This is a genomic window from Pedococcus ginsenosidimutans, from assembly GCF_039544395.1.
Lineage (GTDB): Bacteria > Actinomycetota > Actinomycetes > Actinomycetales > Dermatophilaceae > Pedococcus > Pedococcus ginsenosidimutans.
In genome coordinates, this window is record NZ_BAABLO010000004.1 from 115,027 (window position 1) to 343,688 (window position 228,662).

Consider the following 228,662-nt stretch of genomic DNA (forward strand, 5'->3'; position numbering starts at 1 on the left):
GGTGATGCCCTGCTCGTCGTGGATCGTGTCGCGGATGAGCTGGCCGATCCGCGCCGGGTTGCCGAGCCGGCGCACCGAGCCCGCGACGTCGAGGAAGGCCTCGTCGAGCGACAGCGGCTCGACCAGCGGGGTGATGGTGTCGAACGTCGCCATCACCGCCGCCGAGATCTGGCTGTAGAGGTGGTGGTCGGGGGCGATGACGGTCGCCTGCGGGCACAGCCGACGGGCGCGTGACATCGGCATCGCGGAGGCGACCCCGAACCGGCGCGCCTCGTAGGTCGCCGACAGCACGACCCCACGGTTGCCGCCTCCGCCGATGATCACCGGGGTGCCGACGAGCTCGGGTCTGCTGAGCAGGGAGGCGGAGGCGTAGAAGGCGTCCATGTCGACGTGCAGGACGGTGCAGCCGGTGTCGTCCGGCGGCCGGTCCGCACTGCGCGTCGGCAGGGTGAACTGGCGGCGGCTCACGTGCGGGCGAGGACGTGGACCGCTGCGCCGAGCTCGCCGAGGAAGCCGAAGTCGGGGTGCCGGCTCGCGGCCGCCTCGAGGTCGAGCAGCGCGGCACGGTCCGCGTCGGAGTCGATGAGGGCCGAGGGGACCAGGTCGCTGAACAGGCGCACACCGTGCACGTCCTCCACGACCAGGCCGGTCTGCTCGACCATCGCGCGCAAGGTGCTCGCGTCGAAGCGTCGGGGCAGGGGGTCGGCCGGGCCCCAGCGGCCGTCCTCGCTCACCAGCGCCTGGTGGGCCTGGGCGAACTGGCCGGCGAGGGCCCGTGCCAGCACGACGGCCAGGCGCTGCGCGGCGACGATGCTCAGGTGGCCGCCCGGGGCGACGACGCCCGCGAGGGCGGTGAGGGTGGCCTGCGGGTCGTCGACCACCTCGAGCGTGCCGTGGCAGCAGACCAGGTCGACGAGCTGGTCACCGACGATCCCGGCCAGGGAGTCTGCGTCACCCTGGACGGCGGTGACGCGGCCGGCGACCCCCCGCTCGGCGCTGCGCCGGGACAGCGACGCCAGGGCGTCAGGACTGGGGTCGACGACGACGACCTCGTGGCCGAGCTCGGCGAGGGGTACGGCGAGCCCACCGGTGCCGCCCCCGAGGTCGAGGACGCGCAGGGGCCGGTCGCCGTCGGCCTGCCGGCTCGCCCTCTTGGCGTCGAGGAGGTCGCGGACGGCCGACCACACCGCGGAGGTGCGCAGGGCGGTCTCGACCCCGCCACGCCGTGTACGCCACTGCTCGTCGGCCACGGGGTCCACCTCCTGGGTCTGCTGCTCTGCCGCTGGTGTCATGCGCGGCCACTGGTGTCGGGCGCGCTCGTGGCTGCCACCCTAATGGCCCGAGCTGCCGGGACTGGAGTGCCACAGCTTGCGTGGCGGCACGAGCCGGCCCACCCCGTCGTCCGGCACCTGACCGTGCTGCGCCAGCGCCCTGGACCCCCGGACGTCCTCCCCCGGCGGCTTGGTGTCGGCGTAGGGGGACTGGCGGAAGCCCGAGGCGTGCACGAGGACCCGGCGCCCGGCCGGACCGCCTGCCTTCTGGGCCTCCCCCGCCAGCTCGGCGAGCGCGGCGAGCTCGGCGGCAGCCTGCTCGCTGGCCTCCATCGCGGCGTGGACGGCTTCCAGGCCCCCGCTCGTCCATGCCTCCCACAACGGGGTGAGCTCCCACGCGCCGGTGGCGCGCAACGAGATCCCGCGCGGTCCGGTCCGCCGGACGACGCCGCGCACGAGCATCATCCAGGAGTGGAACACCGTGGCGGCGTAGGGGCCCTGGACGTCCTCGAAGAAGGTGGCGTCGACCGGCCCGGTGGCGTCGTCGAGGGTCAGGAACACGACCCGCCGCCCCGACCGGATGGGCGGGGTCTGGGTCGCGACCTTGACCCCCGCCACCCAGACGGTGGACCGGCTGCGCGACCCCAGCAGGTCGCGGCTGCGGGTGACCCCCAGCGCGTCGAGCATCGGGGTGTAGAACTCCACGACGTGGGCGCTCGCGTCGAGGCCCAGGATGTCGAGCTCGGCCCGGATGCGCTCGGGACCGCTCAGCTCGGGCAGGCCGGTGCCGGAGGTGAGCTCGGGCCGGTCACCGAGGTCGAGGGTGAGCTGCGTCGGCTGCTCGGCCGCGTCCTGGACGGGCAGCGCCGCCTGTGACTGGCCCGCGGCCAGGGCTCGCACGCCCGAACCGTCCGTGACCCCGTCGCTGGGGGGCCGGCCCCCTGGGGGGACCCGGCCGCTCCCCCGACCGCGCCGCGGCGCGGCCCGCCTGGCGGACCGGTCCAGCGCCCTGCCGTAGCGGTCGAGCTCGGCGACGTGCAGGAGCAGGTCGCGCCGGGTGGTGCGCCCCCTGCGCCCGAGCCCACCCGCACCCATCCCCCGGGCGCCGGTCGGCCCGGCCGGGGCACCCATGCCGTAGAGGGAGTCGAACCCGCCGGCGAGGACGAGTCGCTCGGCCACGGGTCGCGAGACGTGCGCCCGGTGCCAGAAGTCCGCGAGGCCGGCGTAGGGCTGCCCGGCGACGACCCTGGCGACCTCGGCGTCGCTGATCCCCTTGACGTCGGCCAAGGACAACCGGATGCCGTAGCCGCTGGCGTCGGGCAGGTCCGGGTGCGCCGGGGGCCGGGGCGCCCAGTAGGACTCGAGGGAGTCCGGCGCCGCGGGCGGTGTCGCGAGGGTGGTGGCGCCCTCCAGCCGCTCGATGCGGTAGTCACCGGTGGAGGCGTTGACGTCGAGGCCCAGCACGGCGATACCGAGGGACCGGGCGTCGTCGAGGATGAGCCGCTTGGGGTACATGCCGGGGTCGTGGGTAAGGACGCCGGCGAGGAACGCGGCCGGGTGGTGGGTCTTGAGCCACGCGGAGTGGTAGGTGGGCAGGGCGAAGGCCGCGGCGTGGGCCTTGCAGAACCCGAACGACGCGAACGCCTTGAGCACCTCCCAGATCCGGTCGACGTCGGCGGGGGCGTAGCCGCGGGCCCGGGCGGCAGGTCGCCACCACGCCTCGATCTCGAGCTGGCCCCTGGGCGTGCCGAGGGCCCTCCGGACCTCGTCGGCCTGCGCCAGGGACACCCCGGTCGTCTCGGCGACGATCATGAGCACCTGCTCGTGGAACACCACGACACCCTCGGTCTCGCGCAGCGCCTCGATGAGCGTGGGGTGCAGGTAGCTGACCTCCTTCCAGCCGTGGCGGGCCTCGAGGAACGGCGTGATCATGTCGGACTTCACCGGCCCGGGGCGGAACAGCGAGATGTCGATGACGAGGTCCTCGAACCGCTGCGGGCCGAACTTGCCGATGAGCTCGCGCTGCCCTGGGCTCTCGATCTGGAAGCAGCCGAGGGTGTGGCTGGTGCGGATGAGCCGAAAGGTGGCCTCGTCGTCGAGCGGGACCTGGGCCTGGTCGTCGAGGTCGACCTGCACCCCGTCGACCCTGGCCACCTCCTGCACGGCATGGGCCATGGCGGACTGCATGCGGATGCCGAGCACGTCGAGCTTGAGCAGGCCGAGGGTCTCGACGTCGTCCTTGTCGAACTGGCTCATGGGGAAGCCGAGCCAGCTCGCCTCGACGGGGGTCCGGTCGAGCAGGCCGCCGTCGGACAGGATCACCCCACACGGGTGCAGCGCGATGTGGCGCGGCAACCCGTCGAGGCGCTCGACGAGGTCGAACAGCGCCCGCAGCCGGGGGCTGTCGAGGCCGCGCGAGCGCAGCTCGGGCAGCTCGGCGATGGCGTTGCGGGCGTCCTTGGCACGGATGTGCGGGAACGCCTTGGCGATCTCGTCGATCTCCGTCGGGGGCAGGCCGAGCGCGGCACCCACGTCCCGGATCGCGTGGCGCACCTTGTAGGTGTCCATCATCGAGACGCAGGTGACCCGCTCCCCGCCGAACCGGTCGAGGATCCGCTCGTAGACCTCGGTGCGGCGCGCCGACTCCACGTCGATGTCGATGTCGGGCAGCTCGGCCCGCAGTGGTGAGCAGAACCGCTCCATGAGCAGGCGGTAGCGGATGGGGTCGACCCCACTGATGCCGAGCAGGTAGTTGACCAGCGACCCAGCCCCCGACCCCCGGGCCGCGACCCGGACCCCCATCCCCCGGATGAGGTCGACGACCTCGGCGACGGTGAGGAAGTAGGTCGGGTAGCCCAGCTCGGCGATGACCTTGAGCTCGTCGGTGAGGCGCTGCTCGACGGCCGAGAACTCCTTCTCCCCGATGCCGGGGTAGCGGCTCCCGAGCGCCTCACGGCACCGCTGCTCGAGCCTGGCCTGCGGGCTCTCCCCCGGCACGATGCCCAGCCTCTCGGGCTCGGGGAGGTGGACCGACCCGATACCGAGGTCGTGCCGGGCGCTCTGGGCGCAGGCGAGCCCGAGGCCCACGGTGCGGGCGACCAGGGCCTCCGCACGGCCCCGGTCGCCACCGGTGACCTCGAGGGCCACCGTGTGCATCACCGGGGTCGAGGCGAGGTGGGCCGCGTCGGTGACCCGGTCGAGGTGACGGGTGTCGAGGGCGACGAGCCGTCGCGCGGCGTCGAGCACGTCGACCACTGCCGACTCCCCCGGCTCGACGTGGCGCACCGCGGCGGTGAGGACGGCGGGGACCCCCTGCTCGTCGGCCAGCCCGAGCAGCCGGCGCGCGTGGGCCCGGGAGGCAGGGGTGCCCTCCGGCCCTGCGTGGCAGACCACCTCCACGACCACCGAGTCCGGGGGCAGCCTGCGCCGCCAGGCGGCCAGCAGGGCCCGGGCCTGGTCGGTGCGCCTGGCCAGCAGCGCTCGCCCGACGTCGGAGTCCGGCCCGAGCAGGACCACGAGCGGGCTCGCGTGGTCGCGGCTGGACCGGCGGTCTCCCCCGGTCCAGCACCGGGCGGCGACGACAGCGGCGGAGCTGACGGGTGTCCCCCGCTCACCGCGCAGGTGGGTCTCGGTCACCAGCCGGCACAGCGCCGCCCACCCCGCACCGTGCGGGACCCCCGCGGCGGCGCCCCGGGCCAGCACGGTGACCCGGGGGTGGCGGGGGTCGCGGTCCGTGCCGCCGCGCACCGGCGTGCGCGGCGGGGTCGCCGGGGCCCCCGGGCGGCGCGGGTCGCCGCTGCCGTCCCCGCCGTACCTGCCCTCGTCGCCGGGCGCGTCGGGGCCGATGGCGAGGTCGACCCCCAGGACCGGGGCGATGCCCGCGGCCGTCGCCGCCTGGACGAACCGGATCGCACCGTAGAGGCCGTCGCGGTCGGTGAGCGCGAGGATCGGCTGGCGGTGCTGGGCCGCCCGCTCGACGAGGGCCTCGGGCGTCGAGGTGCCGTAGCGCATGGAGAAGCCGGAGGCGACGTGCAGGTGGACGAAGTCGCTCACCCCCTGGCCAGGGGACGGCGGCCGGACGGAGGTCATGGCGTGGACGGCACGGAGCCCGCGAGCGCCGTGGGGACGAGCACCTCGGTGTGGGCCGCGAGCTGCACCGGCAGTCCGAGGCTGCGGCAGACGAGGTCGAGGAACACCTCGGACTGGCGCAGCAGGTCGTCGGCCTCGCGCACGCTGACGGGGTGCCCGGCGCGACGGGTGGACACGAGCTCGAAGAACCCGGCCCACTCCGCGAGCTCGGGGGCGACGGCGGGCAACAGCTCCCACAGGGACCGCGGTCCGCGGTGGCCGTCCGGGGTGGCGCGGGCCGCGACGAGGGCGGCTGCCGCACGCAGGGCCCCCAGCTGCGCCTGGAGGTAGCGCTGGGTGACCTCCTGGCTCTGGCAGGCCTCGAGCAGCGAGTGCCGAGACCGGTCGAGCAGCTCGAGGCTGGCTGCGGCGCTGCTCGTGGCCGAGTCGGTGGCGATGCCGGTCGTCGTGCCGGTCGTCAGGTCGGTGGTCATGATCACGGTCATCAGTCCGCCACGCGCAGGAGGCGCCAGTGGGGGGTGCCGAGGCCCTGGGGGTCGGCGCCGAGGTCGTAGACCCCCACGCCGGCGCACCGGCCCGCGCTGGCCTCGACGCGCCACACCTGCCGCTCACGGGCATCGGTGAGGACGTCGCCGCTGCCCTGCTCCCGCGCGTCCCGCCACCACGGACGCCGCTCCTGCCAGCGGTCGAGGACCGCCCGCACGACGTAGAGGCGACCCCGCCAGACGAAGGCCTCCGGCCCGGCGAGCGGAGCGGCACCGTCCCCACCGCTCGTGACGTCCCCGGACCTCGCGCCGTCCTCGGCCCCTGCCACGTCCCGGGCGAGCGGATGCCCCGCGAGCACGGACTGGCGGACCTCGATGGGTTCTTCGTACCGGCGCACCACGAGCAGGCTCCTTCGTCACGAGCAGGGCAGGATGAGGTGGTGCGGGCTCCGGCCCGGTGAAGGGACGGGGTCGAGGCGCCCGATCACGGGGGCCGGAGCCGCACACTGGTCCCGCGGACGGCAGGTGCGTGGTGTCCACGCTGCTGGCCATCCGGTTCTTCACTGCGGAACCATTCGAACAGGTGTTCGATAGAAGAACCGTACACCCGGCCTCGGACAGCCCGTCAAGGGCGGCGGGTGAGACGAACTGCGCGACCTCTGGTGGAGACCCGGGGCCCGTCCTAGGGTTTCGTCATGAGCCTGCCCGCACCGCCGGACCCCACCGCCGACGCAGGCGCCCCCGCGCGTGACCTGCGCCAGCACGCCGGCGTCCAGCGCGTCCTGGCCGCCCTCGCGGTGCACGGGGTGGAACCCCGGGTGGTCGTCCTCCCCGACGCCGCACGCACCGCGGCTGCAGCAGCCGCGGCCCTCGGCGTCACCACCGCGGAGATCGCCAACTCACTCGTGTTCCGCGCCCACGACGAGGAGGGCGTCGTCACGCCCCTGCTCGTCCTCACCTCCGGCGCCCACAGGGTCGACCTCGTCAAGGTCGCCGAGCTCGTCGACGGCATCGACCACCTCGACCGCGCCGACGCCGACTTCGTCCGTGCCGCCACCGGCTTCGCCATCGGCGGGGTGGCACCGGTCGGACACCCCGCGCCGATCCAGACGGTGGTCGACGTCTCCCTCAGCCGCTACCTGCACGTGTGGGCGGCGGCGGGCCACAGCCACACCGTCTACGAGACGACCTACGAGGAGCTGCTGCGGGTCTCCGGCGGCCACGCCATCGAGGTCGCCTGAGCGCACCGGTCAGGCGTGGTGCGCCTCGTGGATGCACAGCACGTTGTGGTCGGGGTCGGTGAACCACGCCGCGAGCTCGCCCTCCATCTCGGCGATGTGGTCCTGGGTGCGCAGCCCGGGCAGGTCGTAGTCCTCGAAGACCACTCCCCTGCCCTCGAGCTCGGCGACCTCGGCCCGGACGTCGGGCACCTCCCAGGTGAGGGCGGTGCTCGGGTTCTGCGACCCGGTCTCCCTCGGCAGCAGCCAGAGCATGGTGCCGCCGCCGAGGCGGTACATCAGGCTCCCCTCTGCGTTCGTCCCCTCGTACGGCAGGCCCAGCCGGTCGGAGTAGAACTCCTTGGCGCGACCGGTGTCGGTGACGGGGAGCAGGGTCGTGACTGCGCTCGTGGCCAGTGACATGACGGGCACCTCCTTCGTGCACATCCAGCGTCCTCCTGCCGGTGGCGCGCCTGCTCCACCAAAGTGGTGATCGGTCTGCGACAGAATGGGCGACATGACCAGACCCAGGCCCGTCGAGTGCTGGCTCACCGACATGGACGGCGTCCTCGTCCACGAGGAGAGCGCCATCCCCGGGGCCGCGGAGTTCCTCGCCGCCCTCGCCGAGCACGGCCGCCGCTTCCTCGTGCTGACGAACAACTCGATCTTCACCCCGCGCGACCTGCGGGCCCGGCTGCTGGCCAGCGGGATCGACGTGCCGGAGGCCGCGATCTGGACCTCGGCGCTCGCCACCGCGCAGTTCCTCGACGACCAGCGACCGCACGGCAGCGCGTTCGTCGTGGGCGAGTCCGGCCTCACGACGGCGTTGTACGAGGTGGGCTACACGATGACCGAGCGTGACCCCGACTACGTCGTCCTCGGTGAGACCCGCACCTACTCCTTCGAGGCCATCACCAAGGCGATCCGGCTCATCGAGGGCGGCGCGCGCTTCATCGCCACCAACCCCGACGTCAGCGGTCCCAGCCAGCAGGGCACCCTGCCCGCCACCGGCTCGGTGGCCGCCCTCATCAGCGCCGCCACGGGGCGACAGCCCTACTACATCGGCAAGCCCAACCCGCTCATGATGCGCAGCGCCCTCAACCGCATCGACGCGCACTCGGAGTCGACGGTCATGGTCGGTGACCGCATGGACACCGACGTCATCAGCGGCCTCGAGGCCGGCCTGCGGACGATCCTGGTCATGACCGGCTCGACCCGGCCCCACCAGGTCGACCAGTTCCCCTACCAGCCGACGCGGGTGGTCGACTCGGTCGCCGACATCGTCCCCCTGGTGGCAGAGCTGCGCCCCCTCGAGGGCCCGTCCTAGCGCAGCCCTCGACGACCGTCGCGGCCGACGACCGTCGCGGCCGACGACCGTCCTAGCGGTCGCGCCCGGCGAGCACGCTGTCGAGCAGCCCGGGGAAGGCGGCGTCGACCTCGTCGCGGCGCAGGGACACGATGCGCTGCCGGCCGTGCGGCTCGTTGCGGATCAGGCCGGCCTCGCGCAGCACCTTCATGAGGTGGGACCGGGTCGACTTCGGCAGGGCCGGGTCGGTCGCGCCGCACTGAGCCATCTCCAGGGGGCCGTCGGCGAGGTCGCGCACGATCTGCAGCCGGGCGGGGTCGCTCAGCGCGAACAGCACGTCCGTCAGCGCGACGTCCGCGAGGTCGGGGTGCGCGAGCCCCTGCGTCCCACTCATGGTTCGATGATACTCGAACGGATTTCGCCGGTACGGGAATGCCTCGGCCGCCGCGAAGGTTCGACAAATATCGAACCTTCGCCCCCGAGAGGTCCCACCATGGTCGAGCGCACCCTCCCCAAGACCCTTCCCCCCGTGCGGACGCGCACCGTCGCCGGCGGCCCCGAGCCGCGCCGCCTGCCCCGGGGCCCGGCCTTCGTCGCCGCCGTGGGCGCCGTCACGGCCCTGATGGTCGGCGCCAGCGCACCCTCGCCGTTCTACCCCGTGCTGCAGGCCCAGATCGGCTTCTCGGCTGGCACGTTGACGACGATCTTCGGCGTCTACGCGCTCACCCTCCTCGCGACCCTGCTCGTCACGGGCTCGCTGTCGGACCACGTCGGCCGACGGCCGGTGCTGGCCGGCGGGTTCGTCGTGCTGGCCGTGAGCATGCTCGGCTTCTGGCACGCCGACGACGTCACGACGCTCATGGTGTCGCGGGCCGTCCAGGGCGTCGCCGCGGGCCTGCTGATGTCCACCGTGTCGGCCGCCGCGGTAGACCTCGAGCCCTCGAACCGCCCCGGGCTGGCCGCCACGGTCAACAGCGTCACCCCCATGGCCGGTCTGGCGCTGGGCGCCCTGGCCGCAGGGGCGGCCCTCGACGCGTGGCCGCACGCCCTGCCGGTCGTATTCGGGACCCTCACGGCCGCCTACCTCGTGCTCGCCGTGGTCGCGCTGGCGCTGCCCGAGACCTCGCCTCGCCACGACGGGTGGCTGCGCTCCCTGCGCCCCCACGTGGGGATCCCCACAGCCGCGCGGAAAGCCTTCAACCGCAGCGCTCCTGCCCTGCTCGCCGGCTGGGCGACGGGTGGCCTGTACCTCTCCCTGGGCGCTCCTCTCGTGGCCTCGCTGGGTGGCCGAGACCACGTCGTGCAGGGGGCCGCGGTCACCCTCCTGACCGGGTCCGGGGGCCTGAGCTCCTACCTCGCCCGGCACCGCTCGGCCCGTGCCGTCACGTTGTACGGGACCGGCATGCTGGCCCTCGGCACGGTCCTGACGCTCGTGACCATGCACCTCGGGTCCCTCGTCGGTTTCCTGCTGGCCGTCGTGGTCGCCGGCTCGGGCTTCGGGACCTCGTTCCTCGGCATCATGCGGTCGGTCACCCCGACCGTCGGCCCCGACCAGCGGGGCGAGCTGTTCTCGTCGGTCTTCGTCGTCAGCTACCTCGCCTTCGGGCTCCCCGCGGTGGCGGCCGGGTTCGCGGTCCCCCACCTCGGCCTGGAGACCACCGCGACCGTGTACGGCGTGGCCGTCGCCGTCCTGTCCGGCGCCGCGATGCTGCTGCGCCGGTTCACGACCCGCGACTGACCGCGAGCGCACGTGTCAGGACGGTCGTGGATCTGAGTACGTGCACGGATGCCGGCCCTGTCCGACCGCGGGCAGGCTCGTGCCCGTCGCGTTCGGGGGACCGCGACGACGTGGAGCACGAGCCGCGCCGGCCATGAGGGGAGGTCAGGCGCGGCTCGTGTGTGTTCCGGCCGCGACAGGGGCCGGGGCCCCGCCGGACCCTCAGCCCAGGCCGAGGTTGCGGTGGACCTCCAAGGTCGCCGTCGACCGGTTCATGGTGATGAAGTGCAGGCCCGGCGCCCCCTCGGCGAGCATCCGCTCGGCGAGCTCGGTGGCGATCTGCACGCCGACCTGCCGCGTGGCCGCGGGGTCGTCGGACACCGCCTCGAGCCGGGACACGACCTGCTCGGGCAGCGGGGTGCCCATGAGCTGGGACATCCTGGCGACCTGCTTGAAGTTGGTGACCGGCATCAGGCCCGGGGTGATCGGCAGCCCGGGGCGTCGACGGGCGACGGCGTCGCGCAGCCGCAGGTAGCTCTCGGCGTCGAAGACCATCTGCGTGATTGCGAAGGTCGCCCCCGCGTCGGCCTTGCGGACCATGATCTCGACGTCGTGGTCGAACCCCGGCGAGGCCGGGTGGACGTCCGGGAAGGCCGCCACGCCGATGGTGAAGTCGCCCAGGGACTTCACCAGGGCGACGAGGTCGGTCGCGTGGTTGAGCCCCTCGGGGTGGGGCACCCACTCGCCGCCGGGGTTGCCCGGCGGGTCTCCGCGAAGGGCGAGGATGTTGCGGACGCCGCTCGCGGCGTACAGCCCGACGACCTGGCGCAGGGCTGCCACGGACGCGCCCACGCAGGTGAGGTGGGCCAGCGGCGTGAGCGTGGTCTCGCGGGCGATGCGCTCGGTGACCCGCACCGTACGGTCCTGGTTCGAGCCCCCGGCGCCGTAGGTGACGGAGACGAAGTCAGGGCGCGCCGACTCCAGCCGGCGGATGGCGTCCCAGAGCAGCGCCTCGCTGGCGTCGTCCTTGGGTGGGAAGAACTCGAAGCTGATCGACGGGTCGGGCCCCGCGAGCATGCCGGGGATCGACCGCGTGAGCTGCGCCGGTCGCGCAAGACGGGAGGGCTGCCCCAGTGCCATGGCGGTGAGACTAGTCGAGGCCCCACGCCGTAGGCTCAGGGACGGCTCACGGTGAGACGCCGCCGAGCCGCCGGGAGACCCCTCCCGGCACAGTGGACCGGACCGGCCCAGGAGGAGAGCGTGGTGGCCAGCCCCCTCGACGCCGCGCAGCTGCGCGACCGGGTGCAGCAGTGCGTCGACGACGTGCTCGCCCACCAGGCGACCGTGCTCGCCGAGGTGGGTCCCGACGCGCAGGAGCTCCTCGGCGCGGTCGCCCGGCTCCTCACCGGCGGCAAGCGGCTGCGGGCGGCCTTCCTCTACTGGGGCTACCGCGGCGCGGGCCAGCCCGACTCCGACGCCGCCGTGCGGGTGGCGACGGCCATGGAGTTCTTCCAGGCGGCCGCGCTCATCCACGACGACGTCATGGACGACAGCGACACCCGGCGCGGCATGCCCGCCGCCCACCGCTCCCTCGCGGCGCGGCACGCCAGGGAGGAGTGGACCGGCGACGCCGGCCGCTTCGGGGTCGCCGGGGCCATCCTCGCCGGCAACCTGTGCCTCAACTGGACCGAGGAGCTCTACGCGACGTCAGGGATGCCGCCCGAGCACCTCGCACGAGGGCGCGCCGTCTTCGACCGGATGCGCACCCAGCTCATGGGCGGGCAGTTCCTCGACGTCGTGGAGTCGGTGCGGTCCTGGGACGGCATGCCCCTCACCGAGCGGGTCGAGCGCGCCGAGCGCGTCATCCGCTTCAAGAGCGCCAAGTACACGGTGGAGCACCCGCTGCTCATCGGGGCCAGCGCCGGCGGTGCCGACGAGGACGACCTCGCAGCGCTGTCCCGCTACGGGCTCGACCTCGGCCAGGCCTTCCAGCTGCGCGACGACCTGCTCGGGGTGTTCGGCGACCCCGCCGCCACGGGCAAGCCCGCCGGCGACGACCTTCGCGAGGGCAAGCGCACGGTCCTGGTGGCCCACGCCCTGGCCGGCGCCGACGAGCACGGGCGCGACCTGCTCGAGTCACGGCTCGGCGACCCGGACCTCGACGCCACCACCGTCGACGCACTCCGCGCGGTCATCGTCGCCAGTGGCGCCGTCGACGCGGTCGAGGCCGACATCTCCCGCCTCGCGGGCACGGCACGGATGGCCCTGAAGTCGACGCACGGGCTCGACACCGGCGCCGTCGAGGTGCTCGACCAGCTCATCGACAGCGCGACCAGCCGGGAGCACTGAGCCCCCGTCCCCTCCGGCGCCGGGAGCCAGGAGCCGGGAGCCGGTCCGGAGTCCTGACGGAAACGGTCAGAAGGCCTGTTCCATCGCCCGTCGCCGCACCTCGGTCTTGAACCCGGCCGCGAGGTTGTCGACCGGGGTGCCGGGGACCCGCAGCGAGTCGTCGGGGGTGAAGAGCCACTCGAGGATCTCCTCGTCGCGCATCCCGCCGTCGGCCAGCACCGTGAAGGTCCCCCGCAGGTGGCGGAACACCTCCTCGTCGAGGAACTGCTCGGGCACCGCGACGACCTTGCGCTCACCGATGCGGGCGCCGAGCAGCTCGCGGTCCTCCAGCAGGCGGCGGACGGCGGACAGCGGGATGCCGAGCCGTTCGGCGACGTCGGGCACGGTGAGCCAGGAGCCGACGAGGGCTTCGAGGGAGCGCTCGGGCGGGGTCGGGGGCAGGTCGGTCACGGGGACAGCCTGCCAGCAGGGGCGGGCATTGCAAATTACATCGATGTAAGTCGATATAAGGCACGCGCAGTGGTGTACCTTTCACATTCGTCACACTCGCCACATCCCTCCCTCGCGCACCTCCGTCACCGCCTTCGCGCGTCGGCCACCGAAAGGCAGCCCCCGATGTCCCCAGTGATCGCTCCCGCAGCGCTCCCTTCGGCCTCGACCCTCGCCCCCGTCGCGGTCGTCCAGAAGGCGAAGCCCGCCCCGTACGGCTGGACCCTCTACATCGTGCGCAGCGGTGACACCCTGGGAGCCATCGCCGACCGGCGGGGCACCACCACCGGTGCCCTGGTCGCGCGCAACAAGCTCCGGCACGGCGGCCACCAGCTCGCCATTGGCCAGCGCCTGTGGATCCCCAAGAGCGCCGGCCAGGCCGGGGCCGAGGCGGCACACGCCCGCGCCGTCAGGGCCGCGCGCGCCGCAGCCATCCGCCGGGCGACCTACGTCGTGCGGTCCGGCGACACCCTGGGCGGCATCGCCGCCCGTCGAGGCGTCTCGCTGGCTGCCCTGCTCAAGGCCAACCACCTGTCCACCCGCTCGGTGCTGCAGGTCGGGCAGAAGGTGCGGATCCCCGGGAGCAGCGCGGCGAGCACGCACCGCCCCACGGCGAAGGCCAGCAAGGCCAGGACCACGAGCCGCACCACCACGACGCGGTACCGCGTGCGCTCGGGCGACACCCTCGGCGCGATCGCCACGCGCACCCGGACGCCGCTGGCCTCGCTCTACGCCTGGAACCGCCTCGGTCCGCGCAGCATCATCCACCCCGGCCAGACCATCAAGGTCCGCCGCACGGTGGCGGTGGCCAGGGTCGCCCGCACCAGCATCTACACGGTGCGCTCCGGCGACACCCTGAGCGGGATCGCCGTCCGCCACCGCACGACGATGGCCGCGCTGCTCAAGACCAACCACCTGGCCAACGCCAACCACCTCGTCGTGGGGCAGCACCTGCGCGTCCCGGCGCGCAGGGCCTCGACGGCCAGCAGCGCCAACACGTTCGCCGGCCGCACCTACCCGAGCACCACGGTCAACGCCGCCAGCCGCAACCGCTCGACGCTCGCGCACTCCCGGGTCCCCACCCGCAGCCAGACCCGCGCCATGATCGTGGCCACGGCCCGCCGCCACGGCGTCGACCCCCGCCTCGCGCTGGCCATCGGCTGGCAGGAGTCCGGCTGGAACCAGCGCCAGGTCTCGGTGGCCAACGCCATCGGCGTCATGCAGGTCATCCCCTCCTCCGGCCAGTGGGCCTCGGAGATGGCGGGGCGACGCCTCAACCTGCTCAACACGCAGGACAACATCACCGCCGGTGTCGTGATCCTGCGCTCCCTCACCCGCTCGGCCTCCAGCCTCGACCAGGCGATCGCCGGTTACTACCAGGGCCTGTACTCCGTGCAGCACCACGGCATGTACGCCGACACCAAGGGCTACGTGCGGGCGGTCAAGGCCCACCGGGCGCGCTTCTGAGCGTGCTCGTGGGGGCCGGTCGGGGCAGGACGGGTGCGCCCGGCCACCGGGCCGACGGACCCGCCTGCACCAGTTGGCCACGTTGACCTCCTACACTTTGCGGGTGTCTTCAGGTGTCACCGAGTCCTTGCTCGGTCGGGTGATCGACGGGCGCTACCGCGTCCAGTCGCACATCGCCGACGGCGGGATGGCGTCGGTCTACCTCGCGCTGGACACCCGCCTCGACCGTGACGTGGCCCTCAAGGTGCTGCGCCGCGACCTGGCCCAGGATGAGGGTTTCGCCAGCCGTTTCCGCCGTGAGGCGAGGTCGGCCGCGCGCCTGTCGCACCCCAACGTCGTGTCCGTCTTCGACCAGGGCGAGGACGACGGCCACATGTTCCTGGCCATGGAGTACGTGCCGGGGCAGACCCTGCGGGAGGTGATGCGGGCCGAGGGCCCGCTGACCCCCCGCGCGGCCCTCGACATCATGGCCCCGGTCCTGCAGGCCCTCGGGGCGGCCCACCGCGCCGGCATCATCCACCGCGACGTCAAGCCCGAGAACATCATCCTGCGCGAGGACGACGGCACCGTGAAGGTCGCCGACTTCGGCCTGGCCCGCGCGGTGAGCAACCAGACGTCCACCTCGCAGACCGGTGTCCTGCTCGGCACCGTCGCCTACCTGTCGCCCGAGCAGGTGGAGCGCGGCATCGCCGACGCCCGCAGCGACGTCTACGCAGCGGGCCTCATCCTGTTCGAGATGCTCACCGGCTCCAAGGCGTTCACCGGCGACACCCCGATCCACATCGCCTACCAGCACGTCCACAGCTCGGTGCCCGCCCCCTCGTCGCGGGTGAGCACCGTACCCGGCGAGCTGGACGCGCTCGTGGCGCTGGCGACGTCACGCGACCCCGACCAGCGCCCCTCCGACGCCGACGACTTCCTCGTGCAGGTGCGCCGCTCACGAGCCATGCTCACCCCGGCCGAGCTCGACCGGCGGCCGGAGGGCCCCTCGGCCATGGCGCCCGGGGCCAGCACGGTCGCGGTCGAGCGCACGAGCGCCCTGCCCGTCGACCCCTCCCACGAGGCCCGTCACTCCCGCCCCGTAGGCCCGGTCGCGCTGCCGGTCGATCGCACCCCGACCGCTCCCCCCGGGCCCGACCCGTGGGCGCAGGACGAGGACGACGAGGGCCGTCGCCGTCGCGCGCCGTGGGGCTGGGTCGTCGCGGCCCTGCTCGTGGCCGCGGTCGCCGGCGTCGCAGCCTGGTGGTTCATGGCCGGACCCGGCTCCCCCACCGTCGTGCCCCGGGTCACCAACCTCACCTACGCCCAGGCCCAGGGCGCCCTGGCGAAGGCCCACCTGACTCCTGAGCGGGTCGACGCGTTCGACGAGACCATCCCCAAGGGCGTGGTCATCTCCACCGACCCCGGCGCGGGGACCCAGCTGCGACGCAGCCAGGACGTGACCGTGACCGTGTCCAAGGGCCCGGAGCGGTATGCCGTGCCGCCCGTCGTCGGCGCCAGCGCCAACGAGGCGCAGGCGCGGCTGAGCGCCACGAAGCTGACCCTGGGCAGGACGACCGAGGCCTACAGCGAGAAGATCGCCCAGGGCCTGGTCATCAGCACCGACCCCAAGGTGGGCACGTCCCTCAAGCGCGGGGCCAAGGTCGACATCGTCGTGAGCAAGGGGCGGCAGCCGATCGAGGTCACGGACTTCACCGGCAAGCCCGCTGACCAGGCCGTCAAGGCCCTCACCGACGCCGGGCTCCAGGTCGACGCCACCGCACAGAAGAACGACGACACGGTGCCCAAGGGCAGCGTCATCACCCAGACCCCGTCCAGCGGCACCCTCTACCGCGGCGACAAGGTGACCCTCGTCGTCTCCAAGGGCCCCGAGCTCGTCAAGGTCCCCGACGTCCAGGGCAAGCAGGAGGCGGACGCCGTCAAGATCCTCGAGGGCGCCGGCTTCCAGGTGAAGGTCGACCGCTTCATGGGCGGCATCTTCGGCACGGTCCGCAGCCAGAACCCCGCCGCGGGCACCGAGCAGCCGAAGAAGACCACCATCACGCTCGTCATCGTCTGACGACGGTGCTGCGCTCGGTCCCGGCGAGCCGGCTCGCCACGCTGCTGCTCGTCTCGGTGACGGCGGTGTGGGGCTCGACCTTCTTCCTCATCCGCGACCTGGTCGCCCACGTCCCGTCGGCCGACTTCCTCGCCGTCCGCTTCGCCATCGCCGCCGCGGCGATGGCCGTGGTCTTCCGGCGCCAGACGCTGGCCCTCACCCGTCGCGAGGTGACCCTGGGCGTGGGTCTCGGCGTCCTGTACGGCCTGGCCCAGCTGCTGCAGACCGTGGGGCTGGAGCACACCGACGCGTCGGTGTCGGGCTTCGTCACCGGCACCTACGTCGTGCTGACCCCGGTCCTCGGCGCCGTGCTCCTGCGCGACCGCATCCCCGGGTCGACCTGGTTGGCGGTGGGCCTCGCCACGGTGGGCCTGGGCGTGCTCTCGCTGCGCGGTCTGTCCGTCGGGCTCGGCGAGGGCCTCACGCTGGCCGCCGCGGCGCTGTACGCCCTGCACATCATCGGCCTGGGTCGCTGGTCGACCGCACGGTCGGCGACCGGCCTGGCGACCGTGCAGGCGTGCGTCATCACCCTGGTCACGCTGGTCGGCGCCCTCCCCGGGGGCATCACCGTCCCCTCCACCGGGGGCCAGTGGTCCTCGCTGGTCTACATGGCCCTGGTCGCCGGCGCCGTCGCCCTGTGGGCGCAGACGTGGGCCCAGTCGCACATGCCGGCCGCCCGCGCCGCGATCGTGATGACGATGGAGCCCGTCTTCGCGGCCTTCTTCGCGGTCCTGCTCGGTGGGGAGTCGCTCACCGCGCGCATGCTGCTCGGAGGTGGGTTGGTCCTCACGGCGATGTACGTCGTGGAGCTCCTGGGGCGCCGTACCCCGGGCGCCTCGGCCGAGCAGGAGCGCCCGGCCGAGCTGTTGCACCACGAGGTCTGACCGCGCTGTCCGTGGGACCTGCGAGCATGACCGACATGGTCGAGGAGCAGCGCATACCCATCCGCTCGCCGCAGTGGCGTGCCCTGCACGACCGCATCCAGGTCGCCAGGGAGCTGACCTCACGCCTCAACGCGGTGCCCTTCGGCGATGTGGACACCCGCAACGCCGTCCTCGCCGAGCTGATGGGCAGGCCCCTGCCGCCCGGGGCCGTCGTCTTCCCGCCCTTCCACGCGACCCACGGCCTCGGGGCCGAGCTCGGTGAGCGCACCTCGGTGGGGCACGGCTGCTCGTTCCTCGACCTGGGCGGCATCACGATCGGGGCCCGGACGATGATCTCGCCCCGGGTCACCCTGGTCACCGAGGGCCACCCGGTCGACCCCTCCGAGCGCTACGACTTCATCACGGTCGCCCCGATCACCATCGGGGACCGCGTCTGGGTCGGCGCCGCTGCCACGGTCCTTCCCGGTGTCACCATCGGCCACGACAGCGTCATCGGTGCCGGGGCCGTCGTCACCAGGGACGTGCCGCCCCTCACCGTGGTGACGGGCCCGGGTCAGGTCGAGCGGCGGCGGCTGGGCTGAGGCGTGGCCACCGTCGAGGACGTCCTGGCGCTGGGGGCGGAGCTCGAGCGCTCCTACCCGGTGCGCGTGCGGGGCCGCCTGAAGTTCCGCGTGGGGCAGATCGTCTACGTCGCGTTCTCCCTCGACGAGCAGGTGATGGGCTTCGCCCACCCCAAGGACGAGCGGGCGGCACTCGTGGCCGCAGACCCGGGCACGTTCGAGCTCCCTTCGGAGTCGGACCTGCGCTTCCACTGGGTCCACGCCCGGCTGGCAGGGCTCGACGCGGACGAGGCCCGGGAGCTGGTCGTGGACGCCTGGCGGATGGTCGTGCCCCAGAAGCTCTCGCGCGCCTACGACCTCGACCATCCAGGCGGTCCCAACGGCCCGCCTGCGTGAGCAGCCGTCAGGCGGCGCTGGGTCCCTTCTCGAGCAGGGGGACCAGGGCCTCGACAGCGCGGTCGGTGCCGGCGTCGTCGACGTCGAGGTGCCAGACCAGCCGCACCGCGGTGGGGCTGACCGGGTAGAGGCGGATGCCCCGCGACCCGGCGGCCTCCATGAACCCGGTGGAGGACCACCCGGTGACCGAGACGTCGAGCACCACGATGTTGGTCTGCACGGTGGCTGGGTCGATCGAGCCGGGGACCGCCTCCCCCGCCGCCTTCGCGAACCGGTGGGCCCTGGCGTGGTCGTCGGCGAGCCGCTCCACGTGGTGGTCGAGGGCGTGCAGCCCGGCCGCCGCGAGGATGCCGACCTGGCGCATGCCGCCGCCGAAGCGCTTGCGCCACACCCGCGCCTGCGCCATGTGGTCGCTGGACCCCACGAGGACCGAGCCGACCGGGGCGCCGAGCCCCTTGGAGAGGCAGACGCTCACGGAGTCGAAGTGCTGCCCGTACTCCGCGAGCCCCACGCCCGTGGCGACGTGGGCGTTCCAGAGGCGCGCGCCGTCGAGGTGCATCGCGACCCCGCGCGGCTGCGTACCCGCGCGCAGCGCCTCGATCTGGTCGAGCGGCTGGACCGTGCCGCCGCCGAAGTTGTGCGTGTTCTCGACGACGACGAGCCGGGTGTTGACCTGGTAGGTCCCGCCGTCGGGGATCATCAGGGCCAGGGGCTGGGCGGCGTCGAGCAGCCCGCGCTGGGCCACCCACGAGCGTGAGGAGATGCCGGACAGGACCGCAGCGGCGCCCATCTCCGCGCGCAGGACGTGGGCGAGCGAGTCGGCGACGAGCTCCTCCCCCTGGGCGACGTGCAGGCGGATGCCGAGCTGGTTGGCCATCGAGCCGGTGGGCGTGAACAGCGCGTCCTCGTGCCCGAGCAGACCGGCGACCCGCTCCTCGAGCGTGCGGACCGTGGGGTCCTCGCCGAACACGTCGTCGCCGACCTCGGCGGTGGCCATGGCGTGGCGCATCGCCTCCGTCGGCCTGGTGAGGGTGTCGGACAGCAGGTCGACGTCGTACGCAGCGGGCATGGTCGCAGCCTATGAGGTGCGGCCCGCGGGCCCGGCGGGGGTCAGTCCTTGGAGAGCATCTCGGCGACGAGGAAGGCCAGCTCCAGGCTCTGCTGGTGGTTGAGCCTGGGGTCGCAGACGGTCTCGTAGCGCTTCGTGAGGTCGGCGTCGAGGATCTTCTCGGCGCCGCCGATGCACTCGGTGACGTCGTTGCCGGTCAGCTCGACGTGGATGCCGCCGGGAACCGTGCCGAGGCCCTGGTGGACCTCGAAGAACCCGCGCACCTCCTCGACGACGTCCTCGAAGTCACGGGTCTTGTAGCCGCTGGCCGACTCGAAGGTGTTGCCGTGCATCGGGTCGCAGATCCAGGTCACCTGCGCGCCGGACCCGGTGATCTTCTCGACGAGGGTGGGCAGCGCGTCGCGCACCGTCCTGGCCCCCATGCGGGTGATGAAGGTCAGGCGGCCGGGCTCGCGGTCCGGGTCCACCTTGTCGATGAGCCGCAGCACGTCGTCGACCTCGGCCTTCGCCGACAGCTTCACGCCGATGGGGTTGAGGACCTTGGAGACGAAGTCGACGTGGGCGCCGTCGATGTCGCGGGTGCGCTCGCCGACCCAGATGAAGTGGCCGCTCGTGTCGTACAGCTCGCCGGTGCGGCTGTCCACGCGCGTCAGCGGGCGCTCGTAGTCGAGCAGCAGCGCCTCGTGGGCGGAGAAGAACTCGGTCGTGCGCATGGCGTCGAAGTCGGCGCCACAGGCCGACATGAACTTCATCGCCTTGTCGATGTCCTTGGCGAGGCGCTCGTAGCGGCTGTTGGCGGAGTTGGAGACGAAGCCGCGGTTCCAGTCGTGGACGTGGCGCAGGTCGGCGAAGCCACCCATGGTGAACGCGCGCACGAGGTTCAGCGTCGCCGAGCTCGCGTGGTAGGCCTTCACGAGCCGCTGCGGGTCCGGGGTGCGCGACTCGAGGGTGAACTCGAAGTCGTTGACCATGTCGCCGCGGTAGGCAGGAAGGGTCACGCCCTCGCGGGTCTCGTCACCGCTGCTGCGCGGCTTGGCGTACTGCCCTGCCATCCGGCCGACCTTGACCACCGGCACCGACGCGCCGTAGGTGAGGACCGCCGCCATCTGCAGGATGGTCTTGACCCGGTCGCGGATGTTGTCGGCCGTGGCCGCGGCGAACGTCTCGGCGCAGTCGCCGCCCTGGAGGACGAACGCCTCGCCCCGGGCGGCAGCAGCCATCCGGGACTTCAGGACGTCGCACTCGCCGGCGAACACCAGGGGCGGATACGACGCGAGCTCGGCGACAGCGCTGGAGAGGCGGGCGGCGTCGGGCCAGACCGGCTGCTGGGCGGCCGGGAGGTCGGCGCCGGCCGCGAGGCTGGCGAGGGCGTCGTGGTGCTGCGTGGTGCTCACCCGTCAAGGATAGGTGCGCGCCGCGTGGGCCCGTCCCCCAGCCCGCATCCCGGTCACCGGTCACTGGTCCCCTGTCGCTGTGCGTCGGTCCCGCCATGGCGCAAACCCTTCCGGGGCGCACCCGTACCGCCTGGCGGCCGGGGCGCCCGGCGGCCGCGCGAGACTCCCAGCCCTGGCCGTCAGGCCGTGGGGGTGTCCAGGCCCTTGGCGATGGCGAACCGGACGAGCGCGATGCGGTTGTGCAGCTGCAGCTTGCCGAGGGTGTTCTGGACGTGGTTCTGCACGGTGCGGTGCGAGATGAACAGCTCGGCCGCGATCTCCTTGTAGGACATGCCGGTCGCCACGAGCTTGAGCACCTCGGTCTCACGCTCGGTCAGCTCGGGGATGGGCCGCGACGGGTCGGTCTGCGGTTGGGTCGACATCTTGCGGAACTCCCCCAGCACCAGCCCGGCCAGGCCCGGGGTGAAGACCGCCTCGCCGCGCGCGGTCACCTCCACCGCGGCGACGATCGCCTCCCGTGACGCCGACTTCACGAGGTAGCCGGTGGCCCCTGCCTTGACGGCCTCCAGGACGTCCTGCTGCTCCCCCGACGCCGACAGCACGAGGACCCGGGTGGCCAGCGACCCCAGCGCGGCGCACACCTCGTGGCCGCGCAGCCCCGGCAGGTTGAGGTCGAGGACGAGCACGTCGGGCCGGGTGGCCTTGGTGCGGTTGACCGCCGACGGGCCGTCGTCCGCCGTGGCGAGCACCGTCATGCCCGCCTCCGCGAGGTCGCGCGCCACGGCGTCCCGCCACAGCGGGTGGTCGTCGGCGACCACGACCGTGAGCGGGGGCGTCGGCCCCGGGCCGGCGTCGTGCTGTCCGTGCTGCTGGACCTGCTCGCTCATGCCACCCCTGCCCCCGGGGCGCCCGACTTGGGCGCCCGCATCGTCACCGTCGTCCCCGATCCCTGCCGGCCCGAGTACACCGCTTCTCCCCCGAGGTCGCGAAGCCGACCACGGATGCTCGAGGAGGCACCGAGCCGCCCGGCGGCCGCCGCCTCGTCGAGGCGCCCGGACTGCATACCCACGCCGTTGTCGCGCACCGTCAGTGCCACGGCCTCCCCCTCGTCCTCGACCAGCACCCAGGCCTCGGCGTCGTCGCCGGCGTGCTGGCGCACATTGTCCAGTGCCGCACCCACCGCGGCGACCAGCTCGCCCGCGACACGCGGAGGCACCATGACGGGATCGGCGGGGGCCACGAGGTGCACACGGCCCTCGGCGAACCGCCCCAGCTGCTGGCGCAGGTCGAGGTCGCCGTGCACGGCCGAGGCCGACTCGTCGGGCGTCGTACCGCTCACCAGGGCACGCAGGAGGCGTTCCTGGTCGGCGGCCATGCTGCCGAGCTGGACCGCCTCGCCGCCCAGCTGCGCGCCGCGGCGGTTGATGAAGGCCAAGGTCTGGAGCACGCCGTCGTGGACCGTGCGCGCCAGCCGCTCCCGCTCGCGCACCCTGGCCTCGAGCACCAACGCCTCACGAAGCTTGGCGTGGCCCTCGCGGGCGAGGTCGCAGGCGTAGCCGATGAGGGCCCCGATGAGCAGCAGCAGCACGATGTTGTTGACCGTGTTGGGGGTCGCCTTCCCCACCTCGACGAGGTCCACGACGCCGATCAGCACCGCGGCCGGGATGCCGCCACGGCGCCCGAGCAGCACGGCCGCCGACACGACTCCCGCGGCGGGCCAGAAGGTCGGCAGCGTGCGCGAGCCGGCCTCGATCGCCTCGGCGGAGTCGACGAGCCGGGTGGCCAGGATCGCCACCGACGCAAGGGCCAGCTCCACGACCACCAGCCACAGCCGGCGCTGCCGGTAGACGACGAGGAACACGGTCCACAGGCCGAGCAGCGCGAGGACGGCCCACCCGAGGGCGGGCCGGACGAGGTCGTGGGGCCGGTCCCAGAGCGAGTACGCCGCGTACGCCAGCGCGATCGGCCGGAAGACGTCGATGCCCTTCCAGAACGCGGAGACGACATCCGGCTGGCCGTCCGGCACGGCCACGGCCCGCGCGACCGCGCGGCTTCGCCCCCCGCTCACGGCTCAGCTGGCGCGGCGACGGCGGCGTCCGCCGGCAGCGTCCTCGTCACCCTCGGCCTCGGGGCCGCCACCGCGCTCGGTGTTCTCGTCGATGTCCGCGGCGGCGTCGTCCACGCGGCGGCGGGCCTTGCGGATGGCCTCGTCGTCGTGGGCGTCGAGCGCCTCCTCGAGCTCCTTGGCCGCCGACCCGGGCAGGGCCGCCTCCTGGATCTCCCGAGCCTTGGTCTTGGCGGCGGCGAGGATGCGGTCCTTCATCGAGGTGGCGTACATGTCGACGTACTCCTGCCCCGACAGGAGCATGAGCTCGTACATGATCTCGTCGGTGATCGAGCGCAGGACGAACCGGTCGTCTTCCATGCCCTCGTAGCGGGAGAAGTCCAGCGGTGCGCCGATCTTGATCCCGATGCGCATCAGCCGTGGGATCTTCTTGCCGCTCGGCTGGGCCTTGTCGGTGCCGATCATGGCCACGGGGAGCACCTTGACGCCGCCCTCGAGCGCCATCCGCGCGACACCGGTGCGGCCGCGGTACAGGCGGCCGTCGGGGCTGCGGGTGCCTTCGGGGTAGATGCCCAGCAGCTCGCCGCGGCGCAGCACCCTCAGGCCGGAGCGCAGCGCGGCCTCGCCCGCGCGGCCGCCCGAACGGTCGACGGGCAGCTGCCCGACGCCCCGGAAGAAGGCAGCCGTGAGCCGGCCCTTGATCCCGCGGCCGGTGAAGTAGTCCGACTTCGCCAGGAACGTCATCCGGCGCGGGACGACGAGCGGCAGGAAGATCGAGTCGGAGAAGGACAGGTGGTTGCTCGCGAAGATCGCGGCACCGTCCTCGGGGATGTTCTCCTCGCCCTCCACCCACGGCCGGAAGAGCAGCTTGAGGATCGGGCCAAGCACGACCGTCTTGAGAACCCAGTAGAACAACCGTTCACCTCCATGTGACGCGGTGCACTCTACGGCACTCTCGACGCCGTTCGCCCTGCGTGCGAGGATGCGCGCCAGCCGGGTCCGACGCCACGAGGCGTCGTCCGGTGCCGCCCCTCCATCCTGCCCCCTGCCGCCCTCCAGGAGCCCCCTCGTGTCCGTCCGTCCCGGCGCAGAGCCCTACTCCCACGACGGCTCCCGGGAGGGGTCCGGCAAGGGCGCCACCGGGATCGTCCTCGCGCACGGGTTCACGGGGAGCCCGCGCAGCATGACTCCTTGGGCCCAGCACCTCGCCGGCGCCGGGTACACCGTCCGTGTCCCGCGCCTGCCCGGCCACGGGACCACGTGGCAGGAGATGAACCGCACCCGCTGGCAGGACTGGTACGCCGCCGTGGACGCCGCGTTCCGCGAGCTCGACGAGAGCTGCGACCGGGTCTTCGTCGGGGGCCTGTCCATGGGCGGCGCCCTCGCCACCCGCCTCGCGCAGGAGCACGGCCCCCGCGTGCGCGGGCTCATGCTCGTGAACCCCGCCTACAAGGTCGAGGACGTGCGCCTGCGGGCGCTGCCGGTCCTGCAGGCCGTCGTGCCCTCGCTGCCGGGCATCGGCAACGACATCAAGAAGCCGGGGCAGGACGAGGTCTGCTACGACCGGGTCCCCCTCAAGGCCCTGTGGTCGCAGACCAAGCTGTGGGCCACCGTGGTGCGCGACCTGCCCGAGATCACCCAGCCCGTGCTGCTCTGGCACTCCACCGACGACCACGTCGTGCCCGCGTCGAGCTCGGCGCTGCTGCTCTCCCGGATCTCGAGCACCGATGTCACGGAGAAGGTGCTGCACGACAGCTACCACGTGGCTACCCTCGACCATGACGCGCCACGTATCTTTGGGGAGTCGGTGGAGTTCATCGAGCGGCTGAGCTAGTCCGCTCCCCCGGAAGGAAGGCCCCCATGGGCGACAAGGACGTGGACGCGCAGTTCGCGGACATCGTCGCGCACTGGGACGACGTCCAGTCGCTGCCGGACAAGCCCGAGCACCGCGGCGTCAACCCGCCGCTCGAGCCCGACCCCTCCCCGGACGGCGCTCCCGGCCACGGTGTCAACCCGCCGCCGACCCGTCCGTTCGTGGTGTGGCGCGGCGCCGAGCAGCACCCCGAGCCCCAGGACGACGCCGAGCACCCTGAGCCGGCCGAGCTCGTCGACCCCGAGGACGACGAGCACTTCGAGCCCTTCCCGACTGCCCCGCTGCCGCCGCAGGAGGACCACCAGTTCTGGGGCATCATCGTCGGCCTCGTGGCCGGGCCGGTGCTGCTGCTGTGGCTCGTGATGTTCCGGCCCGACGTCAGCGACTGGTGGACCCTCGGAGCCCTCGGCCTGACCGTGGGTGGCTTCGTCCTGCTCGTGCTGCGCCAGCCGCGCGACCGCGACCACGACGACCCGGACAACGGCGCGAGGGTCTAGGACCCCGCTCGCCCGACCGGTCCCAGGTCGAGGTCGACCCACACCGGCCGGTGGTCACTGGCCGCCACGACGTCGGAATCGTCCAGCGCGACCTCCCGGTGCGGGAGCACCGTGAGCTCGGGCGAGGCGAACACGACGTCGAGCAGCCGGCGCGGCGAGGTGGCCGGGAAGGTCGGCGCGGTGGGCGACACGAGCCGCAGGGGCTCGGCGAACCGCTGCCACGCCCGGCCCGTCTCCCCCTCGTTGAGGTCGCCGGCGAGCAGCACCGGGCCCCCGCCGGACACCGTGCGCAGGATCTGCCCGGCGTGCCGCTCACGCTCGGCCGCGTCGAGGCTCAGGTGCACCGAGGCCACCACGAGCGGCGGATGGCCCGCGGGCGCGACGGCGATGACGGCGTACCCGCGGGTCCGCTTCAGGACGGCGACCCGCAGCCGGTGGTGCCGGGACTCGCGCACGTGCACGCGCAACGAGGTGAACACCGTGGTGCCGCCGCTGCCGCGGTGCCGGCCCGACCAGTACATCCCGCACTCCGCGGCGAAGGCGGCCACGCGCCAGGAGGCGAACAGCCGCCTCGGCACCTCCTGCAGGCAGAGCACGTCCGGGTCGATGGCCCGGACGACCCGGCTCGCAGCGTGCCGGTCGAGGGTGAGGTCCTTGAGGTTGTAGGACGCCACCCGCAGGGTGCTCATGCGTCGCGACGGGCCAGGTCGGCTGCTCCGATGAGACCGGCCTCGTTGCCCAGCTGCGCTGCGACGATCTGCGCCTCCGGGCGGTAGCCGCGCCCCGTGAGGTGGCGGCGGAACGTGATGCGGGCGGGGTCGAGCAGCAGGTCGCCCGCGGCGCTCACGCCGCCCCCGACCACGAACGTCCCGGGGTCGAAGGCCGCGGCCAGGTTGGCGATGCCGACCCCCAGCCACTGCCCGATCTCGCCGAGCAGCTCGGTGGCCGTCGGGTCGCCCTCCTGGGCCGCCTGGGTGATGAGGGGCCCGGTGAGCGCCATCGGGTCGCCCTCGACGCGGTCGAGCAGGTCGGAGGCCACCGGGCTGTTGGCGGTCATGAGGGACCGGGCCTCGCGGACCAGCGCGTTGCCGGAGGCGTACTGCTCCCAGCACCCGCGGTTGCCGCACTCGCAGCGCTGGCCACCCGGCACGACCTGCATGTGGCCGAACTCGCCGGCGATGCCGTACTTGCCCCGCACGACCTGGCCGTCGAACAGCAGCGCGCCGCCGATGCCGGTGCCGAGCGTGATCATCATGAGGTGGGTCTCGCCCTGCGCGGCGCCGAAGCGCCACTCCGCCCAGGCGGCGGCGTTGGCGTCGTTGTCGACCGAGATCGGCACCGGCACCCGGCGCTGCAGGTTGGCCTCGAGCGGCTCACCGCGCCACGACAGGTGCGGCGCGAAGACGACGGTCGCCCGGTCCGCGGCCACGAACCCGGCTGCGCCGATGCCCACCGCGACCACGGGGTCCTCGGCGAGGTCCAGCAGCTCGCTCACGACCTCGACGATGGTGTTCTCCACCACGCCGGGGCTCTTGGACCGGTGCGGCGTGTCACGGCGGGCGCGGGCCACGACCGTGCCGTCCTCGGCGACGAGGCCGCCGGCCACCTTGGTGCCACCGATGTCGATACCGACCGCGAGCCGCTCGCTCATGCGCCGATCCCTTCTGCCGCCAGGGCCGCGGCCCCGATCAGGCCCGCGTCGTTGCCGAGGGCGGCGGGCACGATGTCCGCGACCGGGCGGTGCCCCCGTCCGGTGAGCTGGCGACCGTACGCCGCCCGCGCCGGCCCGAGGAGGAGGTCACCGGCGGCGACCACCCCGCCGCCGATCACGATGAGCTCGGGGTCGAGGATCGCCGCGACCGAGGCGGCGCCCTCCCCCAGCCAGCGACCGAGGTCGGCGAGCAGCTCGACCGCCGCGGCGTCACCGGCCTGCGCGACCGTGGTCACGTCGTGGCCGCGCAGGGCAGCGGGGTCACCGCCGCACGCCTCGGAGAGCGCCGCGCCGTGCGGGGTGCCGGAGGCCACGAGCTCACGGGCCTCGCGGACGAGGGCGTTGCCGGACGCGTAGACCTCCCAGCAGCCGCGGTTGCCGCAGCCGCAGCGGATGCCGTCGGGGACGACGCGCATGTGGCCCAGCTCGCCGCCGACGCCGTAGGCACCGCGCAGCAGCCGGGAGTCGACGACCACCCCGCCACCGATGCCGGTGCCGACGGTGACCAGCACCATGTCGTCGGCCTCGTGGGCGGCGCCGTAGCGGAACTCGCCCCACGCCGCGGCGTTGGCGTCGTTCTCGATGATCACCGGGTGCGGCGTGAGGGCTTCGAGCCGCCGCTTGAGCGGCTCGTCGCGCCAGGCGAGGTTGGGGGCGAAGAGGACGGTCGAGCCGGTGCGGTCGACGAACCCGGCGCAGGCCACGCCGACGGCCACGACGTCGGAGCGCGGCCCTGACAGCTCGGCGACGAGCGCCGCCACGTCGTGGGCGATCTGGTCAGGGTCCTGCGCGGGGGTGTCGCGGCGGCTGCGGGCGAGGATCTCCCCCGTCACCGAGACGACACCGGCAGCGATCTTGGTGCCGCCGATGTCCACGCCGATCGTGACCGTCATACCGTTGCGCTCCCTTGGTCCTCGTCCTCGATGGTGATGTCCTGCACCCGACCCGGGCGAGGTGTGGTGCCTGCACCGGGCGGTGCCCCGGCCGCTCCCGCCGCGGGTCCCGCTCCCCGCCGTCCGTGGGCCGCGACGTCGCGCAGGGCGACCGTCAACGCGCCCGCCAGGTCGGCCAGCCGGTCGACGGTCTCGGGCCGCACCGACCGCAGCAGGCCCAGGCCCTGGCAGAGCGGGCACCACTGGCACGTCAGGGCCGTACCCGTGCCCCGGGCAGCACCGCAGTGCGCGCAGTGGCTGTCGGACGAGGCCGAAGTGCCTGCATCCTCGGTCGCGCCCGCGTCGCCGGCGTCCTGGTGGTCGCCGGCGTCCTGGTGGTCGCCTGCGGCCTGGCGGTCGCCGGCGGCCTGGTGGTCGCCTGCAGCCTGGTGGTCGCCTGCGGCCTGGTGGTCGGCTGCGGCCTCACGCGCGGCCTGTCCGTGCGCGCCTGCCCAGCCGCCGAGGGCGTCGAGCAGCCGTGCCGCCTCCTCCGCCACGGAGCCCACCGGGGGCGGTCCGGGGCGGTCAGTGTCCTCAGCCACGCGGCCACACCTCCTCGTCGGGGACGAAGCGGACCCGCAGCATCCCGTCGCGCACGGACGCACCGTCGACCACGCATCGTTGCAGAGCCGCGGGCAGGGTGAGCACACGGCGGTGCTCACCGACCACGACGAGCAGCTCCTCGTCGCGACGTTGCAGGCCCAGGTCCTTGGCGTGCGCCAGGGGCAGTGGCAGCGTGAGCGTGAAGCCCTCGGCCGTCCGCTCCACCCGCATCCCGCGGTGGGCGACCGGGGCGAGCAGGTCGGTGGCGTCGTCGCCGTACTGCGCCTCCGCGAGGTTCGCGAGCGCGTCGGCGCCGATGGGCTCGGCCGACAGGTACGGCGTGAGGACGACCGGCAGGCCCGCGAAGGACTCCCGCACCTCGACGAGTCCCGTGCGCTGGGCGGCGTTCCAGGAGGCACGCCAGGCATCGGGCTCGGTACCGGTGCTCGCGGCGGGCGCCGCGCCGCCGGAGGCCGCAGGCGCGCCTGCCCCGGCGTCCGGGAAGAGGCGGTTGACCACGACGGCGTCGACGACGAACCCGTACAGCGACAGCGAGGTCCAGGTGCGACGCGACTCGGCGATGACGACCCGCTCCGGCGTCAGCACCAGGCGCACCGAGGTCTGGTCGCCGGTGAGGATGCGCTGGACGCGGCGCATCTGCCGCTGCCAGCCGGTGACCGCCTCGACCACCTCGACGTCGGGCAGGGGCATCCCCGCCGCGGCGGCGGCCGCCGGACGCAGCGTGCGGATGAGGCCGCGCTGGGCGGGCAGCAACCGGTCGAGGTGCCAGGCCAGCGCCTCGGGCAGCGCCAGCAGCCGCAGGGTCTCGGCGGTGGGTGCGCAGTCGACGACGACGAGGTCCCACGGGCCGGACTCCACCTGGGCGCGGAGCTCGAGCAGCGCGGCCACCTCCTCGGCACCGGGCAGCCGGGTCAGCTCCTCCGCGACGACCGGGTCGATGCCCAGGGTGCCGAGCAGGGACAGCAGGTAGTCCTGCACGACCCGCCAGGACTCCCCCAGCAGGAGGGGCGGGCTGACCTGGAGAGCGGACAGGCCGGGCTCGACCTCGACCGGCAGTCCCGCCGAAGGGCCGCCGAGCGCGACCCCGAGGGTGTCGCCCAGGGAGTGCGCGGCGTCGGTGGACATCACGAGGGTCTTGACGCCCTCGCGGGCCGCCCGCACTGCGGTGGCCGCGGCGGTGGTGGTCTTGCCGACCCCGCCCTTGCCGGTGAACAGGATGACGCGCATGGGTGCGGTGACCGGCCGGGGCCGGCTCAGCCCTCGACGCGCTTCTTGAGCTCCTTGAGCGCAGTGTCGATGATGACCTTCTCGGCCTTGCGCTTGAGCATCCCGAGCATGGGGATCTTCACGTCGACGGCGAGGCGGTAGGTGACCGTGGTCCCCTCCGCTCCCTGCGCCGCCAAGGTGTAGGAACCGTTCATCGCCTTGAGGACCGTCGCCTCGACGAGCGACCAGGAGACCACCCCGGTGCCGTCCTCGTGCACGTCCCACTCGTAGTCGAGGACGTAGGTGTCCTTGATCGCGCCGGCGTCGAGGGTGAACTGCACCTGGTCGGCCCAGCCGTCGCCCTCCTCGGTGAGCACGCTGACCTTCTTGACCTCGGTGGCCCACTCCGGGTAGCTGTCGAAGTCCGCGATGACGTCGAGGACCTCGCCGGGCGTGGCGGCGATGTCGATGCTGCTCTCGGTGCGGTCGGCCATGCGCCGAAGGCTACATCGACTTCCCTTCGAGCCGGTCCTTCAGTCCGTGGACCGCACGCTTCCACCTCAGGGTGTGGCGGACGGCCACGTCACGCGGCGCGCGCGGCCCCCTCGTGCCCCGGACGTAGTGGTGCACGACCGCGCCGTTCCACCACGGCTCGATCCACACCTCCATCTCGCCGTCCACCTGCCCGGTGACCTTCCACCGCACCCCCTTGAGCCCACGGTCGCGGGCCACCTGGCGCCGGACGTGCGGCCACACCCGGTCGGCCCAGTCGTCGTCGTCGAGCTGGGCGCGGACGAGGGCGGGGGCGGCGTCGACGAAGGTCTCGTCGACGATGTCGATGCGGCGGGACCTCACGGCTCCAGTGTTCCGCACGTCACGTACGGCCGGGGTGCCGCTCTCCCCCGTGCGTGCTACCGGTGGGTAGGCTGGAGGCCCGAGGCAGTGCCGCCGTCAAAGGAGTCTCCGTGCAGGAACACGTCGCGCCCCCACTCGTCGAGCCCACGACGGAGGGCAGTCTCGCCGACCTGCCGGCGCGCAACGCCGCCACCAACCCCTCGTTCGTCGCCTTCTCCCGCAAGGAGGGCACCCGCTGGGTCGACGTCACGGCCGCGGAGTTCAACGACGACGTCCGCGCCGTGGCCAAGGGCCTCGTCGCCGCGGGCATCTCCCCCGGCGACCGAGTCGCGATCATGTGCAAGACGCGCTACGAGTGGACGCTCACCGACTTCGCCATCTGGACCGCCGGCGCGGTGACCGTGCCGATCTACGAGACCTCGTCGGCCGAGCAGGTGGCGTGGATCCTCACCGACTCCGGGGCGTCCGGCATCATGATCGAGACCCCCGCCCACCAGGCGACGCTCGACGAGGTCCGCGACCAGCTCCCCGGGCTCGAGCACGTCTGGCAGGTCGACGCAGGCGCCATCGCCGAGCTCAAGGCCGCGGGCGCAGGGGTGAGCGACGAGCAGCTCGCCGCCGCCACCGCGGGGGTCGACCGGTCGAGCACCGCGACCATCATCTACACCTCCGGCACCACGGGTCGCCCCAAGGGCGTTCAGCTCACCCACGACAACTTCCTGGCCCTGGCCGACAACGCCATCACCAAGCTGAAGGACGTCGTCAAGGCCGACGACGCGTCCACCCTGCTCTTCCTGCCGCTGGCCCACGTGTTCGCCCGCTTCATCCAGGTCCTCTGCGTCGCCGGCGAGGCCAAGATGGGCCACACCGCCGACATCAAGAACCTCCTGGAGGACTTCGGCGAGTTCAAGCCGACGTTCATCCTCTCGGTGCCCCGCGTGTTCGAGAAGATCTACAACTCGGCCGAGGCCAAGGCCACCGCCGACGGCCGGGGCAAGATCTTCACCACCGCCGCCGACACCGCGATCGCCTGGTCGACCGCGCAGGACACCGGCGGCGCGGGCCTCGGGCTGTCGTTGCGGCACAAGGTGTTCGACAAGCTCGTCTACTCCAAGCTCCGCGCCGCGATGGGCGGCAAGGTGATGTACGCCGTGTCCGGCGGCGCGCCCCTCGGCACCCGCCTCGGCCACTTCTTCCGGGGCATCGGCGTCACCGTCCTGGAGGGCTACGGCCTCACCGAGACCACGGCACCGGCCACGGTCAACGTCCCCGACCGCGTCAAGATCGGCACCGTCGGGGCCCCCCTGCCCGGCGTCGGCATCCGCATCGCCGACGACGGCGAGGTCCTGATCCGCGGCAACAACGTCTTCGCCCGCTACCACAACAACCCCGACGCGACGGCCGGCGCGGTCCAGGACGGCTGGTTCCACACGGGCGACCTCGGTGAGCTCGACGAGGACGGCTACCTGCGCATCACCGGTCGCAAGAAGGAGCTGCTCGTGACCGCCGGGGGCAAGAACGTCGCCCCGGCCGTGCTCGAGGACCGGCTCCGCGCTCACCCCCTGATCTCACAGTGCATCGTCGTGGGCGACCAGAAGCCCTTCATCGCCGCGCTCCTCACCCTCGACGAGGAGATGTACCCCGCGTGGGCGAAGAACAACGGCATCGCCGGGGTGACCTTCGAGCAGGCGCGCACCGACGAGACCGTCCTCAAGGCACTTCAGGCTGCTGTCGACGACGCGAACAAGTCGGTCTCCAAGGCCGAGTCCATCCGCAAGTTCGCCGTCCTCGAGGGTGACTTCACCGAGGAGAACGGCTACCTCACGCCGAGCCTGAAGCTCAAGCGCAACATCGTCATGAAGGACTTCCACGACCAGGTGGAGGCCCTGTACGCCGGCGGCCGGGAGTGACCTCTACGGTCTAGGCATGCCCACCGGCGAGCCGACCTCCCGACCCAGCCACGCCACCGCGTTCGCCGTGGCGTGGCTGGTGTTCTTCACCGTCCTTCAGTGGAGCGTGGTGCGCTACCGCATCCCGATCGTGGCCACGCTCACCGTCGCGACGTTCGCGCTCGCGCTGTGGCAGTGGCGCGGCTGGCGGGTCGAGCTGACGCGGCCGGCGGTCGTGCTCATGCTCGCCGGGTCGGCCCTGGCCACCCTGCTCGTCCCCCTCTTCAGCTACCTCGCCCCCACGGGGCTGGCGGTCGCGACCAGTGCGCTCGTCGTCGGCCCGCTCGTCGTGGGCGCGCTGCTGTGGTCCCACGGGAGCGCCACCCTGCGCAGCGCGCGGACGGCCGGAGCAGTGGCGGTCCTCGCGTACGTCGTGGCCGCCGCGACCGCGGTGGTCTCCTCGCCGCGTCCGCGGATCGACGTCTGGGTGACCCTCCAGCAGGCCAGTGACGCCCTGGCCCGCGGCGAGAACTTCTACGCCATGCGCTGGACCGGCTCCCCCGGCATCCAGGACGCCTTCACCTACCTGCCGTGGACCGCGGTCCTGCTGGCCCCGGGTCGGTGGGTCGCCGGTGACGTCCGCTGGGCGCTGACGGCCTGGACGCTGCTCGCCGTGGTCGGCGTCCTCCTCCTCGCGCTGCACGTACCGGCAGCGGGCGGCACGCGACGCCCCGTACCGGCTGCCCGGTCCGCGGGCGCCCTGCCGTCATCGGCCGACCCCGCCGGCACCGACCCGCTGCCGCCGGTCTGGACCGGCGCCGCGGTCGGCGCCCTGCTGCTGCTCGCGCCCGGCACGCTCACCCAGCTCGACCAGGCGTGGACCGAGCCCCTGCTGTTCGCCGGGCTCGTGGGGTGGGCCGTACTGGTCCAGCGTGGCCACGCGTGGTGGGCCGTGGTCCCCCTCGCCCTGGCCTGCGCCAGCAAGCAGCACCTGGCCCTGCTCCTGCCGGTGCTGCTGGTGTGGCGACCGTTCGGGTGGCGGCGGACCGTCGCGACCGGTGCCCTCACGGGAGCCCTGATCGCACCGTGGTTCCTCGCCAGCCCTCCGGACTTCGTCCACGACACCATCACGCTGCTGCTGTCGTTCCACCCGATCAAGTTCGCCAACACCCTCTACCTGTTGGCGCTCAACACCTTCGGGGTGACGTTGCCCTTCTACGTCACGGGCGTCGCGGTGCTGGGCACGCTCGCGGCGGTGGTGCTGACGGTGCTGCGACGACAGCCGCCCCTGGGTGACCTGCTGCGCTGGCTGGCCCTGGTGCTGCTCGTCGCGAACCTCGTCAACAAGCAGGCGTTCTACAACCAGTTCTGGCTCGTCGGTGCCCTCGTCGTCCTGTCCCTGGCCGCAGCGCCCCGTCCCACCCCCGCCACCCCCGCCACCTCGGGCGCAGGCACCGCCGGCTCTGGCATCGCCACCGGCTCCAGCACCTCCACCGGCACCGCCACCGGCGCCCACGAGGACGCGCCCACCCCGCAGGGTGGGCGCGTCCCCTCGACCGGCTGAGCGGCCCGGGTACGGTCACCCGACCTTGGCGAGGTCTCCGATCGCCGCGAACCCGTTGGCCCACAACGAGTTCACCTCCGACGCCTCGAGCGAGTCGGGGTAGGGGTTGGTGCACGACGGCCCGGGACCACCACCGGACATGAGCTTGGAGCACGGCTGCGTGTACCGGTCCGGCAGGCCCAGCGCGTGGCCGGTCTCGTGGGTCACGATGCGCAGCGGTGCGTAGGTGTTGGCCTGGTCGTAGTCGAGGAAGACGTAGCCGCTGCCGTGGCCGTTGCCGTAGTAGTAGGAGCCGCTGGGATCGCTGCCCTCGTAGTAGGACAGGCTCGCGTTGGACGCCGAGCCCTCGACGAGGCGGACGTTGGAGACCCGCGAGTTCCAGATCGCCGCACCCTGGTCGATGAGCGAGTCGAAGGACGGGGCGCCCGAGTCGTCGTAGTAGACGGTGACGGCGGCCGTCCGGGAGGTGTCCCGACCTGCTGCCCGGTCCGCAGCCGCTGCTGCGAGCGCCTTCTGCAGGGCCTTCTCCAGGCGGGCGTTCTGGGCCTTCTCGCGCTCGTTCGGCAGATAGCTGCTCGACCGGGTGGTCGCGGCCGGGTCGCGCTGGGCACCGGTGGCACCCACGGCACCGGCTGCCGCACTGGTGGCCGGCGCTGCCGCGAAGGCGGTGCCGGAGACGAGCGCAGCGGCTGCGGCGACGGTGGTGAGGCGGTACTTCGACATGGTCCTTGCTCCTGTGGGATCGGTGTCAGGTCGGGTGCCGCAGGGCGGTTCGCCCGGGGCACCACTCCTTCCTAACCACCGCTGCCCCCACGCTCCGCAGGTCCGCGGTCAAGGCTTTCCCAAGGGCCCACAGATCCGCGCCGCAGGCGTGTGGGTCGGGCCAAGACGGTCAGGAACCCGCCAGCCGGCGCAGGTAGGCGAGCCAGTCGCGGGTGAAGGCGGCCTCCGTCGTGCCGAGGACCACGGGGAACGCCGCCCTGGCGTTCGTGTCGGCGTCACCGGGCGTGTGCTCGCCGCGCGGCGTCGTCGCCACGGCGCGGTAGTACCTCACGAGCCCGGCCTCACCCCGGCGGTCCACGATCCGGCACACCGCGAGCCAGGCAGCGTTGTAGCTCGGCGCGATGGTCGAGCGACCCGGGTCGAAGTCGGCCGCGTCCGGCAGCGCGGTCGGGCCCGACCCGGCCCGGACCCGGTCGAGCAGGGCCGCGGCCACCTGGGCCCGCGTCGCCCCGATGTCGCGGTAGCCGACGTAGTCGGCCAGGCCCTCGGAGAGCCACAGGGGCACCGGGCGGTCGGTCGTCGCCCGGACCGCCACGTGGGTGGCCTCGTGGGTCACCACCACCTGCCTGCCCTTCACCTCCAGCGTCGCGAAGGCGCCGGGGTTGACCACGACCCGGTCCGCCCCGGCGCGACCGCTGGTGGCGATCGGCCCGTCCGTCACGGCCGCGACCTGCGCCACCTGGCGCGGGTCCTGGCCGACCTGCTCGGCCATCTGGGCCGCGGTGGCCGGGACGACCACCACGAGCCGGGCGTTCCAGCCCGACGTCCAGACCGACCGGACCCGCGAGACGGCCAGGTCGCCGAGGGCGAGGTAGGGACGCAGCCTGCTCGCCGGACCCGAGCCGACCACCAGCGTCGTCGCGCCGTGCAGGACGGTCATCCGGGGCAGGTCCCACAGCTGCACCTGCGTGCCGCCGTCGGTGTCGTCGGCGAGCTTCCACCGGCTGCCGCGCCGGACCGCGGTGAAGTAGGACTCGAACTCGCGCGAGGTGGTGTCGTAGCCCGCCAGGCTGTACCGGCCGGCCACCCTGGCCACCCAGGCGTCGGGCCCGAGCTGGGCCACCCGGTCGGCGCCGAGCGCCGGTGCGGGTTCGGGGATGCCGTAGGCGAAGGTCCCCAGCGGGAGCCGCGCGAGGGCGTCGTACTGCGCGAGCTGGCGCAGCCCGAAGCCCGAGGCGGGGTCGTCCAGCGTCGCGGCGAAGGCAGCCCGGTCGTGGGCGCGGACCGCCGCGGCCCGGCGCGCGAGCAGGGCGGCGAGGGCGTCCTCCCGGTCGAGCGTGGGCGACGCGGCGTTCTGCCGGGTCGGCGAGGAGGCCGAGGTCGGCGGCGACGCGGGGCTGGGGGGTGATGAACACGCCCCTGCGAGCGCGACGACGGCCAGCGCTGCCAGCGCTGCCCGGTTGCCGTAGCCCGCCCTCCGTCGCACGTCGCCATCGTAGGCAGGCGCAGGACCGGGCGGGCCCGTCTCAGCCGACGGCGCGCGCGTGGGCGGCCCACGGCTCGCGGCGCGCGGTGACCGACCCCGCCTCGCGGGCGGACACCAGGCCGGCCGCGGCGAACCGGGTGACGGCGGCGCGTTCGGCCGCGTCGAGGGGCAGCTCGGACGTCGTGGGGGTGAGCAGCGCGGTGACCATGCAGTCGTCACAGTGCAGGTCACGCACGGGGCAGCTCTGGCAGTCGATGATCATCGCGATCACCCCTTCCTCTTCGGCACCACGGGTGGACGTCTTCCACCTGTCCACGACGTTACGAGAGGCCACCGACAACGCCCCCGACGTCGCCCCCGACCACACCCCCGACCACACCCCCGACCACACCCCCGACCACACCCCCGACCACACCCCCGACGATGCCCCGACGTCGGTCCACGGCCGGGCACCGGGCGTCCGGGCGCGCCTGCGTCGGGCTGTCACACCACCGACATACCGTCACTCCCATGCAGATGGTCCAGGGCACCTTCGACGACCTGGGGACGGCGCTGGCCGACGTCACCTTCGTCGTCGTCGACCTCGAGACCACCGGCGGCAGCCCGGCCGACTCCGCCATCACCGAGATCGGTGCCGTCAAGGTGCGCGGTGGCGTGGTGCTCGGCGAGTTCCAGACCCTCGTCAACCCCCACGTCCCGATCCCCCCGTTCATCCAGGCGCTCACCGGCATCACGACGGCGATGGTCGCCGACGCGCCGCGCATCGAGTCGGCCCTGCCGGCGTTCATGGAGTTCGCGCAGGGCGCCGTGCTGGTCGCCCACAACGCCCGGTTCGACATCGGCTTCCTCAAGATGGCCGCCCAGCTCCAGGGCATCGAGTGGCCCCGCCACACCGTCCTCGACACCGTCCACCTCGCCCGCCAGCTCGTCTCCCGCGACGAGGCGCGCAACCACAAGCTGTCGACCCTCGCCGCTCTCTTCGGCGCCGACACCACGCCCGACCACCGGGCGCTGCACGACGCCCGCGCCACCGTCGACGTCCTGCACGCCCTGATCGGTCGCGTCGGCAGCCTCGGCGTCCACACCCTCGAGGAGCTCACGAGCTACACCTCGCGGGTGAGCCCCGCCCAGCGTCGCAAGCGGTGGCTCGCCGACGGGCTGCCCGACGCCCCGGGTGTCTACATGTTCAAGGACGGCGACGGGCGGGTGCTCTACGTCGGCACGTCGGTCAACATCCGCACCCGCGTCCGCAGCTACTTCACGGCCTCTGAGCACCGCACGCGGATGGCCGAGATGGTGCGGCTCGCCGAGAGCGTGACCCCCGTCGTGTGCGCGACGACCCTCGAGGCCGAGGTGCGCGAGCTCCGGCTCATCGCGGAGCACAAGCCGCGCTACAACCGCCGGTCCAAGACGCCCGAGCGCGCCACCTGGGTCAAGCTCACCGTCGAGGCCTTCCCCCGCCTGTCGATCGTGCGCGAGGTGCGCCCGGACGGTGCGCGCTACATCGGGCCGTTCGGCAGCCGGTCCTCGGCGGAGGCGGCGGTCGCCGCGGTCCACGAGGTCATCCCGCTGAGGCAGTGCGTGCAGCGCCTGTCCCCCACCCGCCGGGTCGGCTCGTGCGCGCTGGCCGACATGGGGCGCTGCGGCGCCCCGTGCACGGGTGCCCAGAGCGTCGCCGACTACGGCCGGGTCGTCCAGGACGCCGAGCACGCCCTGGTCGGCGACTCGCGCAGCGTCGTGCAGGCGCTCCGCGCGCGCATGGGCACCCTCGCCGCCCAGGAGCGCTACGAGGACGCCGGCACCCTGCGCGACCGCCTCCTCGCCCTGGTGCGAGGTATGGCGCGCGCGCAGCGCATCGCCCCCCTGGCGGCGAGCCCCGAGCTCGTCGCCGCCCGCCCCGCCGCCGTGGGCGGCTGGGAGGTGGTCGTCGTGCGCCACGGGCGGCTGGCGGCGAGCACCGTGTCACCCCGGGGCGCCGACCCGATGCCCTACGTCCGGGCCGTCCGTGACACCGCCGAGGTCGTCCTCCCCGCTCCGTGGCCCGCCCCCGCCGCGATCCCCGAGGAGACCGAGAAGGTACTGCGCTGGCTGGAGCAGCCCGGGGTGCGCATCGTCGACGTCGAGGGGGCGTGGACCTGCCCCGTGGGTGGAGCAGCCGGCGCCCGGGCCGAGCTGGAGGGACCGGCCGAGCGCCGCGAGGCACCCGTCTTCGTCGCGGCCTCCTGACCCACCCCTGCAGGGCGGCGGCTGCCCGACCACGCCTCCTCCGGCGGCAGGCGCCGATACAGTGGGCGCGTGATCTCCGCCATCGTCCTCATCAACGCCGAAGTCGACCGGATCCCCGAGGTGGCCGAGGCCATCGCCGAGCTCGAGGGGGTCAGCGAGGTCTACTCGGTGGCCGGTGACGCCGACCTCATCGCGCTCGTGCGCGTCCGGGCCCACGAGGACCTGCACGACGTCATCGCCGGCCGCCTCAACAAGGTCCAGGGCGTCACGGGCACCAACACCCACATCGCCTTCCGCACCTACTCCAAGCACGACCTCGAGGCGGCCTTCAGCCTCGGCCTCGACGGCGACTGAGCACACGGCCGTTCGGCCGATCTGAGTACGACTCCTCATCCGCAGGAGCGAAGCGGCCGCCACACTCGGGGCACCACGCGCACCAGCGCGCCCGTTCCTGGAGGACCGATGCCCCCGATCCCCTGCCCGTCCTGTGGCGCCGCCCTTCCTGCCGCACCGGTGGCCTGCCCCGCCTGCCGCCTGCCGCTGACCGGCCGCGAGGCCGTCCAGCTGTGGCAGCTCGACCAGCAGCTGGCCTCGCTGCAGACCCAGCGCGTCGCCCTGATCCAGGCACTGCGCGCCCGTGACGCCGTCACCGCTGACCCCGGCGGGACGCGACCCGCAGAGGGACCGCTCGCGACGACCCAACCGGCGCCCGCAGCAGGCGCTGCAGCGGGGGTCCCGGCGCCGCTCGGAGCTCCGCGCCGCCGGTGGACGACGCAGCAGACGCTGCTGGCAGTCGGGGTCCTGCTGGTCCTCGTGGCCGCGTCCATCGCGCTCGCCTTCGCCTGGTTCGTGATCGGGCCCTACGGCCAGATGGTGGTCATGGGCGGCCTCACCGCCCTCGCCGTCTACACCTCCCTCTACGTCTCCCGCCGCCGGCTGCCGAGCAGCGCCGAGGCGCTCGCGCTCGTCGCGTCCGGTCTCCTGCTCCTCGATGTCGCAGCAGCCCGCCGCTTCGGCCTGTTCGGGCTCGACCACGTCGGGGCGCGGGGCTACACGGTCGCCACCGGCCTGGTCGTCGCCGTCGCCCTCGCGGCACTGCACCGCACCGACCGGCGGATCGCCGCCTACGCCCTGACCTCGCTCACCGCGGCCTCGGTCGCCTGGGCGGCAGTCGTGTCGTTCGCGCACGGCCCTGCCGTGGCGGCCACCCTCGCCCTCCTCGGGGCGCTGGCCTTCGGTGCGGCCCGCGTCGCGCTGCCCGCCTCGCTGGGCCTGACCCGGCGGGCCGCGGGCGGACCTGCCTCCCTCTGGAGCGCCGTGTCCCTCACCACCGCCTTCGTGGGGGCCGGGCGCGCTGCCGCCCGCGAACCGTTCGGCGACCGCCTCACCGGCCCGAGCCCGAGTGGCCTGGGGTGCGTTGCGGTCCTCGTCGCGCTGTGCGTCGGCGCGACCCTCCTCGTGCGCCGGGTGGTCGCCGTCCGGGCCGGCCGGCTCGGCTCCCGGGCGGCGGTCCGGGCCGACTGGTCCGCCCGGCCGGTGTCCGGCGACTGGCGCGCGCTGTCCCTGGTCGCGCTGGTGGGCACCGCTGCTGGCCCTGCGGCGGTGCTCGGGCTCGGCCTGCAGGTGGGTGCCACCGGGACCGCCCTGCTCTCCGTGCTCGTCGCCGCCGCCGGCACGGCCCTGCTCGCCCTGCGACCGGCGCGGCAGTCGCTCGGCGACCTGTGGGTCCTCGTCCAGGTGGGGGTGGCCGAGCTCGTCCTCGTCGCGCTCGCGGTCGAGCACCACTCCGACGGCGCCACTGTCGTCACCCTCGTCGCCACCGCGGCCCTGGCTGCCGCGGCTGCCGTCCTGCGCCCCCGGTGGCTGGCTCCCGCGGCCGGCATGAGCGCCCTCGCGCTGCTGTTCGCGGTCGCCGTCGCCGGCGGGATGCGCTCGCCCGGGACCCAGGTCCTCGCCGTGACGGGGTACGCAGCCGTGCTCAGCGCCTTCGCCCTCGCCCGCCGCGGACGGCCCGACGAGCAGACCACGGGGGTCGTCGCCCTGCTCTCGTTCGTCCTCGCTCTTGCTGCTGCGGCACCACTGGCCGACGGGTACGCCGCGGCGACGCTCGCAGCAGGTGCCGTGGCCGCAGCCGCGACGGCGGTCCTGCGCCCCCGCCTGCGCCCGGCAGCAGCCGGCGTGTCCGCCGTCAGCGGCACCGGGGCCCTCTGGCTGGTGGGCGGCCTCGCCTCCCCGGACGTCCAGTGGCTCCTGCTCGCCCTCAGCGCGGCCTGCTCGCGACCCTGGCCCTCTGGTTGCGGGGGCGTCAGGAGGAGGTCGTGCTGGGGGCACTGGCCGGGCTCGCCGCGGTCGCCACCGTGGCCGTCGCCCTCGACCGCGGCTGGCCGCATGCGGCGTCCGGCTCCGCCGCGGCGTACGGCCTGCTCGCCGTCGTGTACGCCGCCCTCCCGCGCCGACGCGCGGTAGTCACGGTTGCCGTCGTGGGCCTCACCACGGCGACCTGGGTCGAGCTCCTCGAGGCGCACGTCTCGCGGCTGGAGGCCTACACGCTGCCCCTCGCGCTGCTGCTGCTCGCCGCAGGCCTGTGGTCCCACCGTGAGCTCGGCGACCGCTCGTGGACCGTGGCCGGACCGGCCCTGCTGGTCGCGCTGGTGCCGTCAGCGGCCGCGACGGCCGTCGCCGACGACCTCGCCCGCGCCCTGCTCACCGTGACCGTGGCGACGGCCGCGCTCGTCCTCGGCGCCTGGCGCCGGTGGCAGGCGCTGGTCGTGGTCGGCGCCGCCGCGGCGGCTCTCGTGGCCGTCACCCAGCTCGGGCCCTACACGCTGCACGCCCCGCGCTTCCTCACGCTCGGCACGCTCGGGGTCCTGCTGCTGCTGGTCGGCGCCCGCTACGAGCAGCGCCGCGACAACGCCCGCCAGGCGCTGAGCTGGTTGGCGTCGCTGTCCTGACGGCGCGCCCGGTACGGGCCCGACCGGGTCGGTCAGGCGCGTGTCGCCGCGGCCCAGGCCTCGAGCTGCCGCTCCGCCGCACCGCCGTCCAGGGCCTGCTCCGCCCGGTCCATCCCCGCGCGCACGTCGGCGAGGAAGTCGTCGTGGCCGGGGCCACGGTCCGGCACGGTCAGGGCCAGGGCGATACCCGCGTTGAGCACCACCGCGTCGCGGACGGCACCCCGACCGCCGGCGAAGAGCTCCCGCGCCACGGCCGCGTTGTGGGCGGCGTCGGCGCCGCGCAGGGCCTCGATGGGCTGGCGCTGCAGGCCGAGGTCGAGCGGGTCCAGCACGCGCTCGGTCACCTGGCCGTCCCTGACCCACCAGACCCTCGACGTCGTGCTGAGGGTGAGCTCGTCGAGCCCGTCGTCACCACGGAACACCGCAGCGTCCTTGCCGCGCCCGGCGAAGACCCCGGCCATGAGCGGGGCCATGCGCGGGTCGGCGACGCCGACCGCTGCATACGTCGGCTGGGCCGGGTTGGTCAGCGGGCCGAGGACGTTGAACGTCGTGCCCACGCCGAGGCCGCTGCGCGCCGCCGCGGCGTGCTTCATGGCCGGGTGGAAGGCCTGGGCGAAGCAGAAGGTGATGCCCGCCTCGTGGGCGACCTGCCGGACCCGCTCCGGCGACAGGGTCAGGCTAACGCCGAGCGCCTCCAGGACGTCGGCCGAGCCCGAGGACGAGGACGCCGCGCGGTTGCCGTGCTTGACGACCCTGATCCCGCTGGCGGCGATGACGATGGCGGACATCGTCGAGATGTTGACCGTGTTGGACCGGTCGGCGCCGGTGCCCACGATGTCGAGGCTCGGGCCGGGGACCTCGATGCGGTTGGCGTGGGCCAGCATCACGTCGGCGAGTCCCCGCAGCTCCTCGACCGTCTCTCCCTTGGACCGCAGCGCCACGAGGAAGCCGGCCACCTGCACGGGCGACGCCTCGCCACCCATGACCTGGTCCATGGCCCACGCGGCCTGGTCGGTCGTGAGGTGGTCGCCGGCGATCAGGCGGGTGAGCAGGTCGGGCCAACTGGGCGCAGTGGGCGCGCCTGCGGTGCCCACGGGGTCGGACACCCCGCTCAGGACGCGGCCGGGCGCCCGCGACGACCCAGCTCCGCCACTGCAGCCGACAGGGCGATGGGGTCGAGCGGGTGCGGGACGGCCAGGTCGGCCAGGGACCAGGTCGCGAGCCAGCCGTCCTGCGGCCGGCCGGTGAGGACCAGGACCGGGGGGCACCGGAAGATCTCGCTCTTGAGCTGGCGGCACAACCCCAGGCCACCGACGGGAGCGGCCTCGCCGTCGAGCACCAGGACGTCGAACGAGGACGACTCGACGGCCTCGATGACCGCTGCCGCGGTGGCGCACTCGCGCCACGTCCCGACCTCGACGTCCCGCGCGGGACGCCGTCCGACGTTGACGCGCACGGCGTCACGGGTGGTGCGGTCGTCGCTGTAGAGAAGCACCGAGATCTTGCGGACCGAGGAGCCCGCGGAGTTCGGCGTGTCGGCAGCGGTCGCGTGCGAAGCGGTCATGGCGCCGATGCTACCGGTGCGTGCCCGGCGCACCGTCGAGTGGCCGCCACCCGCCCACCACCCGCCCGTCGTCCGGACCCGTGCGGACGCTTCCGGTAGCCGCCGGAGACCGGGTTCGGCACCCGCCGGGGGGTCGGGGGTGTGCCCGTCGGGGAATGGGCAATAATGGCGCTCGTGGCGACAGCATCCGCAGTGACCTCCGAACCCTCCCGCTCCGCCGGGAGCATTCCCGGACACGGTCCGGTCTCCCGACCCAACATGGTGTCGGTGGGCACGATCGTCTGGCTCTCCAGCGAGCTGATGTTCTTCGCGGGCCTCTTCGCGATGTACTTCACGATCCGCTCGGTCGAGCCCGACCTGTGGAAGGTGAAGACCGACGTCCTCAACGTCCCCTACGCCACGGTCAACACGATCATCCTCGTGATCTCCTCGGTGTGGTGCCAGCTCGGCGTCCACGCCGCCGAGCATGGCAAGCCGCACCGCGGCGCCGCGAGGCTGCTGTCCCTCAAGGAGTGGGGCATGCGCGAGTGGTACGTCCTCACCTACGTCTTCGGCGCGATCTTCGTCTCCGGTCAGGTGCTGGAGTACTCCGAGCTCGTGCACGAGGGCATCACCCTCTCCTCCGACGCCTACGGCTCGGTCTTCTACCTCACCACCGGCTTCCACGCCCTCCACGTGACCGGTGGCCTCCTGGCCTTCCTGCTCATCATCGGCCGCACGTTCACGACCCGTCACTACAGCCACGCGCAGGCAGCGGGCGCGGTCGTGACCTCCTACTACTGGCACTTCGTCGACGTCGTGTGGATCGCCCTGTTCGCCACGATCTACCTGCTGCAGTGACGCCCCCCGACGTGAGCCCCCGCTCGACCGCCCTGACCGCCCCCACCGACAGGACCGCCCCGTGAACGCCCTGGCCGCCCGCAGACGACACTCCGCCGCGATCGCCCTGCTCCTGCTGCTCGGCCTCGTCGTGACCGGCGTCGCCTACTCGTTCCTCTCCCCGAGGCAGGCAGACGCGGCTCCGGCCGCCGCCGGCCAGATCCAGGACGGCAAGAAGCTCTTCCTCGCCAACTGCGCGACGTGCCACGGCCTGCAGGCCCAGGGCACCAAGGCCGGCCCCACCCTGGCCGGCGTGGGTGCCGCTGCCGTCGACTTCCAGGTGGGCACCGGCCGCATGCCGATGGCTGCCCCCGACGTGCAGGCGCCGCAGAAGCCCAAGCAGTTCGACGACAAGGAGATCGCCGCCCTCGCGGCGTACGTCGCCTCGCTCGCCCCCGGCCCCGCCGTCCCGGACGCCGACGTCAGCAGCGGCAAGGGCGGTGACGTCGCCAAGGGCGCCGAGCTGTTCCGCGTCAACTGCGCCATGTGCCACAACTTCGCCGGCTCCGGCGGTGCGCTCACCCGCGGGAAGTACGCGCCGAGCCTGCGCGACGTCGAGGGCAAGCACATCTACGAGGCCATGGTCACCGGGCCCCAGTCGATGCCGGTCTTCAACGACACCAACATCTCCCCCGAGTCCAAGAACGACATCGTCGCCTACCTCCACGCGGTCGACAAGCAGGAGAACGTCGGCGGCATGAACCTCGGCAACCTCGGCCCGGTCTCCGAGGGCCTGTTCGTCTGGGTCTTCGGGCTCGGCATCATGGTCGCCTTCGCCGTCTGGCTGGGGAAGAAGGCCGCGTGATGGACAGGTCACACCCGATGGCCACTTGCGCGCCGATGGCGCACCATGGAAACCACGACTGCGACGCGACAGGACCGATCTCACGATGAGCGATAACGGCACGCCCCACGGCGAGGTCGTCAGCCACGACTCCGACGGCTACGGCGCCTCCGCCGTCCGCCTGGACCAGGGTCACATCGAGGGCACCGGGGGTCTCCCCGAGCGCTTCGAGAACCCCGGCCTCCCGCCCCACGTCGCCCGCATGGCCGACCACGACGAGAAGGCCGCCAAGCGGGCCGAGAAGCAGGTCGCGACCCTCTTCGGTCTCTCCAGCCTGTTCACGGTCGTGTTCGTCGTCGCGTTCTTCGCCATCGACCGCGAGTCCACGGCGTTCATCCCCGGCATCGGCCAGACCAGCCTCTACAACGTCGTCATCGGCGTCTGCATGGCCATCGCCCTGCTCGGCGTGGGTGTCGGCGCGGTCCACTGGGCGAAGACGCTCATGCCCGACGCGGAGTCGGTCGAGTACCGCCACACCCAGCGGGCCAGCGACGAGGACCGCCAGCGCGTGGTCAGCGAGCTCACCCAGGGTGGCGAGAAGGCCCAGCTCGGTCGCCGGCCGCTCATCAAGTACTCGCTGCTCGGTGCGCTCGCGCTGCCGCCCCTGACGCTCGTCGTGCCGCTGGCGGCCGGCCTCGGCCCCGTCCCGAAGGACGCGCTGTCAAAGACCATGTGGAAGAAGGGCGACCGGCTGGTCCGCGACCCCGAGCGCACCCCCATCCGCGCCGACCAGGTCACCATCGGGTCGGTGTTCCACGTGCTGCCCGAGTCGATCAAGGACTCCGAGCACGTGCTGGAGGACAAGGCCAAGGCCGCCGTCCTGCTCATGCGCCTCAACCCCGAGGACATCAAGCCCCAGAAGGAGCGCGACTGGGGCCACGAGGGCATCGTCGCCTACTCCAAGATCTGCACCCACGTGGGCTGCCCCGTGGGTCTGTACGAGCAGCAGACGCACCACCTGCTGTGCCCCTGCCACCAGTCGACGTTCGACGTGACGCAGGACTGCAAGGTCATCTTCGGCCCGGCCAAGCGACCGCTGCCGCAGCTCAAGATCACCGTTGATTCCGAGGGTTACCTGGTGGCCGACTCCCCGTTCCGCGAGGCTGTCGGCCCGAGCTTCTGGGAGCGTGGACACGCATGAGCACCACACAGACCTCCCGCGGCGCCGACCGGCTCCGCGCTGACGACCCCAAGACCGAGGCTCCGCCCGCCGCCGGCCTGAAGGCCGTGGGTGGCGTGGCGGGCTGGCTGGACGACCGCACCGGTGCCGCCAAGCCCATCGGCTACCTCATGAAGAAGGTCTTCCCCGACCACTGGTCCTTCATGCTCGGTGAAGTCGCCATGTACTCGATGATCATCTGCCTGATCTCGGGCACGTTCCTCACCTTCTGGTTCGTGCCGAGCGCCGGGCAGGTCGTCTACGACGGCTCCTACCTGCCGCTGCGTGGCGTGACGATGTCCGAGGCCTACCGCTCGACGGTCGACATCTCCTTCGACATCCGCGGTGGCCTGCTCATCCGCCAGATCCACCACTGGGCCGCCCTGATGTTCATCGTCGCCCTGTCGGTGCACATGCTGCGCGTGTTCTTCACCGGTGCGTTCCGCAAGCCGCGCGAGATCAACTGGGTCATCGGCTGCATCCTGTCGATGCTGGCGCTCGTCGAGGGCTTCGCCGGCTACTCCCTCCCCGACGACCTGCTGTCGGGCACCGGCCTGCGTGCCGCCGAGGGCTTCATGCGCTCGGTGCCGGTCATCGGCTCCTACCTGTCGTACTTCGTGTTCGACGGACCCTTCCCCGGCGAGGCGATCATCCCGCGCCTGTACTCGGTGCACGTGCTGCTGCTCCCGGCGATCCTCGTGGGCCTGTTCGTCGCCCACATCGGCCTGGTCTTCGTGCACAAGCACACCCAGTTCCCCGGGCCGGGCAAGACCAACGACAACGTCGTGGGCTTCCCCGTGATGCCGGTGTACGCCGCGAAGGCCGGTGGGTTCTTCTTCATCGTCTTCGGTGTCCTGGCCCTGATCGCGGCCCTGGTGACCATCAACCCGATCTGGGCGTACGGGCCGTACGACCCGTCCCCGGTCACGGCCGGCTCCCAGCCGGACTGGTACATGGGCTTCGCCGACGGTGCACTGCGACTGCTCCCCGGCTGGCTGGAGTTCAACGCCTTCGGGTTCACGTTCTCCTTCAACGTCATGATCGGCGCCATCCTGCTCATCCCCGTGATGTACGGGCTCATGGCCGCCTACCCGTTCCTCGAGCGCTGGGTGACTGGTGACGAGCGCGAGCACCACCTGCTCGACCGTCCCCGTAACAACCCGACGCGCACCGGGCTCGGCATGGCCGCCCTGACCGCGTACGGCGTGCTCATGTTCGCCGCGGGCAACGACCTCATGGCGATCAAGCTCGGGCTGTCGATCAACGACATCACGCACATCCTGCGTGCGGCGTTCTTCGTCGCCCCGCCGATCGCGTTCTGGGTGACCAAGCGCATCTGCCTGTCGCTGCAGCGTCGTGACCGCGACCTGGTGCTGCACGGTCGCGAGACCGGCCGCATCGTGCGCACGGCCGACGGACGGTTCTTCGAGCAGCACGAGCCGATCGACGAGTACACCCGCTGGCTGCTCGTGCAGCACGACAAGCAGGAGCCCCTGCAGCTCACGGCGGGCGTCGACGAGCACGGGGTGGTCTCCCCCACCGCGCGCAAGGACAAGGTCCGCGCCGCCCTGTCGCGGTTCTACTTCGAGGACCGCATCGACCCGGTGACGCCTGCCGAGCTGGCCGCCGCCCACCACGACGGCCACGCCCTCGAGGCGATCGAGGAGGCCCCGCACGAGGAGTCGGGTTCGCGCCCGGCCCTGGAGAGCGCTCGCAGGGAGCCCCCCAAGCGTCCCTGACGCCCCCGCAGACCCCTCCCTCTCCCGTGTGCCGCCTGCTCCCCCGAGCAGGCGGCACACGGCGTTCCAGGGGTCCACCACCCGTACGGGGGGCGTGGCAGGCTGGGTGCGTGGTCGAGATGGGGACGCAGGAGTTCGAGGAGGCGGTCGGCGACGCCCTGGACGAGGTGCCGGCCGAGCTCATGGCGCTGCTGGACAACGTCGTCTTCCTCGTGGAGGACGAACCACCCGCCGAGGACCCGGACCTCCTGGGCGTCTACGACGGCACGCCGCTGACCGAGCGCGGCGACGGCTGGGCCGGCGCGCTCCCCGACCGCATCACCATCTTCCGGGGCCCACTGACGCGGATGTGCGAGGACCGCGACGAGCTGCTCGACGAGATCGCCGTCACGGTCGTGCACGAGATCGCCCACCACTTCGGCATCGACGACGCCAGGCTGCACGCACTGGGCTGGGGCTAGACGTCCCTCGCGTCCCGGCTCAGCGCAGCCGCAGGCCGAAGGCCTTCGCCATGGACGGCGCCGTCGCTCCGCTACCGAGCGGGGTCGTGCCGGTCACCTCGGCGTACAGACGCGTGAGCGAGTAGTGCGTCAGCGGCGTGGTGACCACGACGTGGTCCAGGGACGGGTGGGCGACGACCGTGAGCACCTGGTTGCCTGCGGAGTGGTCGTCCTCGTCCGCCGTGAGCACCACGGCCAGCCGGCCGGCACGCCAGTCCGGTCCTGCCTCGATGAGCTTCATCCGCTCCGCGAACCAGGCGTCCGCCGTGGCCAGCGGGCAGTTGTGCGCGTCGTTGCACAGGTCGGGCAGCAGCATCCCGGCGTTCGGCAGGTGCCCCGAGCGGACGTCGGCGTCGAACGCCGACAGCGGCAGGTTGTGGCGGGCGCACTGGGCGGCCTCGGCGGTGAAGTAGGGCCACGGGTTGTGTTTCACCGCGTAGTCCCCCGAGCTGGTGTGCTCGCAGGGGCTCGTCATGCCCTCGACGTACACCGCCGCGGTGCGTCCCTTCGCCAGCGCCGCCCCGAACACCGACGGGCCGGGCACGGGGTGCGCGGAGGGCGGGGCGTCGTCGGCGATGCCGTGGGTGCTGCCCGAGGCGATGGCGACGTAGTTGGGCAGCGACGGGTGGCGGATCGCCGTGTAGTGGCTGGCGTAGCCGTAGCGCAGGGCCAGGCCGTACGTGTAGGGCATCGCGGCCCGCATCTGCGCCAGCGAGTGGTTCTCGACCACCACGACCAGCAGCTTGTCGACCCCCGCTGCGGCGCTGGTGGCACCGGTGCTCGTGCTGCTGCCGGTGCCGGTACCCGTACCTGGGCTAGAGGTCGACGACGTGGAGGAGGACGCTCCGCCCGTGGTGGTCCCCGAATACGCCACGGTGCCCGAGGTGCAGGCTCCCACCAGGGCCGTCGACGCCAGCAGGACGCCCAGCGCCACCGACCGCGCCCGCCGCGTCCGCGTGCTCTCCCGCCGTGTGCCCCGGATGGTCACGAGAGCGCGCTCTGCGCCTTCCAGCCGTCGTAGGTGTACTGCCACACGCCGATCCCCTCCGTGGGCAGGAACGGACGGTTGGACCCGGTGAACTTCACGACGTCGCCGACCTTGGACGCGTCGAACATCCACTGCGCGTTGGCCGGGGACATGTTGACGCAGCCGTGGCTGACGTTGGCGTTGCCCTGGGAGGCCACGGACCACGGCGCCGAGTGGAGGTACTCCCCCGTCCACGTCACACGGAGGTTGGACTGGGTGACCTCCTTGTAGTAACCGGGCTTGCCCTTGGGGATGCCGAGGGTCGTCGAGTCCATGGTCACCTCACCCTCCTTGCGGATGATGACCTTGGTGCCCGAGCGGGTCTCGGTGAGCTTCCCAGGGCGTCCGGTGCTCACGGGGATGACCTTGATGACCTTGCCGTCCCGGCGGACGGTCATCATGTGCGCCTTGATGTCGACCGTCGAGATCATCATGGACCCGACGGTGAAGCCTGCCGAGTCGTCGTTCGCTATCCACTTGTCGGGGCCGGTCTGCAGGCCGGCGAGCGGTGCGCGCACGGAGACGGTCGTCCCGGGCTTCCAGTAGGTGACGGGGCGCCACATGAGCTGGCGGTCGTCCAGCCAGCCCCAGGCGCCTGCCTGCTTCGGCGAGGTGGTGACGGTGACCCGCTTCTCGACCTCGGCGCGCATCGCCTTGCTGGTCACCGCGGAGTCGAACTGGATGCTGACCGGCATGCCGACACCGACGGTCTGCCCGGCGTAGAGGATACCGTAGGTGGCGGTCACCTTGGGCTTGAGCGTGGTGAAGCTCGAGGTGGTGGTCGACGGCGTGCCGTCCTCCCCCTCGGCCGAGACCGTGACGGTGTACGCGGTGCTGGGCCGCAGCCGGGCCGTGGACGTCCAGGCCCCCTGGGCGAGCTTGCCCTCGACGGCCTTGCCGTCGGGGTCGGTCACCCGCACGGTCGACAGCTTCCCGGAGACCGCCCTGACCTTGACGGGGGCATCCGGGCGCACGCCCGTGGCCCGGTCGGCAGGGGTCACGTCGAGCTCGGCGGGGACGGACGTCGTGGTCGAGCTCGACGACGAGGACGGGGTGCCCCCGGCCGCCGCACCGGTGCCGGCTGCGCTCGTGCCGGGGCTCGCAGCGCCGCCCTGGCAGCCCGCGACCAGCGCCATGGCGAAGACCCCGGCGAGGACGCCGGCCATCCCGCGCGTCCGAAGTGAACGACTCACCACTCAAAGCTCCCTGTGTCCCCAGCGCCGCCGCGCGGCGCCTCCTGCCCGTACTCGGTCCACCGTGGGCCCGGCACGGCAGACACACCGGCAGCACCCGCACCCGGACAGACGCCGCAGGACGCCGTCAGGTTGGCGGTGACGGTCCACCCGCGGGCAGGCCGTCCGGTCATCGTACGCTGCCGCACCTGAACGCAGACACCGACAGGCGCCCCCACCGCGCTGCGGGAGGACGCCTGTCGGACGACGCGGGGTCAGACCGCGTGCGGGCCCTTGAAGTACTCGAACGTCCAGCCGACCAGCGCGACGGCGCCGAGCACGGCGCCGATGATCAGCAGCCACATCCCGACGGCGAGGCCGAGGAAGCAGACCGCGGCACCGGCGGCCAGCGGGAGGGGCCACCAGGAGTGCGGGCTGAAGAAGCCGTACTCGCCCTCCTGCTCGGCGATCTCACCACCGGGGTTGTCCTCGGGGCGCTCCGGCAGACGACGCGCGGTCGCCCACAGGTAGAACGCCACCATCATCCCGAGGCCCGAGGAGAGGAACAGCCCGGCGGGGCCGACCGGCTCCTTCCAGTGGGTGAAGATGCCGTAGGCGAGGCCGACGGGTGCGAAGAACGCAGCGAGGATGACGAAGAGCTTGTACTCGATCTTCATGGTCAGTCGCGCTCCTCGTGGAACCGGGGGTGCTTGTCCTGGTCGTACTCACCGGTGCGGTGTCCGTGCTCGCCCTCACCCACCTGCGCGGGCCCGATGATCCGGGTCAGCGTGTCGGGGTCGGCCTGCAGGCCACCACCCGGGGCGGCCTCGGGGTGGTGCAGGTCGAACGCGGGACGCTCGGAGCGGATGCGCGGGATGGTGTCGAAGTTGTGCCGCGGCGGCGGGCAGGAGGTCGCCCACTCCAGCGAGGCGCCGTAGCCCCACGGGTCACCGGTCTCCACGAGCGGAGCGGTGCGCCAGGTCTTCCACACGTTGTAGAGGAAGGGCAGCGTCGAGGCGGCCAGCAGGAACGAGCCGTACGTCGACACCTGGTTCTCCCAGGTGAAGCCGTCCTCGGGCAGGTAGTCGGCGTAGCGGCGGGGCATCCCGTCGACGCCCAGCACGTGCTGGATGAGGAACGTGGTGTGGAAGCCGACGAACAGCATCCAGAAGTGGATCTTGCCGAGCGTCTCGTCGAGCATCCGCCCGGTGAACTTCGGCCACCAGAAGTAGAACCCGGCGAACATCGCGAACACGACGGTGCCGAAGACGACGTAGTGGAAGTGGGCGACGACGAAGTAGCTGTCGGAGAGGTGGAAGTCCAGGGCGGGGCTGGACAGGATGATGCCCGTCAGGCCGCCGAACAGGAACGTCACGAGGAACCCGATCGCCCACAGCATCGGCGTCTCGAAGGAGAGCTTGCCGCCCCACATCGTGCCGATCCAGTTGAAGAACTTCACTCCCGTGGGCACCGCGATCAACATCGTCATGACCGAGAAGAACGGCAGGAGCACCTGGCCCGTGGCGTACATGTGGTGCGCCCAGACGGTGACGGACAGGGCCGCGATGCCGATGGTGGCGAAGACGAGCGTCTTGTAGCCGAAGATCGGCTTGCGGGAGAACACCGGCAGGATCTCGGAGATGATCCCGAAGAACGGCAGGGCGATGATGTAGACCTCTGGGTGCCCGAAGAACCAGAACAGGTGTTGCCACAGCATGGGCCCACCGTTGGTGGGGTCGAACACGTGGGCACCGAACTTGCGGTCGGCGCCGAGCGCGAGCAGCGCGGACGCGAGCACCGGGAAGGCCATCAGCACCAGCAGCGAGGTGATGAGGATGGTCCAGGTGAAGATCGGCATCCGGAACATCGTCATGCCGGGTGCACGCATGCAGATGATCGTCGTGATGAAGTTGACGGCGCCGAGGATCGTGCCGAAACCACCGAGGGCGAGGCCGAAGACCCACAGGTCGCCACCGAGGCCGGGGCTGTTCGAGGCGTCGGACAGCGGGGCGTAGGCGAACCACCCGAACGAGGCCGCACCCGAGGGGGTGAGGAAGCCGGCCGAGGCGATGAGGCCACCGAAGAGGTAGAGCCAGTAGGCGAACATGTTGAGCCGCGGGAACGCCACGTCAGGCGCCCCGATCTGGATCGGCATGAGCGCGTTGGCGAAACCGGCGAACAGCGGCGTCGCGAAGAGCAGCAGCATGATCGTGCCGTGCATGGTGAACAGCTGGTTGTACTGCTCGGGGTTGTCGACGATCTGCAGGCCCGGCTGGAAGAGCTCGGCGCGGATCAGCAGCGCGAGCACGCCGCCGAACATGAAGAAGATGAACGAGGTGATGAAGTAGAGGTTGCCGATGACCTTGTGGTCGGTCGTCGTGATCCACTTCACGACCGTCTGGCCCTTGGTGAGGCGACGGGTTGCCGTCGCCTCGGTGGAACGGAAGTAGGTCGAGGTCGACTCGGTTGCGGCTGCCATCACTTCGTCCCTGAGTCCTGGAGGATGCCCTGCTGGTTGGGCATGATCTTCTTCGAGCTGAGGCTGTTGTCGAGCTGACCGGTGTTGCCGGCCGCCTTCAGCTGCGCGATGTGGGCGTCGTACTCGGCCTGCGGCACGACCTTGACGTTGAAGAGCATCTGGGAGTGGTAGGCCCCGCACAGCTCCGCGCACTTGCCCTTGAAGTCACCGACCTCGGTCGGCACGACCTGGAAGCGGTTGACCCGGCCCGGGATCATGTCGAGCTTCTGCAGGAACGCCGGCACCCAGAACGAGTGGATGACGTCACGCGCCGTCAGCACGAACTCGGTGCGCTTGTTGACCGGCAGGTAGAGGGTGGGGAGGTTCTTCTCCGCGCCCGGCTCTCCCGTGAGCTCGGCCTGGGTGCCGGTCTCGTAGGTCTGCTCGTTGACGTAGTTGAAGTCCCAGCTCCACTTCTTGCCGACGACGTTGACCACGACGTCGGGGTGCTTGGAGGTGTCGAGCAGCGTGGCCTCGTCACGGGCGGTGTAGTAGAAGAGCACCGCGATCATGAAGACGGGGACCACCGTGTAGAGGATCTCCATCGGCACGTTGTAGCGCAGCTGCACCGGGAGGGTGGTGTCGTCCTTCTTGCGGCGGTAGGCCACGACGCACCAGAGGATGAGGCCCCACACCAGGACGCCCACGGCGAGCGCGGCGATCCAGGCGCCGTTCCACAGGCGGGTGACCTGCTCGCCGTTCTGGGTGGCGGCACGGGGGAGGAAGCCGTCCTGGACCCTGCCGGCACAGCCGGACAGGGCGAGGGCGGCGACCGCCAGGCCGAGGGCCGTGGTGGATCTCCTGCTAACGGACCGCCGCCGGTGAGGGCGCGGCGCAGAGACGTCGTGCTGACGCAACGGTGCACCTTCTTCGAAACAGTGATGGGCCATCAAGCGCAAACCCTACTCCAGCCCGAACGGCCCGGCCGGGCAGGGTGCGGCTAACGTCGGGGTGTGGCGAACCCCTCCCCCGACGGCCCCGTCGACGGCGTCGTCCCGCCCGACGCGGCCACTCCCGGCGCCCCTTCGAGCACCGTCCCCAAGGGCCCTCGCGCGCTCCTGGACGCCGCCCCGGGGCCCATGCACCCGGTGGCCCGCGACACCCTCGCGGCAGCCGTCGACGCCGGCTGGGCGGACCCCCGCAGGCTGCACCGTGAGGGCCGGGTGGCCCGCCGCCTGCTCGACGACGCGAGGGCGGTGCTGGCCGAGGGCCTGGGGGTGCGCCCCGAGGAGGTCGCCTTCGCCCCGGACGGACCGACCGCCGTCCGCTGGATGGCTGACGGGCTCAGGTATGCGGCCCGCCGCCGGGGAGCCCGCGTCGTCGCCTCCGCCGTGGAGCACTCCGCGGTGCTCGTACCCGCCCGCCACGCGGCAGCCCTCGGCGGCGACGGCGACCTCGTGGACGAGGTGGCTGTCGACCACCTGGGGCGGGTGGACCTGCAGGCCTGGGCCGCCGCCGTCTCCCGACCGGGCACCGTCGCAGCGCTCCTCCAGCACGCCAACGGCGAGGTCGGCACCCTGCAGCCCCTCAGAGCGGCCCACGAGGTGTGCCGGGCGGCAGGCGTCCCCCTCGCCGTCGACGCCCAGGCCTCCCTCGGACGGGTGGCGCCGCCGGAGCACTACGACGTCCTCGCCGGTGACGCGTCGTCCTGGGGCGGCCCGGGTGGCGTGGGCGTGCTCGTCGTGCCGTCGCGCACCCGGTGGCTGCGGCCCGGCCCGGCCGACCCGGACGCCGGGCTCAACGGGCCCTCCGGCCACCACCCCTGGGTGCCGCTCGCCCTGTCCGCGGCGGAGGCGTGGCAGCAGACCGCTGCCACCCGGCAGGCCGACGCCACCGAGGCGCACCTGCTGGTTGACCTCGTGCGCCGGGCGGCTGGGGCGGTGCCCGACGTCGAGGTGGTGGGCGACCCGCTCGACCGGCTCCCCCACGTGGTCACGTTCTCGGCGCTGTACGCCGACGGCGAGGCCCTGGTGCGCGAGCTCGACCGCCGCGGCTACGCCGTCGCCTCGGGGTCCGCGTGCACGTCCAGCACGCTCGAGCCGAGCCACGTCCTGGCCGCGATGGGGGCGCTGACCCACGGCAACCTGCGCGTCACCCTGCCGCTCGCCGCCGTGTCCCCCGGCCGCGCCGAGGACGTCCGGGGGTTCACCGCCCAGATCGAGCCCGTCGTGGCCGCGGTCCGGGCCGAGCTGGGGGCCGACCGCTTGTGAGCGACGTCGACGACGGCGCGGGCCGTTCCGGCGCGCAGGACGACCGTGACGTCGAGGTGGTGGACGCGCGTGGCCTCGCGTGCCCCGTACCGGTCATCCGCCTCGCCCAGCGCGCCCGCGACGCCGCGCCCGGGACCGTGGTGGAGGTCTGGGCGACCGACCCGGCCGCGGCGGCGGACGTGCCCGCGTGGTGCCGGATGCGCGGGCAGGACTACCTCGGGGCGCGCTCGCGCGCCGGCGCGGACGGGACCGGCTGGACCGCGTACCGGGTCAGGGTGGGCGACGCGCCGACCCGTGCGGTCACGGCGTGAAGGTGGGCGGCGGCGCGTCCAGGGCGGCATCGAGCCGCTCGAGGTAGTCCGCGCGCGGGATCGAGACGACCCCCAGGGTGCGCAGGTGGTCGGTGGCCCACTGCACGTCGATCATCCGGCGGGGGTCGCCGTCGGCGAATACGAAGCCGGCCATGGCGAGCACCGCCGCCTTGGACGCGTCCGTCGCCCGGTGGAACATCGACTCCCCCGCGAACAGGCCCCCCACGGCGAGGCCGTAGAGCCCTCCCACGAGCTCGCCGTCGCGCCACGTCTCGATGCTGTGCGCCCAGCCCAGGGCGTGGAGCTCGGTGTAGGCGTCGCCGATCTCGGGGGTGATCCAGCGTCCCTCCCTCGAGGGGTCGGCGCAGGCGGCCAGCACCTCGTCGAAGGCCGTGTCGACCCGCATCTCGAAGTGGCGCAGGGACCGGCGCAGCGACCGGCTCGCGTGGGCCGCCCCCGGGAGGAGGACCCCCCGCGGGTCCGGCGACCACCAGCCCAGGGGCCGCGCGCCGTGCTCGCCGAGCCCCATGGGGAAGACCCCGCTGCGGTAGGCCTCCAGCAGGGTGCCGGCGCGCAGGTCACCACCGACCGCGACCAGGTCCTCCCCGGCCTCGACCTCCGTCAGGTCGAACTCCCAGGACGTCGGGAGCGGTTCGATGGGGTCCTTCACGGGCTTACGGGGCCACGCAGGCGATGTGGGGCTCGATGGTGTCGGCCGAGGCCTGGCCGTAGGCGTCGGCGAGGCGCTGCAGGAAGCTCGCCTTGCCGAGGGTGTACTCCTGCGTGCCCACGGTCTCGATGACGTAGGTCGCGAGCATCGACCCGAGCTCGGCCGCGTGCCGCAGGCCGAGGTCGGCGGCGAGGCCGGTCAGGAAGCCGGCGCGGAAGGCATCGCCCACGCCGGTCGGGTCGGCTCGGCGCACCTCGCGGGCGACGTGCACCTCGACGGGCTCCTCGCCCCTGCGCTCGATGGTCACGCCGTCCTTGCCCTTGGTCGTGACGCGGGTGGTGACGCGGTCGGCGATCTCCTCCGCGCTCCACCCGGTCTTCTGTGACGTCAGGGCGGCCTCGTACTCGTTGGTGAGCAGGTAGTCGGCCCCGTCGATGAGCTGGCGGATGGTCTCCCCGTCGGCGAACGCGAGCTGCTGGCTCGGGTCGGCCGCGAACGGGATCCCCCGCGAACGGCACTCGCGGGTGTGCCGGAGCATCGCCTCGGGGTCGTTGGCCCCGATGACCACGAGGTCCAGGCCGCCCACGCGGTCGGCGATGGGGCCGAGCTCGATGGCCCGGGCCTCGCTCATGGCGCCCGCGTAGAAGGTCGCGATCTGGGCCATGTCCTCGTCGGTGGTGCAGACGAACCGCGCAGTGTGCTTGGAGTCCGAGACGTGGACGGAGGCGCAGTCGACGCCGTTGCGCTCCAGCCAGCTGCGGTAGTCGGCGAAGTCCTCGCCGACGGCGCCGACGAGGATCGGGCGCTGGCCGAGGTTGGCCATGCCGAACGCGATGTTGGCGGCCACGCCTCCCCTGCGGACCTCGAGGTCGTCGGCGAGGAACGACAACGACACCTTGTCGAGCTGCTCGACGACCAGGGAGTCGCGGAACCTGCCCTTGAAGGTCATGAGGTGGTCGGTGGCGATGGACCCGGTGATGGCTATCTGCACGTCGGGAAACCTACCCGGTCACGGCGCCGGGGGCGCCACCCGACGGCTGCCCCGTGGTGTCGGCCGCGTACGTCGGTTGCCCGTTGCCGACCCACGGCAGCCGGAGCAGCATGACTCCATGACCGACCTCGAGCACGACTTCTCCGGGCTGCGCGCCATGTTCGTCAACTGCACCCTCAAGCGCTCCCCGGAGCAGAGCAACACCCAGGGCATCATCGACGCGAGCGCGGCGATCATGACCAGGCACGGCGTGCAGGTGGACGTCGTCCGGGCGATCGACCACGACATCGCCACCGGCGTCTACCTCGACATGACCGAGCACGGCTGGGAGCGCGACGAGTGGCCCCTGCTGTTCGCGCGCATCCTCGATGCCGACATCCTCGTCGTCGCCGGGCCCATCTGGCTCGGCGACAACTCCTCGGTGACCAAGAAGGTGATCGAGCGGCTGTACGCCGGGTCGTCGATGACCAACGCCGCCGGGCAGTACGTCTACTACGGCAAGGTCGGCGGGGCGGTCATCACCGGCAACGAGGACGGCATCAAGCACTGCGCGTCCAACATCCTCTACAGCCTCCAGCACATCGGGTTCAGCATCCCGCCGGGCGCGGACGCCGGGTGGATCGGCGAGGCCGGCCCCGGCCCGTCGTACCTCGACCCCGGCAGCGGCGGCCCGGAGAACGAGTTCACCCAGCGGAACACCACCTTCATGACGTGGAACCTCATGCACCTCGCCGCCATGCTCAAGGCCGCGGGCGGGTTCCCGGTGGGCGGCAACCAGCGCACCGAGTGGGACGCCGGGGCGCGGTTCGACTACCCCGAGCACCCCAACCCCGAGTACCGCTGACCACGGGTACCGCTGACCCCGAGTACCGCTGACCACGCGCCACCCCGGGTACGACGAAGGGGCCCCACCACGCGGTGGGGCCCCTTCGGGGTACGGCGTGTGCCGCGGCGGCTCAGCTGAAGGAGTCGCCGCAGGCGCAGGAGCTGCCGGCGTTGGGGTTGTCGATCGTGAAGCCCTGCTTCTCGATGGTGTCGGCGAAGTCGATGCTGGCGCCCTCGAGGTAGGGGGCGCTCATGCGGTCGACGACGACCTCGACACCGTCGAAGTCGCGGACGAGGTCACCGTCGAGGGTGCGCTCGTCGAAGTAGAGCTGGTAGATCAGGCCGGAGCAGCCACCGGGCTGCACGCCCACACGCAGCCGGAGGTCGTCGCGACCCTCCTGCTCGAGGAGGGACTTGACCTTGGCGGCGGCGACGTCGGAGAGGAGGACGCCGTGGGTGGTCTCGGCGGCCTCGGCCGGAGCCGTGGTGCTGGCCGGAGCGGTCTGGTCCTGAACACTCATCGTGATGCGTCCTTCATGTCGGTGGTCGGGGGTCGGCTGACCATCAGTGCCAACCCGCGGTGTGCGGGAGTTGTTCCCCCGCGCCCCACCACTGTACGTCGTGCCTATCGCTGGGGGGACCAGGTGGCCGCGACGCGGGCGGCGCGTGCCGCCAGCGTGCCGACCGGGTCGGCCATCGCCGCCTCGACCTGCTCGCGTGAGGTGGCCACGGCGTAGGTGCCCGAGAGCCCCAGGGTCATGGCCTCGCGTCGTCCGACGAGCGTCTGGCCTGCGATGACGATGCTCGGGGTGGCCGTCTCCAGAGCGACCGTGGCGACCCCCGCGACGACCTTGCCCTGCAGGCTCTGCCAGTCGAAGCTGCCCTCGCCGGTGACGACCAGGTCGGCGGCGGCCAGCAGGTCGCGGAACCCGACGGCCGACAGCACCTCCCCGACACCGCTCACCCGACGACCGCCCAGGAGGTACAGCGCGTAGCCGAGCCCGCCCGCGGCGCCGGCACCCGGCTGCTTGTCCAGGCGGACCGGCTTGCCGGTCAGCAGGTCGGTCGTCTCGGGGAGCGTGCGCCGCACCACCTCGACGTACCGGCCCAGGGCCCCCTCGAGCGCCTGGGCCAGCTCGGGCGAGGCCCCCTTCTGGGGGGCGAACACGGCCGACGCGCCCTGCAGCCCCAGCAGCGGCGACTCGACGTCGCTGGCCAGCACGAGCTCCACCGGGGCGAATCGCTCGCGGACGGCGTCGAGGCCGGAGAGGGCGTCGTCGCCGAGCTCGCCGAGCGAGAGCCCACCCCGGGCGAGGTCCGCGGGACGGCCGACCCCGAGCGCCGCGAGCAGCCCTGCTCCCCCGTCGTTGGTGGAGCTGCCACCGAGCCCGACGACGATGCGTGTCGCCCCGGTCGTGAGCGCAGCCTCGAGCAGCTGCCCCACCCCCCACGTGCTGGTCAGGGCAGGGTCGCGCTCACCGGCGTCGAGCAGGTGCAGCCCCGCCGACTGCGCGGACTCGACGTACGCCGTCCGCCCGGAGTCTCCCTCGACCACGAGGACCGCGGCGGGCACCTCCCGCCCCAGGGGGTCGGCGACGGTCACGGCCAGGGTCTGGGCGTCCGGGAGCGCCCCGCCCAGCACGTCGAGGAAGCCGGGGCCGCCGTCGGACAGCGGCAGCAGGGTCAGCAGGTCCTGCGGCGCGGTCCGTCGCCAGCCGTCGGCGATGGCCTGGGCGGCCTGCTGGGCGGTGAGGGTGCCGGTGAAGCAGTCCGGGGCGATGACGACGTGCACACGCGCATTGTCGCAGCGTCGCCACGGGCGGTGGTCCGGTGCCACCGCCGGGCCCGACATCCCGGGCGCACGGACCGCTCCCGGTCGGCCGCCCGCAGCCGTGCCGATCCGGCTCCCGGCGGCGTTCCCGCAGGTCAGCGTGCTCGAGCCGCTGCCGGACGGGACCCGGTGGAGGCCCGACGACAGGGGGTCCGGGACCCCGAACCGACAGTTCGCCGCACCCCGTGGTCCCCAGGCCCCGGCAAAAAGGAGGAGACTGGACCAATGCGCCCCCGACAGCCCGCCAAGAAGCCAGTCCTGAAGAACAGCCCCTTCCAGGCGAAGCCCGCCCCCGAGCTGCACGACTTCGCGGTCGACGACAGGGTCACCCACGACCGCCACGGCCTGGGTTCGGTCCTGCGGATCACCGGAGACCGGATGGAGGTCCGCTTCGGCCAGAGCACCGTGAGCGTGGCCCTCAACAGCACCAAGATCCACCCCCTCTAGGCCGGCCCCCTCAGGGCACGAGCGAGGCGTCGAGCAGCCGCCTCGCGGTGTCCACGTCACCCTCGACACCCAGCAGGGCCGGGTCGGCCCGGTGCCAGAGCGCGAGGTAGAGGTGCGTGGCCGGCCCGCTGACCGTCGCCACGGCGTCCTCGGCGACCCCCTCGTCCACGACCGGGACCCCGTCGCGCAGGCGCAGGGTCCACGCGACACCGACGTCGGAGCAGGCGAGGGCGACCGCATCCGTCGCGGGGACGACGGCCTCCGGCGGCTCGTCGGCCCGGCGCACGAGCATCCTCGGCACGAACACCCCCAGTACCTCCCCCACGCCGTCGGCGGCCTCCTGCGCCGAGAGCACCGGCAGCGAGGTCACCCGACCCGACAGGTCGAGGCTGCCGGCAGCCACCAGGGCGTCGACGTGGTGGACGGCCGTCTCGTGCAGCTGACGGCGTCGCCAGAACCGGACGGTGGCGTGCGCGGGCACGGCGGAGAAGCTCCACGCCGGCGCGTCCGCCTCCCTCCCGCCGAGGGTCCGGCACAGGGCCGCGGCGCTCGCGGCGTACCACTCGGCGAGGTCACGGCCGCGGTCCCGGCGGGGGTACGGGTCCGGGGCGGCGCCGGTGCGCACCGCGGCCTCCGCCCAGAGGTGCACCCGGCCGAGGTGGTCGACGAGGGTGGTGACGTCCCAGTCCGGGCACGTCGGCACGGGCAGCGAGGGGTCCAGGGCGGCGACGGTCGCGGCCATGCTCTGCGTGACCCGCTCCAGGGCCGTGGTCGTGGCTGCGTCGTCCATCGGCCGAGCGTACGGTGCCGGGCCGCTGCACGGAGCGCCCCTCACGGGGTGAAACCGGGCAGGCTGCGCCCGAGCCAGGTGAGCGCCGTCGGGAGCTCGCTCGCCCACAGCTGCTCGCGGTGGCCCCCGGTCTTGAGCAGGTCCGTCGTCACCGACAGGGGGCTGTGCACCACCTTGAGAAACGCCGCCGTCGGCGGGTAGGAGTAGCCGTCCTTCTTGCTCGACTGGATCCACATGGCCAGCGGCGGTGGGTGGTGCCGGATCCGGCGCGTCAGGTCGTAGCCGGCGGGCAGGGTGCTGCCGAAGGGACGGTAGGCGCGGGGGAACTCGGGGATGAAGGCCCCGCTGAAGACGATGGCACCGCTGAACACGTCGGGGTGGCGCAGCCCCAGCATCGCCGCGCACCAGCCGCCCTCGGAGTACCCGGCCACCGCCCACGACCCACGCGCCGTGTCCACGTGGAAGTGGCTCGCCACGAACTCGGGCACGTCGGTGGCCAGCCAGGTCTCGATCTGCGGGGTGCCGGCGGGGCCGTTGACGCACTCGCCGTCGACGCCGTACGGCACGTTGATCTGGGGCATGACGACGAGCGCGGGCCGGATGGCGCGAGCGGCCACGCGCCCGTCCAGCGAGGGCTGCAGGTCCATGCCGGTGAGCCACGAGTCCACGGTCCCGGGGTAGCCGTGCAGCGCCTCGATGACCGGGTACCGGGTCGTGGAGGTCGGCGAGTACCCCGCCGGCAGCAGGATCGACAGCTGGCCGCGGATCCCGCTGTGTGTGCCGGTCACGGTGAGGTGCTGGACCCGTTGGCCGTTGACGGGCAGGGCCGTGAACGTCGTGCCGGGGTGCAGCCCCTGCCCGAGCCGGGCGCCGGCCGCGGCCCGGGCCGAGGCGCCGTGGTGGGTCACGGTGACCGGCGCCTGCGCCCCCGCCAGGTCGGACCAGCTGACGTAGAAGCCGAAGTGGTCGTTGAGCGCGGCGCCGACGAGCGCGACCACGAGGAGGTTGAGGACGAGCAGGGCCCCGCCCCGGGCGCCGGTCTCGGCCCACCGGTGCCGCAGGCGGGGCAGACCTGCCGTGAGCAGGGCGAAGACCCCGACCACGAGGGCACCCAGGACCACGAGCAGGCTCGTCGACGTCAGGGACACCTCGCACCCCCGGCCGCTCCGTCGTGCCGAAGCGCTGCCGGACGCACCGTCCGCACCCGTCGAGCCCGCATGGGGGCAGCGTGCGCCGGCACACCTGAACGGTTGTTGAGCGCCTCAGGCGGCGCAGGCCGCGCACGGCTGGCCGACAGCGCGGCATACGATGCCCGCGTGAGCACCATGACGGACGCCTCCCCCGCCACCCCCCTCCCCCTGCTCGTGCTCGGCCGCGGGCGGGAGCTGCACACCGAGCGCGGGGTCGAGTGCCCGGGCGACCTGCCCGCACCGTCGGACCCCGGTCTCGTCGAGCGCGCCCGCGCGGCGAAGGCGGCCCTCGGCGACCGCGTCTTCGTCCTGGGGCACCACTACCAGCGGGACGAGGTCATCGAGTTCGCCGACGTCACCGGCGACTCGTTCAAGCTGGCCAGGGACGCGGCGGCCCGCCCGGACGCGCCGTACATCGTCTTCTGCGGTGTGCACTTCATGGCCGAGTCGGCCGACATCCTCACCGGCGACGACCAGACCGTGATCCTCCCCGACCTCGCAGCCGGGTGCTCGATGGCCGACATGGCTGCCATCCGGCAGGTCGAGGACGCCTGGGACGACCTCGTCGAGGCCGGGGTCGCGGACCGCACCGTCCCGGTGACCTACATGAACTCCTCCGCCGCGATCAAGGCCTTCACCGGGCGCCACGGCGGCACGATCTGCACGTCCTCCAACGCGAAGACGGCGCTCGGCTGGGCGCTGGCGGAGAAGGGTGAGGGCGGCAAGGTGCTCTTCCTCCCCGACCAGCACCTGGGGCGCAACACCTTCGTGCGCGACCTCGGCGGGTCCCTCGACGGCTGCGTGGTCTTCGACCCGCACCAGCCGATGGGCGGGCTCACCCGCGCCGAGCTGGAGGACGCGACGATGATCCTCTGGCGCGGCCACTGCTCGGTGCACGGCCGGTTCACCCTCGAGGCCGTCGAGCAGGCGCGCCGCCAGATCCCCGACGTGAAGGTCATCGTGCACCCCGAGTGCCGCCACGAGGTCGTCGAGGCGGCGGACGAGGTCGGCTCCACCGAGAAGATCATCAAGACCATCGCATCGGCCCCCGACGGCACGTCCTGGGTGGTCGGCACCGAGCTCAACCTCGTGCGTCGCCTCGGCGCGATGTTCCCCCGGCAGAAGATCGCCTTCCTCGAGAAGAACGTCTGCTACTGCTCGACGATGAACCGCATCGACCTTCCCCACCTCGTGTGGGCACTCGAGTCGCTCGTCGAGGGCCGGGTGGTCAACCCGATCCGCGTCGACCCCGAGGTCGCCCACCACGCCCGGGTCGCCCTCGACCGGATGCTGGCGCTCCCGGGCGAGACCGCCAAGGACTAGTCCTCCTGCGGGAGGACGCCGCACTGCACCGAGCGCAGACTGGGTGACCTGTACGGATGGGCCGCAGGGCACGCCGTACCGCAGTCTCCACAGCACTCCGGTGGCGTGCACCACATCCGGGGGGCGGGTCCGGCCGACTCATCCCGGCCACGGCACCTGCCACGGGGGGCTGTCCCCGTCACCGGCCGTGGGGGCGGTTCGGTGGCGGGGACCGCACACCTTGAGGGGTGGTCAGCGCCCCCGGCGGGCGCCTGCGCGGCTGCCGGCGGAGAACGCCGCAGCGCCACCGGACGAGCCACCGGACCCGGTGGAGGTGGAGTACGCGGTCGTGGACCCACCCATGGGGCGGCCACCGGAGCGCTGGCCGCCGGAACCCTTGCCTGCCGGCCGCTGCTGGCCACCGGCACCCTGTCCGCTGCCGGCCTGGCGACCGCCGCGGCCGCCACCGGTGCGCGAACCGCCGCCGGTCCGGGCGCCGCCGCCGGTGCGCGAACCCTCGGCGGGACGGCCGCCGCCGGAGCGACCGGAGCCGCGGCGAGGCTGGCCGCCGCCGCTGCGGCCGGCGGGCTGCGCGGGGGCCACCAGCGTGAGGCCACCGGTGGTCACGCGCTCACCCGGCGCGACCTCGAGGAGCATCGGGTGACCGACGCCGAGGCGCGTGGTCTTGGCACGGATGCCGGCCTTGTTGGTCAGCATGCGCACGTCGGCGACCTGGTCATCGGTCATCAGGGTGATGACCGTGCCGTCGTTGCCCGCGCGGGCCGTGCGACCGGACCGGTGGAGGTAGGCCTTGTGCTCGACCGGCGGGTCGGCGTGGATCACGAGCGACACGTCGTCGACGTGGATGCCACGGGCCGCGATGTCGGTGGCGACCAGCGTGGACGCCTTGCCCTCGTGGAACGCCGCCATGTTGCGGTCGCGCGCGCCCTGGCCGAGGTTGCCGTGCAGCTCGACCGCGGGGACGCCGGAGGCGTTGAGCTGCTTGGCGAGCTTCTTGGCGCCGTGCTTGGTGCGGGTGAAGACGACCTTGCGACCCGGCGCCGAGGTGAGGTCGAGCAGCACGTCGAGGCGCGCGTCGCGGTGCACGTGGAAGATGTGGTGCGCCATGGTCGAGACCGGCGACTGCGCCGAATCAGCCTGGTGCGTCACGGGATTCGAGAGGTAGCGCTTGACGATGACGTCGATGCCGGCGTCGAGCGTGGCCGAGAACAGCAACCGCTGCCCCTGCTTGGGCGTCTTGTCCATGATGCGCTTCACGCCGGGCAGGAAGCCCAGGTCGGCCATGTGGTCGGCCTCGTCGAGGACGGTCACCTCGACCCCGTCGAGGGTGAGGGCTCCCTGCTGGAGCAGGTCCTCGAGGCGACCGGGGCAGGCCAGGACGACGTCGACGCCCCGGCGCAGGGCCGACACCTGCGGGTTCTGGCCGACACCGCCGAAGATCGTCAGCGAGGTGATGCCCAGGGGCTCGGCGAGGGGCGCCATGGCCGCCTGGATCTGGGTGACGAGCTCACGCGTGGGCGCGAGCACCAGGGCGCGGGGGCGCTTGGGCTGCCGGCCTGCCTTGCCCGCGGCCAGGCGGGCGAGCATGGGCAGCACGAAGGCGTAGGTCTTGCCGGAGCCGGTCCGGCCGCGGCCGAGGACGTCCCGGCCGGCGAGGGAGTCGGGCAGCGTCGCGGCCTGGATGGGGGTGGGAACCGTGATGCCGCGGGCGGCGAGGACGGTGGCCAGGGCGTCGGGGACGCCGAGGCTCGGGAAGGTGGTGTCGACAGACACAGGTGGGTACTCCAGAACAGTCAAAGGGGTGTTCCGCCCGGCGCGACCCGACACTGGGTTCGCAGCGCAAGAGCATGATCACGTGCCACGGCCCGAGGCAGAACTGTGCGGGCCGGTGCCCCCACCCTATCGGTCCCCGGGCCCCTGCCCTGACACGTGCCCCCTCCGCGGCGGCCGTCGTGCCGGGTCAGGAGGTGGGGAGCTCCTCGACGGTGAGGGTGAAGCCACGCGCGCGCAGCCGCTCGACGAGGGCGTCCCCCATCGCCGTGGCGGGCGTGAGAACGCCTGCGGCACGGGGCAACCGGTCACCGTCGAGGGCGAGCGACAGCGCCGACTCCCCGAACATGACGGCCGTCGCGGCATACCCGGGGTCCCCCTGGGCACTCACGGTCGCGACGTAGCGACCACCGGTCTCGGTGGTGCTGCGCAACCTCATCGAGAACCACCCGGAGCGCCGCGCCTGCTCGCTGGGTCCGTCGCCGGGCGACGGTGCGAGCCGGTCGACGAGGGAGCGGGTGCGTCGGTCCGCCATGGCCCGCAGCGCGAGACCCAGTGCGGCGCTCTGCAGGAGGGCCCGACGACGCCCACGCCAGCCGCGGCCGTACGCGTTGACCTCCCGGTAGCGGAACCGACGGCCGTAGGCGTGGCAGAGAAGAGCGTTGCTGCGCCTCACGATCCGCGAGTTGAACTGGGCCATGACGAACGGTCCCACCCAGTCGCCCGTCTCGGCGTCCTCGAACACGGTGGTGACGTCGCGCTGCCGGCCGAGGTCCGGCTCGGCGGCGCGGTCGGGGCTCAAGGCGTACGGGTCGAACAGCACCTTGAGGGCCTTGCGGTCCGCCTCGACGGCCTCCAGCTGGGCCCGCGACGAGTCGATGGTGCCGCCGCTCAGGCCACCCTTGGCGCGGGCGTGCAGCGTGGTGTCGAGCAGGGCACCGGCGGCGTCGTGGCGGGCCCTCTGGTGGAGCAGGTGGACACCGAGGTCCGAGGGGACCGAGTCGTAGCCGCAGGCCGTGACGATGCGGGCCCCGGTCGACCGGGCGAGGGAGTCGCACGCGTCGATGACCTTGCGCACGAACAGCACCTCGCCGGTGAGGTCCGCGTAGTGGGTGCCCTGGCGGGCGCAGGCGAGGGCAAGCGGGAGGCCGTACCGCAGGTAGGGGCCCACGGTCGTCGCGACGACCGTGGTCGAGGCGGCCAGCTCCTCGAGCGCCGACTGGTCCGTGGCGTCGGCGACCAGGAGCGGCCAGTCACGGGCGGACTGCGGAAGCTCGGCCCGCACCGCCTCCAAGCGGGCCCGCGACCGGCCCGCGAGGGCGATGCGGGTGCCCGCCGGGGCGTGCCCGGCGAGGTACTCGGCCACGAGGCGACCGACGAACCCCGTGGCGCCGTAGACCACGACGTCGTGGGTGCGGCCGCTCACGGCCGGCCCTCGGCGGCGACGGCCTCGCCGTCGCGCACCGGCCCCGGTGGGGTGCCGTCACCGAACGGCCGGCCGCCGAGTGCCTCGCGCCCGTGCTCGGTCAGCCAGCCGGACAGGTCCGGTCCGGCGGGAACGATCCCCGTGGGGTTGATGTCGTGGTGGACGACGTAGTAGTGCCGCTTGATCTGCGCGAAGTCCGTGGTGTCACCGAACCCGGGCGTCTGGAAGAGGTCTCGGGCGTAGGCCCACAGCACGGGCATCTCGCTCAGCTTGGACCGGTTGCACTTGAAGTGGCCGTGGTAGACCGGGTCGAACCGGGCCAGCGTCGTGAACAGCCGCACGTCGGCCTCGGTGATCGAGTCGCCCATGAGGTAGCGCCGGTCGGACAGCCGGTCCTCCAGCCAGTCCAGGGCGGTGAAGAGGCGGTCGTACGCCTGGTCGTACGCCTCCTGCGTCCCGGCGAACCCGCACCGGTAGACCCCGTTGTTGACCTCGGTGTAGACCCGCTTCATCACCTCGTCCATCTCCTCGCGCAGCGCCTCCGGGTAGAGGTCCGGCGCGCCCTCGCGGTGGTGGGCCCGCCACTGCGTGGAGAAGTCGAGGGTCATCCGGGCGAAGTCGTTGGTGACGACCTTGCCGCTCGCGACCTCGACGAGGGCCGGCACGGTGATGCCGCGCGGGTAGCCCGGCTGCCGCGCCTCGTAGGCGTCCTTCAGCCGCGGGATGCCGAGCACCGGGTCGACACCGCCCGGGTCGAGGTCGAACGTCCAGCTGTCCTGGTCGTGCGTCGGGCCGCACAGCCCCAGCGAGATGGCGTCCTCGAGCCCGAGCAGGCGCCGCACGATGATGGTGCGGTTGGCCCAGGGGCATGCCCGCGCCGCCACGAGCCGGTAGCGGCCAGCCTCCACCGGCCACTCCCCCGCCCCCTCACCGGACTCGGTGACGCGGTCGTCGATGTAGCGGGTGTCGCGCTCGAACGACGGCTCGACGTAGCCCTTGCCCCTGCTCTCAGCCATGGGCACGAACCTAACCGGACCCGGCCGGCCGCGCAGGGCGGCGTACGGCGCGGCGTACGGCGCGGCGTCAGCGGGGCATGGCCCCCAGGCGGGCCAGGAGCAGCGCCTCGGCGGCGCAGACCTTCTCGAACTCGCCGAGGTGCAGCGACTCGTTCGCGCCGTGGGCGCGGGTGTCGGGGTCCTCGACACCGGTGACGAGGATCGCCGCCTGCGGGAACTTCTCCGCGAAGGCCGCGACGAAGGGGATCGAGCCCCCCACGCCGATGTCGACGGGCTCGACGCCCCAGGCGTCCGTGAACGCGGCGCGGGCCTGGTCGTAGACCGGCCCGTCGGCGTCGGCGGCGAAGCCCGAGCCCTGGTCGTCGAGGTGCACCTCGACCTTGGCCCCCCAGGGGGTGTTGGCCTCGACGTGCCGCTGCACCGCGGCGTACGCGTCCATCGGGTCCTCGTCGGGGGCGAGGCGGATGGACACCTTGGCGCTGGCGTTGGGCACGAGCGTGTTGGACGACCGGGCCACCGAGGGGGCGTCGATGCCGATGACCGTGGCCGTGGGCTTGGCCCAGATGCGGTCGAGCAGCGAGCCGGTGCCGATCACCTCGACGCCGTCGAGCAGGCCGGACTCCTCACGCAGTCGGGGCTCGTCGAAGTCGAGGTCGCTCGCCGTACCCGAGCGCAGCCCCGCGATGGCGACGTCACCGGCGTCGTCGTGCAGGGTGGCGAGGAGGCGCACCAGGGCCGTGATCGCGTCCGGCACCGCGCCTCCGAACATGCCCGAGTGGACGCCGTGGTCCAGGGTCGTGACGGTGACGACGACGCGGATCAGGCCACGCAGCGTCGTGGTGAGGGCGGGCTCGCCGATCGCCCAGTTGGTGGAGTCCGCCAGGACGATGGCGTCGGCGCGCAGCTTGTCGCCGTGCCGCTCGAGGATCGTGGGGAGCGAGTCGGAGCCGATCTCCTCCTCGCCCTCGACGAACACGGTCACGCCCACGGGCAGCGAGCCGCGGTGGGCGCGCAGCGCGGCGAGGTGGGCCATGATCCCGGCCTTGTCGTCGGCCGCGCCGCGGCCGTAGAGCCGCCCGTCGCGCTCGGTCGGCTCGAACGGAGCGCTGTCCCAGTCCTTGTCGTCCCCGGGGGGCTGCACGTCGTGGTGGGCGTAGAGCATCACGGTCGGCGCGCCCTCGGGACCGTCGATGTGCCCGATGACCGCCGGCCGGCCGCCCTCGCGGACGACCTCGACCTCGAGGCCCTCGGCGCGCAGCAGCTCGGCGGTCGCCTGCGCACTGGCCTCCACGTGGGCCTGGTCGAAGGCGTCGAGGCTCACGCTCGGGATGCGGGTGAGGGCCTCGAGGTCGGCGCGCAGGCCGGGCATGAGGCCGGCCACCGTGGCCTTGAGGGCAGAAACCTGGTCGGGGCTCAGAACGTCGTCGGTCACGGCGGGGAGCCTAACGGGCAGCCGGCGGGGATTCCGGGGAAGGTGCCCACGCGGCATACAGTGGGCACGTGTTCGGACGCCAGAAGACCCTCAACGAGCAGCAGACCTCCACGCTCGACCGCGCGCCCCGCGAGGGCGCCAAGAACCGGCCCACGCCCAAGCGGCGGGACCAGGAGGCGGCCCGCAAGCGTCCCCTCGTCGTCGCCGACCGCAAGGAGGCGAAGAACCTCGACCGCGCCAAGCGCCGCGAGGCGGCCCTGCTGCAGCGCCAGGCCATGGCCACCGGTGACGACGCCCACCTGCCTGCCCGTGACAAGGGGCCGGTGCGTCGCTACATCCGCGACTACGTGGACGCGCGCTGGAACCTCGGCGAGGTCATGCTCCCGGTGATGATCGTCGTGCTGGCGCTGTCGTTCCTGCGCCTGCCGTGGGTCTTCGCCGTCGTCTCGATCGGCGTCTACGGCCTGCTGTTCGCCGCCGCGATCGACTCGTGGCTCATGTGGCGCCGGCTCAAGCAGCGCCTGGTCGCGAAGTTCGGTGCCGACAAGGTGGGCCGCGGCCTGGCCATGTACGCCGTGATGCGCGGCTTCCAGATCCGCCGCTCGCGCATGCCGCGCGCCCTCGTCAAGCGCGGGGACTTCCCCGCCTGACCGGCCGCGTCCTACTCGGCGGCGCGCAGGCTCATCGGCCCGTAGACGACGGTGCCCTCGTGGTGCAGGACGACGGCGTCGACACCCGTCCCGGCCAGCTCGTGCCAGGACTCGCCGAACCAGTTCTCGGCGTCCGACTGCGACGGGAACGCCGTGGTCACCAGCTGCTCACCCGACATCTCCCGGCCGTCGGCGTCGAGATAGGTCCACGTCCACGCTTCGCTCATGACGCCACTCTAGGCGGCTGCCCGGACCGCCACCCCGCCGCGCGCTTTGACACCCGCGGGACCGGCTGCGACGGTTCGGCGTTGTGATCGTCCTCGACCGGGTGAGCGTGGCGTACGGCGCGCAGCCGGCGCTGCGCGACGTGACGCTCGAGGTCCCCGAGGGCGAGCTGGTCCTCGTGGTGGGCCCCACCGGGTCGGGCAAGACGTCACTGCTGCGGTGCCTCGGCGACGGTGACCACGGCCGCCTGGCCGTGACCTCGGGACGCATCACCGTCGACGGCGTCGACCCGCGCGAGCTCGACGCCGTCACCCTCGCGGCCCGGGTGGGTTGGGTCCCGCAGGACCCGGCGTCGGGGTTCGGCGCCGAGACCGTCCAGGGCGAGGTCGCGCGGCACGCCGCCGCAGGGGCCCATGACTCCCACGGTGGGCAGCGCCGCGTCGAGGAGACCCTCGACCTGCTCGCCCTGACGCCGCTGCGCGGACGCCCCCTCGACCGGCTGTCCGGCGGGGAGCAGCAGCGCGTCGCCATCGCCTCGGCCCTCGTGGCGGGGCCACGCGTCCTGGTGCTCGACGAGCCCACGTCGGCCCTGGACCCGGTCGCCGCCGAGGACGTCCTGGCCACCCTGCACCGGCTGGTGCACGACGTCGGCGTCACCGTGCTGCTGTCCGAGCACCGCCTCGAGCGCGTCGTGCACCACGCCGACGCGGTCCTGCTCATCGGCGACGGCGGGACGAGTGGGCTGCTCGACCCGGCGCAGGCCATGGCGGTCTCGGCGGTCCACCCCCCGCTCGTCGCCCTCGGCAGGGCGCTCGGGTGGACTCCGCTCCCCCTTTCGGTCCGCGACGCCCGTCGCACGGCGCGCGGCCTGGCCGACGCCCTCGACGCGCCCCGGCCGTCGGCGGCCCCCGTCGCAGCCCCGGCACGACCGTCAGCACCGGGCGCGCCGGTCATCTCCACCACCGGCCTCGGCGTCGTCCTCGACGGCGCGGTGGCCCTGCGGGGTGTGGACCTCGCGGTGTCTGCCGGTGAGGTCGTGGCCCTGATGGGGCGCAACGGCGCCGGCAAGTCGACCCTGCTGCACGCGCTGACGGGCGACCTGCGACCCACCACTGGTCACGTGCGCACGCACCCGACGGGGAGGAGCGGTGGACCCGTGCAGCGCTCCCTGTCGCCGCAGGACCCCACCGCGGTCCTGGGCCTGGCGCCGCCCGACCAGACGGTCCCCGAGCTCTTGGACGCTGCCGACCGGGAGGGTGATCTGGAGCAGGGGGCGACCGCCAACGTGCTGCGCGACCTCGCCCCGGACGTCGACACCGCCCGGCGCCCCGGAGAGCTGTCGCAGGGGCAGCAGATGTGCCTGGTCCTCGCGACCGTCCTCGCCCGGAGGGCAGAGCTCACGGTGCTCGACGAGCCGACCCGCGGGCTGGACTACGGCGCCAAGGCCCGTCTCGCGGCCGTGCTGCGGCGTGCCGCGCAGGACGGGGCCGCCCTGGTCGTCGCGACCCACGACGTGGAGCTCGCCGCTGAGGTCGCCACCCGAGTGGTGGTGCTCGCCGAGGGCGAGGTGGTCGCGGACGGCCCGAGCACCACGGTCCTGCTCGACTCCCCCGCGTTCGCCCCCCAGGTCGCCAAGGTCGTGCGGCCCCTGCCGTTCCTCACCGTGGACGCCCTCGTGAGCGCCCTGCGCGAACGCCGCTCCTGACGAGCGGCTCAGCTCCCGGACGGCCCGGCCGGTGGTCCCGCCTCGATCCTCCGGCGGACCTCCGCGAGACCGTGGGGTCCCGGCGGCACGCTCCACCAGCTCTCCACCCACCACGTCGCCCCAGCCTCCTGCCAGTCGGCCGGTGTGCCCTCGAGCTGCACGAACTCGCCCGAGCTGTCGGCCTCGACCACGACGTCGTAGCCGTCCCAGGGCAGGCCTGCGTCCTCGCGCATCCCGCGCACGGTCCGGACGACGCGGCCGTAGGTCTCCAGGTCGACCGCCGCGCCCGGCTCCAGCGGCTCGTCCCCGACGACCGACACGAGCAGGCCGTCCCAGCGAGCCGCCCGCTCCAGGGAGGGCTGCCGCGTCCGTCCTCGACGGAAGGCACCCACCAGCCAGATCGGCGGGTGTGGTCGCTGGGCGGGTGGCGGTGGTCCGGGCGGGCCACCCTGGCCGGTCGGGCCGACGGAGAAGTGTCGTCCGTCGAAGGTGAGCTCCTCGTCGGCGAGCAGGCCACTGAGCACCGCCAGCCCCTCGTCGAGCTTCTCCGCGCGCAGCCGCCTGCCCTCGTCGGGCTCGAACCGGGTCCAGCCCGGGTGCAGCGCGCCGAGCCCGGCGCACATGACCACCCGCCCACCGCTGAGCCGGTCGACCGTGCCCATCATCGAGGCGAGGTCCCAGGGGCGGTGGCGCGAGACCGGGGTGAGGAGGGTCCCGAGCCGGATGCGTGACGTGGTCATCGCGGCCGCACCGAGCGTCACCCACGCGTGCACGCCGAACAGCGACTCCCACGTGAACACGCCGTCCCAGCCCCGCTGCTCCCCCAGCGCGGCGAGCTCGGCGAACTCCCGCGCGTCGGCGAACGGCACCACGAACCCGTACCTCATCCCGTCACGGTAGCGAGCACCACCGACAGCGGCGGTGGACCGCGACGGCGCGAGGGTCAGGCCCGGCGGACCTCGGGCTCGAGGACGACCTCCGACGTCAGCGAGCTCGCGACGTAGCACTCCTCGTGGGCCTCGTGCAGCAGCTGCACGACAACCCCCGCGTCGACCTCCCCCCGCACCGTAACCACAGGTCGCAGCACGATCCGCGTCACCCGCAGCGGCACCGAGTCCGGCGGCATCTCGCCGGTCGCGTCGTCGGCGTAGCCGACCACGTCCACCCCGGCCCGGGCCGCCACCGCGAGGAAGGACAGCAGCTGGCAGGACGACGCCGCGAGGACGAGCAGCTGCTCGGGGTTGGGCAGGTCGGCGTCGCCACGGAAGTGCGGGTCCGCGGACAGGTCCAGGCCCTCGGTCGCCGGGGGCATGGAGGCCGAGTGGGCGCGGGGGTAGACGCGGTACCCCGCGCCGGTCGAGCCCTCCCAGCGCACCTGCGCGCGGTAGGCGTGCGGCGCCATGCCGATGCGGCCCTCAGCCCTCGCGCACGTCGACGGTGACGAAGGGCGGCTTCACGACGGTGGCCGGCACCTCGCGGCCGCGCACGTCGATGACCACCTCGTCACCCTCGGCGACCGACGGCTTCAGGAGCGCGAGCGCGATGCCGTTGCGCAGGGTGGGGCTGAACGTCCCCGACGTCACCTCGCCCACGACCTCGCCGTCGACCTTGACCTCGCAGTGGGCACGCGGGATCCCGCGGCCGGTGGCGAGCAGCCCCCAGGCGACCCGGGCGGGGCCGGCTGCCTTCTCGGCGACGAGCGCGTCCTTGCCCCAGAAGGTGTCCTTCTTCCAGCCGACCGCCCAGCCGACGCGGGCCTGGACCGGCGTGATCGAGCGGGAGAGCTCGTTGCCGTGGAGGGCGTACCCCATCTCGGTGCGCAGGGTGTCGCGCGCGCCGAGCCCGCAGGGCAGGCCGTCGTAGGGCTTCGCGGCCTCGACGAGGGCGTCCCACAGCTCCCCGGCCACGTCCCACGCGGGCACGAGCTCGTAGCCGCGCTCGCCGGTGTAGCCGGTGCGGCAGACGATGACGGGCAGGCCGTTCCAGTCCGTCTCGACGAACGACATGTACTCGTGCCCCGAGGGAAGGCCGAGGGCGTCGAGCACCTCGTCGGACTTCGTGCCCTGGACCGCGATGACGCCGTAGGACTCGTGCAGGTCCTCGACGACGATGCCCTCCGGGGCGGCGGCGGCCAGCAGCCGGACGACCTCGGCGGTGTTGGCGGCGTTGGGGATGAGGAAGACGTCGTCGTCGCTGCGCAGGTAGGCGATGAGGTCGTCGACGACCCCGCCGTCCTCGTCGCAGCACAGGGTGTACTGCGCCTTGCCCTCGTGGATGCGCCCGAGGTCGTTGGCCAGGCAGGAGTTGACGAACTCGCGGGCGCCGGGTCCGGAGACGCGGGCCTTGCCGAGGTGCGACACGTCGAAGAGGCCGACCGAGGTCCGGACCGCGGTGTGCTCGCGGACGACACCGCCGCCGGGGTACTCGATCGGCATCTCCCAGCCGCCGAAGTCCGCCATCTTGGCCCCGAGGGCCACGTGCCGGTCGTGCAGGGGCGAGGTCTTCAGGGCTGCGTCGCTCATGGGCCGAACGCTACCGTCCTCCCGAGCAGTGTCTCGACGGCACAGATATCCTGCGCGCAGCAGGGTCCACCCCCCATACCTCGAAGGATGCGAACGTGACCACCGTCAGCGTTTCCGACCGTCCCGCCCACGACCTCAAGGCGGACGCCCTCGTCCTCGGCACGGTCGCCGGCGAGCGCTCCGCCGCCTTGGCGGCAGGACACGGCCTCCCCCGCGAGGCCGAGAGCCACCTCGTGGCCCAGCTCGCAGCCCTGCACGCGACGGGCAAGGCCGAGGAGGTCGTGACGGTCGCGGCCGTACCGGGCGTCGCTGCCGGCCGCGTGGTTCTCACCGGGCTCGGCTCGGCCGCTGACGGCACCGCGTTCGGCGACGAGGTGCTGCGCCGCGCGGCTGGCGCCGCCGTGCGTTCGCTCAAGAACGCCGCGAAGGTCGTCGTGGCGCTGCCCGCCGAGGGTGTCGCCGGGGTGGCCGCGGTCGCCGAGGGCGCGGCCCTCGGGGCCTACCGGTACGCAGGCGTGCGCGGCCCGAAGAAGGACCCGAAGGGCGCCAAGGCCGGCGGCGACGCGGTGAGCACGGTCACCGTCGTGACGTCCGACGCCAAGGTCAAGGCGGTCAAGGCCGCCGCGACCCGGGCCGCCGTCCTCGCCGACGCGAAGGCCTACGCGCGGGACCTCGTCAACACCCCGCCGAACCTGCTGTTCCCCCAGTCGTTCGCCGACTCGGTCAAGGCCCGCAGCAGTGCCGGCAAGGCCAAGGTCACCGTCAAGGTGCTCGACGAGAAGGCTCTCGAGAAGGGCGGCTTCGGCGGCATCGTCGGCGTCGGCCAGGGCTCGGTGCGCCCGCCCCGCATCGTCACGCTGACGTGGGCACCGGCCAAGGCCAGCCACTCGGTGGCCCTGGTGGGCAAGGGCATCACGTTCGACTCCGGTGGCCTGTGCATCAAGCCCCCGGCGTCGATGCTCAGCATGAAGTCGGACATGGCGGGTGCCGCTGCGGTCGCCGCCACCGTGTTCGCTGCCGCCGAGCTCGGCCTGCCGGTCGCCGTCACCGGCTACCTGTGCCTCGCCGAGAACATGCCCAGCGGCTCGGCCCAGCGCCCCGGCGACGTCGTGACGATGCGCAACGGCACAACCGTGGAGGTCATCGACACCGACGCGGAGGGCCGCATGGTCCTCGGTGACGGCATCTGCCTCGCGGGTGAGTCGGCCCCCGACGCCATCGTCGACATCGCGACCCTGACCGGGGCCCAGATGGTCGCCCTCGGCGCGCGCGTGGCCGGGATCATGGCGAACGACGACGCCTTCCGCGACCGCGTTCGTGCCGCCGCCGACACCGCGGGCGAGGCGGCCTGGCCGATGCCCCTGCCGGAGGACCTGCGCCCCCAGCTCGAGTCGTCGGTCGCCGACCTCTCCCACAAGGGCGAGCGCTGGGGCGGGATGCTGACCGCAGGCCTGTTCCTCGGCGAGTTCGTCACCGAGGGCACGCCGTGGGCCCACGTCGACATCGCCGGGCCCTCCTTCAACGAGGGCTCGCCGTGGGGCTACACCCCCAAGGGCGCCACCGGGTTCGGGGTGGGCACGCTGCTCTCGCTCGTGGAGGGCTACGCAGGCTGACCCACAGCACGCAGGAGGGGCCCGTCCGATACGGACGGGCCCCTCCTGCGTCGTGGGATCGGCTGTCGCCAGCCGCTCAGCCGCCGCTCTTGCGCCGGAACATCTGCTGCGTCGCCGAGGTGGCCGCACCCTGGGCGTGGTCGACCTTGCCGTGCTCGTGGTCGTCGGAGACGTCCTTGCCGGCGTGCGAACGCTTCTTGTCCAGGGCCTCCCGGAACTTGCGCTTCATCTCGTCGCTGGGACCGACGCCCTGCGACCCTGCGCCTTCGGACTTGGCCATGGTGACTCCTGCTCCTCGTCGGGAGCGGGCCGCGTACGGACCCGCCGGAGCCCCAGCCTCGCACCTCGCGCGGGCACGGCACCACCGCGTATCCGGCGTGGCGCCGGGCGATGTCACGGCGCCGTCGGCAGCCCCCCGTCAAGACCGCGTGAACGGGCCCGCGCGGCTCAGCCCTTCTTGCGCTGGCGCGAGTTCCACTCGCGCATGCGGTTGGGGTACCCGGTCTGCAGCACGTCGTAGACCGGGACACCGAGGCTCGCGGCGAGGTCGAAGGCGGACTGCCGGGTGCCGGCCGCGCGCCGCGTCCACTCGCCGTCGTGGGCGATGAGGATGACGGTCGTCGCCGTGACGTTCGTGGGCGGCTCGACGTACGCCTCCACCCCGCGACGGCTGGCGGCGAAGTCCGCCAGGTGCTTGCGCACCGCGCGCTGGTCCACCGCCATGTTGGGTCCGTCCGAGGGCCCACGACCCGGGCCCTTGCGCCCCCGCTTCCACCACGCCATGGCCCAACGATACGGGGCGGCGACCCTCCCGGGCGGTCATCCGGTCCCTGCGCGGCGTGCTGGTCGCGAACGCTGGACCTGCTTGCACCCCGCAGTCCAAACAGTGACAAGATGCTCTGTGTCGATCGCGTCTGGTCACGACCTGACCTCGCTGCCGGTCGTCAACGACCGTCCAGTGCCCACCACGCAAGGGAGCGAGCATGCCGGCTGACGCCGAGACCACCTTCGACGTCGTCATCCTGGGTGGAGGCAGTGGCGGCTACGCCTGCGCCTTCCGCGCGGCCGAGCTGGGCCTCAAGGTCGCACTCGTGGAGAAGGGCAAGCTCGGCGGCACCTGCCTGCACGTCGGCTGCATCCCCACCAAGGCGCTGCTCCACGCGGCCGAGGTGGCCGACACCGCCCGCGAGGGCTCGCAGTTCGGCGTGAAGTCGACGTTCGAGTCCGTCGACATGTCCGGCGTCAACGCCTACAAGGACGGCGTCGTCGGGCGGCTCTACAAGGGACTGCAGGGCCTGGCCAAGGCACACCAGATCGAGCTCGTCGAGGGCGAGGGACGGCTCGTCGACCGCTCCACCGTCGAGGTCGACGGGCGCCGCATCACCGGCCGCAACGTCGTCCTCGCCACCGGTTCCTACGCGAAGTCGCTGCCGGGTCTCGAGATCGGCGGCCGCATCATGACGAGCGAGCAGGCGCTGTCCCTCGACTTCGTGCCGCCGCGCGTCGTGGTCCTCGGTGGTGGCGTCATCGGCGTCGAGTTCGCCTCCGTCTTCCGCTCCTTCGGTTCCGAGGTCACCATCGTCGAGGCGCTGCCGCGGCTCGTGGCCGCCGAGGACGAGGCGATCTCCAAGACGCTCGAGCGCTCGTTCCGCAAGCGCAAGATCGCCTTCAGGACCGGCGTGAAGTTCTCCGGTGCCACCCAGTCCGGCGACACCGTGACCGTGTCGCTCGAGGACGGGGCGTCGATCGAGGCCGACCTGCTGCTCGTCGCCGTCGGCCGCGGTCCGGTCACCGACGGGCTCGGGTACGCCGAGGCCGGGGTGAAGCTCGACCGTGGGTTCGTCACGACCGACGAGCGCCTGCGCACCGGCGTCGAGGGCGTGTACGCCGTGGGCGACATCGTCCCGGGCCTGCAGCTCGCGCACCGCGGCTTCGCCCAGGGCATCTTCGTCGCCGAGGAGATCGCCGGCCTGTCCCCCAACCCGATCGACGAGCTGGGGATCCCGCGCGTCACCTACTGCGACCCCGAGATCGCCTCCGTCGGCCTGACCGAGGCGCAGGCACGCGAGAAGCACGGCGAGGTCGAGACCTACGAGTACAACCTGGGCGGCAACGGCAAGTCCCAGATCCTGCAGACGCAGGGCTTCGTCAAGCTCGTCCGCGAGAAGGACGGCCCGGTCGTCGGTGTCCACATGATCGGCGCCCGCATGGGTGAGCAGATCGGCGAGGCCCAGCTGATCTACAACTGGGAGGCGTTCCCCGAGGACGTCGCCGCGCTGGTCCACGCGCACCCGACGCAGAACGAGGCGCTGGGTGAGGCCCACCTCGCCCTCGCCGGCAAGCCCCTGCACGCCCACAGCTAGACCTACTGCTGATCCGCCAGCGAACACGAAACAAGGAGATAGAGGCACATGTCTGAACGCGTGACCATGCCGGCCCTGGGTGAGTCGGTCACCGAAGGCACCGTGACGCGCTGGCTGAAGAACGTCGGCGACACCGTCGAGGTCGACGAGCCACTGCTCGAGGTGTCCACCGACAAGGTCGACACCGAGATCCCCTCGCCCGTCGCCGGCGTGCTGCAGGAGATCCTCGCGCAGGAGGACGACACCGTGCCGGTCGGCGCCGACCTGGCCGTCGTCGGTGACGGCAGCGGCGGTTCGGACAGCAGCGACCAGGGTGGCCAGCAGGACGCGGGCGAACAGCCGTCGCAGGAGCAGGCCTCGGCCGAGTCGCAGGAGCCCCCGGCGGAGGCCCCCTCGACCGAGCAGGCCCCGCAGGAGTCGACGTCCGAGCCCGAGCAGAGCCAGCAGCAGGACGCTGCGCCGGAGGGCGGTTCGGGAGACGGCGCCTCCGGCGAGACCGTGACCATGCCCGCGCTCGGAGAGTCCGTGACCGAGGGCACCGTGACCCGTTGGCTCAAGGCCGAGGGCGACACCGTGGAGGTCGACGAGCCGCTGCTCGAGGTCTCCACCGACAAGGTCGACACCGAGATCCCCTCGCCGTTCGCCGGCACGCTGACCAAGATCCTCGTGCAGGAGGACGACACCGTCCCCGTGGGCGGGGACCTCGCCGTCATCGGCGGCTCCGGTTCGTCCGGCGGCTCCGGCGACAGCGCTCCCGCTGCCGAGGCCCCGAAGGAGGAGCCGAAGCAGGAGCAGGCTCCGGCGCCCCAGGCCGCCGAGCAGCCGAAGCAGGAGGCACCCAGGGAGGAGCCGCAGCAGGAGGCCCCGAAGCAGGAGGCTCCCCAGGCTGCTCCCGCCCCGCAGGCCGCTCCCCAGCAGCAGGCCCCCGCGCCCCAGGCGTCGGGCGACGCCCAGGACGCCTCCGCGTACGTCACGCCGCTGGTGCGCAAGCTCGCCGCCGAGAACAAGGTCGACCTCGGGTCGCTCAAGGGCACCGGTGTCGGCGGTCGCATCCGCAAGCAGGACGTGCTCGACGCCGCCCGGGCCGCCGAGGAGGCCGCCAAGGCAGCGTCGGCGCCCGCCCCGGTTGCGGCTCCCGCCGCTCCGGCAGCCCCTGCCGCGTCGTCCGCTCCCTCTGCTGGCGGCGCAGCCGTGTCGCCCAAGCGCGGGACCACCGAGAAGATGTCGCGACTGCGCCAGACCATCGCCAAGCGCATGGTCGAGTCGCTGCAGGTCTCCGCACAGCTGACCACGGTCGTCGAGGTCGACGTCACCAAGATCGCCCGCCTGCGGGCCAAGGCGAAGTCGGAGTTCGAGCAGCGCGAGGGCACCAAGCTCAGCTTCCTGCCGTTCTTCGCCCTCGCTGCGGTCGAGGCGCTCAAGGCCCACCCCGCGGTCAACTCCAGCGTCGAGGGCACCGAGGTGACCTACCACGGCACGGAGAACCTCGGCGTGGCCGTCGACACCGAGCGGGGCCTGCTGGTCCCGGTGATCAAGGACGCCGGCGACCTCAACATCGCCGGGCTGGCCCGCAAGATCGCCGACCTCGCCGAGCGCACCCGTACCAACAAGATCGGGCCCGACGAGCTCGGCGGCGGCACGTTCACGCTGACCAACACCGGCAGCCGCGGCGCGCTCTTCGACACCCCGATCATCAACCAGCCCAACGTCGCCATCCTCGGCACCGGCGCGGTCGTCAAGCGCCCGGTCGTCGTGTCCGACGGCGAGGGCGGCGAGACGATCGCCATCCGCTCGATGGTCTACCTGGCCCTGTCCTACGACCACCGCGTCGTCGACGGTGCGGACGCCGCGCGCTTCCTCACCACGATGAAGTCGCGGCTCGAGGACGGCCACTTCGAGTCCGACCTCGGTCTCTGACCCACCCCGGCCGGGGCCCTGCGGGGCTCCGGCCACACACCTGAGCGCAGGGAGTGACATGCCGCAGCGCGTTGCCATCACCGGTTCCTCCGGACTGATCGGCAGCGCGCTGTCGGCGTTCCTGCGCGGTCGCGGCGACGAGGTGGCGCGCCTCGTGCGTCGCCCCGTCGAGGGGCCCGACGAGGTGCGCTGGGACCCGGCTGCGCACCTGCTCGCTCCGGGCGACCTGTCCGGCGTCACCGCCGTGGTGCACCTGGCCGGCGCCGGGGTGGGCGACCACCGCTGGACGCCGTCCTACCAGCAGCAGATCCTCGGCTCGCGGGTCGACGGCACGCAGACGGTCGCCAAGGCCCTCGCCGACCTCGGTGAGCCCGTCCGGCTCGTGAGCGGCTCGGCCGTGGGGGTCTACGGCGACCGCGGTGACGAGGTGCTCACCGAGGAGTCCAGCTTCGGCGACGGCTTCCTCAGCGAGGTCGTCCGCGCCTGGGAGGCCGCCGCCGAACCGGCCCGCCAGGCCGGGCTCGCCGTCGCCCACCCGCGCACCGGCATCGTGCTGTCACCCGACGGCGGGGCGCTCGCCCGGATGCTGCCGCTCGCGCGGCTCGGCATCCTCGGGCCCCTGGGCAGCGGGAAGCAGTGGTGGCCCTGGATCTCGTTGCGCGACACCGTCGCTGCCCTCGCACACCTCGTCGACCACCCCGAGGTCGTGGGCCCGGTCAACCTCGTCGCGCCGCAGCCGGACCGGCAGCTGGACATCGCCCGGGCCCTGGGCAGGCAGCTCCACCGCCCGGCGGTGTTCCCGGCGCCTGCGTTCGGGATCAAGCTGGTCCTCGGCGGGTTCTCCGACGAGATCCTCACGAGCAAGCGCGTCGTCGCCGAGCGGCTCACCGCTTCCGGGTTCGTCCACGCCGACCCGACCGTCGACGCGGCACTGCGCTGGGCGCTGGCGCAGGAGTCCCGCGACTAGGACCCCGCTCCCGTCGCGCCGGGAGGCCCTGTCGCACCCGCGCCGCTGACGGCCTCGACCCGGTCGACGAGCCAACGGCCGTGCGTCCAGACCAGGGCGAACCTGAGCCGCTGGCCCCCCACCGCGGACCTCGTGCTCGTCTCGCCGGCCGCGACGACGCGGTATGCCGTCGTGTCCACCACCGCCTCCACCGTCGCCGACCGCTGGGCCACCCGCATGGCCTCGGCTCGTCGGACGAGAAGCCGGACGCCCTCGTAGGCCCTGCCTGCCTCCCTGAGGTCGGCCAACGTCGCGGAGTCTGCCGCGAGGGCGGGCGAGCCGGGGGCGTCGAGACGGGCCAGGTCGGCCACCGACGACGACTGCATGGCCCGGGCACGCAGGTCCGACAGGGCCTGCATGAGGCGCACCGGCTGGTTGCTCGGGGCCCGTGGGTCGACCAAGGGGTCCCGGGCGGACGCGGTGCCGGCGCCGGAGCGACTCACCGGGACCACCGCGTCCTCGCGCCCCTCGTGGGGCGTCAGCCACGAGGGCGCCGGGATCGTCCCCGCTGCCATGAGGCCGGCCGTGCCCAGCACGACCAAGAGGGTCGCGAGGCTCGCCAGGGCTCGCCCCGTCTGCCCCCGGAACCGCGGGAGGCACCCCAGCAACCGTCCGCGCACCACCCGCAGCCGTGCCGACCGTCGCACGCGCCGGTCCGCCACCGGACCCGGGGCCGCTGCAGGTGACGGGGCGCTGCGGAGGCGGTGCGTGAGCATCGAGGTCTCGTCGGACCCCACCACGAGGCGCAGGGGCTCGCAGGCGGCTGAGTCGAAGTAGGCGAGCGCGAGCTCGGCGGCAGTTGGCCGCTGCGCCGGGTCACCCCGCAGGGCCTGCTTCGTCGCCTCGATCCACGCCGGCGGCAGGCCGGGCACGAGGGACTCCAGGGCAGGGCGCAGCGCAGCCGGCCCCGGGGGCGAGCCGGTCACGCAGCACCAGGCCAGGGCACCCACGGCATACACGTCGGCTGCGGCACCGACCACGCCGCCGTCGAGGACCTCGGGGGCGACGAAGCCGTCGGTGCCGTGCACATCCCCCGGGAGCTCACCAGCAAGCCGCGCGACCCCGAGGTCGCCCAGCAGGGGGCGCCCCGAACGCTCGAGCAGGACGTTGGCCGGGCTGACGTCCCCGTGCACCACACCGAGGGCGTGCAGCCCCGCGAGGGTCCGTGCGACCGGCGCCAGGACGGTGACCGACTCCCCCACGCTGAGCCGGCCGCGGGCACGCACCACCCGATCCAGCGAGCCACCCCCGACGTGGTCGAGCACGAGCGCGACGGACTCGGACCCGTCCTCGGCGAGCACGAGCGCCTCGTGGAATCCCACCAGCCCCTCGACGTCGACCCGCGCCAGGACGGCGAGCTCGCGCGCCGCCGCAGCGGCCTCGTCACCGTCCCCCGTGGCGACCAGCTTGACCGCGCAGGGCGTGCCGTCCGCCTCCCGGGTGGCTGCCCACACCGTGCCCGTGCCGCCGACGCCGAGCCGCTCCCCCAGGCGGTAGCCCGGCACCCGGGGCGGGCTCGCCGGCCGTGCGTCGCTGCCTTCCGTCAGTGCCATCCGGCAAGTCTGCCGAGGGCGGACCCGATGCCCCGGCGGTTGTCCACAGGCCCCTAGAGTCGGCCCATGCCTGCCGACCAGCCGACCATCCTCGCCACCTCCGGGGGCTACCGCTACGGCTCCCGCACCCGCCTGGAGTTCAACTCGCTCGTGCACCACGCCGTCGAGCTGTCCGGCGTCGAGGGCCGCGCCCCGCGGATCACCCACTTGGGCACCGCCGGTGGCGACCAGGTCCACTTCGCGACCTGGATGTCGGAGGCCGCCCGGGTTGCCGGGTTCGACCTGACGAACCTCGCCCTGTTCTCCATGCCCAACATCGACGACATCGAGGGCCACCTCCTCCAGCAGGACGTCGTCTGGGTCAACGGCGGCTCGGTCGCCAACCTGCTCGCCGTCTGGCGCGTGCACGGCCTCGACGACGTCTTCCGCCGGGTGTGGGAGGCGGGCGTGGTGCTCGCCGGTGTCTCGGCCGGCTCGATCTGCTGGTACCAGGGCGGCACCACGGACTCCTTCGGGCCGGAGCTGCGCGCGGTCACCAACGGCCTGGCCCTGCTGCCCTACGGCAACGGCGTGCACTACGACTCCGAGGAGCGCCGCCGCCCACTCGTGCACCAGCTCGTCGCCGACGGCACGCTCTCCACGACCCACTGCACCGACGACGGCGTCGGCCTCGTCTACCACGGCACCGAGCTGGTCGAGGCGGTCTCGGAGGCCGACGGCAAGGGCGCCTACGTCGTGACCCGTGAGGGTGACCGGGCGGTCGAGGAGCGGCTCGAGCCCCGTCGCCTCTGAGGTCGCTCCGGGGCAGGCGTAGGGTCGGGTCATGCGCTTCGAGCACGTCGGCTTCGCCCCTGACCTCATCGACTACGAGGCCGCGTGGGCGTTGCAGCGAGAGGTCCACGCCGGGGTCGTCGCGGGCGGGGAGGACACCGTCCTGCTGCTCGAGCACGACGCCGTCTACACCGCGGGCAAGCGCACCGAGCCCCAGATGCGCCCGGTCGACGGGACGCCCGTCATCGACGTCGACCGCGGTGGCCTCATCACCTGGCACGGACCGGGCCAGCTCGTCGGCTACCCCATCGTGCGCCTGCACGGGGTGCCGATCGACGTCGTGGCCCATGTGCGCCGCCTCGAGGAGGTCATGATCCGCACCTGCCGCGAGTTCGGCGTCGAGACCGTGCGGGTCGAGGGCCGCAGCGGTGTCTGGGTGCTCGCCGACGACCGCGGCCCCGACCGCAAGCTCGGCGCCATCGGTGTGCGCGTCAGCCGCCAAGTGACGATGCACGGCTTCGCCCTCAACTGCGACGCCGACCTCGCGTGGGCCGACAACATCATCGCCTGCGGCATCGAGGACGCCGGGGTGAGCTCGATCAGCCGCGAGGCCGGGCGCGTGGTCACCGTGCAGGACGTCCTCCCGTATGCCGAGAAGCACCTCGCGGACGTCCTCGCCCCCTCCGCCTGACCACCTCCACCGCGGGGCGACCGGTCGAGGCCCGGGGAATACCCGTCACACGCACGGCGTAGTCTTGGAGGACGCCCGGTGACCGTCCGGGCGCACCCGTGCCCCGCGGCATACCGGCCGCCGGAGGCGCACCGAAGGCACAGCGAGGGAGTCTTTGTGACCGTGGCACCCGAGGGCAGGCGCATGCTGCGCGTCGAGGCGCGCAACGCCCAGACCCCGATCGAGCGCAAGCCGGAGTGGATCCGGACCACCGCGAAGATGGGCCCCGAGTACACCAAGCTGCACTCGATGGTGAAGACCGAGGGCCTGCACACGGTCTGCCAGGAGGCCGGCTGCCCCAACATCTTCGAGTGCTGGGAGGACCGCGAGGCGACGTTCCTCATCGGTGGTGACGTCTGCACCCGCCGCTGCGACTTCTGCGACATCGCCACCGGCCGTCCCGAGGCGCTGGACCGCGACGAGCCGCGCCGCGTGGCCGAGTCCGTCGCCCAGATGGGCCTGCGCTACTCGACCGTCACGGGTGTGGCCCGTGACGACCAGCCGGACGGCGCCGCCTGGCTCTACGCCGAGACGATCCGCCAGATCCACGAGAAGAACCCCAACACCGGCGTCGAGATCCTGCCCCCCGACTTCGGTGCCAAGCCCGAGCTCGTCGGCCAGCTCTTCGAGGCCCGCCCCGAGGTCTTCGCCCACAACCTCGAGACCGTGCCGCGCATCTTCAAGCAGATCCGGCCCGCCTTCACCTACGACAAGTCGCTCAAGGTGCTGTCGATGGCCCGCGAGGCCGAGCTCGTCACCAAGTCCAACCTCATCCTCGGGATGGGCGAGGAGGACCACGAGGTCGAGCAGGCGATCCGCGACCTGCACGACGCCGGCTGCGACATCCTCACCATCACGCAGTACCTGCGCCCCTCCAAGCTGCACCACCCGATCGACCGCTGGGTCAAGCCCGAGGAGTTCGTGCACTGGAGCCAGGTGGCCGAGGAGATGGGCTTCAAGGGAGTCATGGCCGGCCCCCTCGTGCGGTCGTCCTACCGCGCCGGGCGCCTGTGGGCGACGGCCATGAAGAAGTGGGGTCGCGAGATCCCGGAGCACCTGCAGCACCTCGCCGACGCCGCGGGCGACCCGGCCCGGCAGGAGGCCGCGTCGCTCGTGGCCGCGCGCCGACCGGCCGCGTTGGGCACCCCTGCCTGAGCCCCGTATCCTGACCCGCATGGCCCGCAAGGAGAAGCAGCAGTCGGACACCCCTGCCAAGCAGGGACGGTTCGCCCAGGTCCGACAGGTCTACAGCGCGGCCCGCACGGCCGACCCGACCATCCCCTGGTGGATGCTCTTCGCCTTCGTCGCGGTCGTCGTGGTCGGCACCGTCATCGGCCTGCTGCTCGGCCACTGGAAGTACGCGCTGGTCCTCAGCATCCCCGTCGGCCTGCTCGCCGCGACGCTGGTGCTGAGCCGCAAGGCCGAGCGCGCGGCGTACCGCAGCCTCGAGGGCCAGCCCGGCGCCGCCGGTGCAGCCCTTGGTGCACTTCGCCGTGGCTGGTTCTTCACCCAGGAGCCGGTCGCGATCGACGGCGCCCGCGGCACGCGTCCCGAGGACATGGTCGGGGCCGCCTTCGTCTACCGGGCCATCGGCCGCCCGGGTGTGGTCCTGGTCGCCGAGGGCCCCGACGCCCGGCGCAAGAAGCTCATCGTGCAGGAGCGCCGCAAGGTCGAGCGCGTCGCGCCCGGCGTGCCGGTGACCGCCATCTCCGTCGGCGACGGCGAGGACCAGGTGCCAGTGCGCAAGCTCAGCAGCAAGATGACCCGCATGAAGCCGGTCCTCACCAAGGAGGAGGTGTCGGCGGTCAACAAGCGCCTCAAGTCCCTGGGCGGCATGCGACCCCCGATCCCTGCCGGCACCGACCCGACGCGGGCCCGCGTCGACCGCAAGGCGATGCGCGGCCGCTGAGGTCAGGCGGGGCGCAGTTGCGCCTCCACGAGGTCGACGTACCGGTCGAGGGCGTCGGGGTCCATCCGCAGGAACAGGTCGGGCTCGACCAGCTCGAGCTCCATGACCGTCGGCACCCCCTCGTGCTCCACCAGGTCCACCCGCGCGTAGACGACGCCCGCAGGGGCGAGGGCGAGCGCCGCGCGGCCGGTGGCGAGCTCCGCCTCGCTCGCGGTGTGCGGGTGCTCGGCGCCCCCGTGGTGCGCCTGGACCCGGTAGTCCCCCTGCGCGGGCACCTTGCGGACGGCGTGCGAGACCTCGCCGTCGAAGACGAACAGCGACACCTCCCCGTCCTCGATGCCCGGGGCGTAGGGCTGCACCACCACGTCGCCGTGCTCGACGACCTGCCGCGCGTGGTCGACCAGGGCGGGTGACGTCGCGGCCCCGCGGGCGGTCTTGCGCGCTCCCCCGTCGACGGCCGGCTTGACGACCACCTCCTCCCACCCGGTGGCGGCGATCCGTTCGGCGACGTCGACGGCGCCCCGCGGCACCACGAGCATCGGCAGCACGGCGACCCCGGCCGCCCCGAGCTCGGCGAGGTAGCCCTTGTGGACGTTCCAGCGCACGACCGCGGGTGGGTTGACGATGCGGCTCTCGACGTCGACCCGGTCGACCCAGGCGAGGAACTCCTCCAGCCGCTCGAAGTAGTCCCACGTCGAGCGGATCACCACGAGGTCGTAGGCGCTCCAGTCCACGTCCTCGTGCCACACCACGACGTCGGCGCGGTAGCCCCGGGCGACCAGCCGCTCGGCGACCAGGGGCGGCTCGGGGTCCACGTACGCGGGGTCGGACCAGGTGCACAGGGCGATGCGGTGGCTGCTCACCCGGACAGTCTGCCGGAGATGCTCCCGAGGGCTTGTCAGGGCAAGCAACGCGATATAACGTGTCTCGCAAGACGCGATACAACGCGAAATCGAGAGGAGCTCCCATGAGCCAGGAATGGACCATCGACTCACCCAGGGTCCTCGACATCGGCGGTGACGGCGAGCAGGTGCGCGCCCTCAGCGTCGCCGTCGTCGGCGGCCGGGTCGACGTCGTGACGCACGACGACTCGCCCACCGCCCGCGTCGAGGTCGCGGACGTCCAGGGCATGCCGCTCAAGATCGTCTGGGACGGCAGCAAGCTGCGGATCACCCACGGCGTCGACGGCTCGAGCATCCTCGACAAGGTGCGCCAGGCCTTCGACGGGCTCGAGCACAACCGGGTGGCCCTGAGCATCTCGGTGTCCGAGGACGTGCAGACGTCCGTCAGCACGGTCAGCGCGACCGCGCTGCTGGCGGGGCTGCGGCGCGGCGCGAAGGCCAACACGGTGTCGGGGTCGATGACCCTGGACGACATCGCCGGTCCGGTGGACATCAACACCGTCAGCGGCGACATCGAGTGCGGCGCGCTCCACGGGCCGCTCAAGGTCAACACCGTCTCCGGCTCGGTGACCGCCCAGCGCAGCGACGTGCCGGAGGTGAGCATCAAGACGGTCAGCGGCGACGTGACGCTCGACCTCGTCAACGCCACCACGACGATCGCCTCCAGCTCGGTCTCGGGGGACGTGACGGTGCGGGCCCCGCACGACGGGTACGACGTCAAGGCCAGCCTGGCAACGGGACAGGTCGTCATCGACGGGCGCACCTTCGACAAGCTCTCCCGTCCCGCCAACGGTCGCCTCGCGGCCGGCGCCGGGAGCCTGCGCCTCAAGGCGAGCGCCGTGTCCGGCAACGTGGTGGTGCTCGCAGCCGCGGGGAGCCCCGCATGAGCCCGGTCTTCGCGCACGGCCAGCTGCGCCTCTACCTGCTGTCACTGCTCAACGACGGGCCGCGCCACGGCTACGAGGTCATCCAGGACCTCGAGCAGCGCTTCAACGGCCTCTACTCCCCCAGTGCGGGCACGGTCTACCCGCGGCTGGCCAAGCTCGAGGAGGAGGGTCTGGTCGAGCGCAGCGACGAGGGGCGCAAGGCCGTCTACAGCATCACCGACGCCGGCCGGGCCGAGGTGCGGGCGCGCGCCGACGACCTGTCGAGCCTGCAGTCCGACCTCGACCTGTCGGTGCGCGAGCTCGCCGAACAGGTGCGTTCCCGCGTTCGCGGGCAGACCAGCGACCTGCGTGCCGAGCTGCGCGCCGCGGCCCAGGAGGCGCGCCGTACCGCAACCCCCGCCGGCGGCCACGACGGCTGGTCCGGCCACCGTGACAGCAGGGCGATGGGCGAGCTGGAGCAGGCCGCCCAGCAGCTGCGCCAGGAGGCGCGCGACGCGTGGCGGCGCCACGGGCTGACCAGCGAGCAGACCCGCGAGATCCTCGACATCCTCACCGAGGCGTCGACGCGCATCCGGGAGGTGGTGGTCAGGTCCGGACGATGACGGTGCCGGCAGCCTTGTCGTGCAGGCCGCGCCCGTCCTTGTCCCAGAACATCGCGGGGAGGAACAGGCACAGCAGCACCGTCCGCACGAGCGACTGGAACGGTCGGGGCAGCCGCCCGTCGGTGGCCTGCACGCGCAGCCCCACGACCCGGTGCCCGAGGGTGGACCCCAGGGTGCCGACGAGGAGCAGGTTCTCGAGCGCGAAGATCGCCAGCAGCACCGCGGTGTCGCGGCCGGTCGCCACGCCGGCGAACGGCAGCGGGACACCGAAGAACGCGAAGGCGATCAGCTGGCAGGCGCTCCAGTCGAGCACGACGCCGACCAGGCGCCGCCCGAACCGGCCCATCGAGCCCGCACCGTCGCGCGGCATACCGAGCCGCTCCCCCGGGTACGCCGAGGAGGCGCCTGAGCGCGAACCCGGCCCTTCGAGCCAGGACCCGATGTCCCTGCGGTCGACCACGCGACCAGCCTAGGCGCCCCACCGCACGCAGGCGCAGGGGGTGTAACACTGGCGAAACATCGGGGTCATGGCCGGGCAACCTGCACCCGTTAGGGTCGACGTCGACAGCAGTTCAGTCAGCCGTCATCTCACGGGCGGATCCCGCCGTCCCACCAACAGGAGGCCCCAATTTGTTCAGCAACGCTGACGAGGTCCTGAAGTTCATCAAGGACGAGGACGTCAAGTTCGTCGACGTGCGCTTCTGCGACCTGCCGGGCGTGATGCAGCACTTCAACGTGCCCGCCAAGAGCCTGGACGCGGACTTCTTCAAGGAAGGCCAGATGTTCGACGGGTCCTCGATCCGCGGCTTCCAGGCCATCCACGAGTCCGACATGAAGCTGGTCCCGGACCCCACGAGCGCCTACCTCGACCCGTTCCGCAAGGAGAAGACGCTCATCCTGAACTTCTCCATCGTGGACCCGTTCACCGGTGAGGAGTACTCGCGCGACCCGCGCAACATCGCCGCGAAGGCCGAGGCCTACCTCAAGTCGACCGGCATCGCGGACACCGCCTACTTCGGCGCCGAGGCCGAGTTCTACGTCTTCGACGACGTGCGCTTCGAGACCAAGCAGAACGCCAGCTACTACTTCATCGACTCCGTCGAGGCCGCGTGGAACACCGGCCGCGAGGAGGAGGGTGGCAACAAGGGCTACAAGACGCGCTACAAGGGCGGCTACTTCCCCGTCCCGCCGGTGGACCACTTCGCCGACATGCGCGACGAGATGACCCTTGCCCTCGAGGAGGCCGGCCTGTCGGTCGAGCGCGCCCACCACGAGGTCGGCACCGCCGGCCAGCAGGAGATCAACTACCGCTTCAACACGCTGAAGCAGGCTGCTGACGACGTCCTGAAGTTCAAGTACATCATCAAGAACGTGGCCTGGGAGGGCGGCAAGACCGTCACCTTCATGCCCAAGCCCATCTTCGGTGACAACGGCTCCGGCATGCACTCCCACCAGTCGCTCTGGAAGGACGGCGAGCCGCTCTTCTACGACGAGCGCGGCTACGGCGGCCTGTCCGACATCGCGCGCTGGTACATCGGCGGCCTGCTCAAGCACGCCCCCGCGGTGCTCGCCTTCACCAACCCGACGGTGAACTCCTACCACCGCCTGGTCCCGGGCTACGAGGCGCCGGTCAACCTCGTGTACTCCGCGCGCAACCGCTCCGCCTGCGTGCGCATCCCGATCACGGGTGACAACCCCAAGGCCAAGCGCATCGAGTTCCGCGTGCCGGACCCGTCGGCCAACCCCTACCTCGCGTTCTCCGCGATGCTGATGGCCGGCCTCGACGGCATCAAGAACCGCATCGAGCCCCCGGAGCCGGTGGACAAGGACCTCTACGAGCTGCCACCGGAGGAGCACGACGCCATCGCGCAGGTGCCCGGCTCGCTCCCTGAGGTGCTCGACGCCCTCGAGGCCGACCACGAGTTCCTGCTCGAGGGTGACGTGTTCACCCAGGACCTCATCGAGACCTGGATCGAGTGGAAGCGCAAGAACGAGGTCGACCCGATCCGCTTCCGCCCGCACCCGCACGAGTTCGAGATGTACTTCGACATCTAGACCCTGAACACTCAGAGCGACGAAGCTCGTTCTGTTGCAAGAACATTCGCGAACGCGGACCCCCTCGCGGGTCCGCGTTCGCACTGTTACTGGCACTCGCCCGATCTGTGGGCCACTCCCGTCAACCACCCCGCCAAAGTTCGCGCCCGTCCTCCAGCCCACCTGGCGGTTCTCGCATGGTTTCTCGCCGCCGGCGACCGAGGTCCCTGCGCCTCCTTGGCGACACCGGGACCGCCTTGCCCGAAGCCGTTGGGCGTTGGCGATTCGCACAGACTTGGCACAAGCGGGTGCCTGACCAGTCCTCGACGGACTCCGCTTCGACCCTGACCTCGACTACGGCGCCGCCGACTGCGGCGCCGTAACCCCGCAGTCGGACACACACCGGAGACGAGTTCGGTACGTCCAGAAGCAGCTACCGAATCCGCATTACGTGGATTTCACCACAACGGGGCAAGTGTCCTCTGCCCGCTGGACGGCCGCGCGGCGAAAAGGGCCCGTCAACCGGGACCTCCTGATGGCGGTCCCCACGCGGCGGCCTTGTAGCGACAACGTGACGCCAGTCGTGGTCCGCTCATCCTGGACCAGCCCCAGAGTGATCAGCCGCTGAACGGCATCCGACGCCACGCTTTCACCGTTGGCCGCAGCGACCTCCGCATCGATTGCTGTGGTGGTTGGCCTCGGATGCGGAGCCTGATGAAGTGGCTGAGTTCGTAGGTCACGATGCTGCGACATCGGCTGGGGTCCCATTCACCGAGGAGATTCGACGCGCCGCTTACGCACTGGTCTACTCGCAGCTGGTCACCTCCAGCAAGGCGTCACCGCATCACGTGCAACGCCCACGCACCGCGCCGCGTGGTCGGGAAGCTGCTGAGGACTCCAGGACCCCTCACGAGTTCGTCCGAGCGGCGCGCGGGACCACGGCCGCCGAGCAAGACGGAGGGGTGTCGGTCACGAGCGGGTCGAACTTGGGCAGGGAAGCCGAGCCTCCGCACAGCGTGGTGATTGCCACCCAGCCCGTCGCAGCCAACTCACGCATTCACGTCCTGGCGAAGGCGAGTGAGATCCTCGGGGTCCTGGACGAGGATGGCAGCCCAGTTGTGAGGTCAGCGATCGAGGCTGTCCGCGATGAATCCGCCTCTCCAGTTCCGACCGTGAGCAGCCTCAACGACAGAGCGCTGACGGCCATGGTGGCGGCCGTCGGCGCCGGGGTAGCCGAGCAGATCGTCAAGGGTCTGGCGCAGCTCGCCGAGCTGAGCGCCTGATCGTGGCCGCGTCCGATCGGGGGTTTGGCCGCGGCGTCGTCGGCTGAGGCCGGGGCAAGGTCCCCTGCATCGGCTGCCGAGGCGTCGAAGCTTGATGCTGACCAGGTTCGCCTGCGGCACGCGGTAGCTCGCGGTCGGACTATGCGCTACGACTGGCCTTCGAGCTCGCGCAGGAACCCGACCAGCCCGGCGAAGTAGGTCTCAGCATCGTCCACCAAGGCCAGGTGGCTGCCGTTGGGGCAGTGGTGGTACCGACCCTGAGGCAGCTGTTCGGCCATCCAGCGCAGGTGGGCGGGGTCCATGGTGTCGTGTTCGGCGCCCATCACCAGCGTGGGCACGTCGATGTCCGGCAGGACGGATTCCCTGTCCCAGTGCATCAGCTTGCCGCTGGCGCCGAGCTCACTGGGACCCTGGAGCGGCACGTAGATCGCCGGGTTGATGTGGGCGAAGCTCCGTGTCACCGGCGCGGGCCACTGCTCCACCGGCAGCCGGCACACATGGAACGTGTAGTAGTGCTCGAGCAACAGCGCCTCGTAGCTCGGATCATCGGTGCGACCCTCGGCTTCCATCCGCTTGATCTGGGCCAGAGCGTCCTGGTCCATCTGGGGCATCAAGACGTCCTCGGCATACGCGTTGTAGGCGGGGACGCTGGCCATCATGTTCGAGACGACCAGGCCCTTGAGGTGCTCTTGGTGGGCGAGCGCGTACTCCAGCGCAAGCACGCCTCCCCACGATTGGCCGTAGAGCACGAAGTCGTGACGGTCGAGCCCCAGCGCCGACCTCACCTGCTCGACCTCGTCGACGAACCGGTCAACCTCCCACAGCTCCGGGTCTTCAGGCTGGTCGCTGTAGTGGGAGCCGAGCTGGTCGTAGTAGAAGTACTCGAAGCCCTCCTGCGGTAGGAAGCCGTCGAATGGGATGAGGTACTCGTGGGTCGCGCCCGGCCCCCCGTGCAGCAGCAGCACTTTCAGCCCCGGGTTGTTGCCGACCCGCTTCGTCCACACCCGGAAGTCGCCCTTTGGAGTCCTGACCGGGATCATCCGCTCGCCGCCGGAGATCCTGTCCGGCCGGCCGGTGTTGTCCAGGTAGCGGGCCAGGTCGGTCATCATCCCTCGCCATCGGAGACGTGGACGCCACCCCGGGAGCGAGCGGTCAGCGAGATTGACGGCGCGCTGTCCGGGTCGCTCCGGCGACGCCGCGTTGTGGACTGCCGCCGGGTGTCCACCGCATGCCAAGACCCCGAAGTCAGCGCGTCCCAGATGACGAGCGGCCTGGAGGCACGTCTGTGGTGACGCCGTCCGGAGATCCAGCCGGGGGCGGTCTCCGGTTCGGCTGCCTTCACCACCCGCACAGGGCTGCCCACGCCGGTCAGTCTGCCAGCCAGGCTGCCGCACTTGCCACGTTCCTCAACCACAGACTGCCTCACGCCCCCAGGCGAGACACGTCCAGGTCGAACTGAGTCACACCGTGTCGTCACTCAGAGTCGACCAGATTGGCTGGCATCAGAACTAGGGGATGTCGATCTGTACGTTTCTGGCGTAGCCGCTGAACTGGTCGCCGCCCGATGTGTCTTTGGCGCCGACAAGCATCGGCCCTGGGTTCGGGATCATCCCCGTGCTCACTGCGACTCGTTTGGCCAGGACCCCGTCCACGCGGAGTTCGACCGCCGACCCGGTGTCGGTGCAGGTGATGGTGGTCCACTGGCCCTGCCGGGTGTTCAGGTCAGGGCCGCCGGCCGCCGTCGCTTTGCCGCTCGCCCCTTTGAAGAAGCAGGCGGCCCGGGCCGTGGTGCGGTTGTTCTTGGCAACGACCTCGATCTTCCAGTTGCCTGCTGGCGTGCCACGGACCACGTCATAGTCACCCACCGACGAGGAAGGAATGCCCACTCCCTTCACCTCCACGGAGAAGCTGATGGGAAACTTCCCCATCGGAATGGTTCCCGAGTTGTCGACCTGGACATAGCCTGCAGCGCCGTTGCCACGAAGGTTGAAGCCATAGCCGTCGCCGATCAGTACGTCGCCATGCACGCCGCCCGACAACGGCACGTCACACACCACACCCATGGTCAGGGGACAACGGTAGGTCGTTGCCGCCGATGCCGCGGCTGCCCCAGTTCCCGCGATCGCCACGATGGCCGCGATCACCACAGCGACGCCGCGCCCCGTCCTGCCGACCTCCTTGCACCTCAGTCCTCGATACGTCATCACGGGGACCGACCTCCCTCCGCCTTCACTGCATGCCGATCTGCCGGCTCCGGTCCGGTGCGCGCGGCGTGATGCCGAGACCAGGCCAATGGGCCATGAGCCACGCTCGCAGACCCCTTACAGAGTGCACCCAGACGCCGCGGCGCACTTCCATCCAAAGGGTGAGCCGAGGTGTTCAACAGCCGCGACCCCAGGAACCGTTCTGTCGCCGTGCCTCCGCGGAGTCAGGAATGGTGAGAGCAGACGTGCTGGGGAACGCGCTGTGGCAGGACCGTGGACCACTCCTGGGCGGTGACGTCGCGGCCCGCGACGGTGCAGGCAGCCGGATCCAGGCTTCGGGGCGGAGGTTCCAGGTCCGGAGGTGTCCGTCGAGACCGGCGATGACGAGCATGCAGTCGTCCTCGGTGAAGCCGACCGCTATGGCTCCCTGCGGCCTCAACCCGCGACGGCGCCGGCCCGGGGCCGGCTCGTGAGGACCAGCGCGGCCTGTCTGGCCGCCGTGGCCCTGGGCTGCGCCTCAGCCCGCCCGAACGCCGGCATCGACACCGGCTCGAGTCACCCGGCGTCCGCTCCCCGTCCGGTCGTTTCCAGTCTGACCATCGCACGGATCGGCACCCAGATCGTGCGCTGCGACACCGGAGAGGGGAACCTCGGCGGCGCGGGAGCGGCAGCTCCCCTGACCCTGCCCGAGGTCACCAGCTGCACCCCTTGACGCGCGCATCACGCTGGTCTCAGCCGCCCGGGCACATCAGCTCGAACACACCCGCTGCGGTATGTGCGACGCCTTGCTCCGAGCTCACCCCACCTGTGGCACAGCCTGAGGCTGGTCGCCCGTCGAATGCCCCCGGGTTGCCCGCCCGGAGCACCCCGAACACCCGCATGTAAGGCCGCGGCCGGGGCGCCGGGCACACCTCTCCGTCCTGGCGGCGGGAATCGTCGTCAGTTGGGGGTAGGGGGTGCGGTCGCGTCAGGGGCTTTGCGCGATCGCACCCCTGTTCGTCGCGGACGGCAACCGCACCACGACGGACCTCAGCGGCGAGCACGCGGCTCGGGCGCCGTCTGACGATGACAACCGATTGACGGGTCCACCCGCTCCTTCCATCGTGTGAGAAGGAGGAGGGGGTGAACGAGGTGACGGCGGTGACCGAAGCAAAGCTCGGACCGACCTTCGAGGAGTACGTGGCCACCCGGGGGGCCTCGTTGCTGCACACCGCCTGGCTGCTGACCGGTGACCACCAGCGCGCCGAGGACCTGGTCCAGACCGCGTTGGGCAAGACGTGGCCGCACTGGTCACACATCGCCGTCTCCGAAGGTGGTTCGTACGACGCCTACGTCCGCAAGGTCATGATGACCACGTACATCGCCTGGTGGCGACGGCGCTGGACGGCCGAGTACCCCACCGCGTCCTTGCCCGAGCGGCCCGCCTCGGCAAGCGGCACCCCAGAAGCCGAGACCACCGAGCGGCGACGCGACCTGCTAGCGGCGCTGGCACCGCTGCCACGGGGGCAACGCGCCGTGGTCGTGCTGCGCTACTTCTACGACCTGAGCGAGGCCCAGACCGCCGAAGCCCTGGGATGCACGGTCGGAACGGTCAAGAGCCAAAGCAGTAGGGCGCTGGCCGCCCTGCGCAACAGCCCGGCCCTGCGCGTGGAGGAGGTGCGCGATGTCTGAGCTCGAGACCCGGCTGCGTGAGTTGTTGCAGGACACCACCCCCCCACCGTCGACCAGCCTCACGCCTCCCGACGAGCTGGTTACTGGCGCCCGCAGGTACGCCACGCGTGCCAGGCGAGGCCGCGTCGCCGCCATCGCGGCTGCCCTGGTCGCAGTCGTCGGGCTGGGCGGTGTGGTCGCGTCAGTGGCGGGGCGGGACCGCACGCTCTCTCCAGCCCAACCACGCCCTCCCGTCGTGAGGACCCCCACCTTGCCCGCAGGCCCTGCCTGGTCTAAGACCGCCTCGGTCGCCGACCCCGCCGGCAAGACCTTCACCCTGGACCTGCGCACGGTCATCTCCGCATCTCCCAGCACCAGCCCCGACCCCCGCGATGCCAACAAGCGGGACGTCACCGGCCCTGCGCTGAGCGGCTACTACACCCTCACCAATACCTCCACGACCGCGGTCGACATCGCCGCGCCCGTCACCGTCTTTGCCTACTGGAAGGTGCCTGTGGGTTTCTGTGACCGGTACGACCACTCCGTATCGATGGTCGGGCTGGCCGTCCCCCGGGTCAACGGCGGAGAGCTCTGTCCCATGGCCATGGGCGACAGCACCTTGCCTGGCATCCCACAAACGATGCGGCCAGGCACACCCCTGCTCGTGCGGATCGAGCCGCAGACCATCGGGCTGGGACAGAACTACCCCCTCGTGCTCAGCAACGCCGACGCCGCCCTCGCTGTGCGCACCACCTCCGCACCGCCCGCCGGGTGGGCCGCCTTCGACCAAGACCTGTCCACCACGGCCAACACCCCCATTGCGAGCAACGGCGTCCCGCTGCCCTGAACCATCCCGGCGCGGGACTCAATGCACCACTTCCTGAACACCGCTGCGCCTCGAGGAGGCGGCCATGCGCCGCACATCAAACCACCAGCACAGCCGCGCCATCCGCGGGCGGGGGCTGCGCGCCATCGTCACGCCGCGACCCCCAGTCACGGTTTCTGTCCTGCCAGCTCAAGCACGATCCCCTGAGGTGAGGTAAATGCGACCCATCCGCAACTCCCGACAAGCACCACAACCCAGGACGAGCCACGCTCCGGTCGACCAGCCTCAAGCCCGACGAGCCGGCGGTGACGCTCGAGCCATGCGGCGTCACCTGGCCGGCCGACGCGCGCAACTCACCGTCGCTGCGGTCCTGCTCGTCGCGGTGGCCGGAGCAGCAGCTGCGGTCGCCGCAGGCGCCCTTCGCGACCGCACCCCCGTACATCAAGGGCTGCCGAACCCGACCGCCCTGCCACACACACCCGCCGTCCCGCGAGGGCCAGCATGGGTTGACAGCACCAGAGTCAGCACCGCCAAAGGCGTCTTCACGTTCGAGGTCCATGCCGTCATCACCGCACCCGGCACCGGGTCGCGCGATCCGCAGAACCCCACCAAAGGCTTGGTCACGGTCCCCCAGATGGGCGGCTACTACACCCTGACGAACACCGGCGCAGAGCCCTACGACCTCGCCGAACCAGTGAGGCTGTTCGCCTACTGGAAGGTGCCCCACGGCTTCTGCGCCCGCTACGACCCGTACATGGTTGCTGACCTGACCGCCAACAGCGTCCCGGTCGTGCAGGTCGGTGGCGGTCAGGAGCTGTGCCCCATGGCATTCGGTGACAGCACCTTGGACACCACACCGCAGACCCTGCAGCCGCACCAGCCAGCCAGGCTGTCCATCTTGGCGACGGACATGGCTCTTGGCCAGGACTACCCACTGCACGTGAGCAAGTCCGATGCAGCGGTCGTCGCGAAGGTCACGGCCACTGCACCGGCCGCTTGGTTCGCCAGCGACGAGGAACTGTCCACCAGTACCGACCACTCCATCGCGACCAGCGGCCTGACCGCCCCGTGAACGCACCTGACGGCGCGGGCCGCTGCACGGTTGGGACGCGCGCGCACCGACCACGCACGGCTCGGGTTCGGTACGTCCAGAGCCAGATACAGCATCCGCATTACCCGGCTTTCACCACAACGGCGCAAGCGCCGTGGGTACCGCCGCGAGTAGCCTCGCAGTCTGCGGGGAAACCAATGAGGCGGCGCATCGACCACGTGCCCACCGCCACAACGCCTCGGAGAGTCCCGCATGGTCACGTCTTCCAGACCCGTCCGGGGCTGGACCCGCGCTCATCTGGGAAGGGCATGGCAGCCGCTGCGCTGCTGACCGGGCCGCTTGACATCCGCCTTGGCTGCCGCGGCAACACGAGCACGGGGTAGGCGTCGCTCCGGCTGCGTCTGACGACAGGACCGCCCTCCTTGGGCGCCTCGCTTGCCCGGATTCGGGCCCTGCAGGCGAGCCCACACAGTTACCACCGGTGTGCCGGCGCCCGGAAGAAGGTAGTGCGCGCTCCCGAGGGAGGGATCTCCGATGATCCCGTTCGACCACCCGTACCAGACTTGCTTCGCCTGTTCGGTGTTCCACAACTGGGAACTGGATCCCCAGCTCGACCCGCGGCGTCGGCGCACCCTGACCTCCATGCCGCGCAGCCCCTACGCGCCGGCAGCACGCCGCCCGTCATGGGCGGAAGCGGTCGCCGTCGCGATCATCGTCGGGGTCATCCTCGCGGTGATGGCATGTACCCAGCCGGTGTCGTCGGCGCGGATCACGCCGCACCCTCGCCGCCATGTCGTGCCGGCGACGGGGCTCTCCGTCGTGAGCGACACCCGTTGCGCACCGATGCGTCTTCCCATTCATTCCTTGCCCGAGATCGAAGTATCCGCCGCCTGTGTGCGCTCGGCCTTGGCCACACGGGCGAGGTCGCTCGAGTTCGACCCCATCCGCTGAACGTGCGCACGTACGACGAGCAGACCCGAGCCGCGGTGCTCAAGGCCATCCGTCGCATCGTCGTCGCGGAGTGCCAGGCGTCAGGCAGTCCTCGCGACCCGGACTTCGAGCTGTTCGACGGCTTCCCCGCCACCACGAACGACCCGGATGTCACTCGGCAAGTGGCTGAGGCGTTCGACGTGCACTTCGGTGACCGCGCGAGCGAGCTGCCGGTCCAGAGTGCAAGCGAGGACTTCAGCGACATCCCCAGAGCCTTCGGTGTGCCCTACACGTACTGGGGGATCGGCGGGAACGACCCTGAGACGTACCGCGCGGCTGTGGATTCTGGTCGCGTGGCGCAAGACATTCCCGTCAACCACTCCCCCGCATTCGCGCCCGTCCTGCAGCCCACCCTCGACACCGGCACCGAGGCACTCGTCGTCGCGGCCCTCGCCTGGTTACACCCCGCCAGCGACTGACTCCCGTAGGGGTGGCACGCGCACAGCGGCCGGATTTGATCTGCCAGGCCCCCGAATCGTCGTCGAGGAGAACCGCACCTCGCGGCGCCCCGGTCGCCCCGGACGCCCCGGACGCTCCGGGCAGCCGTCCCCACCCTGCGAACAGGGCGGGGACGGCTGGATGCACGGCTGTGTAGTGCTGCCTCTTCAGTGGTGCATGTGCATCCCCGCACCGCCTTCGACCCGCGTGGCAGGCATGCGCAGGTACGCGAACACGGCCAGGACCAGGGCGATGACGGCTGCTGCGAGGAACCCGCGGTCGAACCCGTCGACGACCCCGGTGGCGCTGGTGAGGCTGCCGGCGGTGCTGGCGACAGCGGACAGGACGGCCACGCCGAGAGCTGCTCCGACCTCGTGCCCGGTCATGAGGAACCCGGACGCCATGCCGGCGTGCTGTGGCGGGATGCCGGCCATGGCGCTGACGGACACGGGGGCGAAGACCATGCCGACGCCGAGTCCGATGGTGGCGAGTCCGGGCAGGATGCCGGTGGCGAAGCTGGACCCGGCGGACGCCTGGGTGAGCAGGAGGGCCCCGCCGGCCAGGACGACCAGTCCGGTGCTGGCGACGGCGCGCGGGGTGCCGTGGGCCATGGCGTGCCTGGCGACGACGGTGCCGGCGGTGATGGCCAGGGCGAACGGGACGAACGCGACGCCGGCCCGGATGGGCGAGAACCCCATGAGGGTCTGGACGAAGATGGAGGCGAGGAACACGGTGCCGACGAGGATGCCGCTGACGCCGAGCATGACCGTGGTGCCGGACACGAGGGACGTGACCTTCCACGTGTGCGGGGGGACGAGCGGGTTGGCGGCTCTGTTCTCCCGGACCTTGAACGCGACCGCGAGGACCGCCGAGGTGGTGAGCGCGGCGAGGACGCGGGCGGAGAGCCAGCCGTGCTGCTCGGTGGCGCCGAGGCCGTAGACGAGGGCGGCGAGGCTGCCGATGACGGTGGTGGCGCCGGCGACGTCGAACTGCCGGAGTGTGACGGCGGGGGTGGTGGCGGCGGGAATGACCTTGAGCCCTGCCACGAGGGCGACGGCGCCGACGGGTGCGTTGATGAAGAAGATGGTCTGCCAGCCACCCCACGTGGTGAGCGCTCCGCCGAGCAGGACGCCGGCGGCGACGCCCAGGGACCCGACTGCACCCCACAGGGTCAGGCCGAGGCGACGCTGGGCACCGGAGTACGTGGTCATGATGATGGACAGCGCGGCCGGGGTCATGAGGGCTGCGGCGAGGCCCTGGCCGGCGCGAGCGGCGATGAGCTCGCCCGCTCCGTCGGCGAGTCCGCTGACGATGGACGCGATGGTGAACACGGTCAGGCCACTCAGGAAGACCCACTTGCGGGACAGCAGGTCGGCGATGCGGCCACCGAACAGCAGGCCGCCGCCGGACATCATCAGGTAGGCGGTGACGACCCACTGCATGGCCGACCCGTCCAGCTTGAGGTCACGGCCGATGGCCGGCAGGGCGGTGTTCACGACGGAGATGTCGAGGACGACGAGGATCTGGGCGGCCAGAGCCAGGGCGAGGACCAGCCACGGCTGGCGCTGCCCGTCCTCGCCGGCGCCCGGGTGCGTGTCGGCGGCCGTGTGGCCATGGTGCCGGGCGACGACTGGTCCGGTGCGGGTTGCACCGGAGGCTGCGGCGACCCTCGGTTCGGACGTTGGCTTGACGTGCATGGCTTCTTCTCCTTGGCGGATGCTGGCTGGTGGGTCGCACCGCTTCGGAGGTTCTGCTGCGGTGTGCCACCCACGCTCGCGCCGCAGCGAGACGCTCGCCCCGGTCATCTGGCCGGGTTGTGCCCGCCGACCGCAGGTGGAGCCGGGCCGCGGGGTCAGCCGAAGTCGAGCTGGGCGAGCTCGGTACGTGAGGTCACCCCGACCTTGGTGAAGACGTTCCGCAGGTGGAACGCGACCGTGCGTGGCGACACCCAGCACTGGGCGGCCACGTCCTTGTTCGACAGGCCGGTGCTGACCAGCTCGGCCACCTTGCGCTCCATCGGCGTCAGGTCCAGCAGCGTGGACGGGTCACGTTTCCGGGCGGTCTCACCGGACGCGCGCAGCTCCTGGGTGGCGCGTTCGAGCGGGGGTCTCGCGTCGAGGTCGCTGAACGTGCCGAGGGCGGCCCGCAGGTGCGTGCGGGCGTCGACCCTCCGGTTGGTGCGGCGCAGGAACTCCCCGTACGCGAGCTGGGCCCGGGCGAGGTCGAACGGGCGCCCCGCCCGCTGGTAGTGGCCGACCGCGTCCTCGAACGCCGCCGCAGCGTCGAGGCGGTCGGCTGCGGTCAGCGCGGTGCCGAGGCTGACCGCGCCGAGCGCCCACGGGTGGCCGGTCGCGTGCGCGAACGGGGCGAGCTCGCCCACCCACGCCAGGGCCCGGGCGGTGTCACCGGCACGGACCGCGGCGTCGATGCGGTCCACGGTCGCCATCTGCCGCAACGCCAGCTCGTGGACCCGGGACAGGTGGTGCAACGCCTCGGCGGCGTCACCGTGGGCGGCGGCGTGGGCGCCCTTGGCCCACCGGGTGGCGTCATGCGTGGGCCCGGTGAGGATGCCCAGGGCGTACCGCCCGGTCACGTCCTCCACCTCGGCCAGGTACTGGTCGTACCGGTCGTCACCGGTCAGCGCCGCCACGAGCGCCAGCAGGGCCAGGGGTGAAGCGGTCAGGTTGGGTTGCCCGACGCCGCGAGCCAGGCTCAGCGCTTCGTCGGCCGAGCTGCGCAGGCCGGTCCAGTCGCCCGTGAACACCTGCGCGAACGCGAGCCGCTGCAGGGCGTAGACGAGGGCCATGCCGGCGCCGCGCTCGCGCGCCGTCGACACCATGGTTCTGTAGAAGAAGCGGGTGCCCTCGTCGTGGCCCAGGTGCAGTGCCGTGTTGCCGAGGTTGCCGAGGACGTCGAGGTCCTCGACGGCTCGGCCCGCCTCGAGAGCCTGCTCCAGCTGGGCGATGGCGCGCGGCCAGTCGTGCTCCGCCGACGCCGTGAGCGCGCCCAGCATCAGCCGGAGGCACGTGGTTCGTGAGGTGTCGTCCTCGTCCGCGGTGAGCAACCGGCTGACCAGGTCCGCCGGGAGGGTGGCACCGCTGTCGGCGCCGTGGGCGCGGTTCAGAGCTGCCGCGCACGCCATCTCCAGGGCGCGGCCGGGGTCGAGCTCGGCGATGCCCACGGCAGCAACGGTCAGGATGCGGTGGGCATCGAGGGCGGACCCGAGGTAGACCTCGTTGCGGGCTCGCAACCGGTCGATGTCGGCGCGCAGCAGGGGGTCGGAGGCGAGGTCACGGGCGGACGAGGCGAGAGCTCGGCTGCGGACGGCGTGGCCGGCTGCCCACGCGGTCCGCGCCGCGGCGAACAGTCGAGCGGCCCGGGTGGGTTCGTCGACGGTCAGCGCCGCGGAGCGTTCGTACGCCTCCGTCGCTGCGACGTGGCCGCCGCGCTGCTCGGCGCGGGCCGCGACGTCGTGGAGGGCGTCGGCGACGTCCCGGTCGGGGCCTTCGGCGGCGGCGGCACGGTGCCACGTGGCCCGGTCCGGGTCGGTGGGCGCGACAGCGTCGGCGAGGACGCGGTGGACCTGACGGCGTTCGAAGCTGGTGGCGGCCTGGTAGATGGCCGAGCGGACCAGGGGGTGCCTCACGGAAACCGTCTCACCGGTGATGCTCAGCAGGCCGGACCGTTCCGCCTCGTCCCAGGCGCTGTCGTCCACCCCGAGGACGCCGGCTGCGTGCCGCACGGTGTCGACACGTCCGGTGGCGTCGGCAGCCGAGACCAGCAGCAGCGTCTGCACCGCTGGGCTCAGGCGCCGGGACCGGTCCAGGAAGGCCCGCTCGACGCCCTCGGTCAGCGTGAGCTGCTGCGGCATCGGCGCCTGCCCGTGCAGCTGGGCCGGGCTGAGCTCGGGTGGCAGCTCGAGCAGGGCCAGGGGGTTTCCGCCGGTGTCGGACACGAGCCGGTCGGCGACCTCGTCCGGCACCGGGCCGCCCGTGCGCTGCTCGAGCAGCGCACGGGCGGCGGGCTCGGCCAAGCCGCGCAGCTCCAGGACCGGCAGCCCGGTCGGGGCGAAGTCAGGGGCGCCGGGCTCGCCGGTGCGGGCGGCGAAGACCAGCGCCACCGGATCCACCGACAGCTGCCGGGCGGCGAACAGCAACGCGTCCGCCGAGGCGGAGTCGAGCCACTGTGCGTCGTCGACGACGCACACCAGGTACCCGTACCGATCGGCGATGTCGGTCAGGGCAGAGAGGGTGCCGACCCCGACGAGGAACGGTTCGACCGTGGGTCCGTCCTCGAGGCCGAACGCGACCCGCAGTGCCCGAGCCTGCGGACCCGGAAGCCCGCCCATGTCCAGGGCCGGTCTCAGCAGACGGTGCAGCGCTGCATACGGAAGGGGCGACTCGGACTCGACGCCCGACGTGCGCAGCACGCGCCCGGCCCCGCCGTCAGCACCAAGCGATCCGGCGCTGGCGCCTGGAGACACCGTCAGCTCGTGCAGCAGGCTCGTCTTCCCCATGCCGGCCTCGCCCCGGACGACGAGCACCCCAGCGGTCCCGGCGCGTGCCTGGTCGACCAGGGCGGCGAGCTGCGCCTGCTCGAGTTCACGACCGTGGAGCACGAGCAGACCGTACCGCCGCTCCACGCCGGGCCGCCGCCGACCGAAGACGTAGGACGGCCACGGTCGACCGCACCTCCTGCGCCCGGGGTGAGGGCACGGTCACAGGCCGAGCATGGTGGCGTTGCGGACGGCGTCGTTGACCGCGTGCGCCAGCGCCGGAGCAGCCAGGTTCCGGGTGCGGCGCCACGCGAACGACAACCACACACCCATGACCACGTGGACCAGGAGCAGCTCCGCCACCCGCGCCGGCAGGGGGAACCCCGACGACACCGGCAGGTGCCACAGCCCCCACAGCGCCGAGACGAACACGGCCGACGCCCACCCACGCGACTCACCGTCGTGGTGCACGTGAGCGTCGACGGCGCCTCGGAACGCGACCTCCTCCAGCAGGAACGTCGCCGGGAAGTACAACGCCGTGTACTTCACCAGCGCGCCCAGGGCAGCCGCAGCCGGGAGCGGCGCGCCGGTCGCCACGTGCAGGACGCCGTACACGGTGGCAAAGCCACCAGCACCCACCGCGATGGGTCGGGCTGCGTCACGCACCGTGGTCGCGACGCTGCTCGCCCGCAGCGAGAACGCAGCCGCAGCAGCACCGCCCATGGCCGCGGCGTACCAGCCGACCGTCGCCCAGTCGCGCTCACCCACGGCCCGGACCCCGTAGTACGCCGGCGTGGCCGCCAGGACGGCAGCCAGCGCGGCACCCTTCCCGGTGAGCGCGAACCGGGTCGTTCCGGACGCGAAGAGCTCGCGCACAGGGCGGCGGCGCACCAGCGCCTGGAACGCGGCAGTGAGCGGTATGCCGAGCAGCAGGTATGCGTTGCTGGACAGGCGGAGCAGGTACCCGGCAGCTACCCACACGGCAACGAACGCGACCGCTTCGACGACCCTACGACGACGCGAACGCGTCGCGCCGTCCATGCCGTCGTCGGGGTAGCGCGTGCGGTTCGGGGTGTGGGTGTCGACGTCCATGGCGGTCATCTCCAGGCAAAGGTTCCGGTGGTCGGGGTGACGGCTTCGACCCTCCTCGGCACCACGCCCGCTCACCCCGGCACATCGGCCGGGACTGCGGCGATCCGCCCCGCGCCTACTCGGCGAAGGGTGCGATATGGATGGCGGCCCCGAACGCGCCGTACCGACGCAGGAGCTGCGCCCGCCCGCCCGGAACCCGTGCCGCCTCGTCGGCCCAGGCGAGTGCGAACGACCGCTTGAAACCCTCGCGGGGATGCTCAGCGACGGCACCCTCGAGGACGCCGCGGGGCAGGTCCCAGGCCCGCAAGCCCACGACGTCGACACCCGCACCCGCCGAGAGCAGGTACGCGACAGGGCCGGCGGCCGGGGTGACGCGCGGACTGTGGTGCATCGTGATGGCCGTCTGCAACGTCTCGGTCGCCGCCGTGGACAGACCCACCCGCTCGGCGACGTCCCACGCGACCCGCGCCGACGCGAGGGTGAAGTCGTCCACGCCCTCGGCCAGGACGAGGCCGGTGTCGTGCAGCAGGGCGGCTGCGTACAACACCTCGCTGTCGACGTCGATGCCCTCCAGCTCGCCGAGCGCTCGCCCGAACACGTATGTCCGGTGGCTGTGGGCGAGGAGGGTGCCGGGCAGGAGGCGAACCGCCGTGTCGTCTGCTGCCCGGGTCAGGGGCGAGTCCGGTGCCCGCAGTCGTGCAGGTGGCACGTACGCGTTCCGGCCCGGGTGCAGGTGGACCGCCATCAGCAGCCGCCCCAGCGCGTTCGTGCCGTGGGCTCGCGCCACGTCCACCAGCAGGACGCGCCGCTCGGACGGCGCGAGCCGCCCACCGGTGCGACGGCTCCAGTCGATGGTTCCCACGGTGCTCACCGAGCTCATCTGTGTCCTCCGTCGGTCCACGGGCACCACTGCCCACGAGGGTGTCAGGACCTCGAGGGTGCCCTCAGGTGGCCGGTGCTCGCCCCGGTCACATGGCCGGGTCCCCTGCTCCCCAGCTCGGTGGCGCACCACGAACGGACAGGCGATCCCGGCCATGTGACCGGGGCGAGGGACCCTCGATCACCGCGACCGTGGTGCCCGAGGCCGACCACCGTGGAAGACCAGGAAGAGGGCAAGCACCATGAGCACCACCACAACGACCGCCACAGCGGCCGAGACCACCCCGACTGCGCCGGCCACAGGCCCGTTCGGGCGCATCGCCTTCGCGTCCATGGCCACCGGCGCCATCGCCGCCGCCATCACCACGTTCATCGTCCTCCCGTCCGCGTCCGAGGCCCGCGTCGTCGGCGCCGCCCTGGTCGCGTTCGCCGCGGGGTGGGCGGCGCTGGCCCGGTTGACCGCCCGGTACACGAACCGCCCCCAGCGGTGGGCTCGCGTCCCTGCGACTGCTCTCGCCGCCAGCGGCGCGCTGCTGGCCGTGGTCGACCCCGGTGAGCCGGTCATGAGCCACCTGCCCTGGGTGTGGGCGCCGGCGCTCGCGGCGCTCGGCGTGTGGACCGGGTGGCGCACCCGCCGCGACCTGCCGAGCCGACGGGCTCGCGTCGTGCTCTACCCGGTCGCCGCCGTCATGGTCGCGGCCGGCCTCGGAGGCCTCGCCCAGGTCGCCGGCGGGGATCCCCGCACTGCCGCCGGACCCGCGAGCGGCCGCCTCGTCGATGTGGGCGGGTACCGGTTGCACCTGGACTGCACCGGCACCGGCTCGCCCACCGTGGTGCTGCTCAACGGGCTCGGCGAGACGTCCCCTGAGTGGGCTCGCATCCAGCCGCAGGTCGCCCGGAGCACCCGGGTGTGCGCCTACGACCGCGCCAGACAGGGGTGGAGCGACAGCTCCCCCAACGCCGACAACGCCACCACCGCAGCCATCGACCTGCACAAGCTCCTCGCCGCGGCCGGGGAGACCGGCCCGTTCGTCCTCGCCGGGCACTCCTCCGGCGGCGTGCACGCCCTGACGTACACCCACCTCTACCCGTCCCAGGTCGCCGGTGTCGTCCTGGTCGACAGCGCAAGCCCGAACCAGGTCGAGGTCGTCAGCACGTTCAACGGCGAGTACCAGGTCATGCGCCGCGTCCTCGCGGCCGCACCCACCCTGTTCCGCTTCGGCGTCGGCCACGTCCTGGCCGCCGTGGCCACCCCGGACCTGCCCGGGAACGCGGGCCGGCAAGCAGCAACGTTCGCAGACAGCCCCCGCGGCTGGACCGCCATGCGTGCCGAGCAGGCCGAACTGCCCACGGCCTTCGCCCAGGCGCAGGCGCTGACCACACTGGGAAGCCGACCCCTGGCCGTCCTGACCGCCAAGGCGAACGTCGACGCCAAGCCCGGCTGGGCCACTGCCCAGGACCAGATGGCCGCCCTGTCCACGAACACCCGGCACACGGTCGCCGACATGGACCACGTCGGGTTCCTGCACAACCCGGCCGGGGCAGCCCAGACCGTCACCGCCATCGACGACGTCGTCACCGCCGCCCGCACCCACGGCTCCGTACCCACCCGGTAACCGGCGCCCGCTCCGAGGGCGCCAGCCCTCGGAGCGGGACATCGCCGCATTCACCCTCTCCGGGTGACGGCCGGCACTGCGCCGGCACTGCGCCGGCACCGCGCCGCCTCGCCGATCCCGGCCATTGCGCCGGGGCGAGCACCCGCCCGTTCCACGACCGTGGAACGCACAGACGACCAGTCCCACCGAAGGAGCCGACCGTGTCCGCCACCCTCACCGCCGAGACCGCCACCCTCACGGCCGAGACCGCCACGATGCCCCCGGCAACCGCCGCTGCGGGCCGCCGCTGGGCTGCCCTGGGCCTCCTCGTCTCCGCGCAGTTCGTCGTCATGCTCGACACGTCCATCGTGAACGTGGCCCTGCCGTCGATCCAGGCCGACCTGGGCCTTCGCCCCACCGGCATCACCTGGGTGGTCAACGCCTACGTCCTCGCGTTCGGTGGGCTCCTGCTGCTGTCGGGTCGGGCCGCGGACCAGTTCGGCCGGCGACGACTGTTCGTCGCCGGCTCCGTGCTCTTCGCGGCCGGCACCCTCCTCGCCGCGTTCGCGTCCACCGCTGCCCAGCTGGTCGGCGGGCGCATCGTGCAGGGCGTCGGTGCCGCCGCGCTCAGCCCCGCCGCGATGTCGCTGCTGCTCCTGACGTTCCCCGGCCCCGCGCGGGCACGGGCCATGAGCATCTGGGGCGCCGCCTCGGCGCTCGGCGGCGCGGCCGGTGTGGTGACCGGCGGCCTGCTCGTCAGCGCGTTCGGGTGGTCGTCCGTCTTCCTCGTCACCGTCCCCGTGTCCATGACCGCCGTCGTCCTCGCCCGCTCGGTCCTGCCCGAAGGTGCCCGCGGCCCCCGCCGCCGCTTCGACTGGTACGGAGCGACTGCCATCACCGGCGCCGTCGTCGCCCTCGTCCACGGCGCCCTCGCCGTCGCCGACCACGGCTGGACCTCCCCCCTCGTGGTGGGCACCTTCACCACGGCCGTGGCACTCTTCGCGACGTTCGTCGCGGTCGAGCGCCGCACCCCGGACCCGCTCCTGCCGCTCGGCCTGTTCCGGTCCCGCACCCTGGGCGCGGGCGTCGGCATCGCCGTCCTCGGTGGCGCCGCACGCGCCTCCACGTTCGTCCTCGTCGCGCTGTACCTGCAGCAGTCACTGGCCATGGCACCCCGGGAGGCCGGGCTCGCGATGGTCCCCACCTCCCTGAGCGGGTTCGTCTTCTCGCTCACCCTGTTGCCGCGCCTCCTGGGGAAGCTCGGCCCGCAGCGGGCCCTCGTCGCGGGTCTGGTCATCCTTGCCGTCGGCCACCTGTGGCTCGGCCACGCCGACGCCGGCCACGGCTACCTGGTCGCCGTCCTTCCCGGCCTGCTCGCTGTCGCCATCGGCGTCGCGCTCAGCTTCACCCCCACGACCATGGTCATCGCCTCGGCAGTGCCGTCCACGCACGCCGGACTCGCCTCCGGCCTCGCCGGGTCCGCCACCCAGGTCGGCGCAGCCCTCGGCACCGTCAGCTTCACCGCCATCGGTGTCGCCTCCGGCGGTCACGCCGGCCACACCCTCGGCACTGCCGGCTTCACCGCCGCGTTCACGGCCGCCGCCGCGGTCGCCCTCGCCACCGCAGCCCTCGGCACCACCCTCGCCAGAACTCGCCGCCGAACTGCGTCGAAAGCAGTACCCACCCCACGAAAGGAAGCAAGACCATGAAGTCCACGACCACCTCCGCACAGGGAGTCAGCATGAAGGCAGTGACCCAGGACCGTTACGGCTCCTCCGAGGTCCTCCGCCTCAGCGACGTGCCCGTTCCCGAACCCGGTGACCACGAGGTGCTCATCAAGGTCCACGCAGCCGGCCTGGACCGCGGCACCGAACACCTCATGACCGGCAAGCCGTACGCCATGCGACCCGCCACCGGGCTGCGCCGCCCCAAGAACCCCATCTCCGGACGCGACGTGGCCGGCACCGTCACCAAGGTGGGCTCCGCCGTCACCCGCTTCGCCCCCGGCGACCGGGTGTACGGCGTCGCCCCCGGGTCCTTCGCCGAGTACGCCGTCGGACCCGAGAACAAGCTCGCGCACAAACCTGCCCACCTCACCTTCGAACAGGCCGCCGTCGTCCCCATCTCCGCCGGCACCGCCCTGCAGGCCCTGCGCGACGTCGGGAAGGTCCAGCCAGGCCAGGAGGTCCTGGTCATCGGCGCCTCCGGAGGCGTCGGCAGCTACGCCGTCCAGCTCGCCAAGACGTTCGGCGCCTAGGTGACCGGCGTGGCCAGCACCGCCAAGACCGACTTCGTCCGCAGCCTCGGCGCCGACCACGTCCTCGACTACACCAAGGACGACTTCGCCGACGGCACCCGCCACTACGACCTCATCCTCGACATTGGTGGCGGCGCATCCCTGACCCGTCTGCGCCGAGCCCTGAAGCCCCGCGGCACCGTCGTGTTCGTCGGCAGCGAGGACACCGGCGACATCACCGGCATGGGCCGCCAGCTTCGTGGAGCCGCCCTGTCGCTCTTCATCCGCCAGCGCCTCGCCATCCTCATGGCCAAGGAACGCGCCAGCGACCTCGAAGAGCTCACCGAGCACCTCGAGTCCGGTCGGCTCGTCCCGGCCCTCGCTGAGTCCTACCCCCTCGACCAGGCCAAGGCTGCGATGCAGATGCTCGAGACCGGGAAGGTCCGCGGCAAGGTCGTCATCGTGCCCGACCAGCCCACCCCCGGCGACACGTCGGCTCGGGGCGACCACTCCACCGTGCCGGCATGAACGACTGCGACGTCCTCGTGGTCGGTGGCGGAGCTGCCGGGCTGTCCGCCGCCCTCGTCCTCGGCCGAGCCCGCCGCACCGTGGTCGTCGTGGACGCGGGCCAGCCCCGGAACGCCCCAGCCGCACACATGCACGGGTTCCTCTCGCGTGACGGACTGCCACCTGCGGAGCTGCTGAGCACCGGCCGGGAGGAGGTCACCGGGTACGGCGTCACCATCGTGCACGGGACGGTCGGCGAGCTCACACGCGACATCGATGAGTCCGCGTTCCAGGCGCTGCTGCAGGACGGGCAGCGCCTCACCGCCCGGCGAGTGCTGGTGACCACCGGCCTGCGCGACGAGCTGCCCGACATCCCCGGGCTGGCCGACCGGTGGACCAGGGACGTCCTGCACTGTCCGTACTGCCACGGGTGGGAAGTCCGTGACCAGCCGCTCGGCGTCCTGTGGCACGGACCGGACACGGTCAGGTATGCCCACATCGTGCGCCAGTGGACCCAGGACCTCATCCTGTTCGCCCCCGACGGCGCCCTCACCGTCCAGGACCACTCCTCGCTGAGCGCCCGCGACATCCGCGTCGTCGAAGGAGAGGTCGACCACCTCGTCATCGACCACGACGACCTGACGGGTGTCGCGTTGACGGACGGGCGCGTCATCCACAGGAGCGCGGTGTTCGTGCCACCCCGGTACACCCCGCACTCCGACCTCCTCGCCGGCCTCGGATGCGAGTTCGACGACCAGGGGTGGGTCACCACCGGACCCAACGGCGCGACCAGCGTCCCCGGTGTGTGGGTCGCCGGCAACGTCGCCAACCCCCGGGCCCAGGTCATCACGGCAGCGGGAGAAGGGTCGGCCGCAGCCATCGCCATCAACACCGACCTCGTCGAGTCAGACGTCCGCGCCGCCCTTGCTCTGACCAACGCAGACGCGGCGCCCTGAGACTCACGAACGTGCGCGTGCGTGGACGCGTTCGCCCTGCGGACCGAAGAGGCTCAGGACCTCCGCGGGTTGAGTGCCGTCGCTGCCGAACCAGTGCGGGAGATGCGTATCGAACTCGGCCACCTCACCGGCCTTGAGGACCAGGTCGCGGTCGCCGACGACCAGACGCATGTGACCCGAAAGGACGTACAGCCACTCATAGCCGTCGTGACTCCTGAGCCGAGGAGTGCTGTTGCTGACGGGAACCACGATCTTCCAGGCCTGCACTCCCCCTGGCTGTCGGGTCAGTGGCAGCACCGTTCGCCCGTTGCGTTTGCTGGCCTTGAGTCGGACGCGAGGGTCACCCACCTCAGGTGCCCCGACGAGGTCGTCGAGCGGTACCCGGTACGCCTGCGCCAACGGCAGCAGGAGCTCCAGACTGGCACGCCGCTGACCGGTCTCGAGCCGGGACAGGGTGCTCTTGGAGATGCCCGTTGACTCGGCCAGCGCGCTCAGGGTCACCCCACGATGCGCGCGAAGCTGCTTGAGCCGCGGACCGACCTGCTCCAGAGCCTTGGCGATGACCGCCGACGAGTCCTCCATGCGCTCATGGTGACCAACGGGTAGACCGCTGGCAACGGCCGACGAATCGGTCACCATTCCCGGAAACGGCAACGAGGTTGGCGCGGTTCACCGGCAGGGCTCCACTGTGTCGGCATGAACAACATCTACGACGTCCTCGTGGTCGGTGGCGGAGCTGCCGGCCTGTCCGCCGCCCTGGTGCTCAGCCGAGCCCGCCGTGACGTCGTCATCGTCGACGCTGGCCATCCACGCAATGCACCTGCTGCGCACATGCAGGGGTTCTTGTCCCGCGACGGGATGCCGCCCGCTGAGCTGCTCGAGACCGGCCGCCAGGAGGTCACCGGGTACGGCGCAACCATCCTGGACGGAACCGTGCGAGAGCTGGTGCGCTGCACCGACTCAGCCTTCCAGGCCCTGCTGTCCGACGGTCAGCGCCTCAGGGCCCGGCGGGTCCTCGTCACCACCGGACTGCATGACGAGCTGCCCGACATCCCGGGACTGGCCGGGCGCTGGGCCAGGGACGTCCTGCACTGCCCGTACTGCCACGGGTGGGAGGTGCGTGACCAACCGCTCGGTGTCCTGTGGCACGGACCCGACACCGTCCGGTACGCGCACATCGTGCGGCAGTGGACCCACGACCTCGTCCTGTTCGCCCCCGAGGGCGTCCTCACCGCACAGGACCGGTCCCAGCTCGTCGCCCGCGCCATCGGCGTCGTCGAGGGGGACGTAGACGGTCTCGTCGTCAAGGACGACGCGCTGCACGGGGTCGCCATGACCGACGGACGCGTCATCCCCCGTCAGGCGGTCTTCGTCCCACCGCGGTTCACCCCGCTCTCCGACCTCCTCGCCGGCGTCGGCTGCGATCTCGACGAGCACGGCTGGGTCACCGCTGGGGCCAACGGAGCCACCACCGTCCCCGGGCTGTGGGTTGCCGGCAACGTCAACAACCCGCGGGCCCAGGTCATCACCGCGGCCGGCGAGGGGTCGGCTGCGGCCATAGCCATCAACAACGACCTCGTCGACGCGGACATCCGCGCCGCGGTCGACCTGTTCAACCAGGGCTACGTGCCCTGACCCGACCCACGCCAGCACAGGCGCGAACCACCCACTCACCAACGCCCACTCACCGACACCCACTCAGGAGTTCCGCCATGTCCCACCCCACCTCAGCCTCCCCCGGCGCACCCGCGGCACCGCCTCGTACCGCGCCCCCGACCAAGCACCAGCTCGCCCTCATGATCTGGCTGTGCGTCTTCCCCACCCTGACCGTCATCAACCTGACCCTGGGCGGCTGGCTGCGACCGATGAACCCGGTGCTGCGCACCTTCGTCCTGGCCACCATCGCCGTCCCCATCGTCATCTACGGACTCATGCCGCAGCTGCACAAGCTCCGAGCCCGCATGGTCACTCGCGGCAACGCTGGCTGAGCCGCTGCCCGGTCGCGGCCGCAAGCCGCTCCACTGACCGCCCGGACCCTCGGATCCCCCTGCCCGAGGGTCCGGGCCCTGCCTTCGACCAGTGATCCTTGCTCCACGGAGTCCTTCAGCGCGGGCACTGGCTGTTCTACGCTGCAGACAGCCAGCTTGGGTGTCGCGAACGGAGCAGGCATGTCAGGTCCCCTGCTCACCACCAAGTTCTTCATCCCGCAGCCCAAGGCCGAGACCCTCGTCCGCCCCCGCGTCAGCGACCTCCTCGACCAAGGCACGCAAGCGAAGCTGACCCTGGTCTCCGCCCAGGCCGGCTTCGGCAAGACCACCGCCCTCGCCACCTGGGTGCACCAGCGTTCCGAGCCGGGCCTGGTCGCCTGGCTCTCTCTCGACGCCGCCGACACCCACCCCGGCACGTTCTGGACCTACGTCGTCACCGCACTGTCCGCCGCCAACCCTGAGCTCAGCACCAACGTCCTGCCCTTGCTCGAAAGCTCGACCTCCCCGACACAGGCGGCCTTGACCGAGCTTCTCAATGGCCTTGCCGAACTCGAGCACCCCGTTGTCCTCGTCCTCGACGACTACCACCTGGTTGACAGCTCCGACATCGCCGAGGGCGTGGCGTTCCTGTTGGCACACCTGCCGCCGCACGTACACCTCGTGATCGGGACCCGCATCGACCCCAGCCTGCCCTTGAGCCGCCTGCGCGTCCGCGGCGAACTCGTCGAGATCCGTGCGGCCGACCTCCGGTTCACCGACGTTGAAGCCGCCAGCTACCTGCACCACGCGGGTGTGCACCTCGACCCGGCCGAGGCCGCCATCCTCGAAAGGCGAACCGAGGGCTGGGCAGCCGCACTTCAACTGGCCGTCCTGTCGCTGCAGAACCGCGCCGACGTCAGCGACTTCCTCGCCGACTTCGCCGGCGACGACCGGTTCATCGTCGACTACCTCGTCGAGGAAGTCCTCAGCCGCCAACCACAGGAGGTCCGCGAGTTCCTTCTCCGCACCTCCATCCTGGAACGGCTGAGCGGTCCGCTGTGCGACGCGGTGACCGACAGCACCGGCGGTGCCGACACCCTGGAGCGGCTCGAGCGGGAGAACCTGTTCGTCGTCCCGCTCGACGCCCGACGCCAGTGGTACCGGTACCACCACCTGTTCGCAGACGTCCTGCGCGCCCACGCGTCAGCAGACCCGACCGGCCCCCGCTTGGCGACACTGCACGAGCGGGCCAGCGCCTGGTACCACGCGGACGGTCAACCGGTCGCGGCCGTCGGACACGCCCTCGCCGCCGGCGACCACTTCCGTGCTGCGGCGCTCATGGAGACTGCCATCCCCGACCTCCTGCGTGACCGGCAGGAGGCGACCATCGTCGGGTGGGTGGACGCCGTCCCACGTGACGTCGTCCGCGCACGACCCGTCCTCGCCATCGGCTTCGTCGCAGGGCTGATGTCGGTCAGCCACGTGAGCTCCATCCCGCAACGCCTTGACGAACTCGAGGCCGTCCTCGCCGGGTTGGACCCCGCCTCGCCGGCGGACGCAGGTCTGGTCGTCGAGGACCCCGACGCGCTTCGCCAGGTGCCCGGAAAGGTGCAGCTGTACCGCGCGGCCTACGCCCTGCTGACCGAGGACCTGGAAGGCACACAACGGCACGTTGCCCAGGCCACCAGCACGGCAGCTGCCGACGACCACCCGACCCGGGCCGGCGCCTGGGGCCTGTCCGGGCTCGCCCACTGGCGCGCGGGGAACATCGAGGAAACCCACCACTGCTACTCACGATGCGTCGAGGAGCTGCTCAAGGCGGGTCACCTCTCCGACGTGCTGGGTTGCACCACGACCCTCGCGGACATCCGCATCGCCCAAGGCCGGCTCAGCGACGCGGAGCGAGCCCTGCACGGTGGTCTCGCGCTCACCTCGAGCGCCGTCCCTGCGCCCAGGGGCACCGCCGACATGCACACAGGTCTGGCGCAGGTCGCCTTGGAGCGCGGTCTCTTCGACGCCGCCGAGGAACACGTGCGCCACGCCCAGCAGCTCGGTGAGGCGGCCGGGATGCCGCAGCACGCCGCGCAGGTCCGGGTGACCATGGCGCTGGTGCGGGCAGCCCGGGGTGACGTCGACGAGGCGCTGTCACTGCTCGAGGAAGCCGAGCGCGTCTACGTGCCCGACTTCAAGCCAGACGTCCACCCGGTGCACGCCACTCGCGCCCGGCTGCTCATCGCCCAGCGGCGACTCGAGGAGGCGCGCGCCTGGGCAGACGACCACCGGCTGCAACCCAGCGACACGCTGACGTACGTCCGCGAGTACGAGCACATCACCTTGGCCATGCTCCTCCTGGCTGGGAACCGAAGCCCTACTGCGACGGGCCTTGCGCAGACTCGCTCGTTCCTGACCCGGCTGCACGACGCGATCCAAGCCGGTGGACGGTTCGGTGCTCTCCTCGAGGTCACGATGCTCCAGGCGTGCGCGGCGCTGGCTGGCGGCGACCACCACGACGCCGCCGACCACCTCCGGCTTGCCCTCCGGTTGAGCGCCCCCGAGCGGTTCGTCCGGCCGTTCACCGACCACGCAGCCGACCTGCCACGGCTCGTCGCGCTGCTGACCCCGGAGGAGCAGCGGACCCCGTGGGTGCGGACGCTGTGCGCTGCCTGCTCGTCCGGACGGTCCGCCACCGCCCCGACGCAGACAAAGGCGTCCCGGCAGAGCCTCGTCGACCCACTCAGCGAACGCGAGCTGGAGGTACTGCGCCTGCTTGCGACCGACCTCAGCGGGCCCGAGCTGGCCCGACACCTGGTCGTGTCCCTCAACACGGTCCGAACCCACACGCGGAACGTGTACAGCAAGCTCGGCGTCAACGGCAGACGCGCCGCCGTCACCCGCGCCCGCGAGCTCGACCTGCTGAGCCGTCACGAGGACTGACGTCCGTGCGACCGTTGATCGAGCCAGGAAGGCACGACGCCCGGAGCGTCAGCGGAGCGCCTTCACCGGCAGCACAGCGAAGGCACCCGCCGCAGCGCAGCCGGCGGCAACGGCGAACAGGACGCCGTAGCTGCCCGCGCCCAAGGACAGGACGGCCGGCGCCAGTGCGGGCGCGAGCGTGAACGGAATGGCTCCTGCGTAGTTGAAGACCCCGAGGTCCTTCGCGGCGTTGTCCGGGTCAGGCAGGACCTCGGTGACCAGGGCCAGGTCGACGGCGAAGTACAGCCCGAACCCGAGTCCGCTGACGGCCAAGGCGACCAGGTACATCGGAAAGGTCGTGGCGACGCTGAGCAGGAGCATCGCGACGGCATACACGAGCGCGGCCGCGCACACGAACACCTTGCGCCGCCCAGCCCAGTCGGAGATGCGACCACCCACCAGGGACGCCAGGACGACCGCGGACGACTGCGCCAGAGTCCCCTGGAACACCAGGCTGGGGATGTCGGCTTCGCCACGGTGCAGGCGGTCCAGGAGGAAGTAGACCTGGTAGGTCGTCAGGAACGCGTACGCCATCACCAGCAGGAACCGGCTGAGGAATGCCCAGGCGAAGTCCGGGTGGCGGCGCGGGTTCACGATGAAGGTGTTGGCCACGTCCCGCAGCGTCCACGCCTGTCGCGTCTCAGCGTGAAGTCTCCGGTCCTTGAGTGTGGCGGCGAACACCACGATGAACAGGCCGCCGACGGCGCAGGGCAGCAGGAACATGGCCAGCTCGTGACCGGAGAACAGCTTCACCACGAACGTCGCACCGATCGACGCGACGGGCAGGCAGATGCCGAGCACTCCTGAGACCAGACCCCGCTGTGCTGAGGGGACCTGGTCCGGCAGGACCGCCACGTGCACTGCCAGGACCGCGTTGAAGAACAGCTGGGCGATGCACCACCCGAGCACCACGGTGGACACGTTGGTCGCCGTGGCCACGACGAGGATGCCGACCGTCCCGCCGAGCAGGCCGCCAACCATCCACGGGCGGCGCATGCCCCAGCGCGAGGAGGTCCGGTCGCTCAACCGGCCGAACAACGGGTTGCCGACCAGGGACACGGCCGAGCCTGCGCCTGCGACCAGGGCCAAGCTCGAAGGGGCGTCGTCCTTGCCGACCAGGTCGTTCACCTTCAGGGCCAAGGTCACGGCGAGGGGTGCGATGAAGAGCAGGCACGTACCCAGGTAGGACAACGTGTACAGGACCACGAAGCCCCACTTGACGCGACGCGGGGACGCGAGCGCGGAAGCCGTGACAGTGGATGTGTCCCCCATGGGCAGCCTCCCGGGACGACCGTCGGCCGACCCGGGCCGACGCCCTCCCACGGTAGGCAGCGGCGATTCCCGGCACCAGATGTGCGGGACGTAGGACCGCAGCTCGCCAGCATTGCTGTGACCGCAACGTCCAGCTTTGCGGCGTTCGGGACAGAGCGCTCGTCATCTCCACCGGACGGTTTCACCAGATGCGGTGATGGCTGCTCACCACATGCGCTCCTAGCTTGCGGCATACCGGACCAGCCCGCCGCCGGCGCCCACCCGGCGCCCCGTCCCCCAGGAGAGCCATGTCGCACCAGCCAGCCCCCACCGGCCCTGACCGCGCCTGGTACGAGATCCGCCTCCAAGGCCATCTCGGCTCCCACTGGGCCACCCGGTTCGACGGCATGACCCTGACCCCGCTCGAGGACGGCACCACCGTCCTGCGCGGGCCCGTCGCCGACCAAGCCGCCCTGCACGGGCTGCTCCGCCAGCTCGGCGACCTCGGCATCACCCTGCTCGCCCTGCACCAGCACGACACCGACACCTCAACCGCTGCAACCACCGAACAAGGAGACTGACATGACCACCACCCAGCAGACCCGCACCGTCGACCGTCAGCCGGCCACGGACCCCACGCGCCGCGCCGCCACCATCGTCGGCTGGATGTTCGTCGTCACGTACGTGACCTCGATCTCCGCCAAGATCTGGTTCTACCCGCCGCTGTTCGACGGCAACTACATCACCGGGCCCGGGCACGACTCCCGCGTCCTGTGGGGCGCGTTCGCCGAGGCGATCCTCATCATCGCCAACATCGGCAGCGCCACCGCGCTGTACACGGTGGTCAAGCACCGGTACCCCAACCTCGGCCTCAGCTTCATCGCTTCGCGGATCATGGAGAGCGTCTTCATCGGTGTCGGCATCCTCACCGTCCTGACGGTCGTCACCCTGCGTCAGGACCACGCGGCTGCACACGCGCAGGCCACCGCCGGCCTGGCCACCGTCGGGGACGCGTTCCTCGTCATGCAGCACTGGACCTTCAACCTCGGCCCGGCGTTCGTCGTGGGTGTCGGCAACGGCTGCGTACTCGGCTGGATGATGTTCCGCTCCGGCCTGGTACCCCGCCGGCTCGCGGCGCTCGGCCTCATCGGCGGGCCGCTCATCGTCGCCTCCGGCTCCGCCGCCGTCCTCGGCCTCATCGAGCCCGGTGGAGCGGTTCAGAACCTCAGTGCGACGCCGGAGTTCTTCTGGGAGCTCGGTTTCGGCATCTACCTCATCGTCAAGGGCTTCAGGCCGACCGCCGTGACCGCCCTGACCGCCACCCCGCCCCAGTCGTAGTCAGCGCGCTGCTGGCTCTGCCCCCGAGAGGACCCCACTCATGCTCACCGTGGAACGACTCACCAAACGCTACGGCTCCGCAGTCGCCGTCGACGACATCACCTTCACCGCCCGACCCGGTCGCGTGACCGGATTCCTCGGCCCCAACGGCGCCGGCAAGTCCACGACCATGCGCATGATGGTCGGCCTCACCACACCGACCGCCGGCACCGCCACCGTCCTCGGACGGAGGTTCACCGACCTGCCCAACCCCGGGCGAGAGGTCGGAGTCCTGCTCGACGCATCCGCCCAGCACGCCGGGCGTGCCGGACGCGAGATCCTCGGCCTCGCTGCGCAGACCATGGGTCTGCCGGCGAGCCGGGTCCAGGCGATGCTCGCCAGGGTCAGCCTCACCGACACCGAAGCGCAGCGGCGTGTGCGCGACTACTCCCTCGGCATGCGGCAACGCCTCGGCATCGCCACCGCCCTCATCGGCGACCCGCAGGTCCTCATCCTCGATGAACCGGCCAACGGCCTCGACCCCGCAGGCATCCGCTGGATGCGGGAGCTCCTGCGCAGCTATGCCGACCGCGGCGGCACCGTCCTGCTCTCCTCCCACCTGTTGCACGAGATCGAGGTCATCGCCGACGACCTCGTGGTCATCGGTCACGGCCGCATCGTCGCCCAAGGCACCAAGGCCGACCTGCTCGCCACCACCGGCACCCTCGTCCAGACCCGCGACAGCGAGACCCTCGCCACCGCCCTGACCAGCTCGGGGACGGCCTACACCGAACACGGCACGCGCAGCACCACCGGCATCACCACGCTTCGCGTCGACGCCGACCCCGAGCACGTCGGCCAGCACGCCGCCCGCGCCGGCGTCGCCCTGCTCGACCTGCGCCCCGCCGAAGGCGCGGGCCTGGAGGAGATGTTCCTCGAGCTCACCGCCAACACCCAGCGAGAAGGAGCAGTGGCATGACCACCACCGTCCTCACCAACCCCGCCGCACCGACCACCGCGGCGACCCGGGCCGCCGTCGCGACCCGCATCCCGCTCCGGCGCCTCGTTGCCGTCGAGCTGCGCAAGTCCTTCGACACCCGCTCCGGGTTCTGGCTGCTCGTCGGCACCGGCCTGGCCGCCGTCGCGACGACCATCCTCGTCATCGCCTTCGCGCCAGCCGACCAGCTCAGCTACTCCACCTTCACCCTCGCCATCGGCAAGCCCATGAGCATCCTGCTGCCCCTCATCGCCCTTCTGTCCGTCACCGCCGAATGGACCCAGCGCAGTGGGCTGACCACGTTCACCCTCGTCCCACACCGCGGCCGCGTCATCCTTGCCAAAGGCATCGCCATGCTCCTCGTCGGCGTCGTCGCCATGGCCCTCGCCTTTCCCCTCGGGGCACTCGGCAACGTCACCGGCACCGCGATCCATGGCCAGAACCCGGTCTGGGACCAGAACATCACCGACTTCGCCTACTACGCCCTGGCGAACACGCTCCTCATGGCGGCCGGCTTCATGTTCGGCGTCCTCATCCGCGCCTCCGCAGGCGCCATCGTCACGTACTTCGTCTACGCGTTCGTCGCGCCGACCCTCCTGACATTCCTGGCCATGGGGCAGGACTGGTTCCGCACGGCCCAACCGTGGGTCGACCCGAGCTACAGCCAAGGCGCCCTCTTCCGCGGCGCGCTCAGCGCCGAGCAGTGGACCCAGCTCGGGGTGACGTCCGCGACGTGGCTGGCTGCCCCTCTGGTCATCGGGCTCGTCACGTTGATGCGCTCGGAGGTGAAGTGACCATGAACCTCCCGCCCACCCAGGGAGCCTCGTCGACAGCAGCGGACCCCGCACCGCAGCCGGACGACAACTCAGCTGCCCCCAGAGGGGCGATGCGTACCACCCGGGCGACTCCGACGACGATGCAGGCCATGGCGCAGAACGCCTACGGGCCACCGAACGTAATGCGCATGGTGACCACGGCCACCCCCCAGCCCGGAACGACCCAGGTCCTGGTACGGGTGCACGCCAGTTCGGTCAATGCCCGCGACTGGCACATCATGCGCGGCGAACCACGTCTGGCACGGCTGCTCGACCGCACCGTCTTCGGCCGGCACGCACCCCGGGTGCGGATCCGGGGGACCGACTTCGCCGGCACCATCGTGGCTGTCGGCGAGCACGTCACCGGTTGGCAACCCGGAGACCTCGTCTTCGGACAGGCCGACGCCGCCTGGGCCGAGTACACCGTCGCCTCCCAGAACGCCATCGCGAGAGTCCCGGCGTCCGTGACGCCGCACGAAGCAGCTGCTCTGCCGCTCGCCGGCACCACGGCGCTCACCTGCCTGGACGCGGCGCGGGTGCGCCCCGGCGACCGAATCCTCATCAACGGCGCCTCCGGCGGCGTCGGCACCTTCGCGATCCAGCTGGCTCACGCCCGAGGGATGCACGTCACCGCCGTCTGCAGCGCGCGCAACGCTGCCCAGGCCCAGGCGCTCGGCGCTGACACCGTCATCGACTACGCGACCACTGACTTCTGCGCCACCGGGGACCGCTACGACGCCGTCCTCGACCTCGTCGGGAACCGCTCACTGCGCCAGCTGCGCCGGCTCGTGCACAGCACCGGCACGCTGGTGCTGTCCGGAGGCGGCGTCCCCGGAACCGGACGACTCGTCGGCCCTCTGGCACTGCTGGTCCGCGCGCAGGTGCTGTCGCGCACGCCCGGTCCGAGAGTCGTCATCCCGCAGGCACTCCCCACCACCAGCCAGCTGGGCGAGCTCGCCATGCTCAGTGCGACCCGAGCAGTGACTCCGGTCGTACAGCGCGTCTTCGACCTGGCCGAGGCTGCGGACGCGGTCCGTCTTGTCGAGTCCGACCACGCCCGCGGCAGGGTGGTCGTGACCATCACGGCCGAGGACGCCACGAGCCACCTCGGTCGCACCGGTCGGTGTGGAGCAGCCGCCCGCGGGTGGCTACCACCATCACGGCGGCGACCACGGTGCTGACGGCTCCAGCCGTCCAGATGAGGGTGTGGTCGGGGCCGACGACGCCGACGTAGGTGTAGGTGGCGTTGAACGCCGCGTGGAAGAGCGCGGCGGCCAGGACGGTGCCACGGGTGGCGTTGACGAAGGCGCTCATGACGACACACGTCGGCACGATGAGCAGGAGGAAGCCGGCGAACGGCAGTCCGTGGTCGTGCTCGCCCGGCACGTTGAGCAGCGGCAGGTGCCACAACCCCCAGACCACGCCCAGGACGAGGCTGGCGGCCAGCGGACGCATCCGGGTCTGCAGGCGGGGCAGGATGACGCCGGTCCAGCCGGCCTCCTCGGTGAGCAGGAACAGGCCGATGGCGTAGGAGAAGTAGACCAGGCAGGTGGTCAGGTCCTCGGTCTGGCCCAGGTGGGAGGGCCGACCCAGCATCCGCGTGATGCCGACGGTGGTCGCGCCGACGGCCAGGGGCAGTCCGACCGCGGTGGCGTAGACCCACCACGGCCCGTGCCAGCGGACGATGCGGCGGACGAGGTCGCGCAGGGCGGCGCGGCCGCCGATGGCGAGGCACGCCAGCGCGATCGAGGGGGTCAGGAGCCACAGGGCGATGCCTTGGGGAAGTCGCCAGCCGATGAGGTCGTGGGACCGGGCGATGGCCGACCCCCAGACGGCCCACGGCAGGACGAACATGGCGGTCGTGGCGACGAGGAGGTGCCGGGTGGGGGCCGCGCCGGCGCGCGCGGAGGCCAGGGTGCCGGTGTCGTCGGCCCCTGAGGTGGCGGACGCCGGCATTCTCGATGCTGGCGTGGCAGTGAGGTCGGGGAGTCCAAGTGGTTCAGCTGTCACGAGTTCGCCTTTCGGTGCGGTTCGGGTGTGGTGGAACCCACCGTGGCGGAGGGCACCCGGCCGCCGCGTCGCCGTGCGGGTTGACCTCGCGCCGGGACCTCTCCACCCCAGGGTGGAGAGGTCCCGGGCTCGGGCGTGCCACTCCTCCAGTCCCGCGCCGTCCCCGAGGCCCACGCCGTCAGTGCCGGCCTGCCCGCAAGCAGGTCAGGGAACGGTCGCGCGCCCGGTGCGGTAGGCGTACGCGACCAGGGCCGCACGGTCGCGGCAGCCGGTCTTGGCCAGGAGGTGGTTGACGTGGGTTTTGACGGTGGCCTCCGAGACGAAGAGCTCCCCGGCGATCTCGGTGTTGCTCAGGCCGCGGGCGATCTGGGTCAGGACGTCGACCTCCCGGCTGGTCAGGCCGTCGTCGACCGGGTCCGGCTGCGGTCCCCCCACCCCGGATGGCTGGCCGCTCGCCAGGGCCTCCAGCAGGCGACGCTGCACCGAGGGGTCAAGCTGGGCGTCGCCGGCGGCCACGGCCAGGACCGCGTGGCGGATCTGCTCCGCACTGGCGTCCTTGGTCAGGTAGCCGCGGGCACCGGCCTGCAGCGCGCCGAAGACCCACTGGTCGTCGGCATACGTCGTCAGGACCACGACCCGGGCCCTCGTCCCCTGCGCAGCGAGCTGCCGCGTCGCCTCGACCCCGTCCATGGTCGGCATGCTCAGGTCCATGAGCACCACGTCGGGGTCGAGCCGGCTCACCTGTCGCAGTGCGTCGGCGCCGTCCACGGCCGCGCCGACGACCTCGATCCCGTCGAGCAGGCCGAGCATCATCGACAGGCCCTCCCGGATGACCTTCTGGTCGTCGACGACCAGCACCCGCACCGGTTCCTGGGTCACGACGCCACCACCCCGGCGTCGCGCGGCATCCTCAGGTGCACCCGCCAGCCCCCGTCGGCGGGGCCGGTGTCCAGCTGGCCGCCGGCGAGGGCAGCCCGTTCCGCAAGCCCGGTGAGGCCGAAGCCACCCGACGGCATACCGCTCGGCCGTCCCCCGCGGTCCAGCACGGTCACCGTGACCTGCTCGGGCTCCCAGGTGAGGGTGACGCTCGTCGTCGCGCCGACGGCGTGCTTGGCCACGTTGGCCAGGGCCTCCTGCACGGTGCGGTAGAGCGGGAGACCGCGTTCCGGCGGCAACGGATAGGGGTCGCCGACGACCTCGTACGTGACGGGGGCACCGGTCGCCAGGCGCGCCTGCTCGACCAGCTCGGGCACCTGTTCGGGGCCGGGGAGGTCCTCGCCACGCAACGTCGCCACGGCCCTCTTGGCGCCGGCCATGCCGCTGCGGGCCAGGCTCTGGGCGCCGGTGACCTGTTCGACCAGCCGGGGGTCGGCGCCGGTGTGCTCTGCCAGCAGCCGGGCACCCTCGAGCTGGACAGCGAGCCCGGACAGGGTGTGCGCCAGCACGTCGTGCAGCTCGCGGGCGATGCGGCCTCGCTCGGCCAGGACGGCAGCCTCCTCCCGCGCCCGGCGGGTCTGCTCCTGTTCGCGCAGCAGCGCCTGCGCCTGGTCGTTGGCGTCGCGGTTCGCCCCCGCGAACGCCGCTGCCACGAGCAGGAAACCCGCACCGATGGCGACGTTGACCGCCGCCCCGACCGGGTGCGGCGAGCTGCTGCCCTCCGCCCAGGCTATGGCTGCGACGACGACCGCGCCGGACGCCAGGGCGAGCCGGCGTGGTAGCCGGAGTCCGAGCCCGGCCACCGCCATGAACGACAGGATGTATGCCGGCCCGTGCGGGTTGAGCGTGTCGATCAGCGCGCCGGCGACACCTGCGCCCACGAGCGCGCCCACGAGGACGCGGCGGTCCGAGACGCGCAGGCTCAACGACACCAGCCACAGTGCGACGGCGAAGGCGGTCAGCAGGAGGACCATCGCGCGACGCCCGGCGTCGGAGGGCAGCTGGCCGGCCACGGTGCCGACGGCGATGAACGCGGCGCTCGCCCAGCCGACCACGACCATGACCCGCCGGAGGTCGGCGGGTCGGTCGGCGCGAAGGCGCAGAGTCACAGGTCTCCTCGGCGGTGCGGGACGTCGGCTCAACGGTAGAGCGCGACCGGACCCATGTCCTGCACCTGCTCGGGACCGGCCGTCAGCCGCGCTGCGCGGAACCCGGTGACGCCGAGGCGGGTGACGACCATGGCCAGGGCCATGAGGACGAAGGCAGCGGTCCACGCGTCCGCACCGGTGATCTGGTGCTGGCGGGAGAACTGGCCGATGGCTGACGGGAACCAGTGCTCGGCACCGTAGGCGAACGCCACCCGCCCACCGATGACGGCGAACCACACGGTGACGAAGGCGAGCCCCGCGGTCGTGGTGAGCCTGCCCCGCTCGCGGCGCACGCGCACCGTCATCGCCGCCACCGTTCCTGCGGCGATGCCGACCACCAGGCCGGCGAGCTCGAGCTGCCCGTCGTGCCCGGCAACCGGCAGGTCCTTGAGGTAGAACCAGCCAGCCGCCAGGACCACCAGCAGCGGCACAGTGACCCGGCGCCGGGTCAGCACGCGAGTGCCGACGTTGCTGGACAGGATCCAGGCGAGGAGTGCGAGGTTGAGGAAGTACTGATCGGTCGACATGGTGTGCTCCTGTGTGACGGGGTGTCGTGGTGGGTGACACCACTGTCAGGCCGTGGAGCGCTTGCTCGCGTCAGCGCCAGGGTGGAACTCGGGCCGGGCCGCGTCCACCCTGGGGTGGAAGTCGCCAACCGCTCCGGATGGCTGTGTCTGTGAACCTCAGCCGAACCCTGACCGGGGTCTCGGGCTGCTTCTACACTCAGCGAGTGGCTGTGCTGGGGACCAAACTGCACCTGCCTGCAGCGCGCCCGAACCTCGTCCCCCGCCAGCGCCTCACCGACCGCATGTCCGGCGGTCTCCCCCGCGTCGTCCTGGTCTCGGCACCTGCGGGGTTCGGCAAGACGACCCTGCTCACGCAGTGGCTGCACCGGTCGGGCGCAGCGGACCAGCGTGTGGCGTGGGTGTCACTCGACGAGGCTGACAACGACCCGGCGCGGCTCCTGGAGCACGTCGTGGCTGCCCTGGCGTCCGCACGCGACCTACCCGAGACGTCACTCCTCATGGCCGACGCCACCACACCACCAGCGGTGGCCGTCCTGACCAAGGCGGTGAACGAGCTCGATGCCCACACCGGTGTCACCGTCCTCGCCCTCGACGACTACCACGTCATCGACACGGCCGAAGCCCACGCCGTCGCGACGTTCCTGCTCGAGCACGCACCACCGCAACTCACCCTCGCCATCGCCACGCGCTCAGACCCACCCCTGCCACTGCCACGGCTGCGTGCTCGCGGTGAGCTGCTCGAGCTGCGCGCCGTCGACCTGCGGTTCACCGACGAGGAGACCGCCTCCTTCCTCGACCGCGTCATGGGACTGGCCCTCCCGCCCGAGGACGTCAAGGCCCTCACCAGCCGGACCGAAGGGTGGGTGGCGGGCCTCCAGCTCGCCGGGCTCTCCCTGCAGGGTGTGGAGGACAGCAGCCGCTTCGTGCAGGAGTTCACCGGCACCAACCGGTTCATCCTCGACTACCTCGTCGACGAAGTCCTCGCACACCAGCCCGAGGACATCCGCCAGTTCCTCCTCGACACCTCCATCCTGTACGAGCTCACCGGCCCACTGGCCGACGCCCTGACGGGCCGGCGCGACGGCCGAGCCGTCCTGGAGTCACTCGACCGCGCCAACTTGTTCGTTGTGGCTCTCGACGCCCAGCGGACCTGGTACCGGTACCACCACCTGTTCGTCGAGGCGCTCCGCGCCCGCCTCCTCGCAGACCACCCCGACCGGGTGCCGCACCTCCACCACGCCGCCAGCTCCTGGTACGCCGACCATGGACGTCCGCAGGACGCTGTGCGGCACGCGCTCGATGCCGACGACCCGGGCCGCGCCGCAGACCTGGTCGAGTGGGCGCTGCCCGACCTGCGACGCACGCGCCACGACCAACGCATCAGTGACTGGCTGTTGGCCCTCCCCGACGACATCACCCGCGAACGCGCCCTGCTGGCCACCTACCGTGCCTGGACCTGCCTGGCTGCAGGAGACCTCGATGGTGTCGACACGTGGCTGGCGGCAGCGGAAGATGCCTACGCAGCCCACCCGCCCGTCGTCCCCGCGCACGCCTCCAAGGCCACAGGCGAGGAGCTGCGCACGTTGCCGGCCACCATGGCCATCTTCCGCGCGTCCGCGGCCCAGGCGCGCGGTGACACGACAGCGTCCCAGCAGCACGCACGCCACGCCCTCGACCTCATCGGCCCCGATGACCACATGGCCCGTGGCGGAGCCGCGGGGTTCCTCGGCATGGCCGCCTGGGCCGAAGGCAACCTCGAGGACGCCGTGGCGACGTTCAGCACGGCCCTGCGAAGCCTTGCGGCCGCCGGCGACGTCGCCGACGAGCTCGGCGGCACCGTCCCCCTGGGCAGCATGTGGGTTGCCCGTGGGCGTCCAGACGAAGCACGGCGCTTGTTCGAGCGCGCCCTCGAGGGGGCCGCGAAGCACCCTGGCGCCGCCCTTGCCACGCTCGGCGACCTGCACGTCGGCCTGGCCGACGTCCTCGTGGAGCAAGGCCACCTGGAGCTCGCGAGCGAGCACCTGACCGCTGCGTCCACCCTCGGCGAGACAGCGTCCTTGCTGGAGAACCGGTACCGGCTCCCCATGACCACCGCTCGTCTGCGTCGCGCCCAAGGCGACCCCGATGCGGCATTGCGCCTGCTCCAGGACGCCGCGGACCAGTACATGCCCGGCTTCTTCCCTGACGTGCGGCCCCTCGCCGCCCAGCAGGCCCGCATCCACATCGCGCAAGGGCGACTTGCCGAGGCCCGAGACTGGGCAGCCGCGGCGGAAGTCGACCGCCACGCCGGCGGCGGGTACCTGGACGAGTTCAACCAGCTCACCTACGTGCGGCTGCTCCTCGCCTCACACCGCGCCGACCCTGACCCTGAAAGCCTTGGCGACGCCCACGGGCGCCTGGACCTCATCGCCGAAGAGGCCCACGCAGGCGGCCGCGGGGCCACCATCGTCGAAGCCCACCTCCTGCGCTCCCTCCTCCGGGAGGCCCACGGCAACCGCCCCGCCGCCCTCGCAGAGCTCGCGACGGCGCTCGAGCTCGGCGTACCCGCTGGTTTCGTACGGCTCTTCCTCGACGAGGGCGCGCCGCTCGAGCAGCTCCTGTCAGTGGCGGAACGGCACCCACGGGCTGCGGTGCACGCCCGAACGCTCAGGCACGCGACGTACCGTCCTGACGCCGCCATCACTGCCGGCACCGCGGAGACTCTCAGCGAACGAGAGCTCGACGTCCTGCGCCTGCTCGCGACCACCCTCAGCGGACCCGAGATCGCCAAGGAGCTGTTCGTCTCCGTGAACACGCTCCGAACCCACACCAAGCACATCTTCACCAAGCTCGACGTCAAGACGCGCAGGGCCGCGGTCGAGCGGGCCCACGCGCTCGGTCATCTCTGAGCAGACCACCGCCAAACGACCCTCAGCGCGGGCCGAACGCAGGGTCACCAACCTGATCACCACGGATGGTGATTCGCCCTCACCACCGCGATTCCTACCTTCGGTGACGTCGGCACGACCGCCGACCCCACTCAACCGAAGGAACCGCCATGAACGTCTCCACCGCCCGCCTGGGCCAAGGCGCCGGTATCGCCTCCGCCATCGCCGGGGCCATCTACGTCGCCGTCCAGGTCAAGCACCCCGCCATGACCGTCGAGTCGGCCACCACTGCCGACTGGATGGTCCGCAACACGGCCAAGACCGTCATGTCCGCCCTCGTCCTCGCAGGCATCACGGGCATGTACCTGCGCCAGCACGCCAGGACTGGCCTCTTCGGCCTCATCGGCTACCTCACCCTGTCCGCCGGTTTCCTCATGATGTTCGCCACCACCTTCATGGCCGCGTTCGCGCTGCCCACCACCGCCCGCGTCGACCCCAGCTGGACCGGCGACGTCATCGCAGCCGCCTTCAAGGGCAGCGCCAACGGCGACATCGGAGCCCTCACCACCGTCTTTGCCGTCACCGGTGGCTTCTACATCCTCGGCGGCCTTCTGTTCGGCGTCACCACCTTCCGCGCCGGCGTGCTGAACCGCTGGGCCGCAGCCCTCCTCGCCGTCGGCAACGTCGCCACCGCCGCCCTCGCCGTCCTGCCCCAGTCGTTCAACCGGCCCCTGGCCGTCCCCACCGGTCTCGCCCTCATCGGCCTCGGCGTCTCCCTGTGGAACGACCAGCGCAAGGCCACCGCCACCAACACCGCCGCGGTCGCCGCGACCGGGCACACCGAGCCCGCGGTGTCGGTCCGATGACCCGCCGGCGGCGGGGATGGCGCATCCCGGTAGCCCTCATCACCCTGGCAGCCATCCCACTCATGGCCGGCGTCGCGAGACTCGTCGAGCTCGCCGGAGGACCCGAAGTCATCCCGTCCGACCCCCGGTTCACCGCGTCCCCGCTGCCAGTCGTCGTCCACATCGTCGGCGCCGCCGTCTACGCCCTCCTCGGCGCCGTCCAGTTCGTCCCCCAGCTGCGAAGGCGGCACCCGCGCTGGCACCGTACCGCCGGACGCATCACCGTCGCTGCCGGGACAGCTGTCGCGGGCTCAGCGCTCTGGCTCACCGTCTTCGTACCACCACAGCCCGACTCCGGACCGCTGCTCTACGTCCTGCGACTCGTGTTCGCCCCAGCCATGCTGACCGGCCTCGTCCTGGGCATCAACGCCATCCGGCACGGAGACATCACCGCCCACCGCGCCTGGATGACCCGCACCTACGCCATCGCCCTCGCAGCCGGCACCCAAGCGTTCACCGAAGGCATCGGCGGCGCCGTCCTCGGCCACAGCCCGCTCGCCCTCGACGCGTCCCGCGGCGCAGCCTGGGTGATCAACCTCGCTGTCGCCGAGTGGGCCATCCGCCGCCCAGCCACCACCAACCCCCGCCATCGACAGCCAAGGACCACCGTCGGGAGCCACGCATGAGCACCAGCTACGAGATCCGCATCGACGGCCACCTCGACCCACACTGGTCCACTCGCCTCGGCGGACTCACCATCACACACCGGCCGGACGGCACCACCGCACTCACCGGACCCATCGCAGACCAGTCAGCTCTCCACGGCGTCCTCAGCAGCTTGCGAGACCTCGCCGCACCGCTGCTGTCCATCGACAGCAAGGCGACCCCTCGGTCCCAGGCTCGTGATCCCCTCGACCGGGTCGCCTGGCCCCGGACCACCGACCGACTCACCATCCGCCGAGCAGTGAGCGGTGACGCCGACGCGACGTTCGCGTTCCGCCGACGCGAGGATGTCGCGCGCTGGTTGACGGAGCTCCCCACCGACCGGGCCCGCTACGGCGACGCGTTCACCGACCCACAGCGCCTCGCCACCACCCTCATCATCGAGCGCGATGGCCACGTCCTCGGCGACCTCATGCTCCGCGTCGAGGACGCCTGGACCCAGAAGGAAGCCCAACCGCACGGCAAAGGCCGCCAAGCAGAGCTCGCCTGGGTCCTCGACCCGGCCCACAGCGGACACGGCTACGCCACCGAAGCCGCACGCGAGCTGCTCCGCGTCTGCTTCGACGACCTGGACCTGCACCGAGTCACGGCCACCTGCTTCGCCGACAACACCCCATCGTGGCGGCTCATGGAACGCATCGGGCTACGCCGCGAGCTCCACACTCGAGCAGACGCCCTGCACCGGTCAGGGAGGTGGATGGACACCTACGGGTACGCCCTCACCGCCCCCGAATGGCCACAGAGCTGTCCAAGGGCTGGGTCGCAGGACTAGGAGGAGGAGTCCGCCCCGGACGTCTCTGCGACTCGTACAACCGTGGCCACACCTCCCGACGCTCTCGGCCTGCCGCGTGCGTGGACGGTCACCCCACTCTTGCGTCGCCTTGGACAGGTCGGTTGAGCCGCGAACTGGGGCCGTTGGTCCCTGTCCTTGGTGCTGCCTCGCTGCGACTTTGGGTGCTGACCACCCGATCCGTCCTGCTTGGACGGACTTTTTGCGGTAGGAAGGCAGTCCGTCATCGTGATCACCGCCGAACACCCGAACCAAGCAGGGTCAGGTATGGGCGACGAACGCACCAGCCGCCCCGGTGCTGTCCGCGCGCTGGTGCTGGCCACCCTGGGTTTTGCGATCAACTTCTGGGCGTGGGCCCTGCTGAGCCCGCTCGGCCCGCGGTTCAAGGACCTGCTTCACCTGTCGTCCGGCCAGCAGGCGTTGCTGGTGGCGGTGCCGGTGATCGTCGGCTCGCTGGGGCGCATTCCGGTAGGTGCGCTGACCGACCGGTTCGGCGGTCGCGTCATGTTTCCCCTCGTGTCGTTGATCACGGTTGTGCCGGTGCTGTTCATCGGGCTGCTGGGGCAGCACTCGTTCGGCGCTCTGCTGGTTGGTGGCTTCTTCCTGGGCATCGGCGGCACCGCGTTCGCCATCGGGGTGCCCTTGGTCAACGCGTGGTTCCCGCCGGAGCGCCGCGGCTTCGCCATCGGGGTGTTCGGTGCCGGCATGGGAGGAACGGCGATCAGCGCCTTGACCACCGTCAAGATGGTCAAGGGAATGGGCGAGTCGGCACCGTTCCTGCTCACCGCGGCGGTGTTGGCCACCTACGCGGTGGTTGCGTGGTTCTTCCTTCGCGACGCCCCGGGACGCGTGGTGCCGACCACCTCCGTGGTGGCCCGGTTGAGCGCGGCTGCTCGGCTGCCCATCGCCTGGCAGGCGTGCATCCTGTACGCGGTCGCCTTCGGCGGCTACGTTGCGTTCTCCGTGTACCTGCCTGCGTACCTCAAGACGGCCTACGGCCTGGAACAGGCTGACGCGGCCAACCGCATGGCCGGATTCGTGGTGGCAGCTGTGGTGATGCGCCCACTCGGTGGGTGGCTCGCGGACCGTGTCGGAGCCATTCCGGTACTGGCCGGTGTCTTCGCGGTCGTGGCCGCCGGTGCCGGGGTCCAGGCGGCCACCCCTGACCTCATGCCCGTCGGGACCGCGGCGTTCCTGACGATGGCAGCCGCGTTGGGCGTGGGAAGTGGTGCGACGTTCGCCCTGGTGGCGCGCTCCGCCCCACCGGCGCAGGTGGGGTCGGTGACCGGGCTGGTCGGCGCCGCGGGCGGCCTCGGCGGCTTCGTTCCGCCGCTGGTGATGAGCAGCGTGTACGCCCGGACCGGGACCTACAGCCTCGGGTTGGCCCTGCTGGCCGTCGTCGCACTGGCATGCCTCCTGCTGACCATGACGACGGTCCGTAGGACGACCCGCGTTCGTGCCGGGCAGGCAGTCGCCTGATGTGCGAGTACTGCGGCTGTCAGGACATCGCCACCATCGCCGAGCTGACGCGGGAGCACGACGCGGTCGTTGCTGAGATCTCCCGCATCCGCACCTTCGTTCGTGACGGCGACATCGGTGGTGCCGCCGTCGTCGCGCGGCGCATCAACGGCATCTTGCGACCACACACGCTGGTCGAGGAACGGGGGTTGTTCCCCCACCTGGCGCTCGAGTTCCCCGAACACGTCGCCGCTCTGCAGCGCGAGCACAGCGAGATCGAAGCCGTCCTGGCCGAAGCGGCCGCTCCGGTCCCGCCTGGACCCGACTGGCCGCGGCGGCTGCTGGAGGCGGTGGAGAACCTGCGTGAACACATCCTCAAGGAGCAGGACGGACTGTTTCCAGCCGCCCTGAGCATCTTGGACTCCTCCGCCTGGACATCCGTGGAAGCGATCAGGGCCAAGGTCGGCTCCGAGGTGTCCAGCAACAGCACTCCCGGTGTCGCACACCGGCGGCACGGAGAGCAGATCCACGGGGTGGACGCTGACCTCCAACGCACCCACCAGACCTGACGCTCCGGCGCACCGACCTCACCGCCCAGGCATGACCATCGAAGGGACAAGCTCGTGACGGACAGGACCAGCTCCACAGCACCGGGACTCGATGGGCCCTTGTCGCAGGCGCTCGTGGGGACGCGGCGGTTCTTCACGCGGGCGGAGGTGTCCCCGGACGGGCGCACGATGACGGCCAAGGGCGGGCGCGCCGGGGACGCGTTCTACCGAGACCGCTGGAGCCACGACAAGGTCGTCCGATCGACCCACGGCGTCAACTGCACGGGATCCTGCTCCTGGAAGGTCTACGTCAAGGACGGGATCATCACGTGGGAGTCGCAGCAGACCGACTACCCGACGACCGGTCCCGACCGACCGGAGTACGAGCCGCGCGGGTGTCCCCGCGGCGCCGCGTTCTCCTGGTACACCTACTCCCCCACGAGGATCCGCTACCCCTACGTGCGGGGCGTCCTCCTAGAGATGTACCGCGAGGCGAAGGGCCGGCTGGGTGATCCGGTGCTGGCGTGGGCCGACATCGTCGGCGACCCCGCAAGGGCAGCTCGCTACAAGGCGTCACGAGGCAAGGGTGGCCTGGTGCGCGCCTCCTGGGATGAGGCCGCGGAGATCGTCGCGGCCGCCAACGTCCACACGATCAAGAAGTGGGGCCCGGACCGCATCGCGGGCTTCTCGCCGATCCCGGCGATGTCGATGGTCAGCCACGCCTCCGGGGCGCGCTTCACCTCCCTCATCGGCGGGTCGATGTTGTCGTTCTACGACTGGTACGCCGACCTGCCGGTGGCTTCGCCGCAGATCTGGGGCGACCAGACCGACGTCCCTGAGTCCGGCGACTGGTGGGACGCCGGCTACCTCGTCATGTGGGGGTCGAACGTCCCGGTGACCCGCACCCCCGACGCGCACTGGATGGCCGAAGCGCGATACCGCGGGCAGAAGGTCGTCGTGGTCGCGCCGGACTACGCCGACAACGTCAAGTTCGCCGATGAGTGGTTGCCCGCGGCCCCGGGCACCGACGGGGCGCTGGCCATGGCGATGGGGCATGTGGTGCTCAAGGAGTTCTTCGTCGACCGGCAGGTGGACCACTTCGAGGACTACACCCGACGGTTCACCGACCTTCCCTTCCTGGTCTGCCTGGAGGAGTACTCGGATGCCACCACCGAGGGTGGGACGCCGGCGTACCGGCCCGGGAAGTTCCTGACCGCCGAAGACCTCGACGGCGATGCCGCCACGGCGGAGAACGCGGCGTTCAAGACCGTGCTGGTGGACAGTCGCACCGGTGAGCTGGTCGTCCCGAACGGCACCCTCGGCGACCGGTTCGGCGACGAGGGGGTCGGCAAGTGGAATCTCGACCTCGGAGAGGTCCTGCCGGCTCTGAGCCTGCTGGACTCGGCCACCGAGACCGCCTCGGTCGACCTGCCCCGGTTCGACCTGCCCAGAGGAGCCTCTGAGGTCGTGCGGCGCGGCGTCCCCGTCCGGCGGGTGAACGGCCACCTGGTGACGACGGTGTTCGACGTGCTCCTCGCCCAGTACGGCGTCGGTCGGGAGGGGGTCCCGGGAGCCTGGCCGTCCGGGTATGACGACCCGGATGGTCTGTACACGCCGGCGTGGCAGGAGCCCATCACCGGGGTCCCGGCAGCAGCGGTCGCGCGGATCGCCCGGGAGTTCGCGCAGAACGCCGCCGACACCAGCGGTCGTTCCATGATCATCGTCGGGGCGGGCACCAACCACTGGTTCCACTCCGACGAGACCTACCGGTGCATGCTGCTGCTGACCACGATCACCGGGTGCCAGGGCCGCAACGGTGGAGGGTGGGCGCACTACGTCGGGCAGGAGAAGGCCCGCCCCATCACCGGGTGGGCCCAGATGGCGTTCGGCCTGGACTGGGTGCGCCCCCCTCGGCAGATGATCCAGACGGCGTACTGGTACCTGCACACCGACCAGTTCCACTACGACCACTACAGCGCGGACTCGCTGGCCGGCGCCACCGGCACGGGGTTGTTCGCAGGGATGAGCACCCACGACCAGCTGGCGTTGTCCGCGCGCCTGGGGTGGATGCCGTCCTACCCCACCTTCGACCGAAACCCCCTCGACCTCGCCGACCAGGCTGAGGCGTCAGGGCAGGCTGTCGGGGACTTCGTCGTCGACCAGCTCAGGACGGGACAGCTGAACTTCGCCTGCGAGGACCCTGACGCGCCACAGAACTGGCCGCGGGTGCTGATGATGTGGCGCGCGAACTTGTTCGGGTCCTCTGCCAAGGGCAACGAGTACTTCCTCAAGCACCTTCTCGGGACCGACAGCTCGGTCTCCGCCGTCCCCGACGACGACGACCTGCCCAAGGGCAAGCTCGACCTGCTGTGCACCTTGGACTTCCGCATGACCAGCTCGACCATGTTCAGCGACGTCGTCCTGCCGGCCGCTACGTGGTACGAGAAGCACGACATCAACACCACCGACATGCACCCGTTCATCCACTCGTTCAACCCGGCCATCAGCCCACCGTGGCAGACCAGGACCGACTGGGACATCTTCAAGACCATCGCCGAGGTCTTCGCCCCGTTGGGGGCCAAGCACCTCGGGGTCCGCAAGGACCTGGTCGCGGTGCCCCTGCTGCACGACACGGCCGACGCGATGGCGACGCCGCATGGCAGGGTGAGGGACTGGGCCAAGGGCGAGTGCGAGCCCGTCCCGGGTGTCACGATGCCCAAGCTGGTCGTCGTCGAACGCGACTACGGCGCCGTCTTCGACCAGATGGGCGCCTTGGGCCCGCTCATGGAGAAGCTCGGCACCGCGCAGAAGGGCGTCGCGTACGACGTGAAGCGGGAGGTCGACTACCTGCTGCACAAGAACGGCCCCGTCCGCGGTGGCGTCGCCGACGGTCGCCCGTCGCTTAAGGACGCCCGACACGTCGCCGAGACGATCATGGCCCTGTCCGGGACCACGAACGGGCACCTGGCCACCCAGGGCTTCAAGACGCTGGAGAAGCGCACCGGGCAGCTCATGCACGACCTCGCGGCTGAGCACGAGGGCAAGCAGATCACCTTCGCCGACACCCAGGCTGCGCCGGTGCCGGTCATCACCAGCCCGGAGTGGTCCGGGTCGGAGTCGGGCGGGCGCCGCTACTCCCCCTTCACCATCAACGTCGAACGCCTCAAGCCGTGGCACACCCTCACCGGACGCCAGCACTTCTACCTCGACCACGACTGGATGCAGGAGCTCGGCGAGGGCTTGCCCGTCTACAAGCCGCCGCTGGACATGACGCAGATCTTCGGCGAGGCCGAGATCGGTGCCCAGAACGAGCTCGGTGTCTCGGTCCGCTACCTCACGCCGCACAACAAGTGGTCCATCCACAGCGAGTACCAGGACAACCTGTTCATGCTGTCGCTGTCGCGCGGTGGGCAGGCCATCTGGATCTCCGAACGGGACGCGGCCAAGGTCGGCATCAGGGACAACGACTGGGTCGAGGCCGTCAACCGCAACGGCGTCGTCAACGCCCGGGCCATCGTGAGCCACCGCATGCCGGAGGGGACGGTGTACATGCACCACGCCCAGGACCGGCTCATCGACGTCCCCCTCACCGAGAAGACAGGTCGCCGCGGCGGCATCCACAACTCGCTCACCCGGATCCTGATGAAACCCAGCCACCTCATCGGCGGGTACGGCCAGCTCGCCTTTGCCTTCAACTACCTCGGCCCGACCGGCAACCAGCGTGACGAGGTCACCATGATCCGCCGCCGCTCCCAGGAGGTGCAGTACTGATGAGGGTGATGGCGCAGATGGCCATGGTGATGAACCTCGACAAGTGCATCGGGTGCCACACCTGCTCGGTGACGTGCAAGCAGGCGTGGACCAACCGCTCAGGCACCGAGTACGTGTGGTTCAACAACGTCGAGACCCGCCCCGGGCTCGGCTACCCACGCACGTACGAGGACCAGGAGGAGTGGAAGGGAGGCTGGGTCCGTACCCCCAGGGGGCGGCTGAAGCTGCGGGCCGGCGGCCGCTTCACCAAGCTCGCCACCATCTTCTCCAACCCCAAGCTCCCGTCAATCGAGGACTACTACGAGCCTTGGACCTACGACTACGAGACGCTGCTCAACGCCCCGGCGCAGGAGCATTTTCCCGTGGCCCGGCCCATCTCGCTCATCTCGGGCAAGCCGATGAACGTCACGTGGTCGGCGAACTGGGACGACAACCTCGGCGGCAGCCGTGAGAACGCCCAGCGCGACGTGATGCTTCGCGGCATCACCGACAAGGTGAAGCTCGAGTTCGAGCAGACCTTCATGTTCTACCTGCCGCGCATCTGCGAGCACTGCCTCAACCCGTCGTGTGCCGCCTCCTGCCCCAGCGGAGCGATCTACAAGCGGTCCGAGGACGGCATCGTCCTGGTCGACCAGGACAAGTGCCGCGGCTGGCGCATGTGCGTGTCGGGCTGCCCCTACAAGAAGGTCTACTTCAACCACAAGACCGGCAAGGCCGAGAAGTGCACGTTCTGCTATCCGCGCATCGAAGTGGGGATCCCGACCGTGTGCTCCGAGACGTGCGTGGGGCGCCTGCGCTACATCGGCCTCGTCCTGTACGACGCGGACAAGGTCCTCGAGGCGGCCTCGGTGGAGGACGACCACGACCTGTACGAGGCGCAGCGGTCGGTGTTCCTCGACCCCAGCGACCCGCAGGTCCAGCACGAGGCACAGCAGGCCGGCATTCCGGCCGACTGGATCAAGGCTGCCCAGCGGTCCCCCGTGTATGCGCTCATCAACCGCTACCAGGTCGCCCTGCCACTGCATCCGGAGTACCGCACGATGCCGATGGTCTGGTACATCCCGCCGCTGTCGCCGGTCGTCGACGTGGTCAAGGACACGGGTCACGATGCCGAGGACCGCGACAACCTGTTCGCCGCCATCGACACCCTGCGAATTCCTGTCGAGTACCTCGCGAACCTCTTCACTGCCGGCGACCCCGCTCCGGTGGACGCGGTGCTGAAGAAGCTGGCGGCGATGCGGTCGTACATGCGGGACATCAACCTCGGCCGGGACCCGGACGACTCCATCCCGCACGCGGTCGGCATGGACGGGGAGACGATGTACGACATGTTCCGCTTGCTGGCCCTGGCCAAGTACGACGAGCGGTACGTCATCCCTGCCGCACACGCCGAACAGGCGCATGCTCTTGAGGAGCTCGCCACCGAGTGTTCCCTCGACTATGACGGTGGGCCCGGCATGATGGGCGAGTCCGGTCCGTTCGGCGAGGGGTCCGGCGAGCTGACCCCGGTGGCGGTGGAGAACTTCCAGATGCTCAAACAGCGGCAGACGGCCGACCACCTCGACGGCGCCGATGTCGGGGGGAAGGGGCTGCGTGGCCGGGTCAACCTCCTGAACTGGGACGGCAAGGGCTCTCCCCGCGGCATGTTCCCCAAGCGCAGCAAGGAGGAAGAGTGAGGACCCGCCGCAACCGTCACCCCCGCCCGAAGCTGGACGACGTTGAGCTCGCCACCACCTGGCAGGTCGTGTCGCTACTGATCGACTACCCCACCCCGGCAACCATCGAGCGACTTGGCCTGCTCGCGGACGCCGTCGCTGCGCTGCCCGGTCGCGTGCGCGAGCCGCTGGTCCGGTTCCTCGGGACACTGGAGTCGGTCCCCCTGGGCCAGCTGCAGAGCGACTACGTCGAGACCTTCGACATCACCCGCCGGTGCTGCCTGTACCTGACCTACTTCGCCCATGGCGACACGCGCAAGCGGGGGCTGGCCCTGGTGCAGTTCAAGCAGGCGTACCGCCGGGCCGGGGTGGAACTCGAGGAGGCGGAGCTGCCCGACCACCTCAGCGTGGTCCTGGAGTTCGGGGCCACGTGCGACCTCGAGGTTGCGTGGCTGCTGCTCAACGACCACCGCGCCGGCTTGGAGATGCTGCGGATCGCGCTGGCGCAGCGGTCCTCACCGTGGCACGACGTGGTCCTTGCACTGGTGGCCACCCTGCCCGTGCTGCGTGGTGACGACGAGGACAAGGTCGCCGCCCTCGTCGCCCAGGGGCCACCGTCAGAGGAGGTCGGGCTGGGACTGGAGCCCTACGCCATGGACCCTCGGCTCAACCCCCGCCCCAGCGAGTCCGTCGACCTCGGCCTCACCATCCCCGTAGGAGCGCCCTGATGGACACCTTCCTGTGGGTGATCTTTCCCTACATCTGCCTGGCCGTCTTCGTCGTCGGCCACTACTGGCGCTGGACCTACGACAAGTTCGGCTGGACCACCCGGTCGAGCCAGCTGTACGAGAACCGCCTGCTGCGCTGGGGCAGCCCCCTGTTCCACTTCGGTTTGCTCGGCGTCGTCGGCGGCCACGTCATCGGGCTCATCGTGCCGAAGGGCTGGACCGAGGCGGTGGGCGTCGGTGAAGGCGTGTACCACTTCCTCGCCGTCACGCTCGGCGGCCTGGCGGGCGTCGCCACCGTACTCGGGCTCGCCATCCTGGTGTACCGACGACGAACGGTCGGGCCGGTGTTCATGGCGACCACCCGTATGGACAAGCTCATGTACGTCTTCCTCGCCACCGTCATCCTCCTGGGGATGTGGAACACCGTGGCCAGCAGCATCTTCGGCCACTACGACTACCGCGAGGGCGTCTCCCCGTGGTTCCGCAGCATCTTCGTGTTCCAGCCGCGTCCGGAGCTCATCAGCGAGGCTCCGCTCGGGTTCCGCCTTCATGCCCTCGTCGCGTTCACCCTGTTCGCGTTGTGGCCGTTCACCCGGCTCGTCCACGTCTTCAGCGCACCGGTCGGCTACCTGACGCGTCCGTACATCGTCTACCGCACCAGGGACGACACACGAGAAGGAGCCCGCGCACCCAAGCGAGGCTGGGAGAAGGTTGGACGACCATGAGCGAACGCCGGCCGCACGAAGCAGACACCGCGCCCGTGAACCTGACCGAGGCCGGTCACGCACTGCTGGCGATGGCAAGGGGGACGGACAACGGGCACGCATCCCAGCTGCTCATCGGGGGGAGCCGACAGCGGGCCGTCCTGATGGCCTTGACCGGGGGCGCTGGACTCAACGAACACGAGTCGCCCCCAGCCGCCACCTTCCAGGTGCTGAGCGGGACCGCGCGCCTGTACGCCGTGGACGGGCCCTCGTGGGTCGTGGCCGCCGGACAGCTCGTGACGATACCGGCGACCCGGCACGGGGTCGAGGCACTGGAGGACTGCGTCATCCTGCTCACCGTCTCGCTGGGTCAGACAGCAGACGGGGCCGTCTGAGCGGGCTCCGGCCAGGGATGTCGGTGGCTGCCTTCTCAACCGCAGCCTGCAGGTCCAGGTGCACCGATAGACCAGTGACACCAAACGACGGACGCGCTCTGCCCCTGAGGATGCGCTCTGCCCACGAATTTCGTTGGGTAGAGCGCATTTTCGTGAGTGCTAGTGGTTGGGCGCTGACCTGGCGGGCCCGATCGAGAACAGTGACGGGCGCCACAACACCGTGAGGACGATGGTCCCGGTGCTGTGGTGCGCACCGCCCCGATGCTGGAGATGCCCAACCAGGGCAACCAGATCCGGGGCCGCGAACCCCGTACAGCGGGAGATGAGAACCATGCGACGCAGAACCCTTGACACCCTCCTCACGGCCGCCGGCTTCATCGTGGCCACGGTCCTTCTGGTCGCAGGGGGCTTGCTGACCTGGGCGAGCAACTTCGTGACCGACAACGTGCACAGCCAGCTCGCCGACCAGAAGATCACGATGCCGTCCGGCAAGGCGATCGAGGACCCGCTCATCAAGCCCTACCTCGCCCAGTACGCCGGCCAGCAGCTGACCACCGGCGCGCAGGCCAAGGCGTATGCCGACCACTACATCCTCGTCCACATGAACAAGGCCAGTGGTGGCAAGACCTACGAAGAGGTCAGTGGCCAGTTCATCGCGATGTCGCAGGACAAGACCGCCGACGCGGCCACCGTCGCCCAGCTCGGCCAGCTGCGCCAGACCCTGTTCATGGGCAACACCCTGCGCGGCCTGCTCCTCAACGCCTACGCCTTCGGCACCATGGGTGTCATCGCCCTCTGGGGAGCCGTTGCCGCCCTCGTCGGCTCGGGCCTGATGTTCCTGCTCAGCTTCCTCGGGCTCTGGCACCGTCGCACCGTGCCGGTCGAGGAGGAGGTCCGCATCGGAGTTGGCCACGCAGCCGCTCCTGCTCCCGCTGTCGGCTGAACCCAGCCAGCACCCGCGGACGGCAAGCCCCCGACCCTTCAGGGCCGGGGGCTTCGCCGTACCCCGCGACGCGGGCGGCAGGATCAGCCCTGCGGGCGCGTGTTCTGGGTGATGGTGGCCAGGTCCTTGCTGACCTCGAGCATGACGTTCGCGCCGGCCTTGGTGCCGAACACGTCGTAGGAGCCGTCGGGGTCCATCCGCACCGAGGAGACGGTGACGGCGGAGTCCTTGGCCTTCACGGCCGCGGTGACCTTGGCCAGCGCGCTTCCGGTGACAGCGGTGTCGTTGTTCGGGTTGGCCGAACCGTTCGGTGCGGCGGCAGTGGTCGTCGAGCTGGTCGTCGAGCTGGTCGTCGAGTTGGTGGTGGGGCTGGTGGTGGCGGCGTTCGACAGCGCGGCTCCGGTGCCGATGAGGCCGGCCGTGGCCACGAGTGCCGCGACGCCGGTGAGGATTCGGTTGTTGGCCATGGTGACTCCTGGGTCTGGGGTTGGTCGGTCGTTGTCGACCGTTGACCAGAGACTGACCGGGCCCGCTATGGCTGGGCTGTCAGGGCCATGGCACCTGCGTGTGCATCACGCCTTCGTCGGGTGGCTGGTTCAGTGCACGACGAAGGCGTCCACGTTCACCGTCTTGGCAGTGGCTGCGGGGTTCTTGGTCCCCAGGACCTTGACGGTGATGGTGTGCGAGCCCGCTGACAGCCCGGTGAAGGACCTGACCGTCTGGTAGTGCACGGCACTCGCGTAGAGGTCCACCGTGCCCTTGTCGACCCCGTCGACGTATACCTCGGCCCTGCCCCAGCCCGGTCCGGTCGTCGCCACGTAGTCCACCGCCGTACCGGTGAAGGTCAGGCCGGCGGTCTGGTTGGCCACCGCGCTCGACCGGTAGGCCTTTCCGCTCGCGGAGGTGTTGGACACGCCCTTCCACTTGTCGAGGAGCACCTTGGTGGCGTTCTCGTCCGTCGTCGTCGCCCCCACGGTGAAGCCGTCGAGGGCGACATCGGCAGCTGACGCGGACGAGTTCTTGGTTCCCAGCACCTTGACCACGATCTTGTGCGACGAGGTGGACAGGCCGGTGAAGGCGACGGTGGCGGGCTGGAAGCTCGCGGCGTACTCGTCGAAGGAGCCCTTGTTCACTCCGTCGATGCTCACCTGGGCGATGCCCTGCGCAGGGCCCTTCTTCGTCCGCCACGTGATGCTGGTCCCCGAGAACGCGAACTGGGCCGTGTCCCCCGCCGTCCTGCTCGCGCGGTACGGCCCCGTCCCGTCGGTGTGGACGACCCAGCCGTCGAGGGACGCAGCCGACTCCTCGTACCTCGTGCCGCCACCGCCCGTCGCCGTGAAGGCGGCGGTCACGGCCCTGGCCGCGGTCATGGAGACCGTGCAGGTCGACGACGTGCCGGAGCACGCTCCACCCCAGCCTGCGAACGTCGACCCGGCGGCCGGCGACTCGGTGAGCGTGACCGAGGTCCCACTGGGATAGCTCGCCGAACACGGTGTGCCACAGGAGATCCCTGCTGGAGAGCTGGTCACCGTGCCCGAACCGGTGCCGGACGTGCTCACGGACAGCGCGTAGCTCGCGGTGCCGGCGAGGGTGACCCTCACGCTCGCCGTGGTGCCGTTCTGCGACACCGGGGAGATCGTGAAGACGTTCTCCGGGTCGGTGAACGTCCCGCCCACCGGCAGGGGCGCGTCATACCAGTCGTAGTACCCGGCGCTGGTGTCGGAGTTTGGCGTGAAGTCCAGCGCGAAGGGCCCGGTGTCGCTCCCGAAGGCCGCGCTGACGCTGATGTGGACGCTGTTCGTGGCGGCGGGGTAGCCGGTGAGGAAGGAGTCCTGGGTGATCGGCTGGCGGTACTCCACGTAGTAGGTGTGGGTCGGGGTCGTCAGCAGCAGCACCTGCGGACTGGTGGTTCCGTTCTTCTCCAACGGCACCAGGTCGTAGGTCCCGCTGGCGTTCACCGTGGTGACCCTGCTGCCGCTGATCCAGCCGAGGACCAGCTCCTGCTTCGCGCTGAACCAGGTCACCGCGTCGTTGGCGTCCCCGGGCCAGTTGTTGCCCATGACGTCCCAGGCGTTGCCGTACTCCTCGTTGTTGGCTGCAGGGTTGCCGAGGCAGCTCGTCGTGACCGTGACCGCACCACACTCCAGCCCGTGCGAATGGTACAGCCCGAGCGCGTGGCCGATCTCGTGCGTGGGGACCAACCTGGCGTAGCCGTCGTCCAGGTTCCACAGGCCGTTCTGGACCCACGCGTGCTTCCCGCCGATCTCCCCGTACCCGGCGGCGCCGCAGTACAGGTTGGGGGCGTTGATCATCAGGGCCCTGTACGCAGTCACATCGTACCCACCGCTCGTGGCTGCGGCCTCGGCCTGGTTGGCCAGGCCGGGCAGGTTGCACGAGGCCGGGTCGGTGATCGTGTAGGTCGGGGTCTCGGTGCCAGTCCACGTCATCTGCCCGTACGAGGTGTCGGTGTAGAAGCTCGCGACGGTGCGCGAGTCGGAGCCGAACATGAAGTTGTCCTCCTGGGCGGTCGTGGCCGTGAGGGACGTCCCGGGCCAGACGACGTTGACCACCAGCACGGACTGCGCACCGGTCACCGCAGAGCTCGCGGGCGCGGCCGCAGTCACCGTAATCGCGCCGCCACCGGTCACGTCGAGGACGTCACCGTTCAGGAGACCGTGGACGGTCACCCTCGCTCGCGAGTGGATGGCGGGAGTTCCTTCCGTCCTCAGCTGGTACTCGCGGCCGGCCGACTGGAGCACGTACAGCGTCTGGTCGGCATAGCGGGAGTCGCCGTGCACCTCGAGGAAGACCCCGGACACGGTCACCGACTGCCCACCACCGGCCACAGCCCCCAGGGTGGGCGAGGCCGGACCGAGCATCAGGAGCATCGCGGCAGCCATGGCCGCCACCAACGTGAGGGCTCGTCCAACTCGCTTCGCTGACATGGCCGGCTCCTTGTCGTTCACGGTGGGAGGGAGCTGATCGTGCACTGCCCCCGCCGAGCGACCCGGATGTGTCCAGGCCCCGCGGCTGGGAGGCGCGGGCGGCCGAAGAGCTCGACTTCCCGCAGTGGCGCATGGCAGCCCCATCAAGGTATTTGGCGCGGTGGGGCAGCACGTCCTCCCGGGGGCCGAGCCCGCCTACGTCGAAGTGGGGCGAGCGCCCCGTCCTCTGATGTGCGTAGGTCCCGGGGGCACGCGCGCGAGCTAGTGGACGAGGGTGGCCTTGTCCCGCACGGCCGCCACGACGTCGAGAATGGCTCGGGTGCTCTGCGCCGCATAGGGCTGCCTGGCTACGAGGTCCTCGTGCACGGCGCCCGCGACGACGTGGTGGGCACTGTTGGACGACAGGGCGGCGAGGTGGTCCTGCTTCGCCGACCAGTCCGGTGCGCTCCCGCTGCCTGCGGTCAGCACGACCAGCGGCTTGGCGTCGAAGTCGGTCAGCTGGGCCGCCTGCACCATCGGGGTGTTGGCCTGGACGTACTCGTCGATGGTGCTCTTGACCGTGTTCGGGCGGGCGATGCTGGCACGGACCTCGTCGCGGGACCGGGGCGGGAGGGTGCCGCCCTCGACGTGCGCGTAGAGCCGGGTGAGACCCACTTCTGACGTCGTGGCCACCACTGCGGACAGGTGGCTCATGAGGTCGTAGGAGCCCGCGGCTCTCGGCGCCGCACCGTCCGCAGGCTGCTTGGGTGCGGTCGAGTCGAGGAGCACCATGCCGACCACCTCGTCCGGGTACCGCGCGGCGAAGGCCAGCGAGTAGAGGCCGCCGAAGGAGTGGCCCGCCACCACGTACGGACCGGGGACGTGCGCCCGCGTGAGCAGGGTGTGCAGGTCGGCGGCGATGGCGAAGCCGTCCTGCGGGGCGTCGGCGGGCTCGCTCCATCCCCTGCCTGCCCGGTCGTACACGCAGACCCGCGTGCTCCGGGCCACAGCGGGCTCGATCCAGCCCATGTTCGAGGAGAACTCCCCCGCGCCCGGCTGCAGCAACACCGTCGGGCTGCCGGAACCCGTGCAGCTCAGGTGCAGGCTGCGGCCACCGACGCCGACCAACTGGCCGGGCATCGGCAACGCGTTGGCGTCGACCGCGGCCCCCACGACCTGGTAGACACCACCGATCGAGGCCAGGCCCAGCACCGCGAGCATCGGGTAGACGAGCAGGGAGCGACTGCGGCCGTGCAAGGACCGACGCACCCGGCCCACCATCCAGACGACGAGGACGAGCAGCACCGGTGGCCACACCCAGCTCAGCGCACCCATGACCGCCGAGCCGAGACCCAGCAGGAGCAGCCCGGCTGCCCCCATGACCGCTGCCGGGGCCCAGGCCCACCGCTGCGGTTGGTCCGTGAGGCGCACCGAGAGCACGGCCACCATCGCCCAGCCCAGCGCGTACCCGCACAGGAGCGCACCGGTGACACGGGGCACCTCAGCCGGCACGAACGGCGCCACGGCGAGGAGCAGGGCCGCCGCCCACCCGGCCACGAAGGAACCGGCCACCACCAGCCCGATGCGCCCTCCACCGGCGCGGCCCGGACCCGTCGAGGACGGCTCTTCGCTGGGGCTGGGAGTGGGTGTGGCTGCAGTCGGGGTAGAGCTCACGACGGACTCGATTCCATGCACCGCTGGCGTCGCGCGAGTGCGGGGAACCGCACCTGGGACACGTGCCGTCACCTCACCGTAGGGAACCCACACCAGCCTCGATACCACCCGAAGTGACCATCCCGAGTCCCTGACGCTGACAGCGGGGCGCGAGGAGATACGCGCCTGCACACGAGGACGGTCGGCAACGCGTACTCAGTCGTGCGCGTAGTCCTCGTCCGCGTCGCCGGACACGACCTGCGACTGCTCCAACCGGTCTGCCTCGTCGGAGTCGCCCTGGTCGATCTCCACCGGCGAGTCCGGCCAGGGCTGGTCGTCCCCTACCTCGGGGTCGACCGGTTCCTGCTGCTCGAGGCGGTCCGCCTCCGGGACCGGGACGTCCCGGTCGTCACGACTGGCCATGATGGGTCCTCCTGTTCTGCACGGAGACGAGCATTCTCCTTCTCCAGGTCCAGGACCATCCCCACGCCTGCGAGGTTCAGTCCGGCACCGAGCAGCTCGCCGATCCGGCGCAGCCGGTCCAGGTCGTTCGCGCTGTAGCGCCGGGTGCCGCCGTCGGTCCGCTCGGGCTCGAGCAGGCCCCGCGACTCGTACAGGCGCAGGTTCTGCACGCCCATGCCGACGAGGTCGGCGGCCACGGAGATGCCGTAGACACCACGGTCGCCGTCGGGAGCGGTCATGTGGCTGTCCTTCCTCGAGCGGCCCGTCGAGGCCTCTTGCGCCAAGTATGCAAGGGGTGCTACAAGAAATCTATGTCGGCCACCATAGACCTTGGCGGTCGTGGCCGGTCGGCATCTCCCCAGGCACACCACGACGGAGGTGAAGACAATGCTCATGCGCACCGACCCCTTCCGTGACCTGGACCGGCTGACCCAGCAGGTCTTCGGGCCCAACGGCACCCTCGCCCGCCCCTCGGTCATGCCGATGGACGCGTGGCGTGACGGCGACACGTTCCACGTCGAGTTCGACCTGCCGGGAGTGAACCGGGACTCGATCGACATCGACGTCGAGCGCAACGTCGTCACGGTCAGGGCAGAGCGCCCGGCACGGGCCAGCGACGCGGAGCTCGTGGCGGCCGAACGCCCGCGCGGGGTGTTCAGCCGACAGCTGGTCCTCGGCGACAACCTCGACACCGAACGCATCGCGGCCACCTACGACGCCGGCGTCCTCACGCTGAGCATCCCGGTGGCCGAGAAGGCCAAGCCGCGCAAGGTCGAAGTCGCGGGCACCCACGAGCACCAGCAGGCCATCAGCGCCTGACCCACGGTGGTGAGGCCCGTGACCACCGTCGCCGGCACCGGCTCCCGCGCGCGCAGCCTGGACGAGGAGCTCGTCGACCTGGTGTGCGCGGACGAGCAGTGGCTCCGCGAGGAGTTCGACGCGATCATCGGTCGCGAGTGGGCGACCGAGCCACCGGCCGCCGTGCCCCGACCGGCGGCGCAGCGTCCGGGACGTCGGCAACGGCATCCGGTGCCTCGCGGTCTCCTGCCGCCGAGGCGTCGGCCCGACCGCCCGTCCCTCACCAGGTGGCGCCGGCAGCGATCTCCCCCGCCCTGGTGGTCCGGCCCTGACCGCCTCGCTCTCCCCAAGAGCCCCTCGCGGGAGAGCGGGCGGTCACGACGCCTGCGGCCCCACGCCGCGGCACCGGCCCCGCTCGACAGCGTCGCCGCGACCGCGACCGACCCGCTAGGGACCATGGTCCCTAGCGGGTCCCCGGTTCTGTGCATCGCCCTCAGTCCGGCTCGTCCGGCCCCGTCCCCAGGTGGTGCAGGGCCTGCGCGAGCGACGCTTGGCGCGAGGCCCCGGTGTGGACGACTGATGCCTCCGGCCAGGCGTCGGTCAGGGCTGCGAGCTGCCGCCCGACCGGGAGGTCCGCGTCGCTCTCCGTGTCGGCACCGGCGGCCCGGGCGCGCAACCGGTCCTCGACCACCGCGGGGCGGGCAGAACAGGCGAGCTCGACCACCGGGGTGCTGACGTCCCGTGCCAGGGCCCGGAACTGCTCGCGCAGTGCGGCCGACGAGAAGGACGCGTCGACGACGACCGTCTCCCCCATGCCCAGCAGGCGGGCGGCCCGGTCGGCCAGCGACGCGTAGGTCCGGGTGGTCATGCCGGGCGTGTAGATGCCCTCTCCGAAGGCCGCCGGGGCGTGCACCGACGCGGCCATCCCGGCGAGCGCCTTGCGCTCCCGGTCACTGGCCACCAGCACCCCTCCCAGGCGGTCGGCGAGTGCCGAGGACAAGGTCGTCTTCCCCGACCCCGGGGGGCCGCCCACGAGCACCAGCCGCACCCGGCCGCGTCGCAGGTGGGCCAGTCCGATGTCGCACAGCTGGGCCGCCTCGTCGGCGTCCGCACCGGTACGGGCGTGGTGTCCACCGGCCCGGATCGCCGCCACCTTGGCCCGCATCACCGCGCGGTAGGCGGCGTAGTGATGCCGCAGCGCCGGTGGCTGGCGGGTCCCGGAGAACTCCTCGTAGTCGTGCAGGAACTGCTCTCCCAGCCGCACGCTGCCCAGCCGCTCCAGGTCGGTCGCGAGACAGGCCGCGTCGTCGAGCACGTCCATCCAGCGCAGCTCGTCGGCGAAGTCGAGGCAGTCCAGCGCCCGGGGGCCGTCGGGCAGGCAGAAGATGTCGTCGGCCAGCAGGTCACCGTGACCGTCACGCACCAGCCCCGCCTCGATCCGGCTGTCCAGCAACGGAGCCCGTCCGTCGACGAACTCCAGGGCCAGCTCCTCGATGCGGTCGGCGAGCTCGGCACCCACCGGGGCCACAGGGTGGTCCCGCAGCCCCTGGACGTTGTCCTGCCAGCGTTGCCGCAGCGCCTCCGAGGAGCCACATCGTGCGACATCGGGACCCGTCCGGGCGGTGGCGTGGAACGCGGCCAGGTCCTTGGCCAGCCGGCGCAGGTCCGGTCCCACGTCGACGCCCTCGCGGACCAGCGTGGCGAGCCGCCGGTCCTCCGGCATCCGACGCATCACGAGCAGGTGCTCGCAGGGCTGGCCGTCGGGGTCCCGGACCTCGAGCACCCCGAGGTAGACGTCGGGGGTCAACCGTCGGTTGAGGACGAGCTCGCGACGGATCGCGCCCTCACGGGCCGCCCGCGTGGTGAAGTCGAGGAAGCCCAGGTCCACCGGCTTCTTCACCTTGTAGGCCCTGTCACCCATGAGGAGGACGACGGCCGAGTGCGTCTCGCGCACCTCGGCGCCCCATCCACCGGCGCCGACGCCGTCCAGACCCATGGCACCACCCTCGTCCGACGTCATGCCTGCACCGGCGACACCGTCGCCACCTCCCGACTGCGCCCGACGGTCCCCTGCGCCGTCAGCCTGACACGGGCACGCACGCCATCCCCGGGTCGATGGTCCCGACTGGTCGCCCCGGCCGGCGGTCCCGTCCGGCCGCAGCGGCTCCGGCCGGACGCAGCGACCGCGGCCGGCAGGGCGCGGATGCGGGACCAACGACCCGACGCCCCTCGCCGCCGCTGCCGATGCTGGGAGTGAAGGGAGTTGGTCCGGATGGCAGACGACGTACGCACCCCCACTGGCGCCGACAGCACCGAGGAGTCTCGCGAGCTGCGCGAACGCGCCCTCAAACGGTTGAACGACAAGCGGGGCCTCATGGCGCACGGGCTCGCCTACGTCATGGTCAACCTCCTGCTGGTGGCCGTCTGGTACGCCGCCGGCGCCCACTTCTTCTGGCCGCTGTTCCCGCTCTTCGGCTGGGGCATCGGGCTGGCCTTCCACGCCTGGGACGTGTTGTGGCCCGAACCCGGCCCGGACCAGGTCGAGGCCGAGATGGAGCGGTTGCGTCGACGCAGCCGGCACGCCTGACCCCCACCCGCAGGACTCGAGGAGGACCCGTGAGCACCATCGACCTGGCAGCCACCACCCGACCGGTCGTCGTCGGCGTCGACGGCCGCCCCCACACGCGCAACGCCCTGGACTGGGCCATCGACGAAGCGGTCCGGCGACGGTGCGGTATCCGGCTCGTGCACGGACGCAGCGTGCCCGTGCAGGGTCCCCACATCGAACCCCTCATGGCCGCCTCCGACGAGGTCTCCAGGCGAGTCCTGCACGAGGCGGAGCAGCGCATCCACAGCGTGTCCCCCTCGACTCCTGTCACGACGGCGACCGGCATCGGCGGCCCCGGGGCGCTGCTCGTCGACGCCTCGACGGACGCCGGACTCGTCGTCGTGGGCGCACGCGGGCGGGGTACGGTGTCGAGCGCCTTCCTGGGGTCCTCCTCCGTCGAGGTCGCGGCCCGGGCCCACTGCCCTGTGGTCGTGGTCCGTGAGCTCCCCACCACCTCGTCGCCGGCGTCGGGGGTCGTGGTCGGCTCCGACGGTTCCGAGGTGAGCAACGCCGCCATCGGGGAGGCGTTCGGCGAGGCCCACGCGAGGCAGGCCCCGCTCACCGTCGTCCACGCGTGGCTGTTCGACTTCGACGACACGAACCTGCCGGCAGTGGACGCAGAGTCGTTGCAGGAGAACATGGTTCGCCAGTCCAGCGCCGTCACCTCCCAGTCCGTGACCGACTGGTCCGAGAAGTTCCCGGACGTCGAGGTGCGGCTGCGTGTCGTCAACGCCCATCCCGTCGAGGCGTTGGCCGACCTGTCGCGCGAGGCGGAGCTCGTGGTGGTGGGCAGCCGTGGCCGAGGAGGTTTCCGTGGCCTGCTGCTCGGGTCGGTGAGCCAGGGCGTCCTGCACCACGCCCACTGCCCGGTGATGGTGGTCAGGCCCGAGACCGGCTGACCTGCCGTCAGCGGTCCGGGGACCACCCGGACAGGACCGCGACGCCGGTCACCCTGCCGCTGGACAGGTCCTCCAGTGCGGCGTCCGCCTGCTCGAACGGGTACGTCGTCACCGTGGGTGCCACCGCCAGGGCTGCGGCGAGTCGCAGCAGCTCCTCCCCGTCGGCCCTCGTGTTGGCCGTCACCGACGTCAGCCGCTTCTCGAGGAACAGGTGCCGCTGGTAGTCCAGCTGGGGCACGTCGCTCAGGTGGATGCCGGCCAGCACCAGGCTGCCGCCCCGGTCGAGCGCCTCGAAGGCCACCGGCACGAGGTCGCCGACGGGCGCGAAGAGGATGGCTGCGTCGAGCGGGACCGGCGGGGCGTCGTACGCGTCGCCGGCAGACGCTGCACCCAGCGACAGGGCGAGCTCACGGGCTCCCTCGCCACGGGTCAGGACGTGCACCTCGCTGCCCTGCGCCAGGGCGAGCTGGGCCGTGAGGTGGGCGCTGGCCCCGAACCCGTACAGCCCCAGCCGTCCGCCGGGCGGCAGGCCGGTCCTGCGCAGCGCGCGGTAGCCGATGATGCCGGCGCACAGAAGCGGGGCCGCCTGCTCCGGGGAGAGGGAGGCCGGCACCCGGTAGGCGAACGCCGAGGGCGCCACGACGTACTCCGCGTAGCCGCCGTCGTGGTCCCACCCGGTGAACTCCGCGCGGGGGCACAGGTTCTCGGCGCCGGTGCGGCACCAGCGGCACTCGCCACACGTGTGGCGCAGCCAGGCGACGCCCACCCGGTCGCCGACGGCGAACCGCCCCCCTGCCGCGCCGTCCACGACCGTGCCCACGACCTCGTGACCCGGCACGACGCGCGGGCGCCGCACCGGCAGGTCACCGTCGGCGACATGCAGGTCGGTGCGGCACACCCCGCACGCGTCGACCCGGACGAGCACCTCACCGTCACCGGGGACCGGGACGGGGCGTTCGGCCAGGCGTACCCGGCCGGGGCCCCCGGCCTCCCCCGTGACCTCCCAAGCCCGCATCGGCCGCCCTCCTCTCGCGAAGAGCGTCCGTCGCCACCGTCGGCCGACCCGGGACCTAAGTCCCTGATGCGGAGGTCACCGCCCGACATTCACTGGATCGACCAGGTGTGTGAACGTCCACACCGGAACAAGGGAGACGGCATGCAGCCCACCACGTCCGACGCGCCCCGCACCCTGCAGGGCGCGACGACGGAGCACCTCACCCACCTCTCGCTGCGGGAGCTCCTGCAGCGCCTCGCCGCGTGCGAGGAGTCCCTGCGGTCGACGCAGCCGGTCCAGGCCGTCCACGACGGTCTACGAGACCGTGAGGAGGTCCTGCAGGACGAGGCACGGATCACCCGGGAGCTCCGGCGCAGGCGGCACCTGAGGCGGCTGCGCCCCCACCCCGAGGAGCGTCGTCACTCGGCGGCGTGGCCGCGGCCGCCGTGGTGACGCCGGGGCCGGGCGCCGGGCCGGTGGCCACCACCCCCGGCTACGAGGTCGAGCAGGTCACCCTGCAGGACCAGCCGACCCTCGTCATGCGGCGCACGGTGGACGGGCAGGGCATCGCACCGTTCATGGGTGCTGCGTTCGCCAGGGTCGCCGAGGTGGCCCAGCAGGACGGCATGTTCGTGTGCGGACCGCCGTTCGCCCGGGTGCGACCCGAGCCGGGCGGTGAGGTCGACCTCGAGGTCGGCTTCCCCGTCAGCGGGATGGTCCTCGGGCAGGGCGACGTCAAGGCGTCGCACCTCCCCGGCGGCCCCGCCCTGCGCACCACCCACCGGGGCGACTACTCCAGGAGCCGGGTGGCCCACGAGGCGCTGTCCGCGTACGCCGCTCAGCACGGCATGGCGCCGGCCGGCGACGCGTGGGAGGTCTACCTCGACGGTCCCGACGTGGCGGAGCCCCGGACCCTCGTCGTCCTGCCGACGCGACCGGCCGCCGATCCCGGCTGAGCCGTCCGCGGTGGCGTCGGCGGGGGCGTTCCGCGGGGGGCGCTCCGCGAGGGACGCTCCACCCGGACCGGCAGTCGGTCGTCCGCAGGCCGGCAGTCGGTCGTCGGCAGGTCGGCAGTCGGTCGTCAGTGGATCGTCGCGAGCAGAGCCCCGACCCCGACGAAGAGGCCCCCGAAGACCCGGTTCAGCCGCCGCTGGCCGCCCTCGCTGCGCGTCAGGCGCCGCAGCCCGCGGGCCGCCACCGCGAAGACGAACCACATGACGAGCACGTCGACGACCACGACCGTGGCCGCGAGCACGGCGTACTGCGTGGCCAGCGGCCGGTCGGGCCGGATGAACTGCGGCGTGAAGGCCAGGAAGAACACGACCGCCTTGGGGTTGGTCAGGTTGACCAGGGCCCCCCGGCGCAGCATGGCCCACCGGGAGGCGTCCCGGACCGCGGTGTCCTCGTCGACCGGGGCCGGGCGGGCGCGCAGCTGCCGCACCCCGAGCAGTACGAGGTAGGCAGCGCCGGCGTAGCGGATCACGTTGAACAGCAACGGCGAACCGGCGACCAGCACCCCGACCCCGGCAGCGACCACCGCGATGTGCACGAGCAGGGCGAGCTGCTGGCCGAGGATCCCCCAGATCGAGCGCGCCCAACCCCAGCCGATCGAGTTGGACATCGTGTTGATGGCGCCCGCGCCGGGAGTCAGGGAGATGAGGACCGCCGCAGCCAGCAGGGTGAACCAGAGAGACCACGACACGAGTCCGGAGTCTAGGTTCGGCACGCCTGCGGCCTCCACGCGGTCCACGAGCCAGACAGGCCCGTACCGGACACGAACCGTCCGCAACCGGGCGTACGGTGCCGCCATGGCCATCGCACGCTTCCCCAGCATCGTCCTCGACTGCCCCGACGCCGGAGCCCTCGCGACCTTCTACGGCGCGATGCTCGACTGGAAGGTGGACATCTCCCCCGGCTGGGCGGAGATCCGTGCCGACTACGGCCAGTGCATCTGCTTCCAGGAGGTCGAGGCCTACACCCCGCCTCGCTGGCCGTCCCAGGAGGTGCCGCAGCAGATGCACCTCGACGTCGCGGTGGACGACCTCGACGAGGCGGAGGTCGAGGTCCTGGCGCTCGGCGCGACCCGGCACGAGCACCAGCCCGGCACGTCCTTCAGGGTCTTCCTCGACCCTGCGGGACACCCGTTCTGCCTCTGCACCGACTGAGCAGACCCGAGCCGTCGACCGTCCACCACGCGACAGGGCCCCCGACCGGTGGTCGGGGGCCCTGTGACGTGTCGTGTCAGGAGTGCTTGACGAGGGAGGTGTCGCCACCCTGCGCAGCCGGGGGGGCTGACTCGGGGGCGGGCGTGCGGCGGGACGCCGAGGCACCGACGCCGTCGAGCCGGTCGAGCGCCGAGACGTCGTCATCCACGAGCGGGACGAAGCGCTCCAGGAACAGCTGCCACATCGTTGCACCGACCTTTCTCACGCGATCCACCTCCGGTGGAGTGTGCCCATCCAGTGCACATGATGAGGATGAACGGTTGCTGATAGGGAAGAGACGCCGTGGTACGTCCACTCATCCATTCTGCTGACATCGTCACCCAAACGCATGAGCCGCCGCAAGCGCGAACGGGTGACTTCCGGGACCAAGTACGCCCATCTGGACACACACGGCGCAAACTGGACACTCCCCCGCCATGCTGCGCCTGCCGCGCCACCCGCCGCCGGCCCAGCCGCCCGAGCCGTCCGGAGCAGACCCATGACCACCTCCCGTCGCTTGCGCCCCCGCCTCGTCCGTGCGGCCGCCTCCACCGTCCTGCTGGCCGTCGCGGTCGTCGCCGCCCTGGCCGCCACCGGACCGAGCGCCTCCGCCGCGACCCCGGTGCCCCCGACCCCCACGGGGCTGCCCGCCGGCATCGAGGCCCTGTCGTCCTACGTCGGGGCGAACTCCTGCGACGCGAAGGCCAAGCCGGGCACGGTCGCCCTCGGCTCCCTGCTGGTGCGCACCTACCCCGGCACGACGTACGGGTCGGCGCGGGCCTGCGGCTCGGACTCCCTCGCGACCTCCGAGCACTACGACGGCCGGGCCGTCGACTGGATGGCCAGCGTCCGCAACACCACCCAGAAGGCGCAGGCGAACGCCGCGCTCACGTGGATGCTCGCGACGGACCGGTCCGGCAACACCTACGCGATGGCACGGCGGCTCGGCGTCATGTACCTGATCTGGAACAACAAGACCTGGTCGGCCTACCGGCCGCAGGACGGGTGGACCGAGTACCAGGGGTGCCTGTCGTCCGCCAAGGCCTCCACCTCCTACGACACCGCCTGCCACCGCAACCACGTGCACATCTCCCTGTCGTGGTCAGGTGCCATGCAGCGCAGCTCCTACTGGTCGAAGAAGGTCGCCTCACCCGAGTGGGGGCCGTGCCGCTCGTGGGCCCTCAACTGGGCTTCCCCGCGGTCGAGCGCCAACCTCACCAGGTGCCAGGTGCCCCCGCCCGTCAAGGCGGTGCCGTCCGCGAGCAGCCTCGGCAAGCAGCTGGTGTCGTTCTCCGGCATGTACCTGCGCTCGGGCAGCACCGGACCTGCTGTGCAGGCCGTGCAGAGCGCCATCGGCTCGACGGCGTCCGGCTCGTTCGGCTCGACGACGCAGTCCGCCCTGACGGCGTGGCAGAAGCGGCAGGGTGTCACTGCCACCGGCGTCACCGACGCCGCGACGTGGCGTGCCCTGGTGAGGCCGTACGCCGCTCCCCCGGTGTCGCTCGGCCTGGACGCCGCCATCGACTCCGACCTCGTCTCCCTGTCGGCGGCGCGGGGAGCCGTGCTCCACGACAGCCCCGCCGACACGACCGGTCGCAGCCTCGGCGGCAGCTGGGGCTCGGTGACCGACGTCGTCACGCCCGGGGACTTCACCGGCGACGCCGTGGCCGACCTCGTCACGCGCACGGCCGGGGGCGACCTGTTCCTGCTGCCGGGTACGGGGAACGCGGCCTTCGGCGCGCCGGTGCGGATCGGCTCCGGCTGGGGCATCTTCGACACCGTCGTGTCCCCCGGCGACTTCACCGGTGACGGCCGGCCCGACGTCGTCGCGCGCCGCAAGGACGGGACGCTGTGGCTGTACCGCGGCACCTCGAAGGGGCTCGCCGCCACCGAGACGCGGATCGCCACCGGCTGGCAGGTCTTCGACCGCGTCTTCTCCCCGGGTGACGTCACCGGGGACGCACGCCCTGACCTGCTGGCCCGCCGTCGCAGCGACGGCACGCTGTGGCTGTACGCCGGCAACGGCAAGGGTGGCTGGTCCGTCTACAGCCGCCAGGTGGGCACCGGCTGGCAGCCGTTCGTGACCCTCACCGGCGCCGGCGACCTCAACCGCGACGGGCTCTCCGACGTCCTCGCGCTCAACTCCTCCGGCGCGTGGATGTCCTACTACGGCAACGGGAAGGGCGGGTGGCTCCCCGGCTCCGGGGCGCAGGTCGGCCGCGCTGGCTGGCCCACCGACGCCACGTACGTCGGCGCCCGCTGAGGCCCCTCGATGTCCCCGTTGGGGGCCGGCCGACCGCGTCAGCCGGCCACGTCACCGACGGCGTCAGTCGTCAACGTCAGCCGGCCACGTCACCGACGGTGACGCCGGCGTTCGTGAGGGACACCTCGACCTCGAACCACACCGTGGTGCCGGCCGACGTGCGGTGGGCCCCGAAGGCGTCGCTGACCGCCCGGACGAGGGAGAGCCCGCGGCCCCGCACCGCCATGGCCTCGCCACCGGTGAGCAGCGGCTCCCCGCGGTTGCCGCTGTCGGCGACCGTCACCGCGACGACCCCCGTGTCGAGGTCGAGGGTGAGGTGTGACTCCGTGCCGGCGTGGAGCACGGCGTTGGTGATGAGCTCGGAGATGCCGGTGACGATGGTGTACTGGTCGCCCTCGTTGACCTGCCACAGCTCGAGCTGCTCCCGGGCCCAGTCACGGGCGGCCTTGACCGACTCAGGCATGGGCGGGACCACGATCGCCGCCCGGCGGTGGCCGCGCGGTGACCGGCCGACGGTGAGGACGGCACAGTCGTCCTCCTGCCCGCTCACGGGGACCATCGACTCCATGACGAGCTGGGCGACGCTTCGCGGGCTGCTCGGCGGGACGTCGGCGAGGACCTCGAGCAACCGGGCCTCGCCCGCGTCGAGCGCCTCTCCCCTGCGCTCGATGAGCCCGTCGGTGTAGACGACGAGCATGTCCCCGACCTCGAGCACCAGGCGGTGGGTCGGCCGGTGTCCCGAGAGCCCCAGCGGCGGCCCGACCGCCATGTCGAGCAGCTGCCCGCGCGGGTTGCCCTCGTCGCGCGAGAAGCGGCCCGACAGCAGCGCGGGCACGGGGTGGCCGGCGCTGGCGATCTCCACGACACCGGTCTCCGGGGAGACCGTGCCGTAGAGCATCGTGACGAACAGCTCACCCCCGAACGCCATGCCGGGGCGTGCGCGCGTCGACCCCAGGGGCATCGAGGCGGGCCACAGCGCGTCGAGGTCCCACACCACGCGGTCCAGGGACTTCATGACCGACTCCGGACGGGGGTCGGTCAGGGCGGCCCCGCGCAGGGCCGAGCGCACCTGGCCCATCACCGTGGCAGCCATGACACCTCGGCCGGCGACGTCGCCGATCACGAGGGCGAGCCGGCCGTCCGGGAGGAAGAACGAGTCGTAGAAGTCGCCCCCGGCGACGGTCCCCTCGGAGACGGGCTCGTAGCGCGCGGCGATGCTGATCTCGTCGCACTGCGGGAGGCTCGGCGGCAGCAGGGTCCGCTGCAGGAGCTCGGCGGTCGACCGCTCCGCGTCGTAGACCACGGCCCGGCCGAGCGCCTCGCCGATCAGCCCGGTGAACGCGGTCAGCACGGCCGCGATGTCGCGGGGCAGCGGCGTGGACTCCCGGAAGACGAGGATCACGGCGGCCGTGCTGCGGGCCCGCAGGGGTATGGCGACGAGCTCGGCATGCTCGGAGACGTACGGCTCGCCCGCGGCGGTGCAGCGGGCGACGACCTCGGCCAGGTCGTCGGCGACCTCCGCCCAGATGAGCGGCAGCCGCTCCTCGTCCGGCGAGAGGTCCTCGATGCGGTGCCGGCGCGCCATGCGCCACCCACCCGGCCCCGGCGAGGGCAGGCACATCCCGACCGAGAGGGCCCCGAACGCCGACACCGACTCGCGGAGCACGACCTTGCAGACGTCGTCGACGGTGACCGCCACGGCGAGCGCGGTGGCCAGGTCGGTGACGGCACGCGCCCGGTCGAGGGTCGAGGACATCTCCACGGCGATGTGCAGGAGGGCGATCACCCTGCCCTCGTCGTCGTGGACCGGTGACCCGGTGCGCAGGAAGTGCCCGAGGATCGGCGCCTCGTCGGCCTGGCTTCCCGGCACCCGCACCTCCGTGCCCTCGTCGAGGAACGGCTCGCCGTACGCCATCGTGGCGTCGAACAGGCTGCCGATGTGCGACTCGTCCCAGATCTCGGGGACCACCTCGGTCGCGCGCCGGCCGAACGCCGCCGGGTGCCGCTCGCCGAGCTGCTCGGCGAAGGCGTCGTTGTAGAGCAGCACGTGGTCCTCACCCACGAACAGCGCCATGGGCAGCGGGCAGGCGAGCACGAGGTCCCACACCACCTGGAGCGCGGTCGGCCACTGGTCCGGGGCCCCGAGGGAGCTGCCGGACCAGTCCAGGTGGGCAGCAAAACGCCGCGCGCCCCGCGTCTGGCCCTCACTCAACGCACTCCGCCTTCCGCCACGTCACAGCGTATGGCTCCGTACCGGGCTCATGAGTCTTGGCCGGTGGGCAATCTGGGTGGGGTCGTCCCGGCTGCACCGACCTGGCTGATGAGGAACGCCCACTCCCACGCCACCTGGTGCCAGGAGTCGTACCGGCCGCTCTTGCCACCGTGTCCCGCCACCATCTCGGTGCGCAGCAGCACCGGACGCTCCAGGGGGTCGCTCGTGGTGTGCTCGCGCAGCCTGGCCACCCACTTGGCCGGCTCGGTGAAGTAGACGCGCGTGTCGTTGAGCGACGTCGTGGCCAGCACGGCGGGGTAGGCCGCGTCCCGCACGTTCTCGTAGGGCGAGTACGACTTCATGTAGGCGTAGACCTCGGGGTCGTGCAGCGGGTCGCCCCACTCCTCCCACTCCACCACGGTCAGGGGCAGGCTCGGGTCGAGGATCGTCGTCAGGGCGTCGACGAACGGGACGGCCGCATGGACCGCGCGGAAGCGCTCCGGGGCGAGGTTGACCGCCGCCCCGATGAGCAGCCCACCCGCCGACCCGCCCTCGGCGACGAGCCGGTCCGGGTGGACCCAGCCGGACTCGACGAGGTGGTCGGCGCAGTCGACGAAGTCGGTGAAGGTGTTCTTCTTCTGCAGCAGCTTGCCGTCGTCGTACCACCGGCGACCGAGCTCGCCACCACCACGGACGTGCGCGATGGCGTAGACGAAGCCGCGCTGGAGCAGGGACAGCCGGGCGACCGAGAAGTAGGGGTCCGAGGACAGCTCGTAGGACCCGTACGCGGCCAGCATGCCCGGTCGGGTGCCGTCGGGCGTCGCCCCCGCAGGGTGGACCAGGGAGATCGGGACCATGGTGCCGTCGGCCGCGGTCGCCCACTCGCGGCGCTGCTCGTACTGCGTCGGGTCGTAGCCGCCGAGGACGGGCTGGCGCTTGAGGAGGGTCAGCTCCCGGGTGCGGAAGTCGTAGTCCAGCACGGTGCGCGGCGTCACCATGGACTCGAAGACGACCTGCAGGGTGACGGTGGCACTCTCGGGGTTCTCGCCGAGGCCCACCTGGTAGACGGGCTCGTCGAACTCGAGGTCGTGGGTCGCCCCGTACCCGGACTCGCTCGACGGGTCGCGCTCCAGCACCCGCAGTGCGGTCAGGCCGTCGCGGCGCAGGGACAGCACGGCGACGTCGTCGAAGGCCTCCACCCCCTGGAAGCGCTCGCCCGGCGCCGAGCCCATCACCGGGCGCCACTGGTCGGCGGACGTGGCGTCCAGCGGGGCCCACGCCAGGTCGGAGTCGACGTGGTCGGCGTTGTGGACGATGAGCAGCCGGTCAGGACCGGGCTCGACGTCGTACTCCACGCCTTCACGCCGCGGCGCCACCACCCGGAACTCGCCCGTGGGGTCGGCGGCGTCGAGGATCATCACCTCGGACGTGGTCTTGGAGCCCAGGCCGATCATGATCCAGCGGTCGTCGCGCGAGGAGCCCAGGCCCATCCAGAAACGCTCGTCGTCCTCCTGGTGCACGAGCACGTCGGCCTCGCTGGGGCCGCCCACCTCGTGGCGCCACACCTGGTGCGGGCGCCAGGTCTCGTCGACCCGCGTGTAGAACAGGTGGCGGCCGTCGAGGGAGAAGACGCAGCCGTAGCCCACCTCGCGCACCGCGGTGTCGACCACCTCGCCCGTCGACAGGTCCTTGACCCGCAACGCGAAGCGCTCGTCGCCCTCGGTGTCGACGGCGTACGCGAGCAGCCGGTGGTCGGGGCTGACGGACAGGGCGCCGAGGGCGAAGAAGTCGTGGCCGCGGGCCTCGACGTTGCCGTCCAGCAGCACCTGCTCGCCGGCGACCTCGGCCTGCGCCTCGGGCGTCGGCCGGGGCTCACCCTCCACGCGCGGGCACCGGCACTCCACGGAGTACTGCGAGCCCTCGTAGCTGCGGGAGTAGTACCACCACGGCCCGCTGGCGACGGGCACCGACAGGTCCGTCTCCTGGGTGCGGGAGCGGATCTCCTCGAAGATCGCCGCCCGCAACGGCTCGAGGTCGGCCGTGACCGCCTCGGCGTACGCGTTCTCCGCCTCGAGGTGGCTGACCACGGCGGGGTCGGCCTTGTCCCGCAGCCACTCGTACGGGTCGACCACGACGTCGCCGTGGTGCTCGCGCGTGGTGTCCCGCCGCGCGGCCCTGGGCGGGACCGGAGGTGGGGTCACCAACGTGGTCGGGCGGTGCGGCGGGGTCGGAGGCGTCACTGCAGGCGTGCTCACGTTCGCACCCTATGCGGTGGGGTCAGCCGGCCAGGCAGCGCGGCCCGAGGATGACCTTGAGGTCACCGAACAGCGCCTCGGTCGCGTTGACGCGGTAGGCGTCCTCGAGCTTCATCAGGACCGACCGGCCGGGCTGGCTGAGGCGCACGTGGACCTCGGTCTGCCCCGGGTGCGACGACAGCACCGACTTGAGCTCCTCGACCTTGGCCTGGGTCGCCCGGTTGGTGTCCATGGTGACCACCACGGGACCGCGCGGGCCCTCGGAGATGTCGGGCAGGGTGAGGTCGGAGGCGTAGATCGAGGGGGTGTCGTCGCGCCGGTTGACGCGGCCCTTGACCACGACGACGGCGTCGTGGGTGAGCGCGTGCTGGACGGTGAGGTAGGCCGAGGGGAAGAACAGGCACTCGATGGCGCCCTCGAGGTCCTCCACGGTCACGATCGCCCAGAGGTCGCCCTTCTTGGTGCGCTTGACCTGCAGGCCGGTGATGAGGCCGGCGATGGTGACGTTGGCACCCTCGGGCTTGCCGTCCTCACCAGTGAGGCTCGCGATCGAGGTGTCGGCGTGCGAGGAGAGCACGTGCTCGATACCGAACAGCGGGTGGTCGGAGACGTAGAGCCCGAGCATCTCGCGCTCGAACTGCAGCAACGTCTTCTTGTCCCACTCGACGCCGGGGATGGGTGGCAGCACCGAGAAGTCGACCGACTCCGCGCCCGCGTCGCCGAACGACCCGAACAGCGAGTCCTGGCCGATGGCCTCCTGGCGCTTGATGTCGACGAAGTTGTCGACGTAGTCCTCGTGCACGCGCAGCAGGCCCTGGCGCGACTCCTGCAGCCCGTCGAACGCGCCCGCCTTGATGAGCGACTCGATGGTGCGCTTGTTGCACACCACGATCGGGCACTTGGACAGGAAGTCCTTGAAGGACGTGAACCGGCCCTTCTCCTCGCGGGCGGCGATGATCGCCTCGACGACGTTGTGGCCGACGTTGCGGATCGCCTGCAGTCCGAAGCGGATGTCGGTGCCGACGGCGGCGAACCGGCCGACCGAGTCGTTGACGTCCGGCGGCAGGACCTTGATGCCCATGCGCCGGCACTCGCCGAGGTAGAGGGCGGACTTGTCCTTGTCGTCGCCGACGCTGGTGAGCAGGGCGGCCATGTACTCGGCCGGGTAGTTGGCCTTGAGGTAGCCGGTCCAGTACGACACCAGGCCGTAGGCCGCGGTGTGCGCCTTGTTGAACGCGTAGTCGGAGAACGGGACGAGGACGCCCCACAGCGCGGCGATCGAGGCCTCGTTGAACCCCTTGGCCTTCATGCCCTCGGAGAAGGGGACGTACTCGGCGTCGAGCACCTCCTTCTTCTTCTTGCCCATGGCGCGGCGCAGGAGGTCGGCGTTGCCGAGCGTGTAGCCGGCCAGCTTCTGGGCGATCTCCATGACCTGCTCCTGGTAGATCACCAGGCCGTAGGTCGTGCCGAGGATCGGGCCGAGGGCGTCGATCATCTCCTGCTGGAGCTTGCCCTCGAGCTGCGGGTCGAGGGGCGTGAGGGCCTGCTTGCCGTTCTTGCGCAGGGCGAAGTTGGTGTGGGCGTTGACGCCCATCGGCCCGGGCCGGTAGAGCGCGAGGGCGGCAGAGATGTCCTCGAAGTTGTCGGGCTGCATGAGCTTGAGCAGCGTGCGCATGCCGCCGCCGTCGAGCTGGAAGACGCCGAGGGTGTCACCGCGCGAGAGCAGGTCGAACGTGGCCTTGTCGGTCATGTCCTTCGACAGCGCGTCGAGGTCGATGTCCTCGTCCCGGTTGGCCTTGATGTTCTCGATGGCGTCGTCGAGGATCGTGAGGTTGCGCAGGCCGAGGAAGTCCATCTTGACCAGGCCGAGCGACTCGCAGCTCGGGTAGTCGAACTGGGTGATGACCTGCCCGTCCTGCAGCCGCCGCATGATCGGGATGACGTCGATGAGCGGCTCGCTGGACATGATGACGCCGGCGGCGTGCACGCCCCACTGCCGCTTGAGGCCCTCGAGGCCCTTGGCGGTCTCGACGATCTCCTGCAGGTGCGGCTCGGACTCCACGAGCGCCCGGAAGTCGCCGCCCTCGTTGTAGCGCTTGTGGTCCTTGTTGTAGATCTCGGACAGGGGCACGCCCTTGCCCATGACGTCCGGCGGCATCGCCTTGGTCAGCTGCTCGCCCACCACGAAGGGGTGGCCCATCACGCGGGCGGCGTCCTTGACGGCCTGCTTGGCCTTGATGGTGCCGTAGGTGACGATCTGCGCGACGCGGTCGGCGCCGTACTTCTCCGTCACGTACTTGATGACCTCACCGCGCCGGCGCTCGTCGAAGTCGACGTCGAAGTCGGGCATCGACATGCGCTCGGGGTTGAGGAACCGCTCGAAGATCAGGCCGTGCGGGATCGGGTCGAGGTCGGTGATCTTCATGGCGTAGGCGCACATGGAGCCGGCACCCGAGCCACGACCGGGTCCGACACGGATGCCGTTCTTCTTGGCCCAGTTGATGAAGTCGGCGACGACGAGGAAGTAGCCGGCGTAGCCCTTGGAGACGATGACCTCGGTCTCGAAGGCCGCCTGCTTGGTGGCGTAGTCGGGCACGCCCCCGGGGAAGCGCTCCTGCAGGCCCGTCTGGACCTCCTTGACGAACCAGCTCTCCTCGTTCTCCCCCGGCGGGCAGGGGAACCGGGGCATGAAGCGCCCCTCGCCCTCGGTGAACGAGATGTCGCACATCTCGGCGATGAGCAGGGTGTTGTCGCAGGCCTCGGGCAGCTCGCGCCAGGTGTGGCGCATCTCGGCCGGGCTCTTGAGGTAGAAGTCGTCGGCGTCGAACTTGAACCGGCCCGGGTCCATCATCGTCGAGCCGGACTGCACGCACAGCAGGGCCGAGTGGGCCTTGGCGTCCTCGGGGCTGGAGTAGTGCAGGTCGTTGGTGGCCACGAGCGGCAGGCCGAGGTCGCGGGCGAGGCGCAGCAGGTCCTTCTGGACGCGGCGCTCGATGTCGAGGCCGTGGTCCATCAGCTCGCAGAAGTAGTTCTCCGCGCCGAAGATGTCCCGGAAGTCGCTCGCCGCCTGCAAGGCCTCCTTGTACTGGCCGAGGCGCAGGCGCGTCTGGATCTCGCCGGAGGGGCAGCCGGTGGTGGCGATGAGCCCCTGGCCGTAGGTGCTGAGCAGCTCGCGGTCCATCCGCGGCCACTTGGCGTAGACCTGGTCGAGGCTGGCGAGCGAGTCGAGCCGGAACAGGTTGTGCAGGCCGTTGTTGTTCTTGGCCAGCAGCGTCATGTGCGTGTAGGCGCCGGACCCCGACACGTCGTCGCCCGACTGGGACTCGTCGCCCCACTTCACACGCGTCTTGTCGGTGCGGTGGGTGCCCGGGGTGACATAGGCCTCGACGCCGATGATCGGCTTGACGCCCGTGCCCTGGGCCTTCTTCCAGAACTCGTAGGCGCCGAAGACGTAGCCGTGGTCCGTGGTCGCCAGCGCGGGCATGCCCATCTCCGCGGCCCGGGTGAACAGGTCCCCGATCCTGGCCGCACCGTCGAGCATGGAGTACTCGGTGTGGACGTGGAGGTGGACGAACGAGTCGGTGCTGTTCGAGGGGCTCTGGGGGGCGGGCTGCGGGGACATCGAGACGATCCTAAGCCCGGCCACCGACGCCCCTCGGCGTGTCGCCGGGCCGTGTCGCGTCGGGTCCCCGACACGGCCCCCCGGCGACGGGTGGAGGACGCCTCAGAGCCGGTCGAGCGCCTGCTGGAGGTCCTCCGGGTACGGGCTCTCGAAGGTGACGTACTCCCCCGACCCGGGGTGCTCGAAGCCCAGCCCCACGGCGTGCAGCCACTGGCGCTCCAGGCCGAGCCGCGCCGCGAGGGTGGGGTCGGCGCCGTAGGTCAGGTCGCCCGCGCACGGGTGCCGCATGGCCGAGAAGTGCACCCGGATCTGGTGGGTGCGCCCGGTCTCGAGGTGGATGTCGAGCAGCGAGGCCGCCCGGAACGCCTCGATGACCTCGTAGTGCGTGACGCTGGGCTTGCCCTTGTCCATGACCGCGAACTTGTAGTCGTGGCCCGGGTGTCGCCCGATGGGCGCGTCGATGGTGCCCACCACCGGGTCCGGCAGGCCCTGCACGAGGGCGTGGTAGGTCTTGTCGACCGTGCGGCTGCGGAAGGCCTGCTTGAGGACGCTGTAGGCGTACTCGGACTTGGCGACGACCATGAGCCCGCTCGTGCCGACGTCCAGCCGGGACACGATGCCCTGCCGCTCGCTGGCCCCGCTCGTGGCGATGCGGTACCCGGCCGCGGCCAGGCCGCCGACGACCGTGGGCCCGGTCCAGCCGACACTCGGGTGGGCGGCCACGCCGACCGGCTTGTCGACGACGACGATGTCGTCGTCGTCGTGGATGATCCCCATGCCGGGGACGGGCTCGGCGATGACCTTCAGGCTCGGGCTGTCCTCGACCCCGGGGAGCAGCACCTCGAGCAGGTCGCCCGCGCTGACCCGGTCGGACTTGCCGACGGCGGTGTGGTTGAGCTGCACGTCGCCGGCCTTCGCGAGGTCGGCCGCCTTGGTGCGCGAGACGCCGAAGAGGCGGGCCAGGGCCGCGTCGACCCGCTCGCCCTCGAGGCCGTCCGGGACGTAGAGGGTGCGCGCGTCAGCCATGGTCCGCACCGTCCGTGCCGGCGCCGGAGCCCTCGTGGCGCCCGTGGTGGGGCCGCTTGCCGTCGACGCCCACGCCGCGCAGGGCGAGGAGGCCGATCAGGACCGCGGCGGACACGATGGCGATGTCGGCGACGTTGCCGATGAACAGGCCGAAGTAGTCGATGAAGTCCACGACGTGCCCCCGGCCGGGCGCCGGCTCGCGCAGCATCCGGTCGGTGAGGTTGCCCAGCGAGCCCCCGAGCAGCATCCCGAGCGCCCACGCCCAGCCCCGGCTGCCGATGCGCCGGGCCGTGCGCAGGATGAACACGAGCACGCCGAACGCGATGAGGGTGAGCACCCAGGTCGCGCTGTTCGCGATCGAGAACGCGGCGCCGGCGTTGCGGATGAGGTTGAGGCGGATGAACTCGCCGACGACGTCGACCGGCTCGCCCGGCGTGAGCTGCCGCAGGGCGACGACCTTCGTGACCTGGTCGCCCACGTAGGCGACCACGGCGACCGTCGCCAGGAGGAGGAACAGCCCGCGACGGTCGCGCGGGGTGTCGAGGGTGGTGTCGGGAGTGGAGGTGGACGCGTCGGCCGCGGTCAGCGGCGCTCCTGCTTCGTCTTGCATGTCACGCATAGGGTCGCACGAGGAGCGGCCTGAAGGCGAAGTTTGCCGATCGGGTTGCCGCACGACTCGCAGATGCCGTAGGTGCCGTTGTCGAGCCGCTCGAGGGCGTGCAGGTTCTGCTCGAGCATGTCGCGGGCGTTGTTGGCGAGGGAGATCTCCTGCTCGCGCTCGTAGGTCTTGGCCCCGGCGTCGGCCTGGTCGTCGCCGGCACCGTCGCCCGCGTCACGCATGAGGCCCACGAGGTCGGCCTCGGCCACGGTGATCTCCTGGCGCAGGTGGGCGATGTGGGACTCGATCTCCGAGCGCACCTCGCGCAGCTCCTTGGCGGTCCAGGGCGACTCGTCGTCCCGCACCACCAGGGAGGCGGGGCTCGCCTTCTTCGCCGGGGCGGCCTTCCTGGCAGCGGTCTTGGCAGCGGTCCTGCTGGCCGGCGCCGCCTTCGTGGCAGCGGCGGTCTTCTTGGCCGGCGCGGCCTTCGTGGCCGGTGCCCCCTTGGTGGCGCTCTTAGCGGACGGGGTCGTCTTCGCCGCCGGGGCGGTCTTCGTCGCCGGAGCAGCCTTCGTGACAGCCGCCGCCTTCTTCGCTGGTGCGGCCTTCTTCGCCGGCGCCGTCTTCGTGGCCGGTGCGGCCTTCTTCGCCGGCGCCGCCTTCTTCACCGCCGTGGTCTTGCTCGCGGTCCCGGTCGGAGCCTTTGCCGGAGCCTTTGCCGGGGCCTTCGCCGGGGCTTTCGTCGGGGCCTTCGTCGCGGCGGACTTCGACGCGGCGGCTCTCGCCTTTTGAACCATGGTGTGCCAGGCCCCTCGGTCGCAGGGCGCCCCGTGGGGGCGCTGTCAGGTGCGGTGAGGATAAGCGCTGGGCGGCGACTACTCAACGCCAACACACCACGGCCTCCTGGCGGGAACGCCGGAGGGCGCCCACCGCCGTGCGGTGGGCGCCCTCCGGGCTGTGCTGGACCGAGCTGCCTACTGCTGCTGCTCGTCGCCCTGCTGGGCCTGCTCGCCCTGCTCTGCCTCGGGCTCCTCGGCGCTGTCCAGGGGGGAACCCTCGGGCGCCAGGCCCGTCTGGTCGAGGTCGGCGAGCTGCTCCTCGATGTAGCTCTTCAGCCGCGCCCGGTAGTCGCGCTCGAAGGTGCGCAGCTCGTCGATCTTCTTCTCGAGCAGGCTGCGCTCGCGGCCGAGCTCCTCGAGGATCTGCGCCTTCTTCTGCTGCGCCTCGTGGACCATGCCCGTCGAACGCTCGCGCGCCTCGGTGATGAGCTGCTCGTGCCGCGAGGTGGCCTCGGCGATGAGCTCGTCGTGACGGGTCTGGCCGGTGGACAGGAGCTCGTCGTGACGGTTCTGGCCGGTGGAGACCAGCTCGTCGTGGCGGCTCTGGCCCTCGGTCACGAGGTCGTCGTGGCGGCTCTGGGCCTCGGCGATGAGGCGGTCGCGCGTCGACTCACCCTGGCCGACGTGCTCGTCGTGCAGGCGCTGCGCCATCTCGAGCAGCGCGGCGGCGCTGCCGCCACCACCGACCGCAGCGGCAGCCGTGACGGCCCCGCCCTCGGCGGTTCCACCCTGCTGGGACTGGGCGCGGGCAGCGGCGGCCTGCTCCTGGGCCTCCTGCACCCGGCGCTGTGCCTGCTCCTCCACCTCGCGGGCGCGGGCCTCGGCCTCGTCGGCGCGGGCGCGGGCCTCGTCGGCCTGGCGCTGCGCCTCGGCGAGGGCCTGCTCGACCTCCTGCGCCCGGGCCTGCTCCTCGCCGGCGTGGGTCTCGACCTGCTGCTGGGCGTCGCCGATGCGCGCCTGCGCGGCCTGCTCCGCCTCCGCCGCGCGGGCCTGGGCGACCTGCTCGGCCTCCTCCGCCTTGGCGTTGGCCTCGGCGATGCGTGCCTGCGCCGCCTGCTCGGCCTCGGCCGCCTTCGCCTCGATCTCCGCGATGCGCTCCTGCACCTTGGCCTGCGCCTGCTCCAGGACCTTGGCCTCGGCCTCCTGCGCTGCCTTGGCGTCGGCGGCCTTCTTGGCCTCCGCGTCGGCGCCGCTCTTCTCGACGACCGGCATGCCCTTGCTCTGGCGGCACTCGTTGAGCTGGTCACGCAGGTCGTCGGACTCCTTGACGATGCGGCGCATCTCGGCGACGACCTCGTCGAGGAAGTCGTCCACCTCCCGCTCGTCGTAACCACGACGGAACTGCGTGGGAGTGAAGTTCTTGTTGAGGACGTCCTCGGGCGTGAGCGTCATGTAGTCACCTCGGTTGGCAGGCGTGAGCAGAGCAGGTCAAGCATCCCAGAGACTGGGTCGGTGGCCAGCCTAGAGGATGGCCGGACCACCGCAGGATGGGGAGCGGGCTAGAGGATGCCCATCAGGATGCTGGTGCCGAAGAACAGGATCAGGAAGGCCAGGTCGAGCCTGAGCGAACCCAGCTGGAGCGGCGGCACGAGCCTCCGGAGGGCTTTCAGCGGAGGGTCCGTGACCGTGTAGATCGCCTCGGCGACGACGAGCAGGGCGCCACGGGGACGCCAGTCGCGCGCGAACACCTGGACCCAGTCCAGCACCAGCCGCCCGATGAGCACGACGAAGAAGACGAACACCGCGAAGCGGATGACGTCGGCGACGATGCTGGTCCCCAGGATCATGGGGTCACCCTGCCATGAAAGGCACGAGGGGCAGGGCGGGGGTGGGGCGGATCAGCTCTGGTTGAACAGGCCGCGCGTGGCGGGCGCCGGGGCGCCTTCCTCGGCCGAGACCTCGACGTGGGCCGGCGAGAGGAGGAAGACCTTGGACGTGACGCGCTCGATCTGGCCGTGCAGGCCGAAGACGAGGCCCGCGGCGAAGTCGACCAGGCGCTTGGCGTCACTGTCGTCCATGTCGGAGAGGTTCATGATGACGGGGGTGCCGTCACGGAAGCTCTCGCCGATGTTCTTGGCCTCGTTGTAGGTGCGCGGGTGGATGGTGGTGATCCGGTTGAGCGCGCCGACCTCGACGTCGCGCACGACGCGGGCGACGGGGGTGCGCTGGGGCAGGGGCGTCACGGCCGCGGAACGCTCGACGGGAGCCTCTTGGCGCTGCTGGGGCTCGTCGTAGTCGTACTCGTCGTACCCCTCGTAGCGCTCGTCCTCCTCGGCAAGCCCGAGGTACACCATCGTCTTGCGCAGCGCCCCAGCCATTGAGAGCTCCCTTTGTGTCCAGAAAGTGTCGGTGACACGTGCGGGTCCTGCCGTGTCCGTGCTCGGGACCGAAGTTACCGGTGTGGCTGCCGAGTTCCGAGGATTGCGCTCCCGACACGCAGGTGTGTCGCCCCGTGGGCGATGGCCTCCTCGAGGTCGCCGCTCATGCCGGCGGAGATCCACGTCGCCCCGGGGGCCACCTCGCGTACGGCGCCGGCGACCTCCCGAAGGCGCGCGAACGCGGGCGCGGGGTCGGCCCCCAGGGGCGCGACCGCCATGACGCCGCGAAGGCGCAGGTGCTCGCCGCCTCCCACCAGGCCGGCCAGCTCGACGGCGTCCTGCGGGGCCACTCCCCCGCGGCCCCTGGCCTCGTCGAGGTTGACCTGCACCAGGACGTCCAGCACCCGGCCGGCCGAGCCCGCGGCGGACTCGAGGGAGGTGACGAGCTTGGGGCGGTCGACGGACTGGACCACGTCGGCGTAGCGGACCACGGAGGTGGCCTTCTTCGACTGCAGCTGCCCGATGAAGTGGACCCGCAGGTCCTGGCGACGCGCGACGTCACGCAGCTTGGCCGACACCTCCTGGTCGCGGTTCTCGCCGATGTCCGTGACACCGAGCTCGGCCAGGAGGTCGACGTCGCTCGCGGGGAAGAACTTCGTCACGGCGACCAGCGTCACCTCGGCCGGGTCGCGGCCCGCGGCCTCACAGGCCCGGGATACCCGCTCCCGCACCGCGCCCAGGCTGCGCTCGAGCTCTGCCCGCCTCGCCTGGTCGGTCACGACGCCTCCAGCACGACGACTCCGGCGAACCGGCCCGTGCGACCGTCGCGGCGGTACGAGTACAACCGCTCGTCCTCTCGCGCACATCCCGCAATCCATTGCACCGCAACGTCGTTCGTGTGGAGCTGGGCGACCACGCCGGACGCCACGTCCACCGCAGGGGTGCCCGTCCACGACACTCCCGCCGACTCCGGGGACACGGCGGCGGCCTCGTCGCGCAGGTCGGCCGGCACCTCGTAGCAGCGCCCGCACACCGACGGTCCGACCACGGCAGTGATCTCCCGCGCGCCCAGGCCCCGCATCCGCGCGACCGTGACGTCGACGATCCGCGAGGTCATGCCCGGACGTCCCGCGTGGACTGCGGCGACGACGCCCGCCACAGGGTCGGCGAGCAGGACCGGCGTGCAGTCGGCCACCAGGGCGGCGAGGGCCAGCCCCGGCGTGGTGGTGACGACCCCGTCGGCGCGGGGGGCGCCGGACGCGCCCCACGGCCCGTCCACCACGACGACGTCGTTGCCGTGGCACTGCTGCAGGAACAGAAGGTGGTCGCGCGACACGCTCATGGCCTCGGCGACACGGGAGCGGTTGGTCTCCACGGCGCCCGGGTCGTCACCCACGTGGCCGCCGAGGTTCAGGGACCCGAACTCCCCCGCGCTCACCCCGCCCTCGCGGTCGGTGAACCCCCAGTGGACCGGCCCGAGCTGACCGCGCGCGAAGAACACGGACCCAACCTAGTGCCCCCGCCCCCGCCCGGCCGCGGGCCCCGTACACGCGGAGGGCGCCGGACCCGTGCGGGTCCGGCGCCCTCCGGCGCGAGCAGGCTCGGCCTGCCGTGGCGGGTGCCTACTTGAGGAAGTCCGGCACGTCGAGGTCGTCGCCCTCGTCGAACGTCACCGTCCGCGGCGGCCGCCCGGCGGGCTCGCGCGGGGCCGACGGCTCCTGGGCGGGAGCCTGCGCCGGCGCCTGGGCAGGAGCCGGCTGCGAGGGCTGGAACATCGGGTTGGGCTGCTGCCGGACCTGCTGCGGCTGCGCCGGGGCCGGGGCGGACGGCGCCTGGGCCGGGGCGGCGGCAGGAGCGGCCTGCTGCTGCGGCCGTGACGACCCCTGGATCTGCCCGATCGCCCGGTCGTTGTCGCGCTTGAGCGGGGCACCGCCGTCGAAGCCGGCGGCGATCACGGTCACCCGGACCTCGTCACCGAGGGCGTCGTCGATGACGGCACCGAAGATGATGTTGGCCTCGGGGTGCGCTGCCTCCTGGACCAGGCGGGCCGCCTCGTTGATCTCGAAGAGACCGAGGTCGCTGCCGCCCTGGATGGACAGCAGGACGCCGTGGGCGCCGTCGATGCTGGCCTCGAGCAGCGGGCTGGAGATGGCGAGCTCGGCGGCCTGGACGGCGCGGTCGTCACCGCGGGAGGACCCGATACCCATCAGGGCCGAGCCGGCTCCCTGCATGACCGACTTCACGTCGGCGAAGTCGAGGTTGATCAGGCCCGGGGTGGTGATGAGGTCGGTGATGCCCTGGACACCGGAGAGCAGCACCTGGTCGGCCGAGCGGAACGCGTCGAGCATGCTGACCGCGCGGTCGCTGATCGACAGGAGCCGGTCGTTGGGGATGACGATGAGGGTGTCGACCTCCTCGCGCAGGTTGCCGATGCCCGTCTCCGCCTGGTTGGCGCGGCGACGTCCCTCGAAGGTGAACGGGCGCGTGACGACACCGATCGTCAGGGCACCGAGGCCCTTGGCGATCTTCGCGACGACGGGGGCGCCACCGGTGCCGGTGCCGCCTCCCTCGCCCGCGGTGACGAAGACCATGTCGGCCCCCTTGAGGACCTCCTCGATCTCCTCCGCGTGGTCCTCGGCAGCCTTCTTCCCGACCTCCGGGTCGGCACCGGCGCCCAGCCCGCGGGTCAGCTCGCGACCGACGTCGAGCTTGACGTCGGCGTCGCTCATCAGCAACGCCTGTGCGTCGGTGTTGATGGCGATGAACTCCACGCCCTTGAGGCCGACCTCGATCATGCGGTTGATGGCGTTGACGCCACCTCCGCCGATGCCGACGACCTTGATGACGGCCAAGTAGTTCTGTGGTGCTGCCACGGCGGTGGGCCTCTCCTGAATGCGGTGCTGGTGTCTAGACGTCAAGTCGAGGGTTAGACTTATGTCAACTTTCCGGTGCCGCCGACGCTATGCGTTGGGTGGGAGGCAGGCAACGAGGCATGCCGCGTGTCGCAGCACGGATTGGCCCGATTTCCGGGTTTCTCGACGGACCTGCCGGGGCTGTCGCAACACCGGTCACAACAGCCCCACTGGCACCACTCTCGCAGAGCCCGGACGCCACCGGGTCAGCGGGTGACCGGAGTGTCCGGAGCGCTCACGTCGACGACCTTCGGCGAGCCCTTGAGCAAGGCGGTCATGATGGCCAGCTTGCGCTCCGGCTCCTGCACGCCGCCCCACACGACGGTGGTCCGCCCGATGGTCAGCGTCACGAGGTTGGCGCTGCTGACGGTGACCTTGCCGACGCGGTGCTGCATGCTCGCCGGGAGCACCCGCACGACACTGACCGCCGCCTCCAGGGCGTCCCTGGACACGGCGGCGTCGCTGGCCGCGTCGACCACCGGGACACCCTTGGGCGCCCTGGTCACCTGGGCGTACGCGACACCCTCGTCATCCACAACCTTTAGTTGACCTTGAGGGTTCTTGACCACGAGGAACGGCACCCGCGGGCTGGCGTGGATGACCAGCGTGCTCGGCCACGAGCGCTCGATGGACACGTCGGCGACCGTGGCACGCTCGGCCACCCGTGCCGCGACGAGGGCCTGGTCGACCCGCGCCAGGGGCTCCCCCATCCGCACCGCGGCCAGGGCCCTGATCGGGCCGACCTCGGACTCGGGGACGCCGACGACGTCGACCTTCCGGACGGCGAGGACGGGGCTGAAGGCGACCACCCAGACCAGGAAGCCGACGACGACGAGCAGCCCCGCGACGTACGCCCCGAGCCGCAGCGGGCGGCGCCGCACCTCCTGGGCGCGGCGCTGGAAGCGGGCCGCTGACGAGGCGAGCCCCGTGGTACGGCCGCTCCCGGTGGGATGCCCGGAGGTTCGTGCCGGGGTTCGTGCGGACTGGTGCTCGGAGGGGCGGCGCCCGTGGGTGGTGGGGGGTGACGACGGCCGCTCGGGCGCGCGGCTCGTGCCGTCGCCCGGGGTACGGGTGGACCCGGTCGTTCGGCTCACGACTCGCCCAGCGCCCGCAGGATCTCGGGCCCGACCATGGTGACGTCACCTGCACCGACGGTGAGGACGAGGTCGCCCGGCCTGGCCCGCCTCGCGACCTCGCCGGCGACGGCGGACCACGACGGCACGACCGTCACGTCTGCGTCGGGGCGGACGGCGCGCAGCGCGTCGGCGACCAGCTCGGAGGAGACCCCGGGTACCGGGTCCTCGCGGGCGCCGTAGACCTCCATGAGGAGGACGACGTCGGCGGGCGCCAGCGCCCGGGCGAACTCGGGCGCGAAGTCACGGGTGCGCGAGTACAGGTGGGGCTGGAAGACGACGACCAGCCGTCCGCGCTCCCCCACCAGCTCGGCGGCGGTGGAGACGACGGCCGACACCTTGCCGGGGTTGTGGGCGTAGTCGTCGACCACGGTCACCCCCGCCGCGGTGCCCTTGGGCTCGAACCTGCGCCGGGTGCCCGTGAACCCGAACAGCCCGTCGAGCACGCGCGTCGGGTCCTGCTGCAGCCCCTCGACCGCGACCGTGTAGGCCGCGGCCGCGTTGAGCAGGTTGTGCCGGCCCGGGATGTTGATGCGCAGGGCGCGGTCCTCGCCGTCGGGGCCGGTGACGGTGACCCGGCTCATGAGGCCGCGCGACACCTCGTCGCGCAGGACGACGTCCGCCTGGGGCGACCAGCCGTAGGTGAGCACCCGCGTGCCCGCGGCACGGGTGGCCTCGGCCAGCTCGAGGGAGCCCGCGTCGTCGTGGCAGGCCACGAGCAGGCCCCCCGGCTGCACCGAGGCGGCGAACTGCGCGTAGGCCTGCTGTACGTTGGCGAACGTGCCGTAGAAGTCGAGGTGGTCGGCCTGCACGTTGGTGACGACCGCGACGTCCGGCCGGTAGACGAGGAACGAGCCGTCGCTCTCGTCGGCCTCGGCCACGAACACGTCGCCGGTGCCCCAGTGGGCGTTGGTGCCGTGCTTGGCCAGCTCACCCCCGGCCGCGAAGGACGGGTCGACCCCGCAGTGCTGCAGGGCGACGGTGAGCATCGAGGTCGTCGTGGTCTTGCCGTTCGCGCCGGCAACCGCGACGCGACGCGACCCGGACATGGTGCTCGCGAGGGCCTGGGAGCGGTGCAGCACCCGCAGACCACGCCGGCGTGCCTCGGCCAGCTCGACGTTGGACTCGCGGATCGCCGAGGAGACCACCACGGTGTCGACGCCGTCGAGGTGGGTGACGTCGTGGCCGACGTGCACGGTGGCGCCCTCGGCCGACAGTGCGGCGAGCACGGGCGACTCCTTGGCGTCGGACCCGGACACCCGGCAGCCGCGGGCCAGCATGACCCGGGCGACCCCGGACATGCCGGCGCCACCGATGGCGATGAAGTGCACGGCCCCCAGCTCCTCCAGGGGCGGCACGGGGTCGGTGAAGGTGAACCGCTGGTTCTCGCCGTTCACGTCAGCGACCCCCGGACTCGGCGAAGGCACGGACGACGAGGTCCGCCAGGGCCTCGTCCGCACCGCGGGTCCCGACCCCGGCCGCGGCCGCCGCCATGGTCTCGAGCCGCTCGTGGTCGACGACCAGGGGGGCCAGGGTGAGGTCGACCCATCCCGGCGTGAGGTCGGCGTCGGCGACGAGGATGCCGCCGCCGGCCGCGACGACGTCGGCGGCGTTGTAGCGCTGCTCGCCGTTGCCGATGGGCAGTGGCACGTAGACAGCGGGCAGGCCCACCGCGGTGAGCTCGCAGACGGTGTTGGCCCCGGCACGGGCGACGACGAGGTCTGCCGCGGCGTACGCGAGGTCCATCCGGTCGGTGTAGGGGACGGCGACGTAGGGCGGCCCCGTCTCCGCGCGCTGCGGCGTGAACTCCTTGCCGGCCCCGGTGAGGTGCAGGACCTGTACCCCGGCGCCGGTCAGCGACGCCGCCCGGCTCTCGAAGGCGGTGTTGAGCCGCTGGGCGCCGAGGGAGCCACCCGTGACCAGGACGGTGGGCCAGTGCTCCTCGAGGCCGAAGTGCGCCAGGCCCTCGGCCCGGCTGGCAGCCCGGTCGAGCTGGCTGATCTCCCGACGCAGCGGCATGCCCACGACGGTGGCGTGCGGCAGCGACGTGCTGGCGAACGTCGTGGCGACGTGGCGGGTCATCCGCGCGCCGAGCCGGTTGGCCAGGCCCGGGCGGGCGTTCTGCTCGTGGACGACGACGGGTATGCCGCGTCGGCGGGCCGCGAGGTAGGCCGGGGTGGAGACATAGCCCCCGAAGCCCACGACGACCTGCGCCCCGGTCTCGTCGATGGCACGGGCTGCGGCGTCGACCGCGGCGCGCAGGCTGTGGGGCAGGCGCAGGAGGTCGGACGAGGGCTTGCGGGGCAGCGGCACCTTGGGCACGGTGAGCAGCGGGTAGCCCCGCTGCGGCACGAGCCGGCTCTCGAGGCCGCTCTCGGTGCCGAGGGCGGTGACCCGGATGTCGGGGTCGCGGCGGCGCAGGCAGTCGGCGAGGGCGAGCAGCGGTGAGACGTGCCCCGCCGTCCCCCCACCGGCCAGCAGGACCGAGGCGGGTGTCGTCGTCGTCATCAGCGTCCCCGTCGTCCGGGCAGCACGGCCAGCGAACGGCGCACGACCGAGGGCTTGGCCGACAGCGCCTCCTGGCACCCGGGTTCCTGGCGTGCGAACGACAGCAGCATGCCGAGGGCGAACATCGACGTCATGAGGGACGACCCGCCGTAGGAGACGAGGGGAAGCGGCACGCCGATGACGGGGAGCAGCCCGATCACCGCGCCGATGTTGATGATGGCCTGGCACACGATCCACGCCATCACGCCGGCGGTGGAGATGCGGACGAAGGTGTCCTTGCTGCGCAGGACGATCCGGTAGCAGACCAGGGCCAGCGCGCAGAACAGGCCGAGCATGACCAGGGTCCCGGGCAGCCCGAGCTCCTCGCCGAGGATGGCGAAGATGAAGTCGTTGTGGGCCTCCGGGAGCCACGACCACTTCTCACGGGAGGCACCGAGGCCGACGCCCCACCACCCGCCGTCGGCGAGGGCGTAGCGGCCGTGCAGCGGCTGGCGCGCGGCGCCGTACGGGTCGGTGTCCTTGCCCAGCCACACGTCGAAGCGGGCCAGGCGGTTGGGGCTCGTGACGACCATGAGCACGGCCAGGGTCGTGAAGGTGGCTGCGCCCCAGATGAACAGCCGGCGCGGCACCCCGGCGGCGAAGAGCACCGCGGCGACGACACCACCCATCACCATGACCGTCCCGAGGTCGTGCCCGGCGAGGACGAGCCCGATGGTGGCCAGGGCAGCGGGGAACAGGAACGGCACCACGACGTGGCCCAGCTTGCCGAGCGAACGGCGCTTCGCCGACAGCACCGCGGCACCGACGAGGACGAGGCCGACCTTGGCGAACTCCGACGGCTGCACGGTGACCGGCCCGACGGCCAGCCAGTTGCGGTTGCCGTTGACGGAGATCCCGAGCGGGGTGAACACGAGCAGCTGCAGGAACAGGGCCACGAGCAGGATCGGCACCGAGAGCGCCTTCCACGACCGGACCGGGACGTGGGCGGCGACGGCCATGGCCACCGCGCCCATGAGGGCGAACTGCAGTTGCTTCTTGAAGTAGAGGTAGGGCGTGCCGTTGTTGGTCTGCACGAGCGACATCACCGAGGACGCCGACAGCACCATGATCAGGCCGATGATGACGAGGACGACCGCGACCGAGAGCAGGACGTAGTAGCTGGTCACGGGCGAGTCGAGCCGCTGCAGCCAGCCGCCGACGCGGCCGGACTCCTCGCGACGCGCCGCTGGCTGGACGCCGGACGACGTGGCGGTGGCGCTCACTGCTACTCCCCCTGCGGCCCGGTGGTCCGGCCGCCTGCCTCGCGTCGACGGACGACCGCGGAGGCGAAGGCGTCGCCGCGGGCGCCGTAGTCGGTGAACATGTCCATGGACGCGGCCGCTGGGGCGAGGAGCACGGTGTCGCCGGGCTGGGCCAGCCCGGCGGCCTGCGCGACGACGACATCCATGGCACCAGTGTCCGTGCTCGGCACGTCGACGACCGGCACATCCGGCGCGTGTCGGGCGAGCGCCTCGGCGAGCTGCGCGCGGTCGGCACCGAGGAGCACCGCGGCACGCAGGCGCGGAGCGGCCTCGCGGACGAGGTCGTCGACGTCGGCTCCCTTGAGCAGCCCCCCGGCGACCCAGACGACGTGCTCGAACGACAGCAGCGACGCGAGGGCGGCGTGCGGGTTGGTGGCCTTGGAGTCGTCGACGTAGCGGACGCCGTCGACCTCGCCGCAGTCGGCGATCCGGTGCGGCTCGGGCCGGAACGCGCGCAGCCCGTCACGGACGGCCACCGGCGGCACGCCGTACGCCCGGGCGAGGGCCGCCGCCGCCAGGGCGTTGGCGAGGTTGTGCGGTGCGAGGGTCGCGGAGCTGCCACGGACGTCGTCAAGGGTCGCCAGCTCGGCGGCGGAGGTCTTGCGCTGCTCGACGAACGCCCGGTCGGCCAGGATGTCGTCGACGACCCCCACCATCGAGGGTCCCGGGGTGCCGAGGGTGAAGCCGATCGCGCGGCAGCCCTCCTGCACCTCGGCGTCCATGACGAGCCGCTCGGTGGTCGGGTCCTGCACGTTGTAGACGCACGCGACCTTGGTGTTGGCGTAGACCTTGCCCTTGGCCGCGGCGTACTCCTCGAACGACCCGTGCCAGTCGAGGTGGTCGGGCGCGACGTTGAGGCAGGCCGACGCGTGGGGCGCGAGGCTGTCCGACCAGTGCAGCTGGTAGCTGGACAGCTCCACGGCGATCACGTCGTACGGGTCGGGGTGGAGCACCGCCTCCAGGATGGGGGTGCCGACGTTGCCGGCCGCGGTGGCCCGTAGCCCGGCCGCCCGCAGCATCTCGGCGAGCATCGTCACGGTCGTGGTCTTGCCGTTGGTGCCCGTGATGGTCAGCCACGGGGCCGGTCCGACGGCGGCGCGCATGCGCCAGGCGAGCTCGACCTCGCCCCAGACCGGGATGCCCTCCGCGGCGGCCTGCGCCAGCAGGGGTTGCGTCGGGCGCCACCCCGGGGAGGTGACGACGAGGTCGGCGGCGTGGCCGGTGGGGAGGGCGGCGACGTGGTCCGGCCCGAGGCGGACGTCAACGCCGAGGATGTCGAGGATGCGGGCGCGTTCCCCCAGCCCGGTGTTGGTCTCGGGGTCACCCCCGTCGACCGCGACGACGTGGGCGCCGCGCTCGTGGAGGGCGTCGGCCGCGGCGAACCCGCTGACCCCGAGCCCCGCGACCACGACCCGCAGACCGCTCCAGTCCGCGCCGCCGTCCGTCAGACCGTCGAGCCGTCCGCCGACCGGTGTGCTGCTCACTGCTGCTGCTTCCTCACTGCTCGTGCCACTGCGTGTCCGGGTGGACGGGGGCTACTGCGCCCCGACGACCCACTCGGCGTAGAAGAGTCCCAGGCCCAGCGCGACGAACAGCCCCGCGATGATCCAGAACCTGATGACGATGGTGACCTCGTTCCACCCCAGCAGCTCGAAGTGGTGCTGCAGGGGAGCCATCCGGAACACCCGTTTGCCGGTCATCTTGAACGACCCGACCTGGATGATGACCGAGAGCGTGATGGTGACGAACAGGCCGCCGAGGATCACCACGAGCAGCTCGGTACGGGTGGTGATCGCGAGGCCGGCGAGCGCACCGCCGAGGGCGAGGGAACCGGTGTCCCCCATGAAGATCTTGGCCGGTGAGGCGTTCCACCACAGGAAGCCGAAACAGGCACCCATCGCGGCGGCTGCGACCACCGCGAGGTCCCGGGAGTCCCTGACCTCGTAGCACTTCAGGCCCGGCGTGATCTGGCAGTTCTGGTTGCCCTGCCAGATGCCGATGAGCACGTACGCGGCGAACACCATCACGGACGCACCGGTGGCCAGGCCGTCGAGGCCGTCGGTGAGGTTCACGCCGTTGGACGTGCCCGCGATCATGATGTTGGCCCAGATGACGAACAGGATCAGCCCCACGAGGCTCCCCGCGAAGGCGAGGTTGACCGGGGTGTCGCGGACGAACGAGACGTAGGTCGACGCCGGCGTGCGGTGCTTGGAGTTGGGGAACTGGAGTGCGAGCACGGCGAACACCACGGCCACCAGGGTCTGCCCGGCGAGCTTCTCCCCCGACCGCAGGCCGAGGCTGCGCTGCTTGGAGATCTTGATGTAGTCGTCGAGGAACCCCACGAGCCCGAGCCCGGTCATGAGGAACAGGACCAGGACGCCGCTCCAGGTGAGCGGGGTGCCGGTGACCGCGTGGGCGAGCCCGTATGCCGCGAGGCTGCTGCCGATGATGACCGCACCACCCATGGTGGGCGTGCCGCGCTTGGTGTGGTGCGACGTGGGGCCGTCGTCACGGATGAACTGGCCGTAGCCCTGGCGGACGAGGAACTTGATGAACATCGGGGTGCCGAACAGCGCACCCACCAGGGCGACGACGGCAGCGATCAGGACCGCCTTCACGTCGCGTCCTCCTCGCTGTCGGGGCCGGACTGCGCGGCCACCCTGTCTCCGAGCCACCGTAGTCCGGCGTCGCGGCTGGACTTGAACAACACGACGTCACCGGGCCGCAGATTCTCGGCGAGCAGGTCGTGGGCGGCATCGGCGTCCGGCACCCAGACGGCCTCCTCGCCCCACGACCCCTCGTGCTGGGCGCCGCTGGCCATGGGGCGCGCGACGTCGCCGACGACCACGAGCCGGGAGATGTTGAGGCGCACGGCGAGTCGCCCGATGGCGTCGTGCTCGGCGGTGGACTCGTCGCCGAGCTCCAGCATCGAGCCGAGGACGGCCCACGTCCGGCGACCGCCACCGCCCATCGCGGCGAGGGCCTTGAGGGCGGCGCGCATCGAGTCGGGGTTGGCGTTGTAGGCGTCGTTGACGACGGTGACCCCGTCGGGCCGCTCGACGACCTCCATGCGCCACCGCGACGCCGGGGTGGCGGTCGACAGGGCCGCGACGACGGCGTCGAGCCCGAGGCCGCACTCGAGGGCGGCGGCGACGACGGCCAGCGCGTTGCCCACGTGGTGCTCACCGTGCAGCGGCAGCGTGACGGCCGCCTCCCCCACGGGGGTGAGCAGCGTGAAGGACGGCCGACCGGCCGGGTCGAGCGTGATGTCCGTGGCGCGGACGGTCGCGTCCGGCGCGGTGCCGACCAGCTGCACGCGGGCGTTGGTGCGGGTGGCCATGGCCCTGACCGCGGGGTCGTCGGCGTTGAGGACGGCCAGGCCGTCCTCGGGCAGCGCGGCGACGAGCTCTGCCTTGGCGACGGCGATCGCCTCGCGCGACCCGAACTCGCCGACGTGCGCGGAGCCGACGTTGAGCTCGATACCGATCCGCGGTGGGGCGATGGTCGTGAGGTACGCGATGTGCCCGATCCCCCGGGCCCCCATCTCGGCCACGAGGTAGCGGGTCTGCGGCGTGACGCGGAAGACCGTGAGCGGCACCCCGACCTCGGAGTTGAGGGAGCCGACCGGCGCGACCGTCGGGGCGTCGGACGACAGCACGCTGGCCAGCAGGTCCTTGGTGGAGGTCTTGCCGGAGGACCCGGTGATCCCGATGACCGTGAGCTGCGGGTGCCGGTCGACGACCGCCCGGGCCAGCGCGGCCATGCCCGCCTGGATGTCGTCCACGACCACGCACGGCAGGTCGTCGACCTCACGCGTGGTCAGGGCCGCCACCGCCCCCAGCCCTGCCGCGGCAGGCACGAACTGGTGGCCGTCCTGGTGCTCGCCCACCCTCGCGATGTAGAGGCCACCGGGGCCTGCCTCGCGCGAGTCGGTGACCACGGGCCCGTCGACGACGAGCTCTCGGGCAGCAGCCTGCGGTATGCCGTGCAGCCGCCCACCGGTGATGGTGGCGACCTCCTGCAGGGACAACGGGATCACGCGACTCCTCCGCGCTCGAGGGTGATGGCGTCCAGGGCCCTGGCGACCTCGACGCGGTCGTCGAAGGGGTGCACCGTGCCGGCGATCTCCTGGCCGGTCTCGTGGCCCTTGCCGACGACGGCGACCACGCTGCCCGGCCCACGGGAACGGGCTGCGCGGACGGCAGCCTCGATGGCCGTGGCGCGCCCCTCGACATCGTGCAGCTCGGCGTCGGTCCCGGCCTCGCGGGCCCCGTCCAGCACCGCGTGGCGGATGGCCGCCGGGTCCTCCGAACGCGGGTTGTCGTCGGTGACCACCACGACGTCGGCGCCTTCCGCGGCTGCCCGCCCCATGGCGGCACGCTTGCCTCGGTCGCGGTCGCCGCCGGCCCCGAGGACGACGACCAGGGCCCCGGTCGTGGCCGGCCGCAGGGCCGCCAGCGCGGCGGCCACGGCGTCGGGCGTGTGGGCGTAGTCGACGACGACGAGGGGCAGCGACGGGTCGGCACCGTCGCCGGCGGGCGTGACGCGCTCCATGCGCCCGGGCACGTGCGGGTCGACGAGCAGCGCCCGCTCGGCCTGGTCGGCAGGGATGCCTGAGGCCATGAGGGCCAGAGCCGCCATGGCGGTGTTGACCCGGTTGAAGTCACCCGGCAGGGCCGAGCGCAGGGCGAGGCTCGTGGTGCCGTCGGAGAGCGTGAAGGCCGCCGGGTCGTCGCCCGGCAGGAGCCGCCAGTCGGCCTCGACGTCGGCGAGCGAGGTCACCGTGGTGACCGGCACGGTGGCGATGTCGGCGAGCTCGCGGCCCCAGGCGTCGTCGACGCAGACGATGCCGCGCCGCGACCGCTCCGGGGTGAAGAGCGAGGCCTTGGCGAGGAAGTAGTCACGCATGGTCGGGTGGAAGTCGAGGTGGTCCTGGGAGAGGTTGGTGAACAGCGCCACGTCATAGACGACACCGTCGACCCGGTGCTGGCTGAGGGCATGGCTCGACACCTCCATCACGCAGTGGTCGACCCCGCGCTCGACCATGACGGCCAGCAGGGCGTGCAGGACGGTCGCCTCCGGCGTGGTGCGCATGCTCTTGACCCGCTCGTCGCCGATGCGCGTCTCCACCGTCCCGATCAGGCCGGTGGTGCGGCCCAGAGCGGTGAGCGCCGAGCTGATGAGGTACGCCGTGGTGGTCTTGCCGTTCGTCCCGGTCACCCCGACGAGCTGCAGGGCGGGGTCGGCGGTGCCGTACACGGCGCGGGCGACCACGCCCACGACGCTGCGCGGGTCCTCGACCACCACACGGGGACAGTCGATGCCGTCCTCCGCCAGGACCTGCTCCCCCGCCGCGTCGGTGAGGACCGCCACCGCGCCCGCCTCGAGGGCGCCCGCGGCATACCGGGCCCCATGGGTGTTGGCGCCGGGAAGGGCGGCGTACAGGTCACCGGCGAGGACGTCCTGCGAGCTCAGCGTGACCCCGGTGACCTCGACGTCCGGTCCCGTGGTGGAACCGCCCACGAGGGACGCCACGGCAGACAGCGCGGTGGCGTGCGGGGACGCCGGTCGGGGGGAAGGCACGGACAGCGAGCCTACCGTCAGCGCCGCGCGCCGGACGCGCCCGACTGGTTGTCGCGCAGCACGGTGGGGTCGTCCTGGGACGGGGTCTGCGGCGCGTGCAGCTGCACCACCGGCGACCGGGTGCCGGTCGGCGGGACCTGGAGCTCCTGCAGGGCGTAGGTCATGACGTCGCGGAAGACGGGGCCTGCGACGGCGCCACCGAAGTAGCCCTTGATCGGGCGCTGCAGCGTCACGGCGACGACGATCTCGGGGTCGTCGGCGGGGGCGAAGCCGATGAAGCTGGCCGTCTTGCCCGAGTAGCCACCCACCTTGGCGTCGTAGCGGTCGGCGGTGCCGGTCTTGCCGGCCACGCGATAGCCGGGGATCTTGGCCTCGGGGGCGGTGCCCTCCTTGCCGACGACGCCCTCGAGCATGTCGCGGACCTTCTTCGCGGTCTGCGCCGACACGACCCGGATGCCCTGGGGCTTGGGGGCGGGCGTGAACCCGCCGTGGCCGTCGCCGGTGGCGGCCACGATGCGTGGCGGGATCCGCACGCCGTCGTTGGCGATGGTCTGGAAGACCCCTGCCGCCTGCAGGGCGTTGACGGACAGGCCCTGCCCGAACAGCACGGTGTAGCGCTGGGAGCCGTTCCAGTCCTTGACGTTGGTGAGCAGGCCCGGGCCCTCACCCGGGAAGCCCATCCCCGACGTGGCGCCGAGGCCGAACTTCTTGAAGTAGCTGTACATCGTCGACGCCTTGACCTTCTCGCCGGCGAGGATGGTGCCGATGTTGCTGGACTGCGCGAGGACGCCCGCGAAGGTGAGGTACTCCGTGGGGTGGTCGTGGCTGTCCTTGAACTCGGTGCCGGAGCGGTGGATCCGGTTGGGCACCTCGACGACCGTGGACGGCGTGACCGCGCCCTCCTCGATGGCTGCGGCAGCGGTGATGACCTTGCCCGTCGAACCCGGCTCGTAGACGTCGTTGAACGCCTTGTTGGTCCAGTTCTCGCTCGCCTGGCCGGGCTGGTTGGGGTCGAAGGTCGGGTACGACGCGACCGCGAGGAGCTCGCCCGTCTTGACGTTCGTGACGACCACCGTGCCCGAGAGCGCCTTGGTCTCGTTGACCTTCTGGGCGACGGCGTTCTGGGCGAACCACTGCAGGTCCGAGTCGAGGGTCAGCTTGACGTCCTTGCCCTCGATGGGCGCGATGGTCTCCTGCCGCGCGTTCGGGATCGCCCGGCCGTCCTGGGAGTGCTCGAAGATCGTCTTGCCGGCCTTGCCCTTGAGGGTCTGGTCCTCGAGGACCTCGAGGCCGCCGCCCGCCGTGCCGTCCGAGCGCAGGAAGCCGACGAGGGACGCCGCGGCGGTGGACGTCGGGTAGTTGCGGTCGGAGGTGGCCTCGGAGTAGACGCCGTTGACCCCGAGCTCGGAGATCTTGCGCCAGTTGAGCGGGGTGATGTTGCGCGCGAGGACGCGGTACTTGGCCGTCCCCGTGAGGTCCGTGGTCAGCTGGTCGACGGGGATGCCCAGCAGCGGTGAGAGGTCCTCCGCGGCACCGGCCACGCCGACCTTGGTGCGGACGCCGTCGACGCTCTTGACGTACTCGGGCACGGCGGTCTGGTCAACGGTCACGGTGCGCCGCTCGATGCTCGAGGCGAGGATCGTGCCGTTGCGGTCGAGGATGGAGCCCCGCATCGCCAGCAGTGGCACCGTCGTCGTGCGGTTGGTCTGGGCGTCCTTGGACACCGCGGAGGCGTCGAACCCCTGCAGCCGCAGCAGCTGCGCACCGAAGATGCTGAACACGAACAGGACCGCCACGGTCATGGTGCGCATGCGGCGGCGCGGGTTGGCACCGTCGATGCTCACCTTGCGACCTACCGGGCGCCTGGGGGGCGCCGCCGGTGGCCTGGGTCCGGTGCGCCGCGGGGCACCCGTCCCACCGCCGGCACCCGGACCCGGGGTCCGGACAGGTCCCCCGGCCGGACGACCGGTCGGACGACCGGCTCGGGCCGACGCCGCCCGCACCTTGGCCTCCGCCGGCGGAGCGGGACGACGACGGGGCGCCGTACCGGTCGCGGCACGAGGGCGCGGGTCTCCGGGGCGGGTGCCTCGGGTCTGCGTCACTGGGTACCTCGTGTCTGGTCGGGTGGTGCTGCGTGCGGTGCTGCTGTGGGCCTGGGGTCAGGGCTGGTGGTCAGGGCCTGGGGGTGGCCGGTGCCGGCGTGGTGCCGGTGGAGGGCTTCGCCGCCGGCTTCTTCGCCGGGGTGGTCGTGGTGGTGCTCGTGGTGGCCTTGGTCCGGGCGTCGACGCTGGTCACCGTGGTGACGAGCGAGCCGTCGGGCTTGGTGACCTTCACGGTGGTGGTCGTCACGTCCCCCTTCGTGGTGACCGACGCCTTGGGCGCGGTGTCCTTGGCCTTCGCAGCCGACGAGGACGAGGCCTCGGGAGCGGTCACCACGGTAAAGCCGGGCTGCTTCTTGGCCGGGCTCGCCACGCCGAGGACCTTGCCGTCGCTCAGCCGCAGGAACGCCGCGGAGTCGGCGGGAACCATGCCCATCTTGGCGGCGCGCGCGGCCAGGTTGGCCGGGCTGCGCTGGGCGTCGATGGCCTGGGTCAGGGCCTGCTGGGTGTCGGTGAGCTCACCGGAGGTCGCCTGCAGGCGGTGGAGGGTGAAGGAGCCCTCCGCCATCGCCGTGTTGAGCATGAGCAGGCCCACCAGCCCGGCCACGAGCATCGTCATGCACAGGGCCGCGAAAACGCCGTTGCCCGGCTGGCCGAGCGCCGCCGGCACGACGCGCAGGGGTTGGGGCGGCGCCTGCCGCCGCAGTGGTGCCCGAGATGCGACCCTCGCCGTCGCAGTCTGCTGGCTCATCGGTGCTGTCCCTTCGTTGCTGTGGAAAGTCGGGTGCGCTCGGCCGCACGCAGGCGCACCGAGGCAGATCGTGGGTTGGCGGCCTGCTCCTGCGCGGAGGCCTCCTCGGCCCCGCGGGTGAGCAGGCGCAGGTACGGCGCGTGCTCGGGCAGCTCCACCGGCAGGCCTTCGGGGCTGCTGCCCTTGGCGCCCTGCGCGAGGACGCGCTTGGTGATGCGGTCCTCGAGGGAGTGGTAGGAGAGGACGGCGACGCGGCCGCCGACCCCGAGCGCGTCGATGACGCGGGGCAGCGCCCGGGCCCAGACCGACAGCTCGGAGTTGACCTCGATGCGCAGCGCCTGGAAGGTGCGCTTGCCGGGGTGGCCCCCGCTCTTCTGCGACGCCGCCGGCACGACCTTCTTGAGCAGGTCGACGAGCCGGGCCGAGGTGGTGAAGGGCTCGACCTCCCGCTCGCGCACGACCGCGGCCGCGATCTTGCGGGCGAACCGCTCCTCGCCGTACTCGCGCAGGATCGTCTCGAGCTCGCCCGCGTCGTAGGTGTTGAGGACGTCGGCCGCCGTGATCCCGGTGCCCTGGTCCATGCGCATGTCGAGCGGGGCGTCCTGGCTGTAGGCGAAGCCGCGGTCGGCCTCGTCGAGCTGGAGGGAGGAGACGCCGAGGTCGTAGAGGCTGGCCTCGACGTGGTCGACCCCGGCCTCGGCGAGGGCCCGGGGCACCTCGTCGTAGACGGCGTGCACGAACGTGGTGCGGTCGGCGTACGGCGCGAGCCGCTCGGCCGCGAGCGCCAGGGCCTCGCGGTCGCGGTCGATGCCCACGAGCCGCGCCTGCGGGCAGGTCTCGAGCACGGCCTCGGCGTGGCCACCCATGCCGAGGGTGCCGTCGAGGTAGACCGCACCGGGCTCGGAGAGGGCCGGCGCCAGCAGCTCGACGATGCGGTCGCGGAGCACGGGAACGTGCCGGTCGGCGGCCATTCCTCGTGAGTTCATCGACGTGCTCCTGTGGTGCTCGGTGCTGCGGGGTGGTGCTGCGGGGTGGTGCGAGGTGGTGCGGGTCGTGCTGTCCGGGTGACCCTGCGGTCAGGTCCCCATCCGCTCCTGGTGTGCGGCCCGGGACGGGGGAAGTCGTCCCGGGAAGCGGAGCGGCTGGAGACCTGGCCACAGGGGCGTCTCCGTCCGGTGGTCACAGCAGTCCGGGGATGACCTCCTCGGACTGGTCGGCGAAGCCCTGCTCGGTGCTCTCGAGGTAGGCGTTCCACGCCTGGGTGTCCCAGACCTCGACGCGCGAGCCCGCGCCGATGACGGTGCAGTCACGGGTGAGGCCGGCGTAGGCGCGCAGGTTGGCGGGGATGGTCACGCGCCCCTGCTTGTCGGGGACCTCGTCGGAGGCGCCGGAGAGGAAGACGCGGGTGAAGTCGCGGACGGCCTTGGAGGTCGTGGGCGCCGCCTGCATCTGCTCGGTCACGCGGACGAACTCCTGCATCGGGAAGACGTAGAGGCAGCGCTCCTGGCCGCGGGTGACCACGAGGCCGCCGGCCATGCGCTCACGGAATTTGGCCGGCAGGAACAGGCGGCCCTTCTCGTCGAGGCGGGGGTTGTGCGTGCCGAGGAACACGGTGCCCCCCTCCCTGCCGCCGGTGCGGGGCCCCACGGCCCTCTGGTTTCCCCCACTTTACTCCACCAACACCCCCGCAGGGACCCCATTCCGCAACCAGACCTCATACTTTTGGATGTTTCTGCAGGTCACGATGGTGGTGCAAAGTGGTGGACAGATCACCGCAGCCCGCCGAGAGCGAGGGCAACGCCGGCCTCCGAGCCCGCCGCCGGGGCTGGATACGGGCCGTACACGGCTCCCGGGCACCTCTGGCGGTGCCCGCGCGTTCCCCCAACCGGCGTTCGCAGGTCACGAGACGGCATACCTGCTGTCACGGTGGAGCGTTGTGGGGAAAGATCAGGAGCATCCGCGGGGGCGCAACGAGGCACCCCTACGACGATGGGGCCCGCCGCAGGGGGCCCGATGAAGGGACTTCCGGTGCAAGGTAGGTACGAGGACCAGACCAGTGGCCCGGTGGGGGCTTCGGGCGCGACGCCGGCACCGTCGGCCGGAGCCGAGAGCCTGCTCTCGCTCCCCGCGGGCTCCCCCGCCTCCCTGAGCCAGGTCACGGAGGTCGCGGGCCGCCTCGCCCGCGCCATGAACTCCGTCATCGAGGGCAAGCCCGACGTGGTGCACACCGCCATCACGGTGCTGCTCGCCGAGGGCCACCTCCTGCTCGAGGACGTCCCGGGTGTCGGCAAGACGATGCTCGCCAAGACCCTCGCGAAGTCGATCGACTGCTCGGTCCGACGGGTGCAGTTCACGCCCGACCTGCTGCCGAGCGACATCACCGGCGTCAGCGTCTTCAACCAGGACGTGCGCGATTTCGAGTTCCGCCCCGGCGCGATCTTCGCGAACGTCGTCGTCGGCGACGAGATCAACCGCGCCTCCCCCAAGACGCAGTCCGCCCTGCTGGAGTCGATGGAGGAGGGCCAGGTCACGGTCGACGGCCAGACCTACGACCTGCCCCGGCCGTTCATCGTCATGGCGACGCAGAACCCCATCGAGATGGAGGGCACCTACCCCCTGCCCGAGGCCCAGCGCGACCGTTTCATGGCCCGCATCTCCCTCGGCTACCCCTCCTCCCGCGCCGAGGTCGCGATGCTCGACACGCACGGCCAGGTGTCGCCGCTGGAGACCCTGACGCCGGTCACCGACGCCGCGACGGTCTCGGCGATGGTGCGCGCAGTGCGTTCGGTCTTCACCAGCGACGCGATCAAGCAGTACGTCGTGGACCTCTCGTCGGCCACGCGGTCGAGCTCGGCGTTGCGGCTCGGCGCCTCGCCGCGCGCGACCCTGCACATGCTGCGTGCCGCCAGGGCGCACGCCGCACTCGAGGGCCGCGACCACGTCCTCCCCGACGACGTCCAGGCGGTGGTCATCAACGTCCTCGCCCACCGCGTCATCCCCACCGGCGAGACCCAGCTCGCGCGGCGCAGCACCGCCGAGGTCCTGCAGGACCTCATGCGGCGGGTGCCGGTCCCGGCCGCCGGTCGCTGAGGCGCCGCCGTGCGCAGGCTCCGCGACCTCCTCACCACCCGTGGGCGGGCGTTCGTCGCCGCCGGGGTCACCCTGGTGCTGTGCGGTGTCGGGCTCGGGTTCACCGACCTGACCCGCATCGGGGTGCTCCTGGTCGCCCTCCCCCTGCTGAGCGGGCTGCTCATGCGGCGCCACGACCTGCGGTTCTCCCTCGAGCGCACCGCCGTGCCCGGGCGCATCCAGGTCGACGAGCAGTCGGTGGTGACCCTCGGCATCGAGAACGCCGGCGGTGCGGCCAGCCCGCTCCTCATGGCGGAGGAGCAGCTCGACTACGCGCTGGGTGACCGCCCCCGCTTCGTCGTGCCCCGGCTGCGGCGCGGGGAACGGCAGGAGGTCCACTACACCGTGCGGTCACACGTGCGGGGCCGGCACCACCTCGGTCCGCTCGGGGTGCGGCTGCGCGACCCGTTCGGCCTGAGCACCCGCGTCGCGGCGATCTCGGGGTCCAGCGACATCCTCGTGCTGCCGCGCATCCTGCCCCTCGGCGGCGGCCAGCCGCCGGGCAGCGGCGTCGGCGCCGAGGGCGCCATACCCCACATGGTCGCCCTGCACGGCGAGGACGACGTCTCCATCAGGTCCTACCGCGACGGCGACGACCTGCGCCGGATCCACTGGCCCGCCACCGCCAAGACCGGCGAGCTCATGGTGCGCCAGGAGGACCGGCCCGCCCGGCGCCGTGCCGCGATCGTCCTGGACTCCCGCGCCCGCGGCCACCACGGCTCCGGCAGCACCGGCTCGTTCGAGTGGGCCGTCACCGCGTGCGCCTCCGTGGGGGTTCACCTGCTCGAGCAGGGGTACGCCGTGCACCTGGTCACCGACGAGACCGCCGAGGACGGCCGCGCCACCGCCTCGATGGAGGTCGACCCGCTGCTCGACGTGCTCGCCATGGCCGAGCCCGGAAGTGACGACCAGTTCGCCGACGTGCTGCAGGCGGCGCACCCGATCACCGCCTCGGGTGGCCTCGTCCTGGCCGTCGTCACCGAGCTCGACGAGGAGCTGGCCCGCAGGGTCGCCTCGCTGCGCCAGCCCGGCGGCACCGCCTTGGCCGTGGTGCTCGACCCCGACGGGTTCGGCGCCACGAGGCGCCGGCGCACCGGGCCGTCCGAGACCGCGTGCGTCCCCGTCCTCCGCGGGGCGGGCTGGAGCGTGGCGGTGGTGGGGTCGGGCGAGGACCTGGCCGCCGTCTGGGGTGTCCTCTCCGGTGGCACCGCGCGGGTGGGTGTCGCATGAGCCGCGGACGCGTCCCCGAGTCGCTGCTGGCCGGCGCGGCCTCGGCCGTGGTCGCCTGGCCGCTGACCACCCTGTTCACCCCCAACACGTGGATCCGGCCCACGCTGGCCGTCATCGCGGTCGTCGTCGTGGTCGGCATCCTCGTCCGCATGGCCACGACCTCGTGGGTCCTCGTCATCCTCGGCCAGCTCGGCGGCGTCGTCCTCGTGTCCGGCTGGCTCTACGGCCGCGGCCACCTCTGGCACGGGCTGCCCACGGTCGACATGGTGCTGACGTTCAACCGGCTCCTCGTCGACGCCCGGCTGACCGTCCAGAACTACGCGGCACCGGCGCCCACCAACCGGGGCATCATCCTCGGCATCGGGCTGGCCATCGCGGTCGCCGCGATCATCGTCGACCACCTCGCCGTGATGCGGCGCTCCCCCGCCATGGCCGGGCTGCCGCTGCTCACCGCCTTCCTCATCTCGGCCTCCAACTCCGGCGACGCCCTCAACCCCATGTACTTCGTGGCCGCCGGCGGCGTGTGGCTGCTCATGCTCGGCCGCCAGGGCATCTCCTCCCTGCGCCGGTGGAGCACCACGGTGCCGTTGAGCACCAACGGCCGCCGCTCGTCCGACGACCGCGACGGCGCCTACGGGTACGCCGCTGTGGGCCGGACGCTGGCGGTGGCCGGGCTGGTCACCGCCGTCGCGCTGCCGGTCGTCATCCCCCACCTGCCGACGCGCTACCTCATCGACGGCCTCGGCCGGTCGACGGACGCGACCGGTTTCAGCGACGGGCAGATCGGGCTGAAGTCGACCCTCGACCTCACGCGGAGCCTCAACAACCCCTCCAAGGCACCGGTGCTCACCTACACCACCAACGCGCCGGTGCTGACGCCGTTGCGGGTCGGGGTGCTGCAGACCTACGCCAACGACCAGTGGCGACCGGACACCCCGGACGTGAGCTACAGCCGGCGGCCGCAGGTCGAGCTGCCGCGCGAGCTGGACGACAGCATCCCCCGCGAGACCTACCGGTTGTCGGTCGACGACTCCCGGATCGAGGCGCCCCAGATCGCGGCACCGACCCCGCTGGTGTCCGGCGACCTCGACGGCGTGGCGTGGGGCCTGGACCGGCAGACCTCGGTGGCGTCGGTCAACCGGTCCGCCCGGTCCTACAGCTTCAACTACCTCGCGCTCAACCCCACCTCGGGTGCGCTCGACCAGCCCGTCGAGCCGGCCACCGGCGCCCTCCTCCCCCCTGAGCTGCAGGTCGACCCGGCCTCCGAGCCCCTCGTCCGCCAGCTCGTCGGGGAGGTCGTCCCCGAGGGCGCGAGCCGCATCGAGGCCGCCCGGGCCATCCAGAACTACCTGCGCCAGTCCGGGGGGTTCTCCTACTCCCTGCAGCTGCCCGAGACGGTGACCAACGACTTCGGGCAGTCCGAGCGGCCGGACGCCATCTCGCTGTTCCTGCGCTCCAAGGTCGGCTACTGCGTCCAGTTCGCCACGGCCATGGTGATGATGGCCCGGGAGAGCGGGATCCCCGCGCGCATGGCCATCGGCTTCCTGCCGGGCACCGCGGACCGCGGCACCTACACCATCCACGCCTCCGACGCGCACGCGTGGCCGGAGCTGTACTTCAACGGGATCGGGTGGCTCCGGTTCGAGCCGACGCCGTCCGGCGCGCAGAACACCGTGGCCCCGCCCTACTCCCTGGCCCCCACCTCGCCCGACTCGCCGGACCCGTCGGCCAGCGCCTCCTCGACGAACGTCCGCCCCACCAACACCCGCCCCGACGGTGCGAACGACCCCGGCGCCCAGGACCCGACGACCACAACCGGAACCTCCGGCAAGGGCTCGTCCTTCCTCGGCCCGCAGGCCCGCACGGCGCTCCTGTGGATCCTCATCGGCCTCGTCGTCGGCGTCCTCGGGTCGCTGGCGGTGCCGCTGGCCGCCAGGGCCCGGTTGCGCCGCAGGCTGCGCGACGCCCCGGACGAGGCGACCAGGGTCGAGGTCGAGTGGCAGTCGATGGTCGAACGCCTCGGCGACCTCGGCGTCATCCCCCCACGTGGCAGCACCCCCCGCCAGGCCGGCCGCTTCTTCCAGCGCGAGGCCTACCTCGAGGGTGAGGAGTCGCAGGCGCTCGTGCGCGTGGTCGACGGCGTCGAGCGGTCGCGGTACGCCCCTCCGGGCACGACCCTGACCGACGTGCGGCCGGACACGCAGCGTGTCGTCAGGGCGGTCGCCGGTGTCCGCCGCCGCAAGGACAGGCTCCGGGCCGCGTGGTGGCCCAGCGAGGGCCTGCTCGAGTGGCGCGAGCGGCGTGACCGGGTGGTGCGGACCGTGCGCGGTCCGTGGGACCGGCTCCGGGAGCGCCTCACCGACAAGGACTGAAAAGGGCGGTCGCGAGCACCGTCTACGTCACCCTGACGGTCACTGCTACGTCATTCGCGGGTAGGGCTGGCTGTGCTGCCGGGCGACGCTGGACGAGGTATGCGACTTCCCTCCGTCCTCGTCATCGCCGCGGCCTGCGCCGTCGTGGCAGCTTGTGGAGCCTCCGGCCCGGACATGCCGCAGGGACCGCCCCAGCCGGTGCACCCGGCGTCCGCGACGGTGGACGACGGCAGGTCGTCGTTCGACAACCTCCGGTCCGGGGTGCTGAGCACCCAGGGCCGCAGCGTCAACGTGACGGTGGCGAGCCAGATCGCCCGTCCCCCAGCGGTCGGGGCGACGCTGGGTGCGCCGGGGCCGGGACCGGTCCAGCAGGCCTTGGTGGACGCCTACCTCGGTGCCGTGCGCGGTGCGCCCCCGGCGTGCAGGCTGCGGGCCGAGGTGCTGGCAGCCATCGCCCAGGTCGAGTCCGGCTCGGCCGGCGGACAGTCCCTGAGCGGGCACCGCGTCGTCCCCGGCGTGTACGGCCCCCTGCTGTCGGGCGGGAGCCTGGCACGGGTGCCCGACACCGACGGCGGCCGGCTCGACGGCAACACCCAGTGGGACCGCGCACTCGGCCCGATGCAGTTCATCCCCAGCGCCTGGGCCGACTTCGGGACCGACGGCGACGGTGACGGCAAGGCGGACCCGCAGAACGTCTACGACTCGGTCGTCTCGGCCTCGCTCTACCTCTGCGCCGGCGGCCGCGACCTCGCCCAGCCGACCGAGCTCGCGGCGGCGATCGTCTCCTACAACCACTCCGGGCCCTACCTGCTGGCGGTGCTCGACTGGATCGACTACTTCGACACCCACGGGCTGCTCGCGATCGGGCCGGTCTCCGCGCCCGTCGCGAGCCACGGGCCTGCCGCCCCGAGGAAGTCCGAGCCGGCCAGCGTCACCCCCGAGGTCGTCAAGCGCGCCGTCGCCAAGGCGGCCACGCTGCCGGTGGCCCCACCGCCCCCACCGCCGGCGGTGTCGACGACGCCTTCGGGCTCCCACCCGACCCCGAGCCGGCCGCCGGTGTCGTCCACCAGCCACACGCCGGACCCGACGACGACCACGCCGGACCCCACCACCACGACGCCTGATCCGACGACGACCACGCCGGACCCGACCACCACCACGCCGGATCCCACGACCACGACACCTGACCCGACCACCACCACGCCGGATCCCACGACCACGACACCTGACCCGACCACGACGACGCCGGATCCCACGACCACGACACCTGACCCGACCACGACGACGCCGGATCCCACGACCACGACACCTGACCCGACCACGACGACGCCGGACCCGACGACCACCACCCCGGACCCGACCACGACCACGCCGGACCCCACGACGACGACGTCCGACCCGACGACCACCACCCCGGACCCGACCACGACGTCACCCACGGACCCCGGGACATGAGAACAGGCCAGGCGACCCGAAGGTCACCTGGCCTGTTCTGCCTCCCGCGCTCCGGCGGGACTGCTCAGTCGAGGTAGTCGCGCAGGACCTGCGAACGGCTCGGGTGGCGCAGCTTGCTCATCGTCTTGGACTCGATCTGGCGGATCCGCTCGCGGGTCACGCCGTAGACCTTGCCGATCTCGTCCAGCGTCTTCGGCTGGCCGTCGGTCAGGCCGAAGCGCATCGAGACCACGCCGGCCTCGCGCTCGGACAGGGTGTCGAGCACCGAGTGCAGCTGCTCCTGCAGGAGCGTGAAGCTCACCGCGTCGGCAGGCACGACGGCCTCGGAGTCCTCGATGAGGTCACCGAACTCGCTGTCGCCGTCCTCGCCGAGCGGCGTGTGCAGCGAGATGGGCTCGCGACCGTACTTCTGGACCTCGACGACCTTCTCAGGGGTCATGTCGAGCTCCTTGGCGAGCTCCTCCGGGGTGGGCTCGCGCCCGAGGTCCTGCAGCATCTGCCGCTGCACGCGGGCGAGCTTGTTGATGACCTCGACCATGTGGACGGGGATGCGGATGGTGCGCGCCTGGTCGGCCATCGCGCGGGTGATGGCCTGGCGGATCCACCACGTCGCGTACGTCGAGAACTTGTAGCCCTTGGTGTAGTCGAACTTCTCGACCGCACGGATGAGGCCGAGGTTGCCCTCCTGGATCAGGTCGAGGAACAGCATCCCGCGACCGGTGTAGCGCTTGGCCAGGGAGACCACGAGGCGCAGGTTGGCCTCGAGCAGGTGGTTCTTGGCCTTCTTGCCGTCCTGGGCGATCCACCACAGCTCGCGCTTGAGCTTCATGTCGATCTTGTCGCCGGAGTTGAGGCGCTCCTCGGCGAACAGGCCGGCCTCGATGCGCTTGGCGAGCTCGACCTCCTGCTCGGCGTTGAGGAGGGCGACCTTGCCGATCTGCTTGAGGTAGTCCTTGACAGGGTCGGCGGTGGCACCCGCGGTCACGACCTGCTGGACCGGGGCGTCGTCCTCGTCGTCGTCACGCAGGACGAAGCCGGAGGAGGACTCGTCCTCCTCGCCGTCCTTCTTGGCGACCTCTTCGGTCTCGTCCTCGACCACGACGTCCTCGAGCTCGGACTCGACCACGTCGGTGGGCTCGACCTCGACCTCGTCGCCGTCCTCGTCGCCCGCCGGGACATCGCTCTTCGGGGCGGCCTTGGTGGCGGCAGCGGACTTGGCAGCGGCCTTCTTGGTCGCGGGCTTGGCGGGCTCCGCCGCCGCGGCTGCGGCCTTCTTGGTCGTCGTCGCCTTGGCCGCGGTCTTGGTCGCGGGCTTGGCAGCCGCCTTGGCGGTGCTCTTGGCAGCAGGGGCCTCGGCCTTGGCGGAGGTCGCCGAGGCAGCCTTCTTCGCAGCGGGCTTGGACGCCGCCTTCTTGGCCGTCGCCGTCGCCGTGCGCCGGGTGGTCGTCGCGGCGACCGCACGGCTGGCGGTGGCGGCGTCGAGGGTGACCGTGATGCCCTGCTCGTCCAGCGAGCGCAGGACCGCCTTCATCCGCTTCGGGGCCACCTCGGCGCCCTCGAGGGCCTCACGCAGTGCCGCGCTGTCGACAGAGCCGTTGGTGCGGCCCTGCATGAGCAGCTGCTGCAGCGCAGGGTGGGAGAACTCGGCGGGGAGAGACGGTGCGGGGCTCGCAGCCTTCTTGGACACAGGCGACACGGACTACCTTTCGTCGCGGGATCGCGGCACGGCGCACGCCATCACAGGCGTGATCGGACACGCCTAGGACAACAACTGCGGGAGCGGAAGTATTGCCGGGACCGCGCGTTGCTGACCCTTGCGCGACCTCGTTCTGGACATTGTAAAACGAGATGCCCCGCAAACTTGCATCCGTGCCCGAAATCGGGCGCGGAACCCCCTCAGGCGTCGGCCTTGACCGCCAGGACGGGGCACGAGGCGTCGAGCAGGATGCGCTGGGCGTTGGAGCCCAGGATGAGCTTGCCGACCGGCGTGCGCCGGCGCAGGCCGATGACGATGAACTCCGCCTGCTCGGCCTCGGCCACCGCGATGAGGTCCTCAGCGGGCTCGTTGCCGCGGACCAGCTGTCGCACCTCGTGCTCGAGCCCCTCGGCGTCGAGCTCGGACTGGATGCGGGTGAGCTCGGCGTCGAACCGCTGGGCCTCGTCCGCGTCGAAGTCGCGTCCACCGCGCTGGGAGTTGATGACGATGAGCCTGGACTTGCGCAGCAGCGACTCGTCCGCCGCGCGCCGCAGCGCGGCTCGCCCTTCCTTCGTCGGGACATACCCCACAACGATGGCCACGGGAACCTCCTCGTTCGTCGACAACCGCGGCAAAGGCCGCGGCTCAGACGCTATCGGAAATCCCGAGGTCAGGCAGGGTCGGCGAGCACTCGCTCGACGACGGCCCCCACCTGGTCGAGCTCGATGAGGAAGCCGTCGTGGCCGTAGTCGGACCGCACGGTGTGCAGGCTCGCCCCCCCGATGCCCTCGGCGATCTCGTGGGAGAGCCGCGGCGGGTAGAGCCGGTCGGAGTCGACCGCGACGACGAGCACGTCCGCGCGCACCCGCCGGAGCGCCTCCGGGACCCCGCCGCGACCCCGGCCGACGTCGTGGGAGTTCATCGCCTCGGTGAGGACGAGATAGGAGTTGGCGTCGAACCGCCCGGCGAGCTTGCCCGCGTGGTGGTCGAGGTAGGACTCGACGGCGTAGCGCCCGCGGCCCCCCAGAGGCTCCTCACTCCCCTGCGGCTCGCGACCGAACCGCTCGTGCAGCTCGAGCTCGCTGCGGTAGGTCACGTGGGCGATCCGCCGTGCGATGCCCAGGCCGGCGTCCGGCCCGGTGTGCTGGTCGTAGTAGTCGCCGTTCCGGAAGTGCGGGTCGGACCGGATGGCCAGCAGCTGCGCCTGGCACCACGCGATCTGCTCCGCGGTGGCGTACGCGGTGCTGGCCAGCACCACCGCCCGGTCCACCCGATCGGGGTGGCCGACCGCCCACTCCAGGGCCCGCATCCCGCCCATGGAGCCCCCCAGCACGAGGTGCCACCGCTCGATACCCAGCCGGTCGGCGAGCAGTGCCTCGACCTGCACTTGGTCGCGGACCGTGACGAAGGGGAACCTGCTCCCCCACGCCGTGCCGTCGGGCGCCGACGAGGACGGCCCGGTCGTGCCCTGGCAGCCGCCTAGGACGTTGGAGGCCACGACGAAGAAGCGGTCGGTGTCGAGCGGACTCCCCGGGCCGACGAGGCCGTCCCACCACCCCGGGGTCGGGTGGCCCGGGCCGGCCTCACCGACGACGTGGGCGTCGCCGGTGAGCGCGTGCTCGACGAGGATGGCGTTGTCGCCGGCGGCGTTGAGCTCGCCCCAGGTCTCGTAGGCGACCGTGACGTCGGGCAGCACACCGCCGCGCTCGAGCTCGACGGCCCCGAGGCCGACGAAGCGCCGGCTGCCCACGGGGTCGCCCTCGCGCCAGGCGCCAGAGGTCGTCGGCGGACGGGAGGTGGTCGTCATCGGGGTACTCCTGGGGCATCGCGCTTGCCGCCCGGATCAGGGTCGGCCAGGTCCTCACCCGGGGCACCCCACCGCGAGGAGGGTTGCCGCCCAGCAAGCCGGGGCTTGGCGCTGGGACTCATCACCTGCGCCCATCATACGAGCCGGTGCTCCTCTCGTCCGGGTCGTCCGGACACTGGACCCACTCCGCTCAGGCAGGCACACCGGCCCCGGGCTCGGACGGGGAGCGCAGCCCGAGGTCGACCATCCGCTCCAGCAGGAGGGCGAGCCGGTAGCCGGGGTCGTGGGCAAGGGCCCGGTCGAGCGCGACCCTGGTGAGCGCGCCGTCACCGAGCCACCACGCGTAGTTGGCCAGCACCGTCAGCACCGGGGCCGCGACGTCGTCGGGGACCGCCCGCACCACCCACTGCAGCCGCGCCAGCAGTCGTCGGCCCGCGACCACCCCTGCGGTGCCACCGTCCGCGCGCCCGGCCCACACGGGTGCGGGCAGGCTCACGGCCACGGCGTCGGCGAGGTCGTCCGGCAGCAGCTCGAGCGGGAGGGTGCCCGGGCAGAGCCAGGCGATGACGGCGTCCCTGAGCCCCACGTCGAGCAGGCTGTCCACGAGGTCGGCCACGTCGTCGGCGGTGAGGGACTCCACCGGTCTCGCGTCGACGCCGACGTCCAGGACCAGGGCCCAGGTCGCCAGGTGCCGAAGGCGCTGCACGGCCTCGGCCCGGCTTCCGCCGCCGACCGACCGCACCGTCGAGGCCCTTCCGCGCCGGGCGAGCAGTGCAGCCACGGCCGGCGCGAGCCCGCCGTCGGCACGGACGATGGCGGCGAGGTCGTCCCGGCCCTGCAGCGGCGCGACCTCGAGGGCCACGAAGTCCGCGAGCGCGGGGACGTCGCGCGGCACCGGCTGCGCGTCCTCGGCGGAGGGACAGCACCCCGACGCACAGTCCGGCGCGGACCAGCAGCCGTCGTGCACGACCATCCGGTCGACCACCCGGATGCCGCACCCGACGAGCGCGTCACGCACCGCGTCGGAGAACTCCGTCGAGGCACCGGCCTCGGTCTCGTAGCCGACCAGCAGCACCCCGTCGGGGTCCTCGCGGACCATGGGGGCCACGACCGAGCTGCACGCCTCCGCGAGGTGCTCGGGCGGTGGGAGGTCGATCCGCTCGATCATCCCGAGGCGTCCGCCGCGCAGGGCGCAGAGGACGAGTGAGTCGCTCGGGTGGTAGCCGAGCTGGTACGGCAGCACGGACAGGACGTCTGCGGGACCGGTGAGCCGGATGGGTTCCATGGACCTACCGTCGCGGCCCCGGCGGCCCCGGACGAGACCCCGGCCCGCACGCTGTGGAGGGGGCAGCCGCCCCGGCGCGCCTGTGGACGAACGAGCGCGCCGGGGCGTCAGCGCCCCGCGTCAGCGCCCCGCGTCAGCTCGCGCCGGGCGGCTGGACCGTCAGCGCACGACGTGGCTGGGCACGGTGCGACCGGCACCGCGGCTGCGCCACGTGCGACGGCCCGGGGCGTCGGCGCCGACCGGGGCCGCGGTCCGCTCCCAGCGCAGGAACGACTCGGTCTCGTTGACCAGCGCGGCCGCGATCCACGAGGCCACCACGGCGTCGTCGGCCAGTCCCAGGACGGACAGGAAGGCCTCGGGCACGACGTCGATGGGCGACACGACGTACCCGAGCGCGGCCACGATCATGAGCAGGCGCCCGCGGGAGGTACCGGTGTACTCACCCCGGAAGGTCGCCCGCACCAGTCGTGGCACGCTCGCAGCGCGCTCCCCCATCGACGGGGTGCCCGGGCGCAACGCGGTGCGCAGGGCCGAGGCGATGGTGCGCAGGGCTCCCCAGCGGTTCACAGCCATGGTTCGTCTCCTCTGGTCCGGTCGTGCGGGTGCGGCTGCACCCGAACACGGTTCCAACCACCTTGACGGCCGGGTGATTCCCCTGGTTCCGCCAGCGCCCGGTCGCCGGGCGCCTTCGGGGTCCGCGGCTCCCAGACCGGCCGGGGTGGCCGGCCGGGCTCAGTGCCCCTTCGGCCGGGGCGGGAACTCGTGCCGGGCGTGGTCGGCGATCCGCTTGAGCAGGTAGGTGTCCAGTCCTGCGCCGACGACGCCACCGATCACCGGGACCCCTTTGCCGAACCTGGCGAGCGTCTTCTTGCCCGCGGTCGACAGCAGCCGGAAGCCGACCGCCTTGTTGACGACCATGAGCGCCGGTCCGGGCAGGCGCTGCGCGGCGAGGTTGGAGAGCCGTCCGGTGCTCATGACGCCCGCCTTCTTCAGCAGGTCGTCGGCGTCCGCGCCCACCAGGGTGAGCAGGACGGCGGAGCGGATCTCGGGCTGCTTGATGTCGTAGCCGCGCAGGGAGGCGATGGCTGCCACCGTGCGGGTGGCCACGACGTAGAACTCCACGACGTTGACCGGCAGGGCCACGGGCAGCGTGATGAAGCCGCCGAGCCCGGTGACGAACCCTCCGGCGGCCGCGAGCTTCAGGTGCGCCTGGACGACGGCGTCGACGGCGTTCTCGGCATCCGGTCGCTCTGCACGCTTGACGTCGGCGACCTTCTGCGCGGAGTCGAACGGTCCCTTGCCGTCGATCCCGAGGTCGAGCAGCTGCTCGACGAGGCCGGTCACGGCGCCCGAGAACATCCCCGTGTCCTCGCGCCCCGCCTTGGCCTGCTCGAGGGCCGAGGCCGGCCTGACCTGCACGTCTTCGGAGCCCAGCCCGAGGAAACCCATGCGACTCTCCCTGCATTCGGTGCCGGGTGGCCGACCGGCCACCCTTGCGCGCCATCCTGCCAGAGGGGCGCGTGACCAGCAGGTTTAGCCTTGGGGACATGGCTGAGCACACCGACATCACCACCGACTCCTCCCCCACCGGGTACGCGCACCCCGAGCGCCTCGTGTCCACCGAGTGGCTCGCGGACCAGGTCGAGGCGGGCCGCGTCGGCGCCCCCGACGGCATCGTCGTGCTGGAGTCCGACGAGGACGTCCTGCTCTACGACACCGGCCACATCCCCGGGGCGCTCAAGCTCGACTGGCACCAGGACCTCAACGACGCCGTGGTGCGCGACTACGTCGACGCCGAGCAGTTCGCCGCGGTGATGACCGCCCGCGGCGTCGCGCGCGACACCACGGTCGTCATCTACGGCGACAAGAACAACTGGTGGGCCGCCTACGCCCTGTGGGTGATGAGCCTGTTCGGGCACGAGGACGTGCGCCTCCTCGACGGCGGCCGCGCCAAGTGGGTGGCCGAGGGCCGCGAGCTCACCAAGGAGGTGCCGTCCGTCGACACCTCCGCGCGGGCTCCGTACCCGGTGGTCGAGCGCGCCGATGCGCCGATCCGCGCGTTCAAGGAGGACGTCCTCGCCCACCTCGGCGGCGCGCTGGTCGACGTCCGCTCCCCCGGCGAGTTCAGCGGTGAGCTGCTGCACATGCCCGACTACCCGCAGGAGGGCGCCATGCGCGGCGGCCACATCCCCGGTGCGCGGTCGGTCCCGTGGGCCCGCGCGGCGAACGAGGACGGCACGTTCAAGTCGCGCGAGGACCTCGAGGCCATCTACCTCACCGAGCAGGGACTGCAGCCGACCGACGCCACGATCGCCTACTGCCGCATCGGTGAGCGCTCGTCACACACCTGGTTCGTCCTGACCCACCTGCTCGGCTTCGACGACGTCCGCAACTACGACGGCTCGTGGACCGAGTGGGGCAACTCGGTGCGCGTGCCCGTCGAGCAGGGTGCACCGAAGTGACCGGCACCGTGGAGCTCCCGGCCGCGCTGCGTGAGATCGCGGACGACTTCGCCGAGCTCACCGCACCCGAACGGCTGCAGCTGCTGCTGGAGTTCAGCGAGGGCCTGCCCGAGCTGCCCGAGCGCTACGCCGGGTCGCTGGACTCGATGGAGCAGGTGCACGAGTGCCAGTCGCCGATCTTCCTCGCCGTCGAGGTCGCCGACGAGCCTGCCGACGAGCCGGGGCGCCGCCCGGTCCACCTCTACTTCTCGGCTCCGCCCGAGGCGCCCACGACGCGGGGCTTCGCGGGGATCCTGCACGAGGGGCTCGACGGCCTGACGGTCGACGAGGTGCTCGCCGTGCCCGAGGCCGCTCCGTACCAGTTCTCCCTCGGCGAGGCAGTCTCTCCCCTGCGCCTGCGCGGCATGGTCGGGATGCTCAGCCGGATCAAGCGGCAGACCGCGCTCAAGTCCCAGTCGTAGCAACACTTCTCGCATGGTCGCCGCATCCTCGCGTGTGGCGCCGGCGCCACGAGGCCGCGGCCCCCACTCGGGGACCGCGGCCTCGTGCCGTACGGGTGGTGACGGACCGGTCGGTCAGCTCACCGCGTCGAGGGCGTCGACGATGCCCTCGCCGTAGTAGCTGTTGTCCGTCGCCGGACCGGTGCAGGCCGGGCCCGCGTTGCCCTCGGCGGGGGCGCAGGCGTGGTCGTCGGCCTGGGCACCCAGTGCGTCGATGAGCTGCGCAGGCGTCCACGACGGGTGCGCCGACTTCATCAGGGCGAGGACCCCCGCGACGTGCGGCGAGGCCATCGAGGTGCCGCTGAGCCGGGCGTAGGTACCGCCGGGGTAGGTCGACAGGATCGACCGGCCCGGGGCCGCGACGTCGATGACACCGAGGCCACGGTTGGAGAACGACGCCAGCGACGTCGCCTGGGTCGTCGCCGAGACGGTCACGACACCGGGCAGCTCGGTCGGGATGTCCTTGCAGCCGTTGTTGATCGTGCGCGCGATCGGCTTGGTGTCGTTGGGGCTGGCGGTGTCGGTCGTCTTGTTGGCCAGGTCCTTGCCGGAGTTGCCGGCGGCAGCCGCGTGGACGACACCCTGCTTCGTGGACCAGGTCACCGCGCGCTCGACGGCGGTGCGCACCGCAGCCTGGTCGGGCTGGTCGTCACACCAGAACTCCATCGGGTCGACGTAGTAGCTGTTGTTGGTGACGTCCATCTTGTGCAGGCCGGCCCACACGAAACCGCAGATGGCGTACTCCGGGTAGATGAAGCCGTCGTCGTTGACGACCTTGACCGACGCGAGGCGAACGTTCGGGGCGACGCCGACGATGCCGACGCCGTTGCGGGCGGCTGCAATGGTGCCGGCGACGTGGGTGCCGTGACCGGAGGTCGTGGGACCCCAGGCGCCCGGCGTCATGTCAGGACGGCCCGCCGCCGTGCAGTTGACCGAGTCGGCCGCGTCGATGTTGGCCGCGAGGTCGGGGTGGGTGGCCTCGATACCACTGTCGAGGACGCCGACGAGGACGTCACGCGAGCCGTCGGTGACCCGGTGGGCCTGGTCGGCCTTGATCTGCGCGTTGTCCCACTGCTCGCCCTCGCGCGGGTCCGCGACCACGGCGTCGAGGCGGGCGTCGCCGCTGGAGAGGTCGCCGTTGGCCGGCTTGGCGTGGCCCTTCTGGTAGCCCGAGGCGCCCTTGCCCCACGACGGCGAGAGGTCGGTGGGGGTGCCCTCGCTCACCGCTGCGGTGCGGCTGGCGCCCACCGACTCGACGGCGTTGCCGCCGTTCCTGACCACGTCGGCCCGGAAGGCCTGGCGGTCGGAGTGGGCCACGACCACGCCGATCTGGGGCCAGGACTGCACCACGACACCGCCGGAGGCCTCGACCGCGCGCTCCACGAGGCGCGTCTGGCCCGGGTTGGCGACCTTGGCGTTGACGACGTAGCTCATGAGGTAGCCGTCGGGCGTGGACACCGGCACGGGGGTGGAGGCGTCCTGCGCCGTCGTCGACGCGGCGGCCGTCCCGGCCACCATCATCGTTGCCGCGAGCAGGGCGCCCGATGCGGCGAACGCCACGCCGCGCAGGCGGTGGGGGCGATAGGTCATGGTTTGTCCTCCTGGTGTGGGGGTTTGCTTCCAGTGCCCTGCGGATCGGGCACGTTCGGCACTGTGCCAAATCCCGGTGGTGAACGGGGCGTTGGCGACCCTTCACTTGTTCACTGCGCGGAGGCGTCGGCGCCGCCTGACAGGATGGCGCTGCCATGCCAGCACCCCTCGTCGCCCTCGTCGCCGCCCCTGACGGCCGGACGGCCGTCGTCGGGAACGGCGCGAGCGAGTGCCTGCCGGCGGAGCAGGTCGTCCCCAGGGCGGCTGCCCTCGTGGAGTCGGGCGCACGGTTGGTGTGGTGGGCGGCCTCCCGTGACACCGCGGCCCTGGTCGCCGCGCGGGTGCCGGTGGCCCGGTGCTGGGACGTCGCCGAGGCCCACCGCCTGCTCGTCGGCGGGTGGGAGGCCGGCCCGCCGGTCGCATGGGCCACCGCCCACGGGCTGGCCCTCGGCGCCGTGCCCGCGCCCTCGCGGGGGGACCTGTTCGACTTCCACGCCACCGAGGAGGCACCGGCCGACGAGGTGGTCCGCAGCGACGGCTACCTCGTCGCGGAGGCGGGCACCGCCACCTGGAGGCCCACCGACGAGGCGCTGGTCGCCTGGGGTCGGGCGGCCCTGGCGTGCGCCGAGGCCCAGGCCACCGCGCTCGGCGCCCTGGGTCCACGCAGCGTGGCCGCGGCCCACTCCGAGTCGGCGGCGGCATACCTCTGCGTGGAGCTGGAGCGGGACGGGCTCCCCATCGACCGGCAGGCAGCCGAGCAGCTCATCACCGCGAGCGCCGGCCCCCGGCCCACCGACGAGGCGGACGCGCGCCGGATCAGGGCCGAGCGCGACGCAGCCGTCCTCGCGCACACGCCGGGTCGGGGCTCGACCGACCTGCGCAACCCCGTCCAGGTCCGGGAGCTGCTGGCCTCGGTGGGGGTCGTCGTCCCCAACACGCGCAAGTGGGTCCTGGAGCCGTTTCGCGACACCCACCCGGTGGTCGGTGCCCTGCTGGAGTGGCGCAAGGCCGAGCGCATCGCCACGACCTACGGCCACCACTGGCTGGACACGCACGTGGGTCCCGACGACCGGCTCCGCGGCGGGTGGTCGGCGTGCGACGGCGCCGCCGGCCGGATGACGGCGCAGAACGGACTGCACAACCTGCCCACGGCGCTGCGCCCCGCAGTCGCCGCACACCCCGGGCACGTCCTCGTGCGTGCCGACCTCGGCCAGATCGAGCCGCGGGTGCTGGCCGTCGTCGCCGGTGACGCCGCGTTCGCCGCCGCCACGCGTGCCGACGACCTCTACGCCCCCGTCGCCGCGACCCTCGGCGTCGAGCGCCCGGTCGCGAAGGTCGCGGTGCTCGCCGCGATGTACGGCCAGCGCAGCGGCGCCGCGGGTGAGGCACTCAAGGGGCTCGAGCGGGCGTACCCGGTCGCGATGGGCTACCTCGACCGGGCCTACGAGTCGGGCCTGCGGCGGGAACCGTTGCGCACCTTCGGTGGTCGGCTCATCCGGCTCGACACGGTGCTCGCCGACGTCCCTGCGGAGGGGGCCGCTGCCTACGACGCGGCGCGGGGAAGGTTCGCTCGCAACGCCGTCATCCAGGGCAGCGCGGCCGAGCTGTTCAAGGCCTGGGCCGCCACGGTCCGGGCGACCACCCGCGGCCTCGGGGCGCAGATCGTGCTGTGCCTGCACGACGAGCTGCTCGTGCACGTGCCGCAGGAGCACGCGCAGGAGACGATGCGACGGGTGGCGACGGCCCTCGACGACAGCGCCCGGCGGTGGACCGGGTCGACGCAGGTGCGCTTCGTCGCCGACGCCTCGGTCATCCACCGGTGGTCGGAGGCCAAGGACTGAGCGCGGACATTCGACGAGGCGGACGTGACCTGAGGCGTTTGGTGGTTAGGTGTCCCCCATGGATGGCAACGACGTCAAGCAGGCGGCCTCGGAGGCCTCTGACCACCCCGCCGTGGAGGGTCTCGCCAGGGTCGGCTACGCCACGAGCGGCCTGCTCCACCTGCTGATCGGCTGGATCGCGCTGCAGGTCGCGTTCGGCGGGGGCGGCAAGAACGCCGACCAGAGCGGCGCGCTGGCCTCCCTCGCGGGGAACGGCCTCGGCAAGCTGCTCCTGTGGGTCGGGGTCATCGGCTTCCTCGGCCTGGCGCTGTGGCAGGTCGCCGATGCCATCGTGGGCCACCCCGGCGACGACGCGGACGCCTGGGGAGGACGCGCCAAGGCCGGCGGCAAGGCCGTCGTCTACCTCGCCCTGGCCTGGTCGGCGTTCGGGTTCGCGCGGGGGAAGTCGAGCAGCAACAGCCGCAGCCAGAGCATCGACTTCACCGCGAGCCTGCTGCAGAAGCCCGGCGGCCGGATCCTCGTCGTCATCGTCGGCCTCGCCGTGATCGTCGTCGGGGCCTACCACGTCTACAAGGGTGCCAAGAAGAAGTTCCTGCAGGACCTCGAGAGCCACCCCGGCACCTGGGCCACCCGGGCCGGGCAGGTCGGCTACGTCGCCAAGGGCGTGGCCCTGGCCATCGTCGGCATCCTGTTCGTCGCCGCCGCCCTGCACAAGAAGGCCAAGGAGGCCAGCGGCCTCGACGGCGCGCTCAAGTCCCTGCGCGACCAGCCGTTCGGGACCACGCTGCTCGTCGTCATGGCGCTGGGCTTCGCGGCGTTCGGCCTCTACAGCTTCGCCCGCGCGCGGCACGCCAAGGTCTGAGACCTACCCGGCGGCCGCGACCGTCAGGGCGTGGGACCCAACCGTCGGGCCGTGCTGGCCGACGGTCAGGGCGTGGGGCCGGCCGACGGGCCGTCGTCCGAGACGTCGCGCAGGAACTGCTCGAACTCGGCGCCGATCTCGTCGGCCGACGGCAGCTCGCTGACGTCGGTGGCCAGCAGGCTCGGCTTCTGGCGCCCCTCGCTGAAGGTGTCGTACTGGCGCTCCAGCGCGGCGATGACCTGCGAGACCTCCTCCGACCCCTCGATCTCGCGGGCGATCTCGGCCCGGTTGAGACCCGCCTGGGCGACGAGGTCGTCCGACGGGAGGTCGAGGCCGGTGGCCGCCACGATGGCGTTGAGCGCCGTGACGGCACCGTCGGCGAACTCCGCCTGGGCGAGGTAGTGGGGCACGTGCACGGCGAACCCGAGGGCGTCGTGGCCGGACTCGCCGAGCCTCAGCTCGAGCAGGGAGGCCAGGCTGCCGGGGACCTCGACGCGGCCGAACGGGCTGTCCTGGAACGGGACCAGCCGCGGGTCGGTGGCGTGCGAGGTGAGCCCGATCGGCCGGGTGTGCGGCACCGCCATGGGGATGCCGTGGGCGGTGACGACCAGGTCCACCCCCAGCAGGACCACGAGCTGGCGCACGGCCTCGGTGACCCGCTCCCACTGGAAGTCCGGCTCGGGTCCGGTGAGGAGCAGGTACGGCGTGCCATCACGGTCGGTGAGCCGGTGCAGCGCCAGGCAGGGGTCGTCGTAGCTCATCCACCGGTTGGCGTCGAAGACCATGGCGGGACGGCGGGCCCGGTAGTCGACGAGCTGGTCGGTGTCGAAGGCCGCCACCACGGTGGACTCCCCCGAGGACAGGAGGTGGTCGGTGAGGAGTCGCTGCGTGTGGCCGGCGTCCATGAAGCCGCCCAGTGCGACGAGCATGACCGAGGCCCGCAGCTCCTGCGGGTCGGTGTCGGTCTCGAAGTGGTAGAGCTCGGATGGGTTCAGCACGATGACTCCAGCGGTGGGTGGTTCTCGAGGAATGTTCCACAGTGCCAACGCCTCAGCATGACAGGGGATTCCTCGGTGCGGGTCCGCCGACGGCATGAGTCCGGCACGAGTGCACGCAATCACGTTGCGGGAATGCACGGGGCCGTCGTATGGTTCCGATGAAACGAAACAGTTTCGTACCATCGATCGAAGGACCAGCGTGACTCCCCCCTCCTCCACCGCCACCTCGACCCACGAGGAGTCCGTCCGCACGCGTCCCCGCGTGGAGGGCGAGCGGGAGCGCGAGATCCTCGAGGCGACGCTCGAGACACTGGTCGAGCTGGGCTACGACAAGCTGAGCTTCGACGCGGTGGCCGGCGCCGCCAAGGCGTCCAAGGCCACGCTCTACCGGCGCTGGCCCGCCAAGGTCGACCTCGTCGTCGACGCGCTCGAGCTGATGCTGGGCGTCGAGGCCGACCGGTTCCCCGACACCGGCACGCTGCGCGGCGACCTGATCTCCCAGGCCTGCGCCAAGGGCGGCCTCGCCGACGACCAGCCCGTCAAGGTCTTCGGGTCGCTCATGAACGCGATGCACCGCGACCGCGAGCTCCACGACGCGATCATGACGCGGCTCATCGCCCCCAAGATGGCCTCGGCCGTCCACATCTTCCGCGCTGCCCAGCAGCGCGGTGAGGTCGGCCCCGGGGCCGACCTCGACCTGCTGGCACGCCTGCTGCCGGCCATCTCGATCCACGAGGCGATGCTCACGGGCTCACACCCGTCGCAGGACCGCCTCGTCACCCTGGTGGACAGCGTCGTCCTCCCGGCCTGCGCGGCCACGGTGCAGCGCGACTGAACCACCCGCTCCGTACGGGCCCTGCGGCCCACTCCACTCATCCCGCTCCACCCACACCAGCTAGGACAGCCATGTCTTCCACCTCTGCGCTCGAGCACGCCTCGACGCCCGAGAGCCCGCAGGCCTCCAGGGTCCCGCAGCGCCTCGGACTCGCCCTGACGGTCATCAGTGCGGCCCAGCTCATGGTCGTGCTCGACGGCACCATCGTGAACATCGCCCTGCCGCACCTGCAGAAGGACCTCGGCTTCACGCCGGACAACCTCTCGTGGGTCGTCAACGCCTACACCCTCGCGTTCGGTGGCCTGCTGCTCCTCGGTGGGCGCCTCGGCGACCTCTTCGGCCGCCGCAAGGTCTTCATGACCGGTGTCATCGTCTTCGCCGCCGCCTCGCTCGTCGGTGGCATCGCCCAGACCGAGGCGATCCTGCTCGGCGCCCGCGCCCTGCAGGGTGTCGGCGCCGCACTCGCCTCCCCCACCGCCCTGGCTCTGATCACCACGACCTTCCCGGCCGGCCAGGCGCGCAACCGCGCCATGGGTGTGTACGCCGCGATGTCCGGTGCCGGCGCCGCCATCGGCCTCATCCTCGGCGGTGCGCTGACCGAGGCGTCCTGGCGCTGGACGTTCTTCATCAACGTCCCGATCGGCCTGCTCGTGGTCTTCCTCGCGCCGCGCGTGCTCAAGGAGTCCGAGCGCGGTCGCGGCACCCTCGACGTCCCCGGCGCCGTCACCGGCACCCTGGGCCTCGCCTCGCTCGTCTACGGCCTGACCCACGCCGCCAGCACCTCGTGGGGCGACGCCGTCACCGTCGGGACGCTCGTCGCAGGTGTGGTCCTGCTCGGGGTCTTCATGCTCGTCGAGTCGCGCTCGGAGCACCCGCTGCTCCCGATCCGCATCCTCCAGGACCGCACGCGCGGCACCTCGTTCGTCGTCATGCTGGTCGTGGGCGCGGCGATGTTCTCGATGTTCTACTTCCTGGGCCTCTACATCCAGCAGGTGCTCGGGTACTCCCCGCTCAAGGCCGGCTTCGCGTTCCTGCCGTTCTCGTTCGGCATCGTCATCGCGGCGCAGGTCGCCTCCGCCCTGATGACGCGGGTCGACCCCCGCTGGATCTCCGGCACCGGTGCGGTGCTCGCGTCGGCTGCGATGTTCGGGTTCTCCCGCCTCGAGGTCGACAGCTCCTACGCCGCCCACCTGCTGCCGTTCATCGTCGTCATGGCGTTCGGCATGGGCCTGGTCTTCGTGCCGATGACCCTCACCGCGGTGGCCGGTGTCGCCCAGGAGGACTCGGGTGTCGCCTCCGCGGTGCTCAACACGATGCAGCAGGTCGGTGGCTCGCTCGGCCTCGCCACGCTCAGCACGGTCTTCGCCAGCGCGCTGGCCGACCGGGCCGGCGAGCTCGGCGGCGCCCTGCAGGCCAAGGCCGCTGCGGGTGGCATGACGCCCGAGCAGATCGGCCAGGCCAAGGCCGTCATCGGCCTCCAGGCGCAGACCTACGGGTCGGGCCGCGCCTACCTCGTCGGTGCCTCGATGATCCTGGTCGCGGCCGCGATCACCTTCGCGTTCCTCAACGTCAAGCACGAGAAGCTGTCGACCGAGGGCCACGAGAACGTGCACCTCGCCTGACGGCACCGCCCCGCCAGACCGAGGGTTCGGGGGCACCGGAGCGACGTACGCGTCGCCCCGGTGCCCCCGAACCCGTTCCCGGGGTCGCGTCAGCCGTTCCCCCGGACGCGTCAGGCGTCGAGGGGCGCGTCAGGCGTCGAGGGCCTCGAGCGCGGCGCGGATCCGCTTCTCCGACACGGGGTACGCCGTGCCGAGACCGTTGGCGAACAGGCTCACCCGAAGCTCCTCCACCATCCACCCCACGGCGCGCACGGGGGCGGAGCGGCGATCCACCGGCGGCAGGGAGTCGAGCAGGTCGGCGTACGCGACCTCCACCCGGTCCACGACCTCCTGGCTGGCGGCGTCGCGGGCCAGGGCCGCGGGAGAGGACGTCGACTTCTGCAGGCGCTGCACCATGGCGCGCAGGTAGCGGCGCAGGTGCCCGAGGTGGTCCAGGCCCGTGTCGGCGACGAAGCCGAGATACACGAGGCTGTCGAGCTGGGCCCGGACGTCCGCGGTCAGCGCGGCCGTCGCGGGTGACGTGAGCCGGGCGAGCTCGGCCCTGACCTCCCGGGCAGCGGCGAGCACTGGCTCGACCTCGTCGACGACGAGCAGGACCCGGGTGGCGACGTGGGTGCGCACGGCGCCGAGCACCTCCTCGAAGGCGGCCTCGTCGCGCACCGCAGTGGCCCCACCGGGCCGCTCTGCCACGAGTGCGTCGACCGCGCACGCGAGGCAGTCCTCGAGCAGCGCGGGCACCGAGCCGTGCGGGTTGTCCGCGAGGACGAGCTTCTGGGTGTTGGTGAGCCGCGCGAGGACACGCTTCCACGGTGCGGTGGTGTTGAGCAGCAGGAGCCGGCGCACCCCCAGCGCGGTCGCGGCCTGGGCCTCGCGCTCCCCCGCCAGCACCTGGAGGTCGACGGACGTCCCGCGGTCCACCAGGGCCGGGTAGCCGTGGACGACCTGACCACCGGACCGCGCCTCGAAGGTCTCCGGCAGAGTGCCGAAGTCCCATCGCTGCAGCCCTTTTCGCTCCACTGACGCGCTGGCTCGCGACATCCGGCGCTGCACCTGGCCGGCCAGCTGCTCCTGCAGGGCGCCGAGGTCCTTGCCGCTGCCGACCACGCGCCCGCGGTCGTCCTCGACGCTGAAGGTGATGCGCAGGTGGTCGGCGACGCGGTCGACGCCCCAGTCCTCCGGCGGGATGCGGGTGCCGGTCTTCGCGTGCAGCACCCGGGCCAGCTCCTCGTCGAGGCGTCGGCCACCGCCGGGCTGCACGTCAGCCAGAGCTGCCGCCGCGTGGTCCGGCGCGGGGACGAAGTGGCGACGGGTCGCCTTGGGCAGGGCTCGGATCAGCGCCGTCGCGAGGTCGGGACGCAGCCCCGGCACCTGCCAGTCGAACCCCTCGTCGACCACCTGGTTGAGCACCTGCAGCGGGATGTGCACCGTCACGCCGTCGGCAGCAGCACCCGGCTCGAACTGGTAGGTGACGGGGAGCTCGAGGCCGCCCTGTCGCCAGACCCGGGGGTAGTCACTGGCCGAGACCTCGTCGGCGCTGTCGCGGGTGAGCATCTCCTCGGTGAACGTCAGGAGGTCCGGGGTCTGCTTCCGGGCGTCCTTCCACCAGCGGTCGAAGTGCCGCTGCGAGACGACCTCTGCCGGCACGCGCTGCTCGTAGAAGGTGACGAGGTCCTCGTCGTCGACGACGATGTCGCGGCGCCGGGCGCGCTCCTCGAGCTCGGAGAGCCGTTGCAGGAGAGCCTGGTTGGCACGGAAGAAGGCGTGGTGGGTGTCCCAGTCACCCTCGACGAGCGCGTGCCGGATGAACAGCTCGCGGGACTCCTCGGGGTTGACCCGCGCATAGCTCACGGTGCGCGCCGCGACGAGCGGCACGCCGTACAGGGTCACCCGCTCGGTGGCCTGGGCGGCACCCTGCTTGCGCGACCAGCGCGGCTCCGAGTAGGTGCGCTTGACCAGGTGCGGCGCGAGCCGCTCGGCCCACACGGGGTCGATCCTGGCGTTGGTGCGGGCCCACAGGCGCGTGGTCTCGACGAGCTCGGCGGACATGACGAACGCCGGCTGCCTCCGGAACAGCGTCGAGCCCGGGGAGATGGAGAACCGTGCACCGCGCGCACCGAGGTAGTCGCGCTTGGCCTCGTCGCGGACACCGACGTGCGACAGCAGCCCGGCGAGCAGGGCCTGGTGGACGAGGTCGGCGTTCGGGGCCTCGCCGGGCGCTGCCGTCGCCTGCCTGGGGTCGATGCCCACGTCCTGGCAGGCCTTGCGCAGCTGGCTGTGCAGGTCCTGCCACTCGCGCACCCTGAGGTAGTGCAGGAACTCGGTGCGGCACATGCGCCGGAACGCGCTGTGGCTCAGCGCCTTCTGCTGCTCCTTGAGGTAGGCCCACAGGTTGAGCAGCGAGACGAAGTCGGAGTGCTCGTCCTTGAACCGCGCGTGCGACTGGTCGGCCTGCGTCTGCTTGTCGGCCGGTCGCTCGCGGGGGTCCTGCATCGACAGGGCGGCGACGACGACGAGCACCTCGCGGGTGCACCCCAGCTTGCCCGCCTCGATGAGCATGCGCCCGAGCCGCGGGTCCACGGGCAGCCGGGCGAGCGAGCGGCCGTACGGCGTCAGCTGACGGCCGCGCCCACGTCCCCTCCGCGGCCGGTCGCGGGTGTCCCCGTCCGCCCCTTCGCCGGCGTCGTCGGCGATGTCGAAGGCCTGCAGCTCCTCGAGCAGCCGCACCCCGTCGGCCACCTGGCGGGGGTCGGGGGCGTCGACGAACGGGAAGCGCGACACGTCGCCCAGCCCCAGCGACGTCATCTGCAGGATGACCGCGGCGAGGCTGGTGCGCTGGATCTCGGGCTCGGTGAACTCGGGGCGGCTGTCGTAGTCCTCCTCGGAGTAGAGCCGGATGCAGATGCCGTCCGCCACGCGCCCGCACCGGCCGGCGCGCTGGTTGGCGCTGGCCTGCGACACCGGCTCGATCGGCAACCGCTGCACCTTGGTGCGCTGGCTGTACCGGGAGATGCGCGCGGTGCCCGCGTCGACGACGTACCGGATGCCCGGCACCGTCAGCGACGTCTCGGCGACGTTGGTCGCGAGCACGACCCGCCGTCCCGAGGCGCGGCCGAAGACGCGGTGCTGCTCCGCCGCGGACAGTCGCGCGTAGAGCGGGAGGACCTCGGTCTGCGGCAGGTCCATCGAGGACAGGGCGTCGGCCGTGTCGCGGATCTCGCGTTCGCCGGAGAGGAACACGAGGATGTCGCCCTCGCGGTTCTCGGTCCACAGCTCCTCGACCGCCTCGCAGACACCGGTGACCTGGTCACGCTCGGTGTCGTCGGGACGGTCCGGGTCGACCAGCGGGCGGTAGCGGAGCTCTACGGGGTAGGTGCGCCCGGACACCTCGATGATCGGCGCCGGCTCCCCCGTGCGCGCGTCCGCGAAGTGCTCGGCGAAGCGCTCGGGGTCGATGGTCGCCGAGGTGATGACGACCTTGAGGTCGGGGCGTCGTGGGAGCAGCTGCTTGAGGTAGCCGAGGATGAAGTCGATGTTGAGGCTGCGCTCGTGCGCCTCGTCGATGATGATCGTGTCGTACTTGCGCAACAGGCGGTCGCGCTGCATCTCGTTGAGCAGGATGCCGTCGGTCATCACCTTGACGAGGGTGTCGTCGCTGCTCTCGTCGGTGAACCGGACCTGGTAGCCGACCGCCGTGCCGAGCTCGACCTCGAGCTCCTCGGCGATGCGCTCGGCGACCGACCGCGCCGCGATGCGCCGGGGCTGGGTGTGGCCGACGAGCCCGGCCCGGCCACGCCCGACCTCGAGGCAGATCTTCGGCAGCTGCGTCGTCTTCCCGGAGCCGGTCTCCCCCGCGACGATGACGACCTGGTGGTCGCGGATGGCGGCCGCGATGTCGTCCTTGCGCGCGACGACGGGCAGCTGCTCGGGGTAGTTGAGCGGCGGGACCGGGATGTCCGGTCTCCGCTGCGGCGGTGCGGACCGCCCCGGTGCCGGCCGCCCCCGCCGTCCCCGGCGTCGCCGGGGGTCTGGAGCAGGGCTGGACACCGGCTCAGCATACGGGCGCGCCCGTGGTGCACCCGTCGCCCGCTGCAGGTCCCACGCGCGTCCGCGCAGGTACCACACCTGCGCCCGCCGTTCGTCTAGGGTGGCCCGGACATGAACTCCCGGTGAACTCTCGGCCGGCCGAAGACAGGTCCTCCTCGACATGACTGCCTCGCACTCCTCCACCGCAGCCGCGGCGCCCGGCGACCGCACCGGCTACTGGGACGACTACTACGCCTCCCGCTCCTCCGTCGCCCGGCCGCTGCCGTCGCAGTTCGCGACCTTCGTGGCCGGCGAGCTCACCGGGCCGTGCCGCGTGGTCGAGCTGGGCTGCGGCAACGGCCGCGACTCGATCTTCTTCGCCTCCTACGGCCACGACGTGACCGGGGTCGACGGCTCGGAGTCGGCGGTCAAGGGCTGCCAGACCCTCGCCGAGGCGCTCGGGGTGGAGGCCCGCTTCCTGCACTCGAGCATCGACGACCCGGAGCTGCCGGGTCGCCTCGGCCGCGCCGGCGAGCACGACGGGCAGCTGGTCATCTACGCCCGCTTCTTCGTCCACGCGATCACCGACGAGGAGGAGAAGGACTTCTTCGCCCTGGCGACCCAGCTCACCTCCCCCGGCGACGTGCTGGCCGTCGAGTACCGCACGGTCCGCGACCAGAGCGGCGCCAAGGTCACCGACGCGCACTACCGCCGATTCGTGGCGCCGTCGAGCTTCCAGGCCAACGCCCTCGCCAGCGGCTTCGAGGTCACCTACGCCGCCGAGGGCTTCGGCTTCGCCAAGTACAAGCAGGACGACGCGTACTGCGCCCGCGAGCTGTTCACCCGCCGCTGACCCATGGTGGACGACCGCGCCATCCGCGCGCTGGACGACGTGATCCTGTCGGCACGCACGCTCTTCCCCGACCTCGAGTACCTCGCCCCGGGTGGTGTGCTCGAGCTCGTCGTGCGGCGCCACGGCGTGGAGCGGGTCAGGGTCGAGCTGCCCCCGGGCCAGTTCCTGCACCTGCAGAACATCGGGGTCGACTCACCCGACGACGGCCGCACCGCGGGGGCCCGCCTCGAGGTCAGCTCCTGGTACAAGGGCTACGGCGAGCGGTTCGACCTGCAGCGGCTGCTCGACTTCGACCACCCGTCAGGCACCGTGGTCCACACCAAGGCCGACGAGCCCGCGTGGCTCGAGCTCGCCTTCGACGCCCCGATCGACCTCGAGCGGCTGCGGTTGCGCAACGTCGTCGGCGAGACCGCGGTGCGCGCCCGAGGACTGCGTGTCCTGGTGCAGACCGGCGGCACCTGGCTCGTGGCCTACGACCACGCGGCGCGCGTCGGGGAGCTGCGCCGGCTGCTCACGCACCGTACGGAGCTCGGCGGCGACCCGACGGTGACCTCCTTGCTGCCCCTGCTGGCCCAGACGTTCGGTGGCGAGTACACCGGTGCCCGTGAGGCGCTGGACGCCCACACCGAGCTCAGCGCAGCCGACCGCCGCGCCTTCCGGGCCGCGGTCACCTCCGGCCTGCTGGCGGACCGACAGCTGGAGTGGACCGTCCACGGACCGCAGCGCTGCTTCCGGTTCTGGGGCGAGGCGGAGAAGGTCACCTACATCGAGCTGGCGGCCCGGGTCGCCGAGGCGCTGCGCGGCCTGACGCCCCAGGTCTGCTTCGGCTTCGGCGCCGCCCTGTGCGTCGTGCGTGACGGTGACCTCATCCCCCACGACGACGACCTCGACGTCATCATCGGGTTCGACCCGCACGAGGCGGCGACGCTCGGTGACGGCCTCGCCCTGGTCGAGCAGTGCCTGCGTCCCCTCGGCTACACCGTCACCGGCAACTTCACCGCGCACCGGCAGGTGCGACTCAACGGCTCCAAGCAGGTGGACGTGTTCGTCGGCCTGTTCGAGGGCGACACCATCAGCTGGTACCCCGGGACGCGTGGGGCCCTGGACCGCGACCTGATGTTCCCGGCGTCGCAGGGGCGGCTCCTCGGGGTGCCGGTGCCGCTGCCGCGCAACCCGCTGGTCTACCTCGAGCGGTTGTACGGCGAGGGGTGGCGCCACCCCGACCCCGACTTCCGGCACACGTGGGACCGCGCGACGTACGCCGACCTCACGCGCGCCGGGCGCGGCTGACCGACCTGACGCCGCCGACTACGTCGGCTGGACCACCCGCGGTCCGGCCACCAGTCACCCCATTGCTGTACCCACTCCCGCAGCCCCCTCCTTAGCGTGTCTCGAAGTGCTCTGTGACGCACCACGGGGCTGACTCTGGGAGGAGATCCACCACCATGCGTTCGAGTCGTTGGTCCATCGCCGTCGCGGTTGCCTCCGCGACCGCCCTCATCGCGGCGCCCGCAGCGTCCGCACACGCCGGCTCCGCAGCCCGCACCTGGACCCCCAAGGTCCTCAACTCCGAGGTCGTCGCACCGTTCCACCTGGCGACGAACGACGGCCGCCTCTACGTCGCCGACGGTGGCACGAGCACCGTCTCCCGCGTCAACGGGGACGGCTCGCTGACCATGCTCGCCCAGGGGCCGATGCCCGGCGAGGTGTCCGGCGTCGCGAAGACCGACAACGCCCTCGCCTACACGACCCTCGACTACACCACCGGCGAGGCCACCCTCACGGTCAAGCGTGGCAGCAAGACCATGGTCGCGAACCTCACCGCGTTCGAGACGAGGCGCAACCCCGACCAGCGCGTCCACTACGGCTTCAAGGACCCGTCCTGCGCCAACGGCGCACTGGGTGACCTGGCTGCCTACACCGGCCAGGTGGACTCGCACGCCTATGCCGTCACCCGGTGGAACGGCGCGTGGGTGGTCGCGGACGCCGGTGGCAACGACCTGGTGAAGGTCGACGACAACGGTCACGTGTCGCTGCTGTCGCTCCTGCCGCCGCAGCCGCTCCTGGTGAGCCAGGAGTTCGCCGACGCCAACGGGATCCCGGACTGCGCCGGCCAGCGGTACAAGTTCGAGCCCGTGCCGACCGATGTCGAGGTGGGCATGGACGGCATGCTCTACGTCTCCACGCTGCCCGGTGGGCCCGAGGACCCGTCGGCCGGCGCCCGCGGCTCGGTCTACAAGGTTAACCCGTGGACCGGTGCCGCCACCCGGGTGGCGACCGGCTTCGCCGGGGCGACCAGCGTCACCCAGGGCAGCGACGGCACGCTGTACGTGGCCGAGCTCTTCGGTGGCAAGGTGACCGCGGTCCGCAACGGCCACAAGAGCACGGCTGCCATGCTGCCGGGCGCCCTCGCCGTCGAGTACGGCAACGGCCACCTGTACGCCGGGACGCTGGCTCCCACGGACGACCAGGGCAACCCGACCGGTACGGGGTCCATCGTCAGGATCCGCTGACACCGCAGTCGCAGGACCCCGGGGCCGCACCGGCCCCGGGGTCCTGCGTGTCCCGCCCACCGCCCTCGGCGGGCCGTCTCGATGGGGCTCAGGCACCCTTGGCGGCGATGAAGCCCTGCTCGAGGTCGGCGAGGATGTCGTCGATGTGCTCGATACCCACCGCGAGGCGCACGAGGCCGGGGGTCACGCCGGCTGCGAGGCGGTCGCTGTCGGGGCCCTGGGAGTGGGTCGTCGAGGCCGGGTGGATGGCCAGGGAGCGCACGTCGCCGATGTTGGCCACGTGGCTGTGCAGCTCCAGCGCCTCGACGAACCGGCGCCCCGCCTCGACGCCGCCGGCGATCTCGAAGGCCAGCACCGCACCCGCGCCCCGGGGCGTGTACCTGCGCGCCTTCTTGTAGGACTCGTGGTCGGGCAGCGACGCCCACACGACCTTCTCCACCTGGTCCTGCGCCTGGAGGAACGCCGCGACCTTGTGCGTGTTCTCCAGGTGCCGGTCGAGGCGCAGGCTCAGCGTCTCGATGCCCTGCGCGATGAGGAACGCGTTGAACGGCGCCACCGCCGGGCCGAGGTCACGCAGCAGCTGTACCCGGGCCTTGAGGATGAACGCCAGGTTGGCGCCCAGCGGGCTGCCGACGCCGAGGTCCCGGGCGAAGACGAGCCCGTGGTAGCTCTCCTCGGGGGTGTTGTAGTTGGGGAACCGCTCCGGGTCCGCGGCGTAGTCGAAGGTGCCGCCGTCGACGATCACGCCGGCGATCGACGTGCCGTGGCCGCCGAGGTACTTCGTGGCGGAGTGCACGACGACGTCGGCTCCCCACTCCAGGGGACGGATGAGGTACGGCGTGGCGATGGTGTTGTCGACGACCAGCGGCACCCCGACCTCGTGGGCGACCGAGGCGACGGCCTCGATGTCGAGCACCTCGGACTTGGGGTTGGAGATCGACTCCCCGAAGAACAGCTTCGTGTTGGGCTGCACCGCTGCCCGCCACGACTCGACGTCGTTGGGGTCGGCGACGAAGCTCACCTGGATGCCGAACTTGGGCAGGGTGTGCTTGAGCAGGTTGTAGGTGCCGCCGTAGAGGCTGGGGCTGGCCACGACGTGGTCACCGGCCTCGGCGATGTTGAGGATGGCGAGCGTCTCGGCCGCCTGCCCGGAGGCCACGAGCAGCGCCCCGACGCCGCCTTCGAGCGAGGCGACGCGCTGCTCGACGGCGTCCTGCGTCGGGTTCATGATGCGGGTGTAGATGTTGCCGAACTCCTTGAGCGCGAACAGGTTTGCTGCGTGCTCGGTGTCCCTGAAGACGTAGGAGGTGGTCTGGTAGATCGGCAGGGCGCGGGCCCCGGTGGCTGAGTCGGGCTCCTGCCCGACGTGCACCTGGCGGGTCTCGAACGACCAGTTGGCGTTGCTCATGTCTGTGACCTTCACTCTCGTGCCGCGGGTGCGGCGTCGGCGTGGTCCGTCGCCGACGGTGGAGTGGTGCAGGTCGCCACCGCCGGAGGCGGTGCGGGACACGTGGTGGGTCTCCCGCGCTTGCGCACGGCAGGTGCCGTGCGCCTGGTCCTCACCCGGGGCACCCCACCGCGGAGGAGGGTTGCCGGCCAGCGAGCCGGGGCTTGGCGCTGGCACTCATGACCTACCGAGAGGGTATGCCGCGCCGGTCACGGCGCGGCACACCCGTCTCTCATCGCGGACCGGGAGGGCAGCCGCCCTCCTCCGGGCTCAGGGCAACATCCAGCCGAGCACCGACGTGGACTGGAGGTAGACCACGACGCACATGAACGCCAGGAACCCCAGGCTCCAGCCGACCACCCGGCGGAACAGGTCGCCCTCGCGGCCGGAGAGGCCCACGGCCGCCGCGGCGATGGCGAGGTTCTGCGGCGAGATCATCTTGCCGAGCACCCCGCCGGAGGAGTTAGCCGCTGCCATGAGCGCCGGGCTGAGCCCGACGTCCTTGGCGGCCGAGACCTGGAGCGCGCCGAACAGCGAGTTCGACGACGTGTCGGACCCCGTCACGGCGACACCGAGCCAGCCCAGGATCGGTGACAGGACCGCGAAGGCCGCCCCGGCACCGGCCATCCACGACCCCAGGGTCGCGGTCTGGCCCGAGGAGTTCATGACGTAGGCGAGGCCGAGCACCGCCATGACGGTGAGGATCGCGGACGCGAGCTGGCGGTAGGTCGCGCCGTAGGCGGTGAGGGCCTTGCGCGGCGAGATGCCGATCGCGGGGATGGTCAGAAGGCCGGCGATGAGCATGAGGGTGCCTGCGGCGTTGAGCCAGTTGAGCTTGAACACCGGCAGGGTCGAGTCCTTGCCCGAGGCCGTCTTCAGCCCGTCGAGACCGGGCCACCGGAACGCCCGGCTCGGCGCGTCGAGGGCGTCCTTGACGCCCGGCAGCTGCGCGACGATGAACAGCGCGATGATGATGAGGTACGGCGCGTAGGCCCGGACCACCTCGGCGGTGCTGTCCTGCCGGTCCGCGTCGCGGGCCGCGAGGTCACCCGCCGTGGTCGAGGGGACGGGCTCGTCGTGGCGCCGGCTGCTGCCGCCGTGCCCGCGGGCTGCGGTGGCGCGACCGCCCTCGTGGGACGTGTCGGCACCCCGGGCCGGTGAGCCATCCGCCGCCCGGGCAGCGGAACCGCTGCGGGCGCCGACGAGCTCGTCGTCGGTCTCGGTCTCCACGTACGCCGTCGCGGGCTGCCAGACCCGGAGCAGCAGCACCACGGCCAGGGCCCCCACGAGCGCGGCGACGATGTCGGTCAGCTGGGTGGACAGGAAGTTGGACGTCGCGAACTGGGCCAGCGCGAAGGCCACTCCGCACACCAGGGTGGCCGGCAGGGTGGCCCGGACGCCCTTGCCCTTGTCGACGATGTAGACGAGCGCCATCGGCACGAACACCCCGAGCAGCGGGGTCTGGCGACCGACGATCTGCGCGAGGTGGTGCTCCGACTCCCCGCTCACGGTGGCGAGCGTGGTGATCGGCACGGCGAGCGCACCGAACGCGACCGGCGCGGTGTTGGCGACGAGGGCGACGACCGCGGCCTTCATCGGCCGGAAGCCGAGGGCGATGAGCATGACGCTGGTGATGGCGACCGGGGTGCCGAAACCGGCGAGCGCCTCGAGGAGCGCCCCGAAGCAGAACGCGATGATGACCGCCTGGATGCGTTGGTCGTCGCTGACCTTGGCGAAGGACCGGCGCAGGACGTCGAAGTGTCCCGTCTCGACCGTCATGTTGTAGAGCCAGATCGCGTTGATGACGATCCACAGGATCGGGAAGAAGCCGAAGGCCGCACCCTCGAGCCCGGCCGAGAACGCCTTGCCGACCGGCATCGAGTAGGCCGCGACGGCCACGACGAACGACACGGCGAGCGAGACCAGGGCGGCCTTCCACGCCGCCAGGCGCAGCACGCCCAGCAGGACGAACAAGGTCAGCAGGGGCAGCATCGCGACGAGGGCGGTGATCGTCAGGGAGCCGGCAACGGCGTCGAGCACGGGTCTGTACATGGTGGGTCACCTCGGTGTGGGACTGCGTGGACGTGGGTGGTCGTGCCTGCAGGTGGTGCGGTCAGTCCGTGCGGCGCCTCCGGTCGGCGTCGAAGACCTCGGGCGAGCGCCCACGGATCGAGGCGTCGAGCACCTCGACCGTGTGCGCCATCGGGAGGGTGGTGCCGGCCCGCTCCAGGGCGGAGGCCACCTGCATCAGGCAGCCGGGGTTGGCTGTCACGAGCAGCTCCGCACCCGTCGCGAGGACGTTGCGCGCCTTGCGGTCACCGAGCTCCCGGGCGGGCTCGGGGTTCACCAGGTTGTAGACCCCCGCGGAACCACAGCACAGGTCGCCCTCGGCGACCTCCCGCACCTGCAGGCCCGGTATCGCGCGCAGCAGCTCCCGGGGCTGGCTGCGGACGCCCTGGGCGTGGCTGAGGTGGCAGGCGTCGTGGTAGGCCACGGTCACCGGCAACGGGTGTCGCGGGGCCACCGTCCCGACCTCGGCCAGCAGCTCGCTGACGTCGCGCACCAGGCCGGCGAACCGGCGCGCCCGGTCGGCGTAGGCGGGGTCGTCGGCCAGCAGGTCGGCGTACTCCTTCATGGCCGAGCCGCAGCCGGCCGCGTTGACGACCACGGTCTCGACGCCGCTCGCCTCGAAGGTGTCGATGAGCCCACGGGCGAACCGGCGGGCCTCCGCCTCGCGACCGCTGTGCCCCGACAGCGCGCCGCAGCACCCCTGCCCGGCGGGGGCGATGACGTCGAAGCCCTCGGCCGCCAGGACCCGGGCCGTCGCGGCGTTGACCCCGGGGAAGAACTCACGCTGCACGCAGCCGAGCAGCATGCCCACGGTGCCGCGCCTCGTACCCCGCGCGGCGACCCGCTCCGGGACCGGCTGCGCCCGGCCCAGCCTCGGGGCGAGCGCCTCCATGCTGGCCAGCTGCGGCGAGACGCGCTCCAGCAGGCCGGAGCGGCGCAGCAGCCGGGACAGGCCGGTGCTCTGGTGCAGCCGCAGGGGCCCGCGCAGGGCGCGCAGCCGGCGCGGGTAGGGGAAGAGGGCGAAGATCGCCGAGCGCAGGGCCCGGTCAGCCGGGCTGCGCCGGTGCCGCCGCTCGACCTGGGCCCGCGTGGCGGTGATGAGGTGGTCGTACTGCACGCCGGAGGGGCAGGCCGTCACGCAGGCCATGCACCCGAGGCAGGCGTCGAAGTGGCCGACCATCGAGTCGGTCAGCGGCTCGCCCTGGAGCCCCTCGTTCATGAGGTAGATCCGTCCTCGGGGCGAGTCCATCTCCTCGCCCCACAGGACGTAGGTGGGGCACGACGGCAGGCAGAAGCCGCAGTGCACGCAGTCGGCGACGAGCTCGGCCGACGGCGGGTGGTGGTCGTCGAAGGCCGGCTCCCCCGGAGCCACCCCGGTGAGGGACAGCCGCGCGTCGGTGCCCAGGGTGCCCGCGGGCGCGGACACCGGCGGCTCCCCCGACGGCGTCGTGGGCGTGGAGCCGGACGCGGGCTGCTCGGGCTTCGAGGTGGTCACGTTAGATCCCTCCGACGAACCGGCCGGGGGCGAGCAGCCGCCCGGGGTCGAACTGGTCCTTGACCGCCCGCATCAGTGACAGGCCTCCCACCGGTCCCCAGGCGTCGACGAGGTCGGTGGTGCCGGGCGGACCCTGCAGCAGGACGACGGAGCCGCCGAAACCCGGCGAGGACGCACGCAGGGCCACGGTGAACGCGGCGACGTCCTCGGCGCTCCCCTCCACGGCCACGGTCGCGGTGCCGACCGCGACCGAGCCACGCAGCGCGGCCGAGCAGCCGGAGGCCGCCTCGGCGCGGGCGACGGCGTCGAGCACGCGGGTCAGCGCCGCCAGCTCGTGGGTGACCCGCAGCAGGGCATCGGCGCGGCCACCCCCCGGCTCACGTCCCCACCACGACGGCGGCTCGCCCGAGCGCTCGGCTCCGCGCCCGAGCAGGGCCGCGACCTCGGCCGCGCGGGCGTCGAGCCCGTCGGGGTGGCCCTCGAGCAGGACCGAGACGACGCAGTCGCCGCCCGACGGCCTGTCGAGCTCGACCGCCGACGGCACCACCTGGCTGTGCACGAGCGACCGCACGACCTCGCGGACCACCACCTGGCTCGACGGCACCCCCGTCACCCAGGTGCGCCCGGTGGGCACCGGGTGGAGCCGGAAGGCGACCTGCGTGATGACGCCCAGGGTGCCGAACGAGCCGGTGAGCAGCTTGCCCAGGTCGTACCCGGCGACGTTCTTGACGACCTTGCCGCCGCTGTGGGCCACCACCCCGTCCGCGCGGACCATGGTCATACCGATGACGAGGTCACGGACGGCGCCGTGGGCGAGCCGCATCGGACCCGTGGAGGCCGTCGCGACGGCACCTCCCACGGTGCCGGTGCGCGCAGGGTCGACCCCGAGCCGCTGGGCCGCCCGGGCGAGGTCGTCCCCGAGGTCGTCCAGCCGGCGCCCCGCACCCACGACGACGATGAGGTCCCCCGCGGCGTGCTCGACGACGCGGTCGAGGCCGGCAGTGTCGAGCAGGACGTCGAGGCGCTCGGGGTCGCGACCCCAGGCGAGCTTCGTACCGGCACCGCGCACGACCACGGCGAGGTCGTGCGCGGTGGCCACCTGCATGACCGCCGACACCTCCTCGGTGGACCTCGGCCGCACGACCCAGCGCGGCGCACTACCGCCCACGAGGTCGGCCGCCGTGGCGTCCCGGACACCTTCGGGGGACGCCTTCTCCAGTGCCTCGCGACCGGCGGTCAGGGTGCCAGCCATCAGAAGACCTCGGCCACGCCGGCGTCCGCGAGCGGGTGGGCGCCCTGGTGCCGACCGGGCCGCTCACCGCACAGCCGGGGAGTCGGGAAGACCTTGCCCGGGTTGGAGATCGACGCGGGGTCGAACGCGCAGCGGACCAGCTGCATGGTGTCGAGGTCGTCGTCGGTGAACATCCGCGGCATGTACCTCGCCTTGTCCGAGCCGACGCCGTGCTCCCCGGTGATCGACCCGCCGTGCTGGATGCAGAGGTCGAGGATCGCCCCCGAGACCTCCTCGGCCCGCTCGGACTCCCCCTCGACACTGTCGTCGAAGAGGACGAGCGGGTGCAGGTTGCCGTCGCCGGCGTGGAAGACGTTGGCGACGCGGACCCCCGACTCCGCCGACAGGCGGGCGATGCTGCTGAGCACCTCGGGCAGGGCGGTGCGCGGGATGACGCCGTCCTGGACGATGTAGTCGGGGCTGATCCTGCCCACCGCGGCGAAGGCCGACTTGCGCCCCTTCCAGAACAGGGCGCGCTCGGCGTCGTCGGCCGCGATGCGGATCTCGAACGCCCCGTGCTCGTGGCAGTGGCCCTCGACCTCCTCGAACACCTTCTGGACGTCCGAGGCCGGCCCGTCGATCTCGACGATGAGCACCGCGCCCGCACCCTCCGGGTAGCCGCACTGCACCGCGGCCTCGGCCGCCTCGATCGCGAGCGCGTCCATCATCTCGATGGCCGCGGGGATCACCCCGGCCCCGATGATGGCCGAGACCGCTGCCCCTGCCTGGTCGGTGCCGGGGAACGCAGCCAGCAGGGTCCGGACGTCGGCCGGGCTCCGGGTGAGCCGCACGGTCACCGAGGTGACGACCCCGAGGGTGCCCTCGGAGCCGACGAGGGCGCCGAGCAGGTCGTACCCCGGGGCGTCGGGCGCCTTGCCACCGATCTGCTCGACCTCGCCGGTCGGTGTCACCAGCTCGAGCCCGGTGACGTGGTTGCTCGTGAAGCCGTACTTGAGGCAGTGGGCGCCACCGGAGTTCTCGGCGACGTTGCCGCCGATGGAGCAGACCTGCTGGCTCGAGGGGTCCGGCGCGTAGTAGTAGCCGTCGGGCAGGGTGGCCCGGCTGAGCTGGAGGTTGATGACGCCGGGCTCGACGACGGCCCGCTGGTTGTCGCGGTCCACCTCGAGGATCCGGCGCATGGTGGACATCACGACGAGCACCCCGTCGGCGTGCGGGAGCGCCCCTCCGGAGAGTCCCGTGCCCGACCCCCGGGCGACGAACGGCACCCGCTGCGCGGCGCACTCGCGCACCACGGCCGCGACGTCGGCCGTGGTGGCGGCGAGGACGACGACGGCCGGCACGACGCGGTACTGGGCCAGCCCGTCGCACTCGTAGGTGCGCAGGCGCTGGCGGTCGGTGATGACCGCCGCGTCACCCACCAGGGCACGCAGCCGAGCTGCCAGGACGTCGGTGTCCATGTGTCAGAACCGCCTCACCGTTCCACATCGCGGAAATGGGCTTCTGCGCAACGGAGTTTATTTCCGGCATTCGGGACAGGTCAACGGTGCCGCTCGGCTGCCGCGCGGCGGGCCCTCCCCTCATCGACGCTGGTCACGCGCTCGCTAACCGCTGCAGCGCGGTCAAGGCCGCGGCCCGCGCCGTCCACCACGACCGACCCGAGGTGCATGCGCAGCGACGACCCCTCGGTGCGCAGGAGGACATCGAGGTCGTCCAGCCACCGGCGCCGCGCCCACGCCGTCGCCCGGACCTGGGCCTGCTCCGCCAGCCAGGCGCGGGTCTGCGCCACCCCACGCGGCCGAGCCCGGTTCACCACGACCGCAGCAGGGCGCCCGGCACGGGCACCGACGGCCTCATGGAGGCCGCCGCGCAGCTCGGCGATCCGGCTGCGCGCCCCCGCGGCGAGGCGGTCACGTGTGGTCAGTGCGGCAGCACGGCGCTCGGCGCGGGTCGTCGCCGCACGGACCACCTCGGCGTTCGTGGCCCGGGCCCCGGCCTTGAGCAGCGGTGCCGCTCCCCCGGCCATGGCTGCGCCACCCTGCAGCAGCAGGGTGGTCGCGTCCCCGTCGCCGTACACGGCCAGGACGGTCCCGTCGGCCGCGAGCTGCACCCCACCGGTGACGGAGGCCAGCGGGGCGAGCACCTTCAGCGGCGGGGCCATCGACAGGGTCCCCACCAGGCCGGCCACGGCCCCGGCGACCCGGCTGGTCCCGGTCAGCGCGTCGTAGGCGGCGCTGTCGGCGAGGCCGTCGTCGAGCAGGCCGTGGAGGGTGGCGGCGCAGCGCCGGTCGGCCACGTCGAAGGCCTGCCAGGCCAGGTGGTGGCGGCGTCGCGCCTCCTCGACCCGTTCACCGTGGGTGACCATCGCGGCGCGGTGCACCGAGGCGAGTGCCTGCTCGGCAGGGTCGGTGCTGGCCTCCGCCAGGGCCATCCGGTCGCCGGCCGCGAGGAAGGGGCCCCACGACTGGGCGAGGACCCGCTGCGCCCAGGCCACCTCGGCCTGGGCGTCCGCCAGGTCGTTGGCGAGCCGGCGCAGGGCCGAGGCAGCGACGGCATAGCGGTTGGCCACCGCGGCGAGGACCGCCGGCACCGGGCCGACCTGTACGCAGAAGGCCACCCCGGCCGGGCTCGACCAGCCGACGAGGCCCGGGTCGCCAAGGCCGTGCAGCGTGCGGCCTAGGGCCGCGACCCCCTCACCCTGCCGCGCGAGGACGTCCGCCAGGACCCGTGTCTCGACCGGGTCGCCCGACAGCGGGGGCAGCGTGCCCGGCTCCGTGGGGGCGGCCGTCACGGGGCGTCGCCCGACCCGGCGAACAGCGAGGCTGCGTCCTGCTCGACGTCGACGTACGCAGCACCCGCCCGGCGCAGGCCCGAGGCGAGGTCGTCGAGCCGGCGACCGAGGAGGAGCCGCTGGTGCTCGAAGTCGCCCAGCACGGCAGCGAGCGCGCCCCTGGACCTGCCGGGCCCGAGGGCCCAGGCCCGGGAGGCCGCGCTGTCGGCGCACCAGGCGAGGTCAGCGGCGACGTGGCCCATCGACTCCCCCAGCGCGACCAGGTCGTCGCCGGACACCTCGATCCTCATGCCCCGAGGCTAGGCGCGCAGTCCCCTGGTTCCTCGGCGTTGTCCACAGGCCACCTCGGTGCCTCGGGCACCGCGACCCCCGCGTGGCGGGTGTCGGGGGGCCGTGCTTGCATGGCGGCATGACGATTCAGGGTGAGTACGTCCCCAGCACCGCCCGGTGGGTGCGCGACCAGGTCGAGAAGATCGAGGCCGAGGGCACGACCCGCGCGGTCAGCGTCCAGGACCGGCCTGTCGTGATGCTCACGATGCTCGGCGTCTCCGGCAAGGTCCGCAAGGTGCCACTCATGCGCGTCGAGCACGACGGCGTGTACGCCGCGGTGGCCAGCAAGGGCGGCGCCCCCGAGCACCCTGCCTGGTATGCCAACGTCCGCAAGAACCCCGTGCTCGACCTCCAGGACGACGACCGCACCTGGACCGTGCGCGCCCGCGAGATCGAGGGCGAGGAGCGCGAGGTGTGGTGGGAGCGCTGCGTCGCGGCCTTCCCGCCCTACGCGGACTACCAGACCAAGACCGACCGGCTGATCCCGGTCTTCCTGCTGGAGCCGGTCGAGGCCTAGGCGGACCCCGCGGCACTGCCGCGGGCGGTGCGCCGCAGCCAGAGCAGGCCGAGCACCGGAAGGACGAGCGGCACGTAGCCGTAGCCCGACCCGAAGTGCGACCACACGGTCTTGTCGGGGAAGGCGTCGGTGGCCAGGTAGGAGGCCAGCCCGACGACGAGCACCCCGGCGAGCTCCACGGAGATCGCGACGAGGGCGACCCGGCGCGAGGTGCGGTCCCCACGGGCCAGGGCCACGGTCGCCACGACGTAGATCACGGCGGCGACGGCCGACAAGACGTAGGCGAGCGGCGCCCGCGAGAAGTACTCGGTGATCTGCAGGACCGAGCGCCCGGTCGCGGCGAGCGCGAGCAGGCCGTAGACGGCGACGAGGACGATGCCGGGCCCCGAGCGGGTGGAGCGCGGGCCGTCAGTGCGCGGTGTCCCGGTCACGTCAGCCACCGAGGTTCCAGATCTGCTGCAGCCGCGCGGTCATCACGGCAACGGCGAAGGCGGCCACCGCTGCCACCCCCATGGACCAACGCGTCTTCTCCTTGAGGGCGAGGAAGATCGCCGCCGGCGGCAGGAACGGCAACGTGATCGCGTACGCCGCGAAGGTCGCCGTCTCGGCCTTGTCCCCCGGCACCGAGCCGAGGTGGGCCAGCGCCACGACGGCCTGGACCAGCACGCCGAGCTCGAGCACCGCGGCGACGAGCAGGAGGCGGTCGTCCAGGAGCCGTGAGCGCGCCGCGTACCAACCGGACATGGCCAGCAGCAGCAGGGCCGCCGCGAAGACGACGACGGTCAGGGGAAAGAGCACAGCGCGAAGCGTACGCGAGCGCTGTCGCACCGGCTCGGACCGGGAGCCGTGCTAGCCCGTGGTCACCGGCGTGGGCAGGGGCGACTCGGCGAACGACCCGCTGGCCGTCGGTGCCGGCGTCGACTTGCCGCCGCCCTTGGGTGGCGACGACTTGGGCGATGAGGTCTTCGCGGGTGAGGACTTCGTCGTCTTGGGGTTCGAGCCCTTCGAGGTGGGCGAGTTCGGGTTGGGCGTCTTCGTCGACGTCGTGCCCGACGTCGTGGACGGGTCCGGGGTGCCGGTCGTGGTGGTGCCGGTCGGGGTGCCGGTCGTCGACGTCGTGCCGGGCGTGGGCGCGGTGCTCCTCGTCGGGGAGCCGGTGCCCGAGGGGCTGCCGCCCGGGTGGGTGGTCTTCGGGCCCTTGGCGGTGGGCACCGCCGTCGTGGGCAGCGCGGTCGGGGCGCCCGGAGCGGTCGCCAGCACGCCCACGCAGTAGCCGTCGACCTGCTCGGCGCCACCGGCGGTGGAGGCCAGCCTGCGGAAGGCGGTCGACGACTGGCGCGGTGTGCCCTTGCCCTTGTCGGCCGCCCAGGCGCGGCACAGACCCGCGGCGGGGCTGCTGGCCGCGGTCGGGCCGGCGACCGAGGTGTGTCCGGTGCCGGTGGTGCCGACGCGGCCGGTGCGCACCGCCTGCGAGCCGTGGTGCTCGGGCGCCGGGGCGCCGATGGTGTCGTGCATGACCTTCTGGACGGGGTCCGGGAGGGCGCCGACGTAGGCGGCGGCGCCGAGGCCGCCCAGTGACATGGCCGAGGCCGACAGCACCGCGATGCCCAGCAGTGCCGTGCGTGACCGGCCGGCAGCGTTGGCGATGCCCCGACCGCTCGTGCCCGTGCGCGACGAGCTCGTGAGGACGCTGCCGAGCGCCACGACCCGGGTCCGCGGCACCGACCACGCCGGGGGGCGCGGGATGCTGCGGAACGCCGCCGTGGCCACCCGCTCGTCGGCGAGCTCCGCTGCCGTCGGCGGGGCCGCGAGCGACCAGGAGAGGAGCTCGGCATCGGCACCGACGCGCTCGAGGGCACGGGCCTCGGACCGCTGCACCGTCGCCTCGTCCGCACCGACGACGTCGGACACCGACCTCACGGGCAGACCACCTCCGAGCCGGAGCATCAGGATCTCGCCCTGGCCGAGGGGCAGGGCGCGCAGTGCTGCGATGGTGTCGTCGACCCCGCGGTGGGCAGGGTCGCCGCGGACGTCGTCGTCGACGAGGTCCTCCGCCTCGAGGGCATCGCTCCCCGGGGCCACGACGCCCGGCAGGGCCGTGACCGAACCCCACCCGTGGCGCAGGGTGCTCTCCTCCGCCCGCATGCGCGTGCAGGCCAGGATCCAGACGCGCCACGCCAGCTCGTCGCCGGTGAACCCCGGCAGCCCGCGGACCACCGTGATCCAGCCCTCGCAGGCCGCGTCGTAGGGGTCGTCCGCGCCGATGACCCGTAGGTAGCGCACCATCAGGGGGTTGGCATCGCTCCAGAGCCGGGCGAAGGCAGCCTCGTCACCGGCCTGGGCGTCACGCAGAGTGCGTGTGAATCCGGTCCCCAGCACGAGTCCAGTATCCGTCCTGTGTGCGGCCTGTGGCCTCGTCCGTTCGGGCTGTTCCCACTGAGTAGCAGACTGAGTAGCAGAGCGGAGCAGCGGAGCCGAGGCGGAGGGCTGGGCTGCGGCGCCACCGATCCGGGTGAGGAGGCAGGCCCGTCAGGACTTCTGGCGCTCGAACGTCACGAGCACGCCCTCCGTGCCGCCGGGGCCGATCCGCCCCTTGACCTCGACGGAGATGACGGACTTCAGCTGCCAGCCCTTGGCGGCCCACTCGTTGAGGACCTTCTCCAGCTTGTCGGCCGACATCTTGCCCCCGATGAGGCCTTCACGGACCTGGACCACCTTGTACTCGTACATGGCGGCAGCCTAGATGCGCCGGAGCCGCTCGGGCAGGTCCATCGGGCAGGTCGATGAGGCAGTTGATCGGGCAGGTCAGCAGGCGGTCTCGAGCGGGTCGGGCATCCGGGCCACCCCCTCGGGCGAGGCCAGGTGGAACCCGAGCAGGCGCACCCCGTGGCGGTGGCACGCCTCGACCGTCGCCTGGTGCCAGCGACGGTCGTGGTCGGTCGGCAGCAGGCCGCGGCGCCCACGGCCGACCAGCAGGCCTCCACGCGCCGCGGCCACGACGGGCAGGACGAGCTCGAGCAGCCTGAGCAGCTCGTCCTCCCCTGCGCCCTCGGGCAGGTCGTTGACGACGATCGGCTGGATACCGCGGTCACCGTCGTCACACACCATGAGGCCGACCGCACCCCCGCGCCGCTCGTGGATGCCGACCATGAGGTCGACGACGTCGGCCTGCAGCGCCGGGTCGGTCAGCGGGGTGGTCCGGATGTCGTCCGGGAGGTCCTGGTAGCTCATGGCAGGCATGCTGCCCCGAAACGTCCGGGCCGCCGCGGAGTTGTCCCCAGCCCCGGGAGCCCACGGCCAGGGAACTCACCGCCCGGGGCCAGCCGCGTCGGTGTCCCGTCCGCCTCCGTTCCTCGTCCCTTCCCCGGCACGGCATCGGACGAACGGTGGGTAGACGGCCCAATGGCACGCGGCCGGCGGCAGCGCTCAATACCGTCCCCACCGTGGACACCGACCGACTGACCTCCCCCGGGCCGCGCGTGCCCGGCGTGGGCACCACGGCGCACTCCCGCGCCGTCGCCCGCCAGGCGGACCTGCTCGTCAACCGACTCCTCGCCGCCAGGGCGATGGGGACGCTGCGTGCCGAGCTGCAGTCGCTCGACGGGCTCGTGCCGCCGGTCGTCCGGGAGGCCTAGGCCTCCACGGCCATCTCGCCGAGCTCGGACCAGCTGGTGCCCTCGACCGTGGTGTTGACGATCTTCGGGGTCGCGCTCAGGTAGCGGGGCAGCTCGCGCGTCGCCGTGGCGAAGTGCTCGGACTGCACGTGGGCGGCGCCGGCGGCGTCGTCCCGAAAGGCCTCCAC

The 228,662-nt window shown here is 72.1% G+C and carries 210 protein-coding genes and 2 riboswitches (2 of these 212 only partly in view); of the genes, 94 read left to right on the forward strand and 116 right to left on the reverse strand.

Features of this window, described 5'->3' with window-relative positions:
* The 5 genes in view from dinB to ABEA42_RS05355 are tightly spaced (at most 39 nt apart) and all read right to left on the reverse strand, a layout consistent with a single transcriptional unit that may run on beyond the window.
* A protein-coding gene (dinB, locus tag ABEA42_RS05335) for a DNA polymerase IV (RefSeq protein ID WP_345501653.1) crosses the window boundary here: on the reverse strand, nt 1–468 show its 5' end (the start). Its footprint begins 798 nt before the window's first position; 468 of the gene's 1,266 nt are visible here — the first part of the coding sequence; the start codon lies at nt 466–468; the stop codon falls past the left edge of the window.
* Entirely contained in the window at nt 465–1,292 is an 828-nt protein-coding gene (locus tag ABEA42_RS05340) for a methyltransferase domain-containing protein (protein ID WP_345501654.1), read from the reverse strand. Before ABEA42_RS05340 ends, dinB begins: the two co-directional genes overlap by 4 nt.
* A 39-nt stretch (nt 1,293–1,331) precedes the next feature.
* Nucleotides 1,332–5,360: a DNA polymerase III subunit alpha gene (locus ABEA42_RS05345; protein ID WP_425571988.1), complete on the reverse strand. Its 4,029-nt coding sequence runs from the start codon at nt 5,358–5,360 to the stop codon at nt 1,332–1,334.
* Entirely contained in the window at nt 5,357–5,833 is a 477-nt protein-coding gene (locus ABEA42_RS05350; RefSeq protein ID WP_345501657.1) for an SAV_6107 family HEPN domain-containing protein, read from the reverse strand. The genes ABEA42_RS05345 and ABEA42_RS05350 overlap by 4 nt, the downstream gene beginning before the upstream one ends.
* Nucleotides 5,834–5,844: 11 nt before the next feature.
* Nucleotides 5,845–6,246, reverse strand: coding sequence for a DUF6504 family protein (locus tag ABEA42_RS05355; protein WP_345501659.1), 402 nt, complete (start codon nt 6,244–6,246; stop codon nt 5,845–5,847).
* Between the two features lie 294 nt (nt 6,247–6,540).
* Between ABEA42_RS05355 and ABEA42_RS05360 the strand changes: the two genes are divergently transcribed.
* Nucleotides 6,541–7,086 (forward strand): YbaK/EbsC family protein, encoded by a 546-nt coding sequence (locus tag ABEA42_RS05360; protein ID WP_345501661.1) that lies wholly within the window; start codon nt 6,541–6,543, stop codon nt 7,084–7,086.
* Nucleotides 7,087–7,095: 9 nt separating this feature from the next.
* Here the strand turns inward: ABEA42_RS05360 and ABEA42_RS05365 are convergent, their stop codons facing one another.
* Entirely contained in the window at nt 7,096–7,509 is a 414-nt protein-coding gene (locus tag ABEA42_RS05365; protein WP_345501663.1) for a VOC family protein, read from the reverse strand.
* A 70-nt stretch (nt 7,510–7,579) separates the two neighbouring features.
* Here ABEA42_RS05365 and ABEA42_RS05370 point away from each other — a divergent pair, with 70 nt between their 5' ends.
* Nucleotides 7,580–8,389 carry an HAD-IIA family hydrolase gene (locus ABEA42_RS05370; protein ID WP_345501665.1) on the forward strand — a complete coding sequence of 270 codons (810 nt, stop codon included), beginning with the start codon at nt 7,580–7,582 and terminating at the stop codon, nt 8,387–8,389.
* 52 nt (nt 8,390–8,441) lie between these two features.
* Here ABEA42_RS05370 and ABEA42_RS05375 read toward each other — a convergent pair whose 3' ends face one another.
* Nucleotides 8,442–8,762: an ArsR/SmtB family transcription factor gene (locus ABEA42_RS05375; RefSeq protein ID WP_345501667.1), complete on the reverse strand. Its 321-nt coding sequence runs from the start codon at nt 8,760–8,762 to the stop codon at nt 8,442–8,444.
* A gap of 99 nt (nt 8,763–8,861) precedes the next feature.
* Here ABEA42_RS05375 and ABEA42_RS05380 point away from each other — a divergent pair, with 99 nt between their 5' ends.
* Nucleotides 8,862–10,106: an MFS transporter gene (locus ABEA42_RS05380; RefSeq protein WP_345501669.1), complete on the forward strand. Its 1,245-nt coding sequence runs from the start codon at nt 8,862–8,864 to the stop codon at nt 10,104–10,106.
* A 201-nt stretch (nt 10,107–10,307) separates the two neighbouring features.
* Here ABEA42_RS05380 and metF read toward each other — a convergent pair whose 3' ends face one another.
* Nucleotides 10,308–11,225 carry a methylenetetrahydrofolate reductase [NAD(P)H] gene (gene metF / locus ABEA42_RS05385; RefSeq protein WP_345501670.1) on the reverse strand — a complete coding sequence of 306 codons (918 nt, stop codon included), beginning with the start codon at nt 11,223–11,225 and terminating at the stop codon, nt 10,308–10,310.
* Nucleotides 11,226–11,348: 123 nt separating this feature from the next.
* On the opposite strand from metF, the gene ABEA42_RS05390 reads away from it, so the two are divergent.
* On the forward strand, nt 11,349–12,434 hold the full coding sequence (locus tag ABEA42_RS05390) for a polyprenyl synthetase family protein (RefSeq protein WP_345502599.1): 1,086 nt from the start codon (nt 11,349–11,351) through the stop codon (nt 12,432–12,434).
* Nucleotides 12,435–12,500: 66 nt separating this feature from the next.
* Here the strand turns inward: ABEA42_RS05390 and ABEA42_RS05395 are convergent, their stop codons facing one another.
* Nucleotides 12,501–12,884 carry an Rv2175c family DNA-binding protein gene (locus ABEA42_RS05395; protein ID WP_345501672.1) on the reverse strand — a complete coding sequence of 128 codons (384 nt, stop codon included), beginning with the start codon at nt 12,882–12,884 and terminating at the stop codon, nt 12,501–12,503.
* Between the two features lie 165 nt (nt 12,885–13,049).
* On the opposite strand from ABEA42_RS05395, the gene ABEA42_RS05400 reads away from it, so the two are divergent.
* The 5 genes from ABEA42_RS05400 to ABEA42_RS05420 all read left to right on the forward strand — a co-directional run bounded on the left by ABEA42_RS05400 (nt 13,050) and on the right by ABEA42_RS05420 (nt 18,328).
* A complete protein-coding gene (locus ABEA42_RS05400; RefSeq protein ID WP_345501674.1) occupies nt 13,050–14,390 on the forward strand; it encodes a LysM peptidoglycan-binding domain-containing protein in 1,341 nt (446 codons plus the stop codon).
* Between the two features lie 103 nt (nt 14,391–14,493).
* Nucleotides 14,494–16,449 carry a Stk1 family PASTA domain-containing Ser/Thr kinase gene (gene pknB, locus ABEA42_RS05405; protein ID WP_345501675.1) on the forward strand — a complete coding sequence of 652 codons (1,956 nt, stop codon included), beginning with the start codon at nt 14,494–14,496 and terminating at the stop codon, nt 16,447–16,449.
* Between the two features lie 5 nt (nt 16,450–16,454).
* Nucleotides 16,455–17,372, forward strand: a complete 918-nt coding sequence (locus ABEA42_RS05410; RefSeq protein WP_345501676.1) for a DMT family transporter — start codon at nt 16,455–16,457, stop codon at nt 17,370–17,372.
* A 26-nt stretch (nt 17,373–17,398) separates the two neighbouring features.
* Nucleotides 17,399–17,953, forward strand: a complete 555-nt coding sequence (locus tag ABEA42_RS05415; RefSeq protein WP_345501677.1) for a DapH/DapD/GlmU-related protein — start codon at nt 17,399–17,401, stop codon at nt 17,951–17,953.
* A 3-nt stretch (nt 17,954–17,956) separates the two neighbouring features.
* Nucleotides 17,957–18,328, forward strand: a complete 372-nt coding sequence (locus tag ABEA42_RS05420) for an MmcQ/YjbR family DNA-binding protein (protein ID WP_345501679.1) — start codon at nt 17,957–17,959, stop codon at nt 18,326–18,328.
* Nucleotides 18,329–18,335: 7 nt separating this feature from the next.
* Here the strand turns inward: ABEA42_RS05420 and ABEA42_RS05425 are convergent, their stop codons facing one another.
* The 5 genes from ABEA42_RS05425 to ABEA42_RS05445 form a co-directional block, all read right to left on the reverse strand.
* Entirely contained in the window at nt 18,336–19,397 is a 1,062-nt protein-coding gene (locus ABEA42_RS05425; protein WP_345501683.1) for a threonine aldolase family protein, read from the reverse strand.
* 41 nt (nt 19,398–19,438) lie between these two features.
* Nucleotides 19,439–20,791: a class II 3-deoxy-7-phosphoheptulonate synthase gene (locus ABEA42_RS05430; protein WP_345501685.1), complete on the reverse strand. Its 1,353-nt coding sequence runs from the start codon at nt 20,789–20,791 to the stop codon at nt 19,439–19,441.
* 179 nt (nt 20,792–20,970) lie between these two features.
* The gene (locus ABEA42_RS05435; protein ID WP_345501686.1) at nt 20,971–21,678 is read right to left on the reverse strand and encodes a response regulator transcription factor; all 708 of its coding nucleotides are present in this window, start codon (nt 21,676–21,678) and stop codon (nt 20,971–20,973) included.
* Nucleotides 21,675–22,859, reverse strand: coding sequence for a MacS family sensor histidine kinase (macS, locus tag ABEA42_RS05440; RefSeq protein WP_345501687.1), 1,185 nt, complete (start codon nt 22,857–22,859; stop codon nt 21,675–21,677). The genes ABEA42_RS05435 and macS overlap by 4 nt, the downstream gene beginning before the upstream one ends.
* 3 nt (nt 22,860–22,862) lie before the next feature.
* The gene (locus ABEA42_RS05445) at nt 22,863–23,771 is read right to left on the reverse strand and encodes a 1-acyl-sn-glycerol-3-phosphate acyltransferase (RefSeq protein WP_082590567.1); all 909 of its coding nucleotides are present in this window, start codon (nt 23,769–23,771) and stop codon (nt 22,863–22,865) included.
* A gap of 154 nt (nt 23,772–23,925) precedes the next feature.
* Here ABEA42_RS05445 and ABEA42_RS05450 point away from each other — a divergent pair, with 154 nt between their 5' ends.
* Both ABEA42_RS05450 and ABEA42_RS05455 read left to right on the forward strand, forming a co-directional pair.
* Nucleotides 23,926–24,690 carry an alpha/beta hydrolase gene (locus ABEA42_RS05450; protein WP_345501689.1) on the forward strand — a complete coding sequence of 255 codons (765 nt, stop codon included), beginning with the start codon at nt 23,926–23,928 and terminating at the stop codon, nt 24,688–24,690.
* 26 nt (nt 24,691–24,716) lie between these two features.
* On the forward strand, nt 24,717–25,226 hold the full coding sequence (locus tag ABEA42_RS05455; protein WP_345501691.1) for a hypothetical protein: 510 nt from the start codon (nt 24,717–24,719) through the stop codon (nt 25,224–25,226).
* Here ABEA42_RS05455 and ABEA42_RS05460 read toward each other — a convergent pair.
* From ABEA42_RS05460 to ABEA42_RS05490, 7 genes are read right to left on the reverse strand one after another with little or no spacing between them, the layout of a single operon-like run.
* Nucleotides 25,223–25,915 carry an endonuclease/exonuclease/phosphatase family protein gene (locus ABEA42_RS05460; RefSeq protein ID WP_345501692.1) on the reverse strand — a complete coding sequence of 231 codons (693 nt, stop codon included), beginning with the start codon at nt 25,913–25,915 and terminating at the stop codon, nt 25,223–25,225. The two genes, ABEA42_RS05455 and ABEA42_RS05460, sit on opposite strands and share 4 nt — an antisense overlap.
* Entirely contained in the window at nt 25,912–26,877 is a 966-nt protein-coding gene (locus ABEA42_RS05465; RefSeq protein WP_345501694.1) for an ROK family glucokinase, read from the reverse strand. The genes ABEA42_RS05460 and ABEA42_RS05465 overlap by 4 nt, the downstream gene beginning before the upstream one ends.
* Nucleotides 26,874–27,830: an ROK family glucokinase gene (locus ABEA42_RS05470; protein WP_345501696.1), complete on the reverse strand. Its 957-nt coding sequence runs from the start codon at nt 27,828–27,830 to the stop codon at nt 26,874–26,876. Before ABEA42_RS05470 ends, ABEA42_RS05465 begins: the two co-directional genes overlap by 4 nt.
* The gene (locus tag ABEA42_RS05475) at nt 27,827–28,411 is read right to left on the reverse strand and encodes a hypothetical protein (RefSeq protein WP_345501697.1); all 585 of its coding nucleotides are present in this window, start codon (nt 28,409–28,411) and stop codon (nt 27,827–27,829) included. Before ABEA42_RS05475 ends, ABEA42_RS05470 begins: the two co-directional genes overlap by 4 nt.
* Complete coding sequence (locus ABEA42_RS05480) at nt 28,404–29,660, reverse strand: ArsA family ATPase (RefSeq protein ID WP_345501699.1); 1,257 nt, start codon at nt 29,658–29,660, stop codon at nt 28,404–28,406. The genes ABEA42_RS05475 and ABEA42_RS05480 overlap by 8 nt, the downstream gene beginning before the upstream one ends.
* Nucleotides 29,661–29,686: 26 nt before the next feature.
* Complete coding sequence (locus ABEA42_RS05485; RefSeq protein ID WP_345501701.1) at nt 29,687–30,133, reverse strand: SRPBCC family protein; 447 nt, start codon at nt 30,131–30,133, stop codon at nt 29,687–29,689.
* 10 nt (nt 30,134–30,143) lie between these two features.
* Nucleotides 30,144–30,494, reverse strand: coding sequence for a polyketide cyclase / dehydrase and lipid transport (locus ABEA42_RS05490; RefSeq protein ID WP_345501702.1), 351 nt, complete (start codon nt 30,492–30,494; stop codon nt 30,144–30,146).
* A 110-nt stretch (nt 30,495–30,604) separates the two neighbouring features.
* Here ABEA42_RS05490 and ABEA42_RS05495 point away from each other — a divergent pair, with 110 nt between their 5' ends.
* A complete protein-coding gene (locus ABEA42_RS05495; RefSeq protein WP_345501703.1) occupies nt 30,605–32,404 on the forward strand; it encodes an AMP-dependent synthetase/ligase in 1,800 nt (599 codons plus the stop codon).
* Between the two features lie 16 nt (nt 32,405–32,420).
* Nucleotides 32,421–33,947 (forward strand): hypothetical protein, encoded by a 1,527-nt coding sequence (locus ABEA42_RS05500; RefSeq protein ID WP_345501704.1) that lies wholly within the window; start codon nt 32,421–32,423, stop codon nt 33,945–33,947.
* 15 nt (nt 33,948–33,962) lie between these two features.
* Here ABEA42_RS05500 and ABEA42_RS05505 read toward each other — a convergent pair whose 3' ends face one another.
* The 3 genes from ABEA42_RS05505 to ABEA42_RS05515 form a co-directional block, all read right to left on the reverse strand.
* Nucleotides 33,963–34,670, reverse strand: a complete 708-nt coding sequence (locus ABEA42_RS05505; RefSeq protein WP_345501705.1) for a snapalysin family zinc-dependent metalloprotease — start codon at nt 34,668–34,670, stop codon at nt 33,963–33,965.
* 169 nt (nt 34,671–34,839) lie between these two features.
* Nucleotides 34,840–36,156, reverse strand: a complete 1,317-nt coding sequence (locus tag ABEA42_RS05510) for a hypothetical protein (RefSeq protein ID WP_345501706.1) — start codon at nt 36,154–36,156, stop codon at nt 34,840–34,842.
* A 40-nt stretch (nt 36,157–36,196) separates the two neighbouring features.
* Entirely contained in the window at nt 36,197–36,472 is a 276-nt protein-coding gene (locus tag ABEA42_RS05515) for a hypothetical protein (RefSeq protein WP_345501707.1), read from the reverse strand.
* A 107-nt stretch (nt 36,473–36,579) separates the two neighbouring features.
* Here ABEA42_RS05515 and ABEA42_RS05520 point away from each other — a divergent pair, with 107 nt between their 5' ends.
* The 4 genes from ABEA42_RS05520 to ABEA42_RS05535 all read left to right on the forward strand — a co-directional run bounded on the left by ABEA42_RS05520 (nt 36,580) and on the right by ABEA42_RS05535 (nt 41,333).
* Complete coding sequence (locus ABEA42_RS05520) at nt 36,580–38,382, forward strand: DEDD exonuclease domain-containing protein (RefSeq protein ID WP_425571990.1); 1,803 nt, start codon at nt 36,580–36,582, stop codon at nt 38,380–38,382.
* Nucleotides 38,383–38,451: 69 nt separating this feature from the next.
* Nucleotides 38,452–38,736, forward strand: a complete 285-nt coding sequence (locus ABEA42_RS05525; protein WP_056883947.1) for an Lrp/AsnC family transcriptional regulator — start codon at nt 38,452–38,454, stop codon at nt 38,734–38,736.
* 108 nt (nt 38,737–38,844) lie between these two features.
* Nucleotides 38,845–40,848: a hypothetical protein gene (locus tag ABEA42_RS05530; RefSeq protein WP_345501709.1), complete on the forward strand. Its 2,004-nt coding sequence runs from the start codon at nt 38,845–38,847 to the stop codon at nt 40,846–40,848.
* Entirely contained in the window at nt 40,815–41,333 is a 519-nt protein-coding gene (locus ABEA42_RS05535; protein WP_425572025.1) for an SCO7613 C-terminal domain-containing membrane protein, read from the forward strand. Before ABEA42_RS05530 ends, ABEA42_RS05535 begins: the two co-directional genes overlap by 34 nt.
* 32 nt (nt 41,334–41,365) lie before the next feature.
* On the opposite strand, the gene trpD is transcribed toward ABEA42_RS05535, so the two are convergent.
* Together trpD and ABEA42_RS05545 are read right to left on the reverse strand one after the other, a co-directional pair.
* A complete protein-coding gene (trpD, locus tag ABEA42_RS05540; RefSeq protein ID WP_345501711.1) occupies nt 41,366–42,439 on the reverse strand; it encodes an anthranilate phosphoribosyltransferase in 1,074 nt (357 codons plus the stop codon).
* 5 nt (nt 42,440–42,444) lie between these two features.
* Nucleotides 42,445–42,897 carry a response regulator transcription factor gene (locus ABEA42_RS05545; protein ID WP_345501713.1) on the reverse strand — a complete coding sequence of 151 codons (453 nt, stop codon included), beginning with the start codon at nt 42,895–42,897 and terminating at the stop codon, nt 42,445–42,447.
* A gap of 165 nt (nt 42,898–43,062) precedes the next feature.
* On the opposite strand from ABEA42_RS05545, the gene ctaE reads away from it, so the two are divergent.
* The 5 genes from ctaE to ABEA42_RS05570 all read left to right on the forward strand — a co-directional run bounded on the left by ctaE (nt 43,063) and on the right by ABEA42_RS05570 (nt 47,979).
* Nucleotides 43,063–43,737, forward strand: a complete 675-nt coding sequence (ctaE, locus tag ABEA42_RS05550; RefSeq protein ID WP_425571991.1) for an aa3-type cytochrome oxidase subunit III — start codon at nt 43,063–43,065, stop codon at nt 43,735–43,737.
* A gap of 61 nt (nt 43,738–43,798) precedes the next feature.
* Nucleotides 43,799–44,581, forward strand: coding sequence for a cytochrome bc1 complex diheme cytochrome c subunit (qcrC, locus tag ABEA42_RS05555; RefSeq protein WP_345501714.1), 783 nt, complete (start codon nt 43,799–43,801; stop codon nt 44,579–44,581).
* Nucleotides 44,582–44,666: 85 nt separating this feature from the next.
* Entirely contained in the window at nt 44,667–45,761 is a 1,095-nt protein-coding gene (gene qcrA / locus ABEA42_RS05560) for a cytochrome bc1 complex Rieske iron-sulfur subunit (protein ID WP_345501716.1), read from the forward strand.
* A complete protein-coding gene (gene qcrB / locus ABEA42_RS05565) occupies nt 45,758–47,518 on the forward strand; it encodes a cytochrome bc1 complex cytochrome b subunit (protein WP_345501718.1) in 1,761 nt (586 codons plus the stop codon). The genes qcrA and qcrB overlap by 4 nt, the downstream gene beginning before the upstream one ends.
* 119 nt (nt 47,519–47,637) lie before the next feature.
* Complete coding sequence (locus ABEA42_RS05570) at nt 47,638–47,979, forward strand: metallopeptidase family protein (RefSeq protein WP_345502602.1); 342 nt, start codon at nt 47,638–47,640, stop codon at nt 47,977–47,979.
* A 19-nt stretch (nt 47,980–47,998) separates the two neighbouring features.
* On the opposite strand, the gene ABEA42_RS05575 is transcribed toward ABEA42_RS05570, so the two are convergent.
* The 5 genes from ABEA42_RS05575 to ctaC all read right to left on the reverse strand — a co-directional run bounded on the left by ABEA42_RS05575 (nt 47,999) and on the right by ctaC (nt 53,592).
* Nucleotides 47,999–49,006 carry an alkaline phosphatase family protein gene (locus ABEA42_RS05575; protein ID WP_345501719.1) on the reverse strand — a complete coding sequence of 336 codons (1,008 nt, stop codon included), beginning with the start codon at nt 49,004–49,006 and terminating at the stop codon, nt 47,999–48,001.
* A complete protein-coding gene (locus ABEA42_RS05580; RefSeq protein ID WP_345501720.1) occupies nt 49,003–50,238 on the reverse strand; it encodes a L,D-transpeptidase in 1,236 nt (411 codons plus the stop codon). The genes ABEA42_RS05575 and ABEA42_RS05580 overlap by 4 nt, the downstream gene beginning before the upstream one ends.
* Before the next feature lie 254 nt (nt 50,239–50,492).
* On the reverse strand, nt 50,493–50,894 hold the full coding sequence (locus tag ABEA42_RS05585; protein ID WP_345501722.1) for a cytochrome c oxidase subunit 4: 402 nt from the start codon (nt 50,892–50,894) through the stop codon (nt 50,493–50,495).
* A 2-nt stretch (nt 50,895–50,896) separates the two neighbouring features.
* Entirely contained in the window at nt 50,897–52,696 is a 1,800-nt protein-coding gene (ctaD, locus tag ABEA42_RS05590) for an aa3-type cytochrome oxidase subunit I (protein WP_345501724.1), read from the reverse strand.
* Nucleotides 52,696–53,592 (reverse strand): aa3-type cytochrome oxidase subunit II, encoded by an 897-nt coding sequence (gene ctaC / locus ABEA42_RS05595; RefSeq protein ID WP_425571992.1) that lies wholly within the window; start codon nt 53,590–53,592, stop codon nt 52,696–52,698. Before ctaC ends, ctaD begins: the two co-directional genes overlap by 1 nt.
* A gap of 96 nt (nt 53,593–53,688) precedes the next feature.
* On the opposite strand from ctaC, the gene ABEA42_RS05600 reads away from it, so the two are divergent.
* Nucleotides 53,689–54,945, forward strand: a complete 1,257-nt coding sequence (locus ABEA42_RS05600) for an aminotransferase class V-fold PLP-dependent enzyme (protein ID WP_345501725.1) — start codon at nt 53,689–53,691, stop codon at nt 54,943–54,945.
* Nucleotides 54,942–55,256, forward strand: a complete 315-nt coding sequence (locus tag ABEA42_RS05605) for a sulfurtransferase TusA family protein (protein ID WP_345501726.1) — start codon at nt 54,942–54,944, stop codon at nt 55,254–55,256. The genes ABEA42_RS05600 and ABEA42_RS05605 overlap by 4 nt, the downstream gene beginning before the upstream one ends.
* Here ABEA42_RS05605 and aat read toward each other — a convergent pair.
* On the reverse strand, nt 55,246–55,926 hold the full coding sequence (gene aat / locus ABEA42_RS05610; protein WP_425571993.1) for a leucyl/phenylalanyl-tRNA--protein transferase: 681 nt from the start codon (nt 55,924–55,926) through the stop codon (nt 55,246–55,248). The two genes, ABEA42_RS05605 and aat, sit on opposite strands and share 11 nt — an antisense overlap.
* 4 nt (nt 55,927–55,930) lie before the next feature.
* Nucleotides 55,931–56,917, reverse strand: a complete 987-nt coding sequence (locus tag ABEA42_RS05615) for a carbohydrate kinase family protein (RefSeq protein ID WP_345501727.1) — start codon at nt 56,915–56,917, stop codon at nt 55,931–55,933.
* Between the two features lie 118 nt (nt 56,918–57,035).
* Here ABEA42_RS05615 and ABEA42_RS05620 point away from each other — a divergent pair, with 118 nt between their 5' ends.
* Nucleotides 57,036–57,761 carry a flavodoxin family protein gene (locus ABEA42_RS05620; RefSeq protein ID WP_345501728.1) on the forward strand — a complete coding sequence of 242 codons (726 nt, stop codon included), beginning with the start codon at nt 57,036–57,038 and terminating at the stop codon, nt 57,759–57,761.
* Between the two features lie 112 nt (nt 57,762–57,873).
* Here the strand turns inward: ABEA42_RS05620 and ABEA42_RS05625 are convergent, their stop codons facing one another.
* Nucleotides 57,874–58,263 carry a HesB/IscA family protein gene (locus ABEA42_RS05625; RefSeq protein WP_056883931.1) on the reverse strand — a complete coding sequence of 130 codons (390 nt, stop codon included), beginning with the start codon at nt 58,261–58,263 and terminating at the stop codon, nt 57,874–57,876.
* A gap of 104 nt (nt 58,264–58,367) precedes the next feature.
* Nucleotides 58,368–59,534, reverse strand: a complete 1,167-nt coding sequence (locus ABEA42_RS05630) for a glycerate kinase family protein (RefSeq protein WP_345501729.1) — start codon at nt 59,532–59,534, stop codon at nt 58,368–58,370.
* A 264-nt stretch (nt 59,535–59,798) separates the two neighbouring features.
* Between ABEA42_RS05630 and ABEA42_RS05635 the strand changes: the two genes are divergently transcribed.
* Nucleotides 59,799–60,020: a hypothetical protein gene (locus ABEA42_RS05635; RefSeq protein WP_344190265.1), complete on the forward strand. Its 222-nt coding sequence runs from the start codon at nt 59,799–59,801 to the stop codon at nt 60,018–60,020.
* A 10-nt stretch (nt 60,021–60,030) separates the two neighbouring features.
* Here the strand turns inward: ABEA42_RS05635 and ABEA42_RS05640 are convergent, their stop codons facing one another.
* Nucleotides 60,031–60,810, reverse strand: coding sequence for a maleylpyruvate isomerase N-terminal domain-containing protein (locus ABEA42_RS05640; protein WP_345501732.1), 780 nt, complete (start codon nt 60,808–60,810; stop codon nt 60,031–60,033).
* 41 nt (nt 60,811–60,851) lie between these two features.
* Entirely contained in the window at nt 60,852–61,958 is a 1,107-nt protein-coding gene (locus tag ABEA42_RS05645; RefSeq protein WP_345501734.1) for an alpha/beta hydrolase, read from the reverse strand.
* Between the two features lie 177 nt (nt 61,959–62,135).
* Between ABEA42_RS05645 and nadA the strand changes: the two genes are divergently transcribed.
* Nucleotides 62,136–63,323 carry a quinolinate synthase NadA gene (gene nadA / locus ABEA42_RS05650; RefSeq protein ID WP_345502605.1) on the forward strand — a complete coding sequence of 396 codons (1,188 nt, stop codon included), beginning with the start codon at nt 62,136–62,138 and terminating at the stop codon, nt 63,321–63,323.
* Between the two features lie 231 nt (nt 63,324–63,554).
* Here the strand turns inward: nadA and ABEA42_RS05655 are convergent, their stop codons facing one another.
* The 4 genes from ABEA42_RS05655 to ABEA42_RS05670 form a co-directional block, all read right to left on the reverse strand.
* A complete protein-coding gene (locus tag ABEA42_RS05655) occupies nt 63,555–65,096 on the reverse strand; it encodes a DEAD/DEAH box helicase (protein WP_345501736.1) in 1,542 nt (513 codons plus the stop codon).
* A gap of 187 nt (nt 65,097–65,283) precedes the next feature.
* Nucleotides 65,284–66,519 carry a saccharopine dehydrogenase family protein gene (locus tag ABEA42_RS05660; RefSeq protein WP_345501737.1) on the reverse strand — a complete coding sequence of 412 codons (1,236 nt, stop codon included), beginning with the start codon at nt 66,517–66,519 and terminating at the stop codon, nt 65,284–65,286.
* Nucleotides 66,516–67,535, reverse strand: a complete 1,020-nt coding sequence (locus tag ABEA42_RS05665) for a glutathione S-transferase family protein (RefSeq protein WP_345501739.1) — start codon at nt 67,533–67,535, stop codon at nt 66,516–66,518. The genes ABEA42_RS05660 and ABEA42_RS05665 overlap by 4 nt, the downstream gene beginning before the upstream one ends.
* A 67-nt stretch (nt 67,536–67,602) precedes the next feature.
* Nucleotides 67,603–68,967: a dipeptidase gene (locus ABEA42_RS05670; RefSeq protein ID WP_345501741.1), complete on the reverse strand. Its 1,365-nt coding sequence runs from the start codon at nt 68,965–68,967 to the stop codon at nt 67,603–67,605.
* 68 nt (nt 68,968–69,035) lie between these two features.
* Here ABEA42_RS05670 and ABEA42_RS05675 point away from each other — a divergent pair, with 68 nt between their 5' ends.
* Complete coding sequence (locus ABEA42_RS05675) at nt 69,036–69,617, forward strand: DUF3043 domain-containing protein (protein WP_345501743.1); 582 nt, start codon at nt 69,036–69,038, stop codon at nt 69,615–69,617.
* 11 nt (nt 69,618–69,628) lie between these two features.
* Here the strand turns inward: ABEA42_RS05675 and ABEA42_RS05680 are convergent, their stop codons facing one another.
* The gene (locus ABEA42_RS05680; RefSeq protein ID WP_345501744.1) at nt 69,629–69,844 is read right to left on the reverse strand and encodes a hypothetical protein; all 216 of its coding nucleotides are present in this window, start codon (nt 69,842–69,844) and stop codon (nt 69,629–69,631) included.
* Nucleotides 69,845–69,927: 83 nt separating this feature from the next.
* On the opposite strand from ABEA42_RS05680, the gene ABEA42_RS05685 reads away from it, so the two are divergent.
* Nucleotides 69,928–71,547 carry an ABC transporter ATP-binding protein gene (locus tag ABEA42_RS05685; protein WP_345501745.1) on the forward strand — a complete coding sequence of 540 codons (1,620 nt, stop codon included), beginning with the start codon at nt 69,928–69,930 and terminating at the stop codon, nt 71,545–71,547.
* Nucleotides 71,548–71,555: 8 nt separating this feature from the next.
* Here ABEA42_RS05685 and ABEA42_RS05690 read toward each other — a convergent pair whose 3' ends face one another.
* Genes ABEA42_RS05690 through gcvT form a run of 3 tightly spaced genes read right to left on the reverse strand, consistent with a single transcriptional unit; the run spans nt 71,556 to nt 74,069 of the window.
* The gene (locus ABEA42_RS05690; protein ID WP_345501746.1) at nt 71,556–72,434 is read right to left on the reverse strand and encodes an LLM class flavin-dependent oxidoreductase; all 879 of its coding nucleotides are present in this window, start codon (nt 72,432–72,434) and stop codon (nt 71,556–71,558) included.
* Nucleotides 72,435–72,490: 56 nt separating this feature from the next.
* On the reverse strand, nt 72,491–72,949 hold the full coding sequence (locus ABEA42_RS05695; RefSeq protein WP_345501747.1) for an OsmC family protein: 459 nt from the start codon (nt 72,947–72,949) through the stop codon (nt 72,491–72,493).
* Nucleotides 72,950–72,962: 13 nt separating this feature from the next.
* The gene (gcvT, locus tag ABEA42_RS05700; RefSeq protein WP_345501748.1) at nt 72,963–74,069 is read right to left on the reverse strand and encodes a glycine cleavage system aminomethyltransferase GcvT; all 1,107 of its coding nucleotides are present in this window, start codon (nt 74,067–74,069) and stop codon (nt 72,963–72,965) included.
* 95 nt (nt 74,070–74,164) lie between these two features.
* Here gcvT and ABEA42_RS05705 point away from each other — a divergent pair, with 95 nt between their 5' ends.
* Nucleotides 74,165–75,682 (forward strand): leucyl aminopeptidase, encoded by a 1,518-nt coding sequence (locus tag ABEA42_RS05705; protein WP_345501750.1) that lies wholly within the window; start codon nt 74,165–74,167, stop codon nt 75,680–75,682.
* A 76-nt stretch (nt 75,683–75,758) separates the two neighbouring features.
* On the opposite strand, the gene ABEA42_RS05710 is transcribed toward ABEA42_RS05705, so the two are convergent.
* Together ABEA42_RS05710 and ABEA42_RS05715 are read right to left on the reverse strand one after the other, a co-directional pair.
* A complete protein-coding gene (locus ABEA42_RS05710; RefSeq protein ID WP_345501751.1) occupies nt 75,759–75,962 on the reverse strand; it encodes a DUF5302 domain-containing protein in 204 nt (67 codons plus the stop codon).
* Nucleotides 75,963–76,129: 167 nt separating this feature from the next.
* Complete coding sequence (locus ABEA42_RS05715; RefSeq protein ID WP_345501753.1) at nt 76,130–76,465, reverse strand: hypothetical protein; 336 nt, start codon at nt 76,463–76,465, stop codon at nt 76,130–76,132.
* Between the two features lie 200 nt (nt 76,466–76,665).
* Here ABEA42_RS05715 and lpdA point away from each other — a divergent pair, with 200 nt between their 5' ends.
* The 3 genes from lpdA to ABEA42_RS05730 are packed head-to-tail and all read left to right on the forward strand — an operon-like array spanning nt 76,666 to nt 80,929.
* The gene (gene lpdA / locus ABEA42_RS05720) at nt 76,666–78,045 is read left to right on the forward strand and encodes a dihydrolipoyl dehydrogenase (protein ID WP_345501754.1); all 1,380 of its coding nucleotides are present in this window, start codon (nt 76,666–76,668) and stop codon (nt 78,043–78,045) included.
* Nucleotides 78,046–78,093: 48 nt separating this feature from the next.
* A complete protein-coding gene (gene sucB, locus ABEA42_RS05725) occupies nt 78,094–79,962 on the forward strand; it encodes a 2-oxoglutarate dehydrogenase, E2 component, dihydrolipoamide succinyltransferase (RefSeq protein ID WP_345501755.1) in 1,869 nt (622 codons plus the stop codon).
* Nucleotides 79,963–80,020: 58 nt separating this feature from the next.
* The gene (locus ABEA42_RS05730; protein ID WP_345501756.1) at nt 80,021–80,929 is read left to right on the forward strand and encodes a TIGR01777 family oxidoreductase; all 909 of its coding nucleotides are present in this window, start codon (nt 80,021–80,023) and stop codon (nt 80,927–80,929) included.
* On the opposite strand, the gene ABEA42_RS05735 is transcribed toward ABEA42_RS05730, so the two are convergent.
* Complete coding sequence (locus ABEA42_RS05735; protein ID WP_345501757.1) at nt 80,926–82,521, reverse strand: serine/threonine-protein kinase; 1,596 nt, start codon at nt 82,519–82,521, stop codon at nt 80,926–80,928. The genes ABEA42_RS05730 and ABEA42_RS05735 overlap by 4 nt on opposite strands.
* Nucleotides 82,522–82,587: 66 nt before the next feature.
* On the opposite strand from ABEA42_RS05735, the gene ABEA42_RS05740 reads away from it, so the two are divergent.
* From ABEA42_RS05740 to ABEA42_RS05755, 4 genes are all read left to right on the forward strand, one after another.
* A complete protein-coding gene (locus tag ABEA42_RS05740; RefSeq protein WP_345501758.1) occupies nt 82,588–83,313 on the forward strand; it encodes a Type 1 glutamine amidotransferase-like domain-containing protein in 726 nt (241 codons plus the stop codon).
* A gap of 31 nt (nt 83,314–83,344) precedes the next feature.
* On the forward strand, nt 83,345–83,983 hold the full coding sequence (gene lipB / locus ABEA42_RS05745) for a lipoyl(octanoyl) transferase LipB (protein ID WP_345501760.1): 639 nt from the start codon (nt 83,345–83,347) through the stop codon (nt 83,981–83,983).
* 156 nt (nt 83,984–84,139) lie between these two features.
* Nucleotides 84,140–85,177: a lipoyl synthase gene (gene lipA / locus ABEA42_RS05750; protein ID WP_345501762.1), complete on the forward strand. Its 1,038-nt coding sequence runs from the start codon at nt 84,140–84,142 to the stop codon at nt 85,175–85,177.
* 19 nt (nt 85,178–85,196) lie between these two features.
* On the forward strand, nt 85,197–85,931 hold the full coding sequence (locus ABEA42_RS05755; RefSeq protein ID WP_345501764.1) for a DUF4191 domain-containing protein: 735 nt from the start codon (nt 85,197–85,199) through the stop codon (nt 85,929–85,931).
* 2 nt (nt 85,932–85,933) lie between these two features.
* Here the strand turns inward: ABEA42_RS05755 and ABEA42_RS05760 are convergent, their stop codons facing one another.
* Entirely contained in the window at nt 85,934–86,794 is an 861-nt protein-coding gene (locus ABEA42_RS05760) for an ATP-grasp domain-containing protein (RefSeq protein WP_345501766.1), read from the reverse strand.
* A gap of 104 nt (nt 86,795–86,898) precedes the next feature.
* On the opposite strand from ABEA42_RS05760, the gene ABEA42_RS05765 reads away from it, so the two are divergent.
* The gene (locus ABEA42_RS05765) at nt 86,899–87,720 is read left to right on the forward strand and encodes a DUF4097 family beta strand repeat-containing protein (protein WP_345501767.1); all 822 of its coding nucleotides are present in this window, start codon (nt 86,899–86,901) and stop codon (nt 87,718–87,720) included.
* Nucleotides 87,717–88,322 (forward strand): PadR family transcriptional regulator, encoded by a 606-nt coding sequence (locus ABEA42_RS05770; protein WP_345501769.1) that lies wholly within the window; start codon nt 87,717–87,719, stop codon nt 88,320–88,322. The genes ABEA42_RS05765 and ABEA42_RS05770 overlap by 4 nt, the downstream gene beginning before the upstream one ends.
* On the opposite strand, the gene ABEA42_RS05775 is transcribed toward ABEA42_RS05770, so the two are convergent.
* Nucleotides 88,306–88,782, reverse strand: a complete 477-nt coding sequence (locus ABEA42_RS05775; RefSeq protein ID WP_345501770.1) for an RDD family protein — start codon at nt 88,780–88,782, stop codon at nt 88,306–88,308. The two genes, ABEA42_RS05770 and ABEA42_RS05775, sit on opposite strands and share 17 nt — an antisense overlap.
* 170 nt (nt 88,783–88,952) lie before the next feature.
* Between ABEA42_RS05775 and glnA the strand changes: the two genes are divergently transcribed.
* Entirely contained in the window at nt 88,953–90,377 is a 1,425-nt protein-coding gene (gene glnA / locus ABEA42_RS05780; protein WP_345501771.1) for a type I glutamate--ammonia ligase, read from the forward strand.
* 1,408 nt (nt 90,378–91,785) lie between these two features.
* On the opposite strand, the gene ABEA42_RS05785 is transcribed toward glnA, so the two are convergent.
* Together ABEA42_RS05785 and ABEA42_RS05790 are read right to left on the reverse strand one after the other, a co-directional pair.
* Nucleotides 91,786–92,745 (reverse strand): proline iminopeptidase-family hydrolase, encoded by a 960-nt coding sequence (locus ABEA42_RS05785; protein WP_345501772.1) that lies wholly within the window; start codon nt 92,743–92,745, stop codon nt 91,786–91,788.
* Nucleotides 92,746–93,147: 402 nt separating this feature from the next.
* A complete protein-coding gene (locus tag ABEA42_RS05790) occupies nt 93,148–93,783 on the reverse strand; it encodes a LamG-like jellyroll fold domain-containing protein (RefSeq protein ID WP_345501774.1) in 636 nt (211 codons plus the stop codon).
* A gap of 421 nt (nt 93,784–94,204) precedes the next feature.
* Between ABEA42_RS05790 and ABEA42_RS05795 the strand changes: the two genes are divergently transcribed.
* The 6 genes from ABEA42_RS05795 to ABEA42_RS05820 all read left to right on the forward strand — a co-directional run bounded on the left by ABEA42_RS05795 (nt 94,205) and on the right by ABEA42_RS05820 (nt 98,779).
* Nucleotides 94,205–94,555, forward strand: coding sequence for a hypothetical protein (locus tag ABEA42_RS05795; RefSeq protein WP_345501775.1), 351 nt, complete (start codon nt 94,205–94,207; stop codon nt 94,553–94,555).
* Between the two features lie 410 nt (nt 94,556–94,965).
* Nucleotides 94,966–95,514 (forward strand): SigE family RNA polymerase sigma factor, encoded by a 549-nt coding sequence (locus ABEA42_RS05800; RefSeq protein ID WP_345501777.1) that lies wholly within the window; start codon nt 94,966–94,968, stop codon nt 95,512–95,514.
* Entirely contained in the window at nt 95,507–96,340 is an 834-nt protein-coding gene (locus ABEA42_RS05805) for a hypothetical protein (protein ID WP_345501779.1), read from the forward strand. The genes ABEA42_RS05800 and ABEA42_RS05805 overlap by 8 nt, the downstream gene beginning before the upstream one ends.
* A 298-nt stretch (nt 96,341–96,638) precedes the next feature.
* Nucleotides 96,639–97,391, forward strand: a complete 753-nt coding sequence (locus ABEA42_RS05810; RefSeq protein ID WP_345501780.1) for a hypothetical protein — start codon at nt 96,639–96,641, stop codon at nt 97,389–97,391.
* Between the two features lie 513 nt (nt 97,392–97,904).
* Nucleotides 97,905–98,321, forward strand: a complete 417-nt coding sequence (locus tag ABEA42_RS05815) for a hypothetical protein (protein WP_345501782.1) — start codon at nt 97,905–97,907, stop codon at nt 98,319–98,321.
* Between the two features lie 2 nt (nt 98,322–98,323).
* Entirely contained in the window at nt 98,324–98,779 is a 456-nt protein-coding gene (locus tag ABEA42_RS05820) for a zinc-binding metallopeptidase family protein (protein ID WP_345501783.1), read from the forward strand.
* Nucleotides 98,780–98,965: 186 nt separating this feature from the next.
* Here the strand turns inward: ABEA42_RS05820 and ABEA42_RS05825 are convergent, their stop codons facing one another.
* The 4 genes from ABEA42_RS05825 to ABEA42_RS05840 form a co-directional block, all read right to left on the reverse strand.
* The gene (locus tag ABEA42_RS05825; protein WP_345501785.1) at nt 98,966–100,495 is read right to left on the reverse strand and encodes an MFS transporter; all 1,530 of its coding nucleotides are present in this window, start codon (nt 100,493–100,495) and stop codon (nt 98,966–98,968) included.
* Nucleotides 100,496–100,650: 155 nt separating this feature from the next.
* Complete coding sequence (locus ABEA42_RS05830) at nt 100,651–103,416, reverse strand: helix-turn-helix transcriptional regulator (protein WP_345501786.1); 2,766 nt, start codon at nt 103,414–103,416, stop codon at nt 100,651–100,653.
* Nucleotides 103,417–103,515: 99 nt separating this feature from the next.
* On the reverse strand, nt 103,516–104,385 hold the full coding sequence (locus tag ABEA42_RS05835; protein WP_345501787.1) for a CPBP family intramembrane glutamic endopeptidase: 870 nt from the start codon (nt 104,383–104,385) through the stop codon (nt 103,516–103,518).
* 115 nt (nt 104,386–104,500) lie between these two features.
* A complete protein-coding gene (locus ABEA42_RS05840) occupies nt 104,501–105,256 on the reverse strand; it encodes an HD domain-containing protein (protein ID WP_345501788.1) in 756 nt (251 codons plus the stop codon).
* A gap of 250 nt (nt 105,257–105,506) precedes the next feature.
* Between ABEA42_RS05840 and ABEA42_RS05845 the strand changes: the two genes are divergently transcribed.
* The 5 genes from ABEA42_RS05845 (at nt 105,507) to ABEA42_RS05865 (ending at nt 110,558) form a co-directional block, all read left to right on the forward strand.
* Nucleotides 105,507–106,880 carry an alpha/beta fold hydrolase gene (locus ABEA42_RS05845; RefSeq protein WP_345501789.1) on the forward strand — a complete coding sequence of 458 codons (1,374 nt, stop codon included), beginning with the start codon at nt 105,507–105,509 and terminating at the stop codon, nt 106,878–106,880.
* A 200-nt stretch (nt 106,881–107,080) separates the two neighbouring features.
* A complete protein-coding gene (locus tag ABEA42_RS05850; protein WP_345501791.1) occupies nt 107,081–108,568 on the forward strand; it encodes an MFS transporter in 1,488 nt (495 codons plus the stop codon).
* Complete coding sequence (locus tag ABEA42_RS05855) at nt 108,565–109,116, forward strand: NAD(P)-dependent alcohol dehydrogenase (RefSeq protein ID WP_345501792.1); 552 nt, start codon at nt 108,565–108,567, stop codon at nt 109,114–109,116. Before ABEA42_RS05850 ends, ABEA42_RS05855 begins: the two co-directional genes overlap by 4 nt.
* 9 nt (nt 109,117–109,125) lie before the next feature.
* Nucleotides 109,126–109,623 carry a zinc-binding dehydrogenase gene (locus ABEA42_RS05860; RefSeq protein ID WP_345501793.1) on the forward strand — a complete coding sequence of 166 codons (498 nt, stop codon included), beginning with the start codon at nt 109,126–109,128 and terminating at the stop codon, nt 109,621–109,623.
* On the forward strand, nt 109,620–110,558 hold the full coding sequence (locus tag ABEA42_RS05865) for an NAD(P)/FAD-dependent oxidoreductase (RefSeq protein WP_345501795.1): 939 nt from the start codon (nt 109,620–109,622) through the stop codon (nt 110,556–110,558). Before ABEA42_RS05860 ends, ABEA42_RS05865 begins: the two co-directional genes overlap by 4 nt.
* A 3-nt stretch (nt 110,559–110,561) precedes the next feature.
* Here the strand turns inward: ABEA42_RS05865 and ABEA42_RS05870 are convergent, their stop codons facing one another.
* Nucleotides 110,562–111,140, reverse strand: coding sequence for a helix-turn-helix domain-containing protein (locus tag ABEA42_RS05870; protein WP_345501797.1), 579 nt, complete (start codon nt 111,138–111,140; stop codon nt 110,562–110,564).
* Between the two features lie 114 nt (nt 111,141–111,254).
* On the opposite strand from ABEA42_RS05870, the gene ABEA42_RS05875 reads away from it, so the two are divergent.
* From ABEA42_RS05875 to ABEA42_RS05885, 3 genes are all read left to right on the forward strand, one after another.
* Nucleotides 111,255–112,193 (forward strand): NAD(P)/FAD-dependent oxidoreductase, encoded by a 939-nt coding sequence (locus ABEA42_RS05875; protein WP_345501799.1) that lies wholly within the window; start codon nt 111,255–111,257, stop codon nt 112,191–112,193.
* A 77-nt stretch (nt 112,194–112,270) separates the two neighbouring features.
* Nucleotides 112,271–112,546, forward strand: a complete 276-nt coding sequence (locus ABEA42_RS05880) for a hypothetical protein (protein ID WP_345501800.1) — start codon at nt 112,271–112,273, stop codon at nt 112,544–112,546.
* A 180-nt stretch (nt 112,547–112,726) separates the two neighbouring features.
* Nucleotides 112,727–115,459, forward strand: coding sequence for a LuxR C-terminal-related transcriptional regulator (locus tag ABEA42_RS05885; RefSeq protein ID WP_345501801.1), 2,733 nt, complete (start codon nt 112,727–112,729; stop codon nt 115,457–115,459).
* A 48-nt stretch (nt 115,460–115,507) separates the two neighbouring features.
* On the opposite strand, the gene ABEA42_RS05890 is transcribed toward ABEA42_RS05885, so the two are convergent.
* A complete protein-coding gene (locus tag ABEA42_RS05890; protein WP_345501803.1) occupies nt 115,508–116,770 on the reverse strand; it encodes an MFS transporter in 1,263 nt (420 codons plus the stop codon).
* Nucleotides 116,771–117,057: 287 nt separating this feature from the next.
* Between ABEA42_RS05890 and ABEA42_RS05895 the strand changes: the two genes are divergently transcribed.
* The 5 genes from ABEA42_RS05895 (at nt 117,058) to ABEA42_RS05915 (ending at nt 121,059) form a co-directional block, all read left to right on the forward strand.
* Nucleotides 117,058–117,330: a hypothetical protein gene (locus ABEA42_RS05895; RefSeq protein WP_345501805.1), complete on the forward strand. Its 273-nt coding sequence runs from the start codon at nt 117,058–117,060 to the stop codon at nt 117,328–117,330.
* Nucleotide 117,331: 1 nt separating this feature from the next.
* The gene (locus ABEA42_RS05900; RefSeq protein WP_345501807.1) at nt 117,332–118,087 is read left to right on the forward strand and encodes a DUF4386 domain-containing protein; all 756 of its coding nucleotides are present in this window, start codon (nt 117,332–117,334) and stop codon (nt 118,085–118,087) included.
* Between the two features lie 40 nt (nt 118,088–118,127).
* Nucleotides 118,128–119,045: an ABC transporter ATP-binding protein gene (locus tag ABEA42_RS05905; RefSeq protein WP_345501809.1), complete on the forward strand. Its 918-nt coding sequence runs from the start codon at nt 118,128–118,130 to the stop codon at nt 119,043–119,045.
* A complete protein-coding gene (locus ABEA42_RS05910; protein ID WP_345501811.1) occupies nt 119,042–119,857 on the forward strand; it encodes an ABC transporter permease in 816 nt (271 codons plus the stop codon). The genes ABEA42_RS05905 and ABEA42_RS05910 overlap by 4 nt, the downstream gene beginning before the upstream one ends.
* A 131-nt stretch (nt 119,858–119,988) precedes the next feature.
* Complete coding sequence (locus tag ABEA42_RS05915; protein ID WP_345501812.1) at nt 119,989–121,059, forward strand: NAD(P)-dependent alcohol dehydrogenase; 1,071 nt, start codon at nt 119,989–119,991, stop codon at nt 121,057–121,059.
* Here the strand turns inward: ABEA42_RS05915 and ABEA42_RS05920 are convergent.
* From ABEA42_RS05920 to ABEA42_RS05935, 4 genes are all read right to left on the reverse strand, one after another.
* Entirely contained in the window at nt 120,959–121,834 is an 876-nt protein-coding gene (locus ABEA42_RS05920; RefSeq protein ID WP_345501814.1) for a CPBP family intramembrane glutamic endopeptidase, read from the reverse strand. The two genes, ABEA42_RS05915 and ABEA42_RS05920, sit on opposite strands and share 101 nt — an antisense overlap.
* Nucleotides 121,835–122,092: 258 nt before the next feature.
* Nucleotides 122,093–122,767, reverse strand: a complete 675-nt coding sequence (locus ABEA42_RS05925; protein WP_345501815.1) for a response regulator transcription factor — start codon at nt 122,765–122,767, stop codon at nt 122,093–122,095.
* The gene (locus ABEA42_RS05930) at nt 122,764–123,933 is read right to left on the reverse strand and encodes a sensor histidine kinase (RefSeq protein ID WP_345501816.1); all 1,170 of its coding nucleotides are present in this window, start codon (nt 123,931–123,933) and stop codon (nt 122,764–122,766) included. Before ABEA42_RS05930 ends, ABEA42_RS05925 begins: the two co-directional genes overlap by 4 nt.
* A gap of 29 nt (nt 123,934–123,962) precedes the next feature.
* Nucleotides 123,963–124,499, reverse strand: coding sequence for a hypothetical protein (locus tag ABEA42_RS05935; RefSeq protein ID WP_345501818.1), 537 nt, complete (start codon nt 124,497–124,499; stop codon nt 123,963–123,965).
* A 203-nt stretch (nt 124,500–124,702) separates the two neighbouring features.
* Between ABEA42_RS05935 and ABEA42_RS05940 the strand changes: the two genes are divergently transcribed.
* The 12 genes from ABEA42_RS05940 to ABEA42_RS05995 all read left to right on the forward strand — a co-directional run bounded on the left by ABEA42_RS05940 (nt 124,703) and on the right by ABEA42_RS05995 (nt 139,926).
* Nucleotides 124,703–127,387, forward strand: coding sequence for a LuxR C-terminal-related transcriptional regulator (locus ABEA42_RS05940; protein ID WP_345501820.1), 2,685 nt, complete (start codon nt 124,703–124,705; stop codon nt 127,385–127,387).
* A 149-nt stretch (nt 127,388–127,536) separates the two neighbouring features.
* Nucleotides 127,537–128,232: a hypothetical protein gene (locus ABEA42_RS05945; protein ID WP_345501822.1), complete on the forward strand. Its 696-nt coding sequence runs from the start codon at nt 127,537–127,539 to the stop codon at nt 128,230–128,232.
* Nucleotides 128,229–128,897 (forward strand): DUF2306 domain-containing protein, encoded by a 669-nt coding sequence (locus tag ABEA42_RS05950; RefSeq protein WP_345501823.1) that lies wholly within the window; start codon nt 128,229–128,231, stop codon nt 128,895–128,897. The genes ABEA42_RS05945 and ABEA42_RS05950 overlap by 4 nt, the downstream gene beginning before the upstream one ends.
* Nucleotides 128,894–129,706 carry a GNAT family N-acetyltransferase gene (locus ABEA42_RS05955; protein WP_345501824.1) on the forward strand — a complete coding sequence of 271 codons (813 nt, stop codon included), beginning with the start codon at nt 128,894–128,896 and terminating at the stop codon, nt 129,704–129,706. The genes ABEA42_RS05950 and ABEA42_RS05955 overlap by 4 nt, the downstream gene beginning before the upstream one ends.
* A 285-nt stretch (nt 129,707–129,991) precedes the next feature.
* On the forward strand, nt 129,992–131,203 hold the full coding sequence (locus ABEA42_RS05960; RefSeq protein WP_345501826.1) for an MFS transporter: 1,212 nt from the start codon (nt 129,992–129,994) through the stop codon (nt 131,201–131,203).
* Entirely contained in the window at nt 131,203–131,751 is a 549-nt protein-coding gene (locus tag ABEA42_RS05965; protein ID WP_345501828.1) for a hemerythrin domain-containing protein, read from the forward strand. The genes ABEA42_RS05960 and ABEA42_RS05965 overlap by 1 nt, the downstream gene beginning before the upstream one ends.
* 99 nt (nt 131,752–131,850) lie before the next feature.
* Nucleotides 131,851–135,501 (forward strand): nitrate reductase subunit alpha, encoded by a 3,651-nt coding sequence (locus ABEA42_RS05970; RefSeq protein WP_345501829.1) that lies wholly within the window; start codon nt 131,851–131,853, stop codon nt 135,499–135,501.
* The gene (gene narH, locus ABEA42_RS05975; RefSeq protein WP_345501831.1) at nt 135,501–137,177 is read left to right on the forward strand and encodes a nitrate reductase subunit beta; all 1,677 of its coding nucleotides are present in this window, start codon (nt 135,501–135,503) and stop codon (nt 137,175–137,177) included. The genes ABEA42_RS05970 and narH overlap by 1 nt, the downstream gene beginning before the upstream one ends.
* Nucleotides 137,174–137,884, forward strand: a complete 711-nt coding sequence (narJ, locus tag ABEA42_RS05980) for a nitrate reductase molybdenum cofactor assembly chaperone (RefSeq protein WP_345501833.1) — start codon at nt 137,174–137,176, stop codon at nt 137,882–137,884. Before narH ends, narJ begins: the two co-directional genes overlap by 4 nt.
* Entirely contained in the window at nt 137,884–138,609 is a 726-nt protein-coding gene (gene narI, locus ABEA42_RS05985; RefSeq protein WP_345501835.1) for a respiratory nitrate reductase subunit gamma, read from the forward strand. The genes narJ and narI overlap by 1 nt, the downstream gene beginning before the upstream one ends.
* Nucleotides 138,606–138,983 (forward strand): cupin domain-containing protein, encoded by a 378-nt coding sequence (locus ABEA42_RS05990; RefSeq protein ID WP_345501837.1) that lies wholly within the window; start codon nt 138,606–138,608, stop codon nt 138,981–138,983. Before narI ends, ABEA42_RS05990 begins: the two co-directional genes overlap by 4 nt.
* A 331-nt stretch (nt 138,984–139,314) precedes the next feature.
* On the forward strand, nt 139,315–139,926 hold the full coding sequence (locus tag ABEA42_RS05995) for a hypothetical protein (protein WP_345501838.1): 612 nt from the start codon (nt 139,315–139,317) through the stop codon (nt 139,924–139,926).
* A gap of 83 nt (nt 139,927–140,009) precedes the next feature.
* Here the strand turns inward: ABEA42_RS05995 and ABEA42_RS06000 are convergent, their stop codons facing one another.
* The 4 genes from ABEA42_RS06000 to ABEA42_RS06015 all read right to left on the reverse strand — a co-directional run bounded on the left by ABEA42_RS06000 (nt 140,010) and on the right by ABEA42_RS06015 (nt 145,204).
* Nucleotides 140,010–140,393: a hypothetical protein gene (locus ABEA42_RS06000; RefSeq protein ID WP_345501839.1), complete on the reverse strand. Its 384-nt coding sequence runs from the start codon at nt 140,391–140,393 to the stop codon at nt 140,010–140,012.
* A gap of 129 nt (nt 140,394–140,522) precedes the next feature.
* The gene (locus tag ABEA42_RS06005) at nt 140,523–142,871 is read right to left on the reverse strand and encodes an InlB B-repeat-containing protein (protein WP_345501841.1); all 2,349 of its coding nucleotides are present in this window, start codon (nt 142,869–142,871) and stop codon (nt 140,523–140,525) included.
* A 261-nt stretch (nt 142,872–143,132) separates the two neighbouring features.
* Nucleotides 143,133–144,524 (reverse strand): alpha/beta hydrolase, encoded by a 1,392-nt coding sequence (locus ABEA42_RS06010; RefSeq protein WP_345501843.1) that lies wholly within the window; start codon nt 144,522–144,524, stop codon nt 143,133–143,135.
* A gap of 320 nt (nt 144,525–144,844) precedes the next feature.
* A complete protein-coding gene (locus ABEA42_RS06015; protein ID WP_345501845.1) occupies nt 144,845–145,204 on the reverse strand; it encodes a MerR family transcriptional regulator in 360 nt (119 codons plus the stop codon).
* A 148-nt stretch (nt 145,205–145,352) separates the two neighbouring features.
* On the opposite strand from ABEA42_RS06015, the gene ABEA42_RS06020 reads away from it, so the two are divergent.
* Entirely contained in the window at nt 145,353–145,784 is a 432-nt protein-coding gene (locus ABEA42_RS06020) for an Hsp20/alpha crystallin family protein (RefSeq protein ID WP_345501847.1), read from the forward strand.
* A gap of 472 nt (nt 145,785–146,256) precedes the next feature.
* Here ABEA42_RS06020 and ABEA42_RS06025 read toward each other — a convergent pair whose 3' ends face one another.
* Entirely contained in the window at nt 146,257–147,759 is a 1,503-nt protein-coding gene (locus ABEA42_RS06025; protein WP_345501849.1) for a bifunctional aminoglycoside phosphotransferase/ATP-binding protein, read from the reverse strand.
* A gap of 276 nt (nt 147,760–148,035) precedes the next feature.
* Between ABEA42_RS06025 and ABEA42_RS06030 the strand changes: the two genes are divergently transcribed.
* Both ABEA42_RS06030 and ABEA42_RS06035 read left to right on the forward strand, forming a co-directional pair.
* Entirely contained in the window at nt 148,036–148,350 is a 315-nt protein-coding gene (locus tag ABEA42_RS06030) for a 2TM domain-containing protein (RefSeq protein ID WP_345501851.1), read from the forward strand.
* A 29-nt stretch (nt 148,351–148,379) separates the two neighbouring features.
* A complete protein-coding gene (locus tag ABEA42_RS06035; protein ID WP_345501853.1) occupies nt 148,380–149,270 on the forward strand; it encodes a universal stress protein in 891 nt (296 codons plus the stop codon).
* A 7-nt stretch (nt 149,271–149,277) separates the two neighbouring features.
* Here ABEA42_RS06035 and ABEA42_RS06040 read toward each other — a convergent pair whose 3' ends face one another.
* Nucleotides 149,278–150,285: a zinc-dependent alcohol dehydrogenase family protein gene (locus ABEA42_RS06040; RefSeq protein WP_345501855.1), complete on the reverse strand. Its 1,008-nt coding sequence runs from the start codon at nt 150,283–150,285 to the stop codon at nt 149,278–149,280.
* A 141-nt stretch (nt 150,286–150,426) separates the two neighbouring features.
* On the opposite strand from ABEA42_RS06040, the gene ABEA42_RS06045 reads away from it, so the two are divergent.
* Entirely contained in the window at nt 150,427–150,717 is a 291-nt protein-coding gene (locus ABEA42_RS06045) for a hypothetical protein (protein WP_345501857.1), read from the forward strand.
* Nucleotides 150,696–151,220 carry a GyrI-like domain-containing protein gene (locus ABEA42_RS06050; RefSeq protein WP_345501859.1) on the forward strand — a complete coding sequence of 175 codons (525 nt, stop codon included), beginning with the start codon at nt 150,696–150,698 and terminating at the stop codon, nt 151,218–151,220. The genes ABEA42_RS06045 and ABEA42_RS06050 overlap by 22 nt, the downstream gene beginning before the upstream one ends.
* A 125-nt stretch (nt 151,221–151,345) precedes the next feature.
* Here ABEA42_RS06050 and ABEA42_RS06055 read toward each other — a convergent pair whose 3' ends face one another.
* Nucleotides 151,346–151,966 (reverse strand): LysE family transporter, encoded by a 621-nt coding sequence (locus tag ABEA42_RS06055; RefSeq protein ID WP_345501861.1) that lies wholly within the window; start codon nt 151,964–151,966, stop codon nt 151,346–151,348.
* Nucleotides 151,967–152,072: 106 nt separating this feature from the next.
* Between ABEA42_RS06055 and ABEA42_RS06060 the strand changes: the two genes are divergently transcribed.
* The gene (locus ABEA42_RS06060) at nt 152,073–152,429 is read left to right on the forward strand and encodes a VOC family protein (protein ID WP_345501863.1); all 357 of its coding nucleotides are present in this window, start codon (nt 152,073–152,075) and stop codon (nt 152,427–152,429) included.
* A gap of 76 nt (nt 152,430–152,505) precedes the next feature.
* Here the strand turns inward: ABEA42_RS06060 and ABEA42_RS06065 are convergent, their stop codons facing one another.
* Nucleotides 152,506–152,694, reverse strand: a complete 189-nt coding sequence (locus tag ABEA42_RS06065; protein ID WP_345501864.1) for a hypothetical protein — start codon at nt 152,692–152,694, stop codon at nt 152,506–152,508.
* A 273-nt stretch (nt 152,695–152,967) separates the two neighbouring features.
* Between ABEA42_RS06065 and ABEA42_RS06070 the strand changes: the two genes are divergently transcribed.
* Nucleotides 152,968–154,731: an FG-GAP-like repeat-containing protein gene (locus ABEA42_RS06070; RefSeq protein ID WP_345501865.1), complete on the forward strand. Its 1,764-nt coding sequence runs from the start codon at nt 152,968–152,970 to the stop codon at nt 154,729–154,731.
* 76 nt (nt 154,732–154,807) lie between these two features.
* Here ABEA42_RS06070 and ABEA42_RS06075 read toward each other — a convergent pair whose 3' ends face one another.
* From ABEA42_RS06075 to ABEA42_RS06100, 6 genes are all read right to left on the reverse strand, one after another.
* The gene (locus ABEA42_RS06075; RefSeq protein ID WP_345501867.1) at nt 154,808–156,943 is read right to left on the reverse strand and encodes a SpoIIE family protein phosphatase; all 2,136 of its coding nucleotides are present in this window, start codon (nt 156,941–156,943) and stop codon (nt 154,808–154,810) included.
* A gap of 47 nt (nt 156,944–156,990) precedes the next feature.
* Nucleotides 156,991–159,183, reverse strand: coding sequence for a S9 family peptidase (locus tag ABEA42_RS06080; protein WP_425572026.1), 2,193 nt, complete (start codon nt 159,181–159,183; stop codon nt 156,991–156,993).
* Between the two features lie 37 nt (nt 159,184–159,220).
* Nucleotides 159,221–162,820 carry a DNA polymerase III subunit alpha gene (gene dnaE, locus ABEA42_RS06085; protein ID WP_345501869.1) on the reverse strand — a complete coding sequence of 1,200 codons (3,600 nt, stop codon included), beginning with the start codon at nt 162,818–162,820 and terminating at the stop codon, nt 159,221–159,223.
* 102 nt (nt 162,821–162,922) lie between these two features.
* Nucleotides 162,923–163,846 carry an RluA family pseudouridine synthase gene (locus ABEA42_RS06090; protein ID WP_345501870.1) on the reverse strand — a complete coding sequence of 308 codons (924 nt, stop codon included), beginning with the start codon at nt 163,844–163,846 and terminating at the stop codon, nt 162,923–162,925.
* Nucleotides 163,839–164,456: a signal peptidase II gene (lspA, locus tag ABEA42_RS06095; protein WP_345501872.1), complete on the reverse strand. Its 618-nt coding sequence runs from the start codon at nt 164,454–164,456 to the stop codon at nt 163,839–163,841. Before lspA ends, ABEA42_RS06090 begins: the two co-directional genes overlap by 8 nt.
* A complete protein-coding gene (locus tag ABEA42_RS06100) occupies nt 164,429–164,764 on the reverse strand; it encodes a TraR/DksA family transcriptional regulator (RefSeq protein ID WP_345501873.1) in 336 nt (111 codons plus the stop codon). Before ABEA42_RS06100 ends, lspA begins: the two co-directional genes overlap by 28 nt.
* On the opposite strand from ABEA42_RS06100, the gene ABEA42_RS06105 reads away from it, so the two are divergent.
* Nucleotides 164,739–165,236 carry a hypothetical protein gene (locus tag ABEA42_RS06105; RefSeq protein WP_345501874.1) on the forward strand — a complete coding sequence of 166 codons (498 nt, stop codon included), beginning with the start codon at nt 164,739–164,741 and terminating at the stop codon, nt 165,234–165,236. The genes ABEA42_RS06100 and ABEA42_RS06105 overlap by 26 nt on opposite strands.
* Before the next feature lie 182 nt (nt 165,237–165,418).
* Here the strand turns inward: ABEA42_RS06105 and ABEA42_RS06110 are convergent, their stop codons facing one another.
* The 18 genes from ABEA42_RS06110 to mraZ form a co-directional block, all read right to left on the reverse strand.
* Entirely contained in the window at nt 165,419–166,675 is a 1,257-nt protein-coding gene (locus tag ABEA42_RS06110) for a DivIVA domain-containing protein (RefSeq protein WP_345501876.1), read from the reverse strand.
* Between the two features lie 107 nt (nt 166,676–166,782).
* A complete protein-coding gene (locus ABEA42_RS06115; RefSeq protein WP_345501877.1) occupies nt 166,783–167,070 on the reverse strand; it encodes a YggT family protein in 288 nt (95 codons plus the stop codon).
* A gap of 51 nt (nt 167,071–167,121) precedes the next feature.
* A complete protein-coding gene (locus tag ABEA42_RS06120; protein WP_345501878.1) occupies nt 167,122–167,601 on the reverse strand; it encodes a cell division protein SepF in 480 nt (159 codons plus the stop codon).
* A gap of 74 nt (nt 167,602–167,675) precedes the next feature.
* Nucleotides 167,676–168,380 (reverse strand): YggS family pyridoxal phosphate-dependent enzyme, encoded by a 705-nt coding sequence (locus ABEA42_RS06125; RefSeq protein ID WP_345501879.1) that lies wholly within the window; start codon nt 168,378–168,380, stop codon nt 167,676–167,678.
* Entirely contained in the window at nt 168,377–169,102 is a 726-nt protein-coding gene (gene pgeF, locus ABEA42_RS06130) for a peptidoglycan editing factor PgeF (RefSeq protein ID WP_345501880.1), read from the reverse strand. The genes ABEA42_RS06125 and pgeF overlap by 4 nt, the downstream gene beginning before the upstream one ends.
* Nucleotides 169,103–169,223: 121 nt before the next feature.
* Nucleotides 169,224–170,474, reverse strand: coding sequence for a cell division protein FtsZ (gene ftsZ / locus ABEA42_RS06135; RefSeq protein WP_345501881.1), 1,251 nt, complete (start codon nt 170,472–170,474; stop codon nt 169,224–169,226).
* A 245-nt stretch (nt 170,475–170,719) separates the two neighbouring features.
* On the reverse strand, nt 170,720–171,607 hold the full coding sequence (locus tag ABEA42_RS06140; RefSeq protein WP_345501882.1) for a cell division protein FtsQ/DivIB: 888 nt from the start codon (nt 171,605–171,607) through the stop codon (nt 170,720–170,722).
* Nucleotides 171,604–173,043 (reverse strand): UDP-N-acetylmuramate--L-alanine ligase, encoded by a 1,440-nt coding sequence (murC, locus tag ABEA42_RS06145; RefSeq protein ID WP_345501883.1) that lies wholly within the window; start codon nt 173,041–173,043, stop codon nt 171,604–171,606. Before murC ends, ABEA42_RS06140 begins: the two co-directional genes overlap by 4 nt.
* Nucleotide 173,044: 1 nt before the next feature.
* Nucleotides 173,045–174,154 (reverse strand): undecaprenyldiphospho-muramoylpentapeptide beta-N-acetylglucosaminyltransferase, encoded by a 1,110-nt coding sequence (gene murG, locus ABEA42_RS06150; RefSeq protein WP_345501885.1) that lies wholly within the window; start codon nt 174,152–174,154, stop codon nt 173,045–173,047.
* Nucleotides 174,154–175,416, reverse strand: a complete 1,263-nt coding sequence (ftsW, locus tag ABEA42_RS06155; RefSeq protein WP_345501886.1) for a putative lipid II flippase FtsW — start codon at nt 175,414–175,416, stop codon at nt 174,154–174,156. Before ftsW ends, murG begins: the two co-directional genes overlap by 1 nt.
* Nucleotides 175,417–175,418: 2 nt before the next feature.
* Entirely contained in the window at nt 175,419–176,939 is a 1,521-nt protein-coding gene (murD, locus tag ABEA42_RS06160; RefSeq protein WP_345501888.1) for a UDP-N-acetylmuramoyl-L-alanine--D-glutamate ligase, read from the reverse strand.
* Nucleotides 176,940–176,990: 51 nt separating this feature from the next.
* Complete coding sequence (mraY, locus tag ABEA42_RS06165) at nt 176,991–178,073, reverse strand: phospho-N-acetylmuramoyl-pentapeptide-transferase (RefSeq protein ID WP_345501889.1); 1,083 nt, start codon at nt 178,071–178,073, stop codon at nt 176,991–176,993.
* On the reverse strand, nt 178,070–179,494 hold the full coding sequence (locus ABEA42_RS06170) for a UDP-N-acetylmuramoyl-tripeptide--D-alanyl-D-alanine ligase (RefSeq protein ID WP_345501891.1): 1,425 nt from the start codon (nt 179,492–179,494) through the stop codon (nt 178,070–178,072). Before ABEA42_RS06170 ends, mraY begins: the two co-directional genes overlap by 4 nt.
* A complete protein-coding gene (locus tag ABEA42_RS06175; RefSeq protein ID WP_345501892.1) occupies nt 179,491–181,038 on the reverse strand; it encodes a UDP-N-acetylmuramoyl-L-alanyl-D-glutamate--2,6-diaminopimelate ligase in 1,548 nt (515 codons plus the stop codon). Before ABEA42_RS06175 ends, ABEA42_RS06170 begins: the two co-directional genes overlap by 4 nt.
* Nucleotides 181,039–181,055: 17 nt before the next feature.
* A complete protein-coding gene (locus ABEA42_RS06180) occupies nt 181,056–182,882 on the reverse strand; it encodes a peptidoglycan D,D-transpeptidase FtsI family protein (protein WP_345501894.1) in 1,827 nt (608 codons plus the stop codon).
* Between the two features lie 328 nt (nt 182,883–183,210).
* The gene (locus ABEA42_RS06185; protein ID WP_345501895.1) at nt 183,211–183,888 is read right to left on the reverse strand and encodes a hypothetical protein; all 678 of its coding nucleotides are present in this window, start codon (nt 183,886–183,888) and stop codon (nt 183,211–183,213) included.
* Entirely contained in the window at nt 183,885–184,874 is a 990-nt protein-coding gene (rsmH, locus tag ABEA42_RS06190; protein ID WP_345501897.1) for a 16S rRNA (cytosine(1402)-N(4))-methyltransferase RsmH, read from the reverse strand. Before rsmH ends, ABEA42_RS06185 begins: the two co-directional genes overlap by 4 nt.
* A 193-nt stretch (nt 184,875–185,067) precedes the next feature.
* Nucleotides 185,068–185,499, reverse strand: a complete 432-nt coding sequence (gene mraZ, locus ABEA42_RS06195; RefSeq protein WP_345501898.1) for a division/cell wall cluster transcriptional repressor MraZ — start codon at nt 185,497–185,499, stop codon at nt 185,068–185,070.
* Nucleotides 185,500–185,901: 402 nt separating this feature from the next.
* On the opposite strand from mraZ, the gene ABEA42_RS06200 reads away from it, so the two are divergent.
* From ABEA42_RS06200 to ABEA42_RS06215, 4 genes are all read left to right on the forward strand, one after another.
* Nucleotides 185,902–186,978, forward strand: a complete 1,077-nt coding sequence (locus ABEA42_RS06200; RefSeq protein ID WP_345501900.1) for an AAA family ATPase — start codon at nt 185,902–185,904, stop codon at nt 186,976–186,978.
* Nucleotides 186,979–186,987: 9 nt separating this feature from the next.
* The gene (locus tag ABEA42_RS06205) at nt 186,988–188,247 is read left to right on the forward strand and encodes a DUF58 domain-containing protein (RefSeq protein WP_345501901.1); all 1,260 of its coding nucleotides are present in this window, start codon (nt 186,988–186,990) and stop codon (nt 188,245–188,247) included.
* Entirely contained in the window at nt 188,244–190,619 is a 2,376-nt protein-coding gene (locus ABEA42_RS06210; protein WP_345501902.1) for a transglutaminase family protein, read from the forward strand. Before ABEA42_RS06205 ends, ABEA42_RS06210 begins: the two co-directional genes overlap by 4 nt.
* A gap of 99 nt (nt 190,620–190,718) precedes the next feature.
* Nucleotides 190,719–192,074 (forward strand): lytic murein transglycosylase, encoded by a 1,356-nt coding sequence (locus ABEA42_RS06215; protein ID WP_345501903.1) that lies wholly within the window; start codon nt 190,719–190,721, stop codon nt 192,072–192,074.
* Nucleotides 192,075–192,138: 64 nt separating this feature from the next.
* Here the strand turns inward: ABEA42_RS06215 and ABEA42_RS06220 are convergent, their stop codons facing one another.
* The 6 genes from ABEA42_RS06220 to ABEA42_RS06245 all read right to left on the reverse strand — a co-directional run bounded on the left by ABEA42_RS06220 (nt 192,139) and on the right by ABEA42_RS06245 (nt 198,311).
* Nucleotides 192,139–193,770, reverse strand: coding sequence for an RNA polymerase sigma factor (locus ABEA42_RS06220; protein WP_425571998.1), 1,632 nt, complete (start codon nt 193,768–193,770; stop codon nt 192,139–192,141).
* A 200-nt stretch (nt 193,771–193,970) separates the two neighbouring features.
* Nucleotides 193,971–194,372 carry a universal stress protein gene (locus tag ABEA42_RS06225; protein ID WP_345501904.1) on the reverse strand — a complete coding sequence of 134 codons (402 nt, stop codon included), beginning with the start codon at nt 194,370–194,372 and terminating at the stop codon, nt 193,971–193,973.
* A gap of 68 nt (nt 194,373–194,440) precedes the next feature.
* Complete coding sequence (metX, locus tag ABEA42_RS06230; protein WP_345501905.1) at nt 194,441–195,577, reverse strand: homoserine O-acetyltransferase MetX; 1,137 nt, start codon at nt 195,575–195,577, stop codon at nt 194,441–194,443.
* A gap of 15 nt (nt 195,578–195,592) precedes the next feature.
* Nucleotides 195,593–195,703, reverse strand: a riboswitch (SAM riboswitch).
* Nucleotides 195,704–195,767: 64 nt separating this feature from the next.
* The gene (locus tag ABEA42_RS06235; protein WP_345501906.1) at nt 195,768–196,862 is read right to left on the reverse strand and encodes a DUF4192 domain-containing protein; all 1,095 of its coding nucleotides are present in this window, start codon (nt 196,860–196,862) and stop codon (nt 195,768–195,770) included.
* Between the two features lie 159 nt (nt 196,863–197,021).
* Nucleotides 197,022–197,435 carry a YkvA family protein gene (locus tag ABEA42_RS06240; RefSeq protein WP_345501907.1) on the reverse strand — a complete coding sequence of 138 codons (414 nt, stop codon included), beginning with the start codon at nt 197,433–197,435 and terminating at the stop codon, nt 197,022–197,024.
* Between the two features lie 159 nt (nt 197,436–197,594).
* Nucleotides 197,595–198,311 carry an EcsC family protein gene (locus ABEA42_RS06245; RefSeq protein ID WP_345501909.1) on the reverse strand — a complete coding sequence of 239 codons (717 nt, stop codon included), beginning with the start codon at nt 198,309–198,311 and terminating at the stop codon, nt 197,595–197,597.
* 98 nt (nt 198,312–198,409) lie between these two features.
* Here ABEA42_RS06245 and ABEA42_RS06250 point away from each other — a divergent pair, with 98 nt between their 5' ends.
* Both ABEA42_RS06250 and ABEA42_RS06255 read left to right on the forward strand, forming a co-directional pair.
* A complete protein-coding gene (locus tag ABEA42_RS06250) occupies nt 198,410–199,324 on the forward strand; it encodes a sulfurtransferase (protein WP_345501910.1) in 915 nt (304 codons plus the stop codon).
* Nucleotides 199,321–199,785, forward strand: a complete 465-nt coding sequence (locus ABEA42_RS06255) for a SufE family protein (protein ID WP_345501911.1) — start codon at nt 199,321–199,323, stop codon at nt 199,783–199,785. Before ABEA42_RS06250 ends, ABEA42_RS06255 begins: the two co-directional genes overlap by 4 nt.
* A 114-nt stretch (nt 199,786–199,899) precedes the next feature.
* Here the strand turns inward: ABEA42_RS06255 and ABEA42_RS06260 are convergent, their stop codons facing one another.
* Nucleotides 199,900–201,414 (reverse strand): S8 family serine peptidase, encoded by a 1,515-nt coding sequence (locus ABEA42_RS06260; RefSeq protein ID WP_345501912.1) that lies wholly within the window; start codon nt 201,412–201,414, stop codon nt 199,900–199,902.
* A 155-nt stretch (nt 201,415–201,569) separates the two neighbouring features.
* On the opposite strand from ABEA42_RS06260, the gene ABEA42_RS06265 reads away from it, so the two are divergent.
* Nucleotides 201,570–203,255 (forward strand): DNA polymerase, encoded by a 1,686-nt coding sequence (locus ABEA42_RS06265; RefSeq protein WP_345501913.1) that lies wholly within the window; start codon nt 201,570–201,572, stop codon nt 203,253–203,255.
* Nucleotides 203,256–203,313: 58 nt separating this feature from the next.
* Complete coding sequence (locus tag ABEA42_RS06270) at nt 203,314–204,117, forward strand: DUF1206 domain-containing protein (RefSeq protein WP_345501915.1); 804 nt, start codon at nt 203,314–203,316, stop codon at nt 204,115–204,117.
* 65 nt (nt 204,118–204,182) lie between these two features.
* On the opposite strand, the gene ABEA42_RS06275 is transcribed toward ABEA42_RS06270, so the two are convergent.
* Entirely contained in the window at nt 204,183–205,115 is a 933-nt protein-coding gene (locus ABEA42_RS06275) for a PAC2 family protein (RefSeq protein ID WP_345501916.1), read from the reverse strand.
* A 199-nt stretch (nt 205,116–205,314) separates the two neighbouring features.
* Here ABEA42_RS06275 and ABEA42_RS06280 point away from each other — a divergent pair, with 199 nt between their 5' ends.
* Together ABEA42_RS06280 and ABEA42_RS06285 are read left to right on the forward strand one after the other, a co-directional pair.
* On the forward strand, nt 205,315–205,950 hold the full coding sequence (locus tag ABEA42_RS06280) for a TetR/AcrR family transcriptional regulator (RefSeq protein ID WP_345501917.1): 636 nt from the start codon (nt 205,315–205,317) through the stop codon (nt 205,948–205,950).
* A 71-nt stretch (nt 205,951–206,021) separates the two neighbouring features.
* Nucleotides 206,022–207,572 (forward strand): MFS transporter, encoded by a 1,551-nt coding sequence (locus ABEA42_RS06285; RefSeq protein ID WP_345501918.1) that lies wholly within the window; start codon nt 206,022–206,024, stop codon nt 207,570–207,572.
* Nucleotides 207,573–207,701: 129 nt separating this feature from the next.
* On the opposite strand, the gene hrpA is transcribed toward ABEA42_RS06285, so the two are convergent.
* On the reverse strand, nt 207,702–211,616 hold the full coding sequence (gene hrpA / locus ABEA42_RS06290) for an ATP-dependent RNA helicase HrpA (protein WP_425571999.1): 3,915 nt from the start codon (nt 211,614–211,616) through the stop codon (nt 207,702–207,704).
* Nucleotides 211,617–211,776: 160 nt separating this feature from the next.
* On the opposite strand from hrpA, the gene ABEA42_RS06295 reads away from it, so the two are divergent.
* From ABEA42_RS06295 to ABEA42_RS06305, 3 genes are all read left to right on the forward strand, one after another.
* The gene (locus ABEA42_RS06295) at nt 211,777–212,448 is read left to right on the forward strand and encodes a class I SAM-dependent methyltransferase (protein WP_345501919.1); all 672 of its coding nucleotides are present in this window, start codon (nt 211,777–211,779) and stop codon (nt 212,446–212,448) included.
* A 3-nt stretch (nt 212,449–212,451) separates the two neighbouring features.
* On the forward strand, nt 212,452–213,738 hold the full coding sequence (locus ABEA42_RS06300) for a hypothetical protein (RefSeq protein WP_345501920.1): 1,287 nt from the start codon (nt 212,452–212,454) through the stop codon (nt 213,736–213,738).
* 155 nt (nt 213,739–213,893) lie between these two features.
* Complete coding sequence (locus tag ABEA42_RS06305) at nt 213,894–214,961, forward strand: ScyD/ScyE family protein (RefSeq protein WP_345501921.1); 1,068 nt, start codon at nt 213,894–213,896, stop codon at nt 214,959–214,961.
* Between the two features lie 88 nt (nt 214,962–215,049).
* Here the strand turns inward: ABEA42_RS06305 and ABEA42_RS06310 are convergent, their stop codons facing one another.
* The 7 genes from ABEA42_RS06310 to ABEA42_RS06340 all read right to left on the reverse strand — a co-directional run bounded on the left by ABEA42_RS06310 (nt 215,050) and on the right by ABEA42_RS06340 (nt 224,303).
* Nucleotides 215,050–216,369: a bifunctional o-acetylhomoserine/o-acetylserine sulfhydrylase gene (locus ABEA42_RS06310; protein ID WP_345501922.1), complete on the reverse strand. Its 1,320-nt coding sequence runs from the start codon at nt 216,367–216,369 to the stop codon at nt 215,050–215,052.
* A gap of 111 nt (nt 216,370–216,480) precedes the next feature.
* Nucleotides 216,481–216,593, reverse strand: a riboswitch (SAM riboswitch).
* Nucleotides 216,594–216,678: 85 nt separating this feature from the next.
* Nucleotides 216,679–218,460, reverse strand: a complete 1,782-nt coding sequence (locus tag ABEA42_RS06315; RefSeq protein ID WP_345501924.1) for an L-lactate permease — start codon at nt 218,458–218,460, stop codon at nt 216,679–216,681.
* A gap of 61 nt (nt 218,461–218,521) precedes the next feature.
* A complete protein-coding gene (locus ABEA42_RS06320; RefSeq protein WP_425572001.1) occupies nt 218,522–219,973 on the reverse strand; it encodes a heterodisulfide reductase-related iron-sulfur binding cluster in 1,452 nt (483 codons plus the stop codon).
* 1 nt (nt 219,974) lies between these two features.
* Nucleotides 219,975–221,225: an FAD-binding oxidoreductase gene (locus ABEA42_RS06325; protein ID WP_345501925.1), complete on the reverse strand. Its 1,251-nt coding sequence runs from the start codon at nt 221,223–221,225 to the stop codon at nt 219,975–219,977.
* Nucleotides 221,225–222,682, reverse strand: a complete 1,458-nt coding sequence (locus tag ABEA42_RS06330) for an FAD-linked oxidase C-terminal domain-containing protein (RefSeq protein WP_345501926.1) — start codon at nt 222,680–222,682, stop codon at nt 221,225–221,227. The genes ABEA42_RS06325 and ABEA42_RS06330 overlap by 1 nt, the downstream gene beginning before the upstream one ends.
* An 80-nt stretch (nt 222,683–222,762) precedes the next feature.
* A complete protein-coding gene (locus ABEA42_RS06335) occupies nt 222,763–224,013 on the reverse strand; it encodes a hypothetical protein (RefSeq protein WP_345501927.1) in 1,251 nt (416 codons plus the stop codon).
* Nucleotides 224,010–224,303, reverse strand: a complete 294-nt coding sequence (locus tag ABEA42_RS06340) for a hypothetical protein (RefSeq protein WP_345501928.1) — start codon at nt 224,301–224,303, stop codon at nt 224,010–224,012. Before ABEA42_RS06340 ends, ABEA42_RS06335 begins: the two co-directional genes overlap by 4 nt.
* Before the next feature lie 119 nt (nt 224,304–224,422).
* Here ABEA42_RS06340 and ABEA42_RS06345 point away from each other — a divergent pair, with 119 nt between their 5' ends.
* Entirely contained in the window at nt 224,423–224,860 is a 438-nt protein-coding gene (locus ABEA42_RS06345; RefSeq protein ID WP_345501929.1) for a nitroreductase family deazaflavin-dependent oxidoreductase, read from the forward strand.
* Here ABEA42_RS06345 and ABEA42_RS06350 read toward each other — a convergent pair.
* From ABEA42_RS06350 to ABEA42_RS06370, 5 genes are all read right to left on the reverse strand, one after another.
* Complete coding sequence (locus tag ABEA42_RS06350) at nt 224,857–225,300, reverse strand: hypothetical protein (RefSeq protein WP_425572002.1); 444 nt, start codon at nt 225,298–225,300, stop codon at nt 224,857–224,859. The genes ABEA42_RS06345 and ABEA42_RS06350 overlap by 4 nt on opposite strands.
* Complete coding sequence (locus ABEA42_RS06355) at nt 225,293–225,658, reverse strand: hypothetical protein (RefSeq protein ID WP_345501930.1); 366 nt, start codon at nt 225,656–225,658, stop codon at nt 225,293–225,295. Before ABEA42_RS06355 ends, ABEA42_RS06350 begins: the two co-directional genes overlap by 8 nt.
* A 51-nt stretch (nt 225,659–225,709) precedes the next feature.
* Complete coding sequence (locus ABEA42_RS06360; RefSeq protein ID WP_345501932.1) at nt 225,710–227,239, reverse strand: RNA polymerase sigma factor; 1,530 nt, start codon at nt 227,237–227,239, stop codon at nt 225,710–225,712.
* 150 nt (nt 227,240–227,389) lie between these two features.
* Entirely contained in the window at nt 227,390–227,590 is a 201-nt protein-coding gene (locus ABEA42_RS06365) for a DUF4177 domain-containing protein (RefSeq protein ID WP_345501933.1), read from the reverse strand.
* A gap of 75 nt (nt 227,591–227,665) precedes the next feature.
* On the reverse strand, nt 227,666–228,091 hold the full coding sequence (locus tag ABEA42_RS06370) for a hypothetical protein (protein WP_345501934.1): 426 nt from the start codon (nt 228,089–228,091) through the stop codon (nt 227,666–227,668).
* Nucleotides 228,092–228,303: 212 nt separating this feature from the next.
* Between ABEA42_RS06370 and ABEA42_RS06375 the strand changes: the two genes are divergently transcribed.
* The gene (locus tag ABEA42_RS06375; protein WP_345501935.1) at nt 228,304–228,495 is read left to right on the forward strand and encodes a hypothetical protein; all 192 of its coding nucleotides are present in this window, start codon (nt 228,304–228,306) and stop codon (nt 228,493–228,495) included.
* Here ABEA42_RS06375 and ABEA42_RS06380 read toward each other — a convergent pair.
* Nucleotides 228,492–228,662: the 3' portion of a putative quinol monooxygenase gene (locus tag ABEA42_RS06380; RefSeq protein ID WP_345501936.1), read on the reverse strand. 156 nt of this gene lie beyond the right edge of the window; only the last 171 of its 327 coding nucleotides appear in the window; its start codon lies beyond the right edge, outside the window; the stop codon is at nt 228,492–228,494. The two genes, ABEA42_RS06375 and ABEA42_RS06380, sit on opposite strands and share 4 nt — an antisense overlap.

Coding starts and splice junctions, on each gene's coding strand:
- ABEA42_RS06090 (WP_345501870.1), bottom strand. CDS start 163,846: ATGGCTGACGCGCGCACCCTCTACGTCCCGGACGGCCTCGAGGGCGAG.
- ctaE (WP_425571991.1), top strand. CDS start 43,063: ATGGCGCTCGTGGCGACAGCATCCGCAGTGACCTCCGAACCCTCCCGC.
- narI (WP_345501835.1), top strand. CDS start 137,884: ATGGACACCTTCCTGTGGGTGATCTTTCCCTACATCTGCCTGGCCGTC.
- lspA (WP_345501872.1), bottom strand. CDS start 164,456: ATGCAAGACGAAGCAGGAGCGCCGCTGACCGCGGCCGACGCGTCCACC.
- ABEA42_RS06345 (WP_345501929.1), top strand. CDS start 224,423: ATGACGATTCAGGGTGAGTACGTCCCCAGCACCGCCCGGTGGGTGCGC.
- rsmH (WP_345501897.1), bottom strand. CDS start 184,874: ATGAACTCACGAGGAATGGCCGCCGACCGGCACGTTCCCGTGCTCCGC.
- ABEA42_RS05460 (WP_345501692.1), bottom strand. CDS start 25,915: ATGAGCACCCTGCGGGTGGCGTCCTACAACCTCAAGGACCTCACCCTC.
- ABEA42_RS06235 (WP_345501906.1), bottom strand. CDS start 196,862: ATGGAACCCATCCGGCTCACCGGTCCCGCAGACGTCCTGTCCGTGCTG.
- ABEA42_RS05340 (WP_345501654.1), bottom strand. CDS start 1,292: ATGACACCAGCGGCAGAGCAGCAGACCCAGGAGGTGGACCCCGTGGCC.
- ABEA42_RS05950 (WP_345501823.1), top strand. CDS start 128,229: ATGACCCGCCGGCGGCGGGGATGGCGCATCCCGGTAGCCCTCATCACC.
- ABEA42_RS06245 (WP_345501909.1), bottom strand. CDS start 198,311: ATGGGTTTCCTCGGGCTGGGCTCCGAAGACGTGCAGGTCAGGCCGGCC.
- ABEA42_RS05900 (WP_345501807.1), top strand. CDS start 117,332: ATGACCACCACCCAGCAGACCCGCACCGTCGACCGTCAGCCGGCCACG.
- ABEA42_RS05500 (WP_345501704.1), top strand. CDS start 32,421: ATGCCCACCGGCGAGCCGACCTCCCGACCCAGCCACGCCACCGCGTTC.
- ABEA42_RS05770 (WP_345501769.1), top strand. CDS start 87,717: ATGAGCCCGGTCTTCGCGCACGGCCAGCTGCGCCTCTACCTGCTGTCA.
- ctaD (WP_345501724.1), bottom strand. CDS start 52,696: ATGGCAGCCGCAACCGAGTCGACCTCGACCTACTTCCGTTCCACCGAG.
- ABEA42_RS06310 (WP_345501922.1), bottom strand. CDS start 216,369: ATGAGCAACGCCAACTGGTCGTTCGAGACCCGCCAGGTGCACGTCGGG.
- ABEA42_RS05910 (WP_345501811.1), top strand. CDS start 119,042: ATGACCACCACCGTCCTCACCAACCCCGCCGCACCGACCACCGCGGCG.
- ABEA42_RS05765 (WP_345501767.1), top strand. CDS start 86,899: ATGAGCCAGGAATGGACCATCGACTCACCCAGGGTCCTCGACATCGGC.
- ABEA42_RS06025 (WP_345501849.1), bottom strand. CDS start 147,759: ATGGGTCTGGACGGCGTCGGCGCCGGTGGATGGGGCGCCGAGGTGCGC.
- ABEA42_RS05825 (WP_345501785.1), bottom strand. CDS start 100,495: ATGCACGTCAAGCCAACGTCCGAACCGAGGGTCGCCGCAGCCTCCGGT.
- ABEA42_RS05455 (WP_345501691.1), top strand. CDS start 24,717: ATGGGCGACAAGGACGTGGACGCGCAGTTCGCGGACATCGTCGCGCAC.
- nadA (WP_345502605.1), top strand. CDS start 62,136: ATGACGGACGCCTCCCCCGCCACCCCCCTCCCCCTGCTCGTGCTCGGC.
- ABEA42_RS05885 (WP_345501801.1), top strand. CDS start 112,727: ATGTCAGGTCCCCTGCTCACCACCAAGTTCTTCATCCCGCAGCCCAAG.
- ABEA42_RS05520 (WP_425571990.1), top strand. CDS start 36,580: ATGCCCCGACGTCGGTCCACGGCCGGGCACCGGGCGTCCGGGCGCGCC.
- ABEA42_RS06370 (WP_345501934.1), bottom strand. CDS start 228,091: ATGAGCTACCAGGACCTCCCGGACGACATCCGGACCACCCCGCTGACC.
- ABEA42_RS05570 (WP_345502602.1), top strand. CDS start 47,638: ATGGGGACGCAGGAGTTCGAGGAGGCGGTCGGCGACGCCCTGGACGAG.
- ABEA42_RS05370 (WP_345501665.1), top strand. CDS start 7,580: ATGACCAGACCCAGGCCCGTCGAGTGCTGGCTCACCGACATGGACGGC.
- ABEA42_RS05665 (WP_345501739.1), bottom strand. CDS start 67,535: ATGGCTGAGAGCAGGGGCAAGGGCTACGTCGAGCCGTCGTTCGAGCGC.
- ABEA42_RS05530 (WP_345501709.1), top strand. CDS start 38,845: ATGCCCCCGATCCCCTGCCCGTCCTGTGGCGCCGCCCTTCCTGCCGCA.
- ABEA42_RS05635 (WP_344190265.1), top strand. CDS start 59,799: ATGCGCCCCCGACAGCCCGCCAAGAAGCCAGTCCTGAAGAACAGCCCC.
- ABEA42_RS06270 (WP_345501915.1), top strand. CDS start 203,314: ATGGATGGCAACGACGTCAAGCAGGCGGCCTCGGAGGCCTCTGACCAC.
- ABEA42_RS05505 (WP_345501705.1), bottom strand. CDS start 34,670: ATGTCGAAGTACCGCCTCACCACCGTCGCCGCAGCCGCTGCGCTCGTC.
- ABEA42_RS05945 (WP_345501822.1), top strand. CDS start 127,537: ATGAACGTCTCCACCGCCCGCCTGGGCCAAGGCGCCGGTATCGCCTCC.
- ABEA42_RS05965 (WP_345501828.1), top strand. CDS start 131,203: ATGTGCGAGTACTGCGGCTGTCAGGACATCGCCACCATCGCCGAGCTG.
- ABEA42_RS05920 (WP_345501814.1), bottom strand. CDS start 121,834: ATGCCGGCGTCCGCCACCTCAGGGGCCGACGACACCGGCACCCTGGCC.
- ABEA42_RS05935 (WP_345501818.1), bottom strand. CDS start 124,499: ATGTCGACCGATCAGTACTTCCTCAACCTCGCACTCCTCGCCTGGATC.
- ABEA42_RS05425 (WP_345501683.1), bottom strand. CDS start 19,397: ATGCCCGCTGCGTACGACGTCGACCTGCTGTCCGACACCCTCACCAGG.
- ABEA42_RS06060 (WP_345501863.1), top strand. CDS start 152,073: ATGGCCATCGCACGCTTCCCCAGCATCGTCCTCGACTGCCCCGACGCC.
- ABEA42_RS06110 (WP_345501876.1), bottom strand. CDS start 166,675: ATGACGCTCACGCCCGAGGACGTCCTCAACAAGAACTTCACTCCCACG.
- ABEA42_RS05845 (WP_345501789.1), top strand. CDS start 105,507: ATGAGCACCACCACAACGACCGCCACAGCGGCCGAGACCACCCCGACT.
- ABEA42_RS05880 (WP_345501800.1), top strand. CDS start 112,271: ATGTCCCACCCCACCTCAGCCTCCCCCGGCGCACCCGCGGCACCGCCT.
- ABEA42_RS05695 (WP_345501747.1), bottom strand. CDS start 72,949: ATGGCGCCGCACGCCTACCGCGCGCAGGTGCGCTGGGAGGGCTCGACC.
- ABEA42_RS06210 (WP_345501902.1), top strand. CDS start 188,244: ATGAGCCGCGGACGCGTCCCCGAGTCGCTGCTGGCCGGCGCGGCCTCG.
- ABEA42_RS05585 (WP_345501722.1), bottom strand. CDS start 50,894: ATGAAGATCGAGTACAAGCTCTTCGTCATCCTCGCTGCGTTCTTCGCA.
- ABEA42_RS05955 (WP_345501824.1), top strand. CDS start 128,894: ATGAGCACCAGCTACGAGATCCGCATCGACGGCCACCTCGACCCACAC.
- ABEA42_RS06315 (WP_345501924.1), bottom strand. CDS start 218,460: ATGTACAGACCCGTGCTCGACGCCGTTGCCGGCTCCCTGACGATCACC.
- ABEA42_RS05755 (WP_345501764.1), top strand. CDS start 85,197: ATGGCCCGCAAGGAGAAGCAGCAGTCGGACACCCCTGCCAAGCAGGGA.
- ABEA42_RS06215 (WP_345501903.1), top strand. CDS start 190,719: ATGCGACTTCCCTCCGTCCTCGTCATCGCCGCGGCCTGCGCCGTCGTG.
- ABEA42_RS05380 (WP_345501669.1), top strand. CDS start 8,862: ATGGTCGAGCGCACCCTCCCCAAGACCCTTCCCCCCGTGCGGACGCGC.
- ABEA42_RS06250 (WP_345501910.1), top strand. CDS start 198,410: ATGGCTGAGCACACCGACATCACCACCGACTCCTCCCCCACCGGGTAC.
- ABEA42_RS05835 (WP_345501787.1), bottom strand. CDS start 104,385: ATGGACGTCGACACCCACACCCCGAACCGCACGCGCTACCCCGACGAC.
- ABEA42_RS05365 (WP_345501663.1), bottom strand. CDS start 7,509: ATGTGCACGAAGGAGGTGCCCGTCATGTCACTGGCCACGAGCGCAGTC.
- dnaE (WP_345501869.1), bottom strand. CDS start 162,820: ATGTCCCCGCAGCCCGCCCCCCAGAGCCCCTCGAACAGCACCGACTCG.
- ABEA42_RS05470 (WP_345501696.1), bottom strand. CDS start 27,830: ATGACGGTCACGATCGGCGTGGACATCGGCGGCACCAAGATCGCTGCC.
- qcrA (WP_345501716.1), top strand. CDS start 44,667: ATGAGCGATAACGGCACGCCCCACGGCGAGGTCGTCAGCCACGACTCC.
- ABEA42_RS05855 (WP_345501792.1), top strand. CDS start 108,565: ATGAAGTCCACGACCACCTCCGCACAGGGAGTCAGCATGAAGGCAGTG.
- ABEA42_RS05690 (WP_345501746.1), bottom strand. CDS start 72,434: ATGAGGTACGGGTTCGTGGTGCCGTTCGCCGACGCGCGGGAGTTCGCC.
- narH (WP_345501831.1), top strand. CDS start 135,501: ATGAGGGTGATGGCGCAGATGGCCATGGTGATGAACCTCGACAAGTGC.
- ABEA42_RS05990 (WP_345501837.1), top strand. CDS start 138,606: ATGAGCGAACGCCGGCCGCACGAAGCAGACACCGCGCCCGTGAACCTG.
- ABEA42_RS05895 (WP_345501805.1), top strand. CDS start 117,058: ATGTCGCACCAGCCAGCCCCCACCGGCCCTGACCGCGCCTGGTACGAG.
- metF (WP_345501670.1), bottom strand. CDS start 11,225: ATGGCACTGGGGCAGCCCTCCCGTCTTGCGCGACCGGCGCAGCTCACG.
- ABEA42_RS06045 (WP_345501857.1), top strand. CDS start 150,427: ATGCAGCCCACCACGTCCGACGCGCCCCGCACCCTGCAGGGCGCGACG.
- ABEA42_RS05890 (WP_345501803.1), bottom strand. CDS start 116,770: ATGGGGGACACATCCACTGTCACGGCTTCCGCGCTCGCGTCCCCGCGT.
- ABEA42_RS06015 (WP_345501845.1), bottom strand. CDS start 145,204: ATGACCGCTCCCGACGGCGACCGTGGTGTCTACGGCATCTCCGTGGCC.
- ABEA42_RS06295 (WP_345501919.1), top strand. CDS start 211,777: ATGACTGCCTCGCACTCCTCCACCGCAGCCGCGGCGCCCGGCGACCGC.
- ABEA42_RS06285 (WP_345501918.1), top strand. CDS start 206,022: ATGTCTTCCACCTCTGCGCTCGAGCACGCCTCGACGCCCGAGAGCCCG.
- ABEA42_RS05960 (WP_345501826.1), top strand. CDS start 129,992: ATGGGCGACGAACGCACCAGCCGCCCCGGTGCTGTCCGCGCGCTGGTG.
- ABEA42_RS05625 (WP_056883931.1), bottom strand. CDS start 58,263: ATGAGTGTTCAGGACCAGACCGCTCCGGCCAGCACCACGGCTCCGGCC.
- ABEA42_RS06265 (WP_345501913.1), top strand. CDS start 201,570: ATGCCAGCACCCCTCGTCGCCCTCGTCGCCGCCCCTGACGGCCGGACG.
- ABEA42_RS05480 (WP_345501699.1), bottom strand. CDS start 29,660: ATGCGCGTCATCCTGTTCACCGGCAAGGGCGGGGTCGGCAAGACCACC.
- ABEA42_RS06200 (WP_345501900.1), top strand. CDS start 185,902: ATGAAGGGACTTCCGGTGCAAGGTAGGTACGAGGACCAGACCAGTGGC.
- ABEA42_RS05345 (WP_425571988.1), bottom strand. CDS start 5,360: ATGACCTCCGTCCGGCCGCCGTCCCCTGGCCAGGGGGTGAGCGACTTC.
- ABEA42_RS06325 (WP_345501925.1), bottom strand. CDS start 221,225: ATGGCTGGCACCCTGACCGCCGGTCGCGAGGCACTGGAGAAGGCGTCC.
- ABEA42_RS06260 (WP_345501912.1), bottom strand. CDS start 201,414: ATGACCTATCGCCCCCACCGCCTGCGCGGCGTGGCGTTCGCCGCATCG.
- ABEA42_RS05545 (WP_345501713.1), bottom strand. CDS start 42,897: ATGACCGCTTCGCACGCGACCGCTGCCGACACGCCGAACTCCGCGGGC.
- ABEA42_RS05350 (WP_345501657.1), bottom strand. CDS start 5,833: ATGACCACCGACCTGACGACCGGCACGACGACCGGCATCGCCACCGAC.
- ABEA42_RS06070 (WP_345501865.1), top strand. CDS start 152,968: ATGACCACCTCCCGTCGCTTGCGCCCCCGCCTCGTCCGTGCGGCCGCC.
- ABEA42_RS05995 (WP_345501838.1), top strand. CDS start 139,315: ATGCGACGCAGAACCCTTGACACCCTCCTCACGGCCGCCGGCTTCATC.
- ABEA42_RS05740 (WP_345501758.1), top strand. CDS start 82,588: ATGCCTGCCGACCAGCCGACCATCCTCGCCACCTCCGGGGGCTACCGC.
- ABEA42_RS06305 (WP_345501921.1), top strand. CDS start 213,894: ATGCGTTCGAGTCGTTGGTCCATCGCCGTCGCGGTTGCCTCCGCGACC.
- sucB (WP_345501755.1), top strand. CDS start 78,094: ATGTCTGAACGCGTGACCATGCCGGCCCTGGGTGAGTCGGTCACCGAA.
- murG (WP_345501885.1), bottom strand. CDS start 174,154: ATGACGACGACGACACCCGCCTCGGTCCTGCTGGCCGGTGGGGGGACG.
- ABEA42_RS06240 (WP_345501907.1), bottom strand. CDS start 197,435: ATGGCTGTGAACCGCTGGGGAGCCCTGCGCACCATCGCCTCGGCCCTG.
- ABEA42_RS05875 (WP_345501799.1), top strand. CDS start 111,255: ATGAACAACATCTACGACGTCCTCGTGGTCGGTGGCGGAGCTGCCGGC.
- ABEA42_RS05620 (WP_345501728.1), top strand. CDS start 57,036: ATGACCGACCTCGAGCACGACTTCTCCGGGCTGCGCGCCATGTTCGTC.
- ABEA42_RS05865 (WP_345501795.1), top strand. CDS start 109,620: ATGAACGACTGCGACGTCCTCGTGGTCGGTGGCGGAGCTGCCGGGCTG.
- ABEA42_RS05375 (WP_345501667.1), bottom strand. CDS start 8,762: ATGAGTGGGACGCAGGGGCTCGCGCACCCCGACCTCGCGGACGTCGCG.
- ABEA42_RS06340 (WP_345501928.1), bottom strand. CDS start 224,303: ATGAGGATCGAGGTGTCCGGCGACGACCTGGTCGCGCTGGGGGAGTCG.
- ABEA42_RS05680 (WP_345501744.1), bottom strand. CDS start 69,844: ATGAGCGAAGCGTGGACGTGGACCTATCTCGACGCCGACGGCCGGGAG.
- ABEA42_RS06185 (WP_345501895.1), bottom strand. CDS start 183,888: ATGAGCCAGCAGACTGCGACGGCGAGGGTCGCATCTCGGGCACCACTG.
- lipB (WP_345501760.1), top strand. CDS start 83,345: ATGCGCTTCGAGCACGTCGGCTTCGCCCCTGACCTCATCGACTACGAG.
- ABEA42_RS05415 (WP_345501677.1), top strand. CDS start 17,399: ATGACCGACATGGTCGAGGAGCAGCGCATACCCATCCGCTCGCCGCAG.
- ABEA42_RS05485 (WP_345501701.1), bottom strand. CDS start 30,133: ATGGCCGACCGCACCGAGAGCAGCATCGACATCGCCGCCACGCCCGGC.
- ABEA42_RS05400 (WP_345501674.1), top strand. CDS start 13,050: ATGTCCCCAGTGATCGCTCCCGCAGCGCTCCCTTCGGCCTCGACCCTC.
- metX (WP_345501905.1), bottom strand. CDS start 195,577: ATGACGACCACCTCCCGTCCGCCGACGACCTCTGGCGCCTGGCGCGAG.
- ABEA42_RS05870 (WP_345501797.1), bottom strand. CDS start 111,140: ATGGAGGACTCGTCGGCGGTCATCGCCAAGGCTCTGGAGCAGGTCGGT.
- ABEA42_RS05805 (WP_345501779.1), top strand. CDS start 95,507: ATGTCTGAGCTCGAGACCCGGCTGCGTGAGTTGTTGCAGGACACCACC.
- ABEA42_RS06105 (WP_345501874.1), top strand. CDS start 164,739: ATGTGGGACTCGATCTCCGAGCGCACCTCGCGCAGCTCCTTGGCGGTC.
- lpdA (WP_345501754.1), top strand. CDS start 76,666: ATGCCGGCTGACGCCGAGACCACCTTCGACGTCGTCATCCTGGGTGGA.
- ABEA42_RS06020 (WP_345501847.1), top strand. CDS start 145,353: ATGCTCATGCGCACCGACCCCTTCCGTGACCTGGACCGGCTGACCCAG.
- ABEA42_RS06120 (WP_345501878.1), bottom strand. CDS start 167,601: ATGGCTGGGGCGCTGCGCAAGACGATGGTGTACCTCGGGCTTGCCGAG.
- ABEA42_RS06330 (WP_345501926.1), bottom strand. CDS start 222,682: ATGGACACCGACGTCCTGGCAGCTCGGCTGCGTGCCCTGGTGGGTGAC.
- ABEA42_RS06005 (WP_345501841.1), bottom strand. CDS start 142,871: ATGTCAGCGAAGCGAGTTGGACGAGCCCTCACGTTGGTGGCGGCCATG.
- ABEA42_RS06000 (WP_345501839.1), bottom strand. CDS start 140,393: ATGGCCAACAACCGAATCCTCACCGGCGTCGCGGCACTCGTGGCCACG.
- ABEA42_RS06040 (WP_345501855.1), bottom strand. CDS start 150,285: ATGCGGGCTTGGGAGGTCACGGGGGAGGCCGGGGGCCCCGGCCGGGTA.
- qcrB (WP_345501718.1), top strand. CDS start 45,758: ATGAGCACCACACAGACCTCCCGCGGCGCCGACCGGCTCCGCGCTGAC.
- ABEA42_RS05715 (WP_345501753.1), bottom strand. CDS start 76,465: ATGGCGTGGTGGAAGCGGGGGCGCAAGGGCCCGGGTCGTGGGCCCTCG.
- ABEA42_RS06300 (WP_345501920.1), top strand. CDS start 212,452: ATGGTGGACGACCGCGCCATCCGCGCGCTGGACGACGTGATCCTGTCG.
- ABEA42_RS06030 (WP_345501851.1), top strand. CDS start 148,036: ATGGCAGACGACGTACGCACCCCCACTGGCGCCGACAGCACCGAGGAG.
- ABEA42_RS05465 (WP_345501694.1), bottom strand. CDS start 26,877: ATGAGCGAGCGGCTCGCGGTCGGTATCGACATCGGTGGCACCAAGGTG.
- ABEA42_RS05710 (WP_345501751.1), bottom strand. CDS start 75,962: ATGGCCAAGTCCGAAGGCGCAGGGTCGCAGGGCGTCGGTCCCAGCGAC.
- ABEA42_RS05735 (WP_345501757.1), bottom strand. CDS start 82,521: ATGGCACTGACGGAAGGCAGCGACGCACGGCCGGCGAGCCCGCCCCGG.
- ABEA42_RS05640 (WP_345501732.1), bottom strand. CDS start 60,810: ATGGACGACGCAGCCACGACCACGGCCCTGGAGCGGGTCACGCAGAGC.
- ABEA42_RS05785 (WP_345501772.1), bottom strand. CDS start 92,745: ATGACCGACCTGGCCCGCTACCTGGACAACACCGGCCGGCCGGACAGG.
- ABEA42_RS05730 (WP_345501756.1), top strand. CDS start 80,021: ATGCCGCAGCGCGTTGCCATCACCGGTTCCTCCGGACTGATCGGCAGC.
- ABEA42_RS06115 (WP_345501877.1), bottom strand. CDS start 167,070: ATGATCCTGGGGACCAGCATCGTCGCCGACGTCATCCGCTTCGCGGTG.
- ABEA42_RS05905 (WP_345501809.1), top strand. CDS start 118,128: ATGCTCACCGTGGAACGACTCACCAAACGCTACGGCTCCGCAGTCGCC.
- ABEA42_RS05360 (WP_345501661.1), top strand. CDS start 6,541: ATGAGCCTGCCCGCACCGCCGGACCCCACCGCCGACGCAGGCGCCCCC.
- ABEA42_RS05810 (WP_345501780.1), top strand. CDS start 96,639: ATGCGGCGTCACCTGGCCGGCCGACGCGCGCAACTCACCGTCGCTGCG.
- gcvT (WP_345501748.1), bottom strand. CDS start 74,069: ATGAGCGACGCAGCCCTGAAGACCTCGCCCCTGCACGACCGGCACGTG.
- ABEA42_RS05915 (WP_345501812.1), top strand. CDS start 119,989: ATGGCGCAGAACGCCTACGGGCCACCGAACGTAATGCGCATGGTGACC.
- ABEA42_RS05815 (WP_345501782.1), top strand. CDS start 97,905: ATGATCCCGTTCGACCACCCGTACCAGACTTGCTTCGCCTGTTCGGTG.
- ABEA42_RS06365 (WP_345501933.1), bottom strand. CDS start 227,590: ATGTACGAGTACAAGGTGGTCCAGGTCCGTGAAGGCCTCATCGGGGGC.
- ABEA42_RS05435 (WP_345501686.1), bottom strand. CDS start 21,678: ATGAGCGAGCAGGTCCAGCAGCACGGACAGCACGACGCCGGCCCGGGG.